The 226819-nt window shown below is 70.6% G+C and carries 211 protein-coding genes, 4 tRNA genes and 1 riboswitch (2 of these 216 running past the window's edge); of the genes, 104 read left to right on the top strand and 111 right to left on the bottom strand.

Annotated elements, in window-relative coordinates:
• On the top strand, positions 1-336 hold the 3' end of the coding sequence (locus ACY1JX_RS10735; protein ID WP_146826473.1) for a Fic family protein. It extends 972 nt beyond the left edge of the window; 336 of the gene's 1308 nt are visible here — the last part of the coding sequence; the start codon falls outside the window, past its left edge; its stop codon occupies positions 334-336.
• A gap of 18 nt (positions 337-354) precedes the next feature.
• Here the strand turns inward: ACY1JX_RS10735 and mobF are convergent, their stop codons facing one another.
• The 3 genes from mobF to ACY1JX_RS10720 all read right to left on the bottom strand — a co-directional run bounded on the left by mobF (position 355) and on the right by ACY1JX_RS10720 (position 7293).
• Entirely contained in the window at positions 355-3777 is a 3423-nt protein-coding gene (gene mobF / locus ACY1JX_RS10730; RefSeq protein ID WP_146826475.1) for a MobF family relaxase, read from the bottom strand.
• 1489 nt (positions 3778-5266) lie between these two features.
• A complete protein-coding gene (locus ACY1JX_RS10725) occupies positions 5267-6169 on the bottom strand; it encodes a chymotrypsin family serine protease (RefSeq protein WP_181753361.1) in 903 nt (300 codons plus the stop codon).
• A 779-nt stretch (positions 6170-6948) separates the two neighbouring features.
• The gene (locus ACY1JX_RS10720; RefSeq protein ID WP_146826481.1) at positions 6949-7293 is read right to left on the bottom strand and encodes a hypothetical protein; all 345 of its coding nucleotides are present in this window, start codon (positions 7291-7293) and stop codon (positions 6949-6951) included.
• A 59-nt stretch (positions 7294-7352) separates the two neighbouring features.
• Here ACY1JX_RS10720 and ACY1JX_RS10715 point away from each other — a divergent pair, with 59 nt between their 5' ends.
• A complete protein-coding gene (locus tag ACY1JX_RS10715) occupies positions 7353-7814 on the top strand; it encodes a hypothetical protein (protein ID WP_181753363.1) in 462 nt (153 codons plus the stop codon).
• Between the two features lie 26 nt (positions 7815-7840).
• Here ACY1JX_RS10715 and ACY1JX_RS10710 read toward each other — a convergent pair whose 3' ends face one another.
• Positions 7841-8293 (bottom strand): hypothetical protein, encoded by a 453-nt coding sequence (locus tag ACY1JX_RS10710; protein WP_146826485.1) that lies wholly within the window; start codon positions 8291-8293, stop codon positions 7841-7843.
• Positions 8294-8315: 22 nt separating this feature from the next.
• On the opposite strand from ACY1JX_RS10710, the gene ACY1JX_RS10705 reads away from it, so the two are divergent.
• On the top strand, positions 8316-9380 hold the full coding sequence (locus ACY1JX_RS10705; protein ID WP_181753365.1) for a serine/threonine-protein kinase: 1065 nt from the start codon (positions 8316-8318) through the stop codon (positions 9378-9380).
• A 415-nt stretch (positions 9381-9795) separates the two neighbouring features.
• On the opposite strand, the gene ACY1JX_RS10700 is transcribed toward ACY1JX_RS10705, so the two are convergent.
• Positions 9796-10422 carry a helix-turn-helix domain-containing protein gene (locus ACY1JX_RS10700; RefSeq protein WP_462563957.1) on the bottom strand — a complete coding sequence of 209 codons (627 nt, stop codon included), beginning with the start codon at positions 10420-10422 and terminating at the stop codon, positions 9796-9798.
• Positions 10419-10847 (bottom strand): VOC family protein, encoded by a 429-nt coding sequence (locus ACY1JX_RS10695; protein ID WP_181753369.1) that lies wholly within the window; start codon positions 10845-10847, stop codon positions 10419-10421. Before ACY1JX_RS10695 ends, ACY1JX_RS10700 begins: the two co-directional genes overlap by 4 nt.
• 201 nt (positions 10848-11048) lie before the next feature.
• Between ACY1JX_RS10695 and ACY1JX_RS10690 the strand changes: the two genes are divergently transcribed.
• Both ACY1JX_RS10690 and ACY1JX_RS10685 read left to right on the top strand, forming a co-directional pair.
• Complete coding sequence (locus ACY1JX_RS10690; RefSeq protein WP_078699515.1) at positions 11049-11261, top strand: DUF6458 family protein; 213 nt, start codon at positions 11049-11051, stop codon at positions 11259-11261.
• 67 nt (positions 11262-11328) lie between these two features.
• Complete coding sequence (locus tag ACY1JX_RS10685; RefSeq protein WP_286930843.1) at positions 11329-12378, top strand: lipoate--protein ligase family protein; 1050 nt, start codon at positions 11329-11331, stop codon at positions 12376-12378.
• Between the two features lie 125 nt (positions 12379-12503).
• On the opposite strand, the gene ACY1JX_RS10680 is transcribed toward ACY1JX_RS10685, so the two are convergent.
• From ACY1JX_RS10680 to ACY1JX_RS10670, 3 genes are all read right to left on the bottom strand, one after another.
• Positions 12504-13601, bottom strand: a complete 1098-nt coding sequence (locus tag ACY1JX_RS10680; protein WP_286930842.1) for an acyl-CoA dehydrogenase family protein — start codon at positions 13599-13601, stop codon at positions 12504-12506.
• Between the two features lies 1 nt (position 13602).
• Positions 13603-14718, bottom strand: a complete 1116-nt coding sequence (locus tag ACY1JX_RS10675) for an acyl-CoA dehydrogenase family protein (RefSeq protein ID WP_181753377.1) — start codon at positions 14716-14718, stop codon at positions 13603-13605.
• A 70-nt stretch (positions 14719-14788) separates the two neighbouring features.
• Positions 14789-16096: a threonine/serine exporter family protein gene (locus ACY1JX_RS10670; RefSeq protein WP_462563956.1), complete on the bottom strand. Its 1308-nt coding sequence runs from the start codon at positions 16094-16096 to the stop codon at positions 14789-14791.
• A gap of 193 nt (positions 16097-16289) precedes the next feature.
• On the opposite strand from ACY1JX_RS10670, the gene ACY1JX_RS10665 reads away from it, so the two are divergent.
• The 8 genes from ACY1JX_RS10665 to ACY1JX_RS10630 all read left to right on the top strand — a co-directional run bounded on the left by ACY1JX_RS10665 (position 16290) and on the right by ACY1JX_RS10630 (position 26015).
• Entirely contained in the window at positions 16290-17267 is a 978-nt protein-coding gene (locus tag ACY1JX_RS10665; RefSeq protein ID WP_286930841.1) for an alpha/beta hydrolase, read from the top strand.
• Positions 17264-17866, top strand: coding sequence for an HAD family hydrolase (locus ACY1JX_RS10660; protein WP_286930840.1), 603 nt, complete (start codon positions 17264-17266; stop codon positions 17864-17866). Before ACY1JX_RS10665 ends, ACY1JX_RS10660 begins: the two co-directional genes overlap by 4 nt.
• 30 nt (positions 17867-17896) lie before the next feature.
• Complete coding sequence (locus tag ACY1JX_RS10655) at positions 17897-19858, top strand: DNA polymerase III subunit gamma and tau (protein ID WP_376785981.1); 1962 nt, start codon at positions 17897-17899, stop codon at positions 19856-19858.
• Positions 19859-19913: 55 nt separating this feature from the next.
• Positions 19914-22505, top strand: coding sequence for a chorismate-binding protein (locus ACY1JX_RS10650; protein ID WP_462563955.1), 2592 nt, complete (start codon positions 19914-19916; stop codon positions 22503-22505).
• Positions 22506-22513: 8 nt separating this feature from the next.
• Positions 22514-22579, top strand: a riboswitch (guanidine-III (ykkC-III) riboswitch).
• An 8-nt stretch (positions 22580-22587) separates the two neighbouring features.
• Positions 22588-22902: a DMT family transporter gene (locus ACY1JX_RS10645; RefSeq protein ID WP_181753387.1), complete on the top strand. Its 315-nt coding sequence runs from the start codon at positions 22588-22590 to the stop codon at positions 22900-22902.
• Positions 22903-22964: 62 nt separating this feature from the next.
• The gene (gene recR, locus ACY1JX_RS10640; RefSeq protein WP_181753389.1) at positions 22965-23561 is read left to right on the top strand and encodes a recombination mediator RecR; all 597 of its coding nucleotides are present in this window, start codon (positions 22965-22967) and stop codon (positions 23559-23561) included.
• A 130-nt stretch (positions 23562-23691) separates the two neighbouring features.
• Positions 23692-24981: an aspartate kinase gene (locus tag ACY1JX_RS10635; RefSeq protein WP_286930836.1), complete on the top strand. Its 1290-nt coding sequence runs from the start codon at positions 23692-23694 to the stop codon at positions 24979-24981.
• Complete coding sequence (locus ACY1JX_RS10630; protein WP_462563954.1) at positions 24978-26015, top strand: aspartate-semialdehyde dehydrogenase; 1038 nt, start codon at positions 24978-24980, stop codon at positions 26013-26015. Before ACY1JX_RS10635 ends, ACY1JX_RS10630 begins: the two co-directional genes overlap by 4 nt.
• Positions 26016-26141: 126 nt before the next feature.
• Here ACY1JX_RS10630 and ACY1JX_RS10625 read toward each other — a convergent pair whose 3' ends face one another.
• The gene (locus ACY1JX_RS10625; protein ID WP_462563953.1) at positions 26142-28097 is read right to left on the bottom strand and encodes an acetoacetate--CoA ligase; all 1956 of its coding nucleotides are present in this window, start codon (positions 28095-28097) and stop codon (positions 26142-26144) included.
• A 170-nt stretch (positions 28098-28267) separates the two neighbouring features.
• Between ACY1JX_RS10625 and ACY1JX_RS10620 the strand changes: the two genes are divergently transcribed.
• On the top strand, positions 28268-29395 hold the full coding sequence (locus ACY1JX_RS10620; protein WP_286930833.1) for a zinc-binding dehydrogenase: 1128 nt from the start codon (positions 28268-28270) through the stop codon (positions 29393-29395).
• A gap of 45 nt (positions 29396-29440) precedes the next feature.
• On the opposite strand, the gene ACY1JX_RS10615 is transcribed toward ACY1JX_RS10620, so the two are convergent.
• From ACY1JX_RS10615 to ACY1JX_RS10595, 5 genes are all read right to left on the bottom strand, one after another.
• Positions 29441-31408 carry an acetoacetate--CoA ligase gene (locus ACY1JX_RS10615; RefSeq protein ID WP_286930832.1) on the bottom strand — a complete coding sequence of 656 codons (1968 nt, stop codon included), beginning with the start codon at positions 31406-31408 and terminating at the stop codon, positions 29441-29443.
• Positions 31409-31580: 172 nt separating this feature from the next.
• Positions 31581-31654 (bottom strand) — tRNA-Pro (locus ACY1JX_RS10610).
• Positions 31655-31672: 18 nt separating this feature from the next.
• A complete protein-coding gene (locus tag ACY1JX_RS10605; protein ID WP_286930830.1) occupies positions 31673-32575 on the bottom strand; it encodes a metallophosphoesterase in 903 nt (300 codons plus the stop codon).
• Positions 32576-32608: 33 nt separating this feature from the next.
• Positions 32609-33205 carry a response regulator transcription factor gene (locus ACY1JX_RS10600; protein WP_286930828.1) on the bottom strand — a complete coding sequence of 199 codons (597 nt, stop codon included), beginning with the start codon at positions 33203-33205 and terminating at the stop codon, positions 32609-32611.
• Positions 33202-34329: a sensor histidine kinase gene (locus ACY1JX_RS10595; RefSeq protein ID WP_286930826.1), complete on the bottom strand. Its 1128-nt coding sequence runs from the start codon at positions 34327-34329 to the stop codon at positions 33202-33204. Before ACY1JX_RS10595 ends, ACY1JX_RS10600 begins: the two co-directional genes overlap by 4 nt.
• Positions 34330-34426: 97 nt before the next feature.
• Here ACY1JX_RS10595 and ACY1JX_RS10590 point away from each other — a divergent pair, with 97 nt between their 5' ends.
• Genes ACY1JX_RS10590 through ACY1JX_RS10580 form a run of 3 tightly spaced genes read left to right on the top strand, consistent with a single transcriptional unit; the run spans position 34427 to position 36618 of the window.
• Complete coding sequence (locus ACY1JX_RS10590) at positions 34427-35365, top strand: ABC transporter ATP-binding protein (RefSeq protein ID WP_286930824.1); 939 nt, start codon at positions 34427-34429, stop codon at positions 35363-35365.
• On the top strand, positions 35362-36123 hold the full coding sequence (locus tag ACY1JX_RS10585) for an ABC transporter permease (protein WP_286930823.1): 762 nt from the start codon (positions 35362-35364) through the stop codon (positions 36121-36123). Before ACY1JX_RS10590 ends, ACY1JX_RS10585 begins: the two co-directional genes overlap by 4 nt.
• Before the next feature lie 33 nt (positions 36124-36156).
• Positions 36157-36618, top strand: a complete 462-nt coding sequence (locus ACY1JX_RS10580; protein ID WP_286930822.1) for a GatB/YqeY domain-containing protein — start codon at positions 36157-36159, stop codon at positions 36616-36618.
• A gap of 6 nt (positions 36619-36624) precedes the next feature.
• On the opposite strand, the gene ACY1JX_RS10575 is transcribed toward ACY1JX_RS10580, so the two are convergent.
• Entirely contained in the window at positions 36625-38808 is a 2184-nt protein-coding gene (locus ACY1JX_RS10575; RefSeq protein WP_286930820.1) for a transglycosylase domain-containing protein, read from the bottom strand.
• A 206-nt stretch (positions 38809-39014) separates the two neighbouring features.
• On the opposite strand from ACY1JX_RS10575, the gene ACY1JX_RS10570 reads away from it, so the two are divergent.
• Positions 39015-39272 (top strand): WhiB family transcriptional regulator, encoded by a 258-nt coding sequence (locus ACY1JX_RS10570; RefSeq protein WP_181753412.1) that lies wholly within the window; start codon positions 39015-39017, stop codon positions 39270-39272.
• A 6-nt stretch (positions 39273-39278) separates the two neighbouring features.
• On the opposite strand, the gene ACY1JX_RS10565 is transcribed toward ACY1JX_RS10570, so the two are convergent.
• Together ACY1JX_RS10565 and ACY1JX_RS10560 are read right to left on the bottom strand one after the other, a co-directional pair.
• Positions 39279-40478, bottom strand: coding sequence for an ArsA family ATPase (locus tag ACY1JX_RS10565; RefSeq protein ID WP_286930818.1), 1200 nt, complete (start codon positions 40476-40478; stop codon positions 39279-39281).
• Positions 40475-41455: an ArsA-related P-loop ATPase gene (locus ACY1JX_RS10560; RefSeq protein ID WP_286930817.1), complete on the bottom strand. Its 981-nt coding sequence runs from the start codon at positions 41453-41455 to the stop codon at positions 40475-40477. Before ACY1JX_RS10560 ends, ACY1JX_RS10565 begins: the two co-directional genes overlap by 4 nt.
• A 77-nt stretch (positions 41456-41532) precedes the next feature.
• On the opposite strand from ACY1JX_RS10560, the gene ACY1JX_RS10555 reads away from it, so the two are divergent.
• From ACY1JX_RS10555 to ACY1JX_RS10540, 4 genes are read left to right on the top strand one after another with little or no spacing between them, the layout of a single operon-like run.
• Positions 41533-41688, top strand: a complete 156-nt coding sequence (locus tag ACY1JX_RS10555; RefSeq protein WP_153302903.1) for a DUF4177 domain-containing protein — start codon at positions 41533-41535, stop codon at positions 41686-41688.
• Between the two features lies 1 nt (position 41689).
• A complete protein-coding gene (locus ACY1JX_RS10550; RefSeq protein WP_286930816.1) occupies positions 41690-42148 on the top strand; it encodes a RidA family protein in 459 nt (152 codons plus the stop codon).
• A 1-nt stretch (position 42149) separates the two neighbouring features.
• Positions 42150-42962 carry an NUDIX hydrolase gene (locus ACY1JX_RS10545; RefSeq protein WP_286930815.1) on the top strand — a complete coding sequence of 271 codons (813 nt, stop codon included), beginning with the start codon at positions 42150-42152 and terminating at the stop codon, positions 42960-42962.
• Entirely contained in the window at positions 42959-43726 is a 768-nt protein-coding gene (locus ACY1JX_RS10540) for an MBL fold metallo-hydrolase (RefSeq protein ID WP_286930814.1), read from the top strand. The genes ACY1JX_RS10545 and ACY1JX_RS10540 overlap by 4 nt, the downstream gene beginning before the upstream one ends.
• A gap of 10 nt (positions 43727-43736) precedes the next feature.
• Here ACY1JX_RS10540 and ACY1JX_RS10535 read toward each other — a convergent pair whose 3' ends face one another.
• Together ACY1JX_RS10535 and ACY1JX_RS10530 are read right to left on the bottom strand one after the other, a co-directional pair.
• Complete coding sequence (locus ACY1JX_RS10535) at positions 43737-44372, bottom strand: maleylpyruvate isomerase family mycothiol-dependent enzyme (protein WP_286930813.1); 636 nt, start codon at positions 44370-44372, stop codon at positions 43737-43739.
• Positions 44373-44376: 4 nt separating this feature from the next.
• Positions 44377-45054, bottom strand: a complete 678-nt coding sequence (locus ACY1JX_RS10530; RefSeq protein WP_286930812.1) for a Crp/Fnr family transcriptional regulator — start codon at positions 45052-45054, stop codon at positions 44377-44379.
• 81 nt (positions 45055-45135) lie between these two features.
• On the opposite strand from ACY1JX_RS10530, the gene nth reads away from it, so the two are divergent.
• Genes nth through ACY1JX_RS10510 form a run of 4 tightly spaced genes read left to right on the top strand, consistent with a single transcriptional unit; the run spans position 45136 to position 48500 of the window.
• Positions 45136-45867 carry an endonuclease III gene (nth, locus tag ACY1JX_RS10525; RefSeq protein WP_286930809.1) on the top strand — a complete coding sequence of 244 codons (732 nt, stop codon included), beginning with the start codon at positions 45136-45138 and terminating at the stop codon, positions 45865-45867.
• On the top strand, positions 45864-46526 hold the full coding sequence (locus ACY1JX_RS10520; protein WP_286930807.1) for an NUDIX hydrolase: 663 nt from the start codon (positions 45864-45866) through the stop codon (positions 46524-46526). Before nth ends, ACY1JX_RS10520 begins: the two co-directional genes overlap by 4 nt.
• A 1-nt stretch (position 46527) precedes the next feature.
• The gene (locus ACY1JX_RS10515) at positions 46528-47694 is read left to right on the top strand and encodes a MarP family serine protease (protein ID WP_286930806.1); all 1167 of its coding nucleotides are present in this window, start codon (positions 46528-46530) and stop codon (positions 47692-47694) included.
• Positions 47694-48500: a hypothetical protein gene (locus ACY1JX_RS10510; protein ID WP_462563951.1), complete on the top strand. Its 807-nt coding sequence runs from the start codon at positions 47694-47696 to the stop codon at positions 48498-48500. Before ACY1JX_RS10515 ends, ACY1JX_RS10510 begins: the two co-directional genes overlap by 1 nt.
• Here the strand turns inward: ACY1JX_RS10510 and ACY1JX_RS10505 are convergent.
• The 4 genes from ACY1JX_RS10505 to serS all read right to left on the bottom strand — a co-directional run bounded on the left by ACY1JX_RS10505 (position 48478) and on the right by serS (position 53164).
• Positions 48478-48906 carry a phage holin family protein gene (locus tag ACY1JX_RS10505; RefSeq protein ID WP_181753422.1) on the bottom strand — a complete coding sequence of 143 codons (429 nt, stop codon included), beginning with the start codon at positions 48904-48906 and terminating at the stop codon, positions 48478-48480. The two genes, ACY1JX_RS10510 and ACY1JX_RS10505, sit on opposite strands and share 23 nt — an antisense overlap.
• 64 nt (positions 48907-48970) lie before the next feature.
• Positions 48971-50947: an acetate--CoA ligase gene (gene acs, locus ACY1JX_RS10500; RefSeq protein ID WP_181753423.1), complete on the bottom strand. Its 1977-nt coding sequence runs from the start codon at positions 50945-50947 to the stop codon at positions 48971-48973.
• Positions 50948-51098: 151 nt separating this feature from the next.
• Positions 51099-51884: an HAD family hydrolase gene (locus ACY1JX_RS10495; protein ID WP_462563950.1), complete on the bottom strand. Its 786-nt coding sequence runs from the start codon at positions 51882-51884 to the stop codon at positions 51099-51101.
• On the bottom strand, positions 51881-53164 hold the full coding sequence (gene serS, locus ACY1JX_RS10490; protein ID WP_462563948.1) for a serine--tRNA ligase: 1284 nt from the start codon (positions 53162-53164) through the stop codon (positions 51881-51883). Before serS ends, ACY1JX_RS10495 begins: the two co-directional genes overlap by 4 nt.
• A gap of 85 nt (positions 53165-53249) precedes the next feature.
• On the opposite strand from serS, the gene ACY1JX_RS10485 reads away from it, so the two are divergent.
• On the top strand, positions 53250-54860 hold the full coding sequence (locus tag ACY1JX_RS10485) for a bifunctional phosphatase PAP2/diacylglycerol kinase family protein (protein ID WP_286930801.1): 1611 nt from the start codon (positions 53250-53252) through the stop codon (positions 54858-54860).
• Between the two features lie 3 nt (positions 54861-54863).
• Here the strand turns inward: ACY1JX_RS10485 and ACY1JX_RS10480 are convergent, their stop codons facing one another.
• From ACY1JX_RS10480 to ACY1JX_RS10465, 4 genes are all read right to left on the bottom strand, one after another.
• Positions 54864-57368, bottom strand: coding sequence for a glycoside hydrolase family 65 protein (locus ACY1JX_RS10480; RefSeq protein ID WP_462563947.1), 2505 nt, complete (start codon positions 57366-57368; stop codon positions 54864-54866).
• Between the two features lie 55 nt (positions 57369-57423).
• Positions 57424-58134: an HAD family hydrolase gene (locus ACY1JX_RS10475; protein ID WP_286930798.1), complete on the bottom strand. Its 711-nt coding sequence runs from the start codon at positions 58132-58134 to the stop codon at positions 57424-57426.
• A 73-nt stretch (positions 58135-58207) separates the two neighbouring features.
• Positions 58208-59047, bottom strand: coding sequence for a DUF5926 family protein (locus ACY1JX_RS10470; protein WP_462563946.1), 840 nt, complete (start codon positions 59045-59047; stop codon positions 58208-58210).
• Between the two features lie 38 nt (positions 59048-59085).
• Positions 59086-59484: an ATP-binding protein gene (locus ACY1JX_RS10465; RefSeq protein WP_286930795.1), complete on the bottom strand. Its 399-nt coding sequence runs from the start codon at positions 59482-59484 to the stop codon at positions 59086-59088.
• A gap of 142 nt (positions 59485-59626) precedes the next feature.
• Here ACY1JX_RS10465 and ACY1JX_RS10460 point away from each other — a divergent pair, with 142 nt between their 5' ends.
• Genes ACY1JX_RS10460 through ACY1JX_RS10450 form a run of 3 tightly spaced genes read left to right on the top strand, consistent with a single transcriptional unit; the run spans position 59627 to position 62942 of the window.
• Positions 59627-59944 (top strand): rhodanese-like domain-containing protein, encoded by a 318-nt coding sequence (locus ACY1JX_RS10460; protein ID WP_462563945.1) that lies wholly within the window; start codon positions 59627-59629, stop codon positions 59942-59944.
• 51 nt (positions 59945-59995) lie between these two features.
• Complete coding sequence (locus ACY1JX_RS10455; protein ID WP_462563943.1) at positions 59996-60589, top strand: TetR/AcrR family transcriptional regulator; 594 nt, start codon at positions 59996-59998, stop codon at positions 60587-60589.
• Between the two features lie 31 nt (positions 60590-60620).
• Positions 60621-62942 carry an MMPL family transporter gene (locus tag ACY1JX_RS10450; protein ID WP_462563942.1) on the top strand — a complete coding sequence of 774 codons (2322 nt, stop codon included), beginning with the start codon at positions 60621-60623 and terminating at the stop codon, positions 62940-62942.
• A 63-nt stretch (positions 62943-63005) separates the two neighbouring features.
• On the opposite strand, the gene ACY1JX_RS10445 is transcribed toward ACY1JX_RS10450, so the two are convergent.
• The 4 genes from ACY1JX_RS10445 to ACY1JX_RS10430 all read right to left on the bottom strand — a co-directional run bounded on the left by ACY1JX_RS10445 (position 63006) and on the right by ACY1JX_RS10430 (position 66179).
• Positions 63006-64088, bottom strand: coding sequence for a lysostaphin resistance A-like protein (locus ACY1JX_RS10445; RefSeq protein ID WP_462563941.1), 1083 nt, complete (start codon positions 64086-64088; stop codon positions 63006-63008).
• 95 nt (positions 64089-64183) lie between these two features.
• Positions 64184-64462: an HU family DNA-binding protein gene (locus ACY1JX_RS10440; RefSeq protein ID WP_078699556.1), complete on the bottom strand. Its 279-nt coding sequence runs from the start codon at positions 64460-64462 to the stop codon at positions 64184-64186.
• A 98-nt stretch (positions 64463-64560) separates the two neighbouring features.
• On the bottom strand, positions 64561-65217 hold the full coding sequence (gene aat, locus ACY1JX_RS10435) for a leucyl/phenylalanyl-tRNA--protein transferase (RefSeq protein ID WP_462563940.1): 657 nt from the start codon (positions 65215-65217) through the stop codon (positions 64561-64563).
• The gene (locus ACY1JX_RS10430; protein WP_462563938.1) at positions 65214-66179 is read right to left on the bottom strand and encodes a phosphotransferase; all 966 of its coding nucleotides are present in this window, start codon (positions 66177-66179) and stop codon (positions 65214-65216) included. Before ACY1JX_RS10430 ends, aat begins: the two co-directional genes overlap by 4 nt.
• 71 nt (positions 66180-66250) lie before the next feature.
• Here ACY1JX_RS10430 and ACY1JX_RS10425 point away from each other — a divergent pair, with 71 nt between their 5' ends.
• Positions 66251-66925 carry an EcsC family protein gene (locus ACY1JX_RS10425; protein ID WP_286930788.1) on the top strand — a complete coding sequence of 225 codons (675 nt, stop codon included), beginning with the start codon at positions 66251-66253 and terminating at the stop codon, positions 66923-66925.
• A gap of 159 nt (positions 66926-67084) precedes the next feature.
• On the opposite strand, the gene ACY1JX_RS10420 is transcribed toward ACY1JX_RS10425, so the two are convergent.
• The 3 genes from ACY1JX_RS10420 to ACY1JX_RS10410 are packed head-to-tail and all read right to left on the bottom strand — an operon-like array spanning position 67085 to position 71339.
• Entirely contained in the window at positions 67085-68011 is a 927-nt protein-coding gene (locus tag ACY1JX_RS10420; RefSeq protein ID WP_462563936.1) for a hydroxymethylglutaryl-CoA lyase, read from the bottom strand.
• Positions 68011-69801: an acetyl/propionyl/methylcrotonyl-CoA carboxylase subunit alpha gene (locus tag ACY1JX_RS10415; protein ID WP_462563934.1), complete on the bottom strand. Its 1791-nt coding sequence runs from the start codon at positions 69799-69801 to the stop codon at positions 68011-68013. The genes ACY1JX_RS10420 and ACY1JX_RS10415 overlap by 1 nt, the downstream gene beginning before the upstream one ends.
• Before the next feature lie 5 nt (positions 69802-69806).
• Positions 69807-71339, bottom strand: a complete 1533-nt coding sequence (locus ACY1JX_RS10410) for a carboxyl transferase domain-containing protein (protein WP_462565884.1) — start codon at positions 71337-71339, stop codon at positions 69807-69809.
• A gap of 52 nt (positions 71340-71391) precedes the next feature.
• Here ACY1JX_RS10410 and ACY1JX_RS10405 point away from each other — a divergent pair, with 52 nt between their 5' ends.
• Positions 71392-71940: a TetR/AcrR family transcriptional regulator gene (locus ACY1JX_RS10405; protein WP_462563933.1), complete on the top strand. Its 549-nt coding sequence runs from the start codon at positions 71392-71394 to the stop codon at positions 71938-71940.
• On the opposite strand, the gene ACY1JX_RS10400 is transcribed toward ACY1JX_RS10405, so the two are convergent.
• From ACY1JX_RS10400 to ACY1JX_RS10385, 4 genes are all read right to left on the bottom strand, one after another.
• Positions 71876-72787 carry an EamA family transporter gene (locus ACY1JX_RS10400; RefSeq protein ID WP_286930784.1) on the bottom strand — a complete coding sequence of 304 codons (912 nt, stop codon included), beginning with the start codon at positions 72785-72787 and terminating at the stop codon, positions 71876-71878. The two genes, ACY1JX_RS10405 and ACY1JX_RS10400, sit on opposite strands and share 65 nt — an antisense overlap.
• 81 nt (positions 72788-72868) lie before the next feature.
• The gene (locus ACY1JX_RS10395; RefSeq protein ID WP_462563932.1) at positions 72869-73354 is read right to left on the bottom strand and encodes an NUDIX hydrolase; all 486 of its coding nucleotides are present in this window, start codon (positions 73352-73354) and stop codon (positions 72869-72871) included.
• A 39-nt stretch (positions 73355-73393) separates the two neighbouring features.
• Positions 73394-74200: a hypothetical protein gene (locus tag ACY1JX_RS10390; RefSeq protein ID WP_462563930.1), complete on the bottom strand. Its 807-nt coding sequence runs from the start codon at positions 74198-74200 to the stop codon at positions 73394-73396.
• A gap of 19 nt (positions 74201-74219) precedes the next feature.
• Positions 74220-75725, bottom strand: a complete 1506-nt coding sequence (locus tag ACY1JX_RS10385; RefSeq protein ID WP_462563928.1) for an MFS transporter — start codon at positions 75723-75725, stop codon at positions 74220-74222.
• Between the two features lie 128 nt (positions 75726-75853).
• Between ACY1JX_RS10385 and ACY1JX_RS10380 the strand changes: the two genes are divergently transcribed.
• Together ACY1JX_RS10380 and ACY1JX_RS10375 are read left to right on the top strand one after the other, a co-directional pair.
• Complete coding sequence (locus ACY1JX_RS10380; RefSeq protein WP_181753464.1) at positions 75854-76375, top strand: TetR/AcrR family transcriptional regulator; 522 nt, start codon at positions 75854-75856, stop codon at positions 76373-76375.
• 96 nt (positions 76376-76471) lie between these two features.
• A complete protein-coding gene (locus ACY1JX_RS10375; protein ID WP_462563927.1) occupies positions 76472-77377 on the top strand; it encodes an endonuclease/exonuclease/phosphatase family protein in 906 nt (301 codons plus the stop codon).
• Between the two features lie 28 nt (positions 77378-77405).
• Here ACY1JX_RS10375 and ACY1JX_RS10370 read toward each other — a convergent pair whose 3' ends face one another.
• From ACY1JX_RS10370 to ACY1JX_RS10355, 4 genes are read right to left on the bottom strand one after another with little or no spacing between them, the layout of a single operon-like run.
• Positions 77406-78008, bottom strand: a complete 603-nt coding sequence (locus ACY1JX_RS10370; protein ID WP_462563926.1) for an IMPACT family protein — start codon at positions 78006-78008, stop codon at positions 77406-77408.
• Positions 78009-78010: 2 nt separating this feature from the next.
• The gene (locus ACY1JX_RS10365) at positions 78011-78775 is read right to left on the bottom strand and encodes a methyltransferase domain-containing protein (protein WP_181753467.1); all 765 of its coding nucleotides are present in this window, start codon (positions 78773-78775) and stop codon (positions 78011-78013) included.
• Between the two features lie 51 nt (positions 78776-78826).
• Entirely contained in the window at positions 78827-79633 is an 807-nt protein-coding gene (locus tag ACY1JX_RS10360) for a crotonase/enoyl-CoA hydratase family protein (protein WP_181753468.1), read from the bottom strand.
• Positions 79634-79637: 4 nt separating this feature from the next.
• Complete coding sequence (locus tag ACY1JX_RS10355) at positions 79638-80519, bottom strand: MerR family transcriptional regulator (protein WP_462563924.1); 882 nt, start codon at positions 80517-80519, stop codon at positions 79638-79640.
• A 127-nt stretch (positions 80520-80646) separates the two neighbouring features.
• Here ACY1JX_RS10355 and ACY1JX_RS10350 point away from each other — a divergent pair, with 127 nt between their 5' ends.
• A complete protein-coding gene (locus ACY1JX_RS10350) occupies positions 80647-80937 on the top strand; it encodes a WhiB family transcriptional regulator (RefSeq protein ID WP_181753472.1) in 291 nt (96 codons plus the stop codon).
• Complete coding sequence (locus ACY1JX_RS10345) at positions 80937-81239, top strand: DUF4235 domain-containing protein (protein ID WP_181753474.1); 303 nt, start codon at positions 80937-80939, stop codon at positions 81237-81239. Before ACY1JX_RS10350 ends, ACY1JX_RS10345 begins: the two co-directional genes overlap by 1 nt.
• A gap of 105 nt (positions 81240-81344) precedes the next feature.
• Here the strand turns inward: ACY1JX_RS10345 and glgX are convergent, their stop codons facing one another.
• From glgX to ACY1JX_RS10310, 7 genes are all read right to left on the bottom strand, one after another.
• Positions 81345-83405 (bottom strand): glycogen debranching protein GlgX, encoded by a 2061-nt coding sequence (gene glgX, locus ACY1JX_RS10340; RefSeq protein WP_462563923.1) that lies wholly within the window; start codon positions 83403-83405, stop codon positions 81345-81347.
• Positions 83402-84850, bottom strand: a complete 1449-nt coding sequence (glgA, locus tag ACY1JX_RS10335) for a glycogen synthase GlgA (RefSeq protein ID WP_462563922.1) — start codon at positions 84848-84850, stop codon at positions 83402-83404. The genes glgX and glgA overlap by 4 nt, the downstream gene beginning before the upstream one ends.
• Positions 84851-84853: 3 nt before the next feature.
• Positions 84854-86149: a glucose-1-phosphate adenylyltransferase gene (glgC, locus tag ACY1JX_RS10330; protein ID WP_462563921.1), complete on the bottom strand. Its 1296-nt coding sequence runs from the start codon at positions 86147-86149 to the stop codon at positions 84854-84856.
• On the bottom strand, positions 86146-88371 hold the full coding sequence (gene glgB, locus ACY1JX_RS10325; RefSeq protein WP_462563920.1) for a 1,4-alpha-glucan branching protein GlgB: 2226 nt from the start codon (positions 88369-88371) through the stop codon (positions 86146-86148). The genes glgC and glgB overlap by 4 nt, the downstream gene beginning before the upstream one ends.
• 54 nt (positions 88372-88425) lie before the next feature.
• Complete coding sequence (locus tag ACY1JX_RS10320) at positions 88426-90864, bottom strand: glycogen/starch/alpha-glucan phosphorylase (protein ID WP_462563919.1); 2439 nt, start codon at positions 90862-90864, stop codon at positions 88426-88428.
• A gap of 144 nt (positions 90865-91008) precedes the next feature.
• Positions 91009-91149 (bottom strand): hypothetical protein, encoded by a 141-nt coding sequence (locus tag ACY1JX_RS10315; RefSeq protein WP_462563917.1) that lies wholly within the window; start codon positions 91147-91149, stop codon positions 91009-91011.
• Between the two features lie 194 nt (positions 91150-91343).
• Positions 91344-91429, bottom strand: a tRNA-Leu gene (locus ACY1JX_RS10310).
• Positions 91430-91624: 195 nt separating this feature from the next.
• Between ACY1JX_RS10310 and ACY1JX_RS10305 the strand changes: the two genes are divergently transcribed.
• Genes ACY1JX_RS10305 through pknB form a run of 6 tightly spaced genes read left to right on the top strand, consistent with a single transcriptional unit; the run spans position 91625 to position 98735 of the window.
• Complete coding sequence (locus ACY1JX_RS10305; protein WP_286930759.1) at positions 91625-92335, top strand: FhaA domain-containing protein; 711 nt, start codon at positions 91625-91627, stop codon at positions 92333-92335.
• Entirely contained in the window at positions 92332-92814 is a 483-nt protein-coding gene (locus tag ACY1JX_RS10300) for an FHA domain-containing protein FhaB/FipA (protein ID WP_181753489.1), read from the top strand. The genes ACY1JX_RS10305 and ACY1JX_RS10300 overlap by 4 nt, the downstream gene beginning before the upstream one ends.
• Positions 92815-94128, top strand: a complete 1314-nt coding sequence (locus ACY1JX_RS10295; protein ID WP_462563916.1) for a PP2C family protein-serine/threonine phosphatase — start codon at positions 92815-92817, stop codon at positions 94126-94128.
• Positions 94125-95510, top strand: coding sequence for an FtsW/RodA/SpoVE family cell cycle protein (locus tag ACY1JX_RS10290; RefSeq protein ID WP_181753493.1), 1386 nt, complete (start codon positions 94125-94127; stop codon positions 95508-95510). Before ACY1JX_RS10295 ends, ACY1JX_RS10290 begins: the two co-directional genes overlap by 4 nt.
• Positions 95507-96973 carry a peptidoglycan D,D-transpeptidase FtsI family protein gene (locus ACY1JX_RS10285; RefSeq protein WP_462563915.1) on the top strand — a complete coding sequence of 489 codons (1467 nt, stop codon included), beginning with the start codon at positions 95507-95509 and terminating at the stop codon, positions 96971-96973. The genes ACY1JX_RS10290 and ACY1JX_RS10285 overlap by 4 nt, the downstream gene beginning before the upstream one ends.
• A 31-nt stretch (positions 96974-97004) precedes the next feature.
• Positions 97005-98735, top strand: coding sequence for a Stk1 family PASTA domain-containing Ser/Thr kinase (gene pknB, locus ACY1JX_RS10280; protein ID WP_462563914.1), 1731 nt, complete (start codon positions 97005-97007; stop codon positions 98733-98735).
• A 1-nt stretch (position 98736) separates the two neighbouring features.
• On the opposite strand, the gene ACY1JX_RS10275 is transcribed toward pknB, so the two are convergent.
• On the bottom strand, positions 98737-99480 hold the full coding sequence (locus ACY1JX_RS10275; RefSeq protein WP_462563913.1) for a DUF881 domain-containing protein: 744 nt from the start codon (positions 99478-99480) through the stop codon (positions 98737-98739).
• Positions 99481-99545: 65 nt separating this feature from the next.
• Here ACY1JX_RS10275 and ACY1JX_RS10270 point away from each other — a divergent pair, with 65 nt between their 5' ends.
• Entirely contained in the window at positions 99546-99794 is a 249-nt protein-coding gene (locus tag ACY1JX_RS10270; protein ID WP_206679956.1) for a cell division protein CrgA, read from the top strand.
• 60 nt (positions 99795-99854) lie between these two features.
• Here the strand turns inward: ACY1JX_RS10270 and ACY1JX_RS10265 are convergent, their stop codons facing one another.
• Both ACY1JX_RS10265 and ACY1JX_RS10260 read right to left on the bottom strand, forming a co-directional pair.
• Entirely contained in the window at positions 99855-100718 is an 864-nt protein-coding gene (locus ACY1JX_RS10265) for a rhomboid family intramembrane serine protease (protein ID WP_462563912.1), read from the bottom strand.
• Positions 100715-101245 (bottom strand): peptidylprolyl isomerase, encoded by a 531-nt coding sequence (locus ACY1JX_RS10260; protein WP_286930752.1) that lies wholly within the window; start codon positions 101243-101245, stop codon positions 100715-100717. The genes ACY1JX_RS10265 and ACY1JX_RS10260 overlap by 4 nt, the downstream gene beginning before the upstream one ends.
• Positions 101246-101418: 173 nt before the next feature.
• On the opposite strand from ACY1JX_RS10260, the gene ACY1JX_RS10255 reads away from it, so the two are divergent.
• The 3 genes from ACY1JX_RS10255 to ACY1JX_RS10245 all read left to right on the top strand — a co-directional run bounded on the left by ACY1JX_RS10255 (position 101419) and on the right by ACY1JX_RS10245 (position 102922).
• The gene (locus tag ACY1JX_RS10255) at positions 101419-102192 is read left to right on the top strand and encodes an enoyl-CoA hydratase/isomerase family protein (RefSeq protein ID WP_462563911.1); all 774 of its coding nucleotides are present in this window, start codon (positions 101419-101421) and stop codon (positions 102190-102192) included.
• 65 nt (positions 102193-102257) lie between these two features.
• Positions 102258-102719, top strand: coding sequence for a hypothetical protein (locus ACY1JX_RS10250; protein ID WP_462563910.1), 462 nt, complete (start codon positions 102258-102260; stop codon positions 102717-102719).
• On the top strand, positions 102719-102922 hold the full coding sequence (locus ACY1JX_RS10245) for a helix-turn-helix domain-containing protein (protein ID WP_181753508.1): 204 nt from the start codon (positions 102719-102721) through the stop codon (positions 102920-102922). The genes ACY1JX_RS10250 and ACY1JX_RS10245 overlap by 1 nt, the downstream gene beginning before the upstream one ends.
• 4 nt (positions 102923-102926) lie before the next feature.
• Here ACY1JX_RS10245 and ACY1JX_RS10240 read toward each other — a convergent pair whose 3' ends face one another.
• The 3 genes from ACY1JX_RS10240 to glyA are packed head-to-tail and all read right to left on the bottom strand — an operon-like array spanning position 102927 to position 105280.
• Entirely contained in the window at positions 102927-103262 is a 336-nt protein-coding gene (locus tag ACY1JX_RS10240; protein WP_181753510.1) for a DUF3817 domain-containing protein, read from the bottom strand.
• Between the two features lie 9 nt (positions 103263-103271).
• Positions 103272-104006 (bottom strand): SURF1 family protein, encoded by a 735-nt coding sequence (locus ACY1JX_RS10235; RefSeq protein ID WP_462563909.1) that lies wholly within the window; start codon positions 104004-104006, stop codon positions 103272-103274.
• The gene (gene glyA, locus ACY1JX_RS10230) at positions 104003-105280 is read right to left on the bottom strand and encodes a serine hydroxymethyltransferase (protein ID WP_462563908.1); all 1278 of its coding nucleotides are present in this window, start codon (positions 105278-105280) and stop codon (positions 104003-104005) included. The genes ACY1JX_RS10235 and glyA overlap by 4 nt, the downstream gene beginning before the upstream one ends.
• 153 nt (positions 105281-105433) lie before the next feature.
• Between glyA and ACY1JX_RS10225 the strand changes: the two genes are divergently transcribed.
• The 3 genes from ACY1JX_RS10225 (at position 105434) to ACY1JX_RS10215 (ending at position 110867) form a co-directional block, all read left to right on the top strand.
• Positions 105434-107020 (top strand): ABC transporter substrate-binding protein, encoded by a 1587-nt coding sequence (locus ACY1JX_RS10225; RefSeq protein ID WP_241732810.1) that lies wholly within the window; start codon positions 105434-105436, stop codon positions 107018-107020.
• Between the two features lie 74 nt (positions 107021-107094).
• Complete coding sequence (locus ACY1JX_RS10220; RefSeq protein ID WP_462563907.1) at positions 107095-108177, top strand: ABC transporter permease; 1083 nt, start codon at positions 107095-107097, stop codon at positions 108175-108177.
• The gene (locus ACY1JX_RS10215) at positions 108177-110867 is read left to right on the top strand and encodes a dipeptide ABC transporter ATP-binding protein (protein ID WP_462563906.1); all 2691 of its coding nucleotides are present in this window, start codon (positions 108177-108179) and stop codon (positions 110865-110867) included. Before ACY1JX_RS10220 ends, ACY1JX_RS10215 begins: the two co-directional genes overlap by 1 nt.
• Before the next feature lie 17 nt (positions 110868-110884).
• Here the strand turns inward: ACY1JX_RS10215 and ACY1JX_RS10210 are convergent, their stop codons facing one another.
• Together ACY1JX_RS10210 and ACY1JX_RS10205 are read right to left on the bottom strand one after the other, a co-directional pair.
• Positions 110885-111508 carry a response regulator gene (locus tag ACY1JX_RS10210; protein WP_462563905.1) on the bottom strand — a complete coding sequence of 208 codons (624 nt, stop codon included), beginning with the start codon at positions 111506-111508 and terminating at the stop codon, positions 110885-110887.
• A 9-nt stretch (positions 111509-111517) separates the two neighbouring features.
• Positions 111518-112666 (bottom strand): GAF domain-containing sensor histidine kinase, encoded by a 1149-nt coding sequence (locus tag ACY1JX_RS10205; protein WP_462563904.1) that lies wholly within the window; start codon positions 112664-112666, stop codon positions 111518-111520.
• Between the two features lie 112 nt (positions 112667-112778).
• Here ACY1JX_RS10205 and ACY1JX_RS10200 point away from each other — a divergent pair, with 112 nt between their 5' ends.
• From ACY1JX_RS10200 to ACY1JX_RS10185, 4 genes are all read left to right on the top strand, one after another.
• Complete coding sequence (locus tag ACY1JX_RS10200; protein WP_462563903.1) at positions 112779-113261, top strand: universal stress protein; 483 nt, start codon at positions 112779-112781, stop codon at positions 113259-113261.
• A 145-nt stretch (positions 113262-113406) separates the two neighbouring features.
• The gene (locus tag ACY1JX_RS10195) at positions 113407-114264 is read left to right on the top strand and encodes an oxygenase MpaB family protein (protein WP_181753520.1); all 858 of its coding nucleotides are present in this window, start codon (positions 113407-113409) and stop codon (positions 114262-114264) included.
• Between the two features lie 61 nt (positions 114265-114325).
• On the top strand, positions 114326-114835 hold the full coding sequence (locus ACY1JX_RS10190; RefSeq protein WP_194956555.1) for a hypothetical protein: 510 nt from the start codon (positions 114326-114328) through the stop codon (positions 114833-114835).
• Positions 114835-115755 carry an LLM class F420-dependent oxidoreductase gene (locus ACY1JX_RS10185; RefSeq protein ID WP_181753522.1) on the top strand — a complete coding sequence of 307 codons (921 nt, stop codon included), beginning with the start codon at positions 114835-114837 and terminating at the stop codon, positions 115753-115755. Before ACY1JX_RS10190 ends, ACY1JX_RS10185 begins: the two co-directional genes overlap by 1 nt.
• 130 nt (positions 115756-115885) lie before the next feature.
• Here the strand turns inward: ACY1JX_RS10185 and ACY1JX_RS10180 are convergent, their stop codons facing one another.
• Positions 115886-116410, bottom strand: a complete 525-nt coding sequence (locus ACY1JX_RS10180; protein WP_181753524.1) for a MarR family winged helix-turn-helix transcriptional regulator — start codon at positions 116408-116410, stop codon at positions 115886-115888.
• A gap of 204 nt (positions 116411-116614) precedes the next feature.
• Here ACY1JX_RS10180 and idi point away from each other — a divergent pair, with 204 nt between their 5' ends.
• Genes idi through ACY1JX_RS10145 form a run of 7 tightly spaced genes read left to right on the top strand, consistent with a single transcriptional unit; the run spans position 116615 to position 122236 of the window.
• Positions 116615-117157 (top strand): isopentenyl-diphosphate Delta-isomerase, encoded by a 543-nt coding sequence (gene idi, locus ACY1JX_RS10175; protein WP_462565883.1) that lies wholly within the window; start codon positions 116615-116617, stop codon positions 117155-117157.
• Positions 117154-118206: a polyprenyl synthetase family protein gene (locus ACY1JX_RS10170; RefSeq protein ID WP_462563902.1), complete on the top strand. Its 1053-nt coding sequence runs from the start codon at positions 117154-117156 to the stop codon at positions 118204-118206. Before idi ends, ACY1JX_RS10170 begins: the two co-directional genes overlap by 4 nt.
• Positions 118203-119105 (top strand): phytoene/squalene synthase family protein, encoded by a 903-nt coding sequence (locus ACY1JX_RS10165; RefSeq protein ID WP_181753528.1) that lies wholly within the window; start codon positions 118203-118205, stop codon positions 119103-119105. Before ACY1JX_RS10170 ends, ACY1JX_RS10165 begins: the two co-directional genes overlap by 4 nt.
• On the top strand, positions 119105-120703 hold the full coding sequence (gene crtI / locus ACY1JX_RS10160) for a phytoene desaturase family protein (protein WP_462563901.1): 1599 nt from the start codon (positions 119105-119107) through the stop codon (positions 120701-120703). The genes ACY1JX_RS10165 and crtI overlap by 1 nt, the downstream gene beginning before the upstream one ends.
• On the top strand, positions 120700-121026 hold the full coding sequence (locus tag ACY1JX_RS10155; protein ID WP_462563900.1) for a lycopene cyclase domain-containing protein: 327 nt from the start codon (positions 120700-120702) through the stop codon (positions 121024-121026). Before crtI ends, ACY1JX_RS10155 begins: the two co-directional genes overlap by 4 nt.
• On the top strand, positions 121023-121364 hold the full coding sequence (locus ACY1JX_RS10150; RefSeq protein ID WP_462563898.1) for a lycopene cyclase domain-containing protein: 342 nt from the start codon (positions 121023-121025) through the stop codon (positions 121362-121364). Before ACY1JX_RS10155 ends, ACY1JX_RS10150 begins: the two co-directional genes overlap by 4 nt.
• Positions 121361-122236, top strand: coding sequence for a prenyltransferase (locus tag ACY1JX_RS10145; RefSeq protein WP_462563897.1), 876 nt, complete (start codon positions 121361-121363; stop codon positions 122234-122236). The genes ACY1JX_RS10150 and ACY1JX_RS10145 overlap by 4 nt, the downstream gene beginning before the upstream one ends.
• Here ACY1JX_RS10145 and ACY1JX_RS10140 read toward each other — a convergent pair.
• From ACY1JX_RS10140 to ACY1JX_RS10105, 8 genes are all read right to left on the bottom strand, one after another.
• Positions 122223-122966, bottom strand: coding sequence for a glycosyltransferase family 2 protein (locus ACY1JX_RS10140; protein WP_462563896.1), 744 nt, complete (start codon positions 122964-122966; stop codon positions 122223-122225). The two genes, ACY1JX_RS10145 and ACY1JX_RS10140, sit on opposite strands and share 14 nt — an antisense overlap.
• Positions 122963-123514 carry a hypothetical protein gene (locus ACY1JX_RS10135; RefSeq protein ID WP_462563895.1) on the bottom strand — a complete coding sequence of 184 codons (552 nt, stop codon included), beginning with the start codon at positions 123512-123514 and terminating at the stop codon, positions 122963-122965. The genes ACY1JX_RS10140 and ACY1JX_RS10135 overlap by 4 nt, the downstream gene beginning before the upstream one ends.
• Before the next feature lie 89 nt (positions 123515-123603).
• Positions 123604-123756, bottom strand: a complete 153-nt coding sequence (locus tag ACY1JX_RS10130) for a hypothetical protein (RefSeq protein ID WP_462563894.1) — start codon at positions 123754-123756, stop codon at positions 123604-123606.
• A gap of 195 nt (positions 123757-123951) precedes the next feature.
• Entirely contained in the window at positions 123952-124518 is a 567-nt protein-coding gene (locus ACY1JX_RS10125) for a hypothetical protein (protein ID WP_181753544.1), read from the bottom strand.
• Between the two features lie 128 nt (positions 124519-124646).
• Positions 124647-125120 carry a hypothetical protein gene (locus ACY1JX_RS10120; protein WP_462563893.1) on the bottom strand — a complete coding sequence of 158 codons (474 nt, stop codon included), beginning with the start codon at positions 125118-125120 and terminating at the stop codon, positions 124647-124649.
• Entirely contained in the window at positions 125117-125761 is a 645-nt protein-coding gene (locus ACY1JX_RS10115; RefSeq protein ID WP_462563892.1) for a hypothetical protein, read from the bottom strand. The genes ACY1JX_RS10120 and ACY1JX_RS10115 overlap by 4 nt, the downstream gene beginning before the upstream one ends.
• Positions 125758-126552 carry a TIGR04255 family protein gene (locus tag ACY1JX_RS10110; protein WP_462563891.1) on the bottom strand — a complete coding sequence of 265 codons (795 nt, stop codon included), beginning with the start codon at positions 126550-126552 and terminating at the stop codon, positions 125758-125760. The genes ACY1JX_RS10115 and ACY1JX_RS10110 overlap by 4 nt, the downstream gene beginning before the upstream one ends.
• A gap of 188 nt (positions 126553-126740) precedes the next feature.
• Complete coding sequence (locus tag ACY1JX_RS10105) at positions 126741-127409, bottom strand: NUDIX domain-containing protein (protein WP_462563890.1); 669 nt, start codon at positions 127407-127409, stop codon at positions 126741-126743.
• A gap of 232 nt (positions 127410-127641) precedes the next feature.
• Between ACY1JX_RS10105 and ACY1JX_RS10100 the strand changes: the two genes are divergently transcribed.
• On the top strand, positions 127642-128559 hold the full coding sequence (locus ACY1JX_RS10100) for an HNH endonuclease (RefSeq protein WP_462563889.1): 918 nt from the start codon (positions 127642-127644) through the stop codon (positions 128557-128559).
• Positions 128560-128715: 156 nt separating this feature from the next.
• Here ACY1JX_RS10100 and ACY1JX_RS10095 read toward each other — a convergent pair.
• The 5 genes from ACY1JX_RS10095 to gyrB form a co-directional block, all read right to left on the bottom strand.
• Positions 128716-128791, bottom strand: a tRNA-Ala gene (locus ACY1JX_RS10095).
• A 145-nt stretch (positions 128792-128936) separates the two neighbouring features.
• A tRNA-Ile gene (locus tag ACY1JX_RS10090) sits at positions 128937-129011 on the bottom strand.
• A 161-nt stretch (positions 129012-129172) separates the two neighbouring features.
• Positions 129173-130168 (bottom strand): DUF3566 domain-containing protein, encoded by a 996-nt coding sequence (locus tag ACY1JX_RS10085; protein WP_462563888.1) that lies wholly within the window; start codon positions 130166-130168, stop codon positions 129173-129175.
• Complete coding sequence (gene gyrA, locus ACY1JX_RS10080) at positions 130161-132722, bottom strand: DNA gyrase subunit A (protein ID WP_462563887.1); 2562 nt, start codon at positions 132720-132722, stop codon at positions 130161-130163. Before gyrA ends, ACY1JX_RS10085 begins: the two co-directional genes overlap by 8 nt.
• 74 nt (positions 132723-132796) lie before the next feature.
• Entirely contained in the window at positions 132797-134785 is a 1989-nt protein-coding gene (gene gyrB / locus ACY1JX_RS10075) for a DNA topoisomerase (ATP-hydrolyzing) subunit B (RefSeq protein ID WP_462563886.1), read from the bottom strand.
• 216 nt (positions 134786-135001) lie between these two features.
• Between gyrB and ACY1JX_RS10070 the strand changes: the two genes are divergently transcribed.
• Positions 135002-135799, top strand: coding sequence for a phosphatase PAP2 family protein (locus ACY1JX_RS10070; RefSeq protein ID WP_462563885.1), 798 nt, complete (start codon positions 135002-135004; stop codon positions 135797-135799).
• Between the two features lie 7 nt (positions 135800-135806).
• Here ACY1JX_RS10070 and ACY1JX_RS10065 read toward each other — a convergent pair whose 3' ends face one another.
• The 5 genes from ACY1JX_RS10065 to dnaA form a co-directional block, all read right to left on the bottom strand.
• Positions 135807-136292, bottom strand: a complete 486-nt coding sequence (locus tag ACY1JX_RS10065) for a DciA family protein (protein WP_462563884.1) — start codon at positions 136290-136292, stop codon at positions 135807-135809.
• Positions 136285-137436 (bottom strand): DNA replication/repair protein RecF, encoded by a 1152-nt coding sequence (gene recF, locus ACY1JX_RS10060; protein ID WP_286930706.1) that lies wholly within the window; start codon positions 137434-137436, stop codon positions 136285-136287. The genes ACY1JX_RS10065 and recF overlap by 8 nt, the downstream gene beginning before the upstream one ends.
• A gap of 21 nt (positions 137437-137457) precedes the next feature.
• Entirely contained in the window at positions 137458-138363 is a 906-nt protein-coding gene (gnd, locus tag ACY1JX_RS10055; protein ID WP_286930705.1) for a phosphogluconate dehydrogenase (NAD(+)-dependent, decarboxylating), read from the bottom strand.
• A 26-nt stretch (positions 138364-138389) separates the two neighbouring features.
• Positions 138390-139535 carry a DNA polymerase III subunit beta gene (dnaN, locus tag ACY1JX_RS10050; RefSeq protein ID WP_181753559.1) on the bottom strand — a complete coding sequence of 382 codons (1146 nt, stop codon included), beginning with the start codon at positions 139533-139535 and terminating at the stop codon, positions 138390-138392.
• A gap of 330 nt (positions 139536-139865) precedes the next feature.
• A complete protein-coding gene (gene dnaA, locus ACY1JX_RS10045; RefSeq protein WP_462563883.1) occupies positions 139866-141350 on the bottom strand; it encodes a chromosomal replication initiator protein DnaA in 1485 nt (494 codons plus the stop codon).
• Between the two features lie 413 nt (positions 141351-141763).
• On the opposite strand from dnaA, the gene rpmH reads away from it, so the two are divergent.
• From rpmH to ACY1JX_RS10005, 8 genes are read left to right on the top strand one after another with little or no spacing between them, the layout of a single operon-like run.
• Positions 141764-141901, top strand: coding sequence for a 50S ribosomal protein L34 (gene rpmH / locus ACY1JX_RS10040; protein WP_078699619.1), 138 nt, complete (start codon positions 141764-141766; stop codon positions 141899-141901).
• Positions 141902-141928: 27 nt separating this feature from the next.
• Positions 141929-142258: a ribonuclease P protein component gene (gene rnpA, locus ACY1JX_RS10035; RefSeq protein ID WP_462563882.1), complete on the top strand. Its 330-nt coding sequence runs from the start codon at positions 141929-141931 to the stop codon at positions 142256-142258.
• Positions 142255-142506: a membrane protein insertion efficiency factor YidD gene (yidD, locus tag ACY1JX_RS10030; RefSeq protein ID WP_313601193.1), complete on the top strand. Its 252-nt coding sequence runs from the start codon at positions 142255-142257 to the stop codon at positions 142504-142506. Before rnpA ends, yidD begins: the two co-directional genes overlap by 4 nt.
• Complete coding sequence (gene yidC, locus ACY1JX_RS10025) at positions 142491-143486, top strand: membrane protein insertase YidC (RefSeq protein WP_286930702.1); 996 nt, start codon at positions 142491-142493, stop codon at positions 143484-143486. The genes yidD and yidC overlap by 16 nt, the downstream gene beginning before the upstream one ends.
• Positions 143479-143943, top strand: coding sequence for a Jag family protein (locus ACY1JX_RS10020; protein ID WP_286930701.1), 465 nt, complete (start codon positions 143479-143481; stop codon positions 143941-143943). Before yidC ends, ACY1JX_RS10020 begins: the two co-directional genes overlap by 8 nt.
• Positions 143940-144554 carry a 16S rRNA (guanine(527)-N(7))-methyltransferase RsmG gene (gene rsmG, locus ACY1JX_RS10015; RefSeq protein WP_286930700.1) on the top strand — a complete coding sequence of 205 codons (615 nt, stop codon included), beginning with the start codon at positions 143940-143942 and terminating at the stop codon, positions 144552-144554. The genes ACY1JX_RS10020 and rsmG overlap by 4 nt, the downstream gene beginning before the upstream one ends.
• 49 nt (positions 144555-144603) lie before the next feature.
• Entirely contained in the window at positions 144604-145548 is a 945-nt protein-coding gene (locus ACY1JX_RS10010) for a ParA family protein (protein ID WP_376785978.1), read from the top strand.
• Complete coding sequence (locus ACY1JX_RS10005) at positions 145545-146447, top strand: ParB/RepB/Spo0J family partition protein (RefSeq protein WP_286930699.1); 903 nt, start codon at positions 145545-145547, stop codon at positions 146445-146447. The genes ACY1JX_RS10010 and ACY1JX_RS10005 overlap by 4 nt, the downstream gene beginning before the upstream one ends.
• Before the next feature lie 61 nt (positions 146448-146508).
• Here ACY1JX_RS10005 and trxA read toward each other — a convergent pair whose 3' ends face one another.
• The 6 genes from trxA to ACY1JX_RS09975 form a co-directional block, all read right to left on the bottom strand.
• Entirely contained in the window at positions 146509-146835 is a 327-nt protein-coding gene (gene trxA, locus ACY1JX_RS10000; protein WP_078699626.1) for a thioredoxin, read from the bottom strand.
• Between the two features lie 24 nt (positions 146836-146859).
• Positions 146860-147834 (bottom strand): thioredoxin-disulfide reductase, encoded by a 975-nt coding sequence (trxB, locus tag ACY1JX_RS09995; protein WP_286930698.1) that lies wholly within the window; start codon positions 147832-147834, stop codon positions 146860-146862.
• A gap of 76 nt (positions 147835-147910) precedes the next feature.
• Complete coding sequence (locus tag ACY1JX_RS09990; protein ID WP_286930697.1) at positions 147911-149482, bottom strand: protein kinase family protein; 1572 nt, start codon at positions 149480-149482, stop codon at positions 147911-147913.
• A gap of 47 nt (positions 149483-149529) precedes the next feature.
• Positions 149530-151173, bottom strand: coding sequence for a murein biosynthesis integral membrane protein MurJ (gene murJ, locus ACY1JX_RS09985; RefSeq protein WP_286930696.1), 1644 nt, complete (start codon positions 151171-151173; stop codon positions 149530-149532).
• A complete protein-coding gene (locus tag ACY1JX_RS09980; protein ID WP_462563881.1) occupies positions 151166-153217 on the bottom strand; it encodes a DUF6049 family protein in 2052 nt (683 codons plus the stop codon). The genes murJ and ACY1JX_RS09980 overlap by 8 nt, the downstream gene beginning before the upstream one ends.
• Positions 153218-153261: 44 nt before the next feature.
• A complete protein-coding gene (locus tag ACY1JX_RS09975) occupies positions 153262-154737 on the bottom strand; it encodes a CCA tRNA nucleotidyltransferase (RefSeq protein WP_462563880.1) in 1476 nt (491 codons plus the stop codon).
• A gap of 46 nt (positions 154738-154783) precedes the next feature.
• Between ACY1JX_RS09975 and ACY1JX_RS09970 the strand changes: the two genes are divergently transcribed.
• The gene (locus tag ACY1JX_RS09970) at positions 154784-156367 is read left to right on the top strand and encodes an ABC-F family ATP-binding cassette domain-containing protein (protein WP_462563879.1); all 1584 of its coding nucleotides are present in this window, start codon (positions 154784-154786) and stop codon (positions 156365-156367) included.
• A gap of 75 nt (positions 156368-156442) precedes the next feature.
• Here ACY1JX_RS09970 and ACY1JX_RS09965 read toward each other — a convergent pair whose 3' ends face one another.
• The 6 genes from ACY1JX_RS09965 to ACY1JX_RS09940 all read right to left on the bottom strand — a co-directional run bounded on the left by ACY1JX_RS09965 (position 156443) and on the right by ACY1JX_RS09940 (position 163419).
• Positions 156443-157741, bottom strand: a complete 1299-nt coding sequence (locus tag ACY1JX_RS09965) for an ABC transporter substrate-binding protein (protein ID WP_286930693.1) — start codon at positions 157739-157741, stop codon at positions 156443-156445.
• 60 nt (positions 157742-157801) lie between these two features.
• Positions 157802-158941, bottom strand: coding sequence for a branched-chain amino acid ABC transporter permease (locus tag ACY1JX_RS09960; RefSeq protein WP_181753583.1), 1140 nt, complete (start codon positions 158939-158941; stop codon positions 157802-157804).
• Positions 158938-159834, bottom strand: coding sequence for a branched-chain amino acid ABC transporter permease (locus ACY1JX_RS09955; RefSeq protein ID WP_078699635.1), 897 nt, complete (start codon positions 159832-159834; stop codon positions 158938-158940). Before ACY1JX_RS09955 ends, ACY1JX_RS09960 begins: the two co-directional genes overlap by 4 nt.
• A gap of 76 nt (positions 159835-159910) precedes the next feature.
• A complete protein-coding gene (locus ACY1JX_RS09950) occupies positions 159911-161779 on the bottom strand; it encodes an AMP-dependent synthetase/ligase (protein WP_462563878.1) in 1869 nt (622 codons plus the stop codon).
• Complete coding sequence (locus tag ACY1JX_RS09945) at positions 161776-162567, bottom strand: ABC transporter ATP-binding protein (RefSeq protein WP_231949000.1); 792 nt, start codon at positions 162565-162567, stop codon at positions 161776-161778. The genes ACY1JX_RS09950 and ACY1JX_RS09945 overlap by 4 nt, the downstream gene beginning before the upstream one ends.
• Before the next feature lie 72 nt (positions 162568-162639).
• Positions 162640-163419 (bottom strand): ABC transporter ATP-binding protein, encoded by a 780-nt coding sequence (locus ACY1JX_RS09940; protein ID WP_078699638.1) that lies wholly within the window; start codon positions 163417-163419, stop codon positions 162640-162642.
• Positions 163420-163560: 141 nt separating this feature from the next.
• On the opposite strand from ACY1JX_RS09940, the gene ACY1JX_RS09935 reads away from it, so the two are divergent.
• Positions 163561-164157 (top strand): TetR/AcrR family transcriptional regulator, encoded by a 597-nt coding sequence (locus ACY1JX_RS09935; protein WP_462563877.1) that lies wholly within the window; start codon positions 163561-163563, stop codon positions 164155-164157.
• Between the two features lie 19 nt (positions 164158-164176).
• Here ACY1JX_RS09935 and ppgK read toward each other — a convergent pair whose 3' ends face one another.
• A complete protein-coding gene (gene ppgK / locus ACY1JX_RS09930; protein WP_181753589.1) occupies positions 164177-164926 on the bottom strand; it encodes a polyphosphate--glucose phosphotransferase in 750 nt (249 codons plus the stop codon).
• Between the two features lie 96 nt (positions 164927-165022).
• On the opposite strand from ppgK, the gene ACY1JX_RS09925 reads away from it, so the two are divergent.
• On the top strand, positions 165023-165970 hold the full coding sequence (locus ACY1JX_RS09925; protein ID WP_462563876.1) for a DUF808 domain-containing protein: 948 nt from the start codon (positions 165023-165025) through the stop codon (positions 165968-165970).
• 16 nt (positions 165971-165986) lie between these two features.
• Here ACY1JX_RS09925 and ACY1JX_RS09920 read toward each other — a convergent pair whose 3' ends face one another.
• From ACY1JX_RS09920 to ACY1JX_RS09910, 3 genes are all read right to left on the bottom strand, one after another.
• Complete coding sequence (locus tag ACY1JX_RS09920; protein ID WP_462563875.1) at positions 165987-166607, bottom strand: LysE family translocator; 621 nt, start codon at positions 166605-166607, stop codon at positions 165987-165989.
• An 80-nt stretch (positions 166608-166687) separates the two neighbouring features.
• Positions 166688-167788, bottom strand: coding sequence for an inositol-3-phosphate synthase (locus ACY1JX_RS09915; RefSeq protein WP_181753595.1), 1101 nt, complete (start codon positions 167786-167788; stop codon positions 166688-166690).
• Positions 167789-167795: 7 nt separating this feature from the next.
• A complete protein-coding gene (locus tag ACY1JX_RS09910; RefSeq protein WP_078699644.1) occupies positions 167796-168377 on the bottom strand; it encodes a PadR family transcriptional regulator in 582 nt (193 codons plus the stop codon).
• 166 nt (positions 168378-168543) lie between these two features.
• Here ACY1JX_RS09910 and ACY1JX_RS09905 point away from each other — a divergent pair, with 166 nt between their 5' ends.
• Positions 168544-170733: a transglycosylase domain-containing protein gene (locus ACY1JX_RS09905; protein WP_462563874.1), complete on the top strand. Its 2190-nt coding sequence runs from the start codon at positions 168544-168546 to the stop codon at positions 170731-170733.
• Between the two features lie 12 nt (positions 170734-170745).
• Here ACY1JX_RS09905 and ACY1JX_RS09900 read toward each other — a convergent pair whose 3' ends face one another.
• Positions 170746-171780: an alanine racemase gene (locus tag ACY1JX_RS09900; protein ID WP_462563873.1), complete on the bottom strand. Its 1035-nt coding sequence runs from the start codon at positions 171778-171780 to the stop codon at positions 170746-170748.
• A 56-nt stretch (positions 171781-171836) separates the two neighbouring features.
• Positions 171837-172949, bottom strand: a complete 1113-nt coding sequence (locus tag ACY1JX_RS09895; RefSeq protein ID WP_462563872.1) for a lipid II:glycine glycyltransferase FemX — start codon at positions 172947-172949, stop codon at positions 171837-171839.
• Between the two features lie 112 nt (positions 172950-173061).
• On the opposite strand from ACY1JX_RS09895, the gene ACY1JX_RS09890 reads away from it, so the two are divergent.
• On the top strand, positions 173062-173952 hold the full coding sequence (locus tag ACY1JX_RS09890) for a siderophore-interacting protein (protein ID WP_286930685.1): 891 nt from the start codon (positions 173062-173064) through the stop codon (positions 173950-173952).
• Between the two features lie 12 nt (positions 173953-173964).
• Here ACY1JX_RS09890 and ACY1JX_RS09885 read toward each other — a convergent pair whose 3' ends face one another.
• Positions 173965-174399, bottom strand: a complete 435-nt coding sequence (locus ACY1JX_RS09885; protein WP_181753607.1) for an HNH endonuclease — start codon at positions 174397-174399, stop codon at positions 173965-173967.
• Between the two features lie 104 nt (positions 174400-174503).
• On the opposite strand from ACY1JX_RS09885, the gene ACY1JX_RS09880 reads away from it, so the two are divergent.
• From ACY1JX_RS09880 to ACY1JX_RS09825, 12 genes are all read left to right on the top strand, one after another.
• Positions 174504-176033 carry a circularly permuted type 2 ATP-grasp protein gene (locus ACY1JX_RS09880; protein ID WP_286930684.1) on the top strand — a complete coding sequence of 510 codons (1530 nt, stop codon included), beginning with the start codon at positions 174504-174506 and terminating at the stop codon, positions 176031-176033.
• Positions 176033-176959, top strand: a complete 927-nt coding sequence (locus ACY1JX_RS09875; protein WP_181753608.1) for an alpha-E domain-containing protein — start codon at positions 176033-176035, stop codon at positions 176957-176959. Before ACY1JX_RS09880 ends, ACY1JX_RS09875 begins: the two co-directional genes overlap by 1 nt.
• Positions 176956-177798: a transglutaminase family protein gene (locus ACY1JX_RS09870; protein WP_462563871.1), complete on the top strand. Its 843-nt coding sequence runs from the start codon at positions 176956-176958 to the stop codon at positions 177796-177798. Before ACY1JX_RS09875 ends, ACY1JX_RS09870 begins: the two co-directional genes overlap by 4 nt.
• A gap of 40 nt (positions 177799-177838) precedes the next feature.
• The gene (gene mgrA, locus ACY1JX_RS09865) at positions 177839-178912 is read left to right on the top strand and encodes an L-glyceraldehyde 3-phosphate reductase (RefSeq protein WP_462563870.1); all 1074 of its coding nucleotides are present in this window, start codon (positions 177839-177841) and stop codon (positions 178910-178912) included.
• A 51-nt stretch (positions 178913-178963) separates the two neighbouring features.
• The gene (locus ACY1JX_RS09860) at positions 178964-179707 is read left to right on the top strand and encodes an ABC transporter ATP-binding protein (RefSeq protein ID WP_078699654.1); all 744 of its coding nucleotides are present in this window, start codon (positions 178964-178966) and stop codon (positions 179705-179707) included.
• A gap of 1 nt (position 179708) precedes the next feature.
• The gene (locus ACY1JX_RS09855; protein ID WP_286930680.1) at positions 179709-182267 is read left to right on the top strand and encodes an ABC transporter permease; all 2559 of its coding nucleotides are present in this window, start codon (positions 179709-179711) and stop codon (positions 182265-182267) included.
• Between the two features lie 127 nt (positions 182268-182394).
• Positions 182395-182688, top strand: a complete 294-nt coding sequence (gene rpsF / locus ACY1JX_RS09850) for a 30S ribosomal protein S6 (protein WP_078701340.1) — start codon at positions 182395-182397, stop codon at positions 182686-182688.
• Positions 182689-182763: 75 nt separating this feature from the next.
• A complete protein-coding gene (locus tag ACY1JX_RS09845; RefSeq protein WP_078699656.1) occupies positions 182764-183351 on the top strand; it encodes a single-stranded DNA-binding protein in 588 nt (195 codons plus the stop codon).
• A 36-nt stretch (positions 183352-183387) separates the two neighbouring features.
• A complete protein-coding gene (gene rpsR / locus ACY1JX_RS09840) occupies positions 183388-183624 on the top strand; it encodes a 30S ribosomal protein S18 (protein WP_067861076.1) in 237 nt (78 codons plus the stop codon).
• An 18-nt stretch (positions 183625-183642) separates the two neighbouring features.
• A complete protein-coding gene (gene rplI, locus ACY1JX_RS09835; protein WP_078699657.1) occupies positions 183643-184089 on the top strand; it encodes a 50S ribosomal protein L9 in 447 nt (148 codons plus the stop codon).
• Positions 184086-185777, top strand: a complete 1692-nt coding sequence (locus ACY1JX_RS09830) for an ABC transporter family substrate-binding protein (RefSeq protein WP_462563869.1) — start codon at positions 184086-184088, stop codon at positions 185775-185777. Before rplI ends, ACY1JX_RS09830 begins: the two co-directional genes overlap by 4 nt.
• Positions 185777-186556, top strand: coding sequence for a siderophore-interacting protein (locus tag ACY1JX_RS09825; RefSeq protein WP_462563868.1), 780 nt, complete (start codon positions 185777-185779; stop codon positions 186554-186556). Before ACY1JX_RS09830 ends, ACY1JX_RS09825 begins: the two co-directional genes overlap by 1 nt.
• 84 nt (positions 186557-186640) lie before the next feature.
• Here ACY1JX_RS09825 and ACY1JX_RS09820 read toward each other — a convergent pair whose 3' ends face one another.
• Together ACY1JX_RS09820 and ACY1JX_RS09815 are read right to left on the bottom strand one after the other, a co-directional pair.
• On the bottom strand, positions 186641-187039 hold the full coding sequence (locus ACY1JX_RS09820; RefSeq protein WP_181753621.1) for a hypothetical protein: 399 nt from the start codon (positions 187037-187039) through the stop codon (positions 186641-186643).
• 63 nt (positions 187040-187102) lie between these two features.
• Positions 187103-188413, bottom strand: coding sequence for an MATE family efflux transporter (locus ACY1JX_RS09815; RefSeq protein ID WP_462563866.1), 1311 nt, complete (start codon positions 188411-188413; stop codon positions 187103-187105).
• Between the two features lie 480 nt (positions 188414-188893).
• Here ACY1JX_RS09815 and dnaB point away from each other — a divergent pair, with 480 nt between their 5' ends.
• Complete coding sequence (gene dnaB / locus ACY1JX_RS09810; protein WP_181753625.1) at positions 188894-190231, top strand: replicative DNA helicase; 1338 nt, start codon at positions 188894-188896, stop codon at positions 190229-190231.
• 68 nt (positions 190232-190299) lie between these two features.
• Entirely contained in the window at positions 190300-190518 is a 219-nt protein-coding gene (locus ACY1JX_RS09805) for a hypothetical protein (protein ID WP_286930654.1), read from the top strand.
• 89 nt (positions 190519-190607) lie between these two features.
• On the opposite strand, the gene ACY1JX_RS09800 is transcribed toward ACY1JX_RS09805, so the two are convergent.
• Positions 190608-191414 (bottom strand): cutinase family protein, encoded by an 807-nt coding sequence (locus tag ACY1JX_RS09800; protein ID WP_462563865.1) that lies wholly within the window; start codon positions 191412-191414, stop codon positions 190608-190610.
• 180 nt (positions 191415-191594) lie between these two features.
• On the opposite strand from ACY1JX_RS09800, the gene chrA reads away from it, so the two are divergent.
• Positions 191595-192791, top strand: coding sequence for a chromate efflux transporter (chrA, locus tag ACY1JX_RS09795; protein ID WP_462563864.1), 1197 nt, complete (start codon positions 191595-191597; stop codon positions 192789-192791).
• Positions 192792-192796: 5 nt separating this feature from the next.
• On the opposite strand, the gene ACY1JX_RS09790 is transcribed toward chrA, so the two are convergent.
• The 3 genes from ACY1JX_RS09790 to ACY1JX_RS09780 all read right to left on the bottom strand — a co-directional run bounded on the left by ACY1JX_RS09790 (position 192797) and on the right by ACY1JX_RS09780 (position 196463).
• Positions 192797-193672: an SGNH hydrolase domain-containing protein gene (locus ACY1JX_RS09790; protein ID WP_462563863.1), complete on the bottom strand. Its 876-nt coding sequence runs from the start codon at positions 193670-193672 to the stop codon at positions 192797-192799.
• Positions 193673-193687: 15 nt separating this feature from the next.
• A complete protein-coding gene (locus ACY1JX_RS09785) occupies positions 193688-194716 on the bottom strand; it encodes an SGNH hydrolase domain-containing protein (protein WP_462563862.1) in 1029 nt (342 codons plus the stop codon).
• 70 nt (positions 194717-194786) lie between these two features.
• Positions 194787-196463 carry an FAD-binding dehydrogenase gene (locus tag ACY1JX_RS09780; protein WP_462563861.1) on the bottom strand — a complete coding sequence of 559 codons (1677 nt, stop codon included), beginning with the start codon at positions 196461-196463 and terminating at the stop codon, positions 194787-194789.
• 92 nt (positions 196464-196555) lie between these two features.
• Here ACY1JX_RS09780 and ACY1JX_RS09775 point away from each other — a divergent pair, with 92 nt between their 5' ends.
• The 4 genes from ACY1JX_RS09775 to ACY1JX_RS09760 are packed head-to-tail and all read left to right on the top strand — an operon-like array spanning position 196556 to position 199849.
• Entirely contained in the window at positions 196556-197737 is a 1182-nt protein-coding gene (locus tag ACY1JX_RS09775; RefSeq protein ID WP_181753638.1) for a helix-turn-helix domain-containing protein, read from the top strand.
• Positions 197734-198348: a GyrI-like domain-containing protein gene (locus ACY1JX_RS09770; protein ID WP_181753640.1), complete on the top strand. Its 615-nt coding sequence runs from the start codon at positions 197734-197736 to the stop codon at positions 198346-198348. The genes ACY1JX_RS09775 and ACY1JX_RS09770 overlap by 4 nt, the downstream gene beginning before the upstream one ends.
• 35 nt (positions 198349-198383) lie before the next feature.
• Positions 198384-199163, top strand: coding sequence for an inositol monophosphatase (locus ACY1JX_RS09765; RefSeq protein ID WP_181753642.1), 780 nt, complete (start codon positions 198384-198386; stop codon positions 199161-199163).
• A complete protein-coding gene (locus ACY1JX_RS09760) occupies positions 199160-199849 on the top strand; it encodes an NAD-dependent deacylase (protein ID WP_181753644.1) in 690 nt (229 codons plus the stop codon). Before ACY1JX_RS09765 ends, ACY1JX_RS09760 begins: the two co-directional genes overlap by 4 nt.
• 13 nt (positions 199850-199862) lie before the next feature.
• Here the strand turns inward: ACY1JX_RS09760 and ACY1JX_RS09755 are convergent, their stop codons facing one another.
• On the bottom strand, positions 199863-200705 hold the full coding sequence (locus ACY1JX_RS09755; protein ID WP_181753646.1) for an MOSC N-terminal beta barrel domain-containing protein: 843 nt from the start codon (positions 200703-200705) through the stop codon (positions 199863-199865).
• 67 nt (positions 200706-200772) lie between these two features.
• On the opposite strand from ACY1JX_RS09755, the gene ACY1JX_RS09750 reads away from it, so the two are divergent.
• Positions 200773-201954, top strand: a complete 1182-nt coding sequence (locus ACY1JX_RS09750; protein WP_181753648.1) for a sensor histidine kinase — start codon at positions 200773-200775, stop codon at positions 201952-201954.
• Positions 201951-202610, top strand: coding sequence for a response regulator transcription factor (locus ACY1JX_RS09745; RefSeq protein ID WP_181753650.1), 660 nt, complete (start codon positions 201951-201953; stop codon positions 202608-202610). The genes ACY1JX_RS09750 and ACY1JX_RS09745 overlap by 4 nt, the downstream gene beginning before the upstream one ends.
• A 172-nt stretch (positions 202611-202782) precedes the next feature.
• On the opposite strand, the gene ACY1JX_RS09740 is transcribed toward ACY1JX_RS09745, so the two are convergent.
• On the bottom strand, positions 202783-203256 hold the full coding sequence (locus ACY1JX_RS09740; protein WP_462563860.1) for an SRPBCC family protein: 474 nt from the start codon (positions 203254-203256) through the stop codon (positions 202783-202785).
• Positions 203257-203347: 91 nt separating this feature from the next.
• Between ACY1JX_RS09740 and ACY1JX_RS09735 the strand changes: the two genes are divergently transcribed.
• The 5 genes from ACY1JX_RS09735 (at position 203348) to ACY1JX_RS09715 (ending at position 209038) form a co-directional block, all read left to right on the top strand.
• Positions 203348-203923, top strand: coding sequence for a uridine kinase family protein (locus tag ACY1JX_RS09735; RefSeq protein WP_181753654.1), 576 nt, complete (start codon positions 203348-203350; stop codon positions 203921-203923).
• Positions 203924-203974: 51 nt separating this feature from the next.
• Entirely contained in the window at positions 203975-204727 is a 753-nt protein-coding gene (locus ACY1JX_RS09730; protein ID WP_462563859.1) for a hypothetical protein, read from the top strand.
• A gap of 172 nt (positions 204728-204899) precedes the next feature.
• Complete coding sequence (locus tag ACY1JX_RS09725) at positions 204900-206738, top strand: amidase family protein (RefSeq protein ID WP_462563858.1); 1839 nt, start codon at positions 204900-204902, stop codon at positions 206736-206738.
• 29 nt (positions 206739-206767) lie between these two features.
• Positions 206768-207808, top strand: coding sequence for a cohesin domain-containing protein (locus tag ACY1JX_RS09720; RefSeq protein ID WP_462563857.1), 1041 nt, complete (start codon positions 206768-206770; stop codon positions 207806-207808).
• A 90-nt stretch (positions 207809-207898) separates the two neighbouring features.
• Positions 207899-209038, top strand: coding sequence for a MalY/PatB family protein (locus ACY1JX_RS09715; protein ID WP_462563856.1), 1140 nt, complete (start codon positions 207899-207901; stop codon positions 209036-209038).
• Here ACY1JX_RS09715 and ACY1JX_RS09710 read toward each other — a convergent pair.
• On the bottom strand, positions 209025-210395 hold the full coding sequence (locus ACY1JX_RS09710) for a hypothetical protein (RefSeq protein WP_462563855.1): 1371 nt from the start codon (positions 210393-210395) through the stop codon (positions 209025-209027). The two genes, ACY1JX_RS09715 and ACY1JX_RS09710, sit on opposite strands and share 14 nt — an antisense overlap.
• A 68-nt stretch (positions 210396-210463) precedes the next feature.
• On the opposite strand from ACY1JX_RS09710, the gene ACY1JX_RS09705 reads away from it, so the two are divergent.
• A complete protein-coding gene (locus tag ACY1JX_RS09705) occupies positions 210464-211105 on the top strand; it encodes a DedA family protein (RefSeq protein WP_241732972.1) in 642 nt (213 codons plus the stop codon).
• A 13-nt stretch (positions 211106-211118) separates the two neighbouring features.
• Here the strand turns inward: ACY1JX_RS09705 and ACY1JX_RS09700 are convergent, their stop codons facing one another.
• Positions 211119-212795, bottom strand: a complete 1677-nt coding sequence (locus ACY1JX_RS09700) for an alpha/beta hydrolase (RefSeq protein WP_462563854.1) — start codon at positions 212793-212795, stop codon at positions 211119-211121.
• Between the two features lie 54 nt (positions 212796-212849).
• On the opposite strand from ACY1JX_RS09700, the gene ACY1JX_RS09695 reads away from it, so the two are divergent.
• Positions 212850-214247 carry an NAD-dependent succinate-semialdehyde dehydrogenase gene (locus ACY1JX_RS09695; protein WP_462563853.1) on the top strand — a complete coding sequence of 466 codons (1398 nt, stop codon included), beginning with the start codon at positions 212850-212852 and terminating at the stop codon, positions 214245-214247.
• Positions 214248-214560: 313 nt separating this feature from the next.
• Complete coding sequence (locus tag ACY1JX_RS09690) at positions 214561-220581, top strand: Ig-like domain-containing protein (protein ID WP_462563852.1); 6021 nt, start codon at positions 214561-214563, stop codon at positions 220579-220581.
• Positions 220582-220649: 68 nt separating this feature from the next.
• Here ACY1JX_RS09690 and ACY1JX_RS09685 read toward each other — a convergent pair whose 3' ends face one another.
• The 5 genes from ACY1JX_RS09685 to ACY1JX_RS09665 form a co-directional block, all read right to left on the bottom strand.
• Entirely contained in the window at positions 220650-221996 is a 1347-nt protein-coding gene (locus ACY1JX_RS09685; RefSeq protein ID WP_181753673.1) for a nitrogen regulation protein NR(II), read from the bottom strand.
• 60 nt (positions 221997-222056) lie between these two features.
• Positions 222057-224033, bottom strand: a complete 1977-nt coding sequence (locus tag ACY1JX_RS09680; protein WP_462563851.1) for an ABC transporter ATP-binding protein — start codon at positions 224031-224033, stop codon at positions 222057-222059.
• A 4-nt stretch (positions 224034-224037) separates the two neighbouring features.
• The gene (locus ACY1JX_RS09675) at positions 224038-224328 is read right to left on the bottom strand and encodes a YbaY family lipoprotein (protein WP_153302926.1); all 291 of its coding nucleotides are present in this window, start codon (positions 224326-224328) and stop codon (positions 224038-224040) included.
• Between the two features lie 100 nt (positions 224329-224428).
• On the bottom strand, positions 224429-224845 hold the full coding sequence (locus ACY1JX_RS09670; RefSeq protein ID WP_181753675.1) for a hypothetical protein: 417 nt from the start codon (positions 224843-224845) through the stop codon (positions 224429-224431).
• Between the two features lie 145 nt (positions 224846-224990).
• Positions 224991-226819 carry the 3' portion of a heavy metal translocating P-type ATPase gene (locus ACY1JX_RS09665; RefSeq protein ID WP_462563850.1) on the bottom strand. Its footprint extends 325 nt past the window's final position, so the window shows 1829 of its 2154 coding nt (coding positions 326-2154); its start codon lies beyond the right edge, outside the window — the gene reads right to left on this strand; it ends in the stop codon at positions 224991-224993.

Raw genomic sequence — 226819 nt, 5'->3', positions numbered from 1 at the left:
GTGTGGCGGATCCTGGAGTCGCTGGCCGCAGAGCCGGTGATGACGGCCGAGTCGGTCAGCACCAAGTTGAACGTGTCGCCGGCGGCGGCCCACCGAGCGCTGACCGAACTCGCCGAGGCACAGATCCTGGGCCGGACGACCGACCGAGGGCGTCTGGTGTGCTGGACAGCCGACCGGCATCTGGCCCTGGTCACCCTCACTGAACGGAGCAACCGCGTCGGCGGTGCCGACACACGCGATCGCCGGCCCCGTCGTGGCTCGGCGGCACCCCAGATCAATGCGTTCGATCGACCCCGGTCGGCCCAACGGACCGATCCCGGCATCCAAGGCCCCTGAAGCTCGGGCCAGGCGCACCTACAGCGAAGGACCTCGATCCGGCGACGGATAGCGGGAGTGGCCGCGGTCCGACTCGCGGGCACGAACGACGCGGGCACGCTCCTCGACCTCGTGCCGCGCGCCGGCCCGTTCGGCGATGTAGTCGGCCGCATCCGCCACCCTGACCGCGGCGATGGTCGCGAGGTCACGGCGCGCTGCGTCGATGTGTCGCTGCCACCACGAGATCTGCTCGGCGGGCCTGATCGGGCGACCCGCAGCGCCGAACAGGCGGAGTCGCAGCGCGGCACGTTCGTCCTCCTGCGTGGCGAGCGTCGCTCCCAGCGCTTGCCACGCCGCGGCAAACTGCTGTCGTGCGCGAACCACTCGCGGGTCGGAGTCGGCGACCCGAGCGGCTGCTTCGTGAGCCCAGCTCGGGACGGATTCGCGGTGGTCGGGCAGCCGCCCCCACCGGTGCCGTCCGTGTTCCTGGATACTGGCGCATTGAGCCGACGCGTCCTCGACGGCGCGGGCGGCCGTTCGGCGTGCCCAACCACGGGTGGCGCGTTGGGCGGCTGATGCGGTCCACAGCCGTTCTCGTGCGTCGAGGTACTCCGTGCCGTCGATGACGGCCTGCTCGATCAGCGGGGCCGACACCTCCGACTCCGTGCTCGTCACTCGCGCTTGGGCGGCGTCGACCTCGGCGTGGCGATGCTCGATCTCCGCCTGGTGCTCGCTGCCTTGCTCGGCCAGGACGATGTCGACCTGCTTCCACCACTGGACCTGGTCGGCGGCGTGGTCGACCAGCGCGGCGAGCCGGCTCCGTTCGGCGTTGACGATCGCGACCGGGCCACGGTCGACCAGACCTGCGACGGCTTCGGCCGCCAACGCGGTGGCGTGAGCCAGCCCTCGGTCGGCGCGGTCGCGCTGCGCGGCATCGATGAACTGGTCGCGGGCGTCGGTTAGGTCGGAGGCGACAAGATGCAGCAAGTTGTTCCCGCGTCCTCGGGTCATACCGACGTACACACTCGAGGCGTTGAGACCGTCGCTCACGATCGTGTGCGACCCGGTCGCGGTGATGCCTTGGACGCCATACGCGGTGCAGGCGTACGCCAGGTGTGTGTGCTCGCGCACATAGGCGGCCGGCAGCGGCACCGTGCGCTGGATTCCTCCGCCCGGTTCTGCCGGTCGCACCCAGACGGCGCCGTCGTCGTTGACGTACTGCACGCGCCACATCTGGCGGTTTGCGACAGAGATCGCTGGGTCGTTCCGGCGGGTCTGGAGCAGGTCGCCAACCCCGATCGGCAAACCGTCGTTTCCCACCGCGATGCGTGTGTCGTCGACCAGTCCCGCTGCAACGCCGCGCTCACGGATGGCCTCGTTGAGCTGCCGTGCTTCGTCGTTGGACGCCACCGTGATCGACTCACCATCTCGGGCCTGCGAGGCGACCAGATCGTGTGCCGCGTCGGCGTCGGCGTGCAGACGGATCAGCCCGAGTCGGTGGAGCTCGTCGAACACCGCGCCGGGGTCGCGACCGTCGCGCATCCGGACGGTCAGGGTGGCGTACTCGGGGTCGGTGAACCGATGGACCTGTGCCATGTCGATCGTCCGGCCGCGCAACTCGGCGGCGATGTTGAGCACGCCTCCACGTCCGACGGCGGGCAGCTGCGCGCGATCACCGACCAGCGCGATCTTCGCACCGGCCTCGTTGGCCACGGTCAGCAGCGCGATGGCGGTCCGCTGGTCCAACATCCCGGCCTCGTCGACGACGATCCTCTCCCCGGCCTGCACCGCGGCGTGAAGTGGGATGCCGGCGTACGGCACTCCCGTCTGCGGGTCGGGCTCGCCGACTGCGAGGCGGGTCCAGACGCCGTCGGCGTTCCAGCGCCAGCCGTGGGCGTGGACCAAGGCCGCGACCGACTCGGCTTCGATGCCCAGCTCACGGTGCGCGACCTCGGCGGCGACCTTGGTCGGTGCGACCACCCGCACTCGCCCGCCCTCGGCCCTGATCGCCTCGATGGCCGTCGCGAGCATGGTCGTCTTCCCGGCACCGGCAGCGCCCTCGACGATCACCAGGGGATCAGTCGAGGCGACTACTGCCGCTGCCCGCACCTGATCGGCGTCCAGTTCCTGCCGCAGCGATGCGGCATGGACGGTGGCGTCGGGGAGCTCTACCGAGTGGTCGGCGACGCGCGCTGTCAGCAGGTCCCGCAGCCGAGTCTCGTCAGCGACGACCGCGAGCGAGGTCCAGTGCGCGACGTGCTCCGGCATGGGCGCCTCGGGCGGCAGGATCGAGAAGCAGTCGCTTGCTGCCAGGGCGGTCGCGAGCTCGATGAACTCGCGCAGGTCAGCCGGGGCGGCCCGCACCCCTGACTCGTTCACGACCCGTGCCACCTGCTCGCCGATGGTGTGGGTGGTCCACGCCGATGCGGTGGCGGCGCAGCGGTTCAAGGCTCGCGAGGCGACCTGTTGCGCCGACAATTCGTCGAGCGAAGCCGCCGCCAGCCGTCGCTGCTGCACCAGGGCATCGGGGTCGCAGCCTGCCGCGCGCAGTTCGGCGACCCAGGCAGACTCCTCGCGCAGCGTCGTGGGCTTCTTCGCCGGACGATCAAGCGCCCACGCCCGGGCACGCAGGCGCACCGCCACCGCCGGGCCGATCGCTTCGCCGGGGTGGTCGTCCTGCCACCCATCCTCAAGCCGTTCCAGATTGCGGCACACCTGTTCGGCGCGCTTGCTCATGGCGCGATTGAACGGCTCCAACTCGACGACTTCACCCGAGACCGGGTCCAGGGTCAGACCCCGGCGGTCCAGCACGGCCGCGAGCTCCGGATGCGCGGCCAACACGTCCGTCCCGAGTGCCCGGATCGCTCCTTGCTGCTTGAACAACGCCGCGGTGTCCAGGCCACGCCACTGACCGGCAGCCCACACGCGAGTGCCGATCTGGAGATGGACGTGGCGGTGGGGATCACCGGCGCGTGAGGTCCGGTGCGCCACCGCGACGGTCTGCAATCGCTCGACCGGCACGACCTCCTGACGTCCCCGAGGGCCCACGCGAGTGACCGAGTGGCGGGCCAGCCAGTGCTGGATCTGCGCCACCGCGTCCTGCTGCGCGGTGCCCAGCGCTTCCGAGACGTCCGGATACAGGGCGGCTGCGATCGACAGGCTCTTCGGAGCGTTGACCACCATCTCGGCGAACCGCGGTGAGCCGCGGCGACCATCCCCGGACAGACGTGGAACACCCATCGACCGCGACGTCATCGGATTGGTCCAGTCGACCCACCCCGCGTAGGTGGCGGGATCCAGATCCCGCGAAGCAACCACCGCGCCCGCGCCGTCCAGCGTGGTGAACGAAGCCACCGAACCGTCAGCACCCAAGTAGTAGTCATCGGCCCGTGAGCGCTCAGCCTCGACATAGCGGCGCGCGTCAGCGCCGCTACCTCGAAACAAGATCACTCCGCCGTGCATGCTCCGCTGCGTTTCTAGTATCGCAAAATGTGTATCTACCACGGTAGCATACGTCCATTCGAGTCGAGAAGCGAATTTCGAGGCGGTTGACGCGATCGACGTAGTAACGGCGGTGGCGTTGGCTCCGTCCATGGCGTCGCAGCTGATAAGTCCGACCTGGAGCTCCTCATAAATTCCCAGGACGGCAAGGTGTGGCTGGTTTGACGAGCGGGCGCAAGTGATGGTCACGGACCACCGCCACCCGATATCAACGTTCTCCGCAGAACCCGCTGGTCGCCTCTTGTCGATGGCCGTCGGGGAGATGACGAACATGAAGGAGTTGCTTGCTGCCGCCGCCGGGACCTTCGTCGTCGCTGCCGGGGTGACCACTTTGGCGGGCTCCGCTTGGGGCGATGAGTAACCTCCTCCGGCCGAACCGACCGCCTACGTCGCCGCCTCTGGGGTGACCCCTGATGGTCGTACATACGGACCACTTGCCGATGATCTGAAGGCCGCGGTTCCGTATCTGGTGAGCGTGCACGGAGACCACGGAGGATTCGGTTACACGGAATCCGACTTGGTGTTTGCCGAGCCGCCCGCCGACTTGGGGCCCGACGACCCGGGACCCTCGGAGTACGTAGAGAACAGTCCCAAGACTGTTCCCCGTCTACGCCGAGGATGGCAAGACGCGGATTGACACGTTCACCTTGAGCGAGCCGGTTCACGAAGCGAGCCAGGACTAACCAATCGATCCGGATCTCACGAAACCCGCATGTTCTCTGGCGCGAGATTGCGGCTTCGTCGACCACGACCAGCAGCCTGACGCGATCACCCAGAGACGCGAGTTCTCGCATCTAAAATTCGCAATCTGGGACGAAGCAGACTCCACCAGGTCGCGGTGATCCACGAGCTCGGCCTCAACCGGTGCCGGCAGTCGAGCGAGCCTCGTCAAGTGGCGCTCGACCACACGCTGCCCGCCGGCCGACAAACGATGGAAGGCCAGGAGCGCAGCTCGAAAGGGTCGCCCGTGCCGAGCTCGTGCCGTAAACGAAGAACACTCCCGAACGCCGTGAGAGTTTGGGAGTGTTCTTCGTTCTTCGGGGCTGCCCGGCTAGTGCAGTTCGACTTCCAAGTCGGTCCAGTAGTCCGTGATATTCCGGATCGGAATGAAGAAGGTGCGTCGCCAGCAGTTCCCACCTGGGCTGAAGGCGGTCGACGGGCATGAAACCCTGTCTGCCGCAACGTCGTAGATGCCTGCCGAGATGATGCCTCGGACTCCGGCCGAGCCGTCTGCTCGGACCCTATAGACGGGTCCGCCGCTGTCTCCGTGCGTGCTGGTTGCGGAATTGTCGGAACGCTTCACGATGTGGCCGTTACAGATGCTCGACGAGTCTCCAGGGCACAGAATCTGGGCTCCCATCTCAGTCACTAGCGCGTTGCAGTGGTCCCCGGAGTTTGCGCCTCCAGTGCAGAGCGCATCCCCGGCGGCACTTCCTCCCGCGCCGGTAACTCATCGCGAACTCGAACTCCCGTAGCCGCCGGACCAGACCTTGGGGCTGGTTCCGCCCTCTGGATCGATTCGCATGGCGTCGATAGAGGGGTGACGTACCGTGACGTTGGTGCCTCCTGACGTAATCAGGGTGCCTGCCGCGGTCCGCCATGCGGCGTTGCCGCCTGGGTCACAGTGAGCAGCAGAAATCAGCCGACCGTATCCACCCGGAGTCACTGCGGCGACTCCCAGAGAGCAAGTCGAGTTCGTACTGTCTTTGCGCATAATTCCAGCTCCGAACCAAGGGGAGCTGTCGTTCTGCCGGGCGAGGCCGGTTACTGACGCTTGGCGGCTACGAATCGTGACGGGAGTCCCCGCGATCCGTTCCAAGTCAGCCTCCAGCTCGTTGGTTGACCGCGTGTCGTCGGCCTCGCCGCGAACGCTTGCCTTGAGGCCGCTGAAGTCTTCGGCGGGCGTGACGTACGCGATCAAGGGCTCACCACTCTTGGCCCGCGCGTTGAGCAGGAGGGCGGCTCCAGCCTTTCTCAGTTCATCTTCTGAGTACTTGGACTTGCGGATGATCAGTTCGGTCCCGGCGGGAGGGTTCTGCTGTAGTTCAGCGAGTTCCGCAGGAACTTCGCCCTTCCAGTTGAGGACCACGGTGGAGGGGTCGCTGCCTGCTTGCAGCGATGCTTCGTATCCGAGGATGTCGTGCAGCGCTGTGGTCAGTTTTTCTGTGTTCTCCGCGGTCCGGATGTCGTCGAGGCTGACTCCGTCTGGGATGGAGGTAACGACGGTGTCGTCCTTCGCTTCCAGCTCGGTCACCGAGTCATCTGGTGAAGGCAACCCGCTCGGCAGCGCGACAGCGCCGGCGGGGATCAGCAATAAGGGCGCAATCGACGCCAGCACTACGAATCGCTTCATGAACTTTCTCCCTTGTGGATACGCGCGTAACCATGCTCCGCCGCAAACGCCTTGTCAATCGAGGTCCTGGCGGGCACACCCCAGACACCGCGGCGTTCACGAGAATGGTGACCTCGTTGAACATCGGGAACGATGAACCCGAAACGGACCAGAAGGAGATGGCCTAGATCGCCGCGGAAGAGCGCCAAGCCCTTGGCTTCGGATTGATGGACCCTTGGACCCCTGCCTCCTCGCGGGCAAGTGGGGGCATCCCGGTGTACCCAATCACCGCCCTTGTCGAGGACGAACGGCCCCGACGCGACCATTGAGCACTTCCAGACCACAAGTCTATGCGGGGGTCCGCCGCCCTGATCCCTGTCGGTCGAAGCCGGATCATTGTCGAGAACGACAGCCACCATACCGTCCGACGACGATCGAGCGTGGCGCACGAGATGAGCCACCACTCGCTGTCTTCCCCGAGGGAGTCCTCTGCTTCAGACCACGACAGGCTGTGCAGCACGACCGTAGAGAAGCTGGCCCTCTTTATGTCCGGCCAAACTTCTAGCACCGAAGGCCGCCTGCAAGAAGCTCGCGTTCCGCCGGGCCGACAACGCCACGGTGGCCGCTACGTTCAACATCAGCACCCAGATGGCTCAGATGCAGATGAAGGGTCCACGAACATACGTCAACACGCTCTGGCGAAGCAGGCGCGCGCGCAGGCACCGTCGTAGACCGCCAGCGTGACTACTTGGCTTGTGGGTGACAGCCAGCGGATCGGGTGTGACTCTCCTCAGACGAAGTTACGGGGACGGGGCAACGTCGAGCAGGTCAACCGGTGCACCGGACACGACCGAGACCACTCTGAGAAGCTCTTTCCACAATTCTGGGCGACCCCGGGCGAAGGGGCGGGGTCCACGACCTGCTTTCGAGCCCTCATCGACGAGCAAGCCGGCCGCAACAAGACGGAGCAAAACCGGCCGCACGACGCTGTCGGAACGGCCGATCGCGGCAGCCACCTGCCTCGTCGTCACCGTTCCGTCGGGGGCTGCAAGCAAGATGTGGGCAGACGCCAGCACCTCCGAGAACGCCGCGTTGTTGAACAACGCGGCAGACACGCTCCTAGCATCAGCGAACTGCCCCTGCATCACAATAGTGTAGGTGACGCGAACTACGTCACGCGTTACACGCCACGAAAGAGGCCAAGATGACCTTGCTTCATTCTGCCGCGCGCACGATCGTGCCCCCCCGGTCCCTTGCCGGCCGGGTGCTCGAGGGGCAGGGACACCTTCGCTACCTCGCCACCCCTGACGGCCTACGCGACGCCTCTCAAAGGATCGCAGACGCCGCGATAAGCCTCGGATGCTCCAGCGTCGCGTCCGTGTCACAGCACGCTGCCGGTCCTCTCGCAGCCGCAACGCTTCTGAACCCAGACCTTCAACTTGTCTCGATGGACCATCTCTGGGCAGGAGAAGTCGACAAACTACTACTCGTCGAGACGGTTGCGGTCTCGGGACACCAGGTCCGAGCCGCTATCGAACGAGCGCTCGAAGCTGGCGCGACTTGGGTGGGTGTCGTCATTCTCTTTCCTGTCCTGGGGACAAACGAGCTCGGACTCGTTGAGGCGTTCGGGCTCGCAGCGGCAGACGCCGTGTACGTTGCGGCGTAGGGCCCGGTCTCCACGATCCGGGGAGTTCAGAGGGCACAAGCAACGAAGGCAGCCCCAGCGGCGTCCGCATCAGCCGCGCCCGCCAGTGCCTTGCCCTTCATAATCAACTCGGGGCCTCTCAGGCCAACCACATTTCCGAGCACACGCTTGTCGCCCAACGTGACGAGGTGTGTTGCCCCACGCAACACACCGACTGCTGCACCCTCACCGCGTAGCCGTAGCTTCGTTTCCTTCGTCAGACCGGCGCGTGCCGCGAACCCGGCCTCCATCAACGCGGCAGCACGGATGGGGTGTACCTGAAGTTGCGAGGACAACGCCTGCACAAGATCGAGCAACTGAACCTCGGGTTCCGTCCCGGCAGTTGTCGCGTACTCGAAGCGCCTCGAGACCGCCATCTGGTCAGCCTCGTCGATAACCACTCCGCGCAGCACGGGACAACCGTGCTTGATTCTTACGGTGACTCCGACCACAAGCGCCATTCCGGCACCGTACTCTTCCGGAGTGAACTCCGTCAGTACGGCCGTGGTGGGGGACCTGTTCGCCGGCAGGTACCTGATCGAAGCGCGTCTCGGAGACGGCGCCTACGGCGAGGTCTGGCGCGCCAAGGACCGGCACCGAGACCAAGTGGTCGCTCTGAAGATCCTCTCGAGCACCCAGCCGGACGACGCTTGGCAAGAAGCTCGACGCCTCACCGAGCTTGAGAGTCCCAACATCCTGCGGGTCAGCAACGCCGACCTCGCGATCGACGTTCCGTACATTGCATCAGCGCTAGCTACCAGAGGTACCGCTGCCGATGAGATGAAGCCGCTCGGGATGGCGCCTGCCCGGGCAGTGCACCTGATCCGAGGCACGTTGCGAGGCCTGCAACTGTGCCACGATCGGAGGATTCTTCACCGCGACGTGAAGCCGGCGAACATCTTCATCGGAGGGACAGGCGACGCCCAGCTGGGAGACTTCGGCTGTGCGGCACTAATGGCACCCGACGATACCGGCAACCCGCACGGCGACCCGGACATCAGAGCACTGGAGGTCCTGAAGGGCGGTTCGTGCACGAGAAGTTCGGACATTTACAGCGCCGGCCTCTCCCTCTACGCGATGCTGACCGGGTCGCTGCCGTTCTCGTTGGCCGCCCTGGGTGACTTCAAAGCTCTTAGGGAAGCCGTCACAGCCGGGATGCCAGATGTGCGAGACGTTGCTCCTCACGTCAGCCTCGGCCTCGCGCAGGTGGTACGGAAAGCCACTGCGCCCAAGCCAGCGGACCGGTACGGAACGGTCGCAGAATTCAGCGCTGCGCTCGCCAAGCACGCAACTGCCCACGCGGACATCTGGCGAGTTGAACCTTCGTCGGCTGCGCACTTGGACCACGTGGGGCACGACCGCTGTTGGACGGCCGTTCGTAGGCACGATGCTCAGATGATTTACGTCTGCGTCGACCCGTCTGGTCGAAAGTGGGACGTGTTGGTGCGGCGTTCGAGCGGCCGGCGCGCGAACACCCTCTGCCGCAGCGGTCTGAACTCTTCGGCTACGACTGTCCACCTCCGGAGAATCTTCGATAAGCTGCGCTGATCCGCTGGACGCATCGTGCATCGCCAAGAGTCGGGCTCCGGGCCCGCCGCATTCCCTCGCTGCGGCGCAGGCTTCCGCTTCGCTCCCATGTGCTAACTCAGGTGCTACCGACGGTGTAGATCTACGAATCCAGATGAATCTCTCCGTTGCGGCAGCGAGCTCTTTTCCCTCCGTTTCTGGGCGTTGTCGTCATGCTTCGATTCTTCGCGCAACCCCGCGATGAACAGTTCGAATCCCCTATCCTCCGCCAGCAACGTCACGAGCCAGCGGGCGGTACGCACCAGCGTGCCGCCCGCTGGTGTGTTCCCAAGGCTCCAGGGCGGAGGCTTGTCTCCGCCACGAGCGTCAAGAAGCGGTGGCCCGCACCTCACCGGTGCGGGCCGTCGTCGTTCATGGACTCCGTCGGGGTGAAGCGTCAGGCGCGGGCTGCGAGCACGACCGTCCGGATGAACCGGGTGGGCTCGCTGGAGTCGTTGGCATAGGCGTAGGGGCGGTCGCTGAGGAGCCGGCCCGATGTCCCCGCGGCGAGGGCGTGGTGGTCACCATCGACGGCGATCGTCAGCTCTCCCTCGAGCACGTGGAAGAGCTCCTGGGATCCCTCGGGATCGGCCCGGCCGATGTACGAGTCCCCCGGCTGCAGGGTCCACGACCAGAGGTCTGCCGTTCGACTGCCGCTGGACGCCACCAGGAGGTGGGCCGCGCTCCCTCCGGACGTCGACCACACCAGGACGTGGTCCGCAGCGCTGACGGACTCGAGTGCGGCGGCCGAGTCGTCGGGTGCCAGCAGCGTCGTGAAGTCCGTGCCCAGCTGGCGGGCGATCCGGGTGATGGCCACCAGGCTCGGGTTGGCTTGACCGTGCTCGATCTGGGTCAGAAGGCGGCGACTGATGCCGGACTGGTCAGCAAGCTGCTGCATCGTCAGACGGAGCTCGTTGCGAGCCTCGCGGATGCGGCGCCCGACCAGGACGAGGAACTCGTGGTTGAGCTCGCCGTCACCGTCCGCAGGTTCGGTCGGACGCGGGGAGTCCACGGCTCCGGTCACACCGCGAACAGCTGGTCGAGGTCGCGGAAGGCCTTGAACTCCAAGGCGTTTCCGGAGGGGTCGAGGAAGAACATGGTCCACTGCTCGCCCGGCTCGCCCTCGAAGCGGACGTAGGGCTCGATGACGAACTCCGTGTCCGCAGCGCGGAGACGCTCCGCCAGCTCGGTGAACCGCTCCACGTCGAGCACCAGGCCGAAGTGTGGGACCGGCACCTGGTGGCCGTCCACGGGATTCGTCCCGGCCACCGCGTTCCGATGATCGTCGACCTGATGGGTGACGACCTGATGGCCGTCGACGTTCCAGTCGGTCCACCGGTCGGCCGAGCGTCCGCGACCGAAGCCGAGGACTTCGCCGTAGAAGTGGCGCGCGGCCTCGATGTCGTGGACGGGAAGGGCGAGATGGAACGGAGGCAGGGTGGTCGTCATGTGGGCTCCTTGGTGATTCGCGTATGTGCAGAATAGTGCGCATGTGAGTGCATTCCAAGGCGGACCACAGCACCACGACCGCCTGTCCCGATGTCGTCACGGCGGCTCAGAATGCGGACAACGCGGAACCGTGGCACTGTCATTCCCGACCGAAACGGTCGTCGCATCCGCGCCGACCGTCATCGAGGGAAGGGACCTGACATGTACTTCGGTGGATCCATCGCTCTCATCGCCATCGGCGCGATCCTCGCGTTCGCGGTGACCGACGCCATCAACGGCGTCGATCTGACCATGGTCGGCTACATCTGCATGGCGGCCGGTGCCCTGGGCATCGTGCTCAGCCTGATCGTCAACAGCCGACGCGACCACGCGGTGCGCGACACGCGCCGCGACGACCTGCCGCCGGCTCGCTGAACCCCTCACCGCGCAGGTCCGGTTCGACCGGCGGAAGCATCCGCCGTCAGGGGGTGTTGAACCGGACATGCGTGGTGAATACAAGGTCCCCGGCGGCAAGCTCGTCGCGGTCGACCTCGAAGTCCAGAACGACCGGCTCGTCGACGTCAGCGTCTCGGGGGACTTCTTCCTCGAGCCCGAGGAGGCCCTCCTCGACGTCAACGCCGCCCTGACCGGTCTCTCGGTCGACGCGTCCGTCGACCAGCTCACGTCCTCCATCTCCGGGGCCGTCGGCCCCGACACGGCCTTCATCGGCTTCACGCCCGAGGCCGTCGGCATCGCCGTCCGCCGGGCGCTCGGCAAGGCCACCGGCTGGCACGACCACACCTTCGACGTCATCGGCCCGGTGACGATGGACCCGGCCATGCACGTCGCCCTCGACGAGGTGATCGGCCGCGAGGTCGCCGAGGGCACCCGGCCGCCCACGTTCCGCATCTGGGACTGGGACAGCCCGCTCGTGGTGATCGGCTCGTTCCAGAGCTACGTCAACGAGATCGACGCCGAGGGCGCCGCGAAGCACGGCATCGACGTCGTCCGCCGGGTCTCCGGCGGCGGCGCCATGTTCATGGAGCCGGGCAACTGCATCACGTACTCGCTGGTCGTCCCCGGCTCGCTCGTGGAGGGGCTGAGCTTCGAGCGCTCGTACTCGTTTCTCGACGACTGGGTGATCGAGGCGCTGGCCGAGGTCGGCGTGCGGGCCCACTTCGTGCCGCTCAACGACATCGCGAGCGACCAGGGCAAGATCGGCGGCGCCGCGCAGAAGCGGTTCGCCGGCGGCTCCGTGCTGCACCACGTCACGATGGCGTACGACATCGATGCCGACAAGATGACCGAGGTGCTGCGGATCGGCCGCGAGAAGATGAGCGACAAGGGCACCCGCTCGGCCAACAAGCGCGTCGACCCGATGCGCTCGCAGACCGGCCTGACCCGCGAGGCGATCCTCGACAGCTTCCTCGAGACGTTCCGCCGCCGCTACGCGACGAACGAGTCGGAGTACACCGAGGCCGAGCTGGCCGAGGCCCAGCGCCGCGTCGACGAGAAGTTCTCCACCAGCGAGTGGACCCACCGGGTCCCCTGACCGCCCCGTGGCCGGCTGATCTCGATACGCGAGCTCGTTCCTCGCCCTGCTACTCGATCACCGGCTCTCAGACGAAAGACCCGCCGGCCCCTGGGGGCCGGCGGGTCTTCTCGTGTGAGCGGCGATCAGCCGATCGGGTCGAAGACCGCGTGGTCGCCGACCTGGGCGGCCAGGCGCGCGCGGTGGAACTCGCCGTCGCCGATCAGGTGCTCGATCGCGATGAGGCGGCTGGCGTAGTGACCGACCGAGTACTCGGCGGTCATGCCGATGCCGCCGTGCAGCTGGATCGCGTCGAGGCCGATGTGGCGACCGGCCACGCTGACCTGCAGCGCCGAGTGCGAGGCCGCGGTGGCCAGCTGCTCGGGCGTGGTGGCCTCGTCGGCCGCGACGATCGTGGCCCACGTGATGGTGCTGCGGGCCAGCTCGAGCGCCACGTACATGTCGGCGGCACGGTGGTTGAGCGCCTGGAACGTGTTGAGCGTGACGCCGAACTGCTTGCGCGTCTTGAGGTAGCCGACCGTGGTGGTCAGCGCCGTCTCCATCGCGCCGAGTGCCTCGTGGGCGTACGCGATGCGCGCCCGGTCGAGCGCGGCCTCGATCGCGGCGGTCTGGTCGCCGCCCTCGCCCAGCTGGACGGCCGGGGTGTCGCCGAACGTGACGGTCGCGGCGCGGCCGCCGTCGTTGGTGATGGCGGTCTCCACCGCGGTGGCGCCCTCGACGAGGAACACGCCGGTGCCGCCCTCGGGCAGCGCGGCCGTGACCAGCAGGAGGTCGGCCCGCTCGGCCTGGACCACGGGCGACTTGACGCCGTTGAGCTTGCCGTCGGCGAACGTCACCGAGGCCTGGGTCGACCAGCGCTTGCCGGGCTCCATCCACGCCAGGATCGGCAGGACCTCGCCACCGGCGACGGCGTCGACGTACTGCTTCTTCTGCTCGTCGGTGCCCAGCGCGTCGATGAGGCCGCCGGCCAGGACGATCGCCTCGACGAACGGGTCGGGGGCGATGACCTTGCCCAGCTCCTCGGCGGCGAGCGAGACCTCGACGGGGCTGGCCTCGAACGGCAGGCTCAGCACGCCCATCTCGGCGAGCTTCTCCCACGCGGCGAAGCCGGGATCGGTCTTGGTGACCTCGCGACGGGCCTCGGAGGACTCGTAGACGTTGGTGATCAGACCGCGGACGGCCTTGACGAGAGCCTTCTGCTCCGAATCGATGGTGAAGTCCATGTCACAGTCCCAGGATCGTGCCGGCGATGATCTGGCGCTGGATCTCGTTGGATCCGCCGTAGATCGACACCTTGCGGTTGTTGAGGAAGACGCGGGTGTCGCGGCTGGTGAGAGCCGCGGGACCCTCGAGGTCGACGAGCAGGTCCGAGACGGCCTGCGTCAGCTGCGAGCCCTTGATCTTGAGCACGCTCGAGGCCGGGTGCGGCTTGTCGCCGGAGGAGCCGGCGGCCACGCGCAGTGCGGTGAGCTCGAGCGCCGTGAGCTGGCTCTCGATGTCGGCGATCCGCGACGCGTACTGGTCGAAGACGCCGTACTCCTTGGCCTTCGCCTTCGCCGTGGACAGGTGCAGCTGGCTGGCGCCGACCTGGGCGATGCCGACGCGCTCGTTGCCGAGCAGGAACTTGGCGTACGTCCAGCCCTTGTTCTCCTCGCCGACGAGGTTCTCCACGGGGACGCGCACGTTGTCGAAGAAGACCTCGTTGACCTCGTGGCCGCCGTCGATCAGCTCGATCGGGCGAACGGTGAGGCCCTCGGTCTTCATGTCGATCAGCAGGAAGCTGATGCCCATCTGCTTCTTGGGCGCATCGGGATCGGTGCGGACCAGGGTGAAGATCCAGTCGCCGTACTGGCCGAGCGTGGTCCACGTCTTCTGGCCGTTGACGACGTACTCGTCGCCGTCACGGACGGCCGTGGTGCGCAGGCCCGCGAGGTCGGATCCCGCGTCGGGCTCGGAGAAGCCCTGGCTCCACCAGATGTCGAGGTTGGCGGTGGCCGGCAGGAAGCGCTCCTTCAGCTCCTGCGAGCCGAAGGTGGCGATGACCGGACCGACCATGGAGGCGTTGAACGCCAGCGGCGGCATGACGCCGGCCAGCTGCATCTCCTCGTGCCAGATGTGGCGCTGGAGCTGGGTCCAGTCCTTGCCACCCCACTCGACGGGCCAGCCGGGCACCGCGAGGCCGCCGGCGTTGAGGGCCTGCTGCGAGCGCACGATCTGGTCGCGCGTGATCTCACCGCGGTTGATCACGGCGTCGCGGATGTCCTGCGGCACCTGGGTGGTGAAGAACTCACGCATCTCCTCGCGGAATGCCTGGTCCTCGGCTGACAACTGAAGTCTCATGAGTGCCCCTTCGCACTAAGCGCTTGCTTAGTCTTGAGAATACTGTGCAACTGCCGTTGACACCAGCGAGTCACTTCCGCCTCGACTTGGCACGGAAGGGCCCCACGAGGCGGGGTCCGGACAGGCGGCGTTCGAGGCGTCGGGTCTCGCGTCCCAACGGTTGCGCAGCATACTCACCGAGGATGACGCCGGCGGCGAGCGCCACCGCCACGGCCATCGCCGTGATGCCCGCGAAGATGCCCGAGAGGCTCTCCTCCGCCAGCTGGGCCAGCGAGCGGTAGATCGTCAGGCCGGGCAGCAGCGGCACGATGGCGGGCACCACGAGGACGAGGGCCGGGATCCGCAGGGCGCGCGACGCCGGGTAGCTGACGACGCCGATGAGGAACGCCGCGATCCCGGCGGACCACGGCCGGTCGATGTTGTTCTCGAACATCGCGGCCGAGAGGGCTCCTGCACCGGCGCCGATCAGGGCGATCACCGGGACGGACGTCCACGGGGCGTACGTCTGCACGGCGAAGCCGGCGGCCGCGAGGCCCGCCCCGATCGTGACGAACGGCAGGTGCGACAGGTCGGGCCAGCTCGTGCCCGAGCCCAGGTCGACGCCCAGCATCCGGCCGACCATGAGGCCGCCGGAGACGCCCGCGACGATGCCGCCCGTGGCGAGCACGACCTCGAGCAGGCGCGCCACGGCCGTCAGGTGGTAGCCGGTCAGCGCGTCCTGGATCGCGCCCATGAGACCGAGCCCGGCCAGCAGCGCGACGATGTTCGCCGCGATGACCAGCGACGGCGGGGAAGGTACGGAGGCGGCCGCTGCCGTGACGGCGATGAGGGACGCGCACAGGCCCCCGACGACCTGGATGTAGAAGTCGGGCAGGCGCCGGACCTCGAGCGGCCGGCGAACGTACTCGATCACCACAGCAGCGAGGAACGCGATCACCGTGACGATCGCCGCTCCGCCGAGCATCATCGCCACCCCGGCGCCGACGAGGCCGGCCCCGCCGATCACGACCCACCGAGGCCGCGCGTGACCGCTCGTGGAGATCGCGGCCAGCTGCGAGCGCGCCTCGTCGAGGTCGATCTCGTCGTTCAGCAGGTCGCTCACCAGCCGGTCGATCGCCGTGACGTCCTCGAAGTCCGTCTCGCGCCGCACCACGTTGCGTCGCAGGATCAGCGGCGGCTCGTCGAGCTGCTGGTCGTGCACCATCGTCAGCATGATGTGGGTGACGTCAACGTAGGTGCCGCGCAGGCCGAAGTGGCGGGCGATCGACGACATCGTCGCGGACACGTCGGCCGTGCCCGCCCCGTTGGACAGCAGCATCTCGCCCGCCCTCAGGGCGAGGTCCATGATCCGCAGGGTCTGCGGAGCCGAGGTGGTCATGCCTCCACCGTGACGGACCGGGCATGAACCGGGTCGTCGTGTGCGCGTTCCACAGCCTGCCTGCCTCCCGATGTCGCCCCACCGACGGGTCACGAGGAGTCTAGGAGAGCAGTCGGACGTCGTACGTTCGCCGGACCCGGCGGCCGCACCCCCCTATCGTGGGTCCGGCACGCCAGGATCGAGGAGGACCCCCATGACCGGTTGGACCGAGGACATCCTGGGCGACCCGTACGAGCGCCGGACGATCGACCTGGGCGAGGATCCCGACGGCGAGGGCCCGATCACCGCGACGCTGGTCCGGCGCCGGTTCGAGGGCACCCCGCGGGCCGCACTGGTCTACGTCCACGGCTTCAGCGACTACTTCTTCCAGACCGAGCTGGCCGAGTTCTACGCCGACCGCGGCTACGCCTTCTACTCCCTCGACCTGCGCAAGTGCGGGCGCTCCCTCGGCGACGGGCACACGCCGCACTTCGTCTCCGACCTCGCGCTGTACGACCAGGAGCTGAACGAGACCCTGCGCACCGTACGCAGCGAGGTGCCGGACGTCCCGGTGGTGCTGTCGGCGCACTCCACCGGCGGCCTCGTGCTGCCGCTGTGGCTCGACCGCCTCAACCTCGAGCCCGGCGGCACCCGCGGCCGCGGCATCGCCGGCCTCGTCCTGAACAGCCCGTGGTTCGACCTGCAGGGCGCGGCGTGGATGCGCTCGATCGGCACGCAGGCGATCCGCGCCTTCTCCAAGGTGCGCCCCAAGGACCGGATGAAGCTGCCGCTGGCCGAGGCCTACGGCGTGAGTCTCTACCGCGAGCACGGCGGCCTGTGGGACTACGACCTCGCGTGGAAGCCGCTGGCGGGGTTCCCCGTGACGTACGGCTGGCTGACGGCGGTGCGGCGCGGCCACGCGGCCCTGCACCGCGGTCTCGACATCGGGGTGCCGTCGCTGGTACTGCGCTCGCACCGCTCGTGGTTCAGCTTCCAGCACCACGAGAAGACCGACACGTCGGACGCGGTGCTCGACGTGCGGCAGATCGGCCGCTGGGCCGGGTGCCTGGGGGGCGACGTCACCTCGCTCGTGGTCCGCAACGCCCGCCACGACGTCTACCTCTCCAACGACGAGCCGCGCGCCGCGGCCTACCGGCTCACGGATGAGTGGCTCGAGCGCTGGATCCCGTGACCACGACCCGCACGATCGGGTTCGACCTCGACATGACGCTGATCGACTCGCGCCCGGGGATCCGCGCCGTGTACGAGGAGCTCTCGCGCCAGACCGGGGTGTTCGTCGACGCCGAGCTGGCCGTCTCGCGCCTCGGGCCACCGCTGGAGTGGGAGCTCGCGCACTGGTTCCCGGCCGAGGCCGTGCCCGAGATGTTCACCCGGTACCGCGCCATGTATCCGGAGATCGCCGTCCCGCGCGTCCTCGCGATGCCCGGCGCCGCGGAGGCGCTCGCCGCCGCCCGCGAGCTGGGTCGCGCGATCGTCATCACCGCGAAGGCGGGCCCGAACGCCGCCCTGCACCTCGACCACCTGGACCTGCCGCACGACGCCGTGATCGGCGACGCGTGGCGCGAGCAGAAGGCCGAGGCCCTGGTGCGCGAGGACGCGGACACCTACGTCGGAGATCACGTGCACGACATGGACGCCGCCCGGATCGCGGAGGTCGCGGGCATCGGCGTTCCCTCCGGACCGTGCTCGGCCGACGAGCTCCGCGAGGCCGGCGCCACGCACGTCGCCACGGACCTCCACGCGGTGGTCACGCTGCTCGCCGGATCCTGACGCCCGTGGGGCGGACCGACTCGGTCACCGCTGTCGGCACGGGCGTCTAGGGTGGTCTCCGTGGACGCACCCCTGGCTCTTTACCGGCGCTACCGGCCCGAGACGTTCGCCGAGGTCATCGGCCAGGACCACGTCACCGATCCGCTGCGTCACGCGCTGGCCAACAACCGGGTCAACCACGCCTATCTGTTCAGCGGCCCGCGCGGCTGCGGCAAGACCACGAGTGCCCGGATCCTGGCGCGCGCGCTGAACTGCGAGAAGGCGCCGATCTCGGACCCGTGCGGCGAGTGCCAGAGCTGCCGCGACCTCGCTCGTGGCGGGCCCGGCAGCATCGACGTCATCGAGATCGACGCGGCCAGCCACGGTGGCGTCGACGACGCCCGCGACCTGCGCGAGCGGGCGTTCTTCGCCCCCGTCAGCAGCCGGTACAAGGTCTACATCATCGACGAGGCCCACATGGTCTCCCCGCAGGGCTTCAACGCGCTGCTCAAGCTGGTCGAGGAGCCCCCGCCGCACCTGAAGTTCATCTTCGCCACGACCGAGCCCGACAAGGTCATCGGCACGATCCGCTCGCGCACCCACCACTACCCCTTCCGGCTCGTGCCGCCGAAGCTGCTCAGCGACTACATGCTCCAGCTGTGCCGCAGCGAGGACGTCGGCCTCGAGCCCACGGCGCTGCCCCTCGTGGTGCGTGCCGGCGGTGGCTCGGTGCGTGACTCGCTCAGCGTGCTCGACCAGCTCCTCGCCGGCTCCGGCCCCGACGGCATCACCTACGACCTCGCGGTCCAGCTGCTCGGCTACACGCCCGACTCCCTGCTCGACGAGTCCGTCGAGGCGTTCGCCGCCGACGACGCCGCCACGGTGTTCGGGGTCGTGGACAAGGTCATCGAGTCCGGCCAGGACCCCCGCCGCTTCGCCGAGGACCTGCTCCAGCGCTTCCGCGACCTGGTGATCCTCAAGGCCGTCCCCGGCGCCGCCGAGACGGGCCTGATCGACACCCCGGCCGACCGCACCGCGGTGCTGCAGCGCCAGGTCGCCGGCTTCGAGCCCACCGAGCTCACCCGGGCCGCCGACATCGTCAGCGCGGCCCTCACGGAGTTCCGCGGGGCCACCGCGCCGCGGCTCATGCTCGAGCTGATGTGCGCGCGGATCCTCGTGCCCGGTGCCGACAACTCGGTCGAGGGATTCCACGCCCGCCTCGACCGGCTCGAGCGCCGCCTCTCCGGGGCCGCCCCGGCGCCCGCGGTCGCGTCGGCACCGTCTGCTCCGGCGGCTCCCGCGCCCGCCGCCAACCCGGCCCCGGCTCGACCGGAGCCTCCCGCCGCGGAGGCGCCCACGCCGGAGCCCGCCACCCCGAAGGCTCCCGAGCCGCAGGCGGCTCCTCCGGCTGCCGCTCCCGAGCCGGTCGCCCCCGAGCCCGTCGCCGCCGCACCCGAGCCCGCCCCGGAGCCGGCCGCCGAGCCGGCGCCCGCGGCGCCCGGCCAGCTCACCACCGCCGACGTCCGGCGCATGTGGCCCCAGGTGCTCGACCGCGTGCAGCAGCTGCGCCGCTTCACGTGGGTCATGCTCAGCCAGAACGCCCAGGTCGCCTCGCTCGACGGCTCCACCCTCACACTCGCGCTGGTGAACACCGGCGCCCGCGACTCGTTCGTCAAGAGCGGCTCCGACCAGATCGTGCAGCAGGCGCTGTCCGACGTCATGGCCGTGCAGTGGCGCCTCGAGGCGATCGTCGACCCGTCGGCCTCGCCCACTGGGTCCACCCCCGGTGCGCCGGCCGCCGTGCCGCAGGCGGCCCCCGTCCCGCAGGAGTCCCGTGTGCCCGAGTCGGTGCGCGAGGCGTTGCGGCAGGGCCCGGTGCCGGTCGAGCGGCTGAACCCCGACGCCGGGGTCGATCCCGACGACCCGGTGGTCGACGACGGCTCGCAGGACGCCGAGGCGCTCCTGGCCGAGCACCTCGGAGCCGAGATCATTGACGAGACCACCCACGGCTGAGCCGCCCGCGCCGGTACGCCGGCGCCTCGACCTCGACGCGTCGCCCACGGAGGTCGTGCGACGACTGCGCGGTCGCGACCGTCTCGTCGCGCTCATCGGAGCCTGGCACCAGGGCGAGGCGCTCGTCGCCTGCGAGCCGGTGCGCCTCCTCGAGGACTGGGACGACGTCGACCTCCCCCGCCACGACTTCGACGGCTTCGGCGGCGGCTGGATCGGGGCGTGGGGCTACCGGCTGGGCCGGCACGTGGAGCACCTCTCCGAGGGACCCCCGCGCCCGATCCCCCAGCCGGATCACCGCGTCGGCTTCTACGACCTCGTCCTGCGTCGGGTGCGCGGCGTGTGGTGGCTGGAGTCGCTCGGCGAGCCCGCGCCCGCGCGGGTGGACGCCCTCCTGCGCGCGATCTCCACCCCGGGGAAGCCCGGCGCCTTCACGGCGGGCACGTTCGCCATGACTCCCAGCCCTGAGGAGCACCGAGCCGCCGTCGGTCGCGCGCTCGAGCACATCCGCGCCGGCGACATCTTCCAGGTCAACCTGTGCGCCCGGCTCGAGGCGCCGTTCGACGGTGACCCGCTCGACGCGTTCTGCGCCGGCGTCGAGACGCTCCGCCCCGCCTACGCCGCGTACGTCTCGTCCCCGGAGGGCGTGCTCGCCAGCCTCTCGCCCGAGCTGTTCCTGCGCCGCACCGGCGACGAGGTGCTCACCTCGCCCATCAAGGGCACGGCCCCCCTCAGCGCCGACCCCCGCGATCTCGAGGCCTCGGCGAAGAACCGCGCCGAGAACGTCATGATCGTCGACCTCATGCGCAACGACCTGGGCCGCGTCGCCGTGCCCGGCTCGGTCCGCGTGCCCGCGCTGAACCGGCTCGAGCGCCACGCCGTCTGGCACCTGGTCTCCGACGTCGTCGGGCACCTGCCGGCGGGGGTGGGCGACGGCGACCTGCTGCGTGCCACCTTCCCGCCCGGCTCGGTCACGGGCGCTCCCAAGGTGCGCGCGATGGAGATCGCCGCCGAGCTCGAGGCCACCGGGCGCGACGCCTACACGGGCGCGATCGGGCACGTCAGCGCCACGGCGGGAATGGAGCTCAGCGTCGTCATCCGCACGTTCGAGTTCGCCCGCGACGCGCGGGGCGAGTGGCGCGTGTGGCTGGGCGTCGGCGGCGGCATCGTGGCCGACTCCGACCCCGACGACGAGTACGCCGAGTGCCTCGTCAAGGCGCGCCCGCTCATCACGGCGATCGGTGGCCGCCTCGACCTCGTCGCCACCGACCACGACGCCACCTCGCCTCCCGAACCCGCCGTCCGCGAGCCCGCCGAGCCGGCCGACCTGAGCCGCGGCGTCTTCGAGACCTTGCTCGTCCACGACGACCGGGCCCTCGACCTCGACGCCCACCTGGCCCGGCTCGACGCCAGCGTCCGAGCCGTCTACGGCACCACGGTGCGCGCCGGGCTCGAGGACGCGGTGCGACGCCGCGTCGCGGGCCTGACCGGGCGCCACCGGCTCCGCATCGACGCCGTCCCGGCCGACGACGACGTCCGGGTCTCGATGTCCACCGCTCCCCTCGACGCGACGCCCGCGTCGTGGGACCTCGCGCCGCGCGTCGTCCCGGGCGGACTCGGCCAGCACAAGTGGGTCGACCGCAGCCTCGTGCCCGCCACCGAGCGAGGTGAGCCGCTGCTGATCGACGCCGACGGATCGGTCCTGGAGACCGGGCGCGCGAGCGTCTTCGCGGTGCTCGACGACGGGCTGCACACGCCCGCGCTCGACGGCCGCGTGCTGCCCGGCACCACGCGGGCCCGGGTGATCGAGCTGGCGCTCGGGCTGGGTGTCCCGGTCTTCCAGCACCGCCTGACCACCGCCGACCTCGCCGCGGCCACCGAGGTCTTCGCCACCAATGCCCTGCGCGGGATCGTGCCGGTCACCTCGTGCGAGGGCGTCGGCGCGTGGCCCGCCGGACCCCTCACCGCCCGTCTCGCCGAGGCGCACGCCGCCGCGCGGGACGGATCTTGGCACCCGGGTGCCGCCCCGGCGACCGGAAGGTCGACAGATCCGTCGCTTCCCGGACGCCCGCGCGTGCTGTTCGTCGACAACTACGACTCGTTCGTGTTCAACCTGGTGCAGTACGTCGGCGAGCTGGGCGCCGAGACCGAGGTGGTGCGCAACGACGCCGCCTCCGTCGACGACCTGATTACCGGCGGCTTCACGCACGTCGTCGTCTCGCCCGGGCCCGGTACGCCCGCCGACGCGGGCATCAGCGCCGAGGTGGTGCGCCGGTTCGGGACCCACGTCCCCGTCCTCGGCGTCTGCCTCGGCCACCAGGTGATCGGCGAGGTCTTCGGTGCTCGCGTCGTGCGCGCCGAGCAGGTCGTGCACGGGAAGTCCTCCCTCGTCCACCACTGCGGCGCCGGGGTCTTCGCCGGACTGCCGTCGCCGCTGGTCTGCGCTCGCTACCACTCCTTGGTCGTCGAGGACCTGCCACCGACCCTCGAGGTGACCGCGCGCACCGGCTCGGGCATCGTCATGGGGCTGCGCCACCGCACCCTGCCGATCGAGGGCGTCCAGGTGCACCCCGAGTCGATCCTCACCTCGCGCGGCCACGACCTGCTGGCCACGTTCCTGCGCCGAGGCCCGGCGTCCCCGCCGGTTTGAGAGGATGGGGTCACGGCCCCTCAGGCCGCCGGACGAGTGGAGTCGTACCCGGAGCGCGACAAGACGGCCACGAAGGAGTGTCATGTCCTGGTTCGTCTTGGTCGTCTCGGGAGTGTTCGAAGCCGTGTGGGCCACCGCCCTGGGCCGCAGCGAGGGCTTCACGAAGCTCGGCCCGTCGCTGGTCTTCCTCGGTGCCCTCGTCATCAGCATGGGTGGACTCGCGTGGGCCATGCGCGACCTGCCGGTCGGCACGTCCTACGCCGTCTGGGTGGGGATCGGCGCCGTGGGGACGGTGGGCTACGCGATGCTCACCGGCACCGAGCCGGTGTCCCTCACGAAGATCCTGCTCATCGGCGGGCTGATCGGCTGCATCATCGGCCTGAAGATGGCGCACTGACAGCGGCCGGAGTCGGCCACGTGTCGCCCGGTGCGGCTGGCCCGGGCGACTAGGCTGGCGGCGTGTACGAAAGCGTGATCCAGGACCTCATCGACGAGCTCGGACGACTGCCGGGCATCGGCCCGAAGAGCGCCCAGCGGATCGCCTTCCACCTGCTCGACGCCGACCCCGAGGACGTCAAGCGCTTCGCGCAGACTCTCGTCGACGCCAAGACCAAGGTGCTCTTCTGCTCGGTGTGCGGCAACGTCACGGTCGACACGACGTGCCGCATCTGCGCCGACCCGCGCCGCGACGACACCGTCCTGTGCGTCGTCGAGGAGAGCAAGGACGTCATCGCGATCGAGCGCACGCGCGAGTTCCGCGGCCGGTACCACGTGCTCGGCGGCGCGATCAGCCCGATCGCCGGCATCGGCCCCGACCAGCTGCGCATCAAGGAGCTGCTCGGCCGGCTCCAGGACGGCATGGTCACCGAGGTCATCATCGCGACCGACCCGAACCTCGAGGGCGAGGCCACGGCCACCTACCTCATGCGCATGCTCGTGCCGATCGGCCTGAAGGTCACCAAGCTCGCCAGCGGCCTGCCCGTCGGCGGCGACCTCGAGTACGCCGACGAGGTCACCCTCGGCCGCGCCTTCGAGGGCCGCACCGCGGTCGGCTGACGGCCGCGGTTCCCCGGTCCAGCGCCCGGACAGTGCCCCGGGCCCTCGAAGCGCAGGGGCTAGACTGGTCCAGGCGCAGCGTGGCGTCATCCCACTGCGCCTGCAGTCCCTCCAGAGCAAGGAAATGTCCATGGGCATCGTCGTGCAGAAGTACGGCGGCTCGTCGGTGGCCGACGCCACCAGCATCAAGCGAGTCGCCCAACGCATCGTGGCGACCAAGAAGGCCGGTCACGACGTGGTCGTCGTCGTGTCCGCGATGGGCGACACGACCGACGAGCTGATCGACCTGGCCAACCAGGTCTCCCCCCTCCCCCCAGGCCGCGAGCTCGACATGCTGCTGACCGCCGGCGAGCGCATCTCGATGGCGCTGCTGGCGATGGCGATCGAGACCCTCGGCCAGGAGGCCCGCAGCTTCACCGGCTCGCAGGCCGGCGTCCTCACCGACGACGTCCACGGCAAGGCCAAGATCATCGACGTCACGCCCGGTCGCCTCCAGTCGGCCATCGCCGACGGCGCGATCGTGATCGTCGCGGGCTTCCAGGGCGTCTCGCAGACCACGAAGGACATCACCACGCTCGGCCGCGGCGGCTCGGACACCACCGCCGTCGCGCTCGCCGCGGCGCTGAACGCCGACGTCTGCGAGATCTACACCGACGTCGACGGCATCTTCACCGCCGACCCGCGCATCGTCCCCACCGCCACGCGCATCCCCGCGATCTCCTACGAGGAGACGCTCGAGATGGCCGCGAACGGCGCGAAGATCCTGCACCTGCGGTGCGTCGAGTACGCCCGCCGCAACTCCATGCCCATCCACGTGCGGTCGTCCTTCAGCGACAAGACCGGCACCTGGGTCGTGGGCACCGAAGACGTCAGCACGTACACGGAAGAAGGCAAGGCGATGGAGCACGCCATCATCTCCGGGGTCGCCCACGACCGCAGCGAGGCCAAGATCACCGTCGTCGGGGTCCCCGACAAGGTCGGCTACGCCGCCGCCGTCCTGCGCGCCCTCGCCGAGGCCCGGATCAACATCGACATGATCGTCCAGAACGTGTCGGCCGCCGCCACGGCGCTCACCGACATCTCGTTCACCCTGCCGCGCGACGACGGCCAGACCGCGATGACCGCGCTGGCGCGCCTGAAGGACGAGATCGGCTTCGAGCGGCTCCAGTACGACGACAGCGTCGGCAAGGTGTCGATCGTCGGCGCGGGCATGCGCTCGCAGCCGGGCATCACGGCCACGTTCTTCGAGGCGCTCGCGTCGGCCGGCGTCAACATCGGCATGATCTCGACCTCCGAGATCCGCATCTCGGTGGTCGTTGGCGAGAACGAGGTCGACGCCGCGGTCAACGCGGCCCACGAGGCGTTCGGCCTGGGCGCCGAGGACACCGAGGCAGTCGTGTACGGAGGGACCGGACGATGAGCGTGAAGATCGGAGTGGTCGGTGCGACCGGCCAGGTCGGCACCGTCATGCGCCAGCTGCTCGAGGAGCGGAACTTCCCCTCGGACTCGGTGCGCTTCTTCGCCTCGGCCCGCTCGGCCGGCAAGACCCTGCCGTTCCGCGGCGAGGAGATCGTCGTGGAGGACACCGCCACGGCGGACGTCTCCGACCTCGACATCGCACTGTTCAGCGCCGGCGCCACGATGAGCAAGGTCCAGGCCCCGCGCTTCGCGGAGGCCGGCGTCACCGTCATCGACAACTCGTCGGCGTGGCGCAAGGACCCGGCGATCCCGCTGGTCGTCAGCGAGGTCAACCCGCACGACATCCCCGCCGGCGACTCGGCGCGCGGGCGCGGCATCATCGCCAACCCGAACTGCACCACGATGGCCGCGATGCCGGTGCTCAAGCCCCTGCACGACGCGGCGGGCCTCGTGCGCCTCACCGTCAGCAGCTACCAGGCGGTCTCCGGATCTGGCCTCGCCGGCGTCGAGGAGCTGCACTCGCAGGCCCTCGCCACGGTCGAGAAGGCCGATGCGCTGACCCACGACGGTCACGCGATCTCCTTCCCCGACCCGGTCAAGTACGTCGCGCCGATCGCGTTCAACGTCATCGCGCTGGCCGGCTCGATCGTCGACGACGGCTCGTTCGAGACGGACGAGGAGCAGAAGCTCCGCAACGAGTCGCGCAAGATCCTCGGCCTGCCCGACCTGCGGGTGGCCGGCACGTGCGTGCGCGTCCCGGTGTTCACGGGTCACTCGCTGTCGATCCACGCCGAGTTCGCCGACGACATCACCCCCGAGCGGGCCACCGAGATCCTGGCGGGCGCGCCCGGCGTGAAGCTGGCCGACGTGCCCACCCCGCTCGACGCGGCGGGCCGCGACGAGAGCCTCGTGGGCCGGATCCGCCAGGACCAGTCGCTCGACGGCGACAAGGGCCTCGTGCTGTTCGTGTCCGGCGACAACCTGCGCAAGGGTGCCGCGCTCAACACGATCCAGATTGCCGAACTGCTCGTCTGATCTCGATACGCCGCCTCGCTGCGCTCGTCGGCTACTCGATCACCGCGCCGGTGATCGAGCCCGTGTATCGAGATCGCCGGGCCGGTGATCGAGTAGCACCGCGAGGAACGAGCGGGCGTATCGAGATCAGCTCTGCTCGGCAAGCCTCGCAAAGTCGTCGAGGACCTCGGGGTTCTGCAGCGCGCCCTTGGCCGCCGCGTCGTCCACCGGGGTGCCGCGCAGGATCTTCTTCACGGGCACCTCGAGCTTCTTGCCCGAGAGGGTGCGGGGCATGCCGCGCACCTGGTGCACCTCGTCGGGCACGTGGCGCGGCGACAGCTTGGTGCGCAGCTCGACGGCGATCCGCTTCGTGAGGTCGTCGTCGAGCACGGCGCCCTCCACGAGCGCCACGAACAGCAGCAGCCGGCCGGCGCCGCCCTCGGTGTCCTCCAGGTGCACCACGATGCTGTCGGCCACCTCGGGCATCGACTCCACGACGGAGTAGAACTCCGAGGTGCCCAGCCGCACGCCGCCACGGTTGAGGGTGGCGTCGCTGCGGCCCGTGATCGTGCAGGAGCCGTAGGACGTCAGGTTGATCCAGTCGCCGTGACGCCACACGCCGGGGAAGTCCTCGAAGTAGGCCGCGCGGTAGCGCGAGCCGTCGTCGTCGCCCCAGAAGCCCACCGGCATCGAGGGCATCGGCTGCTTGATCACGAGCTCGCCGAGCTGGTCGCGCACGGGGTGGCCCGACACGTCGAAGGAGTCGACGTCGCAGCCCAGCGACCGGCACGAGATCTCGCCCGCGTAGACCGGCACGATGGGCGCGGCACCCACGAACGCCGCGCACGTGTCGGTGCCGCCCGAGACCGAGGCCAGCTGGACCTTCGGATCGAGCTCGTCGTACACCCAGCGGAACCCGGCCTCGGGCAGCGGCGCACCGGTGGACCCGAGCGCGCGAAGCGCCGAGAGGTCGGCGACCTGCGCGGGGTGCAGCTCCTCCTTGCGGCACTGCAGCAGGAAGGGGGCGCTGGTGCCGAAGTACGTGACGCCCACCTCGGCGGCCATCTGCCACAGCGCACCGAGGTCCGGGTGGGCCGGGTTGCCGTCGAACATCACCACGGTGGCGCCCGCGCCGATCCCGGACACGAGGTAGTTCCACATCATCCAGCCGGTGGTGGAGAACCAGAAGAACCGGTCGTCCGGTCCTAGGTCGCTCTGCAGGATGAGCGCCTTGAGGTGCTCGATCGTGATGCCGCCGTGGCCGTGCACGATGGGCTTCGGCAGGCCTGTGGTGCCCGAGGAGAAGAGCACGTAGAGCGGGGTGTCGAACGCCAGCCGCTCGAACTGCAGCGGGCCGGAGCGACTCGTGAACCGCTCCCACGTGATCGCCGCCTCGGACGCGGGCGCGGCCTCGTCGAGGTACGGCAGCCACACCATCGTCCGCACACTTGGCAGCGCGGCCGAGATGGTGTCCACCTGCTCGCGCCGGTCGATCCCCTTGTCGCCGTACTGGTAGCCGTCGACGGCGAGCAGCACGACGGGCTCGATCTGCTGCCACCGGTCGATGACGCTCTGCGTGCCGAACTCGGGGGCGCAGGAGGAGAACACCGCGCCGAGGCTGGCGCTGGCCAGCAGCAGGACGAGGGTCTCGGGGATGTTCGGGGCGTAGGCCGCCACGCGGTCGCCGGCCTCCACGCCGGCGTCGAGCAGGCCCTGACGTGCCCGGGCCACCTGGTCGCGCAGCTCGGCGGCTGTCAGCCGGACCTCGTCGCGGCTCTGCGACCGCGCGATCACCACGACGTCGTCGTCGGCACGGCCGGGCATCCGCAGCATCGCCTCGGCGTAGTTCAGCCGCAGCTCGGGGAACCACCGCGCGCCGGGCATCGACGCGTCCGGCAGCACCGGCTCGGGGCTGCCGTCGTGCGGTAGGTCGAGGTACTCCACCCACGCGCCCCAGAAGCCGGCCAGGTCGTCGACCGACCACTGCCACAGGGCGTCGTAGTCGGGCACGTCCACGCCACGGGTGGCGGCGATCCAGGAGGCGAAGCGCTCGATCGCGGTGTCGCCGGTGCGTGCGGGCTCCCAGAGAACGTCGGCAGGCATGTCGGCAGTGTAGGACTCACGCCGGACGGCCACCCAGGACCCTGACGACATTCGAGTTCTCGGCCCGGGTACTAGCCTCGACGGAGGACACCCCCACCGATCTCGACCGAACGAGGCGCAGTGATGACACGAGCACGGACCCCTTCCGCCCCCGCCCACGGTTCGATCTCATGACCGCGCTGACAGGCCTCGAGCTCCGCAGCACGATCACCGCGGGCGGAGAGCTGCGGCTCGAGCTCGAGGAGGTCACGGTGCCCGATCCCGGACCCGACGAGGTCGTCATCAAGGTCGAGGCGGCACCGATCAATCCCTCTGACCTCGGTCTGCTGATCGGCCCGGCCGACCTGTCGACGATGCACGGCTCGGGAACTCCCGACCGCCCCGTCATCACGGCAGAGGTCCCGGCGAAGCGCATGGCCGCCGTGGCGGCGCGGCTCGATCAGTCCCTCGCGGTCGGCAACGAGGGTGCCGGAACGGTCGTGGCGGCGGGTGTCAACGCCACCCACCTGGTCGGCAAGAGGGTCGGCGTCATGGGACTCGCGATGTACGCGGAGTACTGCGTCGTGCCGGCCTCCGGGTGCAGCGTCCTGCCGGACGGTGCCACGGCGGCCGATGGCGCGGCGATGTTCGTCAACCCGCTCACAGCCCTCAGCATGATCGAGACCATGCGGTCCGAGGGCCACACCGCCATCGTGCACACCGCGGCTGCGTCGACGCTCGGACAGATGCTGCTGCGCGTGTGCCTGGCCGACGGGATCGACCTGGTCGCCATCGTGCGAAGCCAGGAACAGGTGGCGCTCCTGCGTGAGGCGGGCGCCACGCACGTGCTCGACAGCACGGCCGACGACTTCGACGAGGCGCTGGCCGACGCGATCACCGCTACCGGCGCGACGATCGCCTTCGACGCGATCGGTGGCGGGACGCTGGCCGGCCAGATCCTGCACGCGATGGAGGTCGGGATCAACCGGCGCGGTGACGGAACGTACAGCCGCTACGGCTCGGACGCGAAGAAGCAGGTGTACATCTACGGCGGCCTGGACCTGAGCCCGACGGTCCTGACTCGCACCTTCGGCATGTCGTGGAGCTGCGGCGGCTGGCTGCTGATGCCATTCCTGGCCGCGGCGGGTCCGGAGGTCGAGCAACGGCTGCGCCAGCGGGTGGTCGACGAGCTGACGACGCTTTTCGCCAGCGACTACGCCCACCGCATCACGCTGGCCGAGGCCCTGCAGCCGGAGGTGCTGGCGAAGTACGTCCGGAAGCAGACCGGCGAGAAGTACCTGATCGTCTCGCCGGACTGACCCGGGCCCCTCCGGGATCGCTACGGTTCCTCCCGGGCCCAGCTCTCAGCCGCGCTCGGCCACCTGCTTCAGGCGACGCTCGGCACGGTCCTGGAACTCCTCCATCAGGCTGAAGTCGTCGACCGCGGTGCGCGCGACGACCTGGTCCATGGCCGTTCCCTGGATGAGCCGCTTGATGGGCACCTCCAGCTTCTTGCCGGTCTTGGTGTGGGGGATGCCGCGGACGGCGATGACCTCGTCGGGGACGTGACGCGGGGAGGCCTTCTCCCTGATCCGGGTGCGAATGGTCTCGACCAGGGCGTCGTCGAGCTCGGTGCCGTCCTGCAGCACCACGAACAACGGCATCCAGTACCCGCCGTCGGCCTCCTCCGCACCGATGACCAGAGCCTCGACGATCTCGTCCATCGACTCGACGGCCGCGTAGATGTCGGCGGAGCCCATCCGCACGCCGTTGCGGTTGAGGGTGGAGTCGGAGCGCCCGTGGACGACGACCGTGCCCCGATCCGTGACCGTGATCCAGTCACCGTGGCGCCACACGCCGGGATAGGTCTCGAAGTACGCCGCGCGGTACTTGGCGCCGTCCGGGTCGTTCCAGAAGCGCAGGGGCATGCTGGGCATCGACCGGGTGACGACGAGTTCGCCGACGTGGTCGATCACGGGTCGTCCGTCGTCGTCCCAGGCGGCGGTGGCGATGCCCAGCCCGCGCACCGAGAGCTCACCCGACCAGATCGGCACCGTGGGAGCACCCATCGCGAAGGACGCGCACACGTCGGTGCCACCGGACTGGGAGAACAGCGGGATGGGCCCGACCTCGTCACGGACGTAGGCGAAGGAACGCTGCGCCAGGGGCGAACCGGTGCTGCCCATCATCCGCAGGTGCGAGAGGTCGTGCTCGGCCGCAGGCCGGACCCCCGCGTCCTGGGACATCATCAGGAAGCCGGGGCTCGTGCCGAAGATCGTGACCTGGTGGTCCGCGACGATCTTCCACAACGACGAGTCACCGGTGGGCTTGGGAGCCCCGTCGAAGCACACCACCGTGGTGCCGGTGCCGAGCGCACCCGCGAGCGAGTTCCACATCACCCAGCTCGGCGAGGTGTACCAGAAGTAGACGTCGTCGACGCCCATGTCCCAGTGCAGGTTGCCGGACTTCGCCTGCTCGACCGCGACTCCGCCGTGGGAGTGCACGATTCCCTTGGGAAGGCCGGTCGTCCCGGACGAGAACAGGACCCAGAGCGGGTCGTTGAAGTCCGTGTCCACCGGCTCGAACGGAACGTCGGTGGCCACCGCGTCGGACCAGTCGATGACGTCGTCGAGGCCGGGTCCCAGTCGCGTCACGCCGATGACGCCCCGCAGGCTCGGAAGGCTGGACCGCAGCTCGCGAACCGCCTCACGCTGGTCGCGCTCACGTCCGTTGAAGAGGTGGCCGTCGGCCGCGATCAGCAGGACCGGCTCGAGCTGGGCGAAGCGATCGGTGGCAGCCTGCGCGGCATAGTCCTGTCCGACGCCGGCCCACAGGGCGCCGAGCGAAGCGGTGGCGAGGAAGGAGATCAGCGCCTCGGCGACGTTCGGCAGGTAGCCCACCACCACGTCGCCGCGGTTCACCCCGAGCTCGCGCATGGTCGCAGCGAGATTGGCGGTCTGACGACGCAGCTCGTCCCACGACACCGTCTCCGCCGAGCCGTCCTCGCCCACCGTGACGATGGCGGTCGACGACCCCTCGGCTCGCGGGCGCAACAGGAACTCGGCGGTGTTCACGCCCGACCCACGGAACCAGACGGGGCTCGGCATTCCCTCCTCGGGAAGCACGTCGGCGCGATCGACCGGGGGGCCCACCTCGAAGCGGTCCCAGATGGCGTGCCAGAAGCCCTCGATGTCCGTGACCGACCAGTTCCACAGGTCGTCGTAGGTCGGGACGTCCACGCCTCGCTCATCGCGCAGCCAGGCGGTGAAGCGGTGCAGCTCGGTCTCGACCGAGGGGTCCGGGTGCCAGATGATCTCGGGCGTGGTGGACATGGTCGCCTCTTCTGTCACTCGTCGAAGGTCACCGGCCCGTCGGGCGGTGAAGTTGAAATCACCTTCATTGTCGCGGTGGCGGACCTCGGCGCGCAAGGGACCCCGGGAATGACAACAGCCGAACCCGCGTATGCAGGTCCGGCTGTGCTCGATGTCCTGAGACATCGGTGGGTCGGGGTGACAGGATTTGAACCTGCGGCCTCGTCGTCCCGAACGACGCGCGCTACCAAGCTGCGCCACACCCCGTGTGCAACCTCAGGAATTCTACCCGGTCAAGGTGAGGACTGTCGCCTCGGGGCGGCAACAGAATCTGAACGGCGTGAACGGCGACGTGCCGCAGCCGGCCGACACGTGCAGCCAGGACGCGTCGTGCCCGGGCGTGCGGTGCGTGTGCAGGCCGTTCGCCCGCCCCCGGTCGATGTCGCAGTTCGTGACGAGTGCACCGAATCCCGGCACCTGCAGCTGGCCGCCGTGGGTGTGCCCGGCCAGGATGAGCTCGTTGCCCGCGGCGTTGAAGGAGTCCAGCACGCGCAGGTAGGGCGCGTGCGCGACGCCGATCCGCAGGTCGGCGGTGGCATCGGCCGGCTGGTGGTCGGGACGGTCGAACCGCAGGTGGGGGTCGTCGACGCCGGTGAAGGCGATCCGGGTGCCGTTGACGGTCAGCACGTCGCGAGCGTTGTTGAGATCGCGCCAGCCCTGGTGCGTCAGCACCGTGCGCAGCTCCTCGAACGGCAGGTCGCGCGGACGTTCCCAGTCCCCGCCGACGTCCACGCCGGTGCCGCCGCTCAGGTAGGTCGCGGGATTCTTCAGCTTCGGCGAGTAGTAGTCGTTCGAGCCGAAGACGAACACGCCCGGCACCTGCAGCAGCCCGGCCAGCGAGGTCACGAGAGGCGCGACGGCGTCGCGGTGGGCGAGGTTGTCGCCGGTGTCCACCACGAGGTCGGGCTCGAGCGCCGCGAGGGACTCCAGCCACTCCTGCTTGGCCCGCTGGCCGGGGGTGAGGTGGATGTCCGACAGGTGCAGCACCCGGATCGGGTCGTGGCCCGCGGGCAGCACCGGTGCCGTGAACTCCCGGACGACGAAGCGGCGCGAGGCCTCGACGTAGGAGTAGGCCAGGGTGCCCAGCCCGAGCGCCGTCGTCGCGGTCAGCAGCCGGCCCAGTCCCATGCGGCCAGCCTAGTGGCGGGGACCGGAGCGGCGTCAGATCCAGCCGTGCTCGTAGGCGTGCTCGGCAGCCTCGTGCCGCGACGACGTGTCCGTCTTGGCCATCGCGTTCGACAGGTAGTTGCGCACCGTGCCCTCGGCGAGGTGCAGCGTCCCGGCGATCTCGGCGACCGAGAGGTGCCGTCGGGTCAGCCGCAGAGCGTCCAGCTCGCGATCCGACAGCGGGCAGGACTCGGCCTCGAGCGCGGCGGCCGCGACCTCGGAGTCGACGTAGCGCTTCCCCGCGGCGACCTGGCGGATCACCTCGGCCAGCGCCGAGACCGGGCTGGACTTGGGCACGAAGCCCGCGACCCCCGCCGCCATGGCGCGACGCAGCACTCCCGGCCGCGCGTGGCGGGTCATCAGGACCGAGCGCGAGTGGCCGTCGATCTGGGTGGCCACCTCGATGCCGTCGGTGGGGGGCATCTCGAGGTCGAGCAGCACCACGTCGGGCTCGTGCAGCCGCACCAGGTCCAGACCGTCGGCCCCGTTGGCCGCCTCGCCCACGACGTCGAGGTCCTCCTCCAGCGCCAGCAGCGCCACGATCGCGCTGCGGATCATCTCCTCGTCGTCGACGACCACGACCCGGATCACGTGAGCACCTCGACGGTGAAGACGTCGCCTTCGCGTCGCACGGAGAGGCGACCACCGGCGGCGGCCACCCGTTCGGTGAGCGACGCGAGGCCCGAGCCGTGCGACGAGGCCGCCGGCTCGGTCGCCCCGTCGTTGACGATCGTGAGCCGGTCCGGCACCGCGGAGATCCGCACCGACGTCGCGTCGCTGTGGCGCAGGATGTTCGTGGTGGCCTCGCGCAGCGCCAGCGCGAACAGCGGCCGGTCGAGCTCCTCGGAGCACTCGACCACGACCTCGGCGCCCGTGGCCTCGAGCACGGCGGCGGCGTTCGCGATCTCCTCGCGCAGGCTCGTGCGCCGGTAGCCGCGCACGATCTCCTTCGTCTCGGTGATGGCCGCGCGGGCGATCTGCTGGACCTCGGCCATCGACGCGCGGGCGGCGTCCGGGTCGCGGTCGAGCTGCCGCTCCGCCAGCTCGGCCTTCAGCGCGATGACCTGGAGGTGGTGGCCCTGAACGTCGTGGAGGTCCGCGGCGAGCCGCAGGCGCTCGCGCACGGCGGCCAGGTCGGCCTGGGCCTCACCGCTCGAGCGGACGTGGAGCATGAGCTGCCACAGCCAGACCTGGAAGATACAGACCGCCGGCAGGAAGAGCGCGAGGTAGAACAGGACCCAGCCGCCCTCAACGTCGAGGTCGCGCAGCTGCTCCCATCCCCCGACGGCGTACACCCCGAGCAGGGCGGGCAGCGTGACGATGAGCAGCATGTTCCGGCGCCGAGCTGCGAGGTCGACCGCCAGCAGCGACACCACGAGCCACGGCACCATCACGATGCCCACGGGGAAGGCCGGCGGGATCCACGCCAGCGGCAGGACCAGGAGCGCCGGTGCGAGGTACCGTGCCCGCTGCGACCACGTGAGCTGCTCGTGCCCGAGCCCGGCGCGGGCGGAGACGACCAGCGGGCGGCACGAGAGCAGGACGACGGCCGCGATGACCACCAGGAGCAGCGCGTTGCGGAGCACCGCCGTGCCCTCGACGAGGTCCGACGTCGCGCGGACGACCGGCCCGGCCAGCCCGATCGCGACGTAGATCCACAGGCTCACAGCCGTGTAGCGCCACGTCGCGAGGAAGCCGTCGGGGTTCGAGCTCACGGCTCGACCGTAGCCGAGGAGGCGCATGACAGATGTCATCAGTCGTGGTGACGCCACGCTCTGGTGGGGGCGGCCGCGGGTCGGCGAGGGTGGAGCCATGGAGACCAACGACAGCACCGTGATCGAGGCCCGGGGACTCGTGTGCTCGTACGGCGACTTCACCGCCGTACGGGACGTCGACCTCACCGTGCACCGCGGTGAGCTCTTCGCCCTGCTCGGCACCAACGGCGCGGGCAAGACCACGACCATGGAGACCCTCGAGGGCCATCGCGCGGCCGACGGCGGGCAGGTACGCATCCTGGGGCTGGACCCCGTCGCCGATCGCGCCGCCCTGCGGCCCCGGCTCGGCATCATGCTGCAGGAGACCGGCTTCGCGGGTGACCTCACGGTGCGCGAGACGGTCGACCTGTGGGCCAGCCTGACGACCAACCCCGGCCCGACCGACGAGGCGTTGGAGCGGCTCTCCCTGGGGGACCGCGCGGGCACCCGCGTGGTCCAGCTCTCGGGTGGTCAGCGGCGACGGCTCGACCTCGTCCTGGCGACGCTGAACCGGCCCGAGGTGCTGTTCCTGGACGAGCCGACCGCGGGGCTCGACCCCGAGTCGCGCGAGTCCGCCTGGCGCTTCGTCGCCGACCTCAAGGCGAGCGGCACGACCGTCGTCCTGACCACGCACTACCTCGAGGAGGCCGAGGCCCTCGCGGATCGGGTCGCGATCATGCACGAGGGCCGCCTCGCCACCGAGGGCACGCTGACCGACGTGATCGGCACCGCCCCGGCCGCGATCGAGTTCAGCATCGCCGACCGTCCCGGCGCCGACCTGGACCGCGAGCTGCGCACCGTCGTCGACCCCGTCGGCGTGCAGATCGAGGCGGGGCGGGTCCGGCTCGACGTCGATGACCTGCAGACCTCACTCGGGCGGCTGCTGCGCTGGGCCGACCAGCACGGCCACCGCCTCGAACGACTCAACGCCTCGGAGGCCAGCCTCTCCGAGATCTTCTCCCGCGTCAGCCACAACCGACTGGAGGATGCCTCATGAGCACCACGACCCACGCGTCGCCGACGTCGATCACCCGCATCCGGGCCATCGCCGGCTCCGAGTTCCGCCTCATCGCCCGTTCCAAGGCCGTGCTGTTCAGCGCCACGCTGCTGCCGCTCATGTTCGCGGTGTTCCTGTTCGTGCAGCGCGACGCGGCCGTCGAGGCCTCCGGCGACGCGGTCGCGTCCGTCGGCATGGTCTCGATGGTCGTCATGTTCTTCGTGACGTTCACCGTCTACATCACGGCGACGACGACCCTCGTGACGCGTCGGCAGGACCTGTTCCTCAAGCGGCTGCGCTCGGGCGAGTCCCCGGACCTGGTCATCCTGACCGGACTCCTGCTCCCGCCCGTCGCGCTGTGCCTGCTCCAGACCGCGGTCGTCATGGCCGTCATGATCGCCCTCGGCAACGGTGTTCCCGGCGCGTGGTGGTGGCTCGTCCTGGCCCTCGTCGGGCTGCTCGCGGCCTGCGTCACCGCCGCCACCGCGACCGCCGCCCTGACGCCCAACCCCAGCGCCGCCCAGATCTCGAGCATGCCCTTCGTGGCGCTCGCGCTCGGCACCCTGATCGCCTCGCCCATCACCGAGAACCCCTGGCTCGACCTCACCCCGGGCGGCGCCCTCGTGACCTTGGTGCGGGCCGCCTACGAGATCGACGTGTACGGCAACGTCGGCGTCGCCGTCGCGGGACTCGCCCTGTGGACCTACGTGGGCTACGACCTGACGAAGCGGCTGTTCCGCTGGGAGCCGCGGCACTGACGGCCTGTCGCGGGGCGGTGGGAGAATGGGCGCATGTCAGCTCTCAAGGACCAGCTCCGCGACGACCTCAACACCGCCCTCAAGGCGCGTGACGCGCTGCGCACCTCCGTGATCCGCATGGTGCTCGCCGCGATCACCAACGCCGAGGTGGCCGGCAAGGAGGCACGCGAGCTGACCGACGACGACGTGCTCACCGTGCTCTCGTCGGAGGCCAAGAAGCGCCGCGAGTCGGCCACCGCGTTCGACGAGGGCAACCGCCCCGAGCTGGCCGACAAGGAGCGCGCCGAGGCGGCGATCCTGGCCGAGTACCTCCCCGAGCCGCTGAGCGACGAGGAGATCTCCGCGCTCGTCGCGGGGGTCATCGAGCAGACCGGCGCCGCCGGCGAGGGCATGAAGGCGATGGGCAAGGTCATGGGCGCCGTCACGGCGCAGACCAAGGGCCGGGCCGACGGCGGGGCCGTGGCGGCCGAGGTCAGGCGTCAGCTGGGCGCCTGAGTCCGCTCAGTCGTCGTCCCCGCCGCGACCGCGTCCGCGGCCCCGGTCGTCGTCGCCGCCACCGCCGCGCCGCGGAGCCGCCTTGGGCGCCGAGGGCAGGGAGACGGAGTCGAACTTGGCGGGGGTGAGTGACTTCTCGATCTCGCCCATCGCCGCCTTCCACTGCGGACCGGCCAGCGAGGAGCCGCCGGCCTGCGCGAACGACACCGGCGTGCCCCGCAGGGTCGTGCCGACGAGTCCGGCCGGCTGGCCCTTCTTGTTGATGCCGGCGATCATCGAGGCCGCCGCGATCTCGGGGGTGTAGCCCACGTACCAGACGGCCTTGCTGTCGTTGGTCGTACCGGTCTTGGCCGCCGACGGGATGCTCAGGCCGGTGCCGTTGCTGTGGCCGAAGCCGCCCGGCTGCTGCAGGCCGACGAGGATTGCGTTGACCGTCGCGGCGGTCTTCTTGCTCATCGCGCGCTTGCACTCGGGCTTGTACTTCTTGATCGTCTTGCCGCTGCGGTCGAGGATCTCGGCGACCGGGGCGGGCTCGCAGTACATGCCGCCGGCGGCGGGCGTGGCGTAGGCGGCCGCCATGTCGAGCGGGCTGACGTCGATCGGGCCCAGCGTGAACGACGGGATGTAGCTGCCGGGGCTGCCCTTGTCGACATCGGGCTCGGCGGTGGGGATGCCCATCTTCTTGGCCATCTTGACCGTCTCGCACAGGCCGGCATCGCGCTCGAGCTGGGCGAAGTAGGTGTTCACCGAGCGGCGCAGGCCGGTGACCATGTTGAAGCCGCCGGCACCCGTGGAGTTCTTGACCTCCCACTGGCCGGTGCCGTTGCCGTCGCAGTCGAAGTAGGTGCCCGTGGGGATCCTCATCGTCTGCGGCGAGTTGTAGGACTTGCTCGCCGGGATGCCGTCCTCGAGCGCGGCGGCCGCCGTGAACATCTTGAAGGTCGAGCCGGCCTGGAAGCCGTTCGAGTCGCCGTACCGACGCGGCACGGTGAAGTTGATGTACGTCTCGCCCTTCTTCTTGCCCATCGAGCGCGACTGGCCGATGGCGCGCACCTTGCCGGTGCCGGGCTCGACGAGGGCCAGCGAGCCGATCGCCTTGTCGTTGGCGCCGACGTACTTGGTGACGGCCTTGTTGACCGACTTCTGCATCGAGAGGTCGATGTTGGTCTTGATCGTCAGGCCGCCGCGCTCGAGCATCGCCTGGCGCTGCTTCACGGTCTCGCCGAGCGCCGGCTCCTGCAGCAGGTAGCGGCGGATGTAGTCGCACGAGAACGCGGCGTCGGAGTCGACGCAGCCGTTGGGGAACGAGGTGATCTTCAGGCCGATGGGGGTGGCGCTGAGCTTCTCGGCCTCGGCGGCGGGGACCTTGCCCAGCCGCGCCATGACGCCGAGCACCGTGTTGCGGCGCTGCAGCGCGCGCTCGGGGTAGATGCGCGGGTTGAACTGCTCGGGGTTCTGGACCAGTCCGGCCAGCGTGGCGGCCTGGGCGGTCGAGAGCTTGTCGGGGCTGACCGAGAAGTAGTGGTAGGCCGCGGCGCGGATGCCGTACGCCCCGTCGCCGAAGTAGGCGATGTTCAGGTAGTGCTCCAGGATCTCGTCCTTGGAGTACTTCTTCTCGTAGTTGATCGCCAGCTTCAGCTCGCGGATCTTGCGCGCGGTGGAGACCTCGGTGGCGGCGGCGCGCTGCTCCTTCGTGGTGGCCTGCTGCACGAGGGTCAGCTTCACCAGCTGCTGGGTGATCGACGAGCCGCCCTGGGTGTTGCCCGCGGAGGCGTTGTTCATCAGGGCGCGCAGGGTGCCCTTGAGGTCGAGGGCGCCGTGCTCGTAGAAGCGGTAGTCCTCGATCGAGATGATCGCCGTCTGCATGACGGGGGCGATCTTCGCGAGCGGCACGTCCTGGCGGTTCTCCTGGTAGAAGTACGCGACGCGCTTGCCGTTGGAGGCGATCAGGCGGGTGGTCTGGGGGTTCGGCAGGTCCTGCAGCGCGAGCGGCAGGTCGACGATGTCCTTGCTGGCCTTGTTCGAGGTGGCGGCCAGGAAGGCGGTGCCCGGCACGAAGATCGCCGCGACGATCACGCCGGCCAGCGCCGAGAGCCACGCGATCGAGCCGATCGCCCCCAGCTTGGACGTCGGCCGTGGTTCGCTCTCGGCGACCTTCTTGATCGAGTCACCCATGTCCTGCCAAGCCATGGACACGAGGATACGGGAGATCGGCAACCGGATTCGCCAGCGCGGACGCGGCGCGGACGAGGCCCGCATGACTAGTTGGAACTATGTATCAACTACCCGGACGAATCTGTCCGGTTCGCTTCCTGATCCCTACGCTGAAGTCACAGCAGAAACAAACCTCCTTCCGGTCACGGGGACCGGCGGGATCTCGGGAAAGGTCTCTGCGCATGTGGAACAACAACTGGTCTCAGGACGCAGCCTGCTTGGGAAAGTCCGACGATCTCTTCGTCAAGGGCGCTGAGCAGAACCGCGCCAAGCTCGTCTGCAACGGGTGCGACGTCCGGGCCGAGTGCCTCGCCGAAGCCCTCGACAACCGCATCGAGTGGGGCGTGTGGGGCGGCATGACCGAGCGCGAGCGCCGTGCGCTGCTGCGCCGCAAGCCCAACGTGCGCAAGTGGCGCGAGCTGCTGGTCACCGCCAGCTAACCTGTCTCAGACGCCCTGCGGGGCGCCGAGGTGGTCGCCGATCACCCTGAGTCCGGCGAGGTCGTGGACGTCCGTGTCCAGCGCGGGCACGGGCACGACCTCCACGTTCCGGTGGGCGGCACTGAACCGCTCGCGCAGCCGGTTCTCCCGCTCCGCCAGGCGCATCCGCTCGGCATGGACGTCGAGCAGCTCGGCCGTCCGCCGCTCGGCCGCCTTGCCCTGGGCCAGCCGGGGCGACGCCGACTCCGCGTCGGCCGCCGACACCCCCGCCGCCGACTCGTCGTGGACGCGGTTCACCACGAGGCCGGCCAGCGGCATGTCGTCGGCCGCCAGCCGCTCCACGAAGTAGGCCGCCTCGCGCATCGCCGCCGACTCGGGCGCCGCGATCACCAGGAACGCCGTCCCCTCGGCCTGCAGGAGCGAGAACGTCGCCTCCGCGCGCTGGCGGAAGCCGCCGAAGAGCGTGTCGAACGCCGCGATGAACGTCTGCATGTCGGTGAGCACCTGGGCGCCGAGCACCTTGTTGAGCGCGGCCGTGACGATCCCCAGTCCCGCCGACAGCAGGCGCGCCGGGCCACGCGCGGGCGCCAGCATGAGGCGGATGAACCGGCCGTCGAGCAGTGACGAGAGCCGCTCGGGCGCGTCGAGGAAGTCCAGCGCCGAGCGCGACGGAGGCGTGTCGACGACGATGAGGTCCCACCGGTCCTCCGCGTGCAGCTGGCCGAGCTTCTCCATCGCCATGTACTCCTGCGTGCCCGCGAACGAGCTCGACAGCGCGACGTAGAACGGATTGGTGAGGATCTCCGCCGCCTTCTCCGGCGAGGCGTGCGCCTCGACCACCTCGTCGAAGGTGGTCTTCATGTCGAGCATCATCGCGTCCAGCGATCCGCCGGCCGACGTGTCGATCCCCTGCACCGGGCGAGGCGTGTTGTCCAGCTCGAGCAGTCCCAGCGACTGGGCCAGGCGTCGCGCGGGGTCGATCGTGAGCACGCAGACGGTGCGGCCGCTCTCGGCGGCGCGCAGGGCGAGCGCGGCCGCCGTGGTGGTCTTGCCGACGCCGCCCGAGCCGCAGCACACGACGATGCGGGTCTTCGGGTCGGCGATCAGGGCGTCGACGTCGATGCGCGCCGGCTGCTCGGTGCTGGAGAGTCGGCGCTCGGTGCGCGGCCGGCGCTCCTTGCGCGTCGTCGTCACCCGGGTGCTCATCGGGCGTCCTCCACGAGGGGTGCGAGCTGCTCCGCGAGGTCCTGCAGCGCACCGAGGTCGATGCCGCCCGTGAGCAGCGGCAGCGACACGTGAGGCCGGCTGCACGCGTCGATGATCCGCTGCTGCTCGGTCTGGAGGTGCTGGCGCTCGACGTGGCCGAACCCGTCGGCCACGAGCGTGGCCGCGGCCTCGCGCGGCAGGCCGGCCCGCTCCAGCACGGGAGCCACCGCCTTCGCGTCGAGCCGCCCCGCCTCGAGGGCCTCGACGGTGTCGGCCGACAGCAGCGACGGACGGACGAGGTTCACCACGACATGACCGACGGGCAGGCCCTCGCGGGTCAGCTCGTCGATGCCGTCGAGCGTCTCCTGCACGGGCATCTCCTCCAGCACCGTGACGAGGTGCACGGTCGTCTGCGGGCTGCGCATCATCGTCATGATCGACTCGGACTGGGTCTTGATCGGGCCGACCTTGGCCAGGCCGGCGACGTCGTCGTTGACCCCCAGGAAGCGCGCGATGCGGCCCGTGGGCGGCGCGTCGACCACCACGGCGTCGTAGACGAAGTCGGAGGACTTGCCGCCCTTGCGGCGGCGGGCGGCCTCGTAGACCTTGCCCGTCAGCAGGACGTCGCGCACGCCCGGCGCGATCGTCGTGGCGAAGTCGATGACGCCGAACTTGTCGAGCGCCCGGCCCGCGCGGCCGAGGCGGTAGTACATCTGCAGGTACTCCAGCAGCGCCGCCTCGGGATCGATCGCCAGCGCGTGGACGTGGCCCCCGGCATCGCTCGTGGCGATGCGGCGCTCCTCGTAGGGCAGCGGCGGAACGTCGAAGAGCTGCGCGATGCCCTGGCGCCCCTCGACCTCGCACAGCAGCACCGTGAGTCCGCGCTCGGCGAGGGCGAGGGCGAGGGCGGCGGCCACCGTGGTCTTGCCGGTGCCGCCCTTGCCCGTCACCACGTGCAGGGGGGTCGAGTTCGCCACGTCGTCGAGACTACCGAGGGTGCGACGGAAGTGTCGGGCGAGAACCGCGCCCGCCCGTGCGGGATACAGTCGGCCCCATGACCAAGTGGGAATACCTGACGGCCCCGGTGCTCGTCCATGCGACCAAGCAGATCCTCGACAACTTCGGCCGTGACGGCTGGGAGCTGGTGCAGATCGTGCCCGGCATGAACCCGGAGAACCTCGTCGCCTACTTCAAGCGCCCGGTGGCCTGACATGGGTGCCGTCGTCGAACGCCTCGCCTCGATGGGCATCAGCGTGCCCGAGGTCGCTGCACCGGTGGCGTCCTACGTCCCGGCCCTGCGCAGCGGCAGCCACGTGTACACGTCGGGCCAGCTGCCGTTCGTCGACGGCGTCCTGCCGGGCACCGGCAAGGTCGGCGCAGAGGTCTCGCCCGAGGACGCCCAGGGGTACGCGCGACTGTGCGCCCTGAACGTCATCGCCGCGATCGCCTCGGTGGTCGACCTCGACTCCGTCGTGCGCGTCGTGAAGCTGAACGTCTTCGTGGCCAGCGCGCCCGACTTCACGGGTCAGCCGGCCGTGGCCAACGGCGCGAGCGACCTGATGGCCGCCGCGTTCGGCGCCGCCGGCTCGCACACGCGCAGCGCCGTGGGCGTCGCCGTCCTCCCGATGGACACGCCCGTCGAGATCGACGCGGTCGTCGAGGTGGCCTGACGTGCTGGTTCCCCTTCCGGCACCCATGCAGGAGCGTCTCCGGGACTTCGATCCCGCCACGGCCGCCGCACCCAGGGACGCCGCGACCATCGCCGTCGTGCGTGACGGCGCCGAGGGCCTCGAGGCCTTCCTCATGCGCCGCCACTCCGGCATGGCCTTCGCCGCGGGCATGTACGTCTTCCCCGGCGGCGGCGTGCAGGACGACGACGGCGAGCCGATGACGTGGGTGGGTCCGCCTCCCGAGGCGTGGGCCGAGCGGTTCACCTGCTCCCCCGAGCTGGCCGGCCGCCTCGTGGTCGCGGCCGTCCGCGAGACGTTCGAGGAGACCGGCGTGCTGCTGGCCGGCCCCGACGAGGACTCCATCGTGGGCGACACCACCGACCTGGCCTGGGCCCGCGAGGCACTCGAGGCCAAGGAGCTGTCGTTCGCGCGCTTCCTCGCCGACGAGAAGCTGGTGCTCCGCGCCGACCTCCTCGGCGCGTGGGCGCACTGGATCACCCCGGCGCTCGAGCCGCGCCGCTACGACACGCGGTTCTTCGTCGCCGCCCTGCCACGCGGCCAGCGAATCGGCACCGTCAGCACCGAGGCCGACAAGTCGCTCTGGGCGCCCCTGTCGCAGGTGCTGGCGCTCGTGGACGAGGGCCGTGCGGCGATGCTGCCGCCCACCGCGGTCACGTGCCGTGAGCTGGCACCCCTTCCCGCCGCCGAGGTGCTCGAGGCGGCCGCCACGCGCGAGATCCGTCCCATCGAGCCGCAACTCGTCCAGCAGGACGGCCAGTGGTGGCTCGAGCTCGAGCGGGAGGAGCACCTGTGAGCGAGCGTCAGCACGTCACCGAGCGCGCGTCGTTCATCCTGGCCGACAACCCCGGGATCATGACCCTCGACGGCACGAACACCTGGATCCTGCGCGAGCCCGGCGCCTCGCGCTCGGTCGTCGTCGACCCCGGCCCCGACCTCGCGGAGCACCTCGATGCCGTCGTGGCCGCTGCGGGCGAGGTGGCACTCGTCCTCTTCACGCACCACCACGGCGACCACACCGACGCCCTCGACTCCATCGTCCGGACCACGGGCGCACCCACCCGGGCGATCTCGCCGGAGTACACCCGGGACGCCGACCCGCTGACCGACGGGGCGCGGATCGAGCTCGACGGACTCCTCATCGACGTGGTGGCCGCACCGGGTCACACGAAGGACTCGGTGGCGTTCGTGCTGCCGCAGGATCGTGCCCTGCTCAGCGGTGACATGGTGCTGGGCCGCGGCACCACCGTCGTGGCCCACCCCGACGGGGCGCTCGGTCCCTACCTGGAGTCGGTGCGCCGGTTCCGCTCGCTGGTGACCGACGGACACGTGTCGACGATCCTGCCCGGCCACGGGCCGGTCGTCACGGATCCGGGCCCCGTCCTGGACTTCTACCTCACGCACCGCGAGGAGCGCCTCGACCAGGTGCGCGACGCGGTCTCGCGCGGCGCTCGCACCGCACGTGAGGTGGTGGAGACCGTCTACGCCGACGTCGATCCCGTGCTGTGGGGCGCCGCCGAGCTCTCGGTGCGCGCCCAGCTGGAGTACCTCGAGGCCTGAGCCGCGGCGGTCAGGACTGGGCGATCCGCCGGCTCAGCTCCCGGACGCCCGGGCCGCTGAGCTCGGCGCAGGCCTCCGCACGCCCCGCCATCGCCAGGGTGAGTGCCAGCAGCCCGCCCCTCACGGCCGGACCCGATCCCACGGCGAACGGCGCATCGTCCGCCTCCAGCGACAGGTCGCGGACCAGGGTGCGGCTGTTGACCGCGAAGTCCTTCGCGGCGAAGAACTCGGCAACCTCGAGGAGCGCGGCCGGGGAAGGCACGAGCTCGATCCCCAACGGCCGGACGATGTCCTGGCTGTGGACGACGACCTCACCGAGCATGGCGACGTGGGCACCGGCTGCCGCGGTGCGGCTCGGCACGAGCGCGCGGAACGTCGCGAGCGTCTCGGCCGGCGTCGCGCCTCGGTGCCGGGCGACGAGGCGGTCGTTGTGCTTGTCCTGGTCGAACCGGGCGCGCGCGATGCTGGCGATCCAGGCCAGGGTGCCCGTACTCGCGGCGGCGCTCAAGTGGGCCACGACGTCCTCCACGGACCATCGCGGGCACCGTGACGTCGTGCGCCACTGATCAGGACTCAGCGGCTCCAGTGCCTCGACCAGTCGAGCGCGCTCGTTCCGGATGAGGGCCTGGACCTCGGCTGCTGGCAACCGCTCAGCGGGAGCGGCGCTTGAGCCGCTCGAGGTCGAGGATGATGACCGAGCGGGGCTCGAGGCGCAGCCAGCCGCGCGACGCGAAGTCGGCCAGCGCCTTGTTGACCGTCTCGCGCGAGGCGCCGACGAGCTGCGCCAGCTCCTCCTGCGTGAGGTCGTGGTTGACGTGGATGCCGTCGTCGGCCTCGCGACCGAAACGCGCGGCGAGGTCGAGCAGCGCCTTCGAGACGCGACCGGGGACGTCGGAGAACACGAGGTCGCCCACGACCTCGTTGGTGCGGCGCAGGCGCCCGGCGAGCTGGTTCAGCAGGGCGTAGGCCACGTCGGGGTGCGACTGGAGCACGGGGTTGAGCGCGCTGTGGCCGAGGCTGCGCAGCTCGGTGTCGGTGACGGCCGTGGCCGTGGCCGAGCGCGGGCCCGGGTCGAAGAAGGAGAGCTCGCCGAACATCTGTCCGGGGCCCAGGATCGCGATGAGGTTCTCGCGACCGTCGACCGAGCGACGGCCGAGCTTGATCTTGCCCTCGATGACGACGTAGAGCTGATCACCCTCGTCGCCCTCGCCGAACAGGACCTCGCCGCGGCGCAGGGTCACCGGCGACATGGAGGACTCGAGCGCGCCGGAGGCGTCGTCGTCGAGGCCGTTGAACAGAGGAGCTTGGCGCAGAACTTCGTCGGTCACAGCGTTAGTTTCCCACATGCAACCCAGATCACACCCACCTTGGGCCCGCGCGCGTGTGATGTGTCCGGATACGGTGTTAGCGTGCCAGCCGAATCGACGCCCGCGACCTCGCGTCCGGCCACGTCCCTCGTACGGCGCGCACGCAAGATCAACCGGGTCCTGGCGCAGACCTACCCCGACGCCCGGTGCGAGCTCGACTTCGAGAATCCCTTCCAGCTGCTGGTGGCCACGGTGCTGTCGGCCCAGACCACCGACCGTCGCGTCAACGCGATCACACCCGCCCTCTTCGCGGCGTATCCCGACGCCGCCGCGCTCGCCGGCGCCGACCGCGCGGCGGTCGAGGAGATCGTCCGGCCCACCGGGTTCTTCCGCGCCAAGACCGAGAGCATCCTGGGCCTGTCGTCCGCGCTCGTCGAGCGCTTCGACGGCGAGGTCCCGGGGAGGCTGCCCGACCTGGTCTCCCTGCCGGGCGTCGGCCGCAAGACCGCGAACGTCGTCCTCGGCAACGCCTTCGACGTCCCCGGAATCACCGTCGACACGCACTTCGCCCGCCTCGTGCGCCGGTGGGAGTGGGTCGACGAGGCCACCGCGAAGGACCCCGTGAAGACCGAGCACGCCGTCGGCGCCCTGTTCCCGCGCAGCGACTGGACGATGCTGTGCCACCACGTGATCTGGCACGGGCGCCGTCGCTGCCACGCGAAGGTGCCCGCCTGCGGCGCCTGCCCCGTCGCGCAGTGGTGCCCCTCCTACGGCCTGGGTCCCACCGACCCCGAGGTGGCCGAGGCGCTCGTCACCACGCAGGGGCCCGCATGACCGACTCCTCCCACGCGGCCGCTCCCCTCGTCGGACTGCCGGAGTGGCTGCACCCGCTCGCCGAGATGCTCGACTCCGTGGAGGCCGAGCACCTCGCTCCCCGGTTCCCCCACCCGCCGCCGGAGGCTCGCCCCGCCGCCGTGCTGATGCTCTTCGCCGACGGCGCGCAGGGCCGCGAGCTGCTGCTCACCGAGCGCGCGGCCACGCTGCGCAGCCACGCTCGGCAGATCTCGTTCCCCGGCGGGCGGCAGGACGCCACCGACCGCGACCCCGTCCACACGGCGCTGCGCGAGGCGCAGGAGGAGGTCGGCCTCGACCCGACCGAGGTCGTCGTCTTCGGCTCCCTGCCCACGCTGTGGCTGCCGCCGAGCAACCACGCGGTGACCCCCGTGCTCGGCTACTGGACCGACCCGCGCCCCCTGCACGCGCACAGCCCCGACGAGGTCGAGAAGGTGCTGCCCACGCCGCTCGACCTGCTGCTCGACCCCGACCGGCGCTTCAGCGTCGTGCACCCCTCGGGCTGGACCGGACCCGCCTTCGACATCGGCACGGACGTCCCCCTGTGGGGATTCACCGCCGGCATCATCGCCCGCCTGTTCGAGCGCCTGGGGTGGGAGCGCCCTTGGGACGCCACCCGGACCCGACCCATCCCGGAGTGACATGAACTGGCTCGATGTCGTCCTGGTCGTGACGTTCGTGGTCTACGCCTACGCGGGGTGGGTGCACGGGTTCGTCTCGAACGTCTTCTCCGGAGGTGGCCTGCTGCTGGGCTTCCTGCTGGGCATCGCCCTGGCACCGCGGTTCTTCACGCAGGGCGAGGGCGACCCGATGCAGGCCGTCATGTCGATCGTCCTGGTGTTCGTCGTGGCCGGCATCGGCAACTTCGTCGGCACCCTCATCGGGCGGTCGCTGCGCATCCGCCGCGGGCCCGGTCGCGCCGTCGACGCCGTCTTCGGGGCCGCCTTCGGCGCCGTCGTGGTGATGGCGGCCTCGTGGGCCCTCGGCTACGCGGTGAGCGCCTCCACGCTGCCGTACGTCAGCTCGGCGGTGCGCGACTCCTCCGTGCTGGCGCGCGTCGACAACCTCATGCCCGAGCGCGCCGGCGAGGCCCTGCGCGCGTTCACCGACACCCTCACCGGCGACGTCTTCCCGCGCTACCTCGATCCGTTCGAGACCGAGATCATCCCCGACACCGAGCCGCCGGACGAGGCCACCCTGGCCCTGAAGTCGGTCCGCTCGGCCCGCCAGAGCGTCGTGCGGCTGCTCGGACAGGCCGAGTGCCGGCGCACGATCGAGGGCTCCGGGTTCGTCATCGCCCCGGAGCGCGTCATGACGAACGCGCACGTCATCGCCGGCGTCGACCGGCCCACGGTGACGCTGGGCGACCGCAGGCTCGAGGCGCGTCCGGTGTGGTTCGACACCCAGCTCGATCTCGCGGTCGTCGACGTCCCGGGCCTCGACGGCACCCCGCTGCGCTTCGACACCGGCGCGCAGCAGGGCGACCCCGCCGCCGTGCTGGGCTTCCCCGAGAACGGCCCCTTCGACGCCCGCGCCGCGCGCGTCCGCGGCCGGCTCGACCTGAGGGGCCCCGACATCTACGGCGACGGCCGCGTGTCGCGCGACGTCTTCTCGATCCGCTCGCTCGTCCGCTCGGGGAACTCCGGCGGCCCGCTGCTCTCGGCCCGGGGCGACGTCATCGGCGTCATCTTCGCCGCGTCACTGTCCGACCCCGAGACGGGCTACGCGGTGACCGCCAGGGAGAGCCTGCCCGTCGCGCAGGCGGCCACGCGGGCCACCTCGACCGTCGACACCGGGGCGTGCGCCTGATGCGCACGCTCGCCACCGCGCTGCTGTGGTGCGTCGCGACCCTGGCCACGTTCGTCGCGATCGGCGCCCAGTGGTCCGCGGCGCACCTCCAGGACGAGAGCGGCTTCGTCGAGCTCACGTCGCGCGTCGGCGACGACCGGGAGGTGCAGGAGGCCGCCGCGGCACTCGCCGGCGAGGCGTTCGCCGACCAGACCGGCCTGCCGATCGCGTGGCACGACCAGGTGGCGTCCGCCGTCAGCCGGTCGATCCTGCGCCTGACGGAATCGCCCGACTGGAGCAGCGCCTGGCGCGACACCACCCGCAGCACGCACCAGCGACTGTTCGCCGAGCCGACGCCCACCGACATCCGGGCCGACGTCGCGCCGCTGGTGAACCTGGCCATCGCCGAGGTCGACCTGCCGATCACCCTCCCTGGTCCCTCCGAGCTGCCGGTCACCGTGAGCGACGAGGACCCGGCCGACCTCGTCGCTGCCGTCTCACGTGCCCGCGACCTGACGCTCGTGGCGATCGGGGTCGCGCTGGTCGCGGCGGTGCTCGCCCTCTCAGTCTCGCGTCGCCGCTCCACCACGCTGGCCGCGCTCGGGATCGGCGTGCTGCTCGCCGTGGGTGCGTGGTGGGTCCTGGGCCGGATGGCCCTGCCGCAGTTCATCGAGGACCAGGCGGCCGCCACGGCCTACGGCCGGGAGCTGCACGAGGTGCTGACCGACCGGATCGTGGCGTCGCTCGACACGACGCTGCTGTGGGTGGCGCTGGGCGGCGCCGCGCTGACGCTGCTGGGCCTGCTCAGCCGCGCGCGGCGGTCTTGACGCGCGTCCCCGGCGAGGGGCTGCCCGGCTTCAGGGCCCCCGGCAGCTGGCGCACCGTGCCGATCGTGTTCTCGGGCGCGCGCACCTTCTTGAAGCGGGTCCAGGCCACGAGCACGAGCACCACGGCGAGCAGCAGGTAGAACGCCGTCACGATCAGGAACGCCCAGGCGGGGTGCAGCCCGGTCATCGTCAGGAAGTACGCCACGGTGATCGAGGCGAGGATCAGGACCAGCAGCAGCAGGAACGCGGCGACGGCGACGAGGGCGACGCCGATGCCTCCCGCCTTCACGCTGACACGCAGCTCCGACTTCGCCAGCGCGATCTCGTGCTGGACGATCGACGAGAGGTCGCGGGTCACGTCTGCGACGAGTCGTCCGATCGTGGGGTCGTCCGTGGTCTTCGTCATGGCCCGAGAGTACCCAAGTCCGGGCGCGACAGCCTTTCGTGACCGCCGCAGCCCGGACTCGCGGTCATTCCTGGTCGGCTGCCGGCTTCTTGAGGCCGGCGGTGATGAGGTCCATGACCGAGGAGTCGGCCAGGGTCGTCGCGTCGCCGACCTCGCGGTTCTCCGCGACGTCGCGCAGCAGGCGGCGCATGATCTTGCCGGACCGCGTCTTGGGCAGCTCGGGCACGACCATGATCTGGCGCGGCTTGGCGATCGGGCCGATCTCCTTGGCCACGTGGTTGCGCAGCGCGACGATCGCCTCCTCGGTGCCACCGGCCTCGCCCGCCGACTCGCGCAGGATCACGAACGCCACGACGGCCTGGCCGGTGGTGTCGTCCGAGGCACCCACGACGGCGGCTTCGGCCACGGTGGGGTGCGACACGAGTGCGGACTCGATCTCGGTGGTCGACAGGCGGTGCCCGGAGACGTTCATGACGTCGTCGACGCGACCGAGCAGCCAGATGGCGCCGTCGTCGTCCTTCTTGGCGCCGTCGCCGGCGAAGTACATGTTCGGGAAGCGCGCCCAGTAGGTGTCCTTGAACCGCTGGTCGTCGCCCCAGATCGTGCGGAGCATCGACGGCCACGGCTCGGTCAGGACGAGGTAGCCGCCCTCGCCGTTGCCCACCGGCTTGCCCTCGTCGTTCACGACCTCGGCGCTGATGCCCGGCAGCGGGCCCATGGCCGAGCCGGGCTTGGCGGTCGTCACGCCCGGGAGCGGGCTGAGCATGTGCGCGCCGGTCTCGGTCTGCCACCACGTGTCGACGATCGGGGTGCGGTCGCCGCCGATGTTCTTGCGGTACCAGACGTAGGCCTCGGGGTTGATGGACTCGCCCACCGAGCCCAGGATGCGCAGCGTCGACAGGTCGAACTGGGCAGGGATGTCGTCGCCCCACTTCATGAACGTGCGGATCGCGGTGGGGGCGGTGTAGAAGAGCGTCACGCCCTTCTCGGCGATGATCTCCCACCAGCGGCCCTTGTGCGGGGTGTCGGGCGTGCCCTCGTAGAGCACCTGCGTGGCGCCCTCGGCCGTGGGCCCGTAGACGATGTACGAGTGGCCGGTGACCCAGCCGACGTCGGCGGTGCACCAGAACACGTCGGTGTCGCGCTTGTGGTCGAAGACGGCGTCGAACGTGTAGGCGCACTGCGTCAGGTAGCCGCCGCTGGTGTGCAGGATGCCCTTGGGCTTGCCCGTGGTGCCCGACGTGTACATGACGTAGAGCGGGTGCTCGGCGTCGAACGCCTCGGGGGTGTGGTCGGTCGAGGACTCGTCGACCAGCTCGTCCCACCAGACGTCGATGTCCTGGTCGAACGCGACCTCCTGGCCGGTGCGGCGCACCACCAGCACGTTCTCGACCGGGCTCCTGTCGCCGAGCTTGGCGATCGCCTCGTCGACGGCGGGCTTGAGGGCCGAGGGGTTGCCGCGACGGTAGCCGCCGTCGGCGGTGATGACGAGCTTGGCCTCGCAGTCCTCCACCCGGCTGGCGAGGGCGTCGGAGCTGAAGCCGCCGAAGACCACCGTGTGCGGTGCGCCCACGCGGGCGCACGCGAGCATCGCGATGACGGCCTCGGGGATCATCGGCAGGTAGATGGCCACGCGGTCGCCGGCCTCGATGCCGAGCTCGGTGATCGCGTTGGCGGCCTTGGACACTTCGTCCTTGAGCTGGCTGTACGTGATGTCACGGGTGTCGCCGGGCTCGCCGACGAAGTGGAACGCGACCTTGTCGCCCAGGCCGTTCTCCACGTGGCGGTCGACGCAGTTGTACGCGACGTTCAGCTTGCCGCCGACGAACCACTTCGCGAACGGCGGGTTCGACCAGTCGAGGACGTCGGTGAACGGGGTGTCCCAGGTGAGCCGGTTCGCCTGCTCGCCCCAGAATCCGAGGCGGTCCTGCGCGGCGCGGTCGTAGGCCTCGGCGGTGACGTTGGCGTTGGCGGCCAGGTCGGCCGGCGGCTCGAAGATGCGGTCCTCGTGGGCGAGGTTGTCGATGCCGGTCTGAGTCACGAGTGGGCCTCCTGGCGCGGTGGGGGTTCTGGTGTCGCAGGTCACAACTGCCGACGACTTTACGGTGCCCCATGGCGGCCGGTGTGCGCCAGAGCACACCGACGAGCGGCCGCTGTCGTGCGGCGAGCGGTGCGCTCCCGGGCGGGAGACTTCACCTGAGCCAGCGCGAGAGCTCCTCGGCGAGGCCGTCGGCCTCGACCGGGCCGGTGACGTGGTCGGCGACGGCGATGAGCTCGTCGGGGGCCTGGCCCATGGCGACGCCGCGGCCGGCCCAGCGGATCATCTCGACGTCGTTGCTGCCGTCGCCGACGGCGAGGACGTCGGCGGCCGTGAGGCCCATCGAGCGGCTCACGACGTCGAGGCCCGACGCCTTCGAGACGCCCTCGGGCGCGAGGTCGAGCCACGCGGTGTAGCCGATGTAGTAGTTCGTGCCGTCGAGGCCGAGGTCCTCGACCAGCTTCGAGAACTCGTCGCGGTCGTGGTCGGGGGCTCGCACGACGACGCGGGTGACTGGCTGCGAGACCATGCGGTCGACCTCGTCGAGGATGATCTTGCCGGTGATCTCTCCCTTGGGGAACGCGCGGTTCACGCGGTAGCCGATGCCGACCTCCTCGACCGCCACGAGCGCCTCCGGCACCCGCTCGAGCACACGCTTGACGGCCTCGCGGGCGTCGAACGTGGTGGTGTGGACGACCTCGAACGGGTCGACGTCGAACACCACGGAGCCGTTGCTGGCCACGCCGAGACCCTCACGGAAGCCCAGCTTGTCGAGCACGTCGTAGACGCCCGGGACCGCGCGGCCGGTGGCGATGACCACCGGGACGCCCTGCTCGCGCAGGCCGAGGATCGCCTCCTTCACCGCGGGGCTGAGCTCGTTGCGGTGGTCGACGATCGTGCCGTCGACGTCGAGTGCGACGAGCTTCGGGCGCCAGGTCACGCCGACGCCTGACCGATCGGCCTCAGGACCTCGCCGAGGAGCGGGTGCAGCGCCGCCGGCAGCCGCACCGAGCCGTCGGCCTGCTGGCCGTTCTCCAGCAGCGCCACGATCGTGCGGGTCATCGCGCACAGCGTGCCGTTGAGCGTGGCGACGTGCGAGGTGCCCTCGTCGGCCGCGCCGCGGGTGCGCACGTCGAGCCGGCGTGCCTGGAACTCGGTGCAGTTCGACGCCGACGAGAGCTCGCGGTACTTGGCCTGCGTGGGAATCCACGCCTCGCAGTCGAACTTGCGCACGGCCGACAGGCCCAGGTCTCCCGCCGCCACGTCGACGACCCGGAACGGCAGCTCGAGCTTCGCGAGCCACGCCTTCTCCCAGCCCAGCAGCCGCTCGTGCTCGGCGGCCGCCTGGTCGAGCGTGGTGTAGACGAACATCTCGACCTTGTCGAACCAGTGCACGCGGAAGATGCCGCGGGTGTCCTTGCCGTACGACCCGGCCTCGCGCCGGAAGCACGGGCTGAAGGCGGCGTAGCGACGCGGCAGCGACTCGGTGGGGAGAATCTCGCCGCCGTGGTAGGCCGCGAGCGGCACCTCGGAGGTGCCGACGAGGTAGAGGTCGTCCTTCTCCAGGTGGTAGACGTCGTCGGCCGCCTGGCCGAGGAAGCCGGTGCCCTCCATCGCCTGCGGCTTGACCAGCGCCGGGGGGATCATCGGCGTGAAGCCCCACTCGGCGGCCGTGGACATCGCCAGCTGCACGAGCGCGAGCTCGAGCTGGGCGCCGACGCCCGTGAGGTAGTAGAACCGCGAGCCGCTGACCTTCGCGCCGCGCTCGACGTCGATGGCGCCGAGCAGCTCGCCCAGCTCGAGGTGGTCGCGCGGCTCGAAGCCCTCGGCGGCGAAGTCGCGCGGCGTGCCGATCTCCTCGAGCACGACGAAGTCGTCCTCGCCGCCCGGGGGCGCGTCGACCGTGGGGTTCGGCAGGGACTTCAGCAGGAGCTCGAACGCCTTCGCGGACTCGGCCTGGGCGGCCTCGGCGGCCTTGACCTCGGTGCTCAGCTCCTTCGTGCGCGCCAGCAGCGCCTGCTTCTCGTCGCCCTGCGCCTTCGGGATCTGCTTGCCGAGCTGCTTCTGCTCGGACCGCACGGCCTCGAACCGCACGATCGCGGCTCGGCGGGCCTCGTCGGCCGCGATGAGCTGGTCGACGACCTCGGGCGACTCGCCCCGGCGCTCCTGGGCGGCTCGCAGCAGGTCGGGTTCGTCGCGCAACAGTCGGGGATCGATCACTCCGCCAGCCTAGCGAGGCGTGAACGGCCGAGTCGTCCCGGCGCGGTTACGCTGAGCGGGCCCCATTTCTGACGAGAGGACCGCAGTGACGATCGACCTGCGCCGCGCCGACGGCGACCGGCCGCTCCTGCCGACCGCCCTCATGGTGATCGGCGGCGTCGTGTTCGTCGTCCTCACGATCCTGGTGTCGATCCGCTGGCAGCCGCTGATGGACCTCGACCAGGAGGTCGCCGAGTGGGCCTACGACGTCTCGGCGTCGCGCGCCTGGCTGGTCGACCTCCTCGACTTCGTCGCCATCGTCACCAGCAACTGGACCGTCGCCATCGTGCTGTCGGTGCTCGCCGGTCTGCTGTGGTGGCGCAACGAGCGGCTCGTGGCGATCTGGGTGGTCGTGTCCGGTGTCGTGGTCCTGGCCGGCAACGCGCTGATCAAGCTCGCCGTGAAGCGCGAGCGTCCGGTGTGGGACCTGCCCCTGCACGAGATCGGCGGCTACTCGTTCCCCAGCGGACACTCCGCCGGCGCCGGGCTGTTCTTCACCGTCCTGGCCCTGCTCACGATCGTGGTCACGGGCCGCGGGCTGCGCCGGCGCCTCTGGCTGACGCTGTGGATCGTGCTCGCCCTCCTCGTGGCCGCCGACCGCGTCTTCCTGGGCGTGCACTTCCTCAGCGACGTCACGGCGGGCCTGTGCTTCGGCGTCACGGCCACGCTCCTGCTGTGGCAGCTCCTGGTCCACGGCCGCGGCCGGATGCCGTCCGAGCTCGCGGTCGTCACGGGCTCGGGCCGCCGCCGCGCCGCGGTGGTGCTCAACCCCGTCAAGGTCGGCGACATCGAGGACTTCAAGGCGAAGGTGCGCCAGGTCGGCGCCGCGCACGGCTGGGACGAGCCGCAGTGGTTCGAGACCACCATCGAGGACCCCGGCCACGGCCAGACCCGCCTGGCCCTCGACTCCGACGTCGACCTGGTCATCGCCGCCGGTGGCGACGGCACGGTGCGCGCCGTGTGCGAGGAGGCGACCCGCTCCGGCGTCGCGATCGGCGTGCTGCCCCACGGCACCGGCAACCTGCTGGCGCGCAACCTCGACATCCCCGTGAACACGCGGGACGCCCTGGACGTCGTGTTCGGCGGCCAGGACCGCGCGATCGACCTGGCCAGCTTCAGCACGGACGGCGGCACGGAGACCTCGTTCCTCGTGATGGCCGGCCTGGGCATGGACGCCATGATCATGACGGGCGTCAACGAGGACCTGAAGAAGCGCGTCGGCTACCTCGCGTACTTCGTGTCGGGCGTCAAGGCGATCACGTTCCCGCGCACCAAGGTCGAGATCACCCTCGACGACGACGAGCCGCGCCACTTCCGGGCCCGCACCGTGGTGATCGGCAACGTGGGCTTCCTGCAGGGTGGCATCCCGCTGCTGCCCGACGCGCAGATCGACGACGGGCTGCTCGACGTCGTGATCGTGGCACCCAAGCGCTTCATCGGCTGGCTGTCGATCGTGGCCCGCGTCATCACGCGCCGCAAGACCAACGACGCGCGGCTGACCCGCCTGTGCGCCCAGCGCGTGCACGTGAAGGCCGAGAAGCCCGTTCCCATGCAGCTCGACGGCGACCCGGTGGGCGAGGGCCGCGAGATCACGGCCGAGATCCACCCGGGCGTCGTCCTGGTGCGGGTGCCGGCCACGCTGGCCCCCGCCGAGTAGGGCTCAGCCGCCGGGGACGATGGCCGTGATGATCGTGCCGTCGGCGCGACGGCGGCCCGACACCGGCGGCGGGGTGCCCTCGATGTCGGGGCCCTGACCCTCCAGCGGCACCACGACGGGCTCGCCGGGCTTCACGGTGATCGAGCGCTTGCGCACGAAGAACGTGGGGTCGACGAGCCGGCCCTGCGCGTCGGGCTGCTGGTCCTCGACGAACAGCTCGAGCTCCTCGCGACGCACGGTGACCCGGACCCGGGTGCCGTGGAGCGTCACGCGGTAGGTCAGCTCGTCCCACTCCTCGGGCAGGCGCGGGTCGATCGAGAAGTCGCCCTGGTGGTCGCGGAAGCCACCGAAGCCGCTGGCCAGCACGCCCCAGACGCCTCCGGTCGATGCCACGTGGACACCGTCGGTGGCGTTCTTGTGGCGGTCGGCCAGGTCGACGAAGAGGGCGCCGAGGAAGTAGCGGTAGGCCAGATCGCGGTACCCGACCTCCGCGGCGATGATCGACTGCACCACGGCGGACAGCGTGGAGTCGCCCGTCGTGATCGGGTCGTAGTACTCGAAGTTGGCGCGCTTCTGCTCCGACGTGAAGTGGTGGCCCTGCAGGTAGAGGGCCAGCACGACGTCGGCCTGCTTGATCACCTGGAACCGGTAGATGACCAGCGGGTGGTAGTTCAGCAGCAGCGGCCGCTTGTCCAGCGGTGTGTGGTCGAGGTCCCAGACCTCCCGCTCGAGGAAGTGCTGGTCCTGCGGGTGGACGCCGAGCGCCTCGTCGTAGGGGATCGCCATGTTGCGGGCGGCGCGCTCCCAGTCGGTGATCTCGTGGTCCTGGAGCGCGAGCCGGGTGAGCATGCGCTGGTAGGCGATCTCGTCGCGCTCCGCGAGCCGCTTCACGGCGAACGCCGCCGCGCCCAGGTTGAACCGCGCCATGACGTTCGTGAACATGTTGTCGTTCACGACGGTGGTGTACTCGTCCGGACCGGTGACGCCGTGGATGTGGAACGTGCCCACCTCCTCGTCGCGCCAGAAGCCCAGGTCGACCCACATCCGCGCGGTCTCGACGAGGATGTCGATGCCCTGGCGGATCATGAAGTCCTCGTCGCCCGTGGCGAGGTAGTACTGCGTCACGGCATACGCGATGTCGGCGTCGATGTGGTACTGCGCGGTGCCCGCGGCGAAGAAGGCCGAGGCCTCCTCGCCGTTGATCGTGCGCCAGGGGAAGAGCGCTCCGGACTGCGACATCTCACGCGCGCGGCGCCGGCCCGCCTCGAGCAGGCTGTGCCGGAAGCGCAGGGCGTTGCGGGCGTGGTCGGGATTCGTGTAGGTCAGGAACGGCAGGACGTAGACCTCGGTGTCCCAGAAGTAGTGACCGCTGTAGCCCGAGCCGGTGACGCCCTTCGCGGGGATGCCCGCGCCCTCCGCGCGGGCGCTGGCCTGCGCCACCTGGAAGAGGTTCCAGCGGATCGCCTGCTGGATGGCGGCGTGCCCCGGGACCTCGACGTCGGAGCGGGCCCAGAAGTCGGAGAGCCACCCGGCCTGCGCCTCGTGCAGCTGCGTGACGCCGTCCTGCGCGGCGCGCTCGAGCGTGCGGCGGCACCGATCGACGAGCTCGCGCACCGGAACGCCGCGGGACGTGTGGTAGGCGACGAGCTTGGTGAGCCGGATCGTCTCGCCCGGCTGGGCCGCGATCCGGTACGTCACCTTGGCCAGGTCGTCCTCGACCTGGACCCGGGTCGTGTAGTCCAGGGAGGTCTCGAGCTGGTGGTCGGCCGCGACGGCCAGGGTCATGCCACTGTCGGAGCACCGGAAGCCCAGGGACACCCGTCCCTGATCGGCGTCGCCCCAGCTGTGCCGCGGCTCGAGAACCCGCCGGTCGAAGCCCTCGGACTTGCGGGGGTCGTGTCCTTCACCCATGGACTTCGAACGGACGTGGTACTCGTCCTCGCCGTCCTGACGGTTGAGGATCTGCGACGAGATCGCAATGGGCGCGCTGTCGTCGAGCATCGTGACCTCGAACTCCAGCACCGCGAGGTGGCGCTGGGCGAACGACACCATGCGGGTCGCCACGACGCGCACGCGCTTGTTCGACGGGGTGCGCCACAGGATCTCGCGCCGCAGCACCCCCTCGCGGAAGTCGATGGAGCGCTCGTACTCGAGCAGGTCGGCCACGCTCAGCAGCAGCGGCTCGTCGTCGACGTAGAGCCGGATCACCTTGGCGTCGGGGGCGTTGACGATCGTCTGGCCGACTCGCGCGAACCCGTAGGCCTCCTCGGCGTGGTGGATCCTCCACGTCTCGTGGAAGCCGTTCACGAACGTGCCGTGGGTGTGGGAGTCGCGGCCCTCGGTGACGTTGCCGCGCATGCCGAGGTAGCCGTTGCCCACCGCGAAGAGCGTCTCGGTGACGCCGAGGTCGGTCTGGTCGGGCGCGGTCTCGACGAGTCGCCACGGATCGGCGGGCCAGCGCACCCGGTCGAGGAAGTCGTCCGCCATCGGGGCCTCGTGCGAGCTCATGCGATCACCGCCGAGTGGGAGCGACGGCACGGGGGCACCGGGATCACGCGCTCGCTCACAGGAGCTCCGCCAGGTCCGAGACGACCACGTCGGCACCGTTCTCGCGCAGCGTCTCGGCGCCGGCGCCGCGGTCGACGCCCACGACGAGGCCGAAGTCTCCGGCGGCGCCGGCCTGGACGCCGGACACGGCGTCCTCGAGGACGACCGACCGCTGCGTGGGCACGCCGAGGCGCTCGGCGGCCGCCGCGTACGTGTCGGGACGCGGCTTGCCGGCGATGTGCTCGGCGGCCGCGACCTCGCCGTCGATGATCACCTCGAAGCGCTCGGTGATGCCGGCGGCCTCGAGCACGGGCCGGGCGTTGCGCGAGCTGGACACGAGGGCGGCCTTGACGCCGCGCTCCTCGAGGGCGTCGAGCAGCCGGATCGAGCCGGGGTACGCCTCGACCCCCTCGGTGCGCAGCACCTCGCGGAAGTAGTCGTTCTTGCGGTTGCCGAGCGCGCAGACGGTCTCGGCCGCGGGATCGTCGGACGGGTCGCCGTACGGCAGCTCGATGCCGCGCGACTCGAGGAACGAGCGCACGCCCTCGTAGCGCGGCTTGCCGTCGACGTACGCGAAGTAGTCGGCGTCGGTGTAGGGCTCGGCGTCCGGGTGCCCCGCGAGGAAGTCGCTGAACATCCGGCCCCAGGCCGTCTCGTGGACCTCGGCGGTGGGCGTGATCACTCCGTCGAGGTCGAACAACGCGGCGTCGTAGTCGTTCCAGTCCACGCAATCAGCCTAGGGGCTGCTCGCCGGTCACACCGAACCCCGTGACCGACGGCACGCCGATCAGCCCGTCGATTCAGCGAATGGTGACCTGACGGCTGACCAGGTCGCGGCGGGCCGTGCGCTCGGCAGCGGACAGCTCGGCGGTCTGCGCCTTGGCCTCGTCGAGCACGGCGACGAAGTCCGGGACCGCGGCATCGAGCTCGGTGGCACCGACGCCGTCGAGCTCCCAGACGGGCACCAGCAGGCCGTGGGCGCGGAAGATGCCGATCAGCTTGGTGCCCTCGCCGAGCGAGTCGGTGCCGGCGGCGCGCAGGCGGGCGAAGGCGTCGAGCAGCGGGCCCTCCTCGTCGAGCATGATCCAGCGCAGGTACGCGTGGTCGCCCATCTCGGTGACGTAGGCGGAGTCGGTGGCGGTGAGGCGCGTGGTGGGCGCCACGGTGGCGTTGGCCTCCTCGAGCGCCGACGCGGCCGCGGACGAGCCGCGGTCCTCCTCGACGAGCCACCAGTCGAAGCCGTCGTGCAACTCGATCTCGAAGGAGCCGTCGGGGTCGATGAGGTCCTGCAGGCGGGCGCCCACGCCCGGGGGCGTCATGCGGATGGGCGTGCCCGGCTCGGTCTCGCGGGCCACCTCGATGACGTGGGCCAGGTCGCGGCTGATGTCGCCGTGGTTGTGCATGACCTGCAGGCCGACCCAGATCTCGCCGTCGGGACGCACGAGCCCGGCGCCGGCACCCGGCAGCAGGGAGCAGATCCGGACGGTCCCTCCGTCGCGCAGGCCCACGCGGGCCGTGGCCGACGGGACGAACTCGCGCATCGCGACCCAGTCACCCTCGGACGGGAGTCCCTCGAAGGTGCGTGCCACGAACGGCATGCGCTGCTTGGCCGGCTTGGTTCCTCGCGACTTCTTGCCCATGGCCGACACGGTATCCGTCGGCGGCGGGGGTCCGGTGCTCAGGCCAGCGTGAGCTCGGCGCGCACGCAGGTGCCCTCGCTCAGGTCGACCGACCAGTTGTCGGCGACCCGGCTGATGATCGACAGGCCGCGGCCACCGAGGGAGTCCTCGTCGAAGGGGCGCGGCACGAGGTCGGCGCCGGAGCCACGACCGAAGTCGCGCACGCTCAGCAGGAGGTGACCGTTCTCGATCGCCCAGGAGATCTCCATGGCCCCGTCGTCGTCGGGGGTGCCGTGGGCGACGGCGTTCGCGATCATCTCGCTCAGCACGATGAGGGCGTTGTCGATGGCGGCCAGATCAGTGCGGTTGCGGGTGAGGAACGCGGCGAGCTTCGTGCGGGCGATGCCCGGGGTGGAAGACTCGAAGGGCAGTCGTACCAGGTCGCGACTCTCCACCATGTGTCCTCCTCCCCCAGCCCGTCTCGGTCGACACGCGCCTGGTCATGTGGGCAGGGCGCACCGTGCGCCACGACCGCATGACTAGTAACAATTAACCATTCAACCGGCCGGGATTCAAGACCCGGGAAAGGTGCCACGTCCCATGAGTGACTCCCAGGTGCCCCACGTCACGGTCGCCGAGGTGCCCGATCCGCTGCCGCCGGACTGGGTCGTGCTGGACGTCCGCGAGCCCCACGAGTGGGCCGCCGGTCACGTCCGGTCCGCGCTGCACATCCCCTTGGGACAGCTGCCGCTGCACGTCGGCGAGCTCGATCCGCAGCGTCCCCTGCTGGTGGTGTGCCACCTCGGCCAGCGGTCGGCGCGAGCCACCGCCTGGCTGACGTCGATCGGCCACCACGCGGTGAACCTCGAGGGCGGGATGGACGCCTGGGAGGCGGCCGGGCGGCCCGTCGTGACGTGAGCACGATCACGAACTTTGCACTGTGGCTCTTGGAGTGCAAGAATGCACTCCATGGCAAAGAGTGCAAGTTCGACCCGGCGTGAGCGCACCCTCGCGGCGATCGTGCGCCAGGCCCGCCTGCTGACCGACGAACGCGGTCTGGACGGCTTCACGATGGAGGAGCTGGCCGAGGCCGCCGGCGTCTCGCGCCGGACCCTGTTCAACTACGTGCCGGGCAAGCTCGACGCCGTGCTCGGCCCGGACCAGGACCCCGACGAGGCGATCGTCGCCACGTTCCTGTCAGGCGGCCCGACCGGTGACCTCCTGGTCGACGTGAAGGAGCTCGTGCGCACCTCGCTCGAGGCCGAGGTGCCCGACCCGGCCGAGCTCGCAGCGGTCCGCCGCATCCTGCGCCGCGACCATCGACTGATGTCGGCGGTGCACGAGCGCTTCGTCGAACGCGCCCGGAAGCTCTCCGACGCGATCGAGCACCGCGAGGGCAAGGCCGTCGACCCGCTGGACCTGCGACTCATCGGCAATCTGATCCTCACCCTGTGCGACGCCGCGCTCGACGAGTCGCTCGCCGACCCGTCGCAGACGGTCGCCCACCACTTCGACCGCGCCTTCGCCGCGACGAGCGCCCTGTTCGGCACCCGTCGCGCCTGATCCTCCGCCCACCCACCCGAGAAAGACCTTCATGGCAACCCTGCTCTACCGACTCGGCAAGACCGCCTACCGGCGCTGGCCGATCTTCATCGCCGCCTGGCTCATCGCGCTCATCGGCCTCGGCGCCGTCGCCGGCTACCTGTCCAAGCCGATGTCGAACACCTTCTCGATTCCCGGCATCGAGTCCGTCGAGGCGGCCGAGCTGCAGCAGGAGCTCTTCCCCGACGCCGCACCGGTCGACGCGCCCAGCGCGACGATCGTGGTGGCCGCCCCCGACGGTGAGCAGCTGTCGGCCGAGCCCCACGCGGGCACCGTGGCGACGCTCGTGTCCGAGCTGAACGCACTCGAGGACGTCGAGGACGGCGTCGTCGGACCGGTGGAGGCGGCCGCCGGGCTCGGGGCCCAGGCCGTCGGCGGCGTCGACCAGGCGCAGGAGCAGGCCACAGCCGCCGGCCAGCCGTTCGACCGCGACGCGGCCCTGGCCCGGGCGACCGCGCAGATCGACGCGGCCACCCCGCTGTCGGAGGACGGCCGCGTCGGCACGATCGCGTTCACGTTCGACACCCCCACGGTGCTCGAGGTGACGCCCGAGATGCAGGACGAGGTCACCGAGGTCATGGACACGGCGCGCGACGCCGGCCTGACCGTCGAGGTCTCCGGCTCCGCCATGCAGTCCATGGAGCCCGCCGGCGCGTCGTCGGAGCTGATCGGCATCGGCCTGGCCCTGGTGATCCTCGCCCTCACGTTCGGCTCGCTCGTCGCCGCCGGCATGCCGATCGTCACCGCCGGCATCGGCGTCGGGATCGGCCTCACCGCGATCACCGCGATGACGGCGATCACCGAGGTCCCGTCGAGCACCACGGCGCTGGCCAGCATGCTCGGCCTGGCGGTCGGCATCGACTACGCCCTGTTCATCCTGGCCCGCTACCGCAGCGAGCTGGAGCACACCGACGACCGCCAGGAGGCGATGGGCATCGCCGTCGGCACCGCCGGTTCGGCCGTGGTGTTCGCCGGTCTGACGGTGATCATCGCCCTCGTCGCGCTCAGCGTCGTCGGGATCTCGTTCCTCACGGCCATGGGCCTGGGCGCGGCCGCGGCGGTCGCCGTCGCGGTGCTGGTCGCGCTGACGCTGCTGCCCGCCATCCTGGGCATGCTGAAGACGAAGGCCTTCTCGCTGCGCTTCCGCCGCTACACGCCGGCCCGCGACGCCAACGGCCACGTCCTGAACCACGGCGTCCGCTGGGCGCGGTTCGTCGGCAGGGCGCCGCTGGTGTGGGTGCTGCTGGTCGTCGTGGGCCTCGGCGCCCTGGCGATTCCGGTGAAGGACATGCACCTCGCGCTGCCGACCGACAGCACCGCCGCGGAGGACACCACCCAGCGCAAGGCGTCCGACCTCGTCACCGAGGCGTTCGGCCCCGGCCGGCTCTCGCCGATGCTCGTGGTCGTCGACGCGCGCGGCGTGGAGGACCCCCAGGAGCAGCAGGCCGCCTACCAGGCCGTCACGCAGTGGGCCGCCGACCAGGACGACGTCGCGAGCGCCATGATGGCGGCGGGCAACGAGCAGGGCGCGATGATCCTGCTCACCCCGTCGTCCGGGGCCGAGGACACCGCCACCGAGGAGCTGCTCCAGTCGCTGCGCGACGGTGAGCAGGCCATCGAGGCCGAGACGGGAACGTCCATCGGCGTGACCGGGATGACGGCCATCCAGACCGACGTCTCGGAGAAGCTCTCCGACGCGCTGCCCGTCTACCTGGCGATCGTCATCGGCCTGGCCTTCGTGCTGCTGGTCATGGTCTTCCGCTCGCTGCTGGTGCCGCTCACCGCGACGCTGGGCTTCCTGCTGTCGGTGATGGCCACGCTCGGCGCGACCGTCGCGATCTTCCAGGAGGGCCTGTTCGGGATCTTCCCGGGCCAGCCGATCGTGAGCTTCATCCCGATCTTCCTGATCGGCGTGGTCTTCGGCCTGGCGATGGACTACCAGGTGTTCCTGGTGACCCGGATCCGTGAGGCCCACGTGCACGGTGCCTCGTACCGTGAGGCGGTCGTCGACGGCTTCCGCAACAGCGCGCGCGTGGTCACGGCGGCGGCGCTCATCATGACCTCGGTCTTCGCCGGCTTCATCTTCATGGACGAGCCGATCGTGCAGTCGATGGGCTTCGCGCTGGCGGCCGCGGTGATCTTCGACGCGTTCGTGGTGCGGATGGTGCTGATCCCCGCGCTGATGTACCTCATGGGCGAGAAGGCCTGGTACCTGCCGCGCTGGCTGGACCGGATCCTGCCCAACGTGGACATCGAGGGCGAGAACCTGCACCGGCCCCACCTCGAGGACCACTACGCCAAGGTGAACGCCTGATCCTCGGCCTGCACGGGCTGTCCACGGTTCCTCCGTGGGCAGCCCGTCGTCGTCCGTGGTGGCTCAGCGACCCCACACGCCGGGATCCCCCGGGTAGGACGGTGCGTTCGGCGGCACGACAGGCTGCGCGGCGGCCGGCACGACGGGCGGTGCCGGCACTGCGGGAGCCGGGCCCTCGGCGGCGGGCACGTACGGCGGGGGCGGCACCACGACATAGGCAGGGGCCGCGGCGGGCGCCGAGGCGGGCAGCGGCGGACGGCGGCGCTGGAGGCCTCGACGCCGGGCGGACCACTCGACGAGGGCCCAGAAGACGAGGCACATCACCGTGGACGGGACGACCTCGTTCCACAGCCCCGCACCTTCACCGCTGGAGTCGATGACGCCCACGATGTCGAGCACCATGAGGACGATGTTGTTGGCCACGTGCAGGGCCACGGCGGCCTCGAGGCCGCCGGTGCGGATCGTGAGCACGGCCGCGATGACGCCGAAGGCGAAGACCGAGACGAGCCCCCAGAACGAGTAGAGGTGGCCGGCGGCGAACAGCAGGCTCGTGGCGACGACGGGGACCGCCGTCCAGCGGGTCCACGAGCCGATCAGCTGCATCAGCCCGCCGCGGAACACGTACTCCTCGGCCGCGGCCTGGAACGGCACGACCAGCAGGACGACCGCCAGGGCGGCCAGGGCGCGCCCACCGGGTGCCTCGACGCTGACGGTCTCGTCGCCGGCCACCGCGGCCACCAGGACCGAGAGGCCGAGCGCCGCCACGACGACGAGGAACGCCAGCGCGAGACAGCGGCCGAGCCACGACCAGCGCAGGTGTCCCTCGACCGAGTGCAGGTAGCCCACGTGGCGCCGCCACACGAGCGCGACCGCCAGCACGACGCACGGCAGCAGCACCGCGATCGTGGCGAGCTGGAAGAGCAGCAGGCCCGGATCGTCCAGGGCGATGTCGGTGTCGGTCCCGTCGAGCCACGTGTCGAACGACGTGCCGGACGCCGCGACGCCGACGACGGCCACGATGACCAGGACGACGACCAGGACGACGTAGAGGAAGCTCCCCACGACCGCAGCGACCGGCAGCTTCCAGTGCGCGAAGTCGGGGGACTCGCGCGCCAGTCGGGGATAGGACGTCGTCGAGGTGCTCACGGCCGCATCCTCACACAGACGAACGACGCCCCCGGCCCTGTGTCCACAGCTTCGGGAACCACAGGGGCGGGGGCGTCGCGACGCGAGGCGTCAGATCACTTCGCGGCGGCCTTGAGGCGCGAGCCGGCGCTGACCTTCACGCCGTAGCCGGCGGGGATGTCGATGGTCTCGCCCGTGGCGGGGTTGCGGCCCGTGCGAGCGGCGCGCTGCACGCGCTCGACCGAGAGGACACCCGGGATCGAGATCTTCTCGCCCTTGGCGACCGAGTCGATGACGAGCTCGGCGAAGGCGGTGACGAACTCGTCGACGTCCTTCTTGGTGCTGCCGGTCTTGGCGGCCAGCTCGGCCACGAGATCGTTGCGGGAAAGTGCCACGATTCTGCTCCTGAAATGGATGAAATGGGTACTGCGTCAGTCTAGGGATGACACGGGAGGGTCCGCCTGCCGGGGGCCCCCGGGCGTGTCGCGAGATTTCAGTCCCAATCGGGTGCGGGGAGCTCCGTGAGGGCCTCGATCGCGGCCAGGTAGTCGGCCCGCGGAACCTCGCGCACCCCCAGCGTCGCCAGGTGGTCGGTCTGCCACTGGGTGTCGATGAGCCAGTCCGGGAGCACCGACATCCGCTCGACCAGGCCGACCAGGGCCGCCTTCGAGGCGTCCGTGCGGTGGTGGAACATCGATTCGCCTGCGAACAGGGCTCCGATCCCGAGTCCGTACAGTCCTCCGACGAGCCGCCCCTGCTCGTCACGGGTCTCGACGCTGTGCGCGTGCCCCAGCTCGAACAGCCGGATGTAGGCCTTGCGTATCGCGGGGTTGATCCACGCGCCCGGACGGCGCGGGTCGGCGCAGGCCGCGATCACCGCCTCGAAGTCCTGGTCCACGGTGATCGTGAACGAGCGCATCGAGCGCCGCAGCGAGCGCGAGACGCGCAGGTCACCCGGCCCGAGGACGCCACGGTCCATCGGCGACCACCAGAGCAGGCGCCTGCGGTCGGGCATCGGGAAGGCCCCGTGCTTGTAGGCCGCGATGAGGGTGGACGGCTCGAGGTCGGCGCCGGACGCGATGCAGTCCTCCTCGGGCCACTCCGCCGGCTCGAACGCCCAGGGCGAGGGCGGCAGGGGCACCGGTCTCATGCGTCAAGCATGGAGGTCAGGTGGTGCTCGACGGCACCGCCCCATTCGGCCATTTCCTCGCGGGTGGCGGTCAGCAGCGCCCGATGCCACGTCACGGCCCGGTTCACGGCGTGGGTGAAGCCCGAGGCCCGCCACAGCAGCTCGAACTCGGGCGGCTCGACCTCCCACACCTCGCACCAGGCGGGCGCGACGTCCTCCCACGCCACCGCGTCCTGCGAGGTCACGACGCCGTAGGGCACCGAGAGCAGCTCGACGGCGTGGGCCCACATGCCGTCGCCGAGGTCGAAGAACGCGACGTCGTCGCCCGAGCCGTGCAGGTTCCACGGGTGCAGGTCACCGTGCTGCCACGTGGACGGGACGGTCGACGCGGCGAGCTCGGCGCAGGCGTCGACGAGCTCGGGTCGACGCGCGCGCAGCTCCTCGATCCGCCCCGGCGGGACGCGACCGTCGTGGTCGGCAGGGGACTGCTCATGGATCTCCAGCAGCCGGTCGAACCGCGCGACGACCGTCTCCGGGCCCGCGTCCGGCAGGCCGGTGGCGAGCAGCTCGTCGCGGTGGCCGGCCAGCGCACGCTGCACGCGGGCCGCCTGTGCCACCGCCCGGCACCAGTCCTTCGCGGTGGGCGTGCGCTGGTCGCCGACGGTGGGGCCGTGGTCGAGCGTGAGCAGCCAGCCCCGCTCGCCGTCCACGGCCAGCGGCTCCTGCACCGCGTCCGGCACGAGGCGGGCCATCGCCTGCTGCAGGGGCGCCTCGAACGCCATCGCCGGGCACGTGGCCTTGAACCAGACCCGCCCGGCGTCGGTGGGGACGGTGAGCTGGGTCGACCAGGGCCGGATCCGGGGCTGCTCGATCTCGCCGGTCACCGCGATCGCGTGCCCGGCGAGGGCCCCCGTGAGCCACTCCACCGCGAGGGCGCGCCACTGGGGCGTCGCCACGTGCGTCGAGAACGGCTCCTGCGCCATGGCGCCACCCTAGGGGCGGGGCGCGCTCCCGGCGAGTGAGCGGATTCGCCCAGGCTTCCTATGCTTGCCGCATGGGTATGAAGGACCGCATCGCCAAGGAGGCCGGCACCCGTGTCGTGCCCAACGTGGCCTCCGGGTACGTCCGCACGGTGCTCGACAGCGCCATCGACGGCGTCGGGCCGCTGCGGTCGGTCGCCGAGACGGCCGGGGCGAAGCTCGCGGCGCACGGCGGTGACGTCGAGAAGGCGGTCGCCGCGCTGGTCCGCTCCCACACGAGCCTCGCGGGGCTCCAGGGCTTCGTCACCAACCTGGGCGGCATCGCGCTCGCGCCGGTCAGCGTCCCCGCGAACGTCGTGGGCGTGACGATCGTGCAGTGCCACCTCGTGGCCAGCATCGCCCACCTCCGCGGCTACGACATCGAGGACCCTCGCGTCCGCAACGCCGTGCTCGCGGTGATGCTCGGCGAGGACACCGTCGCCGACATGATCAAGAAGCGCACCCTGCCGTCCTCGCCGATGGCGCTCGCGACCTCGCCGATGCACGACCCGGTCCTCGACGACCGGATCGCCAAGGAGGTCACGGGCGAGCTCGTCGGCCGCACCATCGGTCGCCGCGCGCTCATGCTCGCCGGCAAGAAGATCCCGCTGCTCGGTGGCGCCGTCGGCGCGACCGCCGACGGCTTCGGCACGTGGCAGGTCGGTCGCTACGCCCAGGACGAGCTCAAGGACCGCCGGCTCCGACGCTGATCCGGACGTGGTCTCGATACGCCGCTCGCTGCGCTCGCGAGCTACTCGACCACCGGTGCGAGCTACTCGACCACCGGTGCGCGCCACCCGACCACCGGTGCGCGCCGCTCGACCACCGGTGATCGAGTAGCAGGGCGAGGAACGAGCCGCGTATCGAGATCAGGCCAGGGCGCGGACGACCGCGGAGGGGCTCTCGCGGCCCAGCACCTGCGCCATCGCGACGCTCGCGCGGACGAGCGCCGGCAGGTCGACGCCGTGCTCGATCCCCAGGCCGTTCAGCATCCACACGAGGTCCTCGGTGGCGAGGTTGCCCGTGGCGCTCTCGGCGTAGGGGCAGCCGCCCAGGCCGCCGGCCGACGCGTCGAAGGTCGTGATGCCGCAGCGCAGCGCCGCGAGCGCGTTTGCCAGCGCCTGGCCGTAGGTGTCGTGGAAGTGCATCGCGAGCCGGTCGGGCGCCACGCCGGCCGCGGCGAACTCCGCCACGAGCCGCGCCACGTGCGCGGCCGTGCCCACGCCGATGGTGTCGCCGATCGACAGCTGGGTGGCCCCGAGGTCGAGCAGGCGCGAGCCGACGCGCACGACCTCGGCGGGATCGACCGGGCCCTCCCAGGGATCGCCGAAGCACATCGAGACGTAGGCCCGGACGTCCACGCCCGCGTCGAGGGCGCGGGCGACGACCGGCGCGAACATCGCGAACTGGTCCTCGACCGAGCTGTTGAGGTTCTTGCGCGCGAACGTCTCGGTGGCACTGGCGAAGATCGCGATGTGCCGCACCCCGGCCTCCAGCGCGCGATCGAGCCCTCGCTCGTTCGGCACGAGGACGGGCAGCGGGACCGCACCGTCCATCGGCAGCCGCGCCACGACCTCACCGGCGTCGGCGAGCTGCGGAACCCACTTCGGGTGGACGAAGCTCGTGGCCTCGACCACCGGCAGCCCCGCCGCCATCAGGTCGCGGATGAACGCGACCTTGGCGTCCACGGGGACGATGCCCGACTCGTTCTGCAGGCCGTCGCGCGGACCGACCTCGTAGATCGTGACGCGCTCGGGCAGGGCGGGATCGCGCTCGACCATCGGCAGTGCGTCCATCAGTCCTCCCGGGCCTCGACGTGAAACAGCAGGTCACCCATCCTCACCTGACGGCCCACCGTGGCGGCCACCTCGGTGACGACGCCGGCGTGCGCGGCGGTGAGGGCCAACTCCATCTTCATCGCCTCGACGGCACCGAGCCGCTGACCGGCCTCGACCTCCTGGCCCGGCTCGACCTCAACGGCGATGATGGTGCCGGGCATGGGCGCCGTGACCTCGGCGTCGCCGGCGTGGACGGCGCGCGGGCGACGCGTGCCATCGGGCCGCTCGAAGACGTGGGTCTCGCCGCGGACGGCCACCCACGCCCTCGCCCCGTCGGTCGTGGCGGGCAGGACGTGGTCGGACCAGGACGTGATCTCGTGCCGCTCGCCCTCCTCGTCGACCACGGGGAGCAGCAGCGGCGCCGCGGGGCCGGCCAGCCTCCAGCCGTCGGCGGGTCGCGGCCACAGGAGCCGGGCCGCGCAGGCCGCCGCGGCCTCGGGCACGACCGGCAGCGACAGCAGCTCCTCGGGCGCGGTGTCGAGCCAGCCGGTGTCCATCTCGGCCGCACGGAACCGCGCCGAGTCCACGACCCGGCGCAGGAACCCGACGTTCGAGCGGATGCCGAAGACCGCCGTCATGTCGAGCGCCTCGACCATCGCGTCGACGGCCTCGTCGCGGTCGTCGCCCGTCGTGACGATCTTCGCGATCATCGGGTCGAACGCGGCGCTGACGTCGGCCGCGTCGAAGTCCTCGATGACCGACTCCACGCGGGCGCCGGGCCACCACACCTCGCGGATACGGCCGGCCTGCGGCAGGAAGCCCGCGTAGGGGTCCTCGGCGTAGACGCGCACCTCGACGGCGTGACCGTGCTCGGTGACCTCGTCCTGGCGCAACGGCAGCGGCTCGCCGGCGGCGACGGCCAGCTGCCAGTGGACGAGGTCGGTGCCGGTGACCTCCTCGGTGACCGGGTGCTCCACCTGGAGCCGCGTGTTCATCTCGAGGAAGTAGGCCTCGTCGCCGTGGACGAGGTACTCCACCGTGCCCGCGTTGACGTAGCCCACCTCACGGCACAGGGCGACCGCGGCGGAGCGGATCCGCTCGCGCACCTCGGGGTCCAGACCCGGTGCCGGAGCCTCCTCCACGACCTTCTGGTGGCGGCGCTGCACCGAGCAGTCACGGTCGAGCAGGTGCACCACGTGGCCCTGGCGGTCGCCGAAGACCTGCACCTCCACGTGACGACCACCCTCGACGTAGCGCTCGATGAGCAGGGTGTCGTCGTCGAACGCGGCGCGGGCCTCACGCGCGGCGGTGGTCAGGGCGTGGCCGAGGTCCTTCGGGTCGCGCACGACGTGCATGCCCTTGCCGCCACCACCGGCGGCGGCCTTCACGAGCACGGGGTAGGCGTCGGTCGGCACGGCGCCGGGCTCGTAGCGCGGCATGACCGGAACTCCGGCCCGCTCGGCGACCTCGCGTGCCCGGTCCTTGCGGCCCATCAGCTCGATGACGTCGGCGTCCGGCCCCACGAAGACGAGCCCCGCCTCGGTGACCGCCCGCGCGAACGCGGCGTTCTCGGAGAGGAAGCCGTACCCGGGGTGGACGGCTGCGGCGCCGGCCTCGCGCGCGGCCTCGACGATCGCGGCGCCGTCGAGGTACGACGGCACCTCGACCGCGGCGTCGGCCCACGGGAGGTGAGCGGTGTCGCCGGCGACGTGCACGGCGATGCCGCGGATGCCGAGCTCGCGGCACGCCCGCAGCACGCGGGCGGCGATCTCGCCGCGGTTGGCGACCAGTACGGAGTCGAGGGTCATGTCACTCACATCCGGAAGATGCCGAAGCTCGGCGCGGGAACGGGGGCGTGGGCGGCCGCGGCCAGGCCGAGGGCCAGGACCCGTCGGGTGTCGACCGGGTCGATGATCCCGTCGTCCCACAGTCGCGCGGTGGAGTAGTACGGCGAGCCCTGGGTCTCGTACTGGTCGCGGATCGGCGCCTTGAACGCCTCCTCGGCGTCGGGCGAGCCGAAGTCGCCGCGCACGGTCGCCAGGACCGAAGCCGCCTGCTCGCCGCCCATCACCGAGATCCGGGCATTGGGCCACATCCACAGGAACCGCGGGTCGTAGGCGCGGCCGCACATGCCGTAGTTGCCGGCGCCGAACGAGCCGCCGATCACCACGGTGAACTTCGGGACGACGCTCGAGGCGACCGCCGTGACGAGCTTCGCGCCGTCCTTGGCGATGCCGCCGTTCTCGTACTCCCGGCCGACCATGAAGCCGGTGATGTTCTGCAGGAACACCAGCGGGATGCCGCGCTGGTTGGCCAGCTCGATGAAGTGCGCCCCCTTGAGGGCCGACTCGCTGAACAGGATGCCGTTGTTGGCCAGGATCGCCACGGGCCAGCCGTCGATGTGCGCGAACCCGCACACGAGGGTGTCGCCGTAGAGCGGCTTGAACTCGTGCAGGCGGGAGTCGTCGACGATGCGGCTGATCACCTCGCGGACGTCGTAGGGGGTGCGCGAGTCCACCGGGACGACGTCGTAGAGGCCGTCAGGATCCTCGCGCGGCGGCATCGGCTCGCGGCGCGCGATCGTGGGCTCCTGCGGACGCGCGAAGGTGTCGACGATCGAGCGCACCAGCTGCAGCGCGTGGTCGTCGTCGTCGGCCAGGTGGTCGACGACGCCGGAGACCTTGGCGTGGACCTCGCCGCCGCCGAGCTCCTCGGCCGTGACGACCTCGCCGGTCGCGGCCTTCACGAGGGGCGGACCACCGAGGAAGATCGTGCCCTGGTCGCGCACGATCACCGACTCGTCGCTCATCGCCGGGACGTAGGCGCCGCCCGCGGTGCACGAGCCCATCACCGCGGCCACCTGCGGGATGCCGCGCGACGACATCTGCGCCTGGTGGAAGAAGATCCGGCCGAAATGGTCGCGGTCGGGGAAGACCTCGTCCTGCATCGGCAGGAAGGCGCCCCCGGAGTCCACGAGGTAGAGGCACGGCAGGTGGTTGTCCGCCGCGATGGTCTGGGCCCGCAGGTGCTTCTTGACGGTGAGCGGGTAGTACGTGCCGCCCTTGACCGTCGCGTCGTTAGCCACGATCACGCACTCGCGCCCGGAGACGGTGCCGATGCCCGTGATGATGCCGGCGCTCGGGACGGCGAACGGGTCATCCCCGTAGAGCCCGTAGGCGGCGAGCGCGCCGATCTCGAGGAAGGGCGAGCCCGGGTCGAGCAGCCGGTCCACCCGCTCACGCGGCAGCAGCTTGCCGCGCGAGACGTGACGCTCGCGGGCCTTCTCCGACCCGCCCAGCCGGGCGGTGGCCGTGCGCTCCCTCAGCTCGGCGACGAGCTCTCTCATGTTCACGGCTCGAAGGTTAACACTCATTAACCTGCGCTGCTATGCTCCTGCCGTGAGCCGCCGCGAGCAGATCCTCGACACCGCCGCCGGACTGTTCGCCGAGCGCGGCTTCCACGGCGTCTCGGTCAACGACATCGGCGAGGCGTGCGGGATCTCCGGCCCGGCCCTCTACAAGCACTTCGCCGGCAAGGAGGACCTGCTGGCCCACTCGCTCACCTCCATCAGCGAGCGGCTCCTCTCCGAGGGTCGGCAGCGTCGCGCGGAGGCCGGCGATCCGGCCACGGCCCTCGACGCCCTCATCGCGTGGCACGTCGAGTTCGCGCTGACCCACCCGGCGCTCATCGTGATCCAGGACCGCGAGTGGTCGAACCTCCCGCCGGCCGCCCAGGCCGCCGTCCGCGAGCTGCAGCTGGCCTACATCGACGCGTGGGTCGAGACCCTGCGCGAGCTGCGCGCCGACCTCGACCGCGCGACGGCCCGTGCCGCCGTCCAGGCGGTGTTCGGGCTGATCAACTCCACCCCGCACTCGGCGCGGATCAGCGCGGACTCGATGGCGCGGCTGCTGGCGTCGATGGCGCGCGCCGCGCTGCTCGCGACCTGAACGAGATCGTGGCGACCGCCACGCCGACCATCATCACGATGCCGCCCACCCACTCCAGCGCGCTGGGCACCTCGTCCAGCGCGACCCACGCCGACAGGACCCCGACCGGCGGGACGAGCAGGATGAACGGCACGACGCTGGCCGCGGGGTACTTCGCCATCAGGCCGTTGAAGATCGTGTAGCCCACGAGCGAGGACAGCACCACGGTGTAGAGCGTGCTGATCCAGGCCTCGATCCCGAACCGGCCCAGGGCGGCCGAGATCTCGGCCGGCCCCTCCACCGTGAGCGAGACGGCGAGCGCGGGCAGCGGCACGACGAGCGCCGACCACACCACGAGCGACAGCCCCGACGACACCTTCGCGGCCCGCGCCACGACGTTGCCGATCGCCCACGAGAGCGCGGCGCCGATCGTGACGAGCAGCGGGACCAGCGGGGCGTCTTGGTGGAAGCCCCAGGCGACGATCGCCAAGCCGGCGGTGCCGATCGCGGCGCCGATGCCCTGACGACGGGACGCCCGCTCGCCGAGGACTCCGGCGGCGATCAGGATCGTGAAGATGACCTGCGCCTGCAGGACCAGCGCGGCCAGGCCTGCGGGCATGCCGATGGCCATCGCCAGGTACAGCAGCCCGAACTGACCGAAGCTCATGAAGAAGCCGACGGCGACGACGACCTGCCACGAGGCCTTGGGCCGCGCCACGAAGAACACGAGGGGGAACGCCACGAGGACGAACCGGATCGCCAGGAAAAGGAAGGGCGGCACGTCGGCGAGACCGACGTGGATGGCGACGAAGTTGCAGCCCCAGAGCACCGCCACGAGGACGGCGAGCAGGCTGTCGCGGCGGGTCACCGGGCCATGCTGTCAGGTGGGCGTCACCCGGCGCAGCGGCGCCCGCTGCCAGTCCTCGTCAAGATCACGCCACCGGCGGTCTCACATCGGCAGCGAGATCACCGGCGGCACGGGGGTGCCGGCGGCGAGGAGGTCGAGCACGTCGCGCTCGTGGGACACGAACGGCTCGGGCAGGGCCGACAGCGGGTACCACCCGGCCTCGGCGGCCTTGTCCGCCTCCAGGTGGGCCGCGTCGCCGCTCCACCGCGTCACCTCGAAGAAGACGTCGATCCGCTGCTCGACCTGCGGGCCGCCGCGCTCGAAGCGGTGGATCGCGGTCACGGGACGCAGATCGTCGGGCGCGATCGTCACGCCGGCCTCCTCGAGCGCCTCGCGCACCGCGGCCTCGTGCACGGACTCGCCGGGGTCGACGTGGCCGGCCACGACCGCCCAGTACCCGTCGCGGTACCCGGTCCCGGCGCGACGCTGCACGAAGACCTCGTCGCCGCGGCGCAGGATCACGTAGGCGGCGGCGACGAGCAGCGAGCGGGAGTCGGCGTGGTCGTCCAACGGGTAGTGCTCGGTCACGCCGCCAGTGTTCCAGACCGAACCGGGGACAGCCGTGGCTCAGGGCCGGCAGCGCTCGGCGTAGAACTCCTCCAGCGACTCGCGGACCGCATCGTCGAGCGGCAGCGTGAAGTACGCGTGATCGATGTCGGTGGTGCGCACGCGGACGCCGAAGCGCGACCCGACCTTGTCCTCGGCGACCACATGCGGATCGCAGCGACCCATGACGACGTCGAGTCGCACGCGCTGCGGCTGGTCGAGCGGCAGCTCCACGTCCACCGGCGTGGCCGGCCCGAACGCGAAGCGCAGCGTGGGTGCGAAGCCGAGCAGCACCACGTCGTTCGGCTCACGGGGAGCGAGGTCGAGGGTGGCCGACCACGTGTCGCCGCGGACCTCCGGCGGGCCGACCGTGACCGTGGTGGCGGCGTCGAACGCCTGCTCGCCGCAGTCCCCGTCGACCAGGTCGCGCAGCACGCCGTACGGGTCCTCGACGTCCACTCGCGAACGGCGATCGTCGTCGCCGGTGCGGTAGGTGAACTCCGCGACCGTCGCGAGGTCCTCGCCCTCGGGGCACGTGCCGGCGGGCGGGTCGACGTCGATGCCCGTGCCGAAGCCCGGACCGACCGACTCCGTGCCCGACCAGTCGACCGCCTCGGACCACCGGTTCGACTCCAGGCGCATTGCCGAGAGCGTGATCTCGCGGTCGGTGTCGTTGCGGATCGCGATCGCGATGTCACGGGTCAGCCGCTTGCCGCGGTACTGCATCACCTCGGCCGTGAACCCCTCCGGCGCGTCCTCCAGGTCGGGCGCGGCCGAGCACCCCGCCACCACCAGGAGGGCTGAGACCAGCGCGACACGACCCCGCATGGGCCGAGTGTAGGACCGCTCAGGCGTGCCGCAGGGTGCGTCGCGAGATGAGCGCAGCGGCCAGGGCGACGAAGATCGCGGCACCCGCGGTGAACTGCACACCGAGGTCGAACGCCGAGGCGGCCGAGGCGTGGATCCACCCCTGCACCGGCGCCGCGAACTGCTCGGCGAACTGCAGGGTGCTGCCGAGGGTCTCGAACGCGTTCTCCTGCTCGCCGAACTTCGCGACCGCCGGGACCGTCAGGTTCGAGCGGAACGTCGCGGTGAGCACGCTGCCGAGCACCGCGGTGCCCAGGACGGCACCGATCTCGTAGGCGGTCTCGGAGATCGCCGACGCGGCGCCCGCCTTCTGCGGCGGCACGCTCGACAGGATGAGGTCGTTGGTGATCGTCTCGGCCAGGCCGATGCCGATGCCCAGGATCAGGAACGCCACACCCACCGAGAGCACGGTCGGGTGACCCGTGAAGGCCGCCAGCGCGTAGCCGCTGGACGACAGCATGAAGCTCAGCGGCACGAGGGTGCGCGCCGGGACCCGCTCGACGAGACGTACGGCCGCGAAGCCGGCCGCCATCGTGGCGATCGAGCCCGGCACCAGGACCAGCGCCGACTCCAGCGGGGACAGCCCCAGCACGAGCTGGAGCAGCTGGGCGCCGAAGTAGAGGAAGCCCGCCAGTGCCATGAGGCTGAGGGCGTTCGCCGCCAGGGCGCCGCTGAAGACCGGGTTGCGGAACAGGCTCAGGTCGAGCATCGGCGTGGCACTGCGCTGCTGGCGGCGGATGAACCACCAGCCGGCACCGAGGCCCAGGGCCAGCGCGGCGAGCGTGGTGTCGTCGAGGCCGGCCGTGGCACCGTGCTTGATCGCGAAGACGAGCGGCACCATCGCGACCAGCGACAGCACGACCGAGGTCGGGTCGAACGGGCCGGGCTGGGGGTCGCGCGACTCGGGGATGAGCGCGAGCGCCGCGGGAACGAAGGCGATGATCAACGGGACGTTCAGCAGGAACACCGAGCCCCACCAGAAGTGCTCGAGCAGGTAGCCGCCCACCACCGGGCCGAGGACGGCACCGCCGGAGAACATGGCCGCCCACGCCGCGATCGCGGTGCGCCGGTCGCGCGCGTCCTCGAAGATGTTGCGGATCAGCGACAGCGTCGAGGGCATGAGGGTCGCGCCGAAGAAGCCGAGCAGCGCACGGCCCGCGATCAGCATCTCCGGGCTCGTGCTGAAGGCCGCGAGCACGGAGGCGGCGCCGAATCCGACGGAGCCGGCCACGAGCAGGCGGCGGCGACCGATGCGGTCGCCGAGGCTGCCCATGGCGATGAGCAGACCGGCCAGCATGAGCGCGTAGATGTCGACGATCCACATGAGCTGGTTGCCACTCGGGCGCAGCTCGCGACTGATCTCGGGCAGCGCGAAGGACAGCACCGTGTTGTCGACCGAGACGAGCAGCACGGGCAGCATCAGCACGGCCAACGCGGACCATTCGCGTCGGCCGGCACGGGCGGCATGAGGTGTGAACGTGGACATCACCCTTACTGTACCGTCCAGACGGTACAGTTCCAAAATGACTCGCGTCACAGGGCTTTCCGGTGATCAGGGTCACCCGCGTCGCAGGTTCCGGGCCGTGGACGCGGCCGGATCACTAGGCTGAGCCCATGGCCGAGGAGCGCAGTACCCGCGATCGCGTCCTCGACGCCTTCGAGCGCCTGCTGGTGGGCGCAGGCAGCCGCGCCGCCACGCTGGACGCCGTCGCCGCGGAGGCCGGCGTCTCCAAGGGCGGGCTGCTGTACCACTTCCACAGTCGTGAGGCCCTCGTCGACGGCATGGTCGAGCGGCTGCGCGAGCAGGCGGCTCGCGACGTCGAGCAGATGCGCTCGGCCGAGCAGGGCCCCGTGGCGTTCTACCTCGAGACCTCCGTGGACACCGGCAGCGACTTCGACCGCGCCCTGATCGCGGCGTCGCGCATCGCCCAGGAGCACGACCACGGCGCGCGCGCGGCGCTGGCGGACATCCGCGACGCGTGGTTCGGCGTCCTCAACGAGCACCTCGGCGACGAGGCCCTCGCCCGCACGATCCAGCTCATCGGCGACGGCCTCTACTTCGACGACACCACCGGCCTGGGCAGCCCCGACGCGCTCGGCCACGTGCGCGAGGTCCTGGGCCGCCTCGGCCAGTGAGCCGCGTGTCGGGCCGGCCGGCGCTCAGGTGGACACCGACCCGGACGTGACGCATCGTGGGGAACTCCGAGTCCTTCGACGAATGAGGCCATCCGCATGACGCAACGCACCCCACGACGCGCGCGCAGCGCCGTCACCGCACTCGCCGGCGCACTCGCCCTGACGGCGATCTCGTTCGTCTCACCGACGAGTGCGCAGGCCGCGACGAAGTTCATCGTCGTCCAGCACAACGTGGAGAAGAACGGCGCGGCGATCACCCACGCACTGGCGAAGGCTCACAGCCTCGGCGCCCAGGCGGTGACCCTGCAGGAGGTCTGTGCGAGCGACGTGCCGCTGATCCAGGGCTACGCCGCCAGCGTCGGCCAGACCTGGTCGGTGCATGCGCAGCAGAGCCGTACCGCAGGCTGTGGCGCCCGGGGCGACGTGATGACCGTCGCCGTGCGGACCGCGGCCGGCGCGGACAACGTCGTCCGGTCGCTCTCCCAGGACGAGTCCGTGAACGACGACGGCAGCCTGCACACGCGGCAGCAGGAGCTGGTGTGCGTGCGGTGGACGGACACCTCCGTGCGCACCGTGTGCTCCGTGCACGTCGCGCTGGGCAAGGCGTACGTCGTCGGCAACCCCTCCCTCAACGCGCGCAAGACCCAGATCAAGGAGATCAAGGACATCACCGCGACGTTCATCGGCAACGGCCAGCTGGTCGTCGTGGGCGGCGACTTCAACGCCGTCCCGAAGGACCCGGTGCTGAACCGCATGTACGCCCGCGGCGTCGACGAGGACGGCAACTCCCCGAACGGCAAGTTCTTCGAGGCGGCGCAGCTCGAGGGGCAGACCTCCAACCGCGGGGGCAACGCCACCGACCAGAGCGGCAAGCGCAAGATCGACCACGTGTTCTTCTCGAACAACAAGACCCCGTGGACGCAGTCGGGCGCAGCCTTCAACGCCCTCGACAGCCCGTCCGACCACCAGCTGGTCGTCGCGAAGGCCACCGTCCAGGGTTGACGCCGCGGCGCGGCGCCGGGGTCACCACTCAGGCGTCGCGCCAGACCGGCTCGAGCCGCTCGAACGGCAACCGGTCCAGGACGGCGAGGTCGGCGGCCGCGACCTCGTAGCTGACGCGGTCGGGGCCGTAGGCCACGTCGATCACGTCGGTGTCGCGGCGCAGGCGGCTCTCCATCGCGCCGACCTCGGTGACCGGGACGGTCACCCGGGCCCGCTGCCAGAGGACCCGCTCGCGGACCCCGGCCTCGTCGAGCGCTGCCCCGGTGGCTTCGGCGTAGGCGCGGGCGAGGCCTCCCGTTCCCAGCAGCGTGCCGCCGAACCACCGCGTCACGACCACGACGACGTCGCTGACCTCACGTCCCGTGAGGACCTCGAGCATGGGTCGTCCGGCGGTTCCCGAGGGCTCGCCGTCGTCGTTGCTGCGACGCACTGCGGCCTCGGGGCCGACGATGAAGGCGGTGCAGTGGTGCCGCGCGTCGTGGTGCGTCGCGCGGACGTCGGCGATGAGCGCCCGGGCGCTCGCCTCGTCCTCCACGCGCCCCACACGCGCCAGGAAGCGCGACCTCAGCACCACGATCTCGGCCTCGGCGGTGTCGCCGAGGCCGAGATCGATCGTGCGGTAGGTCGCCACCCTCAGCGCTTGCGCAGTTCCAGGAAGATCGAGGGACCGAAGTCGCTGGAGGCGAGGGGCTTCTGGAGCACGCGCTCGACCGCGACGAGCACCTTGCCCGGCACGTAGCGCTTGAGCTTCTGGCTGCGCAGGTTCGACACCGACAGCTTGCGCTGCAGCACCAGGCCGGCCGCGGCCAGCTGGCCGACGACCGTGTCGATGTTGTGGTTCACGAAGGCGATCGCGTCGGGCTCGTCCGCGGCGACGGTACGGATGCTGACGGGCTCCTTCGGCAGCGCCTTGCCGGCCTTCTTGAACGCGCGACGGTTCTTGAAGTGGCCGTAGTTCGCGACCTCGATGATCGCCGTGCCGCCGGGCGCGAGCACGCGGGCGATCTCGGCGAACTCCTCGGTGGGCTCGGGGATGTGGTGCATGACCCGGACCATCGTGATGAGGTCGAGCTCGCCGTCGCCGAACTGCAGGGCGTCGGCCTGCTGGCGCGCCTTGATGACGTCGGTGCCCTCGAGGAACTTCTCGGCGGCGTCGAGCTGGGTCTGGCTGGGCTCGGCGAGCGTGACCTGGTCGGCGTACTCGCGCAGCAGCAGCGCGAGGCGGCCGAAGCCACCGCCCACGTCGGCGGCCTTGGCGAACCGGCGGCCCTTGAGCAGCCGGCGGATCGCCACCTGCTCGGCGGCGTTCTCGTAGTCGCGGTTGTTCCAGTACTGGGTGTAGTCGTATCCCCGGTCGTACTGGTCGGCGACCTTCTTGCTGGGCTTGTCCTCGTTCACCGGGCAACCCTAACAATCAGGGGCTGAACGGCGGTCATCGCCGGACGCCGGTCAGCGGCCGAAGCGGCGCGGACCGAACTCGGGCTCGGTCTTCGCCATGCCGGCCTTGCGCGCGACGTCGGTGTTCGGCGACTTGAGCATGGCCCGCTGGTACTTGCGCTCGAGCGCGAACGCCCGGCGCGGCTTGGCGAGACGGGTCTCGTTGAGCAGGCGCTTCGACGCGGCGACGGAGTCGGGCGAGCGCGCGAGGAGCTGGTCGATCAGCTCGAGGGCGGGCTTGGTCGGGTCCTCGGCGACGCCCGAGGCGATGCCGTACTCGACGGCCTGCTCGCCGGAGAACACCTCGCCGGTCATCACGAGGCGCTTGGCCAGGTCGGCGCCGACCAGCTCGGCCAGCGCCACGGTGCCGCTCATGTCGGGGACCAGGCCCCACTTGGCCTCCATGATCGACCACTGGCAGTCGGGGGTGGTGAACCGGAAGTCCGCGCCCAGCGCCAGCTGGATGCCGCCGCCGAACACGTGGCCGCGCGTCACGGCGATGACCGGAACGGAGAGCTCGCGCCAGGCCCACAGCGGCTGCTGGAACTTGTTCGTGCCCTTGAGCGGATTCGGCATGAAGTACCGGGCGACGCGCTTCTTGTCGGTCATCACCTGGCCGAAGTCCAGGCCCGCGCAGAAGGACGGGCCGCGGCCCTCGAGCAGCACCGCGCGGACGTTCGGATCGGCCTCGATCCGGTCGGCGGCCTCCAGGAGGCCGTCGAGCACGCCGAACGTGATGCCGTTCAGCTTGTCGGGGCGGTTGAGCCAGACGTGGGCGATGGGCCCCTCGATCTCGGTGACGACATGCTGTTCGGTCATGCGCTCAGGGTAGATCGTCGCCGAGCGCCTTCCGCAACTGCCGCACGGTCTCGGTCAGGGAGTGCGACGTGACGACGTCCCGCGGCCACCCCGCACCACCGAGGAACAGTGCGGTGTGGCGCCCCAGCTCGGCCAGCCGTTCCAGGGTCTCGGGCCCCGGCTTCATCACCGAGGACCAGAGGAACACGGCGTCGGGCCGGCTGCTGCTCACGAAGGACTCGAGCGACTCCATGGGCAGCCTGGCACCGAGCTCGGTCCACCCGTGGCCGTGACGGGCCAGGGCCGCGCCGAGCGCGACGATCGGCAGCTTGTGCTGCTCGTCCTCCACGCTGGCCAGCACGACCCGCGCCGGCCCGCGCGAGGGGTAGCGGTGCGCCGCCGCGCGCAGGGCCGTCAGGACGCACGCGGTGACGAGGTGCTCGCCGGCCACGTCGATCCGCCCGTCCTCCCAGTACAGGCCGACCTGGATCATCGCCGGGGCGATGGCCGAGTCCCAGGCCTCCTCGACGCCGAAGCGCTCGATCGCGCTCTCGGCGGCCTCCTGCACCTTCGCGGCGTCGAGCTCCTTCGCGCCCTCGAGCATGTCGAAGACGGTCTGCTCGTGGGCGGAGGCCCTGAGGCCGGCGGGTCCGGCCCCCACGATCGCGGCCAGCTCGTGCGGCGAGAGCCGCTTCACCCGCTCGGCGGCGTCGTGGGCGGGGACGCCCGACTCGATGAACCGGGCCATCGTCGCGACGCGGTCGGCGTCGACGATCGTGTAGCGACGGTGGCCGCCCGCCGTACGGAAGGTCGGACCGACGCCATAGCGGCGTTCCCAGGTCCGGAGGGTGGGAGCCGCGATTCCCAGCATCTCGGAGAGGGTACCCACGGTCCAGCGGCGGTGCATGCGGTCGATCATAAAACTTATTCAGGGTGCTTGCACAATGAATAGATTAGGTAGTACCGTCGAACTACTTGCCGGGTTGCGCACACAGCTCGAGTCAGTCCTCACCCTTGGGGAAGGGGCAGGAAACATGGTCAACATCAAGCGACTTCCGTCGCCCATCATTGAGTCCTACGAATGGCAGTGGGAGGGCGCCTGCATGGGCGTCGACTCCTCCGTTTTTTTCTCGCCCGAAGCTGAACGCGGCATGAAGCGCCACCGCCGTGAAGAGTCCGCCAAGGCCGTCTGCGCCACGTGCCCGGTCATCGACCGGTGCCGGGAGCACGCCCTCGCCGTCCAGGAGCCGTACGGCGTCTGGGGTGGCCTCACCGAGTCCGAGCGCACCGAGATCCTGGCCGGCCGTCAGGCCGCTGTCGGCTGATGGCGGCGCCGAAGAAGGCGAAGGCCAGCACCTCCGCCAAGATCCTCTACCAGCCGGTCGGGCTGATCACGTCGATCCTGGCGGGTCTGATCGCCTCGGCGGTGTTCAAGCAGGTGTGGAAGCGCGCCAGCCCGAACAGCGAGGGCGATCCGCCCAACCCGACCCAGTCGGAGTTCCCGCTCAAGGAGATCCTGCTCGCTGCGGTGATCCAGGGCGCGATCTTCTCCGGCGTACGTGCGATCGTCCAGCGGCAGGGCGCCAAGGCGTTCGCCAAGGCGACGGGTGAGTGGCCCGGCGACTGATCGTCTCCTTCTCAGCTGACGTCGGTTCCCTCCTCCTGCCGACCTCAGCACTCTGGCAATGGCCGCGGGTTCTCCCCCCGCGGCCATTGCGCGTCCCGGGCACGCTCAGCGCGCTGCCAGGACGACGACCGACTGCCCGAGCGCGGGATAGGTCGAGCCGAACGACACCTCGTCGTCGGGACGGGCGGTGTCGACCTCGAGCCGCCAGGCACGGTGCTGCCCCGGGTCGGGGAGCGCCATCTCGATGTCGCCGCCCACGTTGAGGACGACGAAGACGGCGTCGTCCAGCGCCTCGCCCATCGGGTCGCCCGCAGCGCCCCGCAGGAGCAGGCCCACCGACCGCCACTCGGGGTCGTGCCAGTCCTCGGCCGTCGGGGTCGCCCCGTCGGCCCGGTGCCACGTCACGTCTCTGTGGCCGTCAGCGCGCTCGCGGCCGTGCATGAAGGTGCGCTGGCGCAGCACCGGCTGCTCGCGGCGCAACCGGACGAGCCGGCGCACCAGCGCGAGCAGCCCGGTGTCGGGCGCCGACCAGTCGATCCAGCCGAGCTCGTTGTCCTGCGCGTAGGCGTTGTTGTTGCCGCCCTGGCTGTTGCCGATCTCGTCGCCGGCCAGCAGCATCGGCACCCCCTGCGACACCAGCAGCGTCGCCAGCAGCCCGCGCACCCGGCGCGCCCGTGCGGCCAGGACGTCGGGATCGTCGGTGGGGCCTTCGACCCCGAGGTTGTCCGAGAGGTTCTCGTCGTGGCCGTCCCGGTTGTCCTCGCCGTTGGCCTCGTTGTGCTTGTGCGCGTAGGAGGCGAGGTCGGCCACGGTGAACCCGTCGTGGGCCGTGACGAAGTTGACCGAGGCGGTGGCCCCGCGTGAGCCGTGGTCGAACTGGTCGGCCGAACCCAGCAGCCGGGCGCCGACGTCGGCACTGCCGAGCGACCGGACCTGCCACGCCCGGCGGATCCCGTCGCGGAAGCGGTCGTTCCACTCCGAGAACGGGTGCGGGAACCGGCCCAGCCGATGGCCGCCGGGGCCGAGGTCCCACGGCTCGGCGATCAGCTTCACCGTCGACAGCACCGGGTCCTGGCGGATGGCGCTGAAGAACGGCCCGTGGGGGCGGAAGCCCTTCTGGGTGCGGCCGAGCGTGGTGGCGAGGTCGAACCGGAACCCGTCGACCCCGAGCACCTCGACCCAGTACCTCAGGCTGTCCATCACGAGCCGCAGCACCGGCGGCCGGTCGACGGCGAGGGTGTTGCCCGTGCCCGTGTCGTCGACGTAGTGACGTCCCGCGTCGACGAGCCGGTAGTACGCGGTGTTGTCCAGACCGCGCAACGACAGCGTGGGGCCGAGCTCGTCACCCTCGCCGGTGTGGTTGTAGACGACGTCGACGATGACCTCGATGCCCGCCTCGTGCAGGGCGTGGACGGCCTGGCGGAGCTCGGCGACCGCGTCGTCCCGGGCGTACCGGGGCTCGGGGGCGCACCACGCGATGGGCTGGTAGCCCCAGTAGTTCCGCAGGTCCTTTGCGACGAGGAAGCGGTCGTCGAGGAACGCCTGCACCGGCAACAGCTCGACGGCGTTGACCCCCAGCGAGGTCAGGTGGTCGATGACGGCAGGCGACGCGAGGCCCTCGTAGGTGCCGCGCACCTCCTCGGGGACGCCGGGGTGCGCGGCGGTGAGGCCCTTCACGTGCGCCTCGTAGATCACCAGGTCGCTGAAGGCATGGCCGGGCCGGTTGGTCGTCGGGTCGGGGCCCGCCGGGTCGCCCTGCACGATGCCGCGCGGGACCACGGGCGCACTGTCGCGGTCGTCGAGCGTGAGGTCGTCGTCACCGGCGTGCCCGGACATCGCCTCGTCCCAGCGCAGCGGCCGGTCGAGCGCGCGGGCGTACGGGTCGATGAGCAGCTTGGCGGGGTTGAACCGCAGGCCCTCCTCGGGCCGGTGGGGGCCGTGGGCGCGCAGGCCGTACCGCGTGCCGGGTCCGACTCCGGTCACGTGGGCGTGTCGGACGTCACCGTCGCGGAAGACGAGGTCGATCCGCTCCTCGGCACCCGACTCGTCGAACAGGCAGAGCTCGACCCGCTCGGCGTTCGCCGACCAGACCGCCACGTTGACGCCGTCGCCGTCGACGGTGACGCCCAGGGGGTACGGCCGGCCGGTGGTCACGGCTCGGGTCATCGCACGATCTCCGCGAACAGCGTCGCGTAGCGCTCGGCGGAAGGCCCCCAGTCCACCGGCGTGGACATCGCCCGGTGGCGCAGCCGCTGCCAGGCGGGCGGGTCGGCGTACAGCTCGCGCGCCCGGGAGAGCGCCCCGGCGAGCCCGCCCGCGTCGATGTCGGCGAAGGCGAAGCCGGTGGCCACGTCGGCGGCGAGGTTCTCCGGCGAGGCATCCACGACGGTGTCGCGCAGACCTCCGGTGGACGCGACGACCGGGATCGCGCCGTAGCGCATCCCGTAGAGCTGGGTCAGCCCGCAGGGCTCGAAGCGCGACGGCACGAGGACCAGGTCGCCCCCGCCGTACATCCGGTGGCTGAGGGGCTCGTCGTAGCCGATCCGCACGCCGATCGACTGCGAGTACCGGGCGGCGAGGTCGTTCAGGGCGTACTCGTAGCCGGGGTCGCCGGAGCCCAGGACGATCACGGCCCCGCCGGCCTCCACGAATCCCGGGAGGGCCTCGAGCAGCAGGTCGACACCCTTCTGGTGCGTGAGCCGGGTGACCACGACCGCGAGCGGGCCGGCCGGCTCCGCCAGCCCGAACTCGGCGAGCAGCTCGCGCCGGTTGCGGTCCTTCGCTGCCGGGTCGTCGACGGAGTAGTGGACGACCGCGCGATCCGACGCGGGGTCCCACACGGTCGTGTCGATCCCGTTGACGATGCCGAGCAGGTCACCGCCGTCCCGGCGCGCGGCGGCCACGCCCTCGAGCCCGAACCCGAACTCGGGCGTCGTCAGCTCCTGCGCGTACGTGGGGCTGACGCTCGTCACCTTCGTGGCGTGCACCATGCCGGCCTTCAGCGTGCTGACGAGACCGTGGTACTCCAGCGCCTCGTGGTGGAAGTCCCACGTCGGCAGGCGCAGCCGGTCCAGCTGGTCGGGCCCGAAAATGCCCTGGAAGGCGATGTTGTGGATGGTCATCACGGTCGGCACGTCAGCCTCCGCGTAGCGCAGGTACGACGGCACGAGGCCCGCCTGCCAGTCGTGGGCGTGCACCACGTCGGGGCGCCAGCGGTCGGAGGTGCCGTCGATCGCGATCCGCGCACCGACCCACGACAGCGCCGCGAACCGCACGTGGTTGTCGGGGTGGTCGTGGCCGTCGACGTTGTACGGCCCGCCGGGGCGGTCGAAGAGGTGCGGCGCGTCGAGCAGCATGAGGTCGACCCCGGCGTGGCGCCCGGCGCGCACGACCGCCGGGCCGCCGAACAGGTCGGGGTCCTCCCAGACGGTCTTCGTCGAGCCGACCCGGTCGAGGATCCCCGGGTACGCGGGCACCAGGACGCGCGACCGCCAGCCCTGCTCGGCGAGGGCGGACGGCAGGGCACCGACGACGTCGGCGAGCCCCCCGGTCTTGAGCAGCGGGGCGCACTCCGACGCCACCGAGAGCAGGCGGCGCGGGCGAGGGGGCATCGACTACTCCAGGGAGGCCGCGCGGCGGTCGAGCATCGGCTGGGTCACCAGCACGATCCCGTTCTCGGTCCGGCGGAACCAGCGGTTGTCCTCGTCGGGGTCCTCGCCGACCACGAGCCCCTCGGGGATGTGGACCCGGCTGTCGACCACGGCGTTCGTCAGCCGGGCACCGCGGCCGACGTCGACGTGCGGCAGCGCCACGACGCGGTCGAGCATCGAGTACGAGTGCGTGCGGGTGCCCGTGAACAGCAGCGAGTTGTGCACCTCTGAGCCGCTCACGATGCAGTCGCCCGCGATGAGCGACTGGATCGCCTGGCCGCGCCGTCCCTCCTCGTCGTGGGCGAACTTCGCCGGCGGCGTGAACTCCGCGTACGTCCAGATCGGCCACGAGTTGTCGTAGAGGTCGAGCGCCGGGATGAACTCGGTCAGGTCGATGTTGGCCTGCCAGAACGTGTCGATCGTGCCGACGTCGCGCCAGTAGGGCTCCGTCTCCAGACCGGTCATGACGCACGACTCGCTGAACCGGTGGGCGTAGGCACTGCCGCCGCGGACGATCGCCGGGATCAGGTCGAACCCGAAGTCGTGCCGCGAGCTGGTGTCCTCGGCGTCCTGGCGCAGCAGCTCGCGCAGGAAGTCCCAGTCGAAGACGTAGATGCCCATCGACGCGAGGGCGACGTCCGGGTCCTCCGGGGTGCCCGGCGGATCGGCCGGCTTCTCGAGGAAGTCGACGATGAGGCCGGTCGCGTCGACGTGCATGACGCCGAACGCCGTGGCCTCCTCGCGCGGCACGGTCAGGCAGCCCACGGTCACGTCGGCGCCCGTCTCGACGTGCTGGCGCAGCATGACCTCGTAGTCCATCTTGTAGACGTGGTCGCCAGCCAGGACGATCACGTACTTGACCTTGTAGTCGTCGACGATGTCGATGTTCTGCGTCACGGCGTCGGCGGTGCCGAGGTACCACTTGGTCTCCTCGACGCGCTGGCTCGCAGGGAGGATGTCCAGGTACTCGTTGCGCTCGGCCTGGAAGAAGTTCCAGCCCCGCTGCATGTGCCGGATCAGGGAGTGGGCCTTGTACTGCGTGGCGACGGCCATCTTCCGGATGCCGGAGTTGAGCGCGTTCGACAGCGGGAAGTCGATGATGCGCCACTCGCCGCCGAACTGCACGGCCGGTTTCGCCCGTCGGTCGGTGAGCTCCTCGAGGCGGCTGCCGCGTCCGCCCGCCAGCACGAACGCCATCGCTTGACTGGACAGTCGGGGCGGCGCGCCGGCGTCGCGACCCGTCAAGATCGGGATGGTCATGACCGTTCCTCCACGAAGTAGACAGCGGACAGGGGCGGCAGCGTCAGCATCGCCGACTGTGCCTCGTTCTGGGCGGGGACGGGCTCGGTCTCGATGGCGCCGCCGTTGCCACGGTCGGCACCTCCGTAGAAGCGCGAGTCGGTGTTGAGCGCCTCGGTCCAACGACCCGCGACGGGGAACCCGATGCGGAAGCCGGTGCGCTCGACGGGGGTCAGGTTGAGCACGACGACCACGTGCTGGTCGTCCTCGTCACCGCGACGGAGCCAGGCGAAGACCTGCTCATCCACGGCGTCGACGAGCAGCCACTGGAACCCGCGGCCGTGGGTGTCGTGGCGGTGCAGCGCGGGAAGCTCGCGGTACAGCCGGTTGAGGTCGCGGACGAGGCTCTGGACTCCGACGTGGCCCGGGTCGTGCAGCACGCCCCAGTCCAGCTCGCCGTCGTGGTTCCACTCGGCGGGCTGGCCGAGCTCCTGCCCCATGAACAGCAGCTTCTTGCCCGGGTAGCCCCACATGTAGCCGTAGAACGACTTGAGGTTGCCCAGCTTGTCGGCGTGGTTGCCGGGCATGCGCCCGTACATCGAGCCCTTGCCGTGGACGACCTCGTCGTGGCTGATCGGCAGGACGAAGTTCTCGGTGAAGGCGTACGTGAGGCCGAACGTGAGCTCGTCCTGGTGGTGCTTGCGGTGGACCGGGTCCTTGCCGAAGTAGGTCAGCGAGTCGTTCATCCAGCCGAGGTTCCACTTGTAGCCGAACCCCAGGCCCTGCTCGTCGACGCGGCGGGTGACGCCCGGGAAGGTGGTCGACTCCTCGGCGATCATCACCACGCCGTCGTGCTCGCCGTAGGCCGCGACGTTGGCCTCCTGGACGAACGTCACCGCCTCGTAGTTCTCGCGGCCGCCGTCCTTGTTGGGGATCCACTCACCGGGCTGGCGCGAGTAGTCGCGGTAGAGCATCGAGGCGACGGCGTCCACCCGCAGGCCGTCGAGGTGGTACTCGTCCAGCCAGTACAGCGCGTTCGAGACGAGGTAGTTCAGCACCTCCGGGCGGCCGTAGTTGAAGATCAGCGTGTTCCAGTCGGGGTGGAAGCCCTCGCGCGGGTCGGCGTGCTCGTACAGCGGCGTGCCGTCGAACCGGCCGAGTCCGTGCTGGTCGGTGGGGAAGTGCCCGGGCACCCAGTCGGCCAGCACCCCGAGGCCCTTCGCGTGGGCCGCGTCGACGAACGCGGCGAACTCCGCGGGCGTCCCGTAGCGGATCGTCGGCGCGTAGAGGCCGATCGGCTGGTAGCCCCACGACCCGTCGAAGGGATGCTCGCTGACGGGCAGCACCTCCAGGTGGGTGAAGCCGAGGTCGGCCACGTAGTCGACCAGTCGCGTGGCCGCCTCGAGGTACGACAGGGGGCGGTTCCCCTCCTCCGCGACGCGTCGCCACGAGCCGAGGTGGACCTCGTAGATGCTCATCGGCGCGTCGACCGCGTGGATGTCCGCCCGGCTCGCGAGCCAGTCGGCGTCCTGCCATGCGTGGCGGCCGAGCTCGCGAACGACCGAGCCGGTGCGCGGCGGGTGCTCACTGCCGAAGCCCACGGGGTCGGCCTTGAGCGGCAGCTGGCGGCCGCCCGGGCCGAGGATGTCGTACTTGTAGACGCACCCCTCGCCGAGGCCGGGCAGGAAGACCTCCCACACGCCGGTCGCCCCGCGCGGGCGCATCGGGTGCACCGCGCCGTTCCAGCCGTTGAAGTCACCGACGACCGAGACCCGTTCGGCGTTCGGGGCCCACACGGCGAAGTGCACGCCGGTGGTCTCCTCGTGCGTGATGACGCGGGCGCCGAGCACCTGCCACAGCCGCCGGTGGGTGCCCTCGCCGATCAGGTACTCGTCGATCTCGCCGAGAACGGGACCGAAGCGGTAGGGATCCTCGTACTCCTCGGTGCCGGCCTCGGGCCACTGGACGCGCACCCGGTAGAACGGCAGTGAGGGACCGACGAAGACGTCGCGGGCGGCAGGGTGCCGGGACAGCTCGACCTCGTCGGTGTCGTTGACGACCCAGACGCGCTCGGCACCGGGGCGGTGCACCACGACGTGGTGACCGTCGTCGGTGGGACCGAGGGCCGCGAACGGGTCGCGGTGCAGGCCCTGCGCGAGCTGCCACGCCTCGGCCGCGTCGAGCACGAGCGGGGTCGTGTCCTCACCGGCCATGCGTCCCTCCTCGGCTGCCATCTGTTTCATACAACCACCGGCGGCGCCGGTTGGCACCCTTGAGACGCGTCGGGCTCGCCGGACTCAGAGCGCCGGGGTGATGTTCCAGATGCGGCTCATGTACTCGCGCACCGAGCGGTCGGAGCTGAAATAGCCCGTCCGGGCGACGTTGAGGAGAGCCATCCGCTGCCAGCGCTCGTGGTCGAGGTACGTGCGGTCGACCGCCTGCTGGGTCTCGTCGTAGGAGTCGAAGTCCGACGCCACGAGGAACCAGTCGCTGTTCCAGATCATGTCGAGGATGGCGCCGTAGCGGTTCGGCTCGTCCGGACTGAACGTCCCCTCGGCGATGGCCTGGAGCACGTCGCGCATCGCCTGGCTCTTCTCGATCGCCGTGCGGGCGTGGTCGGGCTCGTTCCGGCGGGCCGTGACCTCGTCGGCGGTCAGGCCGAAGAGGAAGAAGTTGTCCGCACCGACGTGCTCGCGGATCTCGACGTTGGCGCCGTCGAGGGTGCCGATCGTCAGCGCGCCGTTCAGCGCGAACTTCATGTTGCCCGTGCCCGAGGCCTCCATGCCGGCGGTCGAGATCTGCTCGGAGAGGTCGGCCGCGGGGATGAGCTTCTCGGCCATCGACACGTTGTAGTTCGCCGGGTAGACGACCTGCAGCAGGTCGCGGGTCTCCGGGTCCGCGTTCACGACGGCGGCGACGTCGTTGATGAGCCGGATGATGTCCTTGGCCATGACGTAGCTGGGCGCGGCCTTGCCACCGAAGATCTTGACCCGCGGCACCCACCCGGCGCCCGGATCGCGCTTGATGCGCTGCCAGTGGGCGATGGTCCACAGGATGTTCATCAGCTGGCGCTTGTACTCGTGCAGCCGCTTGACCTGGACGTCGTACAGCGCGTCGGTCGGGACCTCGATGCCGTGGTGGTCGGCAAGCCAGCCCGCGAGCCGCTCCTTGGCCTGGCGCTTCGTGGCGCCGAACGCCTCGCGGAAGGCCGGGTCGTCGATGTGGTCCTCGAGGCCTTGGAGCCGCTCGAGGTCGGTCTCCCAGCCGGACCCGAGCGTGTCGGTGAGCAGCCGGGCCAGCGGCGGGTTCGCGAGCGCGATCCACCGGCGCGGCGTGACGCCGTTGGTCACGTTGACGATCCGGTCGGGGTGCAGGCTGTCGAGGGCCGGGAAGAGGTCGCGGCGCACGAGGTCGGTGTGCAGCGCCGAGACGCCGTTGATCTTGTGGCTCGTGACGAAGGCGAGGTCGCCCATCCTGACCTGGTCGTCGCCGATGAGGCCGACGCCCTCGGGCCGCGGCCCGTGCAGCTCGGCATCGCGCCGGTCGAGCTGCTCGATGATCTGCAGGTGGCGCGGCAGCACCTTGCGCATGAGGCCGACCGACCAGTGCTCGAGCGCCTCGGGCAGCAGGGTGTGGTTCGTGTAGCCGAGCACCTGAGTCGAGAGGTCGACCGCCGCGTCGAACCCGAAGCCGTGCTCGTCGACCAGCAGCCGAATGAGCTCAGGGCCGGCGATCGCGGGGTGGGTGTCGTTCATCTGGATCGCGACGTACTCGGGCAGCCGGCGCAGGTCGTCGTGGGTCTCGAGGTAGCGGCGCACGATGTCCTGCACCGAGGCCGAGGTCAGGAAGTACTCCTGCGAGAGCCGCAGCTCCTTGCCCCGCGAGGTCGTGTCGTTCGGGTAGAGCACGCGCGAGAGGGTGCGCGCCCACGCCTCGGGCTCGGCCGCGGCGGTGAAGTCGCCCGCGTTGAAGCGCTCGAGGTCGAACAGGTCGGCGCTGGGCTTAGCCGCCCAGAGGCGCAGCGTGTTCGCCCACTGGCGCCCGTAGCCGACCACCGGGGTGTCGTGCGCCTCGGCGAGGACCCGCAGCTGCGGCGTCCAGACCTGGCGGCCGTCCTGCTCGACGACCTCGCCGCGGAAGCCGACGGGGTAGGCCGACTCGGGGCGGGTGAAGCTCCACGGGTTGTCGGTGACGAGCCAGTCCTCGGGGGCCTCGACCTGCCGGCCGCCCTCGAACCGCTGCTTGAACAGGCCGTGCTCGTAGCGGATGCCGTAGCCGTAGGCCGGGCAGCCCAGCGTGGCCATCGACTCGAGGTAGCAGGCCGCCAGCCGGCCGAGACCGCCGTTGCCGAGCGCCGCGTCGGGCTCGTCGTCGGCGATGTCGGCGAAGTCCAGGCCCAGGCGGTCGAACACCTGGACCGCGACGTCGCGCAGCCCGAGGTTGATCGTGGCGTCCTCGAGCAGGCGCCCGATGAGGAACTCCATCGACAGGTAGTAGACGCGCTTGCGGTCCTCGTTCCACGTGCGCCGGGTGGCGTCGAACCACGGCTCGAGCGCGCGGTCGCGGATCGTGTAGGACAGCGCCATCCGCCAGTCGAACTTCGAGGCGTGCTCGGGATCCGTGCCGACCGTGTACTGCAGGTGGTGCAGGAGGGAGCGGCGGAACTGCTCGGGCGTGGGCTCGGGAAGGGTCAGGTCGTCGAGGTCGACGCCGTGGACTTCCAGGGACTCGGACATGTGACTCCCGCGGGGGTGATGGGGATTCGGCTCCAGCGCGCGCGACGTCGGGCGCGTCACGGCCATCCTAGGGTCGTCACCGCCACCTTCGCCGGGTGAGAGGTGTGGGCCCAGCCACTGCTGCGGTGCCGAAGAGCTGCCAGCTCAGGCCACGCCGCGGGCGGCCATCGTCGCGACGTCGTGAGCGCGCTGCTCCAGGTCCCGGGCGAGCCGGCTCAGCACGGCGAGGTCGACCGGACTGGCTGCCTTGAGCGCAGCCGCGCGGATGAAGGAGGTCACCTTCACGCCGGCCTGGTCCGCGAGGATCGTCCTGCAGCCGGACTGATCCCACGGCCGACTTTTGTGACAGGAGTCGGCCCCGCGGGCCTCCGTGAGCCGAAACGCGTCACAAAAGTCCGGCGGCTGACGGGCCGACGGCCCCCTGGACACGACAAAGCCCCTGCTCCGCGGGCAACCGCAGGTCAGGGGCTCTCTCGTTCTGGTGCGCGAGGGGGGATTTGAACCCCCACGCCCTTGCGGACACTGGCACCTGAAGCCAGCGCGTCTACCATTCCGCCACTCGCGCAGTGATCCGGTGAACCGGACCGACGTCAGAGTCTAACAGGACCGGCGGAGGACGCGAACTCCCCGGGTCACCCTCCTTCCAGCGTCGGGGTGTGCGGCGGGTCGCAGGCACGGACACCCCCGATCTGGTGCGGTGTCGATACGATCGACAGGACCAACCGTCGTCGACGTCGCATGCCCGAGGAGGTGAGCACCCGTGGCTGGAGTCCTGCAGCGCTTCGAGAAGCGTCTCGAGGGTGCCGTCACCGGGGCCTTCGCGCGCGCCTTCCGCAGCGCGGTCCAGCCGGTCGAGATCGCCGCCGCCCTGCAGCGCGAGGTCGACCAGAGCGCCACGATCCTCAGCCGCGAGCGCACGCTCGTGCCGAACGACTTCACGGTGGAGCTCTCGCCCGCCGACCACGAGCGCCTCTCGCCCTACGGGGCGACGCTGGCCACCGAGCTGGCCACCCTGCTCAAGGAGCACCTGGCCGAGCAGCACTACACGGCCGCCGGCCCGCTGCACATCGAGTTCGCGCTCGACGAGAACCTGCACACGGGTCGCTTCACGATCGTCAGCGCCTCGAACGCGTCGGTCACCCCCGTGCGCGGCGAGCCGATCACCGACACCGCGGTGCGCCGCGCCCGCGTCGTCCTCGACATCGGCGGCCTGCGTCACCCCGTGAACCCGCCCGGCATCACGATCGGCCGCGGCTCCTCGGTGGACCTGAAGATCGACGACCCGGGCATCAGCCGCAACCACGCCGAGATCTCGTTCCTCGGCAACGGCGTCGAGGTGCGCGACCTGGGCTCCACCAACGGCGTGATCGTCGACGGCCGCCGTGTGGACGCCGCCTTCCTGCGCAACGGCTCTACGATCCGCCTCGGCAACACGACCATCTCGGTCCAGATCAGCGAGGAGATCGCGTGAGCGAACTGACCCTCACGCTGATCAAGCTCGGCTTCCTGGCCGTGCTGTGGCTGTTCGTGCTGTCCGCGGTCTCGGTGATCCGCACCGACATCTTCGGCACGAAGGTCCAGACCCCGAAGCCCGCCAAGGGCCAGAAGCAGCCCAAGCCCCAGAAGAAGGTCCCGCGCAACAGCCGCAAGATGCGTGGCGCCCCCAACAAGCTCCAGATCGTCGACGGCCCCAACGCCGGCCAGAGCGTCCCGCTGGGCACCGAGCCGATCCTGCTCGGCCGCGGCACCGACGCCGCCATCCGCCTCGACGACGACTACGTCTCCACCCGTCACGCCCGCTTCGCCACCAACGGCGAGCAGTGGTTCGTCGAGGACCTCGGCTCCACGAACGGCACCTACATCGGCAGTCAGCGCGTCACCTCGCCGGTGCCCGTCGCGATCGGCACGTCGGTGCGGCTGGGCAAGACGATCGTGGAGTTGCGCAAGTAGATGGCGCCGCTGACCTACCGCTACGTAGCGCTGACCGACGTCGGTCTGCGCCGTTCGAACAACCAGGACTCCGGTTACGCCAGCCCCCGCCTGCTGGTCATCGCCGACGGCATGGGCGGCGCCGCGGCCGGCGACCTGGCCTCCTCGGCCGCCCTCGCGGAGATCCGCGACCTCGACCGTGAGCTGGACGACGACACCGACGGCGACGCCCTGGACGCGATGCGCACCGCCGTCGCCAACGCGAACCACCGCCTCGCCCAGCTGATCGCCGACGACCCGGCCGTGGAGGGCATGGGCACCACCCTCGAGGCGATGCTGTGGGACGGCGAGAAGCTGGCCGTCGCCCACATCGGCGACTCGCGGGCCTACCGGCTGCGGCACGGCCGTCTCAGCCAGCTCAGCATCGACCACACGTTCGTGCAGAGCCTCGTCGAGGAAGGCCGGATCACGCCCGAGGAGGCGCGGGTCCACCCCCACCGGTCGCTGCTGCTGAAGGCGATCCTGGGTCGCGACGACTTCGAGCCCGACTTCACGTGGCTGCAGCCGGCGGCGGGCGACCGCTACCTGCTGTGCAGCGACGGCCTCACGGACATGGTCGACGACGAGACGATCGAGCGGACGATGAAGCTCGAGACGATCGACGCTGCCGCGACCGAGCTGGTCCGGCTCGCCCTCGAGGCCGGTGGCTACGACAACGTCACCGTCGTGGTGGCCGAGTTCGTGCCCGGCGACGAGCCGCTCGACGAGGACCTGGTCTGCGCCGACGGCAAGCCCCAGCTCGTGGGTGCCGCCACCAGCCAGCCCCGCCGCCGCACCGGATCGGTCTCGGCGTCCTCGGCGCCCGCCGTGCACGTCGCGGGCGCACCCGGCGCGGTCGAGCCCGACCCCGAGGAGCTGCGCTACGCGCCCCTTCCGGTGCCGAGGCGCCGCTGGGTGCGGTGGCTGCTGGGGAGCCTCGTGATCCTCGGGCTGCTCGGTGGCGCGGCCGCCTACGCCTACGACTGGTCGCAGCGCCAGTACTTCGTGGCGCCCTCCGACGGCATGGTCGCGATCTACCGCGGCGTCGACGTCGACGTGCCCGGCGTGACCCTCAAGACGGTCGACGAGGTCACGCGGATCGAGATCGACACGCTGCCGCCGTACCAGCGCGACCGCGTCGCCGCCGGCATCGCCGCCGCAGACCACGACGAGGCCAAGCGCATCGTCACCAACCTCAGCATCCAGGTGACCGAGCCGACGCCCACCCCGACGCCGACGCCCACCCCCACGCCGCGCCGCACCCCCGCCACGTCCGCACCGACGGAGGCACCATGAGTGCCGGCGGCGTCACTCCCGCCTGGATCCCGCGCAAGCGCCGCACCGCCGAGCTGGGGCTGCTGCTGCTGGCGATCGCGATCGGCATCGGGTCGTACGCCGCCGTGGGACTCGGCTTCGACGGCACGGTTCCCGCGGGCATCTACACGGTCGGAGCCGTCTACGCCGTCGTGGCGCTGGGCGCGCACCTGGCCGTCCGGAGGTTCGCCGGGTACGCCGACCCCGTGCTGCTGCCGCTCGTCGTGGCCCTCAACGGCATCGGCCTGGTGATGATCTACCGGATCGACCTCGGCCTGGAGGCCAACGGCTCCGGGTTCGGCCCGTTCGCGCAGGGACAGCTGCGCTGGACGATCCTGGGCATCCTGATGTTCGTCGCCGTGCTGGTGCTGATCCGCGACCACCGCCGCCTGCAGCAGTACACCTACACGTTCGGCCTCGCGGCGATCGCGCTGCTCGTGCTCCCGATCCTGCCGATCATCGGCAACGCCAAGCGCGGCGCACAGATCTGGATCCAGCTCGGCCCCTTCAGCTTCCAGCCCGCGGAGGCCGCCAAGATCGCCCTGGCGATCTTCTTCGCCGGCTACCTCGTCGCCAAGCGCGACGCCCTGGCGCTGGCCGGCCGGCGGGTCCTCGGCATCGACCTGCCCCGGGGTCGCGACCTCGGTCCCATCCTGCTGGGCTGGCTCGTCAGCGTCGGGATCCTGGTCTTCCAGCGCGACCTGGGCTCCTCGCTGCTGTTCTTCGGCCTCTTCGTCGTCATGCTCTACGTGGCCACCGAGCGCCCGGGCTGGCTCGTCGTCGGCGGTGCGCTGTTCGCCGTGGGCGCCTGGTTCGGCTACGCCGCCTTCGGCCACGTGCGCGACCGCTTCGACGCGTGGCTCGACCCGTGGGCCGATCCGGACAAGAACTACCAGATCATCACGGCGCTCTACGGTCTCGCACACGGCGGTCTGCTCGGTCGCGGCTGGGGGCAGGGCAGCCCCGAGCTGACCCCCTTCGGCTTCTCCGACTTCATCCTGTCGTCCATCGGCGAGGAGCTCGGCCTGGCCGGGCTGATGGCCGTGATCATGGTCTACGCCCTCGTCGTCGAGCGCGGCCTGCGGATCGCGCTGACGTGCCGTGACGCCTTCGGCAAGCTGCTCGCCGTGGGCCTGTCGGTGTCCTTCGCCCTGCAGGTCTTCGTCGTCGCCGGTGGCGTCATGCGCCTCATCCCGCTGACCGGCCTGACCGCGCCGTTCCTGGCCGCGGGTGGCTCCTCGATCATCATGAACTGGATCATCGTCGCGCTGCTGCTGCGCATCAGCGACCAGACCCGGCGCCCCGCGCCGGAGGTCGCCACGATCAGCGGCGACGACGAGACACAGGTGGTGAAGCTGTCATGAACAAGCCCGTCCGTGCCATGGCCGTCGCGTGCCTGCTGATGTTCCTCGCGCTGCTGCTGAACGCCAACTACGTGCAGTTCGTCCAGGCCGACGACCTGAACGAGAAGGAGGGCAACCGCCGCGTCATCGACGAGCAGTTCAGCCGCGAGCGCGGCGCGATCATCGTCGACGGCGAGCCGATCGCCCAGTCCGTGCCCGTCAAGGACAAGTGGCAGTTCCAGCGCAAGTACACCGAGCCCGAGCTCTACGCCCCGGTGACCGGCTACTTCTCCTACATCTACGGCCGCGACGGCATCGAGCAGTCGTACAACGACATCCTCTCCGGCAGCGACGACCGGCTCTTCGTGAACCGCGTCATCGACGTCATCTCCAACGACCAGCCCCAGGGCGGCAGCGTGGAGCTCACGCTCGACCCCGCCGCGCAGAAGGCCGCGTTCGAGGGCCTGGCCGACCTCGGCGAGAAGACCCGCGGCGCCGTGGTGGCGCTGGATCCGCAGTCCGGGGACATCCTGGCCATGGTCAGCCAGCCGACCTACAACCCGAACCAGCTCGCGAGCCACGACCTCGACGCCGTCACGTCGGCCATGCGCAAGCTCGAGGGCGACGAGAACGACCCGCTGATCAACCGCGGCGCCCAGACCACGCTGCCGCCGGGATCGACGTTCAAGGCCGTCACGGCCGCCGCCGGCATCGAGGACCTCGGGCTCAAGGCCGAAGACGACGTCCGCGGCGGCGCCACGCTGAGCTTCCCCGGCATCGACTACCAGCTGACCAACCAGGGCGGCAGCAACTGCGGTGGCAACCCCATCAGCTTCGAACGTGCCCTCGAGGTGTCCTGCAACGTCTCGTTCGGCTGGATGGCCGGCAAGGTCGGGCAGGACGTCCTGTCCGAGCAGGCCACGAAGTTCGGCTTCGGCGAGCGCCCCCTCGACGACCTCGCGTCGGCGGCCAGCCGGTTCACGGCCGACCCCGATACCGAGCTCGAGCCGCCGCAGCTCGCGCAGTCGGGCATCGGCCAGTACGAGGTGGCCGCCACGCCGCTGCAGATGGCGATGGTCGCCGGGACGATCGCGAACGACGGCGTGCTGATGAAGCCGCGGGTCGTGCGCACGGTCCGCGCCCCCAACCTCTCGATCCTCGAGCAGCCCGAGCCCCAGGAGCTGGGACGCGCCATGTCGGCCGGCGACGCCCGCGAGCTCAACGACATGATGGTGGCCGTCGTCGACGAAGGCACCGGAACCCCGGCCAAGATCCCCGGCGTGGATGTCGGTGGCAAGACCGGCACGGCCGAGTCGGCGCCCGACCGCCCGCCCTACGCCTGGTTCATCAGCTACGCACCCGCCACGGACCCCCAGGTCGCGGTCGCCGTGCTGGTCGAGTCCGCACAGAACACCAACGACATCGGCGGTGGCCGCCTCGGCGGCCCCATCGCCCGCTCCGTGATGGAAGCGGTGCTCCGATGAACCTCATCCACCCTTTGGGAGACTGGACACCATGACCGAGAGTGACGCGAACATGAGCCCCCTCGGCGACCGCTACCAGGTCGGCGAGCTGGTCGGGCGCGGAGGCATGGCCGACGTCCGGGCCGGCCACGACATGCGGCTCGGTCGCCCCGTCGCCATCAAGCTGCTCCGCGCCGACCTCGCAGCCGACGAGACGTTCCAGGAGCGCTTCCGGCGCGAGGCGCAGTCGGCGGCCTCGCTGAACCACCCGTCGATCGTCGCCGTGTACGACACCGGCGAGGCCACCGATCCCACCGGCGCCACCGTGCCGTACATCGTCATGGAGCTCGTCGAGGGACGCACGCTGCGCGATGTCCTGCGCGACGGCCGCAAGATCCTGCCCGAGCGTGCCCTCTCGATCACCGCCGACATCCTCGCCGCGCTGGACTACAGCCACCGCGCCGGCATCATCCACCGCGACATCAAGCCGGCCAACGTCATGCTCACGCCCGAGGGCAAGGTCAAGGTGATGGACTTCGGCATCGCCCGGGCCATCGCCGACACCTCCAGCGCCATGACGCAGACCGCGGCCGTGATCGGCACGGCGCAGTACCTCTCGCCCGAGCAGGCGCGCGGCGAGACCGTCGACGCCCGCAGCGACATCTACTCCACCGGCTGCGTGCTCTACGAGCTGCTCACCGGCCGGCCGCCGTTCGTCGGCGACAGCCCGGTCTCGGTGGCCTACCAGCACGTGCGCGAGGAGGCCCGGCCCCCGTCGCAGCTGAACCCCGACGTCTCGGTCGAGGTCGACAACGTCGTCGCCAAGGCCCTGGCCAAGCGCGTCGACGACCGGTACTCCAGCGCGGGCGACATGCGCAAGGACATCGAGCGGGTGCTCGCCGGTGGCACCGTCGACGCGCCCACGCAGGCCGTCACGGCCGTCGGTGCGGCCACGCAGGTCACCCCCGCGGTCGCCGCGCCCCTCCTGCCGCCGCCGGACGAGGAGGAGAAGAAGGGGTCCGGGAAGTGGTGGGCCCTCGCGCTGGTGCTGCTGGCCATCGCTGCCGCAGTCGGCCTGGCCCTCATGCTCAACGACCGAGATCCCGAGGTGAACACGCCGACCACCGACGTGCCGCGGGTCGAGGGACTCGACGTCCCCACCGCAACGAACCGGCTGGAGTCGCAGAATCTCGTCGTCGGCGAGGTCACCGAGCAGACCAGCGCCGACATCCCCGAGGACCAGGTCATCGCCACCAATCCCGAGGCCGGGACCACGGTCGACGAGGGCACCGCGATCGATCTCATCGTCAGCTCGGGTCCCGAGCTGGTCGACATCCCGAACCTCACCAGCTACTCGTACGACGAGGCCAAGGACCTGCTCGAGGGCGACCGCTACGGGCTGAAGGTCAAGCGCCAGAACACCGACAGCAGCGAGCCGAAGGGTCGCGTGCTCAACAGCAACCCGCCTCCGGGCACCGAGGTGGAGCGCGGCAGCACCGTCACCCTCATCGTGTCGCGCGGCGAGGTCGACGTCCCGAACGTCGTGGGCCAGTCGGTCGAGGACGCCACGAAGACGCTCGAGGACGCCGGCCTGAAGGTCTCGGCCCAGAACGATCCCGCCGGCACCGCGCCCGACGGCACCGTCACCGAGCAGAGCCGCGAGCCCGGCTCGATGGTGGCTCCGGGCACCACGATCACTCTCACCGTGTCGCGGCCGCCGGCTCCCACCACGGAGCCCACGCCGGACCCGAACGCGCCGCCGACGGTCGTGCCGACGCCCTAGCTCACTCCACGACGGTGGCGTGGCGCATCGCCACGCTGCCGCCGTGAGCGGGAGCCTTCACCACGTCGACGTCGCGCTGCTCCAGCCCGAGCCCGTACCGGTTCGCGTACTGCGTGTACGTGGTGACCTCGGGCGAGGAGGTCATCGCCCCGCGCAACCGGCTGCGGTCGCCGATCGCCTCGATCACGTAGGGCGGCGAGTAGGGCACGCCGTCGAGCACGACCGTGTTGCCGACGCACTTGATCCCCGTCGTGGTGATCAGGCGCTGACCCTGCAGCGTGATGGCCTCGGCGCCCCCGGCCCACAGGGCGTTCACGAACGCCTGGATGTCCTGCTGGTGGACCACCAGGAGGTTGGGGTCGAGGCCCGGGATGTCCACCGAGCGGGGAGCGTCCTCGAGGGCGATCCGCACACCGGGCCCCTCGACCGGGGTCAGCCCCGCGGGATCGGAGAGGCGGGAGACCCGGCGCGCCTCGCGGCGCAGGTCGGCGTCGTCGACCCCACGCGTGAGGGCATCGACCTCGCGCTGGAGCTCGACCGCCTCGCGCCGGCGATTCTCGACCTCCTGCGCACGGTCCCGCAGCACGGAGCTGAGATCGCCTCCGGCGGGGCGCAGGTCGGACCCATTGGAGGTGACCGCGGCCGCGACGACGACCACACCGCAGGCGCACGCGACCGTCAGGGCGAGCAGGCTCCACCTGCTGACGGCCCTGATCTTCCCCTGGTCGCGTGGGGTTCCCGGCACGACGACTACGCTAGCGGAGTACGACACACCGCGGCCGTGCCAAGCCGCCAGACCGGGAGATGCTCGTGTTCAACAGGTTCAAGCGCAAGTCCGTGAACGACAACGGCCCCAAGCCCGTGCGCATCGGCAACCGGTGGGCGGCTCCGTTGATGGTCGCGTGCGCGGTCATCGGCCTGGCGTGGATCGTCGTCTTCTACACGATCAGCAACACCGACGTGACGATCCCGGTCTACAGCGACCTCGGCGGGTGGAACCTCGCCATCGGCATGGGCTTCATCCTGGCGGCCTTCGGCTTCGCCATGAAGTGGGAGTGAATCACACCCCTGTCATGCCCCACAGGTTGTGCACACCCCTGTGGACAACGTGGTTCTCGGTCAGCCGAGCCACGGCGCGATCGCGCCCATGATCTCGTCCGTCCGCCACGCGATCGCGGCCACGAACACCGCCCACAGCGCCACGAACGTGACGACCTGGATCAGGGTCCTGCGCTCGCGGGGCGCGTAGGCGAACATCAGCCCGAGCAGCACGCCGGTGATGAACCCACCGAGGTGGCCCTGCCAGCTGATGCCCTCCTGCAGGCTGATGAACCCGTTGATCGCCAGCAGGATGACCATCCCGGTGATGTTCTGGCGCGTGCGGATGAGGAAGACCAGCGCGAGCCCGAACAGGCCGAAGACGGCGCCTGACGCGCCGATCGTCGGGGTGAGCGGGTCCTCCAGCAGGTAGACCAGCACCGACGACCCGATCGCGAGGGTCAGGTAGGTGATGACGAAGCGCACCCGCCCGAGCGTCTGCTCGACGAAGGGTCCGAACAGGTACAGCGCGTACATGTTGAACGCCAGGTGCAGCCAGCCGCCGTGCAGGAACGCCGCGGTGAGCAGCCGCCAGTACTGGCCGTCAGCCACCTCGATGCCGCTGAGCCAGCCCCACCGGAAGAACTCGCTGTTGCCCGGGTTGCGCACGCCGCCGGTCGCCACGACCACCACCTGCGCCGCGACGTTGATCGCGATGATGGCCATCGTGATCGCGGCGGCGTTCGTGGAGATCGCGCCTCCGGCGAGGGTGCGCGGCTGGCGGACGGCCGCCTGGCCGCTCTTCACGCACTCGGGGCACTGGAAGCCGACGCTGGCCTCGCGCATGTCCTCAGGACAGATGTAGCGCGAGCAGCGCTGGCACTGGATGAACGCAGGCCGACCCGGGTGGCGGTAGCAGGTCTGGCCGGCGCCCTGGTCGGTCACTTCTCGATGGTCACGGATTCGATCACGACGGGCTCGGCCGGACGGTCGAACCGATCGGTCTCGACGGCGGCGATCGCGTCGATGACGGCGCGACTGTCGGCGTCCTTGACCTCACCGAAGATCGAGTGCTTGCGGTTCAGCCACTCGGTCTTGGCGACGGTGATGAAGAACTGGGAGCCGTTCGTGCCGGCGCCGTTGGCCTTGGTGCCCGCGTTGGCCATGGCCAGCAGGTAGGGGCGGTCGAACTGGAGCTCGGGGTGGAACTCGTCGTCGAACTCGTAGCCGGGGCCACCGCGTCCGTCGCCGAGCGGGTCGCCGCCCTGGAGCATGAAGTTGGGGATGATCCGGTGGAACGTGAGGCCGTCGTAGAAGGGCTTCGTCGACACCGAACCGGTGGCGGGATCGACCCATTCCTTCGTGCCCTCGGCCAAGCCGACGAAGTTCGCCACGGTCTTGGGGGCCTGGTGGTCGAACAGCTCGATCTTGATGTCTCCACGATTCGTGTGGAGCGTTGCGATGGTGGGCACTTCACGTCCTTTCAGGGGTTGCTTCCATCCTTGCACGAGCGGTCGAGCGGCGGCCGCTAGCGTGGGGGCATGTCGAGACTGGTGTTGCTCCTGATTGCTGCCGCGGCCGCCGTCGCGGTCCTCCGCAAGGCCACCGCGGACCGCGGTGGCTCCTACGATCCGAGGGACGATCGGTGACCGTCGACCTCCACACCGAGGGCGGCGTGACGACGCTCACGTTCTCCGCCGGCCCGGTCAACCTGTACTCGCTCGAGCTGCACGACGAGTTCGACGCGGCGCTCGACCGCATCGAGGCCGACCCGCCGCGCGTGCTGGTGGTGCGCGCCGAAGGGAAGATCGTCTCCGGTGGCGTCGACGTGTCGCAGTTCCACGCAAGGAAGTCCAAGGTCGAGACCCGCGAGCTCTACGACCGGATGCTCGAGCTGCCCGAGCGCTTCGCGGCCCTGGACTTCCCGACGGTCTTCGTGGCCCACGGGCTGACCCTCACGTGGGCGTTCGAGGTGGCGCTGGCGTGCGACGTGCTGCTGGCGTCGGAGCGGGCAAAGTTCGGGCTCGTGGAGCGCGTCATCGGCCTGACGCCCACGATGGGCGGCACCCAGCGCCTCGCCGGGCGCGCAGGCGTCGCGCGGGCCAAGGAGTTCGTCTTCACCGGGACGCCGTACGACGCGGCCACCCTCGAGCGGTGGAACGTCGTCAACCGCGTCCTCGCCCCTGAGGACCTCGACGCCGGCGTCGCCGCCTTCGTCGCCGACCTCGCCGCCGGCCCCACCCGCGCGTTCGGCGCCGCCAAGCAGATCCTGCGCGAGTTCGAGACCGGTGGCGTCCCGGGCTCCATCGCCCGCACCACCGAGATCGCCGCCGATCTCTTCGACACCGAGGACCTCCAGCACGGCATGGCGTCCTTCCTCGCCGACGGGCCCGGGAACGCCACGTTCGTCGGGCGCTGACCGAGCCGGCACCACAAGTCAAGGTCACTTGACTGTCAAGCGACCTTGACTCTACGTTGGTCGACATGACACTGGATGCGCAGCAGCGGAACTACTGGGGACGGGCCCGCCTGGGCGGGGGGACGGGCGTGCTTCTCGCGTCGTGCGTGGGCATTGCGCTAGCCGTGTCGGCTGCGACGGCCGCGCTGGCCATGATCGGGCTCGAGGGGTCGCGGCGGGACGTGGCGCTGGTGTTCGCGTTCCTGGCGCTGCCGTCGGTGTTCGCGCTCGCCTGGGTCGCGCTGGTCGATCCGGCGTCGTTGCGCGACGCGGTGGACCGCCCCGAGGAGACGATCGAGCTCCAGTGGGTGCGGCGGGCCCAGAGTGGGGCGTTCACGGACCTGCTGCTGCTCCTGGGCGTCGCGCTGGTCGTCGGCGTCTTCGTCGACCTCGACGTGTCGGTGCGCGGCGCGCTCACCGTCGTCCTCGCCTTCGCGATGGCCGACGCGGCGCTGCGGCTGCTGTGGCTCAAGCGCCGGGAGGGCTGATGGAGAACCACGTCGTGCGCGTGCGGGAGGAGCGCGGCTGGTCGCAGCGGCGCCTCGCCGACGAGCTCGGGGTGTCGCGCCAGACGGTCATCTCGATCGAGAAGGGGCGCTACGACCCGTCGCTGCCGCTCGCGTTCAGGCTGGCGGCGGTGTTCGGGTGCCGGATCGAGGACCTGTTCGTCCCCGACCCCGAGGAGGGCTAGCGCCTCAAACGGTGGCGGGCTGGCGGCCGGCGTGCACGCGACGGGTGGTGCGGCGCTCGGACCAGAAGGACACCAGCGGGATGCAGGCCAGCACGATGACGCTGAGCATGTAGCCCCAGGACCACTTCTCGCGCAGCGTGAGACGGGCGACGAGCACGATCAGCACCATGAACAGGAAGCCGTGCAGCTGGTCGATGACCAGGAAGGCGTCCTGGTTGCGGTTCCACCACGAGCCCGCGTCGGTGGCGTACTTGCCGATGAAGCCGGCCATCACGATCAGCAGGTTGAGGCCCACGATGGTCGCCATGACCTGGTAAGCGCGCAGGAGTCGGTCGTTCACCGCCCCAGATTACCGCTCGCGGCCAAGCACCATCTCGCGGGCCATGCGCCACCACATGAACAGCGCGAAGGCGGCGAAGACCCACCATTGCAGGCCGTATCCGAGGTTGCGACCGCCCGCGGTCCAGGAGACGTCGGACTCCGGCACGTCGGCGACCTCGAGCCCGCCGGCCACCGCCGGATCGGTGGAGATCGCGAAGCCCGACCACAGGTCGGCGTACCCGAGCTCGTTCAGCAGCGTGGGGATCCGCACCGAGCCGATCGTGCGCGCGGTCGCGTCCCAGCCGGCGGCGGACTCCTCGCCCGGCTGCAGCACGGCCTCGAAGGACACCTCGCCGGCGGGCACCTCGGGGAACGCGGCCGCGGGGCGGGGCGCCCACCCGCGCACCACCATCAGCTGCGCGTCGTCGACCGTGACCGGCGCGAGCAGCCACACGCCGTCCTGACCGTCGTGCTCACGACCCGTGACCCACAGCTGCTCCTCCGCAGGACGGAAGGTGCCGGTGACGGTGACCGGGCGCTGGTCCTGGTCGGTGGTGAAGATGTCGGTCGGGCTCCACACCGACTCGAGAGCGACCGCGCCGGTGCTGCCCTGCTCGGCCCGCTCGTCCTCCTGACGCTGGTCGTACGCGCCGAGCTGCCACGTGCCCATGAACAGGCAGAAGCCGATCGCCGCGATCGCGAACAGGTGCAGGCCGAGGACGGCCGGGCGGAACCACGCACCCACCCCCGGCCGGTCGTTCACGAGGTGAACGGCTTGATGCCGGGGTACAGCGGGAAGCGCTCGGCCAGCACGGCGGTGCGCTTGCGCAGGCCGTCGATGTCGACCTCGCCGGGCTGCAGGGCCGCGGCGATGATGTCGGCGACCTCGGTGAACTCCTCGGCGCCGAAGCCACGCGTGGCCAAGGCCGGCGTGCCGATGCGCAGACCGGAGGTGACCATCGGCGGCCGCGGGTCGTTCGGGACCGCATTGCGGTTCACCGTGATGCCGACCTCGTGGAGCCGGTCCTCTGCCTGCTGGCCGTCGAGCTCGGAGTTGCGCAGGTCGACGAGCACCAGGTGCACGTCGGTGCCGCCGCTGAGGACCTGGACGCCAGCATCCACCGCGTCGGCGGCGAGCAGGCGGTCGGCGAGGATGCGCGCACCTTCGATCGTGCGCTGCTGACGCTCGGCGAAGTCGGGCTGCAGGGCCATCTTGAAGGCCACGGCCTTCGCGGCGATGACGTGCTCGAGGGGTCCACCCTGCTGGCCCGGGAACACGGCCGAGCGCATCTTCTTGGCGATCGTCTCGTCGTTCGTGAGGATCGCGCCGCCGCGCGGGCCGCCGAGGGTCTTGTGCGTCGTGGTGGTGACGATGTGCGCGTGCGGCAGCGGGCTCGGGTGCAGACCCGCGGCCACGAGGCCGGCGAAGTGGGCCATGTCGACCCACAGGATCGCGTCGACCTCGTCGGCGATCGCGCGGAACGCGGCGAAGTCGAGCTGGCGCGGGTAGGCCGACCAGCCGGCGATGATCACGCGGGGACGGTGCTCGATCGCGAGGGCGCGCACCTCGTCCATGTCGACCAGGCCGGTCTCGGGGACGACGTGGTAGGCGATCGGGTTGTACAGACGGCCCGAGAAGTTGAGCTTCATCCCGTGCGTGAGGTGACCGCCGTTGGCCAGGTCGAGGCCCAGGATCGTGTCGCCGGCGGTGGCGATGGCGTGCAGCGCGGCCGCGTTCGCCGAGGCGCCCGAGTGGGGCTGCACGTTGGCGTACTCGGCGTCGAAGAGCTGCTTGAGCCGGTCGATGGCCAGCTGCTCGACCTGATCGACGAACTCGCAGCCGCCGTAGTAGCGCTTGCCCGGGTAGCCCTCGGCGTACTTGTTCGTGAGCACGCTGCCCTGCGCCTCGAGGGCGGCGACGGGAGCGAAGTTCTCCGAAGCGATCATCTCGAGCGTCGTCTGCTGGCGGGCCAGCTCGGCGTCGAGGAGCGCGGCGATGTCGGGATCGAAATCGGCGAGATGCTGGTCGTGGCTCATGGTCCGAGGATATCGCCCGCTCCGCACGCCCAGATCCGCGCGCCCCCTCCGGGCGTAACCAAAACGCAACCTCGTTGCGGATGGCCCCGGCCGCGCGACGGGAGTAGCGTCGCAGCGAGTGTCCGGATGGTGGACACCGAAGGGGAGGAACACATGAACTCGATGCGGCGACGCGTCACCACTCTGGCGACCGCGGCCCTGGCCGGATCCGTCCTGGCAGCGTGCGGGGCAGGTCAGAACAACGACGACGACAGCGACGCGAGCCTGATCGTGGGCACCACCGACAAGGTGGTCTCGATCGATCCGGCCGGCTCGTACGACAACGGCTCGATGGCGGTGCAGACGCAGGTCTTCCAGTACCTCCTCAACTTCCCCGCGGGCAGCACCGAGCTGACCCCGGACGCCGCCGAGAAGTGCGACTTCGAGGAGCCCACGGTCTACGTGTGCACCATGAAGTCCGGCCTCAAGTTCGGCAACGGCAACGAGCTGACCGCCTCCGACGTGGCCTTCTCGTTCCAGCGCATCGTTGACATCAACGACCCGAACGGCCCGGCCTCGCTGCTCGGCGCCATGAAGAAGGTCGAGGCCCGCGACGACGCGACGGTCGCGTTCACGCTCGCCGCGCCGAACGACCAGACCTTCGCGCAGGTCCTGGTGACCTCCGCCGGCCCGATCGTCGACGAGGAGACCTACCCCGCCGACAAGCTGCTCGACGACGACGCGGCGGTCGAGGCCAACGCCTTCTCCGGCCCGTACACGATCGGCGAGTACAAGAAGAACGAGCTGGCCGAGTTCAAGGTCAACCCCGACTACGACGGCACCTACGGTGAGCCGAAGTCGGACGTGACGATGCGCTACTACGCCGACTCGAACAACCTCAAGCTCGACGTGGAGAAGGGCGACATCGACGTCGCGTACCGCTCGCTGACCCCCACGGACATCGACAGCCTGAAGAAGTCCGACGACGTCACGGTCCACACCGGACCGGGCGGCGAGCTGCGCTACATCGTGTTCAACCTCAAGACGATGCCCGGCGACGACGACGCGCAGAAGCAGGCCGTCCGCCAGGCCACGGCCTACCTGGTGAACCGCGACGAGATCTCCTCGGAGGTCTACAAGGGCACCTACACGCCGGCCTATTCGGCCGTCCCCGAGGGCCAGGTCGGCGCGACCGAGGCGTTCAAGGACAAGTACGGCGACGCGCCCGACCCGGCCGCCGCGAAGAAGGTCCTCGACGACGCCGGCGTCTCGACGCCCGTCGAGCTGAACCTGCAGTGGAACCCCGACCACTACGGCGGCAGCTCCGACCAGGAGTACCAGGCCGTCAAGCGCCAGCTCGAGGAAGGTGGACTCTTCACCGTCAACCTGCAGTCGACGGAGTGGAACACCTACTCCGAGGAGCGCGTGAAGGACGCCTACCCGGCGTTCCAGCTGGGCTGGTTCCCGGACTTCCCGGACCCGGACAACTACCTCACGCCGTTCTTCGCGCCGAACAACTTCCTCCAGTCGCACTACGAGGACGACGCGATGACGAAGCTGCTCGACGAGCAGCGGGTCGACGCCGACGCCGCCTCGCGCGAGGCCAAGCTCGCCGAGGCGCAGGAGATGGTGGCCGACCAGGTGCCGATCCTGCCGCTGCTGACCGGCGCGCAGGTCGCGGTGGCCGGCAAGGACGTGAAGGGCGTGGGCGACACGCTGGACCCGTCGTTCAAGTTCCGGTTCGCGTCGCTGTCGAAGTAACGGACACCCGGGGCCGGGGTCCCGGCACGCACTGCGCGTGCCGGGGCCCCGCTTCCACGTAGGCAGGAGCAAGCGTGACCACTGACGTCCTCGTCGCCGCCGACGCCCCGTCGGCCGAACCACCCGGTCGCCGCGGCGGGCTGAGCCCGCTCGCGCGCTACCTGCTGATCAGGCTGGCCTTGATCATCCCGATGCTCTGGGTGCTGGTGACCCTGGTCTTCTTCCTGATGCGCGTGATCGGCGACCCGATCACCGCGGCGCAGGGTGGCCGCCTGACGCCTGAACAGATCGCCGAGCGCAAGGCCGAGGCGGGCCTCGACCGGCCGATCATCGTGCAGTACCTCGAGTACCTCGGCAACATCCTGCACGGCGACTTCGGCACGACGCTGACCGACAACCGTGAGGTCACCGACATCCTCATCGTCAACGGCGCCGCGACTCTGGAGCTGTCGGTCTGGGCGCTGATGGTCGCGTTCGCCATTGGCATCCCGCTGGGCCGGATCGCCGCCCGCCACCGCGACCGCTGGCGCGACGTGCTGCTGCGGCTGTTCGCGATCGTCGCCTACGCCGCACCCGTCTTCTTCGTCGGCCTGCTGCTGAAGCTGGCCGTCGCCCCGTTCGGCTGGCCGACCTCCGGCCGGGCCTCGACCGCCACCGAGCTGACGCTGGCCAAGGTCGAGCCCCAGACCAACATCATGATCATCGACGCCATCTTGTGGGGCGAGCCGGAGTACATCTGGGACGTCCTCCAGCACGCCGTGCTCCCGGCGCTCGCGCTGGGCATGCTGACCGGCGGCATCTTCCTGCGGCTCGTCCGCGTGAACCTGCTGCAGACGCTGCGCGCCGACTACGTCACGGCCGCCCGCGCCCGCGGCGTCTCGGAGCGACAGGTCGAGCGCAAGCACGCCTTCCGCAACGCCTTGGTCCCGGTGGTCACGGTCATGGGCATGCAGATCGCCATCCTGCTCGGCGGCGCGGTGCTGACCGAGACGACCTTCGAGTGGAACGGGCTCGGCTACCAGCTCACGGAGTACCTGGTCCGGCGCGACTTCCTCGCCGTGCAGGGCATCGTCACCGCGATCGCCTTCATCGTGTGCATCGCGAGCTTCCTCATCGACGCCATCGTGGCGCTCGTCGACCCCCGAGTGAGGTTCTGATGCGCTACCCCGGCCAGTCCGTCGTCTCACAGTCCCACGGCCTCCAGCGGTTCATGCTGCTGCTGGGCTTCGGGCTCATCGCGTTCTTCCTCGTCCTCGCCGTCTTCGCGCCGTGGATCGCCCCGTACGACTTCAACCAGGTGCGCGGCGACGACGGTGTCCTGTTCGGCACGCAGCAGCCGCCGAGCGCCGACCACTGGTTCGGCACCAACGTGGGAGGCACTGACGTGCTCTCGCGCGTCGTCTACGGGGCCCGCACCGCGGTCGAGGTCATCATCCTGGCCGTGCTCGTCTCGAGCCTGATCGGCGTGCCGCTCGGGCTGGTCTCGGGCTACCTCGGCGGCTGGCTCGACAAGACGCTCGTGCTCGTGATGGACGCGCTCTACTCGTTCCCGTCGCTGCTGCTCGCGATCGTCGTGTCGATCGTCGTCTCCGGCGGGTCGAGCGGCGCGCTCGGCGGCATCGCCTCGGCGGCGATCTCCATCACCGTCATCTTCATCCCGCAGTACTACCGCGTGATCCGCAACGCGACGGTCTCGGTCAAGACCGAGCCGTACGTCGACGCCGCCAAGGTCGTGGGCGTGCGGACCCCGCGGATCCTGTTCCGGCACATCCTGTCGAACGTCGCGCAGACCCTCCCGGTGATCGGGACCCTGAACGCCTCCGAGGCGATCCTGACCCTGGCGGCCCTGGGTTTCCTGGGCTTCGGCATCGAGCCGTCGGCCGCGGCCGAGTGGGGCTACGACCTCAACAAGGCGATGCCCGACGCCACCAACGACATCTGGTGGACCGGCCTCTACCCGGGTCTGGCGATCGTCCTGGTCGTGCTGGGCGTGACGCTGATGGGCGAGAGCCTCAACGACATCACCAACCCGCTGCTGCGCACGCGTGCTGCCGACAAGGCCGAGGGCGAGCTCGAGATCGAGCTGGCCGAGGACCTCAGCGCCGCGCCGGAGATCACGGACGCCACCGGGACGGCGCCGATCAGCGCTCCGGAATCGGTGGAGACACGGCGCACCGCGGTGCTGTCCCTGTCGGACCTCAGGGTGAGCTTCGGCACCGACGCCGGCCGCGTGGTCGCGGTGGACGGCGTGGGCTTCGACGTCGCACCCGGCGAGGTCGTCGCCGTCGTCGGCGAGTCCGGGTCGGGCAAGTCGGTCACCTCGCGTGCCGTCATGGGCCTGCTCCCGAGCACGGCGACCGTGGACGGGTCCGCGGTGCTGCACACCAGCGGGGACGCCGAGCGCGAGCTGATCGGGATGACGCCGCAGGAGCTGCGGCCGATCCGCGGCGACGAGATCTCGATGGTCTTCCAGGAGCCCGGGACCGCGCTCGACCCGGTGCGCACCGTCGGCTGGCAGGTCGTCGAGGCGATCCGCGCCCACCGCCAGACCAGCAAGGCCGACGCCCGGGCCCGGGCCATCGAGCTGCTCGATCTGGTCGGACTGCCCGATCCGGCCAAGCGGGTGGACTACTACCCGCACCAGCTCTCCGGCGGACAGAAGCAGCGCGTGGTGATCGCGATCGCCATCGCGTGCGAGCCCGACGTGATCGTGGCGGACGAGCCGACCACCGCGCTCGACGTGACGGTGCAGGCGGCGATCCTCGAGCTGCTGCTGGACCTGCGCTCGCGGCTCGGCACGGCGATCGTGCTGATCACCCACAACATGGGCGTCGTCGCCGACATCGCCGATCGCGTGGTCGTGATGTACAAGGGACGCATCGTCGAGCAGGCGCCCGTCGACCGGCTCTTCGCCGCGCCCGCGCACCCGTACACGCAGGCCCTGCTGGACTCGGTGCCCCACCTCGGTCGCACGCACGTGGGCGAGGACGGCCCGACCGGCCCCGCCCCGCTCGAGGGTGCGCCTGTCGTGCTCGACCTCGAGGACATCGTGGTGGAGTTCCCGGGTGGCTGGGGCGAGACGGCCTTCCGCGCCGTCGACCACGTCAGCCTGCAGGTGCACCGTGGCGAGGTGCTGGGGCTGGTGGGCGAGTCCGGCTCGGGCAAGTCCACGCTGGGTCGTGTCGCCGTGGGGCTGCAGCAGCCGACGTCGGGCACGGTCCGCGTGGGCGGCGAGACGATCTCCGGCCTCAGCGACAAGGAGCTGCGCCCGTACCGCAGCCGGTTCGGCTTCGTGTTCCAGGATCCGGCGGCCTCGCTCAACCCGCGGATGTCGATCCTGGACTGCATCGCGGAGCCGCTGCGGGTGCACACCGATCTCACCGACGCGCAGGTCACCGAGAAGGTGCGGAGCCTGCTCGACTCGGTGGAGCTGCCCGGCGACTTCGCCGAGCGGTTCCCCCACGAGCTCTCCGGCGGTCAGCGTCAGCGGATCAGCCTCGCGCGGGCCCTGGCACTCGACCCCGACCTGCTCATCGCGGACGAGCCCACCTCGGCGCTCGACGTGTCGGTGCAGGCGCGCGTGCTGGAGCTCTTCCTCGAGCTGCAGCAGCGCCTGCAGTTCGCGTGCCTGTTCATCACGCACGACCTCGCGGTGGTCGACACGCTGGCGAACCGGGTCGCGGTGATGCAGCGTGGGCGGCTGGTCGAGCTCGGCCCGCGCGACCAGGTGCTGCGGAGGCCCACCGAGGAGTACACGCGCAGCCTGATCGCAGCCGTGCCCGTGCCGGACCCGGCCGAGCAGCGACGCCGCCGCGTCGAGCGGGGCGACCTGCTGACGGGAGCCTAGGCGCGAGGCCTCGGGCGTCAGCGGTCCCAGGCGGCGACCTGGGCGCGGCGCTCGAGGCCGAGCTTCGCCAGGACGGTGGAGACGTAGTTCTTGACGGTCTTCTCGGACAGGAAGAGCGTGGCGGCGATCTCGCGGTTGGAGCGGCCGAGCCGCAGCTCGTCGAAGACCTTGCGCTCCTGCGCGGTGAGCTCGTCGAGCGGGTCGGGGTCGGCCTGGTGGCGCAGGCGCTCGAGCACCGAGCGGGTGACGGCGGGGTCGAGCAGCGACTGTCCCGCGGCGACCCGCTGGACGGCGTCGACGAGGTCGTTCCCGCGCACCTGCTTGAGGAGGAACCCCGAGGCTCCGGCCATGATCGCCTCGAAGAGCGCCTCGTCGTCCTCGAAGGACGTCAGGATGAGGACCGCCGTGCGCTCGGCCGAGAGCCGCACTCGTCGGCACAGCTCGATCCCCGAGCCGTCCGGCAACCGCGCGTCGAGCACCGCGACGTCGGGCTGGAGCCGCTCGATCGCGGTGGCGGCCTCGGCGACCGTTCCGGCCTCGCCCACCACGGTGATCACGCCGGAGTCCTCGAGGAGGTCACCGACGCCGCGCCGCACGACCTCGTGGTCGTCGAGCAGGAAGACGCGGATGGGTTCGCTCACGGGCTCAGCCTACGGAAGGGCGGCCGCGGCGCCGCCGGTTACGAGCGGGATGCGCCAGACCACGCGGGTCCCCGTGCCGCCCGGACCGGGACCGATCCGCAACGACCCGCCCGAGCGCTGGGCCCGCTCGCTCAGGTTCGCCAGTCCGCTGGCCGGCTCGGCGTCGCCCATGCCGGCACCGTCGTCGGTCACCGTGGCCACCACCTCGTGCTCGGCCACCTCGAGGCGCAGGGCCACCGACGTGGCCCTCGCGTGCCGGATGACGTTGGCCAGCGCCTCGTTCATCACCGCGTGCACGTCGCTGCGCAGGCCGATGTCGAGCCGGCCGAGGTCGCCCTCGATGTCGATGACGGGCGCGAAGCCCAGCGGCGCAGCCGTGGCCTTCAGGAGGCGCACGAGACGTGCCTCGTCCGTCGCGGCGTCGGAGCCCAGCGCGAAGATCGCCCCGCGCAGGTCGGCGATCGCCCGGTCGACGTCGTCCACGGCCTGCGAGGCTCGGCCGGCCCACGGCTCGTCGACGTTCCGCGAGATCCGGTCCAGGGACAGGCCCACGGCGAAGAGCCGCCCGATGACGAGGTCGTGGAGGTCGCGCGCGATGCGGTTGCGGTCCTCGACCACGGCCATCCGCGCGAGCTCGGCCCGTGTGCCGGCGAGCTCGTCGAACAGGCGCGCGTTCGCGATCGCCGTCCCGGCGACCGCGGCGAGACCGGACACGAGGCGCTCGTCGTCGTCGGTGAAGCCGCCCGGCTTCTCGGTCAGGTAGAGGTCACCGAACACCTGGCCGTTGACCCGCACGGGCACGCCGAGGAACGCACCCATCGGCGGGTGGTGCGGCGGGAAGCCGACGGAGGCCGGGTGGGAGGCGACGTCGTCCAGTCGCAGCGGCACCCCGTCGCGGAGCACGACACCGAGGACACCGGCACCTCGCGGCCGGTCGCCGATCAGGGCCGCCGTCTCGTCGTCGATGCCCTGGGTGAGGAACTCGGCCAGCTCGTCGTGGTCGTGCCCCAGGACCCCCAGCGCGCCGTAGCGGGCACCGGTCAGGTCGCGGGCCAGCTCGATGATGCGGGCCAGCAGGCTGTCCAGGTCGAGATCGGACGTCACCGCGACGGCGGCGTCGACGATGTTCTCCCAGCGCTTCCGGTCCTGTTCGTCCACGCGCTCACCGTACCGAGATCGCCGGGCCGGAGGTCCCGGCAACTCGGGACCTTCGGCCCTGCTCCGCGACGCCGGACCGGAGCACGATGGACGTGTAGAGAAAGGAACCACGATGAGCACCAACACCATCGTCGTCGGAGTGGACGAGACCCCCGCAGGAGCCGCCGCCCTCACGTGGGCCGCGAAGGAGGCCGACCTCCGTGGCGCGGACCTCAAGATCATCCACGTGTGGCAGATCGACGCGGCCGTCGCTATGGCCGGCGCCGAGGTCCCGTGGATGGCCTACGAGACCGACGCCCGGTCGAACGCCGCGCGCTGGGTGACCGAGACGATCGGGTCCGAGGACGCCGACGGCAGGCCCCGCCGCATCGAGGTCGTGCAGGGCGCGCCCGGACCGACGCTCGTCGATGCCTCGCGCGACGCGGCCATGCTGGTCGTCGGCACGCGCGTGCACACGGGCATCAGCCGCGTGCTGTTCGGGTCGGTCAGCCACTACTGCCTGACCCACGCGCAGTGCGTCGTGGTCGCGGTACCGACCACGTCCACCGCCGAGACGGTGGACGTGGCCTCGGCCGACGACCTGGTCACGCACTGAGGCGAGCCGGGCTTCCCCTCCCGGCCGCCCTTCCCGGGCCGCGCCCCTCCCCACGCGCGGTCCGCTGCCCCGCCTCGCCCCCGAAGGTCCTGGGCAGCCCGAAGTCCCGGCGGCGATCTCACGCCGCCGGGGCTACGTTGGCGCCATGATCGAACGCGTCCGTGACCAGGCCGCCTCCGCGATCTTCGCGCGCGTGGCCGGTCCCGAGGGCGAGGGTCGCCGCGAGCGCATCCACGGCACGCCGGGCGAGCGCCGGTTCACCCCCGCGGACCCCGTCTGGCGCGTCCACGGGGACGCCTCGATGTTCGTCGGCGGGATCCGTGCCCTGCTGCTTCAGTCGCTGCACCCCCTGGCGATGGCCGGCGTGGACCAGCACTCGGGGTTCCGCGGCGACCCCTGGGGACGACTGCAGCGCACCAGCGGCTTCATCGCCGAGACGACCTTCGGCACCGTCGACCACGCCGACCGGGCGATCGGGGCCGTGCGCCGGATCCACGAGCGCGTCCGGGGCACCACCGACGACGGACGCGAGTACGCGGCCTCCGACCCGCACCTGCTGCGCTGGGTGCACGTCGCGGAGATCGACTCGTTCCTGCGCGCGCACGGCCGCTACGGCGCCCGTCCCCTCGGGCCCGAGGAGCGCGACGTCTACGTCGCCCAGGCCGGAATCACCGCCCGGCTGCTCGGCGCGCGCGACGTGCCGGAGAGCACGGAGGAGCTGGCGGCTGCGCTGGCGTCCTACCGCCCTGAGCTCGAGAGCACGCCCGCCGCTCGCGAGGCCGCCCGCTTCATGCTGCTGAGCCCGCCGGTGCCGTGGACGGTGCGAGCGCCCTACGGCATGCTCGCGGCCGCGGCGGTGGGGCTGCTGCCGCGCTGGGCCCGCCGTCCGCTGCGCCTGCCCTGGCTGCCGGTCACCGAGGCGACCGCCGTCCGCGCCGGCGGCGTGGCCGTGACGCGGGCGATCGGATGGGCCATGTCGCCCGCGCCCCGCTCCACGACATGAGGATGTCGGCGAACCACGACACAATGGACGGGTCCCCACCAGAACCTAGGAGTGATCGCTCGTGAAGAAGCTCGCGCTGCTGACGGCCGCCGCCGTCGGATACGTCCTTGGAACCCGCGCCGGCCGCGGCCGCTATGAGCAGATCAAGCAGCAGGCCGAGAAGGTGTGGCACACCGATCCGGTCCAGTCCACCGCCCACAAGGCGCAGGACACCGCCAAGCAGGCCGCGTCCGACGTGGGCCACCGCGTCGCCGAGACCGCGAAGGACGTCTCCGGCGTCGTCAGCGAGAAGGCCAAGGACGTCTCGGGCACGGTCGGCGAGAAGGTGAAGACCGCCGCCGACTTCTCCAAGGACGAGGGCTCGAAGGACTCGGGCACCGGCTCCCGTACCTCCACCGCCACGGAGGCCGACGCGTCCGCCCCCGCCTACAGCACCAGCTCGGAGGGTCTGCGCGCCGACGCGGCAGCCGCCGACGCCCGGGCTCCGTTCGACATCGACGAGGCCGGCTCGGACGACCTCTCCTCCCAGCCGAACCCGCTGGGCACCGACGATCCCGACGCTCGCGCCTGATGCGACTGAGGATCTTCACCGAACCGCAGCAGGGAGCGTCGTACGACGACCTCCTCGCCGTCGCGCAGGAGTCCGAGCGGTTGGGCTTCGACGCCTTCTTCCGCTCCGACCACTACCTCGCGATGGGCGGGGAGGGCCTGCCCGGTCCAAGCGACGCCTGGATCACGCTGGCCGGCCTGGCCCGCGACACGTCCACCATCCGGCTGGGCACGCTCGTCACGAGTGCCACGTTCCGGCTGCCCGGACCGCTGGCGATCAGCGTGGCCGGGGTCGACCAGATGAGCGGTGGACGCGTGGAGTTCGGGCTCGGCGCGGGCTGGTTCGACGCCGAGCACCGGGCCTACGGGATCGGCTTCCCTGAGACGCCCGAGCGCTTCGACCGTCTCGAGGAGCAGCTGGAGATCATCACCGGCCTGTGGGCCGACACCTCCGGCGCCTACTCCTTCGAGGGCCGGCACTACACGGTCACCGACTCTCCGGCGTTGCCCAAGCCGGCGCAGGACCGGATCCCCGTGATCGTGGGCGGCAAGGGCAAGCGCCGCACCCCGGCGCTGGCGGCGCGGTTCGCCGACGAGTTCAACATCCCGTTCGAGTCGGCCGACTTCACCCGCACCCAGTTCGGGCGGGTGCGTGAGGCCTGCGAGAAGGCCGAGCGCGATCCGGCATCGCTCGCGTGGTCCAACGCGCTGGTGCTGTGCGCGGGATCGGACGAGACCGAGATCGCCCGGCGTGCCGCGGCGATCGGCCGCGAGGTCGACGAGCTGCGCGCCAACGGGCTCGCCGGCACGCCTGCCGAGATCCTCGACCGGATCGGCGAGTTCGCCGACGCCGGGTCCGAGCGCCTGTACCTGCAGGTGCTCGACCTGGCCGACCTGGACCACCTGCGGCTCGTGGCCGAGGAGATCCTTCCGCACGTCTGAGCACCGACGAACGATGAGGCATCCGACCCCGATCCGGGCTCGGATGCCTTGTCGTTTCGGCACTCGAACGCCGCGAATTACATCAGTGTGGTTTACCCACAACATTGTCCCCACCTGGGGACTACCGGGCTCAGGACGGGCCCACCTCGAGCCGGCCGCGCTCCATCTCCGACGTGAGGGACTGCAGGAAGTCGATGATCGCGGGCCTGGCTTCCACCGGCACCCTGGCCGCGATGGCCTTCATCCGCTCGTGCATGTCGGCCAGGTGCACCGACATCTCGTGGCGGGCCTGCTCGGTGGGGACCAGCACCACGGAACGACGGTCGGTGGGGTGCGGCACGCGCTCCAGGTGTCCGGAGGCGACGAGCCGGTCGACCAGGGTCGTCACGGCGGCGGTGCTGATGCCGAGGTGGTCTGCGAGCCGGCGCGGGGTCACCCCCGGGACCGCGCTGCCCTGCGGATCGGACTCCGCGATCTCCACCGCGCGAATGACGTGACGCAGCGATCGCAGGTCGGTGGGGTTGACCCGCATCGCGTCGCTGAGGCGGTTGCGCATCTCCCGATCGGCCCGGACGAGCTCGCGCACAGCCCTCAGCAGGTCGCGTTCGTCGTCGGTGTAGTCGGGTGCCACGGGCGTACGGGGAAGTGGACGCATCGGCACCCCTTCATCATAGGCACTATTTATACAAGTTGATATCTAGATTGGTTAGCAATACCGTTCGAGGTGTCACCAGGAGGAGTTGTGGAACCCGTGCTCGACCACGCCACCGGTGCAGCGGATGCCGCTGCACCCTCCAGCGGCGCGCGCTCGGGCCTTCCCGACCGACTCCCGCACGGAGATCCCGACGACCTCGTCGTCTTGCTGGACGACGAGAGGCGCCCCATCGGCACGGCTCCCCGGCACGACGTCCACGGCCAGGACACGCCCCTGCACCTGGCGTTCTCCTGCTACCTGATCGACGGTCGCGGTCGCGTGCTGCTCACCCGGCGCGCCCTGGGAAAGCGGTCGTGGCCCGGCGTGTGGACCAACTCCTTCTGCGGTCACCCGCGGCCGGGCGAGGACCTCGTCGACGCGGTCAGCCGTCACGGCCGGGGTGAGCTCGGCCTCGAGCCCGCATCCATCCGCCCGTTCCTGCCCGACTTCGCCTACCGCGCGGTCGACGCCTCCGGCGTGGTGGAGAACGAGGTGTGCCCCGTCTTCGTCGCCCGCGCGACCGACGAGGCGCAGCCCCATCCCGACGAGGTGGAGGAGCTGCGCTGGGTCGACGTGTCCGACCTGCGCGAGACGGTGCGGATCGCGCCGTGGGCGCTGAGCCCGTGGCTGGTCGAGCAGGCTGCCGCGATCGAGGAGGCGGACGCCTGGCACGTGCTGGCGCCGGACGAGACGGAGACGAGCCCATGACCCTGCAATCGGAGCTCGACTCACTCCTGCACTCGGCCCGCGTCCCCGGCCTGAGCCGCGACCACCACGCACTGCTCACCGCGCTCGACCTCGGCAGCTCCGGAGGCAAGCGCTTCCGGCCGTGGCTCGTCACGACGGTGCACACGGCCTTCGGCGGCGACCAGCCCGACGCGGTGGTCGATGCCGTCGCCGCGGCCACCGAGCTGCTGCACACCGCCTTCGTGATCCACGACGACGTGATCGACAACGACGACACCCGCCGTGGACGGCCGAGCGTGCCCGGCCTGTTCCGCTCCGACGCCACCGAGCTGGCCAGCTCGCCGGACGACCGCGACACGTACGCGCGCGCCGGTGCGATCCTCGCCGGCGACCTGGCACTTGCCGCGGCGATCCGCGCCGTGGCGACGTGCGGCGTCGACCCGGTCACCACCCACCGCCTGCTCGACCTCCTCGACGCCACGCTGCACGCCTCCGCCGCCGGCGAGCTCGCCGACGTCCGCCTGGCCCTGGGCACCGCGATGCCGAGCGCCGACGAGGCCATCGCCGTCACCGAGCACAAGACGGCCGTCTACTCATTCGTGCTGCCGCTGCAGGCCGGTGCCGTCCTCGCGGGGGCCGACGAGTCCGCCGTGCGCGTCCTCGGTGAGATCGGCCGCTGCCTGGGCGTCGCGTTCCAGCTCCACGACGACGTGATGGCGATGTTCGGCGACCCCGAGACGACGGGCAAGGACCCGCTCGGCGACCTGCGCGAGGGCAAGCGGACGCCGCTCATGGTGCACGCGTCGCAGACGGCCGAGTGGGAGCGGATCGCGCCCCACCTCGGCGACCCCGACCTCACCGAGGCGGCCGCGGCCGGCGTGCGCGAGGCACTCGCGGCCTGCGGCTCGCGGGGCTACGTGGAGGACCTCGCCGACGGCCACCTGGCGCTGGCGCGCGAGCACGCCCGCACGCTCGACCTCGAGCGGTCGCTCCTGGACCCCCTCGTGGCGCAGGCTTGGCACATGGCCGCCACGACGCACGACCCCGCCGCCCAGGTTGGTGCGGCATGAGCGCGCTCCACCACGACGAGCACGGCCGCTCGGGCTCGACCGCCGCCACCGAGGCCTACACGCTGTACGACGACGTGGCCGAGGGTGCCGCCGCGCTCGTGATCAAGCGCTACTCCACGTCGTTCTCGCTGGCGTCACGGCTGCTGAACGAGCCCGTGCGCACGCGCGTGTGCAACATCTACGCGCTTGTGCGCGTGGCGGACGAGATCGTCGACGCCCCGCGCCCGGACGGCGACCACGACCAGCAGCTGCGCGTGCTCGACTCGCTCCATGCCGAGGTCCACGAGGCCATGCGCACCGGGCACAGCGCGAACCTCGTCGTCCACGCGTTCGCGCGCACGGCGCGCGCGTGCGGGATCGGCACCGACCTCGTCGATCCGTTCTTCCAGTCGATGCGCACCGACCTCTTCCGCACCGACCACGACGAGGCCAGCTTCGCGACGTACATCTACGGCTCCGCCGAGGTCGTGGGCCTGATGTGCCTCAAGGCGTTCCTCCTCGACCAGCCCCGGCCCGAGGCGCAGTACGCCGAGCTGGCCCCCGGCGCCCAGCGTCTCGGCGCCGCCTTCCAGAAGGTGAACTTCCTGCGCGACCTCGGCGACGATCGCGACAACCTCGGCCGCAGCTACGTGCCCGGACTGGACCCGGAGCACTTCGATGTCGCGATGCGCGACCGGCTGCTCGATGACATCGACGCCGACCTCGCCGCCGCCGCGGCCGTGATCCCGCGCCTGCCCGCCGGCAGCCGCCGCGCGGTCGCCGCCGCCCACGCCCTCTTCGCGGAGCTGTCACGGCGGCTCCGCAACGCCTCGCCCGCCCGGATCCGCTCGGAGCGCATCCGCGTGCCCGGCCCGGCCAAGGCCCGGGTCGTCGCGCGCGCCGTCACGGTGGGCGTCTGATGCGCCGCGTCACGGTCATCGGCGGCGGGATCTCCGGACTCGCCACCGCGGCCCTCCTGGCCGCCGACGGCTGGTCGGTCGACCTGCTCGAGCAGCGCGACGACGTGGGCGGGCGCGCCGGCTCGTGGAGCAAGGACGGCTTCCGCTTCGACACGGGCCCGTCCTGGTACCTCATGCCCGAGGTCTTCGAGCACTTCTTCCGGCTGCTCGGGACCACTGCGGACGAGCAGCTCGACCTCGTCCGGCTCGACCCGGGCTACCGCGTGTTCTTCGAGGGCAACGAGCAGCCCGTCGACGTGCGGGCCACGCGTGCCGAGAACGTCGCGCTGTTCGACGCGATCGAGTCCGGCGCAGGCCGTCGCCTCGAGGACTACCTGGACTCGGCGGCCGACACGCATCAGATGGCGGTCGACCACTTCCTCTACACGAGCTTCGAGCGACCGGCCAACCTCGCTCACGCCGACGTGCTGCGCCGGGCGCCGCGCCTGGCCGGACTGCTCGGCCGCTCGCTGGAGTCGCACGTCGCCGCGCGCTTCGACGACAACCGACTGCGTCAGATCCTGGGGTACCCCGCCGTGTTCCTCGGCTCGTCGCCGTCGCGCGCGCCGAGCATGTACCACCTGATGAGCGGGATGGACCTCGCCGACGGCGTGCTCTACCCGCAGGGCGGGTTCTCCACGCTGATCGACGCGATCGCCGCCCTGGCGCGCGCCCGCGGCGTGCGCATCCGCACCGGCGCCACCGTCATCGGCATCGACACCAGCTCCACCGGCCGCGCCCTGCCCACGCCGGGCGCGCGGGCGCAGGTCGAGGGGGTCACGTTCCGCACCGACGACGGGATCGAGCGGATCGATGCCGACGTCGTGGTCGGCGCGATGGACCTGCACCACCTCGAGACGCGACTGCTGCCCGAGCACCTGCAGACGTATCCGGAGTCCTGGTGGAAGCGCCGCGATCCGGGCCCGGGTGCCGTGCTGGCGTACCTCGGGGTGGAGGGCGAGCTGCCCGAGCTGGCCCACCACACGATGTTCTTCACTCGGGATTGGGCCGCGAACTTCGACGACGTCCTCGGTCGGCCCGGCCGGGTGCCGGACCCTGCGTCCTCCTACGTGTGCCGTCCGTCGGCCACCGACCCGTCGGTGGCTCCCGAGGGCGACGAGAACGTGTTCATCCTCGTGCCGGTGCCGGCCGACGTGAACCTGGGGCGCGGGGGCGTCGACGGAGGAGGCGATCCCGTGGTCGAGAAGACCGCGGACGCGGCCATCGGCCAGATCGCCTCGTGGGCGGGCGTGCCCGACCTGGCCTCGCGGATCAAGGTGCGGCGCACCGTGGGACCCGGTGACTTCGCCGCAGACCTGAACGCGTGGTCGGGCGGGGCTCTCGGGCCCGCCCACACCCTGCGCCAGAGTGCCTTCCTCCGCGCGCGCAACGCCTCGCGTCGGGTGGACGGGCTGCTCTACGCCGGATCCAGCACGATCCCGGGCATCGGGCTGCCGATGTGCCTGATCAGCGCGGAGCTCGTCCTGAAACGGCTGCGCGGCGACCGGTCGGCGGGCCCGTCAGCCGAGCCCCGGGCCGGCACTACGGTGGTCGCGTGAGCTGGCTCTACCTCGCCTCGGTGATCGGGGCGGGCTTCTGCATGGGACTCGTCGACCGGCGCTGGCGACTGTTCCTGTTCCGGAAGGCCTCGAACGCGCTGGTCGTCCTGGCCGTCGGCTTCGTCTTCTTCCTGGTGTGGGACATCGTGGCGATCCGGGTCGAGGTGTACGCGCGGGGCGAGTCCCCGGCGATGACCGGGATCGAGGTGGCCCGCGAGCTGCCGCTCGAGGAGCTCTTCTTCATCGTCTTCCTCTGCTACGTCACCGGCGTCCTGCACGGGCTGTTCACGATTCTGCTCGACCGCAGGACGGTGACCCGATGACGTACCTCGGGCTCGCTGCGGTCTTCACGGCCGCCACCCTTCCCGTCCTGGCCCTCGCGGTCGTCACGCGGCGCCCCGATCGTCGCTGGTGGGCCGCCACCGGGCTCACCGCCGTGGCGCTGGCCGTCCTGACCGCGGTGTTCGACAGCGTGATGATCGCCGCCGACCTCTTCCGGTTCGACGAGTCGGCCCTGACCGGCATCCACGTGGGGCTCGCGCCGATCGAGGACTTCGCGTGGCCGCTCGCGGCCACGATCCTGGTCTCGTCGCTGTCCCTGCTGCTCTCGCGGCCGGCCCGCCACTTCGACTCCACCGTCCCGGCGCAGGACCAGGCGTGAGCCGCGCCGGCCAGGTGCTGGCGTCGTCCCGCCCGCTGTCGTGGGTCAACACGGCCTTCCCGTTCGGCGCGGCCTACCTGCTGGCCGGCGGTGGGCTCGACGTCGCGTTCTGGGTGGGCTGCGCGTACTTCCTGGTGCCCTACAACCTGCTGATGTACGGGATCAACGACGTCTTCGACTACGAGTCCGACCTGCGCAACCCGCGCAAGGGCGGGGTCGAGGGGATCGTCCTCGACCGTCGCATCCACCGGCTCACGATCTGGTCGGCGGTCCTCTCGAACGTGCCGTTCGTCGTGGTGCTCGCCGTCATGGGGTCCCCGCTGTCGAACCTCGTGCTGGCGATCAGCATCTTCGCCGTCATCGCGTACTCGGCCCCCGTGCTGCGGTTCAAGGAGCGCCCGTTCCTGGACTCGATCACCTCCAGCACGCACTTCGTCAGTCCCGCCGTGTTCGGGCTGGCCCTCGCGGCCGCCCGTGGCGGTGAGGTCGAGCTCGGGGTCACGGTCGTCGCCGCCATCGCGGGCTTCTTCGCCTGGGGTGTCGGTTCGCACGCGTTCGGTGCCGTCCAGGACGTCACCGCCGACCGCGCGGCCGGCATCGGCTCGATCGGCACGGTCCTCGGGGCCCGCAACACCACACGATTCGCCTTCGCGGCCTACCTCCTGGGCGGCCTGTGCCTGCTGGCGCTGCCGTGGCCCGGATCCCTCTCCGCCCTGCTGGTGCTGCCCTACGCCGCCAACATCGCGCCGTACCTGTCGATCACCGACGAGCGGTGCGAGGAGGCGAACGCCGGCTGGCGCCGCTTCCTGTGGCTGAACTTCGTCACCGGGTTCCTGGTGACGCAGCTGCTGATCTGGATCAGCCTCCGGTGACGTGGCGGGGCCGGAACCGGTCCTGCCAGCGCTTCCACGGCGGGCGCTCCGCCCAGTTGAGCCTCAGCGTGGTGACGGCGCGGTCCATCCGGCGCGCCAGCTGCTTCCGGCCCCGCACCGAGCGGCCCGAGACACCCAGCCGCAGGGCGCGGTCGTAGCGGATCACGGACTCCGGGCCGAGCGCGAAGGCGAGGTCCATGTCGTCGTGCACGTCGTCGAACCGGTGCACCCGGTCGCGCACGCGCTCCCAGCTGGTGCGGCGGATCGCCATGCTCGATCCCCACAGCGGATGGTGGCCGAGGGCCAGGTACGTCAGGACGTAGTAGGCGCCGAGGTAGGCCACCGTGGCGATGCGGCCCAGGACGGGCGGCAGGTCGTGGAACCAGCCGGCCCCGGTGACGGCATCGACCTCGCGGTCGGCCATCGCGCTGGCGACCCGCGCGATCCAGTCGGGGCCGGGCCGCGAGTCGGCGTCGAGCCGGGCGACCACATCGCCCGAGGCCGCGTCGTAGCCGGTGGCGGCCGCTGGGGGGATGCCCAGTCGCGGCTCCACGACGACGCGCGCGCCGGCGGCCTCGGCTACGGCGGCCGAATCGTCGGTGCAGCCGTTGTCGACCACGACCACTTCGAGCGGGGCCACGGTCTGGAGCGCGAGCAGACGCAGGCACTCGCGGAGCTCGTCCGCGTCGTCGTGCACGGGGATGACGACCGAGACCGTCGGGGTGGTCACCGGCTCGGCTCCGCGGCCGACGTGCGGCTCACCACGAGCGCGGCGATCAGCGCGCCGACCGCGCCGGCGGCGAGGTCGCCGATCGTGTCGTCGTAGCCCACCTGGATCCGGTCGTCGATCCAGGTGTGGCCCATCCACTCGAGGAACTCCCACACCACGGCAAGCGCGACGGCGGTGGTGATCGTGACGACGAAGGCGCCGAGCCGTGGGCGCGCGAGCCGGGGGTCGTCGTGGGTGGCGAGGGCGCCGACCTTCACGAGCACCTGCCACGTGAGGGCCGCGATCAGCCCGGTGGCGGTCGCGTGGACGACAAGATCCAGGCCCGGGACGGCGAGGTACCAGTCGAGCTGGGCGGCCCAACCGCCGAGCAGGAGGGCGCCGCAGAAGGTGACGTCGAGGGCCGGCCCGGTGCCGACCGCCCGAGGGATGAAGAGCGCCCCGAGCACGAGGAAGAAGAGTGCGAAGCCGATCCAGCCTGCGTGGATCGTGGCCGCCACGACGCTGACGACACCCGCGGCGCGCAGGGCGTCCGGGACGATCAACGGCATTCGGACATCCTACTGACGCCGGGGAATTCCACGAATTACACCCGTGTGGTTCACCCACATGGCTGTGCACAGCTGGGGACAACCGCACCTCAGCGCAGGTGGGCGAACTCGTCGAGGCCGGCGTCCTCCTCGGCCAGCGAGAACGAGGCCATCGCCCGACTCACCATGCCCGTCGCCAGCATCACCGCGAGGGCGACGGCGAACGCCATGCCGCACAGGAATGCGAGCGCCAGCGCGATCATCGGGTCGACCTCTCGTCCCTGGCCATGGTGCTCGCCTCCGTCGTCGTGCGTGACATTGGAGAGCGAGAAGGCCCGGGTTCCGGACGTGGAACCCGGGCCTGCCCAGGACTGCCTGCAACGGCGGGAATTACATCGCTGTCATTTCATCCACAGGTCTACCCACACCTGGGGACGAACCCGCCGTCCGCGCTGTGGTCAGACGCGACGGGTGTCGGGATCCTCGGGCGGAGCGTCCGTCAGCGCGGGGTCCCGCACGTCGGAGTCCGGGTCGCCACCGTGCTTGCCGGTGAAGACGGGCCGATCCTGCGACACCGGGTCCTGGCGGGCCGCAGCCACGTCGTCGTGGCGACCGTCGGTGAGGTCGTCACGCTGCGCGTCCGTGCGGTCGTTGCGCTGACCGTCGGTGACGTCGGGGTCGATCTCGTCGGCCTTGGCCATCCGGTGCTCGACGTGCTGCTTGGTCTCCGCGGCCTCCTGATGGAGCTCCTCGGCCTGACGCTCGAGTCGCTCGGCGTCGAGTCGCGCCTGGTCGGCGTCGGCACGTGCCGCGGCGGCACCGGCGGCGGTCTGGTTGGCAGAGACCGAGGCCTCGCGGGCCTCGTCGCGCAGGCGGGCGGCTTCGACGCGCTGCTCGCGCTCCTTCTCGAGCCGCTTCTCCTCCTTGGCCTTGTTTCCCTTCGTGAGGGCCCAGACGAGAGCGGCCACGAGCAGCAGCGCCACAACCGCGATCAGGATCCAGACCCAGGGGTCGACGTTGTCCATCAGGTTCACCTCCGCGGGTCCGGCTGCGTCGGTCGACGCTGGCGCACCGGCCCCTCCCTCCTTGGTACCGCAGTCCGGGCCCCTCCGCTCGTCGGAGATTCTTGTAAAGAGAGGGAGATGATTGCGACTTAAAGTTCGGAGACCTCTTCAACTCCCGGCTTCTGGGGGTCGTCGTCGAGCCAACGACAGGTCGCGGCGATTCTCGCCTGAATATTGCGACGGGTCTCTCTGTCCGGTCGGGGCACACGGGCGCGAACGAGGGCGTGAGCTTTACCGATTTCATCGCCGGCAGGATGGTTCTCGACTGGGTCCAGGATTACCCCAGCGTCTCCGTCGATTCGGGCGGCCCCGGCTGGGAACTCAACCACTGTGTGTGTCTCCCAGTTGCACAGCTTCTTCCGGTCGAAGCCTTCGTCCGCTAGCAATTGCGAACTGCTCACCGAGATGCCACTGTCAGGGTCAAACTTGAGCGCGCTCGGGAGAACGTTCAGTTTGCGGGTGACGAGATCTGGGACGGCAAAGTTCGGCTGTCTGGGCACGCGGCGCAGGAAGAGATCGTCATCTCCGAGACTCGGATCGTCCCAGACCCATTCGGAAGTCACCGCCGGGGGCGGGCCTGCGACTGGTGGAAGAGAGCCCGCCAGTTCGGGTTAACCTCGGCGACGATCGCAGAAAGGTCGCGGATCAGTTTGCGGAGCGGAGTGCGAGACGTGCCCCTCGCGATTCGACGCCCCTGCCTTCTCATTGAGAAACTGAAAACTCCTTCTGGCGAGATGTCGACTTCCAGAGAGTGGCCGTCCACATACCACTCCGCGATGACACCACCATCTTCGTCGACCGAGAGAGTTGGGTACACAGAGTCCTCGGACAGCACATCTCGCAACACTCGAGCCATCTCATTGACAGCTTCACCCGTCGGTTGCGAAACGCCGGTCATCGCGTGTTCGTGGACCAACCTGTTCAACTGATTGCGTGCATAGTCGAAGGCTGGCATCGGGGCCGGCCAACTGGAGTCGCGTCGATGATGGCTCCCGTTCTCGTAAGCGGGACTTGCCTTCACGCCATATGCGCCTAAATTGCCGGTTGCCAGGTAGGTAACCACTGCCGGCCCGGAAGAGAAATGTCGTGACAGAATGTTCTTGGACATCCGTCGGACCAATGTCTTATCTCGAGCGGCCTTTCGGTTGTAAACCTGAACAGACGCGGGCACTCCTGCAGGTTGATTGACCTCGAGAAGACTCATGCTTTCCGACCCCATTCTTCTTGCATCGTCCCACTGGTGTACTCGAGAAAGGCTTGGATCAGCCTGTCGTGAGCCCTGTCGAGACCTCCCAAAGGAGTTTGTTCCTCGTCGTCCTTCGGCGGCACTTGGAACGACGAAGAAATGCCTAGCATCGGCCCATCCTCATCGACATCCAAGCTGATGTTCACGGAGCATCCGTCCAGTTCAGCATCGTCGCACAAATGTAGCCTGACGCCTCCGTATGAAACGGCGGCGGAAAATGGCCCTTCGGCATGCATTCGCCACTTAGTTGCAACGCCAACCATGAGTTCCTCGGCACGCATGCTACTGAGCGCGTTCAGATAATCGCACTCACTTCCGACGATCACTAACTCCCGATCGAGCTCCTTAGAGACAGTCTGCATAAACTCACCAAAGTGGCTCTCGAGCCGCGCCCGAATGTTCTCAAATCCTGGGTATGAGGAAGGTGCATCGCTTGATGAGAAGGCCCAAGAGCATATGAAGCGATCATTCTGAATGGCGATCGAGCCCTGATCGTTTGGCGTGGTAAACATCACATACGGGCATGGCCACGACCCAAGAGGTACGAGGGATGCTTCATCGCCTCCCCGGTTCCAGGCGCGCAGCGGCGGGAGTTCGGCGACGTTAGGGAACTCAGCTCTCCACGCTTCACGAAGCGATGACAGATGACTCACCTGCAACGCCTCGATTGGTTCGAAGTAGACCGTCAGCGAAACCGAGACAACCGGCGGTTTCTCGAACGCAGCGCGAGTGACCTCCACAGTGCTCACGCTCCGTACCCTAGCCGACCCCGAGAAGGATGGACGTCGCCTAGCCGCGTCTTTATCCACTTTCGGTCAACAACTCAGACTCGTTCAGTCTGACGAGGACAACTCGTGAAACGCACGAGACGTGGGCCGCTTATCCTCTGCATACGACGCAACACGCGCTGCGAATTGCACCGATCCTGCTCGGGGAGTCAGGCGAAAGGCCCGTCCAGCAGCGCCCATTGCAGGAGCATGATCGTCTTGGCGTCCACGATCTCGGTGCCGATGGCCGCGCGGGCCCGGTCGATGTCCAGCTCCACGATCTCGATGTCCTCGCCCTCGGACGCGACGCCGTGCTGCGTGCCCTCGATGTCCTCCGAGCGATACGGGGCCGCGAAGAAGTGCAGGCGCTCGGTCACGGAACCGGGGCTCATGAACACGTCGAACACGTGCTGGACCGGGCCTATCTCGACGCCCGTCTCCTCGACGGTCTCGCGGCGGATCGCCGCGACGGGGTCGTCCTCGTCCAGCAGGCCCGCGGCCGTTTCGAGGAGCATCCCGTCGGGGTGGCCGTTGACGTAGACCGGGAAGCGGAACTGCCGCGTCAGCAGCACCGTCCTGCGGTTCGCGTCGTACAGCAGGATCGTCGCGCCGTCGCCGCGGTCGTAGGTTTCCCGGCGCTCGGTGCGCCAGACGCCGTCGGACCCGCGACGGTCGAACGTGGTCGCTCGCAGGACGTACCAGTCGTTCGACAGCACCTCCACGTCGCGCACGACGACGTCGGGGTTGCGGTCGAGGTCGCGGCCCGTCAGGTGCAGGCCCGTGCGGCCGCGATGGTCGGGGGTGTCGATGCCGGGGGTCATCGCACCAGATTCGCTCATTCGCGGAATGTACCGATCAGCGGGGCGTCCCGTTTCCGCATCGAGTCGGTCAACTGAGGGGCATGGTGCTACCGGACCAAGATCCACGAACTCCTCAGCACCTCGCGGGCGCCAACCGCTCGCCCGCACTCTTGCAGTTTGGGCGCTAACTGCCCTCAGGCCCGCGCTCAGCGAAGTCAAGATCAGCGCCAAGGGCTGGGCGCTCGATCCTTCATCCTGGGATGATCTGGGCGTGACCCCAGAGGAACGGCTCCACGAACTCGTAATTAGGCACGCCGCCTTCGAGTGGCTCGACCGCGAACGTGCCGCGGGCCGGGAGACCTTTTCGCAAGAAAGCACAAGCAATCTCACCTTGGCTGGGGAGTCCATTCGCATGATGCCTACTCAACAGGGAATCTGGAAGCCGGGTCAGCTCGCGGCTGCGCTCTCATTTCGCACGGTGTACCGACCCGAAGGGAGTCTTCGGCCTTACGACGACAATGTGGGTCTTGATGGCCTCTACCGCTACAAGATGCGCGGGGAGGACCCGGAGCACTATCAGAACCGTGCGCTGCGCGAGGCAATGCTCGCGCGCCTTCCTCTGATCTGGTGGCTGGGAGTGCAAGGCGGTGGGTACAGCGCGCTGTATCCGATCTACCTGGTTGGCGAAGAGCGCAATGATCTGCAGTTCGTCGTCGACATCGACGCGGTCCCTCAACCCGACATCATGTGGCCATCCACGGACCTTGAAATCGATCCGTCCTATCGTCAACAACTCACCAAACTCCGACTGCATCAGCGCCCGTTCCGAGCGGCTGTCCTGCGTGCCTATCGGACGTCCTGCGCCGTTTGCTCGCTCGGCCACAGCGACCTTCTGGACGCGGCGCACATTCAGGAAGACGGTGCCGGCGGGCGCCCTGTCGTTACCAACGGTCTGTCGCTCTGCAAGATGCACCACGCCGCCTACGACCGCAGGATCGTCGGCATCACGCCGTCGTACGAGGTGCGAGTTAACGCCGACGTTCTCCATGAGGTCGACGGACCCATGCTGCGGCACGGCATCCAAGAGTTCCACGGCAAGAAGTTGATGGTGCTACCGGAGCGACGGGCTCAGCACCCTGACCGGTTGCTGCTCGAGGCCCGGTACCAAGCGTTTCTTGACGCGAGTTGATTCAGACCAGGACGAGCGAGCGGACGTTTGGGCATCGGTCGCTCGACTAGGTCTTGGGGCAAAGAACCCGGTCTCTCACCGGGATGCCGACATCAGAACCAAATGAGCGGGCGTATGTCGAGTCGGCGCCACGTCCCGGCAAGGGTTGCGGTCATGTGGTGGAGCCTAGGGGACTCGAACCCCTAACCCCCTGCTTGCAAAGCAGGTGCGCTACCAATTGCGCCAAGGCCCCGTGGTGGGAGAGCGTCAGACCGGATCGCTGTGCTGAGCCCAGGCATCGGGCTGAGCTGCGGACTTGCGGCGGTTCGCGAACCAGGCGGCTCCGGCAACCGCGAGTGCCAGGGTGAGGATCTTCTTCACGTAGATTCCTCCTTCGGTGGGCCTAGATGGACTTGAACCATCGACCTCTTCCTTATCAGGGAAGCGCTCTAACCGAGCTGAGCTATAGGCCCCGGGCAGCAATAGAAGAGATTACCTCAGGGTCCCACAGGAGTTCCAATCGGGTCCGTGAGGGACGCATCACCCGCCGCGAGTGGCGCAGAAAGGCCCGCCACTCGACGAGTGGCGGGCCGATTCGCGCCACTCGCGGGGAGTGGGCACGGGGGTCTGCGGACTACTTGCGCTCGCCGAACGTCAGCTCGATGCCGCCGAGGATGCCGGCCGCCAAGTTGTAGAGGTGGGCGGCGATGGTGGCCAGGGCGGTCATGAAGATGACGTTGAGGGCCGAGACGAGCAAGGTCAGGCCCACGACGCGGCCGAAGCCCAGGTACTCGGTGATGTCGAAGCCGGAGGCGTCGTCTGCGAGCACATTGGAGACGCTGTCGTTGAGGGCGCCCCACACGCCGGTGATCTGCATGACGAGCCAGAACACGGTGACCGCGACGACGCTGACGACCATGAGCGCGACCGAGACGACGAACGACATCTTGGTGACGCTCCACGGCTCGACGTGGCTCAGCTTCAGGCGTGCCGACCGACCGGAGTCGGCGGCGGGCGCCGTGGTGGTCTGCACGGACTTCGCGGGCTTCTTCGGCTCCGGCTTCTTGGGCTCGGCCTTCTTCGACTCGGGCTTGGGCGCCGGGGCCTTCGTCGGCTCCGGCGCAGCCTTCTGCTCGGGCTTCGGGGCAGCAGGCGCGGGAGCGGACGGAGCGGCCGCCGGAGCAGCCGCGGGCGCAGCCGTCGCACCAGCCGCCGTGGCACCAGCGACACCCGCGCCGGCGACGCCGGCAGCGGCACCGGCCTGGCCCGGAGCCTTCTTCGGTGCGGCAGCCGGCGCGTCCTTCTTCGCCGGCGCCGGGCGCTCGGGCGCCTTCTGCTGCGGCTGACCAGCCGGATTCTTCGAAGGTGCGGGCGCCTCGGCCGGGACAGCCTTCAACGTCTGCGTGGGCCGGTCGTCCACGGGCGGGGCCGCGGGCTTGGGCGGAGCGGGCTGGTCGTCACGCACCGCCGGGATGACCGCGGTGGTGTCCGGGGTCGCCTTCGTGGTGCGGGCGTACTCCGCCTTCGTCAGCGGGCGGCGTGCCGTGACCGACGGGGTCGTCCCGTTGGCCTTGGCGTTCTTCGCAGGCACACCGTTCTGCTGACCGTTGTCCGGCTTCTGCTCACTCACTGTCGTCCCCGCTCGCTTCCGACTGCTCGGTTTCGTCCGTGGACTCCGGTGCCGCCACTACTGCGACCTCGGTGTTCCGGGCGATAGTGACCACGCGGTCGTTGCCCTTGAACTTCACGAAACTCACACCCATCGTGCCACGGCCCTTCACAGGAACGCCGGATACGAGGCTCCGGGTGATCTGTCCGGACTCGGTCACGCTGATGACGTCGTCGCTGTCGCGCAGCACCAGGCCGCCCACCAGTTCGCCGCGCGACTCGGTGATCTGCATGGCCTTGATGCCCAGTCCGCCACGGCCCTGGATGCGGTACTCGTCGATGCGCGTCTTCTTCGCGAAGCCGCCGTCGGTGACCGTGAAGACGTAGAGCTTCTGGCTCTCGTCGTCCTCGCCCTCCAGGTCGGCACCGGCCTTGATGACCGTCATCGACAGCAGGGAGTCCTCGCCGCGGAACTTCATGCCCGTGACACCCGAGGTGGCGCGACCCATCGGGCGCAGCTGCTCGTCGTCGGCCCGGAAGCGGATCGACTGCGCCTTGCGGCTGATCAGCAGGATGTCGTCCTCGGGCGAGACCAGCTCGGCGCCGACCAGCTCGTCGTCCTCGTCGCGGAAGTTGATCGCGATGACGCCGGCCTGGCGGGGGCTGTTGTAGTCGGTGAGGCGGGTCTTCTTGACCAGGCCGCGCTTCGTGGCGAGCACCAGGTAAGGCGCCTGCTCGTAGTCGCGGACCGCCAGCACCTGGGCGATCTCCTCGTCCGGCTGGAACGCCAGCAGTCCGGCCACGTGGCCGCCGCGCGCGTCGCGGCCGCCCTCGGGCAGGTGGTACGCCTTGGCGCGGTAGACCCGGCCCGCCGTGGTGAAGAACAGGATCCAGTGGTGCGCCGTCGTGGAGAACACGTGCTCGACGACGTCCTCGCCGCGCAGCGAGGCGCCGCGGACGCCCTTGCCGCCGCGACCCTGCACGCGGTAGAGCTCGGTCTTCGTGCGCTTGGCGTAGCCACCCTTGGTGATCGTGACGACGAGCTCCTCATCGGGGATGAGGTCCTCGTCGGACAGGTCGCCGTCGGCGGCGATGATCTTGGTGCGGCGGTCGTCGCCGTACTTCGCGACGACCTCGCCCAGCTCCTCGCCGACGATCTCGCGCTGACGCGCCTCGCTGGCCAGGATCGCCTTGAACTCGGCGATCTCGATCTCGATCTTGGCCAGGTCGTCGATGATCTTCTGGCGCTCGAGAGCGGCCAGGCGACGCAGCTGCATGTCGAGGATCGCACGCGCCTGCAGCTCATCGATCTCGAGCAGCGCCTGCAGTCCCTCGTTGGCCTCGTCGGCCGTGGGGCTGCGACGGATCAACGCGATGACGTCGTCCAGCATGTCGAGGGCCTTGACCAGGCCGCGCAGGATGTGAGCGCGCTCCTCGGCCTTGCGCAGGCGGAACTCGGTGCGGCGACGGATGACGTCGACCTGGTGGTGGATCCAGTGCGAGATGAACCCGTCGAGGGTCAGCGTGCGCGGGACCTCGTCGACGATCGCCAGCATGTTGGCGCTGAAGTTCGTCTGCAGGTCGGTGTGCTTGTAGAGGTTGTTCAGCACGACGCGGGCGACGGCGTCGCGTCGGATCTCGATGACGATGCGGCGGCCGGCGCGGTCGCTCGACTCGTCACGCAGGTCGCTGATGCCCTGGACGCGGCCGGTCTGGGCCAGGTCGGCGATCTTGCGCATCAGGCCGTCCGGGTTCACCTGGTAGGGCAGCTCGGTGACGACGAGCTGCATGCGTCCCTTGGTGTCCTCCTCGATGTTGACCACGGCGCGCATCGGGACCGAGCCGCGACCCGTGCGGTACATGTCCTCGATGCCGCTGGTGCCGACGATGAGGCCGTCGGTGGGGAAGTCGGGGCCCTTGATGCGCGCCAGCAGCGCCTCGAGCAGCTCCTCACGGGACGCGTCGGGGTGCTCGAGCGCCCACTGGACGCCCTCGGCGACCTCGCGCAGGTTGTGCGGCGGGATGTTGGTGGCCATGCCGACGGCGATGCCGGCCGAGCCGTTGACCAGCAGGTTCGGGATGCGCGCGGGCAGCACCGAGGGCTCCTGCGAGCGGCCGTCGTAGTTGGGCTTGAAGTCGACGGTCTCCTCGTCGATGTCGCGCACCATCTCCATCGCGATCGGCGCGAGCTTGCACTCGGTGTACCGCATCGCGGCCGCGGGATCGTCGCCCGGCGAGCCGAAGTTGCCCTGGCCGCTGATCATCGGCGCGCGCATCACCCACGGCTGCGCCAGGCGCACCAGGGTGTCGTAGATCGCCGAGTCGCCGTGGGGGTGGTACTGACCCATGACGTCACCGACGATGCGGCTGCACTTGTTGAAGCCGCGGTCGGGGCGGTAGCCGCCGTCGTACATGGCGTAGAGGACGCGGCGGTGCACCGGCTTGAGGCCGTCGCGCACGTCGGGCAGCGCGCGCGCCACGATGACGCTCATCGCGTAGTCGATGTACGAGCGCTGCATCTCGTCCTGCAGCTCGACCGGTTCGGTGCGGTCGCTCTCGATCGGGGTGTCGGTCACTTCTGTGTCCTTCGTTCCGTGGTCTCGTGCCGCTGGCTAGCCGGGCGCCTCGACCACCGGGTGGTTCGGTGGGGTCAGATGTCGAGGAAGCGGACGTCCTTGGCGTTCCGCTGGATGAACGAGCGTCGCTGGTCGACGTCCTCGCCCATGAGGATCGTGAAGATCTCGTCGGCGACGGCCGCGTCGGCCAGGGTGACCTGGCGCAGCAGGCGACCGTCAGGATCCATGGTGGTCTCCCACAGCTCGCTGGCGTTCATCTCGCCGAGGCCCTTGTAGCGCTGGACCGGGGCGGTGCTGGGCAGCCGGTAGCCGGCATCGAGGCCGGCGGCCATGACGGCGTCGCGCTCGGAGTCGGAGTAGGCCAGCTCGTGGTGGTGGTTGGTCCACTTGATCTTGTAGAGCGGCGGCTGCGCGAGATACACGTGGCCGGCGTCGATCAGCGGCTTCATGAAGCGGAACAGCAGCGTCAGCAGCAGCGTGGTGATGTGCTGGCCGTCGACGTCGGCATCGGCCATCAGGACGATCTTGTGATAGCGCAGCTTGGCGATGTCGAAGTCCTCGTGGACACCGGTGCCGAGCGCGCTGATGATCGCCTGGACCTCGGTGTTCTGCATGATCTTGTCGATCCGCGCCTTCTCGACGTTGAGGATCTTGCCGCGCAGCGGGAGGATCGCCTGCGTCGCGGGGTTGCGGCCGTTGCGGGCCGAGCCGCCGGCCGAGTTGCCCTCGACCACGAAGATCTCGCACTCCTCCGGGTTGCGGCTGGAGCAGTCGATGAGCTTGCCCGGCAGTCCGCCGCCGGAGCCGAAGCCCTTGCGGTTGCGCGCCAGGTCGCGTGCCTTGCGGGCCGCCACGCGAGCGGCCGCGGCGTCGATCGACTTGCGGATGATGGTCTTGCCCTCGGCGGGGTTGCGCTCGAGCCAGGCACCGAGCTCGTCGTTCAGCACCTGCTGGACGAAGCCTTTGGCCTCGGTGTTGCCCAGCTTCGTCTTGGTCTGGCCCTCGAACTGCGGCTCCTCGAGCTTGATCGAGATGATCGCGGTGAGGCCCTCGCGGATGTCGTCGCCGGTGAGGCGGTCTTCCTTCTTCTTGATGAGGTTGTTGGCCTCGGCGAAGCGGTTGACCGTGGTGGTCAGCGCCGCGCGGAAGCCCTCCTCGTGCGTACCGCCCTCGTGCGTGTTGATCGTGTTGGCGAAGGTGTGGACCGACTCGCTGAAGCTGTCGTTCCACTGCATCGCGAGCTCGAGGGACAGGCCGTTCGCCTCGTCCTCACGCTCGAGGCTGATGATCTCGCGGTGGATCGGGGCCTTGCTGCCGACGTTGATGTGGTTGACGTAGTCGACCAGGCCGTTGTCGTAGCGGAAGGTGACCTCGCGCTCGACGTCGTCGACCACGCCCTCGTTGGGATCGGTGTCGTCGGCGTGGCGCTCGTCGCGCAGGGTGAGCTGGAGGCCCTTGTTGAGGAACGCCATCTCGCGGAAGCGCGTCTTGAGCGTCTCGTACTCGTAGGTCGTGGTCTCGAAGATCGTGTCCGAGGCGTAGAACGTGGTGGTGGTGCCGGTCTCGTCGGTCTCCTCCTCGCGCACGAGCGGCCCGTCGGGCACGCCGTAGGTGAAGGACTGGGTCCAGCGGTAGCCGTCGCGCTTGACCTCGACGTAGAGCTTGGTGGACAGGGCGTTCACGACCGAGACGCCGACGCCGTGCAGACCGCCGGAGACCTTGTAGCCGCCGCCGCCGAACTTGCCGCCGGCGTGCAGCGAGGTGAGCACCAGGGTGACCGCGGGGATCTTCTCCTCGGGGTGCTCGTCGACCGGGATGCCACGGCCGTCGTCGATGACCTTGACGCCACCATCGGCCTGCAGCACCACCTGGATGCTGGTGGCATAGCCGGCGAGGGCCTCGTCGACCGAGTTGTCGACGACCTCGTAGACGAGGTGGTGCAGGCCGCGCTCGCCGGTGGAGCCGATGTACATGCCGGGCCGCTTGCGGACCGCCTCGAGTCCCTCCAGGACCTGGATGTTGCTCGCGTCGTACGTGCTGGGTGTCTCGGGCGCCTGGGTCACCCAACCAGTATACGGGCCCATTCTGTGCGTCTGACGACACGACACCTCCTGTGCGGCGTTCTTCCTTTGTCCACAGGTGCCACTGAACGGCGCTAGAAGGGCTCTGGGAGCCGCGACGAGGGGGTCGACCAAGGTGGCCATCGTCCGGCGCCGGTTTCGGTCGCTCCAGCGCCGTGTGGCGAGTTCGCGTCACCGCCGGTCTGGAAGGCTGGAGGCGTGAGCTCCACGACCCGCCTGCCCGCGCGGGTGTCGGGACCGGCGCTGGCGACCGGCGCAGCGGCCGTCACCGCGCTCGTCCTGCTCGTGCGGGTGGCGCTGTCCTCCGCGCGGGGACAGGCCGCCGACGAGCGGGCAATGCTCACCGTCGCGGCGGGCCGCGAGGCCGAGCTGACCCTGCTGTCGATCCTCGGACGCGTGCCGATCTGGTCGGCCGCGACCCTCGCCGTGGTGTGCCTCCTGTTGGCCGCGCGGCGGCACCACTGGCGCGCCGTCTTCGCCGCGGCGGTCGTCATCGTGGGGTCGAACGTCACCACCCAGGTCCTCAAGCACGGCCTGCTCGACCGCCCCGACCTCGGCCACGGCGTCCACAACTCCCTGCCCAGCGGGCACGTGACCGTGGTGGTGTCGGTGGTGGCCGCGCTGCTGATCGTCGTCCCGGCCGGGGCGCGGGCGCCCGTCGCGGGCCTGGGCACCTTCGCCTCCGGACTGACCGGCCTGTCCACGATCGTGGCCGGATGGCACCGGCCCGCCGACGTCGTGGCGGCGCTGTTGGTGGTGCTGGCGTGGTGCGCGATCGCCGTGATGATCCACGGAGGGCGGCGCGCCCGCACCCGTGCCATCCTTCCGACCGCGCTGGCCGGAGCGGCCTGCTCGCTGCTGGGCATCGTGCTGATCGGGGTGCGTCCGGTGGAGGGGATGGACGGATTCCTCGACGCGTCGCTCGTGCTCGGCGCCGTCGCGCTCGTGTCGGCGCTCGTGGTGTCGGCCATCGCGTGGATCAGCCCCGACGCCTGAGGCCGGCTCAGCCGTAGGTGTCGCGGGGCCCGCGACCCTTCACGGAGCGCCGGCCCTTCTTCCAGCTGGGCGCCTGCGGTCCGCGGACGTCGATGCGGAGCACCTGGCCGTCGCCGAGCTCCTCGTTCAGCTTCGCCACGAGGCGTGGAGCGAGCATCTTGAGCTCCTTGGCCCAGGCCGTGGAGCTGGTCCCGAGGTAGACGACCCCGTCGGTGAAGTGGTCGACCTTGCAGTGCTGCGCCACCTCGGGACCGACGATCGAGGCCCAGTCGGAGAACACGCGCGAGGCGGCGAGCCGGTCGTTCCAGCCCTGGTTCCTCACCATCTCGCCGAGCACGTCGCCGAGGGCGACCGCGTCCTCGCGGCCGGGACGCCGTGCGGGACCGTTGCGGCGGATCGGCCGCCGGGTGCGCGCGGGCGGAGCGTTGCCGTTGCGGTAGGCGTCGGCGATCTCGCGGGCGAGGCGCAGGACGTCCTCGTTGTCCTCAGCCACGCGGCGTCACCACCGCGCCGGCCACGTCGAACGACTGACCCACGAGCTCGGGAGGGACGTCGCCCTCGACCGCGGCCGTGACCAGCACCTGCTCGGCGCCGGCGACGCGGGCTGCCAACCGCGAGCGACGGTCGCTGTCGAGCTCGGCGAACACGTCGTCGAGGATCAGGATCGGGTCGTCGCCGCGGAGTCCGGAACCTGACGAAGGGTCCTCGCGCAGCAGGGAGAACGCCGCGAGGCGCAGGGCCAGCGCGAGCGACCAGGACTCACCGTGGCTGGCGTACCCCTTCGCCGGGAGGTCGCCGATCCCCAGCAGCACGTCGTCGCGGTGCGGGCCGACGAGGCTGATGCCACGCTCGAGCTCCTCGCGGCGGCGGCGGCCGATCTCGTCCAGCAGGGCCTTGGCGATGTCGTCGGGGTCGCGCAGCTCCTCGATGCCCTCGACCGAGGGCTTGTAGACGAGGGAGACCACCTGGCGCTCGGCCGCGGCTCCGGCCGCGACGTCGCGGTACGCGTCGGTGGCGTGCGGCGCGAGGGCGTCGAGCAGGGCCAGTCGCGCCGCGACCAGCTGACCGCCCGTGCGCGCGAGGTTCTCGTCCCAGATGTCCAGCGTGGAGATCTCCACGTTGCTGCGCCGTCCCGCGGTCTTGAGCAGCGTGTTGCGCTGCTTGAGCACGCGGTCGTAGTCGGCCCTGACGCCCGCGAACCGGGGCGTGCGCATCACGACGAGGTGGTCGAGGAAGCGCCGCCGGTCGGACGGATCGCCCTTCACCAGCGCCAGGTCCTCGGGCGAGAACAGCACGGTTCGTGCGATCCCGACGAGGTCGCGCACGCGGGGCAGCGGGTTGCCATTCACGCGAGCGCGGTTCGCCCGGCCCGGGGTGATCTCCAGCTCCAGCAGTGCCGAACGGTCCTCGCGCTGGAGCTGGGCCCGGACGATCGCCCGCTCCGCGCCGGCCCGCACGAGGGGAGTGTCGGACGACACCCGGTGCGAGTCCAGCGTGGCGAGGTAGTCGATCGCCTCGACCAGATTGGTCTTGCCCTGCCCGTTGGCGCCGATGAACGCCACCGGCCCCGCACCCAGCTCGATATCGACCGAGCCGTACGACCGGAAGTCGGCCAGCTCCAGTCGGGTCACGTGCATGGGCCCAGCCTACGGCCGGCGTCAGGAGGCCGGAGGGACGTCCGGGCTCTCCTCGGCCGCACGGACCGCGTGGCCGCCGAACTGCTGGCGCATCGCGGCGACGGCCTGCATCGCGGCCGACTCGTCCTGGCGCGACACGAACCGCGCGAAGAGCGAGGCGGCGATCGTGGGGGCGGGCACCGAGTTGGCGATCGCGGCCTCGACGGTCCAGCGACCCTCGCCCGAGTCCTCGGCATAGCCGCGGATCTGCGACAGGTGCGGATCGTCCTCCAGCGCCTTGACCAGCAGGTCGAGCAGCCACGAACGGACGACCGTGCCGACGCGCCACGAGTTCAGCACCTCGGTGACGTTGTCGACCATGTCGACGGCCTCGAGCAGCTCGTAGCCCTCGGCGTAGGCCTGCATCATGGCGTACTCGATGCCGTTGTGGACCATCTTGCTGAAGTGGCCGGCACCGACGCGCCCGGCGTGGACGAAGCCGTTCTCGGCGTCGGGGCGCAGGGCGTCGAACGCCGGCTGCACCTTCGCGACGTCGGCGGCGTCGCCGCCGGCCATCAGCGCGTAGCCGTTCTCCAGGCCCCACACGCCACCGCTGACACCGCAGTCGACGTAGCCGATGTTCTTCTCGGCGAGCTGGGCCGCGTGGATCTCGTCGTCGGTCCAGCGCGAGTTGCCGCCGTCGACGACCACGTCGCCCTCGGAGAGCAGCTCCTTGAGCTCGGTGATGGTGCTGTGCGTGGGGTCGCCGTGCGGGACCATCACCCACACGACCTTGGGCGACGGCAGCTGCTCGACCATCTCGGCGAGCGAGCCGACGTCACTGAGCTCGGGGTCGCGGTCGTAGCCGACCACGGTCAGGCCGGCATTGCGCATGCGCGTACGCATGTTGCCGCCCATCTTTCCCAGTCCGACGAGTCCGATGTGCATGAGCGCCTCCCGACGTCGTGGCGCGTTCAGTTCTGCAGGCGAACCGGCATGATCAGGTAGCGGAATGCGCCATCGGGATCCGCTCCCACCTCCGCGACTCCGGACATCGCGGCAGGCTTGGTGTGCTGCGTGAAGGACAGGTGCACGACCGGCTCGGTCATGACCGACAGCCCTTCCAGCATGTAGTTGGGGTTGAAACCGATCGAGATGTCGTTGCCCTCGATCGTGGCCTCGACGCTCTCGGACGCCTGCGCCTCGTCGCCGCTGCCGGCCTCGAGGAGCACCTGGCCCTCGGAGAACGACAGGCGGACGGGCGTGTTGCGCTCGGCGACCAGCGCGACGCGCTTGACCGCGTCGACGAGGGTCTGGGTGCCGACGTAGGCGACCGTCTCGGCCTGGGCCGTGAACAGCTGGCGCACGCGAGGGAAGTCACCCTCGAGCAGGCGCGTGGTGGTGCGGCGGACGCCGCCACCGACCGTGCCCTCGAAGCCGATGAGGCCGTCGCCGGTCTCGCTGGTGGAGACGGCGATCGTGATGTCGCCGCCCGCGGTGAGTGCCTTCGCGGTGTCGGACAGGACGCGCGCGGGCACGAGGGCTCGCGCCGAGATGTCGGACGCCTCGGGGTACCAGGCCAGGTCGCGCAGGCTGGCGCGGAACCGGTCGGTGGCCATGAGGGAGATCGTGGAGCCCTCGAGCTCGAGGCGGATGCCGGTCAGCAGCGGGAGCATCTCGTCGCGCGACGCGGCGGCGCTGGCCTGGCCGACGGCGGTGGCGAAGTCGTCGGCCTTGACCGTGCCCGAGGACGTGGGCATCGCCGGGAGCTGCGGGTACTCGTCGACCGGCATGGTCTGGAGGCTGAAGCGCGAGCTGCCGCACGTGACCTGCACCTTGGTGCCGTCGTGCGCGACGTCGACCGGCTTGCCGGCCGGGAGGGAGCGGACGATCTCGGCCAGGAGTCGGCCCGAGACGAGCGCCTTGCCCTCGTCGCTCACCTCGGCGGGCAGCGTGGCCCGCGTGGACGTGTCGTAGTCGAATCCCGAGAGGTGGAGCTCGTCGCCGACGGTCTCGAGCAGGAGGCCGGTGAGGACGGGGACGCTCGGACGGGTCGGCAGACTCCGGGCGGTCCAGCCGACGGCGTCGGCGAGGGTGTCGCGATCGATGCGGAACTTCACGTTCGGGGGCCTCTCATTCGTCAGTCGAATCCTGCCACGGTGAGCCTTCTTCCACACCCATGGGTGCTGGTGACTTCGACTCGGGTTTCGGTCTTAGTACTTTCCGTCGTCGTAGTAGGGCCTGTGGATTCGGTGGACAACCGTGGTTTTTGCTGCGGGGCGGCGTTTCGGCCGGTGGATGAAGTTGTGTTCGGCGCAGTGGGGGGACTCGCTCGGGCTGTGGACGATCATCGCGTGTTCACATGTCATTCACATGCAGATCGCCCGGATGCACCGATTCGGGGCCTTCATGCACAGGAGTGTCCCCAGGTGTGGGTGGGGCGCAGGTAGTCAGGACTGTCGTGCCTGCTGGCGGATCCGGGCCGTCAGCTCGGTGACCTGGTTGTACACGGCGTGCTTCTCGGCCATGAGCTTGCGGATCTTGCGCTCGGCGTGCATCACCGTGGTGTGGTCGCGGCCGCCGAACTCACCGCCGATCTGCGGCAGGGACATCTCGGTGAGCTCGCGGCACAGGTACATCGCGATCTGGCGGGCGAGCACGAGGTTGCGCGAGCGGTTGGGGCCGCACAGCTCCTCGATCGTGTACTCGGAGTAGGCCGCGGTCTGGGCCATGATCATGCCGGCGGTGATCTCGGGGTCGTCGCCCTCGGCGATCAGGTCCTTCAGCACGATCTGGGCCAGCTGGAGGTCGACCGTGGTGCCGTTGAGGTTGGCGAAGGCGGTGGCGCGGATCAGCGCGCCCTCGAGCTCACGGATGTTCGTCTGGACCTTGCTCGCGATGAATTCGAGCACGTCGGCCGGCGCCGTGAGCTTCTCGGTGGCGGCCTTCTTGCGCAGGATCGCGATGCGGGTCTCGAGGTCGGGCGGCAGCATCTCGGTCTGAAGGCCCCAGCTGAAGCGGTTGCGCAGGCGCTCCTCGAGGGTTCGCAGCTCCGACGGCGGCCGGTCGGACGTCATCACGATCTGCTTGTTCTCGTTGTGCAGCGCGTTGAAGGTGTGGAAGAACTCCTCCTGCGTCGCGTCCTTGTTCTCGATGAACTGGATGTCGTCGACCAGCAGCACGTCGATCTCGCGGTACTTGCGTCGCAGCGCGGGGGTGCGGTTCTCACCGATCGCGTTGATGACGTCGTTGACGAACTCCTCGGAGCTGACGTAGCGAACCCGGGACGACGGGTAGAGGTTGATGACGTAGTGGCCGATGGCGTGGAGCAGGTGGGTCTTGCCCAGGCCGGAGTCGCCGTGGATGACCAGCGGGTTGTAGGCCTTGCCCGGTGCCTCAGCGGCCGCGACCGCGGCGGCGTGGGCGAAGCGGTTGGACGAGCCGATGACGAAGTTCTCGAACTGGTAGCGCGAGTTGAGCCGGGCCTCGGCGATGTTCGCGCGGTGCGAGGGGCCGGGGCCGCCCTTGGAGGCGGTGGGCCGGCTCACCCAGCTGGGAGTCAGCGAATCGTCGTCGTCCTCGAAGTCATCGTCCTTGTCGACAAATCTACTTGTCGTCTTGTCGTCTCCCGGATCCTCTTCCACAGTGATGCGTGAGGAGAGCAGGTCGGGTGTCTCGTCGACGACCTCGGGATCGATCGTGACGACCAGGCGGATGTCCTCGCCGGCCTGTGTCGTCAGCGACTGCTCGAGCGCGGGGCGCACACGCGACTCGAGCTGGGCCCGGGACAGATCGTCGTGGACGGCGACGATGAGGATGCCGTTGTGGAGCGAGAGGGGCTTGGCCGCGTAGACGAAGACCTTGGCTCCTGGGGACAAGGTGGCGACGGAATCGCGCCATACGGTCTCCAGATCCAGCTCAGCCTCGTCGCGCACCGCACAGCCTTCCTTCTTGCCGTAGCAGGAAATTCCCGAGTTCGACAGCGGCACCGAATGCGGCTGCCGCCGGTTGTTCACACTGTTGTCCACACGCTGTGTACGAGTCGGATGGATGACACGACCGTGCAAGGTGGTGTCCTGTGGATATCCCGTGACGCTAGCAGCCGGTACGGACCAGTCACAAGCGGGTTGACAGATTTGTGGAGGCCCTCCGGCGTGTCGCGTGGACCCACTTGGGCGATCAGGATAAGACTGGCCGCTTTGGGTCGGTTTGACCGCGTCATGCCGCCCCCCGTACCGTGGAGGGGTCGTCTCGAACGACGTCCGCCGCGTGCCCATGAACAGTTCCAGTCGTGGGCGAGCGGTGGCCTCCTCCAACTGGGCCACGTTTTCGTACCGAAGGACCTCCTGTGAGCAAGCGCACCTACCAGCCGAACAACCGTCGCCGCGCCAAGAAGCACGGCTTCCGCCTCCGCATGCGCACGCGTGCCGGCCGCTCGATCCTGGCCGCGCGCCGCCGCAAGGGCCGCGACAAGCTGTCGGCCTGATTCCGCGTGCTGCCGCGCGTGCACCGCATGCGCGACGGTGAGGTGTTCCGCCATGCGATTCGTCGCGGTGGCAAGGGTGTGCAGCCCGACCTCGTCGTCCACGTGGGCGGACCTGTCGAACCGGCGGACGTCACGTCCGTCGGTTTCGTCGTGTCGAAGAAGGTGGGCCCGGCCCACGATCGCAACCTGGTGAAGCGCCGCCTGCGACACCTCATGCGTGAGCGCATCGACGCCGTCCCGGCCGGATCACGCGTCGTGATCCGTGCGCTTCCCGGCTCGGCCCGCCGGCCCGCGGCGCAGCTCGCTCCCCAGCTCGACCAGGCACTGCAGACCGCGTCGTCGCGAGTCCGGCGATGATGCGCTGGATCGTGGCGAGCCTGCTGCGCGCCTACCGCCTGGTCATCAGCCCGATGTACGGGCAGGTGTGCCGCTACCACCCCAGTTGTTCGGCCTACGCCCTCGAGGCGGTCGAGACGCACGGCGCCCTCAAGGGCTGCTGGCTCGCGATCCGTCGTCTGGGTCGCTGTCATCCCTGGGCGTCAGGCGGGTACGACCCCGTACCTGCCCGCGCCCATGAACGAGGAGAAGCATGTTCGACTTCCTAAGCAGCATCGGTGGCGCCATCATGACGCCGCTGTACTACTTCGTGTCGGGGATCATCCTCGGGTGGCATTGGCTGTTCGAGCAGATCGGCATGGACCCCGACGCCGGGTGGACCTGGGTGCTGTCGATCGTGGGCCTGACGATCACGATCCGTGCGATGCTGATCCCGCTGTTCGTCAAGCAGATCAACTCCAGCCGGAACATGCAGCTGATTCAGCCGCAATTGCAGGAGTTGCGCAAGAAGTACGGGCACGACCGGGAGCGCTTCGCCCAGGAGCAGATGAAGCTGTTCCAGGAGACGGGCACGAACCCGTTCTCCTCCTGCATGCCGCTGCTGCTGCAGATGCCGATCTTCTTCGCGCTGTTCCGCGTGATCGACCAGGCAGCGCGCAAGGGCGCCGAGGGTGCCAAGGGCTTCCTCTCCGGTGAGCAGGCCGAGTCGCTGGCCAACGCCCAGTGGCTCGGCGGCAAGATCGCCGACACCTTCCTCTCCAGCGAGCACATCGAGACGAAGATCATCGCCATGGTGATGGTCATCGCCATGTGCGCCACGCAGTTCTTCACCCAGAAGCAGCTGATGGCCAAGAACATGCCGCCGGAGGCGCTCAACGGCCCCTTCGCGCAGCAGCAGAAGATCCTGCTCTACGTCCTGCCGGTCGTGTTCGCCGTGTCTGGTGTCGCCTTCCCGCTCGGCGTGCTCGTCTACTGGACGACCTCCAACCTCTGGACCATGGGCCAGCAGTTCTGGGTCATCCGCAACAACCCCGCTCCCGGCACCCCCGCCTTCAAGGCGAAGCAGGACCGCGACCGGGCCAAGGGCAAGCTCGTGCAGGACGACCCGATCGCCGAGGCGAAGGCCGAGGCTGAGGAGCAGCGCATCAAGCGCCAGCAGCCGAAGAAGCAGTCACGCGACAAGCGACGCAAGTCCGGTGGTACGCCGCCGAAGCCGACCAAGCCCGCCAAGGAGGATTCCGATGAGTGACACCGATCTGGAACGCGAAGGCGACATCGCCGCCGACTTCCTCGAAGAACTGCTCGACATCGCCGACCTCGATGGTGACATCGACATCGACGTGGACGGCGACCGTGCCGCTGTGGAGATCATCGGTGGCAACCTGAGTCACCTCGTGGGACGCGACGGCGAGGTGCTCGATGCGCTGCAGGAGCTCACGCGCCTGGCGGTCTACCGCGAGACCGGCGCCCGCAGCCGGCTGATGCTCGACGTCGACGGTCACCGCGCGGCGCGCAAGGCTGAGCTCGTGGAGATTGCCGCTGAGGCCATTGAGCGCGTCAAGGCCGAAGGCGAGTCCGTTGCCCTGGCGCCCATGTCCCCCTTCGAGCGCAAGGTCATCCACGACGCCGTGGCCGACGCCGGCCTGCGGAGTGAGTCTGACGGCGCCGGCGCAGGCCGCCACGTCGTGGTACTCCCGGCCGAGTGACTGTTTCACGTGAAACGGTGTTCGGTGAGCGGCTTCCGCTCGCCGAGCGCTACGCCGAACTTCTGGCCACTTCCGGGGTCGAGCGAGGTCTGATCGGCCCTCGTGAGGTCGACCGGCTGTGGGAACGGCATCTCTTCAACTGCGCGGCGCCCGTCCCCCGGGTGCCCGAGGGCGCCGGCGTTGCGGACGTGGGCTCGGGAGCCGGACTACCCGGCCTGGTCTGGGCGATTGCCCGCCCTGACCTCCACGTCACCCTGATCGAGCCCCTCCTGCGCCGCACCACATGGCTCGAGGAGGTGGTGGCCGATCTGGGTCTCGACGATCAGGTCACTGTGCTGCGGGCACGCGCTGAGGACGTCGACCAGACCTTCGACGTCGTGACGTCGCGTGCCGTGGCCGCTTTGGACAAGCTCGCGCGCTGGTGCATGCCGCTCGTGAAGCCGGGTGGACTCATGCTGGCGCTCAAGGGCCGCAGTGCAGCCGAAGAGGTGGAGACTGCGCGCGCCACCCTCGCTCGGCTCAAGGCCGGCGATATCGTGGTGGCCACGTACGGGCACCGGTGGGATCTCGAGGTTCCCACCACGCTCGTCGAAGTCCAGCGCCGCCGATGACACACCGTGGGACCACCGATGTTCCACGTGAAACACGACAGGAGCCGTAGTGACGATCCCGACTGCCGCTGACTTCGCCGAGGAGCCGCTGAGGGCGTCAGCGTCCACTCCCCTCGCGGATCAGGCCGGATACCACGTCGAACTGATGGAACGTCTGGCCTCCACCGGCCGGTACGACCGTCCCCGGAAGACGCGTGTCTTCGTGGTCGCCAACCAGAAGGGCGGCGTGGGCAAGACGACCACGTCGGTGAACCTCGCCGCCGCGATGGCCGCGCGGGGGCTGTCGGTGCTGCTCATCGATCTCGATCCCCAGGGCAACGCGTCCACCGCGGCCGCGATCCCTCACGGGTCGGGCACCCCTGGGACGTACGAGGTCCTCCTCGACGCGCTGCCGATTCAGGACGCGATCCAGACGAGTCCCGACGTCCCGGGTCTGCGCGTGGTCCCGGCCACGATCGACCTCGCGGGCGCGGAGATCGAGCTGGTGATGCTGGAGCAGCGCGAGCGTCGGCTCCGCACGGCCATCGACGACTACCTCGCCGGCCCCGGCCGGGACATCGACTACGTCTTCATCGACTGCCCTCCCTCGCTGGGCCTGCTCACCGTCAACGCGATGGTGGCGGCGCGCGAGGTGCTGATCCCGATCCAGTGTGAGTACTACGCCTTGGAGGGACTGAGCCAGCTGCTCGGCAACATCGAGCTGGTCCAGCAGCACCTGAACTCCGACCTTGACGTCTCGACGATCTTGCTGACGATGCACGACGCCCGAACGAACCTCTCGTCGAGCGTGGCGGCTGAGGTTCGAGGCCATTTCGGCGATCGCGTGCTCTCCACGGCGATTCCGCGCTCGGTGCGCATCAGTGAGGCACCGGGCTACCAGCAGACGATCATCACGTACGATCCGAACTCGACGGGAGCGCTGTCCTACCTGGAGGCTGCTCGCGAGATCACTGAGCGCGGCGCGGCCCTCGCGCAGCAAGGAGCATCGTCATGAGCAACCCCCGACCCGGTCTCGGCCGCGGACTCTCGGCCCTGATCCCCACCTCGCCGGCCCAGGCGAAGGAGTCCGGACTCGCCGAGATCCAGGGGGCCCGACTGCGGGACATCCCCGTGGGCCAGATCTCGCCGAACCCTCGCCAGCCGCGCACGGTGTTCGACGAGGAGGCGATGGGCGAGCTCGTCCACTCCATCAAGGAGATCGGCCTGCTGCAGCCGATCGTGGTGCGCCAGACCGGCGCGGAGACCTATGAGCTGATCATGGGGGAGCGGCGTTGGCGCGCCCACCAGAAGGCCGAGCTGCCGACCATCACGGCAGTCGTGCGCGAGACCACCGACGAGGACCTGCTGCGCGACGCGTTGCTGGAGAACCTGCACCGGTCCGAGCTCAACCCGTTGGAGGAGGCGGCTGCGTACCAGCAGCTGCTCGAGGACTTCGGCTGCACGCAGGAGGAGCTCTCCGAGCGCATCGGGCGCTCCCGTCCCCAGATCACCAACACGATTCGCCTGTTGAAGTTGCCCCCGGCCGTGCAGCGCCGGGTGGCGGCCGGTGTGCTCTCGGCAGGACATGCCCGTGCCCTGTTGTCGGTGCCGAACCCCGACCTGCAGGACCGTCTGGCCTCCCGGGTCGTCGCGGAAGGGATCTCCGTGCGCCAGCTCGAGGAGATCGTCCGCTTCGGCGAGGAGGAGGCCACCCCGGCGGCGCGCAAGCTGTCGACGCGCCCCACCTCGGCGCGGGTCGGCGAGCTCGCACACCGGCTCTCCGAGCGCTTCGACACCCGGGTCAAGGTCGACTTCGGCAAGTCCAAGGGCAAGATCGTGGTCGAGTTCGCCACGATCGGGGACTTGGAGCGCATCGTCGAACTGATGGACCCGGCTCCCGCTCCTCCGCAGTAGTCGAGAAAACAATAAATCCACTTGTCGACAAATCGACAAGTGGATTTATTGATTCAGCAGGTCAGGCCACGAACTCCGAGATCTCGGTGAGGATCGCGGACTTGGGGCGGACGCCCACGATGCTCCGCACGAGCTCGCCCTGGTAATACAGGTTGATCGTGGGAAGGCCGGTCACGCGGTACTGCGCGGGGGTGACCGGGTTGGCGTCGGCGTCCATCTTGACGATGGTCAGCGCGCCCTCCTTCTCGTTCGCGATCTCCTCCAGGATGGGCGCGAGCTGGCGGCACGGGCCGCACCAGGATGCCCAGAAGTCGACGAGGACCGGGCCCTCGGCCTTCAGGACGGTGGACTCGAAGTCGGCGTCGGTGACGGCGGCGATGTCAGCCATGGATTCTCCTCTGGGTGGTGGTGGTCAGTCGGTCAGGGCGACCGCAGGCTCGGGGAAGCCGGCATGCTCGATGTCGGCGAGGAAGCGCTCGGCGTCCAGGGCGGCCTGGCAGCCGGTGCCCGCGGCCGTGATGGCCTGGCGGTAGGTGTGGTCGACGAGGTCGCCCGCGGCGAAGACGCCGCGCAGGTTGGTGGCGGTGGAGCCGGGCTGGACGAGGACGTAGCCCTCGTCGTCGAGGTCGACCTGCCCGGTGAGCAACTCGGAGCGCGGGTCGTGGCCGATCGCGATGAACAGGCCGCTGACGTCGAGCCGGCGGGTCTCCCCGGTGACGGTGTCGCGCAGCGTGACGCCCTCGAGGATGCCGTCGCCGTGGATCTGGTCGACGGCGCTGTTCCACGCGAACTCGAGCTTGTCGTTGGCGTAGGCGCGGTCGGCCATGATCTTGCTGGCGCGCAGCTCGTCGCGACGGTGGATCAGCGTGACCTTGTCGGCGAAGCGGGTGAGGAACAGCGCCTCCTCGACGGCGGAGTCGCCGCCACCGACGACGGCGATGTCCTTGCCGCGGAAGAAGAAGCCGTCGCACGTGGCGCACCAGCTGACGCCGTGCCCGGAGAGCGCGTCCTCGCCCTCGATGCCGAGCTTGCGGTAGCCCGAGCCCATCGCGAGGATCACGGCGTGGGCGCGGTAGGTGTTGCCGTTGGCCAGGGCCACGGTCTTGATGTCGCCGGTGAGGTCGACCGAGGTGACGTCGTCGGACACCAGCTCGGCGCCGAAGCGGTCGGCTTGGGCGCGCAGGTTGTCCATCAGGGCCGGGCCCATGATGCCGTCGGGGAAGCCGGGGAAGTTCTCCACGTCGGTGGTGTTCATCAGGGCGCCACCGGCGGTGACGGAGCCCTCGAACACGAGCGGCTTGAGGTTGGCACGCGCGGCGTAGATGGCGGCGGTGTACCCGGAGGGGCCGGAGCCGATGATGATGAGACTGCGGACGTCGTCGGTCATGGAGGAGCGCTTTCGATCGGGTTCACGTGCTTCAACGGATTCTAGGTGGTGAATGTTCCCTGCCATCGCCGGCGGCTCACCGGCCGCGGACGATCGCGGCGCGGATCTCCCCGCGGTACTCACCCTCGGCGATCCGGGGCAGTCCGCGCAGCCACACGACCACGTACCGCGTGCGGACGTCGCGCGGCAGGGCGACGGAGAGGTCCTCGGCGGCGCCGTTCAGCGTGGCGACCTCGCGCAGGTCGTCGAGCGAGGTCGGCAGCTCGCTGATCGACGACGGGGCGGTCAGGATCGACAGGTCGGTGGGGCTGCCCGCGAGGCGCAGCCGTACCTGCTCGACCTGCCGCACGGTGCCGAGATCGAGGATCAGTCCGACGCCGTCCTTGAGCCCGCCCAGGTCGGCGCGCCCGTAGTAGGTGCTCGTGCGCCACCCGTTGTCGGGATCCTCGTCGAGGATGGCCTCCGCCTGCTCCGGGTTCTCGCTCCCGTCCTCGCCCTGCGGGTCGAAGTCGACGACGCGCGAGACCGGAAGCACCCGCACCGGGACGTCCGGGGCGGACTGGGCGTACGGGTCGCCCTCGCGTCCGGCCTCGCGCCCCACGAGGAACGCCAGCACGCCCGAGAGGATGATCGCCGTCACCAGGCCGAGCAGCACCAGGGCCCGGTCGCCGTGCGTCATCATCTGCATGCGGGCGGCGAATCGCTCGCGGCGCGTGGGCGGCTTGGGCTCGAACGCCTTCGGGCGGCGCCGCGGGGGCTCCAGGCCGGGCGGCGGTCCCGACGGCTCGACCACCGGGTCGAGGCGCAGCAGGTCGGGCGAGGTGACGTCGTAGCCGAGCGGCTCGTCGAAGAGGTCCTCGTCGCCCTCGCGGGCCTCGTAGAGCTCACGCGCGATGTCTCCGGCGGTGGTGAGCGCGTCGTGCGGGTGCCGAGCCGGCTCCAGGATGCGGTCGCAGATGTCGTCGACGTCGCGCAGGACGCCGGCGCGCACCTTCCGCGGCCGCAGGAGGTGCCCGTGCTCGGTGGGAGCGGCCCGCAGCCCGTCGACGTGCCCGCCGGGCCAGCGGCTCACCAGGCACGCGTAGAGCAGCTTGCCGAGGGCCTGCACGTCGGCGGCGCGGTAGGCCGCGAGGTCGTCGTCGGAGTCCTGGTGGTCGGCGGGCGCTAGCGCGGTGGCCACGCCGAGCCCGACGATCCGGACCGCGCCGGACTCCTTCAGCATGATCTGGTGCGGCGTGAGCCGGCGGTGGACGAGGCCGCGGTCGTGCGCGTGGGCGAGCGACTCGGCCACCTCGGCGACGATTGCGGCGGCGCGGCGGTTCGGCAGCGGCGACTGGGCCAGCAGGCGGCTCAGCGGCGTGGCCTTGGCCCACTCGCGCACCACGACGTGGACGCCGTCCTCGTCCTGGAGCAGGTCGAGAACCCGCAGGAACCGGTGGTCGGTGACGCTGGTCGAGCGGCGGGCGGCCTCGAGGAAGTTCGGGCCCCGGGGATCGTCGGCGGGGAGCAGCTCGACCCGCACGTTGCGGTGCAGGACCCGGTCGACAGCACGCCAGTTGGAGGCGCCGAGGCTCTCACTGACCAGGTCGGCGAGCTCGTACCGCGAGGCGAGCACGTCGCCGGAGACGTGGGGTCTCCGGTCGCTCATCAGTCCTCCTCGGCCGGTGCGGGCGCACCACGTCCATCGTACGGGCGTCAGCCACGTCGCATGACGCTTGAGACCACATACCTCAGCTCCTCCACGCGCAGCAGGCGCGCGACCAGAACCGTGGTGGCGGCACCGGCCAGGCCCACCAGGACCAGCTCACCCAGCGCGGACAGCGGCGAGAGGTCGCCCTCGGCCACGAACCGGTCCCAGCCCCAGCGGCCGAGCAGCATCACCGCGGCCGCGGCGGTGCACACGAGCGCGAGCCGGACGACGAAGCGAACCGTCTCGGGGTCGGCCAGCGAGCCGATCCGCCGCGACAGCACCGTGACCGAGATGGCCAGGCCCGCCGTGTACGCCAGTCCGTAGGCCAGGGCCAGCCGCGTGGAGACCTCGATCGGGGCCGCACCGGTGGTGAGCGCGACGGCCAGGCCGATGTTCGCGGCGGCGATGGCCAGCTGGATCCAGAAGGGCGTCCGGGTGTCCTCCAGCGCGTAGAACCCGCGCAGGACGATGTAGTGCGTGCTGAACATGACCAGCGCCAGGGCGAACGCCGAGATGGTCGTCCCGATCGCGTCCGTGTTTCCCCGGGCCGCGCCGAATCCGGCCAGGACCGAGGCGATCGGCAGTCCGAGACAGGCCACCGCGACCGCGATCGGCGCGATCAGCATCAGCGCCAGGCGCAGCGTGCGGCTCAGCTCGAGCCGCATCCGGGCGTAGTCGTGCTCGGCGGCGCGAGCGGCGAGGGTGGGGATGATCGCGGTCGCCAGGGACACGGTGATGACGCCGTGCGGGACCTGGCTGATCAGGAAGCCGACGTCGTAGACGACCTGTCCGGCGCTGGAGACCTTCTGCTTCACACCCTCGATGTCGGCGCCGGACGCGAGCCGGACGATGACGAAGTACGAGATCTGGTTGACGACGATGAACGCCAGGGTCCACGCGCCGAGCCGCAGCGTGTGGCCCAGGCCGACGCCGCGGAAGTCGAAGCGGGGGCGGTAGTGGAAGCCCACCTGACGCAGGAACGGCACCAGCACGAGGGCCTGCACGGCGATGCCGAGCGTCGACCCCAGGCCCAGCAGCCAGGCCTCTCCGGTGCTGAAGCCGTCGGCCGCGCCAGGGCTGGCCACGCCGAAGATCACGGCGTACGCACCCAGCACCGTGAGGGCCACCAGGTTGTTCACGATCGGGGCCCACATCATGGGGCCGAAGCGCTGGCGCGAGTTCAGGATCTGACCGACGAGCACGAACGCGCCGTAGAAGAAGACCTGCGGCATGCACAGCAGCATCAGCAGGTAGGCCGACTCGCGCTGGCGCGTGAACTCGTCGGTGAACATGTCGGGTCCGAACAGCAGGCGCAGCAGGAGCGGTACCGCCACCATCAGCAGGATCGTGGCCACGCCCAGCACGAGCAGGCCCAGGGTGACGATGCGGTTCGCGTAGGCGTCGCCCCCGTCAGGGTCGTTCTTCATGGCGCGCACGAGCTGGGGCACCAGGACGACGTTGAAGATGCCGCCGGCGACCAGGATGTACAGCGAGTTCGGGATCGAGTTCGCGACGTTGAACAGCGAGCCGTTCAATGCGCTGCCGACCACCGCCAGCAGCACGAGCGACCGCAGCAGACCGGTGATGCGCGAGACGATCGTTCCGAGCGCCATCCACGCACTGGCGCGAGCGAGGTTCGGGTCACTCATCGGGGCCCTCGAAGCCGTCGGCCTCCGCCTCGGGCGCCGCGGCCCGGCGGCGCCGGCCCAGGAAGCGCCGGGCCCAGGTGGCGACCACGAGCAGGCCGGCCGCTGCCATCGCGGCCCACACGATGAGGCCCACGTTGCTGCTGCGGATGTTGAACACGGCCGGCTCGCCGAAGGTCACGCCGGCGTCGGTGGCCAGGCGCGCGCTGACCGTGCTCGAGGTCTGGTCTCCGAGATCGACCTGAACCGTGAAGGTGTGACGTTCGCCCGCGTCGATCTCGACGACCTCGATGTCGTCGAGCTTCAGCGAAGGGTTGTCGGCGACCAGGTCGAGCCCCACGCGCACGGTCTTGTCGGTCTCGTTCGCCAGGGTGAGCGGGAAGCCACCGCGGCTGCTCGAGAGAGTGATCGTGGACGGACTGTCGATCGAGATGCTGTCCAGGTCGGACTCGAGCGCCGCGAGCTCGCGACTCACGCGCTGGTCGAGCGCGGTGGTGTTCGGCCGCCAGCGCACCGACATCAGCGCCGCGATGTCGCGGTCGTGATCGGCACGGGTCGGGTCGACCACCACGGAGTCGTGGAGGTCGGCCACCTCCGAGAGGTTCGCGATGGAGTCGAGGGTGGCCGCGCCCAGGGAGCGCGTGTCGACCTCCTCGACCACGTCGCCGCTGTAGTTCAGGGGGGCCGAGCGGGTCAGGTCGGTGGCGGTGACCGGACGGGTGAGGCCGCCCGAGCCGCTCGTGGTCACCGCCTGCGCGATCACCGGACCGCCGGTGGTGCCGGGATCCCAGCTCGGATCGACGATCGTGAGGGCGTCGGACCGCGAGTTCCTGTCGCTCTCGCGCGAGACGGCGCCCAGCGCCGCGTCGGTGAGGATCCGCTGGCGCATCGTCACGGGCGTCTCGCTGCCGGGCACGTCGGGCAGGGCGCCGTTGACGAGCAGCGGCAGGGGCCCGTTGAGCGTCTCGAGGTTCACGACCGACCCCAGGCGGGGCTCCCAGCCGGGCAGGGTCTGGCGCGAGACGAGCGTGGGCCCGTCGCCACGGGCGCGGATGTCCTCGAGCATCGCCAGGGTGGTGCCCGCGATCGTGGGCCACGAGGCCCGCGGGCCGCTCAGGGCGTTGTCGGCCAGGCTGTCGTCGGTGGCCCGGTCCACCCGCTTCCACAGCGTCTCGGCGTTCTCGGGGTAGCGACTCAGGGCGAGCTCGTCGGGGCGGGCGTAGGACACGATCCACGTGGCCGAGTCGAGCGCGAGCCCCCGCAGGTCGGCCAGCCAGTCGGTCACCGCGGCGGTCTCGGCCGCGGTGAGGTCCACTCCCTTGGGCAGGTTCTCGGGATCGGTCAGCCGGGTGAGGTCGTCGAGGATCGAGGGATCCAGCACGATCGAGCGGCCCTCGCGAGGTGTCGCGGCGGCGGCGTCGAGGTAGTGGCGCAACTGCCCCTGCTGCACCGAGCGGGCGGCCTCCTCCAGCTCGCTGCCGTCGGGCTCCCACGTAGGGGTGAACGGCCAGACCAGACCGGCCGGGACGGGCGCGGCGGGATCGGGCACCCAGGGCAGGAAGGTGGTGGCCCGCGCCACCGCGTCGTTCGACCGCTGGCCCTCCTCGTCGGTGGCCAGCACCTGGACGCCGACCGGGTACACCCCGCCCGGGCCCGACAGCCCCAGCCGCGAGACGGGCACCGAGACCGTGAACCGGCGCACCGCTCCCGGGGCGAGGTCGCCGAGCTCGGCGAACGAGCCGGCGTCGATCACGCGCTCGCCGGTGTAGGACTGGCCGTCCTCGATGGCGGACTCGATCTGGCCGCGCGACTGGAACGGGGTGCGCGGGATGACGAGGTAGGCCTGCACCGAGGTCCAGGGCGTGGATCCGGTGTTGCGGACGATGCCGCTCATCGTGATGGTGGCGTCGGCCGACAGCCGCGAGGGCGTCAAGCCGTCGATGCGGACGCCCAGCGAGCCGTCGGACGCGGTGGCGCTCGGGCCCGGAGCACCCACGAGCAGTGACACCGCGACCACGAGGGCGGTCAGCCACGCGCGGATCGTCACCACGTCATCGTAGTGGGAGCGACGTCGGCGTCCGCGGCTGCGACTCAGCGCGCGGCCCACCACGCGCGCAACGCCTCGATCGCCTGCTCCTCGGGCAGCGGACCGCGGTCCATGCGCAGGTCCAGCAGGAACCGGTAGGCCTCGCCGACCTCGCGGCCGGGACCGATGTCCAGGACCTCCATGATGCGGTTGCCGTCGAGGTCGGGGCGGATGGACTGCAGCTCCTCCTGCGCGGCCAGCTGGCCGATGCGCTGCTCCAGCTCGTCGTAGGTGCGCTGGAGGCGCAGCGCCTTGCGCTGGTTGCGGGTGGTGCTGTCGGCGCGGGTGAGGATGTGCAGGCGCTCGAGCTGGTCGCCCGCGTCGCGGACGTAGCGCCGGACCGCGGAGTCGGTCCACTCGCCGGTGCCGTAGCCGTGGAACCGCAGGTGCAGCTCCACGAGCATGGCGACGTCGTCGGTGATCTCGTTGGGGTAGCGCAGCGCGCGCATGCGCTTGCGGGCCAGCTTCGCCCCGACGACGTCGTGGTGGTGGAACGTGACGGTCCCGTCGCCGGTGAACCGCCGGGTGCGCGGCTTGCCGATGTCGTGCAGCAGGGCGGCGAGCCGGATCGTGAGGTCGGGACGCTCCTCGAGCCGGTGCTCGAGCGCGATCGCCTGCTCCAGCACGGTCAGCGAGTGCTCGTAGACGTCCTTGTGGCGGTGGTGCTCGTCGCGCTCCAGCTGCAGCGCGGGCAGCTCGGGCAGCACCCGCTCGGCCAGGCCGGTGTCCACGAGGACGCGCAGGCCCAGGACCGGGTGGTCCGACAGCAGCAGCTTGTTCAGCTCGTCGCGGACCCGCTCGGCCGAGACGATCTGGATGCGATCGGCCATCGCGACCATCGCCTCGGTGACGTCGGGCGCGGCGATGAAGCCGAGCTGGCCGACGAAGCGGGCCGCGCGCATCATCCGCAGCGGGTCGTCGCCGAAGGAGATGTCGGGACCGATCGGCGTGCGCAGGGTGCGGTCGGCGAGGTCGTCGAGTCCGCCGTGGACGTCGACGAACTCCAGACCGGGCAGCCGGACCGCCATCGCGTTCACGGTGAAGTCGCGCCGCGCGAGGTCGTCGTTCAGGTTCGTGCCGAACGCGACGACCGGCTTGCGCGACTGGGGGTCGTACTCGTCGGAGCGGTAGGTGGTGATCTCGAGGGTCTCGGTGCCCTTGCGGACGCCGATCGTGCCGAAGGCCCGGCCGACGTCCCACGTGGTGTCGGCCCAGCCCTTGACGATCCGCTCGATCTCGTCGGGCGAGGCGGAGGTCGTGAAGTCGAGGTCCGTGACGGGCCGGCCCAGCAGTGCGTCGCGCACGGGCCCGCCCACGAGGGCGATCTCGTGGCCGGCGCCGTCGAAACGGGCGCCCAACTCGGTCAGCACAGGATGCGTCGCACCCAACTCGTCGAGGCGCGTCTTCTCGTGCGCGGTCAATTCGGCCACAAGGATCGAGTCTATCGGTCTCGGCGCTGCCTCACGTATGCTGGAGCGCATGGAGAACTGAGATCCCGCCCCGCCCACCCGCGACCCGGAGATCTCCATGTCATCCTTCCTCTCTCTTTCCCATGCCTCGTTCGTGCTGCCCGAGGGGCGCACCATCCTCGACGACCTCACCTTCGGCCTCGGCCCCGGCCGCCACGGGCTGGTCGGCGACAACGGGAGTGGCAAGTCCACGCTGCTGCGTCTGCTGGCCGGCGAGCTCGAGCCCACCTCGGGCTCGGTCGACGCGAGTGGCCGCCGTGCCTACCTCCCCCAGACCCGCGCCTCCGCCGGCGCGACGGTGGCCGATGTCCTGGGCGTCGCACCCGCGCTGGCCGCGCTCGTGCGCATCGAGGGCGGCTCGGTCGACCCCGCCGACTACGACCTCGTCGGCGACGGCTGGGACCTGCCCGATCGCATCGATCGGTGGCTCGGGCAGGTGGGTCTCGCCGGTCTCGGGCCCGAACGACCCGTCTCGGCGGTCTCGGGCGGCGAGGCGACGCTGCTGCGGCTCGCCGGCCTGATGATCGCGGACCCCGCGATCCTGCTGCTCGACGAGCCCACCAACGACCTGGACGCCGACGCCCGCGCGCGGCTCACCCGGATCGTGGACGAGTTCTCCGGTGTCCTCGTGGTCGTCAGCCACGATCGGAGCCTGCTCGAGCGCGTCGACCACATCGGCGAGGTCCGTGGCGGTGCCGTCCGGTGGTTCGGCGGGCCGTTCAGCGACTACGCGGCCGCGATCGAGGCGGAGCAGGAGGCGGCGCTGAGGTCGGTCTCCGCGGCGAAGGCCGACGTCAGGCGCCAGCACCAGGACCTGATGGACCAGCAGGTGAAGCAGGCGAGGCGCGACCGCAAGGGCCGGGCCAACGCCGACAGCCTGCCGAAGATCGTCGCGGGCGCCTACCAGCGCAAGGCGGAGGTGACGTCGGGCCGGCTGCGGGGGATGCACGAGGGCCGGCTCGACGCGTCGCGAACCGCCCTGGCGACGGCGCAGGAGCGCCTGCGTGACGACCGCCGGATCCGGGTGGACCTGCCCGACACGGAGGTCCCGGCCCGTCGGGAGGTGCTGCGATCGGAGGGCGTGGTCCCCGCGTTCGGGACGTCGCACCCCTTCGACCTCGACCTGCGGGGGCCCGAGCGGATCGCGCTCGTGGGGCGCAACGGCGCGGGAAAGTCCTCACTGCTGCGCGCGCTGCTCGGGCTGCAGGAGCCGAGGGCCGGAAAGTCGGTGGTCCACGTGCCGTGGCGGTACCTGCCGCAGGGCGTCGACCTGCTCGACCCGGAGCGGACGGTGCTAGAGAACGTGCGGGACGCGGCGCCCGAGGCCGACCCGGGCACGGTGCGGGCCCAGCTGGCGCGCTTCCTGTTCCGCGGGAACGCCGTGGACCAGGTGACGTCCACGCTGTCGGGCGGCGAGCGGTGGCGCGCCACCCTGGCCAGCCTGCTGCTGGCGACCCCGGCACCGCAGCTGCTCGTCCTCGACGAGCCCACCAACAACCTCGACCTCGCGAGCATCGCGCACCTGACCGAGGTGATCGACTCCTACCGCGGGGCCATTCTGGTGGTCAGCCACGACGCGGCGTTCCTCGCCGACCTGTCGCTGGACCGCACGATCGAGGTCACCCGCCATGTCCCCTCCTGACCGGGGAGACTTCGCACCGTCAGGGCACGAGAAAGGGGGCCGGCCCACCGGGCCGGCCCCCTCACGTGTCGTGCGTCAGCCCTGCAGGGCGAAGCAGGGCTCGGTGTACTCGTAGCCCTCGGCCGTCGGACCGGCCGACATCTCCTGGACGATCGAGACGCCGGTCGGCGCCTCCTTGTCGACCCCACCGATGACGCTCTGGCGCCAGGCCACGTCGTTCGGCTCACCGGTCTGGTTGAACGCCTCGTCGGGCAGCATGCCCTCGTAGTCGACGCTGTCCAGCTCGGTCGAGGCCTTCACCACGTTCTCGCGGGTGATGCCGCCGTCCATGTCGGCCGCGGCCTTGAGCGCGGCGAGCAGCGGGTACTCCCACACCCAACCGGAGGTGTAGCCGTCGCTCGGCGAGTCCACGTCGGCGAGCGCGTCACGCATGGCCGCGTGACCGTCCGACTCGGTGCCCCACGGGCCCCACGGAGCCGCCTGGAAGTACATCGCCTCGAGCGCCGGAGCGGCCTCGGTCTGCAGCAGGGCCGGGTTCCACGTGGGGCTGGACCCCACGACGGTGCCCTTCCACCCCTGCGCGGCCGCGCCACCGAGGATCGTGGCCATCTCGGCCGGACCGGTGGTGACGTAGATCAGGTCGGGCTTCTCCTTCAACACCGCCGCGACGGCGCCGGCCTGGTTGTCCTGGCCGGTCGCGGTCTCGATGGCCTTGAAGTCGAGGTTGTTGGCCTCGGCCGCCGCCTCGACGCCCGCCGCCGCGTCTCCGCCGTAGTCGTTCGGGTAGTGGATCGCGAGCACCTTGCCCTTGACGCCACGGTTCTTCACGGCCCAGTCGACGCCGTTCATGGCCTCGAAGCAGTAGTTCGCGCCCGACTGGAGGATCTGGTCCTCGAAGTCCCACGCGGAGTTCCACGAGGCCGGCACGCCGACGACGTTGTCGGACTTCATGTCCTCCAGGATCGCCAGGGTCTGCGAGGAGCCCAGCGTCTGACCCAGCGCCAGGATGTCGTTGCGCATCTCCTGGTACTTCTTGTTGTGGATCTCCGGGTTGTACTCGGCGTCAGCCACGTACTTGTCGATGTTGACGTCGTAGCCGCCCACGCCGCCGTCCTGGTTGACCTTGTTCCAGAAGGCCTTCTGGGCCTCGGTGATCGGAACGGCCAGCGGAGCGAACGGGCCCTTGGTGAGGTCGGAGATCGCACCCAGGTAGATGCAGCCGTTGTCCTCGTTCACGGCCTCGGGACAGGCCTCCTCGGTGATGCCAGGTCCTGAGGCACTGTCCTCGTCGCCTCCGCCACGGCAGCCTGCCAGCACGAGGGCCGCCACCGCCGCACCGGCGACCACGCGGGCCCACTGTCGGTGTTGCTTCATCTTTTTCCTCCTGGGTGGTTCGACGGTGCGGTTGCACCGCCACGGCCTCGCGGCCGGGGTCTAGTAGGAGAAGGGCCAGCCCTTCCAGTAGTTGCGGATCCGGGTCCATATCCCGAAGAGTCCGCGCGGCTCGAAGATCAGGAAGCCCATGATCAACAGGCCGTAGAGGATCGCCTCGAGCTGGAACACGGTCAGCAGCTCGCCCGGCACGTAGTGCGCGATGAACTGGCTGATCCGCGGCAGCAGGGCGATGAAGAGCGCGCCCATGATCGATCCGCTGATGGTGGCGACGCCGCCGATCAGCACCATGGCGAGGTACTGGATCGACAGCAGCAGGCTGAACGCGCCGGGCTCGAAGACGCCGATCACGGCGTAGTACAGCGCTCCGGTGACGCCGGCGAAGAACGACGACATCGCGAACGCCATCATCTTGTACTTCGTCAGGTCGACACCGATCACGGCGGCGGCCACGTCGCGGTCGCGCACGGCGCCGAACGCGCGGCCCACTCCCGAGCGGGCGATGTTGCGGCCGAGGATCGCGAAGATGATGAGGAACACCAGTGCGAGGAAGAACTGGGCCTGCCCGCGGGAGACCCCGGCGATGGGCTCCATCGCCGAGAAGTCGATGCCGAACAGCTCCAGCTCGGCACCGCGGCGGCCGACGCCGGGCCCGCCGGTGATGTTGCGCGCCTCACGGAAGATGTGGTCACCCAGGAACACCAGGCCGAGTGTGACGATCGCGAGGTAGAGACCGCGGAGCCGCACCGCGAGCGGCCCGACCAGCAGTCCGGCGAGCGCGGCGACGATGCCGCCGGCCGGCAGCCAGATCCACATCGGCAGGCCGTACCCGAGCACGGCGCTGTCGGGATCGCCGCCCAGCACCGCTCCGGTGTAGGCGCCGACGCCGATGAAGAAGGCGTGGCCCAGCGAGACCTGGCCGGCGTAGCCGGTGACCAGGTTCAGCCCGATCGCGCCGACGGCGGAGATCATGCCGAGCGTGAGCACCTGCAGCAGGTCGTCGGTGAGCAGGAAGGGCACGAGGAACGAGGCGATGACGATCCCGATGACACCGCGCCGCTTGGCGGGGGTGTTGGCCAGGGTGAGGTCCTGGTCGTAGCTCGTCCGCAGCAGCGGGCGGCCGCGCAGGCCGGTGGACTTCCGGGCCTGCTTCGAGGGCGCTGAGCGCAGCACGGTGCTCATACCCGCTCCACCTCCTTCGTGCCGAAGAGTCCATAGGGTTTGACCAGCAACACCACGAACATCAGTGCGTAGGGCGCGACGAGCGCGAAGTTGTTGCCCAGCCAGGGGGCCACGTCGGGCTGGTACACCGCGGTGAGCGACTCGACCACCCCCACGGCGAGCCCGCCGATGACGGCGCCCGGGATGCTGTCGAGGCCGCCGATGATGATGGCCGGCAGCGCCTTGAGCGCGATGATCCAGGTGTTCTGCTCGAGGCCGGCGCCCGTGGCGGCGACGAAGGTGCCGGCGATGGCCGCCAGCCCTCCGGCGATCGCCCAGGCCAGGGCGAAGATCGCGCCGACGCGGATGCCCTGCGCGAGCGCCGTCTCCTGGCTCAGGGCGGTGGCCCGCATCGCCAGGCCGGTCTTGGCGTAGCGGAAGAACAGCGCCAGGGCGATGACCGTGACCGCGGTGACCGCCATCAGGCCGACGCGCTGGTGCGAGATCGACAGGCCCCAGAACTCGTAGCGCTCACTGCCGCCGGGGTAGGGCACCGAGCGCGGGTCCGGACCCATGTACCGGTTCGCGAAGATGCGCAGCACGATGTCGACGCCGATCGTGATGATCGCGAGCGTGAACACCGGCTTGCCCACCATCGGTCGCAGCGCGAGGCGCTCGACGAGCATGCCCAGGAGGGCGCCGAGGATGATCGCGACGATCAGGGCGGGCCAGAAGCCCAGGCCCCACTCGCTGGTGGCGTGGTACGCGAAGAGTCCACCGCAGACCATCAGCGCCGGCTGGGCGAAGCTGATCACGTGCGTGGCCTTGTAGATCATCACGTAGCCCAGGGCCAGCAGGGCATAGATCGACCCCTGCGCCAGACCGCTGAGCAAGGACTGGAAGAACGTCGTCATGCCGTCACCTCCTGGGAAAGGGCACGGTAGGTAGGTGCCGGCATGACCGATTCCATGCTCACTCGCTGTCGCTCGTTCATGCCTTCACCTCGTGAGCGGCGCGGTCGGTGTCGGAGTAGAGGCCTTCGATGGCCTCGGCGAACCGCTCGTTGATGGCCGAGCGCTTGATCTTCTGGGTGGCGGTCAGCTCGCCCTCCTCGTGATCGAGCTCCTTCGGCAGCATCGCGAAGCGCTTGATCGTCTCCACGCTGGCGAACTTGCGGTTGGTCTCGTCGACGACCGACTGCACGAGCTCGATCACCTCGGGCTTCTCGGAGAGGTCGCGGTAGGTCGTGAACCCGAGCTTGCGGGCCTGGGCCCAGTTGCCCACCGTGTCGAGCTCGATGCCGATCAGCGCCGTCAGGTACTTGCGACGGTCGCCGATGACGATCGCCTCCTTGATGTACGGGGACGACTTGAGGCTGTTCTCGATCTCGCTGGGGCTGATGTTCTTGCCGCCTGCCGTGATGATGATGTCCTTGATCCGATCGGTGATCTTGATGTGCGTGCCGTCGACCCACTCGCCGACGTCTCCGGTGTGCAGCCAGCCGTCGGCGTCGACCGTCTTCGCCGTCGCCTCGGGGTTGTTCCAGTAGCCCGCGAACGTGCCGGCGTGACGGGTGAGGATCTCGCCGGTCTCGTCGTCGATCCGGATCTCGGCGCCCACCTGGGGCTCGCCGACGGTGCCGACCTTGACGCGTCCGGCCATGTTCGCCGTGGCGATCGCGGAGTTCTCGGTCATGCCGTAGACCTCGTGCATGGGGATGCCGATGCCCATGAAGAACTCCAGCACCTCCGGGGCGATCGGGGCGGCGCCCGACGCGGCGTAGCGGACCTTGGCCAGGCCGAGGCGCTCGCGCAGGGGGCGGTAGAGGCAGACCCAGCCGATCGCGTAGACCGCCTTGGTGGCCGCGGTGTGGTTGCCCTGGTTCTCCACGAGCGTGCGCCCGATCCAGGCCGCCCGCTTCATCCAGAAGTCGAAGTTCTTGCGCTTGAGCCAGGAGGCACCGCTCATCCGGATGTGCACGCCGGCGGCGATCTTCTCCCAGATGCGGGGCACGCCGAACAGCAGCGTGGGCTGCACCTCGCGCAGGGCCTGCTGGACCGTCTCGATCGACTCGGCGAAGTTCACCTGCGAGCCGACGGCGGCGTTGAACCACGTGGTGAACACGCGCTCGGCCACGTGGCACAGCGGCAGGTAGGAGACGACGAGGTCGCGGTCGCTGGCCGGCGGGTCGACGAACGCGCCGCCGCTCTGGAGCGTCTCGATGACGAACTCGATGTTCGAGATCGACAGCATCGCGCCCTTCGGCGGGCCCGTGGTGCCGGACGTGTAGACGAGCGTCGCGAGGTCGCCGGGCTCGGCAGCCTCGACTCGCTCGGTGACGGCACCGGGGTGGTCGGTGCGGTGCTGCTCACCGAGGGCGAGGAAGTTGTCCCACGACATGAGGCGCGGGTCGTCGTAGCGACCCTCGATGCCGCGCGGGTCGATGTAGACCACGGTGCGCAGGTCGGGCAGCTCGTCCGCGATCTCGAGGTACTTGTCGATCTGCTCCTGGTCCTCCGCGATGAGGACGCAGGCGCCGGAGTCGCGCAGGACGTGCAGCACCTCGGGCGCGGGGTTGGTCGGGTAGAGGCCCACCGTGCCGGCGCGGACGGCGGTGATGCCGACGTCGGACCACAGCCACTCGCACCGGTTCTCGCTGTGGACGGCGACGCGGTCGCCGATCTCGACGCCGAGCGCGAGCAGGGCGTGGCCCACGAGCTCGGAGCGGTCCCAGTAGTCGGCCCAGGTGACCTCCTCCCAGAGGCCGTAGTTCTTCTCACGCATCGCGATGCGGTCGGGCGTCTCCTCGGCGCGGGTGCGGATGCGGCGCGCCAGGGTGTTCGTTGCGGTGGTGTTCATGCGAGCTCCCCCTGCACCTCGGCCAGCGTGGCGTCGTCGACCGGGCCGAGGTAGGCGCGGATGACGTCGGGGTGCGACTGCACCTCGTGCGGCGTGCCGGTGGCCACCGGCTTGCCGAAGTCCATCGCCATGACCCGGTCGGCCAGGTCCATCACGAGTCCCATGTCGTGCTCGACGAGGATCATCGGGATGTGCAGCTCGTTGCGGATGTCGAGGATGAACCGGGCCATGTCCTCGGTCTCCTCGCCGTTCATGCCGGCGACCGGCTCGTCGAGCAGCAGCAGCTTCGGCTCCATCGCGAGGGCGCGGCCGAGCTCGATGCGCTTCTGGATGCCGTAGGGCAGCATCCCGACGGGCAGCTGGCGGTAGCCCTCGATCTCGAGGAAGTCGATGATCTCCTCGACGCGGCGCCGGTTGCGGACCTCGGCGTGCTTGGCCTTGCCGAGCCAAGCCACCGCGGAGGGCCAGCCGTAGCCGACGTGCGCGTGGCGGCCGAGCATGAGGTTGTCGACGACGTCGAGGTTCTCGAACAGCTCGATGTTCTGGAACGTGCGAGCCATGCCGAGGTTTGCGATCTTGTGCGGGCGCATGCCGCGGATGTCAGTGCCGGCGAAGTCGACCGTGCCCTGCTGCGGCCGGTAGACACCGGACAGGACGTTGAAGATCGAGGTCTTGCCGGCGCCGTTCGGGCCGATCACCGCGAAGAGCTCGTTGTCGAAGACGTCGAAGTCGACGCCCTGCAGGGCCTTGACCCCGCTGAACGACAACTCGACGCCTCGGACACTCACGACAGGTTCAGACAAGGGACCCTCCGGGACGGGACGGTGTGGAAAGAGAATGGTGGTGGGGGGACGCGGAGGTCACGAGAGCCAGCGCTTCCTGCGCTTGTAGTGCTTCACGTCGCGGTAGCTGGTGGCCATGTCGCCGCGGCCGAGGTAGAAGTCGCGGATGTCCTCGTCGTCGAGGAGCTCGGCGGCCGGCTTGTCCATCACGATCTTCCCGTGCTCCATGACGTAGCCGTGCTGTGCGATCGAGAGCGCCATCGTGGCGTTCTGCTCGACCAGCAGCACCGTGGTGCCGCGCTCGTTGATCTGGACGACGATGTCCTTGATCTGCGCGACGATGCGCGGGGCGAGGCCCAGGCTCGGCTCGTCGAGGAGCAGGATCTCGGGCTGGGCGACCAGCGCGCGGCCCATCGCGAGCATCTGCTGCTCGCCGCCTGAGAGGTAGCCCGCGGTCTTCTTGCGGCGCTCCTTCAGCACGGGGAAGAGCTCGTAGACCTCCTCGATGCCCTCCGAGAGGTTGCCGCGGCGCGTGTGGCCGCCGACGCGCAGGTTCTCCTCCACGGTGAACTCGCTGAACACGCGTCGGCCCTCGAGGACCTGACCCAGGCCTGCGGCCACGATCTTCGGCGCGTCGGCCGTGTGGATCGGGGTGTCGCGCAGCCGGACCTCGCCCTTGGTGATCTCGCCGTCGTGGATGTCGAGCAGGCCCGAGAGGGCGCGCAGCAGAGTCGTCTTGCCGGCGCCGTTGGCTCCCAGGAGGGCCACGATCTGGCCTTCCGGAACCGACAGGCTCACGCCGCGCAGGACCAGGATGACGTCGTTGTAGACGACTTCCAGGTTCTTGACCGTCAGCAAACCTTCACTCCCTCTGAATTGTTGGCAGCCCCCTCAACTGAAGGTGACGCAATCCTCACATACGTTGTGAGTCAAGTCACTATATATCTACACTCGGTGTGTCGAAAGTCTGCGGGGTACCCTCTCCGCCACGATGGAGCGGTGGGAGCAATGGAATACCGGCAGACCGACGGTCGGATGCAGCGCAGCGAGCGCACGCGGGCCCTCATCCTCCAGGCGCACGCCGACCTCCTGCGCGAGGGTGTCCTCAAGCCGACGGCAGCGCTGATCTCCGAGCGTGCGGGAGTCTCGCGCCGCACGCTGTGGTCGAACTTCCACGACATGGAGAGCCTGCTGGGCGCCACCGTGGACTACTGGTTCCGCCTCGACGACCAGCTAAGAACGGTGATCGACCCGGACACCCCGCTGGAGGATCGGATCAACCGGTTCTGCGCCGAGCGCGAGCGGCGCCTGGTGAACATCGCCCCCGCCGCCCGCGCGGCCGTGCTGGGCGAGCCGGTCTCCCCGGCCCTGCAGGCCAGTCGGCGCGGTCACATCGGGCGGGTGCGCTCCGACATCGAGAACGCGTTCGCGACCGAGCTCGCGAAGGCCGACGACCCCACGCAGCTCGTGGACGCGATCACGGTCGCCACGAGCTGGAACGCCTGGTCACTGATGTTCGACGACCACGGTTACCCCGCCCCCCACTGCCGTGAGGTGATGGAGCGCGCCGTGCGCGCCCTGCTCGCCGCGGTGTGAGACCGCTCGACCGAGCGGTTCAGCCGCGGGCGCCGAGGGCGGCCGCGCCGATGATCCCGGCGTTGTTGCGGTGCTCGGCCGGCACGATGGGCGTGCGCAGGTCCAGCAGCGGCAGGAACTTCTCGCTGTTCTTGCTCACGCCGCCGCCGACGACGAAGAGGTCGGGCGACAGGATCCGCTCGAGGTGGCTGAAGTACACCTGCAGGCGGTCGGCCCAGTCCTCCCACGTGAGGTCCTCGCGCTCGCGCGCGCTCGTGGCGCACCACTTCTCCGCGTTGGGGTGACCCGCCACCTCGAGGTGGCCGAACTCGGTGTTGGGCACCAGCGTGCCGGCGTTGATGAGGGCCGAGCCGATCCCGGTGCCCAGAGTGATGACGCAGACGAGGCCGTCCTCCTCGCGGGCGGCGCCGTGGTCGTTCTCCGCCACACCGGCGGCATCGGCGTCGTTCACCACGTGGACGCGGCGGCCGAGGACCTCGGTGAAGAGGGCGTCCACGTCGGTGTCGATCCAGGTGGGGTCGATGTTCGCCGCCGACCGGGCCACGCCGTGCTGCACGACCGCGGGGATGGCCACGCCGATCTGCGGCACGTCGGCCGCGTCGGGGAAGTTGTCGACGATCTGCTTCGCGACCTCGGCCACGGCTCGGGGAGTGGCGGGCTGGGGTGTGGGGATGCGGAACCGCTCGCCCACGAGGCTGCCCGAGTCGAGGTCGACCGGTGCCCCCTTCGTTCCCGTGCCGCCGATGTCGATGCCGAAGCCCAAAGCCATGACCAGAACCCTAGCCCTCGACGGGCCGTGCCGGCCGCGCACACCGGACACGACCGTCCGTTCGTGGCACTCGGTGATCGGCCGTACCCTGAGCGCATGGCTGGAGGACTTGTCGCCCTGCTCGACGACGTGGCAGCACTGGCCCGACTCGCGGCGGCGTCCGTCGACGACGTCGCGGCTGCGGCCGGCAAGGCGAGCGCGAAGGCGGCCGGCGTGGTCGTCGACGACGCCGCGGTCACGCCGCGCTACGTGCACGGGGTCGACCCGAAGCGCGAGCTGAGCATCATCGGGCGGATCGCCAAGGGCTCGCTGCGCAACAAGATGCTGTTCATCCTGCCCGGACTCCTGGTGCTGAGCGAGTTCCTGCCCTGGGTGCTCACCCCGCTGCTGATGCTCGGCGGCACCTACCTGTGCTTCGAGGGCGCCGAGAAGATCTGGCACGTCCTGCACCCGCACGAGGCGAAGCAGGAGGAGCCCAGCTCCGCGCAGGGGCCCGAGGCCGAGCAGCAGGTCGTCTCCGGCGCGATCCGCACGGACTTCATCCTCTCCACCGAGATCATGGTCATCTCCCTCAACGAGGTGGCCGACGAGTCACTGGTCTCGCGTGCGGTGATCCTGGCGATCGTGGCCCTGGGCATCACCGCCCTCGTCTACGGCGTGGTGGCGCTGATCGTGCGCATGGACGACGTGGGCCTGGGCCTCGCGGGCCGTCCGTCGAAGCTCGCTCAGCGGGTGGGTCGCCTGCTCGTGGTGGCGATGCCGAAGGTGCTGTCGGCGCTGGCGATCATCGGCATCGCGGCGATGCTCTGGGTCGGCGGGCACATCATCCTCGTGGGCACCGACGACCTCGGCTGGCACACGATCTACGGCTGGGTGCACGACCTCGAGCACTGGATCGCCGACATCATGCCCTTCGCCGACGGCGCCTTCGAGTGGGTGGCCAACACGGCCGCGTCCGCCCTACTGGGCCTGCTGATCGGCGCCGTCGTGGTGCTCCTGGTCAACGGGGTCAAGCGGATCGTCGGCGGCCGCGCCAAGCACTGACCTCGCGCCGGCCGGGTCAGGACTCGACGGCGAGCGCGGTGGCGAAGCCGAGCATCACGGCTCCGGTGGTGCCGTCGACCGTGCGACGGAAGGCGGGTCGCACCAGCCTCGTCGCGGCGGCGTGCGCCACCTCGATGACGACGAGCAGCACGACAGCACCCACGGCCACCAGCGTCAGCGCGTAGGCGAGGAGTGCCGGCAGGCCCTGGCCGGGCGAGACGAACTGCGGGAGCACGGCGAGGTTGAACGCCAGCACCTTCGGGTTGGTGATGTTGCAGACGAAGCCCTGGCGGAAGGCGGCACGCCGGCTGACCGTCGCCATGCCCGGGCCCACGGCCCAGGCCCCGCCGTCGCGGTGCAGCGCCGAGCGCAGCGCGGTGATGCCGAGCCAGGTCAGGTAGGCGACTCCCGCCCAGCGGATCGCCTGGAAGACGGGCTCGGCGTGGGCGATCACGGCGCCCAGGCCCGACGCGGCGAGGATGCCCTGCGCCGCGCACGCCAGCGTGATGCCGGCCGCGGTGAACAGCCCGCGCCGCCGGCCGCCGAGCACCGAGGCGCGCAGGGTCAGGAACGTGTCCGGCCCCGGTGCGACCGCCAGCAGCGTCGCGAACAGCAGGAAGGACAGGTAGGTCGTCACCCTCGGATCGTAGGGCCCCGAAACGGCGAGACGCACCGGGTCCCGAAGGATCCGGTGCGTCTCACAGGTGGTGCTGGAGCTCAGCGCTCCTCGGTGCCCGCGATGAAGGCCTCGAGGCGCTCGCGGCCCTCGTCGTCGGGACGCTGCTCCGGCGGCGACTTCATCAGGTAGGACGAAGCCGAGAGCAGGGCGCCCGAGACGCCACGGTCCTTGGCGATCTTCGCCGCGCGGATGGCATCGATGATGATGCCGGCCGAGTTCGGCGAGTCCCAGACCTCGAGCTTGTACTCCAGGTTGATGGGCGCATCGCCGAACGCGCGACCCTCGAGGCGCACGTAGGCCCACTTGCGGTCGTCGAGCCACGCCACGTAGTCCGACGGGCCGATGTGGACGTTCTTGTCGTCGACCTTGCCGGCCAGCGAGCCGTGCAGGTTCGAGGTGACGGCCTGGGTCTTGGAGACCTTCTTGGACTCCAGACGATCACGCTCGAGCATGTTCTTGAAGTCCATGTTGCCGCCGACGTTCAGCTGGTACGTGCGGTCCAGGGCGACGCCCCGGTCCTCGAACAGCTTCGCCATGACGCGGTGCGTGATCGTGGCGCCGACCTGGCTCTTGATGTCGTCGCCGATGATCGGGACGCCGGCGTCCTCGAACTTCTTGGCCCACTCGGGATCCGACGCGATGAACACGGGCAGGGCGTTGACGAACGCGACCTTCGCGTCGATGGCGCACTGCGCGTAGAACTTGTCGGCCTCCTCCGAGCCCACGGGCAGGTAGGAGACGAGCACGTCGGCCTGCGTGTCCTTGAGGACCTGCACGACGTCGACCGGCTCGGCATCGGACTGCTCGATGGTCTCGAGGTAGTACTTGCCCAGGCCGTCGAGCGTCGGACCACGCTGGACCGTCACGCCGAGCGGCGGGACGTCGGTGATCTTGATGGTGTTGTTCTCGCTGGCCTGCGTGGCCTCGGCGAGGTCGAAGCCGACCTTCTTGGCGTCCACGTCGAATGCGGCGACGAACTCCACGTCGTTGACGTGGTACGGGCCGAACTTGACGTGCATGAGCCCGGGGACGTTGCCCTCGGGGTCGGCGTCCTTGTAGTACTCGACGCCCTGGATCAGGGACGTGGCGCAGTTTCCAACGCCGACGATGGCCACGCGGACCTTGTTCTCCGAACTCATGGAGACCTCACTTTTCCTTGTCTGTCGTACTGGTTTCTTCGTGCTCCGTGAACGCGTCGGCGCGTTCACGGTCGATCAACTCGGTCAACCAGTTGATCTCGCGCTCCACTGACTCGAGGCCGTGGCGCTGGAGCTCGCGGGTGTAGGCGTCCATGCGTTCGCGGCGGTGGGCCGCAGCCGTGCGGACATTGTCGAGGCGCTCCTCGAGACGGGACCGGCGTCCCTCGAGGATGCGCACCCGGGTGGGGGAACTGGTGCGGGCGAACAGTGCGAACCGCACCCCGAAGTTCTCGTCGTCCCAGGCCGAGGGGCCACCGTCCTCGAGCAGGGAGGTGAAGTACTCCTTGCCCTCGGCGGTGAGCCGGTAGACGATGCGCGGGCGCTTGCCGCGCGGCGACGTCTCGGTGTCGGCGGCGATGAACCCGCCACGGGTCAGCTGCTTGAGGCAGGGGTAGAGGGTGCCGTAGGACAGCAGCCGCGTCCAGCCGAGCAGGCCGTTGACGTGCTTGCGCAGCTCGTACCCGTGCATCGGGGAGTCGGCGAGCAGTCCGAGTACGGCCAGCTCCAGTGCTGCTCCGCGTCGTGCCATCGTCGCCTCCCCCCACCGTGACTTCCGTTCGATGCCACGAACGGCTATATCGGTACGATACATCGAGTCAGCGGAAAATCGAGACCCCGACCCCGCCGGTCATGGGTTTCTCAGGAACTTCCGTCAGACTGTTGCGTTGGTACTCGTCGTCCGGAAGGAACGATTCGTGGCGAAAACTCGCACGAAGAACAAGCAGGGCCGCCTCTCGAGGTTCGCCCGCGGCATCGGTGGGAACGGCTCGTGGCCCGTCCGCGTGCTGCGGTGGATGCTCTTCCTCGCCGTCCTGGGCTTCATCGCCGGGGCGCTGTTGTTCGCGATCCTCTACGCGACCGTGAAGATCCCCGACCCCAACGCGGACTTCCAGACCGAGACCACGAACGTCTACTACTCCGACGGCAAGACCAAGCTCGGCAGCTTCGCCACGCAGAACCGCGAGAGCCTCGAGTACGAGGAGATCCCCGAGGTCATGCGCGACGCCGTCGTGGCCGCCGAGGACCGCACGTTCTGGGAGAACCGCGGCATCGACGTCCGCGGCATCATCCGCGCCGCCCGCAACAACGCGACGAGCGGCCAGATCACCGGCGGCGGCTCCACCATCACGCAGCAGTACGTCAAGATCCTCTACCTGAACCAGGACCGCTCCTACACGCGCAAGGCGAAGGAGGCGATCCTCTCGGTCAAGATCCACAACCAGCTGACGAAGTCCGAGATCCTCGAGGGCTACCTCAACACGATCTACTACGGCAACGGCTCCTACGGCGTCGAGGTGGCCTCGCGCACGTACTTCGGCAAGCCCGCCGCCAAGCTCAACGTCGGCCAGGCCGCCTTCCTGGCCACCGTGATCAACAACCCCTCGTACTTCGACCCCTACGCCGAGGGCGCGAAGGACCGGGTCCTGCCGCGGTACAACTACGTGCTCGACGGCATGGTCAAGCAGGGCTCCATCACGGCCGAGCAGGCCGCCGCCCACAAGGGCAAGTTCCCCAAGTTCAAGAAGCAGCGCGCCAACCAGCGCTTCGAGGGCCCGAAGGGTCACGTGCTGGACCTGGTCCGCAAGCAGATGGCGGCCGAGGGCTTCCTCGACTCCGAGATCGAGGGCGGCGGCCTGCGCGTCGTCACCACGATCGACAAGGACAAGCAGGCCGACGCGGTCGACGCCGTCAAGGAGGTGCGGCCCGAGGGCCTGGACGAGCTGAACACGGCCCTCGTCTCGGTGGAGCCCGGCACGGGCGCGGTCCGCTCGATGTACGGCGGTCCCGACTACCTCAAGAACCAGCTGAACTGGGCCACGCTCGGCACGCAGCCGGGCTCGACGTTCAAGGTGTTCGCGGTCATCGCGGCGCTGGAGAACGGCTACAGCCTCCAGACGAGCCTCAACGGCAACGCGCCCCTGAGGATTGGTGACGCCGAGATCCAGAATCAGGGCGACTCCGGAGGCCGGTCCTACGGACGGATCAACCTCGAGCGCGCGACCGAGTTCTCGGTCAACACCGCGTTCGTCGACCTCACCGACCAGATGAAGGACGGCGAGGAGAAGATCATCGAGGCGGCCGGCGAGGCCGGTCTGCCCGAGTCCACGCTCGAGCGGATCGATCCGGTCATCGGCGTCTCGCTCGGCTACGCCCCCGTGGCGCCGGTCGACATGGCCAACGCCTACGCCACGATCGCGGCCGAGGGCAAGCGCGCCGACTGGTACGTCATCGAGCGCGTGAACGACCGCAACGGTGCCCGCGTGTTCAAGCACAACGTCGCCACGACGCAGGCCATCGACGAGGACGTCGCGGCCGACACGCTGGCCGCGATGCAGACCGTCGTGCGCAGCGGATCGGGTCGCCAGGCCGCCACGTTCTGCCCCACCGCGGGCAAGACCGGCACGGCCACCGCCACCGACGGTGACGGCGACAACGAGCGCGTCTCGTCCTCCTGGTTCGTGGGCGCGACGCCGAAGCTGGCCACGGCGGTCATGTACAACCGCGGCAAGGGCAACGAGGAGCTCGAGGGCTACCTCAACCCGTTCTTCGGTGGCACCTACCCGGCGCAGACCTTCGGCGCGTTCATGAACAGTGCGCTCGAGGGTTCCGAGTGCGGCTCGTTCCCGCCGCGCGCGAACATCAAGGCCGAGAAGGGCACGGCCATCTCCAACCCGGTGCCGAAGAAGGAGCCGGAGAAGAAGAAGACCGAGCCCACGAAGCGGCCGACTCAGCCGGCTCCGAAGCCGACGACGCCCGCGCCGACCACGCCGGCTCCGACGACGCCGGCTCCGACGACCCCGCCCCCGTCGTCCGAACCGCCGCCGACCGTCCCCACGCCCGGGGGCGGCGGGGGCGCCGGCGGCGGTGGAGGCGGACGGGACTGAGTCCCGCTCGGCTCAGGCCTCGCGGATCGTGTCGAAGCTGGCGATCGTGTAGCGCACCTGCGCCGGCACGGTGTCGCCCACGGCCGGGACGGTCGCGCCCTCGGGCAGCAGCACCATGCTGGCCTGCATGTGGGGCGGCTCGACGAACCAGCGCAGCTTCCCGTCGATCGTGAACGGCGACAGGGCCAGGCCCGCGGCCGCCAGGCCGCCCTTGGCCGCGGCCTTGCCGCGACCGGCGACGCCGGTCACCGCCCGCGGAGCCTCGAGGCCGATGCCGTGGCTCGTGCCCCCGGCGATCACCAGTACGTGGCCCGCCCGGGGGACACGGCCCTGGCGGTAGCCGATCCGCTCGCCACGCTGGATGGTGTGCACGTCCATCACGGTGGCGCGGACGCTGAACGTGTCGAGCCGTCCGAGCCACAGGCTCGTGCCCACGCGCGGTCGGATGGTCAGCTGCGGTCGCTCGGTCCGCAGCTGTTCGAGCTGGGGCCCGGTCAGGTGCGAGCAGAACACCGTGGTCGTCTCCAGCGCGGAGGTCTCCAGGACCGCGCTCCACATCCGCGCCTCGTCGAGGTTCCCGCCGGTCATCGGCAGGTGCATCGCGAAGCCCTCCACGACGAGTCCCGCCTCGGCGATGGCGCGGGCGGCCTCGGTGAGGCGGTGGCGGTCGAAGCCGTGACGTGCCATGGAGGTCTCGATCTCGACCAGGACGCGGGCACCGGGCAGCTGGGCGGCGAGCGCCGGGATGTCCTCGAGGCGTCCGAGCGTGTGCACGACGCGCGCATCGGCGACGCGGCGGGAGAAGGGGCGCCACGGCGTCAGCACCTGCACGTCGCCGGTGAAGGCGCCGAGCAGCTCGTCGGCCTCCTCGTAGGTGCCGGCGGCGATGGTCTCGAGTCCCAGCGCGCCGGCCTCGCGGGCGAGCCGCTGGCGGCCGAGCCCGTAGCCGTTCCCCTTGATCACCGGGACCAGGCCCGGCAGCGCGGCGTGGGTCGTGGCCAGGTGGGCGCGCCAGTCGGCGGCACGGATCTCGAGGTCGAACGCCATGGCCCCATCATTCCCGACCTGACCCGAGCAGCCGCCCTCGGCCGCCGCTGTCCGGGTCAGCCGCGACGCTTCATGTAGGCCGTGAACGCGGCGTACAGCGGGCGGTTCAGCGGCAGGTCCCACTCGCCGAGGTACTCCACGGCTTCACCACCGGTGCCGACCTTGAACTGCAGCAGGCCCACGTGGGAGTCGTCGGTGTCGAGGGTGTCGGTGATGCCGCGCAGGTCGTAGACCTCGGCACCGCCGGCGAGCGCGTCGCGCATCATCTGCCACTGCACCGCGTTCGAGCCGCGGACCTCGCGCTTCGCGGTGGTGGAGGCGCCGTAGGAGTACCAGGCGTGGGTGCCGACCTGCACGAGCGTGGTGGCGGCGACGAGGTCGCCCTCGTGACGGGCCAGGTAGAGGCGCAGGCGCTGCGGGTCCTCGGCGGTCATCGCGTCCCACATCGTCTGGAAGTACGAGAGCGGTCGTGGCGTGAAGTGGTCGCGCTCGGCGGTCTCGACGTACACGCGGTGGAACTCGGCGAGGTCGTCGCGGGTGCCCAGGGTGACCTCGACGCCCTGCTTGGCGGCCTTGCGGATGTTGCGGCGCCACAGCTGGTTCATGCCGGCCAGGACGACATCCTCGGTGCGGCCGGCGAGCGGCACCTGGAAGTTGTACTTGGGCTGGCCGGCGGAGAAGCCGCCCTCGGCCGCCTGCTCGCGCCAGCCGAGGGAGCGGAGCTGCTGGGCCACGGCGAGCGCCGCGTCGTCGGTGTGGTCGGCCGGGACGTCGCCGAGCCGGGTCAGGACGTCGTCGGCGAGGGCAGCCTTGAGGGTGGCTGCCTCCCAGCGACGGGTCACCAGGGCCGGTCCCATGCGGATGCCGAACGCGCCGTTGGCCTTGAGGTGGGCGCTCATCGCGTCGAGCGCCTCGGGCACGTCGTGGCTCCAGTCGAGCACGGGGCCCTCGGGCAGGTAGGCCAGGTAGCGCTTCAGCTTCGGCACCTGCCGGTACAGCACGAGACCGGCGCCGACCAGCTCGTCGCCGCGGAACCAGCCGATCGACTCGCCCCGCCACTCGGACTTCACCGCCGCCCACGCGGGGGTCTGCAGGAAACTCGCCGAACCGCGCGAGGCGACGAACGCCAGGTGCTGTTCGGCTCCGATGGTCCGTACGTGCAGGGTCACGGCTCGAGGCTATCCAACGATGTTTGTTAGGCTGGCCTAACGCAGTACCCCGGACGTGCCTGGAGGCCGATCCGGGCCGGGCCGCCCGGCGGCCGAGCATCGGAGGATCCCAGTGAAGACCTTTGTCGCGACCGTCCTCGGTCGACGCGTCCTGACCCCGCACCTCGTCTCGATCACCCTCGGGGACATCGACGAGTGGCAGTCCACCGGCATCCCCGACGAGTACGTGCGCCTGCTGCTGCCGCCGCGTCCCGACGCCCCGGTCGTCCTGCCCGAGATCGGGGAGGACTGGTCGGTCACGTACCCCGAGGGCGCCGAGGAGCTGGTGCCGCGGGTCTACACGATCTCCGACCACCGCATCGTCGACGGCCGGGTCCGCGTGGACGTCGACGTCGCGCTGCACGACCACGGGGTCGGCTCCGACTGGGCGCGCACGTGCGAGCCCGGCGACCGAGTCGGCCTGCTCGAGCCGCACGGCCTCTACCGCCCGCCGGCCGACGCCACTGAGCAGGTGTTCGTGTGCGACCTGACCGGCGTCCCGGCGCTCGCGCGGATCCTGCGCGGCCTCGCGCCCGGCGTCCGGGCCGACGTGCACGTGGTGGTCAAGGACGCGTCCGACGAGGTCCCGCTGCCCTCGACCGCGGACGTGACGGTGCAGTGGCAGGTCGTCGAGAACGACCACGACATCCCCGACGCCCTCGAGGCCGCCCTCCGCGCGCGTGACCTGCCCGCCGATCCGACGGGTCGCTACGTCTGGCTCGCGGGCGAGGCTCGCGCCGGCCGTGCCGCCCGCAAGCTGTTGCGCCGCGACCTCGGCTGGCCGCAGGCCTCCTTCTACACGTGCGGCTACTGGCAGATCGACGCCGAGAAGTGGAACGCCCGCTACGAGAAGGTCGCCGAGCAGGTCCAGGCCAAGGCGATGGAGGCCTACCAGCGCGCCGGCGAGGACGAGGGCGCCTACCTCGACGAGCTCGACGACATCTACGAGTCCGTCGGCCTCTGACCGATTCCCCGGTCAGGCGACCCAGGACGTGGGCCGCGCCGGGGTGATGAGCAGTGGCATGCCGGCCTCGGCGGGGGTGCGGTTGCCCTTCTTGTGGTTGCAGCGCAGGCAGGCGGCCACGGCGTTCTCCCACGTGAGCCCGCCGCCGCGCGAGCGCGGGACGATGTGGTCGACGGTCTCGGCCGAGCCGCCGCAGTAGGCGCACCGGCGGTCGCGGGCCTTGATCGCGCTCTTGGTGCACAGGTGGCTGCGCCGGTGCATCCAGCGCGCCACGACGTAGCGCACCAGGCGCAGGACCCGGGGCCGCGGGAACGGGCCGAACGAGTCGTCGGCCGCCTCCTCGATGACCGCCACCTCGCGCACCAGCATCTTGATGGCGTGGCGCAGGGACACGCGCTGCAGTGGTTCGTAGCTCGCGTTGAGCACCAAGACGTCACCTGCGGTCATGGGCGCGCCCCTTTCCGCTACGAAGCGTAACCGCGCGAGAGGCCATTTCGGGAGCGTCGGCGGCCGAAACGTGCAAGTGACAATCCGCCCCTAAGGTGGAGTCCGTGACCCAGGCGCAACTGTTCGAGGGATACGGACCCGTCGCGGGCTTTGACGAGATGTACGGCGACGAGGGTCTGCGCGACCTCTACTCCTCCGTCCACGCGGCCTTCGGGAAGATGCCTCCCGAGGAGGTCCGCCAGCGCGCCGACGGGCTCGCGTCGTCGTACCTCGAGCAGGGCATCACCTTCGGCGTGGCCGGCGAGGAGCGTCCCTTCCCGCTCGACATCGTGCCCCGCATCATCGAGGCGGATGCGTGGGACGAGGTGGAGTCCGGCGTGAAGCAGCGCGTCAAGGCGCTCGAGGCGTTCCTGGCCGACGCGTACGGCGCGGGTGAGCTGTTCCGCGACGGCGTGGTCCCGCGCGAGACCGTCGTCACCTCCAGCCACTACCACCGCGTCGTCGCCGGGATCGACCCCGCGAACGGCGTGCGCATCCACGTCTCGGGCATCGACCTGATCCGCGACGGCGCCGGCGACTTCCGCGTCCTGGAGGACAACGCGCGCGTGCCGTCGGGCGTCTCCTACGTCATGACGAACCGCCGCGCGATGTCGAGCGGCCTGCCGGAGGTCTTCGCCGACCACCGCATCCGCCCCGTGGCGCGCTACTCGCGCCAGCTGCTGTCGGCGCTGCGCGCCGCGGCGCCCGCGGGCGTCAGCGAGCCCACCGTCGTGGTGCTGACGCCGGGCGTCTACAACTCGGCCTACTTCGAGCACACCCTCCTGGCGCGCACGATGGGCGTCGAGCTGGTGGAGGGCCGCGACCTGGTCTGCCACGGCGGCCGCGTCATGATGCGCACCACCGACGGGCTGGCCCCGGTGCACGTCATCTACCGCCGCATCGACGACGACTTCCTCGACCCGCTGGCGTTCCGCGCCGACTCCTCGCTCGGCGTCCCCGGCCTCATCAACGCCGCGCGGGCCGGCAACGTCACGATCGCGAACGCGGTCGGCAACGGCGTGGCCGACGACAAGCTGCTCTACACCTACGTGCCCGACCTGATCCGGTACTACCTCCACGAGGAGCCGATCCTGCGCAACGTCGACACGTGGCGCTGCGGCGACGACGAGCAGCGGGAGGAGGTCCTCGACCGGCTCCACGAGCTCGTGCTCAAGCCCGTCGACGGCTCTGGCGGCAAGGGCATCGTCATCGGTCCGGCGGCCACCAGCGAGGAGCTCGACGAGCTGCGCGCCAAGGTGATCGCCGCGCCCCGCGACTGGATCGCCCAGCCGGTGATCTCGCTGTCCACCGTCCCCACGCTCGTCGAGGACGGGATCCGTCCCCGCCACGTCGACCTGCGCCCGTTCGCGGTCAACGACGGCGACGACGTGTGGGTGCTGCCCGGCGGCCTCACCCGCGTCGCGCTGCCCGAGGGCGAGCTCATCGTGAACTCCAGCCGCGGTGGCGGCTCGAAGGACACGTGGGTGCTGGCCCGGCCCACCGAGCCGATCGAGGAGCCCGACGACGACCTCGACCCGGTCACCCAGACCCAGACGATGGCGCCCATCAACGCGCCGCTGAGGGGTGAGGGCTGATGCTCAGCCGGATCGGCGAGTCCCTCTTCTGGATCGGCCGCTACCTCGAGCGCGCCGACGACACGGCGCGCCTGCTCGACGTGCAGATGCAGATGCTGGTCGAGGACCCCGCCATCGACGAGGTCACCAGCTGCCAGCAGCTCTTCGCGGTGATGGGCATCGAGGGCTTCGAGGGCGTGCCGAACCGCTGGTCGATGCTCGACCTGCTCGCCTACGACCAGAAGTCATCGAGCTCGATCGCGTCGGTCATCGGGTCGATGCGTGAGGCCGCCCGCAGTGCCCGCGAGACGCTGTCCACCGACGTCTGGTCCGCGATCAACACCACCTGGCAGGGCGTCCCGGCGGCCACCTCGATGCGTCCGGCGGAGATGTTCAACTGGGTCCGCCGCCGCACCGCGATGATCGCCGGCACCGCCGACGACTCCATGCCGCGCGACCAGGGCTGGTACTTCTACGTGCTGGGCCGCAACATCGAGCGCACCGACATGACCGCGCGCCTGCTGTCCACCGCGGCCAGCGCCGGGGCGTCGGGCATCGCGTGGCAGAACACGCTGCGTGCGTGCGGCGGCTACGAGAGCTTCCTGCGGACGTACCGCGGCATCGAGCGCGACAGCGCCTCGGCCGAGTACCTGCTGCTCGACCGCTGGTTCCCGCGGTCGCTGATCTCCAGCCTGAGCGAGGCCGAGCGCGCCCTGACCCGGCTCGACGTCACCGGACGCCGCGCGGGCTTCTCCGACGAGGCCCTGCGCCTGCTCGGGCGGGCCCGCACCGAGATCGAGTACCGCCCGCTGAACGAGATCCTCGAGACCATGCCGGTCGAGATGGAGCGCCTGCAGCGCGCCTGCTCGGCTGCGAGCGACGCGATCACCGCGCGCTACTTCGCCCAGGAGGACTGGCACAGCTGGAGAGGACGGGTGTCGCTGTGAGCCTGAGGATGAGGGTCCGCCATGCGACCACGTACACGTACTCCGAGCCGACCGTGGCCTCCTACAGCGAGGCGCGGCTGACGCCGCAGACCACCGCCCACCAGTACGTGCGGCGCACGCGCCTGGAGATCGCACCCACCGCGTGGTCGCAGGAGTACCGCGACTACTGGGGCGCCACGGTGACGGCGTTCGAGGTCACCGAGCCGCACGACGAGCTCACGGTCGTGGCCACCTCGGTGGTCGACACGGCCGACCCCGCCGAGCCCGGCGAGTCGATCGGCTGGGACGCCCTCGACCCGAACACCCTCGACCGCTACTGCGAGTTCGTGCACCAGCAGGACAAGGTGCGTCCCGCGCCGTCGCTCGTGACCGAGCTCGACGCGATCCGCGCCGACGCCCCCACCCCGGGCGCCTACGTCGAGCGGGTGGTGGAGCTGCTGCGCACCCGCGTCACGCGGCTCGTCGCCGCCACCCACGTCAGCGCCACCTCCGAGGAGGCGTGGGAGACCGGCCGGGGCGTCACGCACGACATCACGCACATCGCGATCGGCGCCCTGCGCCACGTGAACATCCCGGCGCGCTTCGTGGCCGGCTACGTCCACCCCGAGGCCGACCCGCAGGTCGACGCCCCGGTCGCGGCCGAGCCGCACGCGTGGCTCGAGTGGTGGGACGGTCGCTGGGTGGGCTGGGACGTCACGAACGGCGAGGCCCCCGGCGAGCGCCACATCGTGGTCTCGCGCGGACGCGACTTCGACGACAACCCCAACCTGCGCGGCATCTACTCCACCGATGGCGAGGTCAGCACCACCGTCGAGGTCGAGATCACCCGCCTGGCCTGACCCGGTCGCCGGTGTCGTGGGTGCGCCCTACCGTGGACCCATGAGCACCGACTGGACCCGCAACCGCGTTCCCGAGACGAACCGCCCCTGGCAGGCTGACGCCGATCGTTACCAAGGGCTGGAGTACCGCCGCGTGGGCCGGTCCGGGCTGCTGCTGCCGCCGATCAGCCTCGGGCTGTGGTGGAACTTCGGTGACAACCGCACCTTCGACACGCAGCGTGAGGTGCTCCGTCACGCGTTCGACCTCGGCATCACGCACTTCGACCTGGCCAACAACTACGGCCCTCCGTACGGCTCGGCCGAGGAGAACTTCGGCCGGATGATGCGCGGCGACTTCGCCCCCTACCGCGACGAGCTGGTCATCTCGACGAAGGCCGGCTGGGACATGTGGCCCGGCCCCTACGGGTTCCTCGGCTCGCGCAAGTACCTGCTGTCCAGCCTCGACGCGTCACTCCAGCGGATGGGCCTGGACCACGTCGACATCTTCTACTCGCACCGAGCCGACCCGGACACCCCCGTGGAGGAGACGGTCGGCGCGCTCGACACAGCCGTGCGCCAGGGCAAGGCGCTCTACGTGGGCATCTCGTCCTACTCGGCCGAGCGCACCCGCCGGGCCGCGGAGGTCGCGGCCGACCTCGGCACACCGCTCGTGATTCACCAGCCCGCCTACTCGATGGTGAACCGCTGGGTCGAGGACGAGCTCCTCGACACCCTCGAGGACACCGGCATGGGATCGATCGCCTTCACGCCGCTGGCGCAGGGCCTGCTGACCGACCGCTACCTCGGCGACGAGCCGGTCGAGCGCTCCGGCGGGCGGTCGTCCTTCGACGACTCCGTGGTCGAGGCGAACCGCGACCGCCTGCGCGGGCTGGCCGACGTGGCCCGCGAGCGCGGGCAGTCCCTCGCGCAGCTCGCGATCGCGTGGGTGCTGCGCCCGGGGGCGGCCACGTCGGCCCTCATCGGCGCCTCCAGCACGAAGCAGCTCGACGAGAACGTCGCCGCCGCGGCCCACACCGACTTCACCACCGAGGAGCTCGAGCGGATCGACGAGCTGGTCGGCCACGACGCCGACGCGCGGGTCGATCTGTGGGGTGGTTCGGCTCACATCGTGTAACTCTGAGTGACCCCGTGCCGGAACTCAGGTTTTCTCGCCTAGGCTCTGCCCATGGAGAAGACCGTCGCGGCGCACGCGCACGAGCTGACGAAGACCTACGGCAAGGGCGATGCGCAGGTCCGTGCGCTCGACGGAGTCTCACTGGAGATCTACGAGGGTGAGTTCACCGCCGTCATGGGTCCGTCGGGCTCGGGCAAGTCCACGCTCATGCACTGCATGGCCGCGCTGGACACTCCCGACGGCGGCCGGGTGACGATCGGACCCACCACGCTGGCCAAGCTCGACGACAAGGCGCTCACCGTGATGCGGCGCGAGAAGATCGGCTTCGTCTTCCAGGCCTTCAACCTCGTGCCCACGCTGACGGCCGAGGAGAACATCCTGCTGCCGCTGTCGATCGCCGGTCGCAAGCCCGACGAGAAGTGGTACCGCAACGTCATCGACGCCGTCGGCCTCGCCGACCGACTCAAGCACCGCCCCAACGAGATGTCGGGCGGCCAGCAGCAGCGCGTGGCCTGCGCTCGCGCGCTCGTCAGCCGACCCTCGATCGTGTTCGCCGACGAGCCCACCGGAAACCTCGACTCCACGTCGGGCGCCGAGGTGCTCTCGTTCCTGCGTCGCAGCGTCGACGAGTTCGGCCAGACGATCGTCATGGTGACCCACGACCCCGTCGCGGCCAGCTACACCGACCGCGTGGTCTACCTCGCCGACGGCCGCGTGGTCTCCGAGCTGCGTCACCCCACGGCGGAGAAGGTGCTGGAGCGCATGAGCGTGGTGCAGCGCCGGATCGGCGCGTGACGTGCGCCGAGTCACCTGGCGCAACCTCGTAGCCCGCAAGGTCCGCCTCTTCCTGAGCGCCTTCGCGATCGTGCTGGGCATCGCGTTCCTCTCCGGATCGCTCGTGTTCACCGACACGATCGGCAAGAGCTTCGACCAGATCGCGCTGGGCACCGTCACCGACGTCGCCGTGCGCCCGCAGACCGGCGAGGGCGACGCGGTCGCGATGAGCGTCAACCGGGAGGCACGCACCATCCCGGCCTCGGTCGTCGGCCAGGTCGCGGCGCTGCCCGACGTGGCGCGCGCCGAAGGTGCCGTCAACGGCGGTGGCCTCTTCGTGGTCAAGAAGAACAACCGGCTCCTCGGCGGCACGGGCGCCCCGACCATCGCGCTCAACGCGGGCCCGGCCGACCCGATCCCCAACGCCGCGGGCGAGCAGATGCTGAGCTGGAACGGCGGCCGCCCTCCCGCGAAGGAGGGGGAGATCGCGCTCGACGCGCGCTCGGCCGAGGTCGCCGGCTACCGCATCGGCGACACCGCCAAGATCGCGCTGCCCAGCGACCCGCCGATCCTCAAGGCCGAGCTGGTCGGCATCTTCGACTTCACCTCCGGCGGCCTGGCCGGCGCGACGCTCGTGATGTTCGACGACGTGAGCGCCCAGAAGTACTTCCTCGATGGCCAGGACGCGTACAGCGTCATCCAGGTCGAGGCCAAGCCCGGAGCCACGCAGCAGCAGGTCGCCGACCAGGTCGCGGAGGTCATCCCGGAGGGGACCGAGGCGGTCACCGGCGACTTCGTCGCGCAGGAGTCCAAGGACCTCTTCGACCAGCTGCTCGGCTTCCTCAACACCTTCCTGCTCGTGTTCGCCGGCATCGCCCTCGTGGTGGGCACGTTCCTCATCGTCAACACGTTCTCGATCCTGGTCGCGCAGCGCAGCCGCGAGCTGGCCCTGCTGCGGGCCCTCGGCGCGTCCCGCCGACAGGTGAGCCGGTCGGTGCTGACCGAGGCCTTCGTCATCGGCATCATCGGCTCCACGCTGGGACTGGCGCTGGGCTTCGCCCTGGCGATGCTGCTCAAGGTGCTGTTCAGCAACTTCGGGCTCGACCTGTCGGGCACCGCCCTGGTGTTCCGGACACGCACGATCGTGCTCGCCTACGTCGTGGGCGTGCTCGTGACGATGCTCGCCGCGTGGATCCCGGCGCGCCGGGCGGCGCGGGTGCCGCCGGTGGCCGCGATGCGCGACGAGATCGCGATGCCCGAGTCGTCGCTGCGGTGGCGACTCGTGCTGGCGCTGCTCTTCGGCCTCGTCGGCGCCGGGGCGATGGCGGCCGGCTCGTGGCTCGACGTCCCCCAGCCGATCGCCTGGGTCGGTGCCGGCATCTTCTGCGTGCTCATGGCCGTGGCGCTCGGCAGCCCCATCATCGCCACCCCCGTGCTCGCGGTCTTCGGTGCGCTGTACCGGCTGCTGTACAAGTCGGTCGGCAAGCTGGCGGCGCAGAACGCCCGCCGCAACCCGCGGCGCACGGCGGCCACGGCCTCGGCGCTGATGATCGGCCTGGCGCTGGTCACCACGATGTCGATCCTGGGCGCCTCCATCAACAAGTCGATCGACGCCGGCGTCGATCGCGAGTTCTCCGCCGACTTCGTGATCCAGAACGTGAGCGGGCAGCCGTTCTCGCCGGAGATCTCCAAGAAGGTCTCCGAGGTGCCCGGTGTCGCGGGCGTCGCTCCCGTGCAGGCGATCGTGTTCCGTGCCGACGGCTCGCAGGTCTTCGCGTCGGCCACCGACCCGGTGCAGCTGGGCTCGGTCTTCGACCTCGACTACACCGCGGGAGAGGCCCCGGCGGCGGACGGCACGATCGCCCTGAGCGAGTCGCTCGCCGAGTCGCTCGGCCGCACCGTGGGCGACGTCGTCGAGCTGTCGTTCAGCACGGGCAAGGTCGAGGGCACGGTCACCGGCGTCTACTCCGACAGCAACATCGTCGGCCAGGCGGTCGTGCCGCTGTCCACCGTCACCACGGCGGGCATCAAGCGCGGCGACACGACGCTGGCGCTCAACGCCGAGCCGGGCACGGGCACGCGCACGGTGCGCGCCAACCTCGAGCGCGCGGTGGGCGAGAACCCCACGATCGTCGTCCAGGACAAGGAGAGCTACGCCGAGGCGCAGCGCTCGCAGGTCAACACCCTGCTCTACCTGATCTACGCCCTGCTCGGCCTGGCGATCGTGATCGCGGTGCTCGGCATCATCAACACGCTGGCGCTGAGCGTCATCGAGCGCACGCGCGAGATCGGCCTGCTGCGTGCCGTCGGGCTCACGCGCCCCCAGCTGCGCCGGATGGTGCGCCTGGAGTCGGTGGCGATCGCGATCCTCGGTGCCGTCCTCGGCATCGGCGCGGGCCTGCTCTTCGGCATCGCGCTGCAGCGGTCGTTCGCCGACGACGGCATCAGCGACCTGGCGATCCCGTCAGGCTCCCTGGCGGTGTTCGTCGTGGTGTCGGCGCTCGTGGGCGTCCTCGCGGCGGTGCTGCCCGCGCGGCGTGCGGCGAAGCTCGACGTCCTGCGCGCCATCACGGGCGAGTAACGGTCGACCGTCGGATTGGTCCGGAACGACGGGCCGCTGCTAGACTCGTGAGGTTGCCGTTCGAGGCAACACCCTCCTGTGACGGAAAGCCCGTCACCGCTCAGTCCAAAGGAGATCCGCAGTGTCACTGCGCAAGTACGAAGTCATGGTCATCCTCGACGCCGACATCGATGAGCGTTCCGTCGAGAAGAGCCTCTCGACCTACCTCAACAACACGGTCGTCGCCGACGGCGGCTCGGTCGATGCGATCGACGTCTGGGGCAAGCGCCGTCTCGCCTACGAGATCAACAAGAAGTCCGAGGGCATCTACGCCGTCGTCGGTCTGTCCGCCGAGCCCGCCTCGGTCAAGGAGCTGGACCGTCAGCTCTCCCTGAACGAGTCCGTCGTTCGTACGAAGGTCACGCGTCCCGACGTGAAGTGATTCTGTGGACGGAGTGATTCCGTCCCCCGAATCCGACACACTCGTCGCGAGAGCACCTCGAGAGAAGGCTGATCCATGGCAGGCGAAACCACCATCACCCTCGTCGGCAACCTGACCCGCGACCCCGAACTGCGTTTCACGCCGTCGGGCGCGGCAGTCGCCGACTTCACCGTCGCGTCCACCGCGCGCACGTTCGACCGTCAGACGAACGAGTGGAAGGACGGCGACACGCTGTTCATCCGCTGCTCGGCCTGGCGCCAGCTGGCCGAGAACGTCGCCGGCTCGCTGACCAAGGGCACCCGCGTCATCGTGACCGGTGCGCTGAAGGTCCGTGAGTACGAGCGTCAGGACGGCGGTCGTGGCACGAGCGTCGAGATGACGGTCGACGAGGTCGGTCCGTCGCTGCGCAACGCCACCGCACAGGTCACCCGCACGTCGGGTGGCGGCGGCGGCCAGGGCGGCTTCGGCGGCAACAACTCCGGAGGCTTCGGCGGCAACGCCGGCGGCAACTCCGGAGGTTTCGGTGGCGGCCAGCAGGGCGGTCAGCAGTCCGATGCCAGCGCGTGGGCCCAGCCCTCCGCGCCGCAGCAGCCTTCCGGGGGCAACGACCCCTGGGGCGGCGGCGGCAACGCCGGCGGCTCCAACGACGAGCCCCCCTTCTGATCCATCACACGTAGCAAGAACATTTCCAGGAGCATCATGGCCAAGCCCGTTGTCCGGAAGCCGAAGAAGAAGAGCAACCCGCTCGCGGCCGCCGGCGTCACCACCATCGATTACAAGGACACTGCGCTGCTGCGCAAGTTCATCTCCGACCGCGGCAAGATCCGCGCCCGTCGCGTCACCGGCGTCTCCGTCCAGGAGCAGCGCCAGATCGCCAAGGCGATCAAGAACGCGCGCGAGATGGCGCTGCTGCCCTACACGTCCAGCGGTCGCTGAGTCAGGAGCACAGAACAGATGAAGCTCATCCTCACGCACGAGGTCACGAACCTCGGCCAGCCCGGCGACATCGTCGAGGTCAAGGACGGCTACGGCCGCAACTTCCTGCTGCCGCGCAACTTCGCCATCCGTTGGACGAAGGGCGGCGCCAAGCAGGTCGAGTCGATCAAGGCTGCTCGCGACGCGCGCGCCGTGCACGACCTCGAGACCGCGCAGTCGATCAAGGGCAACCTCGAGTCGTCCGCGATCAACGTCCCCGCCCACGCCGGTGAGGGCGGTCGCCTCTTCGGCGCCGTCACCGTCACCGACATCGCCAACGCGCTGGCCGAGGCCGGCGTCAAGGTCGACAAGCGTCGGATCGAGGTCGGCAACCCGATCAAGAGCCTCGGCGCGCACACGGTCTCCGTCCGCGTGCACCCCGAGGTCGCTGCGACGGTCAAGCTGAACGTCGTCGCCTCCAAGTGATTCCCAAGACGCCGGGTCCCGCTTCACGCGGGGCCCGGCGCCTTGCTGTCGGGGCGCTGGCGGGCCTGCTGCTCGCCGGCTGTCTCGGCGGCGGTGACGACGACGCCGCGCCCGAGAAGAAGCCCGCCGAGGACACGTCGCTGCCGATGTCCGACCTGCGTCCGGCCGAGGCCGACGAGGTCCGCGACGGCGGCACCCTGCGCCTGGGCGTCTCGTCGTTCCCGGCGAACTTCAACCCCGTGCACACCGACGGCGTCGCCAGCACGGCGCCGCAGATCCTCGATCCCACCCTCGGCGGTGCCGTGCGGGTGGCCGAGGACGGCTCGTGGTCGGCCGACCCCGACTACGCCACCAGCGTGGAGGTCACCGACCGTGATCCGCTGACCGTCCGCGTCGAGCTCAACCGCAAGGCGGTCTGGCAGGGCGGCACCGCGATCACCTCGGCCGACATGGTCGCGTGGGTGGCCGCGCTGCAGGACGACGACTACGCCGCGGCGGCGCCCCCCGTCTACGACCTCGTCGAGGCCGTCGAGCCCGACGGGAAGTTCGCGTACGACGTGGTCTTCGAGGAGCCCACCGCCGACTGGCCCGCCGCCGTCTACCCCACGCTGCCGAAGGCCCACACGAAGTCGGCTGACCGGTTCAACCGCGGCATGACCGCCAAGGCGCCCTCGGCCAACGGTCCCTACCTCGTCTCGAAGATCGAGCGCCGCACCGGCACGATCACCCTCGAGCGCAACCCGCGGTGGTGGGGCCGCGCGCCGCGACTGGACTCCATTGTCTGGCGGATCGGCGAGGAGGACGTGCTCGCCCAGGCGTTCCTGGCCGGCGAGCTCGAGTCCGCCCCGGTCACGCCGGCCACCCGAGCCGACCTCGCGAAGGCCGACCTGCGCGCCTCCCGTGGCTCGGAGTGGTCGCACCTCACGATCAACGGCGGCGCCGGCCCGCTCGAGGACGCCGACGTCCGCCGCGCCGTGACACTCGCGGTCGACTCGGCCGGGATCGTCGACGACACGTCGAAGCGGTACGGCGTGCCCACCGACCCGATGACCTCGGTGGCCCTGCTGCCCGGTCAGGTCGGCTACCGGGACACCGCCCCGATCGCCCGCGACGTCGCGAAGGCCCAGAAGCTCCTCGCGAGGGCGGGCTGGCGGCGCAAGGACGGCACGGGTCCGGTGGTGCGCAAGGGCCGCCCGCTCGTCCTCACCCTGCCGGTCCCCGACACCCGCTCGGGCGCGGTCCAGCGAGCCGAGGCGATCGCCGAGGACCTGTCCGAGGTCGGCGTCCGGGTCAAGGTCACCACGGTCCCCGGTGCCACCTTCTTCGAGAAGTTCGTGATCCCGCTCAAGTTCGACCTCACCACGTTCGCGTGGCAGGTCGGGCCGTTCGACCTCGGTGACACGAAGCGGCTGTTCACCCCGATCGACAGCCCGATGAACTTCACCGGCAAGTCGTCCAAGGCCACGGGGAAGGCGTTCGACGCGGCGATCGAGGAGCTGGACGATGCCAAGCGGGCCGACGCGATCGCAAAGGTCGACAAGGTCGCGCGGGCCCAGGCGTCGATCCTGCCGCTGGCCGTGATGCCCGACGTCCAGGCCGTCGATCCCACGGTGCGCAACCTGGGCCCCTCCGCGCTGGGGCAGCTCGACTGGACCACCGTCGGATTCGCGGCGAAGAAGGGTGACTGATGGCGCGCACCCGGCGCGAGGCGGTGGCCTGGCCCACGATCCTGCGCGAGCTGCGCGTCGTGCGCGTCGCCGACGTCACGCCCACCACGCGCCGCGTGACCCTCGCGGGTGAGCAGCTCGAGGAGTTCGCCGTCGCCGGAGGCACTGCGGCGGCGTTCCGCTCTGAGGGCTTCGACGACCATGTGAAGCTGCTGGTGCCGCTCGAGGGCACCGACCGGCCTCCGCTGCCGGTGCAGGGTCCCGACCGGCTCGAGTGGGGCGGCGCGGGCGGGCGCCCGGTGGCCAAGGACTACACGCCGCGACGGTTCGCCGGCGGCGAGCTCGACCTCGACTTCGTGCTCCACGAGGGCGGGTTCGCGGCCGGCTGGGCACGGCGCGCCACCCCGGGCGACCCGGCGTGGATCGTCGGCCCCACGCGCTCGCTGCTCCTGCCCACCGGCATCGAGCGGATGGTGCTGGCCGCCGACGAGACCGCCCTCCCGGCGATCGCGCGCCTGCTCGACGCCTGGCCCGGCTCGATGGCTGCCGACGTCGTGATCGAGGTGGCGTCCCCCGAGGGGATTCAGGACCTGCCCGCGCTGCCGGGCGTCACGGTGCGCTGGGTGCACGGTGCCGAGGCCTGGATCGACGCCGTCCGCGCCCTGCCGTGGCCGGACGTCCCCACCTTCTGCTGGGTGGCCGGCGAGGCCGGCGCCGTCCGGCAGGTCCGCCGTCACCTCGCCGACGACCGCGGCGTCCCCCGCGACTGCCTCGACGCCACGGGGTACTGGCGCCGGTGACAGTTTCCCCGGTTAACCGGGGAAGCTGTCACTGAACGTGGTTCGCGAACCTCGTGAAGTGACAGGAAACCTCGTTCGGTCGGCTCAGGCGGCCTCGGGCAGCCGGGCCGCGACCGGGTGACCCTGCCACCACAGCGTCTGGTCGAGCTCGGAGCCGTCGCGAGGTGCCCACGTGCGCACCATGATCCGGTCGGTGCCCAGCTCGCGGTCGAGCCACGCGGTGCCGTTCGGGAGGTCGAGCTCGGTGCGCTCGACGTCGCCGCACGGCACCTGGCGGCGACGGCCGGGGAGCCGCCGGCCCGCGGGGCGCGTCGTGCCGCGCACGATGTGGCTGCGCAGGCCCTCGTGCGAGACGACCTCGAGGGGCCCGGTCTCACGCAGGACGCCGGCGAGCTCGTCGGTGGTGAGGACGTACACGCGCCCGACGCGGTCGGAGCCGGAACGGGCGAGTCGCGGGATGGTCCGCAGGACGGGAATGCTCATGCCTCCACGGAAGCCCCCGAACCTGTCAACCACCTGAAACGCAGGTGAACGTTCGGCGTGGGTTCAGCGGGCGGCGCCCAGGACCAGCCAGCGGTCGCCGCGCTGCCGGACCCACAGCGTCACCCACCGCGTCGCCTGGAAGAGGGCATAGGCGCCCCAGAGCCACGTGAAGCCGGCGTCGGTCTCGCGGATCCACAGTGCGACGGGTGCATAGATCAGCAGTGCGACGAGCCCGGCCCACGCCAGGTAGACCCCGTCGCCAGCGCCGATCAGCACGCCGTCGAGCACGAAGACCACGCCCGAGAGCGGTTGGATCGCCGCGACGATCAGCAGGGCCGGGACGGCGGCCGCCCGGACGTCGGCGTCGGGGCTGAAGGCGCGGGCGACCCAGGGAGCGGACACGGCGAGCAGGACGCCCGCGGCCAGGCCGAACCCGAAGCCCCACGCGATGACGCGCCGGGTGACCTCGCGGGTTTCCTCGGCGTCGCCGGCGCCGAGGGAGTGGCCGGTGAGCGTCTGGGCGGCGATCGCGAAGGCATCGAGCGCGAAGGCCAGGAGCATCACGATCGTGGTGGCGATCTGGTGGGCGGCCAGCGAGGCGTCGCCGAAGCCGGCCGCGACGAGCGTGGCCAGCAGCAGGACGGCCCGCAGGCTCAGCGTGCGCAGCAGCAGAGGGACGCCGTCGCGCCCGGCCCGCGCGACGTCAGGCCACTGCAGCCGGGCCGAGGCGTGCGTGTGCCGGCTGCGGCGGATCACCTGCCCGACGAGGGCCAGCGCGGCGGCCCACTGCGCCAGCACGAGTCCGAGCGCAGCGCCGCGCATGCCGAGGTCCGCTCCGTAGACCAGCGCGACGGTCAGCACGACGTTGAGGACGTTGGCGATGATCATGACGACGAGGGGCGTGCGCAGGTCGAGCACGCCACGCAGCGCCCCGGTGGCGGCGAGGACGAGCAGGACCGCGGGGATGCTGGCGGCCGCGACCAGCAGGTAGTCGGCGGTGAGGTCCGCGACGCGGTCGGAGCTGGCCAGGGCCGCACCCAGCGGGCGGGCCGTGAGGGCGGCCAGTGTCCCGAGCGCCATGCCGATGAGCAGGGCCAGCCAGACGCCGCCGAGGGCCGCCTCGAGGGCCCGCCGTTCGTCGCCCGCGCCCTGGTGCCGGGCGACGGTGGCGGTGCTCCCGTAGGCGAGGAAGACGCACAGGCCGACGACCGTCGACAGGATGGTGGAGGCGGCGCCGAGAGCGGCCAGCTCGGCGCGCCCGAGGTGGCCGACGATGGCCGTGTCGGCCATCAGCATGAGGGGCTCGCAGATCAGCGCGGCGAACGCCGGGACGGTGATGGCCAGGATCCGACGGTCGAGAGAGGCGTTCCGCACGGGGCGACGATACTCCTGTGACGAATGTGGTGGATTTATCGACATGTCGGCGGTCCTCGTGGTAGCCGCCGTGGAAAACTCGGACGGCGAAAATCACACCCCACCATGTTCGTTCCACACCTTGTGACTCACGTTTCCGCAGGTCAGAGGCATATGTGACCTGTGCCACACAAGGCTTTCCACAGGGTGGTCCACCGACTGTGCACACTCCCGACCGGCGTTTTCCACAGGATCGGCGGACTTGTTCACATGGCCTGTGCGCGGCTGTCTCGACCCCCGTCCCGCGGGCCCGTAAGGTCACCCGAGGTGAGGTTCTGGACCGGGGGGAGCCGGTCTTCAAGCCGGTCTTTTGTCGGACCTCGCCCGTAGGTTTTCCCCCAGCTGCCGATCACGTCGAGGAGTGCCGTGAGCGTTACCGATCTGTACGAGTCCGAACGATCTTCGGACTCCGCGGGCTCGGGCTACGTTCCGCCTCAGGACATGGCGGCCGAGCAGAGCGTCCTGGGCGCGATGCTCCTGTCGAAGAACGCGATCGACCCGGCCACCGACCTGCTCGAGAGCCGCGACTTCTACCGCCCCGCGCACGAGCTGATCTTCGACGTCATCACCGACCTGTCGGGTCGCGGCGAGCCGGCCGACGCCATCACGGTGGCCGCCGAGCTCACCCGCCGCGGCGAGATCGGCCGCATCGGCGGAGCCGCCTACCTGCACGACCTCGTCCAGGGCGTGCCGATCGCGGCCAACGTCGACTACTACGCCGAGATCGTGCACGAGAAGGCCGTGCTGCGGCGCCTCGTCGAGGTGGGCCAGCAGGTCGCCCAGCTCGGCCAGTCGGGCACGGGCGAGATCCAGGACATCGTCGACCGCGCCCAGAAGGCCGTCCTCGACGTCGACGGCACCAAGTCGGGCGAGGACTACAACGTCCTGTCCGATCTCATGTCCTCCACGATCGACGAGTTGGAGGAGCTCGAGACCCGCTCCGGCGAGGTGCACGGCGTCATGTCGGGCTTCCCCGACCTCGACCGTCTCACCACCGGCTTCAAGCCCGGCCAGATGATCGTCGTCGCCGCGCGACCGGGCGTCGGCAAGTCGACGCTCGGGCTCGACTTCGTCCGCAATGCCTCGATCCGCCAAGGTCTGACCTCGGCGATCTTCAGCCTGGAGATGACCGGCTCCGAGATCGCGATGCGTCTGCTCTCGGCCGAGGCCAAGGTGGCCATCCACCACATGCGCGCCGGCTCCATGTCGGGCCGCGACTGGGACGCGATCGGCCGCGCGATGGCCACCGTGCAGGCCGCGCCGATCATCATCGACGACAGCCCCAACATGACGATGCCCGAGATCCGCTCCAAGGCCCGCCGGATCAAGAAGCAGCACGGCCTGGACTTCGTCGTCCTCGACTACCTGCAGCTGATGACCTCGGGCAAGAAGGTCGAGAACCGCCAGGTCGAGGTCTCGGAGTTCTCTCGTCAGATCAAGCTGCTGGCGAAGGAGCTCGGCGTTCCCGTCGTCGCGATCAGCCAGCTGAACCGTGGCTCCGAGCAGCGCACCGACAAGACGCCGCAGATCTCCGACCTGCGTGAGTCCGGCTCGATCGAGCAGGACGCCGACATCGTCATGCTGCTGAACCGCCCCGACGCCCACGGCGCCGGCGAGTCCGAGCGTCCCGGCGAGGCCGACATCATCGTCGCGAAGAACCGCTCCGGCCCGGTCAACAAGGTCGCCGTGTCCTTCCAGGGCCACTACTCGCGCTTCACCCCGATGGCGCGCGAGCCCGAGAGCGCCGCAGGTGGCGCCTCGGGAGCCGACTTCGCCTGAGTGGGCCTGACAGCCGGCCGGGTGGCGTGCGGGCGCTTGCGAACGGCCTGACCGGGTACCTCCCCGACATGACTGACACGAACATCGATCTCGAAGCCGTCCAGACCGTCGTCGACCGCGTCACCTCCTGGCAGGACGGCGCCACCGAGGGCACCGTCGAGGAGGAGCTGCAGAAGGGCTTCTCCGAGGTGGGCATCGATGTGTCCGACGACCACGTGACCGCCCTCGCGGAGGCCATCCAGAGCCGGCACGGCGCTGTCGACGCCGCCGAGGTGCTCGGCCGCTAGCTCGAGCGAGAAATGATGTGCCGCTTCGGCCCATATACGGGCCGAAGCGGCACATCATTCGACCGTGACAGGCCGCCTCGCGGTGTGGGTCAGCCGGTCTTGCCGGCGATGAAGTTCACCGCTCCGACACGCGGCGTCGAGCGCGCCGTGAAGTAGGAGCGGTGGATCGCCAGGCCCGCCGCGTTGTTCAGTGCGGTGAGGTTCTGGCCCCCGCGCTTGGTCGAGCCCTGGCAGGCCGGGTCGCCCGAGAAGCAGTACGACCGCAGCCGGCCCTCGAAGGCCTTGAGGTCACCGGTGGCCCGCGTGCCGAGCATGCCGAACTTCTTGAGTCCCTTGGTCGCGACGAACGGCTCGGTGGGGTTGTACATCGGGTCGCCGTAGAACACCACGGCGGCGATCTTGCCGCGCGCGGTGGCGTTGGGCCGCACGCCGCTGCTGGCCGACAGGGCGTCGCCGATCACGTGGGCGCCCTGGGAGAACCCGATGAGCACCGTCTTCGAGTTGGGGCACTTGGTGGCGAGGTAGTTGAGCGACTTCTGCAGGTTCACCACGCCGCCGTGCCGACTGTTGTTGTAGGCCAGCCCCGCCATCCCGATGGCCGCGTTGTACTTGAGGCCCGCGATGTAGACGGTCTTCTTGCTGACGGTCTGCAGATCGCCGGCGACGGGGCCCGGGCGGCCCATGCCCGTCTTGTAGGCGTAGAGCGCGGTGCTGGTGGTTGCGGTGTTCGTCGTTCCGGCGGCCTCGTCGCTGCCGCGGACCACGACGGTGATGACGTTCGAGCACAGGCTCGAGGCGGCGGCCGCCTGGCTCGGGGGAGCCGCGAGCACCGTGACGCCGAGGATCGCCGCGGCGCCGGTGAGGGCTCCGTTGCGCAGGATCGTGAGTGGGGTCATGAAGGGTCCTTCCGCTGTGGGCCCGCTCCGTCGAGGACCCGGTGGACTCACCTTCGGGCCGGCCGGCCGCCGCCGACACCCCCGCAATCGGGGGCTGACCCGTCCGCAGCTCGGGCACGATCATCCCGCCGGGGCCACTCGAGGGGCGCGTTCGCACGGCGGCAGGTCATGATGGTCGCGATGACCGGATCGGGGACGGCGCGCGAGGGCACGGTCGCCGAGGTGTTCTGGGTGTTCCTGCGCCTGGGGCTGACCTCGTTCGGCGGACCGGTCGCGCACCTGGCGTACTTCCGCGAGGCATTCGTCGAGCGTCGCCGCTGGATGACCGACGCGGCCTACGCGGACCTCGTCGCGCTGTGCCAGTTCCTGCCGGGACCCGGATCGAGCCAGGTCGGCATGGTGATCGGCCTGCGTCGCGCCGGGGTGGGTGGGCTGCTGGCGGCGTGGTTCGCGTTCACGATGCCGTCCGCGATCCTCCTGGTGGCGTTCGCGTACGGGGTCGCCGCGTCGGGTGACGTGTCCGGGGCGGGCTGGTTGCACGGGGTGAAGGCGGCGGCGGTCGCGGTCGTCGCGCAGGCCGTGATCCAGATGGCGCGCACGCTGACGCCTGACCTCAAGCGGATCGTCATCGCCGCCCTCGGTGCGGCGGTGCTGCTCGTCGTGGCGAGCCCGGTGGCACAGGTGGGCGTCATCGTGCTGGGTGGGCTGATCGGCTGGCTCTGGCTGCGGGCGGGACGCCCCGAGGCGGTGCGCGACCTCGCCCGGGTCTCGCACCGCGGCGGGATCGCCGCGCTGACGGTGTTCACGGTGCTGCTCGTCGCACTGCCGGTCCTCGTGGCCCTCACGGACGACCCGACCCTGCGGCTGGCCGACATCTTCTACCGCACGGGCGCGCTGGTGTTCGGCGGCGGCCACGTCGTCCTGCCGCTGCTGGAGTCACAGACCGTGCAGGGCGGTCTGCTGGACGCCGACACCTTCCTCGCCGGCTACGGCGCGGCACAGGCGGTGCCCGGGCCGCTGTTCACCTTCTCGGCCTACCTCGGTGCCAGCATGGAGTCCGGTCCGAGCGGGGTGCTGGGCGCGTCGATCGCGCTGGTGGCGGTGTTCCTCCCGGCGGGCCTGCTGGTGGTGGGTGTGCTGCCGTTCTGGGACCGGCTGCGCCAGGCGCCCTCGGCTCGCCGCGTGGTGATGGGCGTCAACGCGGCCGTGGTCGGCATCCTCGCCGCGGCCCTCTACGACCCCGTGATCACGCAGGGCATCATCTCGCCCGGGACGCTGGCGATCGCCGTGGCCGTGTTCGTCTCGCAGTGGTGGAGCCGGGTCCCCGTGTGGGTGGCGGTCATCGCCGCCGCGGCCGCCGGCCAGCTCTTCCTCTGAGCGACCTACGGCAGGATCCCGATGCCCCGCAGGCGCCGCTCCATCACGGGTGCGAGCGAGCGCGTGTAGGTGGCCGTGAGGTGCTGGTGGTCACGGAACATGATCTGGCCCCGCGGCGTGACGACGCGGCACCGGCGCTTCGGGCAGTACGTCTCCTTCATCGAGATGCGGAACGCCGACCGTGATCCGTACGTCTTCCGGGCGAGCTTCACCGACGGCACGGTCCAGTCGAACCACATGACGTCGCCGACGTCGGCCGAGCACTTCCGCCAGTTCCGCGGGGCGGAGTTGCGGCGCAGACACTGCGTCGGCGAGGGGCGCGAGAGCACGAAGTTGGGAGAGTCGGAGATCGCCACCACCGGGATCCGGCGGTTGAGGGCGACCTGCCACGACCTCAGGGTGTCGGGCCCGCGCTGGGCCCGTGTGCCCGGCATCGTCGAGGCGCGGTGACTCGTCACGATCGCGCGCACGTTCTTCTGGCGGCGGATGTAGCGGGTGACGTTCGCCCGCCACGTCTGGCAGTCCTCGCGGACCCACGCCTTGAGGTTCTTGATCGGCCGCGACGACCACCCGCAGCGCGACCGGAGGATGAGGGTGACACGGATCTTCCCCGTGTCGGCCAGGCGCCGGAACGCGGGGGACAGCGCCCGCATGTGCGAGTCGCCGATCACCAGGAGGCGCGGGCCCTTGCGGCCGTAGTGGCAGGTGAGCGCCTTCGTGACGCCGGACTCCGAGCCCGAGAAGCACGCGCGGGTTCCCGGCGCGACGTCGCGCTCGGCGGCCGTGATGCTCGACAGCCGGGGGGTGTCCATAGCGGCCGCAGGGACGGCGCCCAGGACCAGCGCCGCGAGGCCGAGGACGACGACGATCCGAGCGCGCATGGCACCTCCCCGGTCTCAGGGTGCCATGCCGGGGCGCGGGCCGGGGCGCGACGTGCACACCATCGGCGCCGGCAGCGGGTGCAGTGCCGCGCACCGGGCGACAGCAGTCGCCACGCGCTTCGAGCGGGACGCCTCGGAGCTCGGGAACACGACTCCCGTCTCGCGCAGGCGCCTCTCCATCAACGGCGCGAGCGACCGGCTGTAGGTCGCCGTGAGGTGCTGGTGGTCGCGGTACATGATCTGGCCCGAGGGAGTCACGACGCGGCAGCGCCGCTTCGGGCAGTGGACGTCGCGCAGGTCGATCCGGAACGCGGCGGTCGGGCCGTACGCCCGCCGCGCCAGCACGACCGCGGGCACGGTCCAGTCGAACTTCATCACCTTGCGGACGCTCGCCGAGCAGTCGTCCCACTGCGACGGCGCCCGGTTCTCCCGCAGGCACTCGGTCGGCATCGGGCCCTTGAACGGCCAGTTGGCGGCGCCGGACAGGGCGATCACGGGGATCCGCCGCTCGAGGGCGACGCGCCACGCCTTCACCGTGTCAGGCCCGCGCTGGGAGGTTCGGCCGGCCATCGTCGAGGCGCGGTGGTGGGTGACGATGGCGCGGACGTCGTCCTGCTCGCGGATGTACCGCGCCACGTTCCTGCGCCACGTCTGGCAGTCGTCGCGGATCCACCGCGTGTCGTTCTCGACGACCCGCGACGACCACCCGCAGCGGGAGCGGATGATCAGCGTGACCCGGATCTTGCCCTCCTCGGCCAGGCGCCGCAGCGCGGGGGACACGGCGCGCAGGTGGGAGTCCCCGATGGCCAGGACGCGGGGACCCTGGTGCCCGTACTCGCACGTCAGCACCTGTGTCTCGCCGGGATGGTGGCCCGGGAAGCAGGCCTCGGTCCCGGGAGCCAGGTCGAGCTCGGCGACCGGGATGCTCGACAGCGTGGAATCGGCGGCGGCCGGCGCTGTCGCGGTCGTCAGGGCAGAGGCCACCAGGGCGAGCAGCGTCACGGTCGCCAGCGCGAGCCGGCGTGCGCGTCGTCCTCCGGGCATGGGCACCCCCCGGTACCGGTACAGCCGTGCATCCTCCTTCTCCTCAGGGTGCCACGAAGGCGCGCAGGTTTCAGGCCCGCGTCTGAGGCCCCGCGAGCGCCAGACCAGCCGCGCGGCCGGAGAAGATGCAGCCGCCGAGGAAGGTGCCCTCGAGCGCGTTGTAGCCGTGCACGCCGCCGCCGCCGAAGCCGGCCACCTCGCCCGCGGCGTACAGGCCGGGGACCGGTGCGCCGTCGGCGTCGAGCACCTGCGAGTCGAGGTTCGTCTGCAGGCCGCCGAGCGTCTTGCGTGACAGCACGTTGAGGCGCACGGCGATGAGCGGGCCGTGCGTGGGATCGAGGATCCGGTGCGGCTTGGCGACCCGCACGATCTTGTCCATCCGCGAGCGGCGCGCGTTGTGGATCGCCATCACCTGCACGTCCTTCGTGAACGCGTTGTCGAACTCGCGGTCGCGGGCGACGATCTGGCGCTCCAGGATCGTCGCGTCCAGCTGGGGCCCGCGCGCGATCTCGTTCATGCCCGTCACCAGGTCGTCGAGGGACGAGGCCACCACGAAGTCGACGCCGTGCTCCTTGAACCGCTCCACGGGCCCGGGCGCACCCTTCGCGAGCCGGGCCTTGAGCAGGACGCGGATGTCGCGGCCGGTGATGTCGGGGTTCTGCTCCGAGCCCGAGAGGGCGAACTCCTTCTCGATGATCGACTGCGTGAGCACGAACCACGAGTAGTCGTGACCGGTGGCCAGGATCTGCTTCATCGCGCCGTTGGTGTCGGCGCCCGGGACACCCGACATGCCGGTCAGCCGGCGGCCGTTCGCGTCGAACCACATCGACGACGGGCCGGGCAGGATGCGGATGCCGTGGTCGGGCCAGATCGGGTCCCAGTTGGTGATGCCCTCGGTGTAGGCCCACAGCCGGTCGCGGTTCACGATGCGGCCGCCCGCGCGCTCGGAGATCTCGAGCATGCGGCCGTCGACGTGGGCCGGGACGCCGGAGATGAGGTGCTCGGGGGCCGGACCGATCCGCTCGGTGGGCCAGTTCGCACGCATGAGTGCGTGGTTGTGGCCGATGCCGCCGGAGGTGACGACCACGGCGGCGGCGCGGTGCTCGAACTCGCCCATCACCTCGCGCGACGACTTCACGCCACGGTCGGACTCGTCGGGCTCCAGCACCGACCCGCGGACGCCGACGACCGCGCCGTCCTCGGTCAGCAGCTCGTCCACCTGGTGGCGGAACGCGAACTGCACCAGTCCTCCGGTCTCGGCCTTCAGCACCGGGTCGGCGAACGTCTCGACGAGGCGCGGCCCCGTGCCCCACGTGATGTGGAAGCGCGGCACCGAGTTGCCGTGCCCGTTGGCCGCGCCGTCGCCGCGCTCGGCCCAGCCGACCATCGGCATGACGCGGTGGCCCAGCGCCCGCAGGTAGTCGCGCTTGCCGCCGGCCGCCCACGCCACGTAGGCCTCGGCCCAGCGGCGGCCCCACACGTCCTCGTCGTCCAGGCGGTCGAACCCTGCGGAGCCGAGCCAGTCCTGCGTGGCCAGCTCGGGGGAGTCCTTGATGCCGGTGCGTCGCTGCTCGGGGCTGTCGACGAAGAAGAGGCCGCCGAGCGACCAGAACGCCTGGCCCCCGAGGTTCTTGCGGTTCTCCTGGTCGAGCACCAGCACGCGCTTGCCGGCCTGGGAGAGCTCGTGGGTGGCGACGAGGCCGGCGAGCCCGGCGCCGACGACGATGACATCGGGGGTGAAGGACATGTCGCCACGGTGACGCACGCGGGGTGCCGGCACTAGTACGTTTGTGCCGTAGTGACAAGAAGTGTTGTCAGTGAGGACGACGAGGACGAGCCGTGCCCGAGACCGTCGACCGCCGCCGCGCGATCAGCGCCCGCCTCACCGAGGGCGAGTCGGCGCTCGTCGAGACCTTCCTGACGTCGCTCGCGCGCGAGATCCCCGCCTACGCCACCTTGGACGAGCGCCAGCTCCAGGAGGTTCGCTCGATCATCGTGTGGACGCTGCACCGGGTGCTCGACCTGTGGGCGCAGGACGGAGCCCTCACCGACGAGGACATCCGGCTCTTCCGCGGCGTCGGGGCCGTCCGTGCCCGCGACGGCCGCCCGCTCTCGGCGGTGCTGCGCGCCTACCGGGTGGCGGCGACGACCTTCCTCGACGAGGTCGCCGGCCGCTTCCGCGAGGACGTCTCGGTGGACGACGTCACCTCGCTCGTGCGGGTCTGGTTCGCCGCCCTGGACGAGCTGTCCGACGCGATCTACGACGGGTACGAGTCCACGGGGCGCGTCCTCGGGTCCGACCGCGAGAGCTCGCTGCGCCAGCTGCTGACCGATCTGCTGCTCGGGCGCCAGAGCCATGCCGGAACGCTGGCGGCCCGACTGCGCGAGCTCGAGGCCGAGCTGCCCACCTCCTTCGACCTCGTCGTCATCGGCGCGTGCCCCGACCCCGTCCAGGCGGCCGCGGCCGTCGCGGGGGTCCGCGAGTCGGACGAGGGACCGCTCATCACCTCGATCCACACCGTGATGGACGGGGTCGGCGTGGTGCTGTTGGCGCACGCGGATCCCGAGGCGTTGGCCGAGCGGCTGTCGCGCCTTGGGCTCCGGGCCGCCCACCACGCCGGGGTCACGCCGCGCACCGCTCCGCGGGCCCACCGGCTGGCGCTGCACGCGGTCGGCCACGCGCCCGGCTTCGCCTGGACCGGCCCGCTGCTGGGCGCCGGCGACCTCGAGGTGGTCGCGCTGGCGTCCGGCCACCCCGACGCCGATCCCGTGCGCGCCGCCCGGGTGGTCCTGGGGCGCCTCAGCGAGGACGCCGAGGCGCTGCGCACGCTCGACACCGTGCTGCAGGCCGGTGGCGCCGCCCCCGCCGCGGCGCACCTGCACGTGCATCCGCAGACGGTCCGCTACCGGCTGGGCCGGATCGCCGCCGTGACCGGACGCGACCCCCGTGACCCCTGGAACCGCTACGTTTTCCAGACCGCGTTGATGGCATCGGGGCTCGTGTCGCAGGAGGACGGGTGAAGGTCGACCCCAAGAGGCAGATCTCCACGTACACCGCACCACGTGGTGCATTCGAGATCGTCACCGTCCCACCGATCCGCTACCTGATGATCGACGGGCACGGCGATCCGAACGAGCGCGGCCAGTACGAGGACGCCCTCACGACCCTGTATCCCGTCGCCTACAACCTGAAGTTCCTCAGCAAGCGCGAGCTCGACCGCGACTACGTCGTGCCGCCGCTCGAGGCGCTGTGGTGGGGCGACGACATGGCCGCGTTCACCACCGCGCGCGACAAGTCGCGGTGGGACTGGACGGTGCTGAGCCTCGTCCCCGACTGGATCGAGGACGCCCACGTCGACGAGGCGCGCGCCACCGTGGCCGGCAAGGGCGGCGCGCCCCGGCTGGACGTCCTGCGGGTGCAGAGGCTCGACGAGGGCCGGTGCGTCCAGACGCTGCACGTAGGTCCGTACGACGCCGAGGGCCCGGTGTTGGAGCGGATGCACGACGAGTTCATCCCCGCCCATGGCCTGCGGCTCACCGGCAGGCACCACGAGATCTACCTCAGCGACCCGCGCCGCGCCGCCCCCGAGAAGCTCCGCACGATCCTGCGCCAGCCGGTCGTCGACCTCTGAGCCGGCGGCTGCGCGGCACCTCCTACGGTGGAGGCGTGACCGTGACCCCCGCCGACGCGAACCTGGCCCGAGACCTCGTCGTGGAGGCCGCGGCGCTCGCCGCCGGCATCCGCGCCACCGGCGATCTCGGCACCCGCGCCAAGACCAACGTGTCCGACGTGGTGACCGAGGCCGATCTCGCCGCCGAGGCCCTCGTGGTGGAGCGCCTCGACCGCGAGCGCCCCGACGACGGACTGCTGGGCGAGGAGGGCACCTCGCGCGACGGCACGTCCGGCCGGCGCTGGGTGATCGACCCGGTCGACGGGACCTACAACTTCTCCACCGGGTCCGACTACTGGTGCTCGGCGATCGCGCTGGCCGAGGGGGACGAGGTCCTGCTGGGCGCAGTGGCGCACCACGCCTCGGGCACCGTGCTCGTGGGCGGTCCGGGCCTGCACACCACCCGCAACGGCGAGCCGCTGACGCCGATCGCCGACGCGCCGCTCGCCGGACTCGGCGCCGCGACCTACGCCCACCCCGGCTTCATCGGCAGCGGCGCCGGCTTCGAGGCGTGGGTGCGCGCCGCCGCGCTGCCCGCCACGATCCGGATGCTCGGCTCGGGCTCCATGGACCTCGTCGGGGTGGCCATCGGCCGGCTCGGCTGCTGGTTCCAGCACAGCACCCCCGACTGGGACTGGCTGCCCGGCACCGCGCTGGTCGCCGGCCTCGGCGGGGCCGCCGAGCGCATCGACGCCCACGGGCTGGTCTGGTCGGTCGCGGGGCCGCGCACCGCCGTGCGCGAGATCGGCGACGCCCTGCGAGGGAGCGTGGCGTGAAGGTCGTCGTCCTGACGGGCGCCGGGATCTCGGCCGAGAGCGGCCTGGCCACGTTCCGCGACGCCGACGGGCTCTGGGAGGGGCACCGGCCCGAGGACGTGGCGACGCCGCAGGCGTTCCGGCGCGATCGACGCCTGGTCCAGCGGTTCTACGACGAGCGCCGCGCGTCGCTCGGCCGCGTGCGGCCCAACGCGGCGCACGTGGCGCTCGCCCGGCTCGAGGAGGCGCTCGGCGACGACCTCCTGCTGGTGACGCAGAACGTCGACGACCTCCACGAGCGCGGCGGCTCGCGCCGCGTGCTGCACATGCACGGCGAGCTGCGCCGGGTGCGGTGCCAGCGCTGCGAGTCACGGCACGCCTGGGAGGGCACGCTGGCCGACGAGCCCCGCTGCCCGTCCTGCAACCGGCGGCGGGCGCTGCGACCCGACATCGTCTGGTTCGGCGAGTACCCCCACGGGATGGACGAGATCCACGAGGCGCTGACCGAAGTGGACGTGTTCGCCGCGATCGGCACCTCCGGCGTGGTCTACCCAGCTGCGGGGTTCGTCGACTACGCCCACGCAGCCGGCGCCACCACGGTGGAGCTCAACCTCGTCCCGACCCCGAACGGCGACTTCCACACCACCTACGAGGGCCCGGCCACCGAGGTCGTCCCGCGCTGGGTGGACCACCTGCTCGGGACCTGAGCCACTGGCGGGGTCAGGCGCCGAGCGGGCCGCCGCCGGGAGGTGCGGCCTCGAGCACCTCGACCTCGTCGCCGACGCGGACCACCGCACCGGGCGTCTCGGGGATGAGGTTCACCGCGAACCACGCCTTCTTCCCGAACCGCCGGGTGCGGGCGAGCGTGCGCAGCGGCTCCTTGCCGCCGGTCACCGCGCCCGAGCCGTGATCGGCCTCCAGCGTGGTGATGACGCAGCGCGCGCAGCCCTTCACCGCGCGGAACGTCGCATCGCCGACCCGCAGCAGGCGCCAGTCGTCCTCGGCCCACGGCAGGTCGCCGTCCACGACGAGGTTCGGTCGCATCCGCGACATCGGGACCGGCTCACCGCCGCCCTCCTCGATCGACGCGTTGAGGGCGGCCAGCGACGCCTCGGTCGCGACGAGCAGCGGGTAGCCGTCGGCGAGGCTGACGCGGTCCTCGGGGCGCGCGAAGCCGGTGATCGGCCGGCGGGTGGGGTCGTCGAGGTGGACCAGCCGGACCGCCCCGCCGAGCAGCTCGCTCAGCCAGGCCGACGCGTCGGTGGCCTCGGCGGCGGTGAACTCCGTCTTCCACAGCCTGACCGGCACCTGGCGTGCCGGATCGGGCGGTGCGACCTCGAACGGCGCGGCCCCGGGCGCGCTGAGGTGCAGGCCGCCGTCAGTGAGCCGCGGGTGCACCGTGAGCAGCCGGTGCGACTCGCGCGCGGAGATGAAGTGGCCCGCCTCGTCCACCACCATCCAGCGGCGGTCGCCGACGAGTCCCCACGGCTCGACCTCGGCCGCCGCGAGGTCCTCGACCCGGGCGGACTTCAGGGGGTAGCGGTGCAAGGAGGTGAGGCGCACCGGTTCAGGCTACGGGTGCGAGAGCGGTGCTGGGCCGGTCCCACCGAGGTCTGCGACGATGTCAGGCGTGGACAGTCGATCCGAGGCCCTCAGCCGGGCGTCCTCACGATCGTCCGCACGCCGCGCCGAGCGCGGCATCGCCCTCGTCGCCCCCACGATGCGTGCCGTGGTGCTGGTGCAGATCCTGCTCGCCGCCGCCTCCGGCGCCGGCGTCGCGGAGCACCGCGGTGCCTACTGGGCACTGACGCTCTCCGTCGTCGCGGTCTCGCTGCTGCTGATCGTGCAGTGCCTGGTCACCGGCTCGGTGCGCCGCGGCGCCTGGCACGTGCCCGACCTGCTGCTCGCGTGGCTCGCCGTTCCCGCGATGAACCTGCTGCTGCCCGACCCGTTCGTCGTGGGCACGTGGGAGGCGTGGGCCTCGGGCTTCGCCGTCAACGTCGGGGCGCTGGCGGCCGCGTGGCTGCCGCCCGGAGTGGCGATGGTCCACGGCGTGGCGCTCGGCGGCTGGTACCTCGCCTGGACCCTCACGGCGAACACCACGTCGTGGGAGACCAGCCTCAGCAATGCGCTCACGATCCCCGGCTACGCCCTCGTCGTCGCGCTGCTGACCCACTACCTGCGCGGCCTCGCGGTGGACGCCGACCAGTCCCGCGAGGACGCCGTCGCCGCCACGCGCGCCCTCGAGCTGGAGCGCTACCAGCTCACCGTCCACGACGCCTCGAGCATCCTGCGGCTGCTGTCCGACGAGGACACTCCTGCCGAGGTGCTGCCGGGGCTGCGGCTCCAGGCCGACCGTGAGGCCCAGCGACTGCGCACGTACCTCGGTGCCGAGCCGGCACGGATCGACTCCTCGGCCCGCACCGTCGGGACCATGCTCGCGCACGCGCTCGAAGGGTTCGAGGACCTGCCGGTCGAGCCGGCCGTGGCCCTCGGCGCCCACGTGGAGCTGGACGACGCGGTGTGGACGGCCGTCGGACGGGCGGTCACCACCGTCCTGCACAACGTGCGGCTGCACGCGAAGGCGGACCAGGTGGTGGTGCACGCCGACACCGACGGCTCCACGTGGGAGGTCGTGGTGTCCGACGACGGGGTGGGCTTCGACCAGGGGAACCAGCCGCTCGGCTTCGGTCTCGACACGCAGGTCGGCCAGGCGCTGCGCGACGTCGGCGTGACCGTGGACGTCAGCTCGGCGCCGGGCCGCGGAACCTCGGTGACCATCACCGGGCCGGTGGCGGAGGTGGACGCATGACCGTGCGACGCACCCGCGTGGTGGTGATCGACGACAGCACCGTGATCCGCGGCGGTTTCGCCACCGTGCACCCGGGGCTCGACGTCGTGGCGACCTACGCCAGCGTGGAGGACTTCGAGGCCGCGCCGGTGCACTGCGACGTCGTCGTCCTCGACCTGCTGCTGCGCGGCCCCCAGGGCACGTCGACCACCACCAAGCAGGGCCGCGCGGCCATCCGCGCCCTGCGCGAGCGCGGGCTGCGGGTGTGCCTCTACACCGATGAGCGCCGCCCCATCGTGCTCGCGCTGTGCCTGCGTGCCGGCGCGCTCGGCGTGGTCCACAAGGCCGACCCGCCCCACGTCACGATGCAGGCGATCGAGGACGTCCGCAGCGACCGCGTCGTGGTCACCCAGTCGCTCGTCGGGCTGACCGAGCTGCTCGACCGCCGCGGCGCCCGGCTCGACCTCAGCACCCGTCAGCGCGAGGTGATCTCGGGCCGCGCCCGCGGCCGGCACTGGGCCGACATCGCCGCCACCCTCTACATCACCGAGGACACCGCCCGGGAGCACTACCGGGTGGCCTGCCGCAAGCTGCGCGACTACCTCCAGCACACCAGCCCGGGCGACATCGAGCGCGCGGTGGGGCTCGCCCCGGGGGACGTCCTCGACGAGGAGTGACCCCCCGATTCCGGGGGTTCCGGCGCCGGGCGCGCGCCCTCAGGATGGAACAGGGACTGGGCCGGCCCGCATGGTGCCGGCCTCGTCCCATCGGGAGGGACCTACTCGGGGGGACGCATCGACCGGGACGCGCCGCGCGCGCCCCGGCCGATGCGTGTCTGAGGTCCGCCGGTCAGCGGACCAGCAGTCTCTCGATGTTGTCGAAGGCCTGCCGCGCGTTGCCGCGCCACATCCGGCCGAAGACCGGCATCGCGAGGCGGCCGAGGCGCCCTTCGGGGCGCACCGTCCACGTCCAGCCGATGCGGACGCCGGTTCCCGCCGGCTCGAACGTCCAGGCCCCGTCGAGCGACGCGATCAGGTGCTTCATCGGTCCCGTGATGCCGGAGATCCGGTAGGTGAACCGCGACGGGCTCTCGACCGCCGTCAGCTCCTCGCGCATCGTGCCGCCGTCCGCCAGGACGATGGTGCGCGTCTGCCCGGGCGTGCGCCACGGGCCCTCCTGGTCGCGGACCTGCGCGATGCGCGGGATCGCGGCGTACCGGCGGTCGAACAGCGCCGTGAGGTCGAGCTCGAGCAGCCGCTCGAACGCCTCGGCCACCTCGAGCGGGTAGGTGCGGGTGTAGCGCAGAACCACGTGGTCGGTCATGCCCCGACCGTAGGCGGCAGCACCCACGATGACCAGCGTCACGGGCCCGAGACCTTGCGGGTGTCCGCGGGCCGGGCGAGGCTGGGACGCGATGAGCAATCTCGACGAGCTGGTCCAGGTCGTCACCGCCCGCCAGCGTGAGCTCGGCCGCCCGGCGATCGTCGGCATCTCGGGGTTCGGCGGGTCGGGCAAGTCCACCCTCGCCCGTCGCCTCGTCGCCGCCCTGCCCGACGCCGTGCGGCTGCGCGGAGACGACTTCCTCGATCCGGTGCGGGTGCACCGGCGCTCGCCCGACTGGGACGGCGTCGAGCGCGACCGGCTCGTGGACGACGTGCTGCGTCCGTTCCGCGACGAGGTCCCCGGGGAGTTCCAGCGCTACGACTGGGACCGAGGCCGCCTCACCGAGCCCGAGCCGGTGCCGCGCGCCGACGTGCTCGTGATCGACCTCGTGGGCCTGTTCCACCCCACGACGCTGCCGCTGCTCGACCTGGCGGTCTGGTGCGAGATCGACCTGTGGACCGCGACCCAGCGCGGCATCGCGCGCGACCGCGACGACGGCAACGACCACGACCGCGTGTGGACCGAGGTCTGGGAGCCGAACGAGCGCGACTTCGAGCAGCGGTTCGCCCCGCGCGAGGTCGCCGACGTGCTCTTCCCGACCCGCTGAGCCCTCACGCGTCACCCTGCGAGTCCCCGGAGCCCCGCCTAGCGTGGAGGCATGACCTCCACCGACGTGCACACCGATCGTCGGCTCGGCTGGACCCTGCTCGCGGCGGCGATCGCGCAGATCGTCGCCCCGGTGGTCCAGGCCCTCGCCGACGTCGCCCGACCCGGCGACGACAGCGACTCGCTGCTCATCACCCCGGCCGGCTGGGCGTTCTCGATCTGGAGCCTCATCTACGGACTCGCCCTGGCCCACGCGATCGTCACCCTGTGGCGCGGTGACGGGGTCGGGAAGCGGCGCTTCGTGGTCGACCTGATCCTGCTCTACGTCGGTGCGACCGTCTGGATCGCGGTGTCGGCGGCCGCCATCAGCTGGGCCACGTTCCTCGTGCTGGCCTTCATGACCGCCGTGGCGATCGACGCGGCCCGCCTCGCGGCGCACACCCGCCCGGTCGAGCCCGCATGGATCACGTGGCTCGCCCGCGCGACCTCGGGCATCTACGCCGGCTGGGTCAGCGCGGCGGTCTTCCTCAACCTCGGCACGGGGGTGCTCGAGCTCGACCTCGCCGAGCCCGACGACCGCGGCTGGCAGATCGCCCTGCTCGTCGCGGCCGTCGTCTTCGCCCTCGCGGTGAACTCGCAGCTGCCGCGGAGCCCGGGCTACGCGGCCGCCGTCGTCTGGGCGCTGGTCGGGATCGCCGCCGCCGTCGCCGGCGAGTCGACGACGGCCCTCGTCATCGCGATCGCGGCCATCGTGCTGCTGGCGGCGCAGACGGCGTGGCAGTCCTCGCGGGCGCTCCCGGACTGACGCGACACCACTCGTAACCCGGGCGACCCGCAATTCTCCGCCCCAACACCCACACGAAACACCTGCGCAACATCGCGTTCCTAGCGTGACGACGTCGGGGAGATCCCACGTCGAGAGGAACATGGTGAGACGCACACCCATCCGAGCAGGGGTAGCCCTGTCACTGGCCTGCATGACCGGGGCGGTCCTGATCGCCGCCGGCACGCCGGCCACGAGCGCCGAGGGGACGACCGACGCCGGCTCGTACCTCGCACCGCAGTTCACCGCCGCCGACCTCACCGGCGACGACGCCGTCACGCAGGAGGACGTCGACCTGCTCGCCGGCCGCGTGGGCACGACGTCCGCCGACGACGGCTGGACCGCGGTGTCCGCCGCCGACCACGACGGCGACGACACCATCACGGTCACCGACGTGGCCCGCCTCGCGCAGGCGATGATCTACGACGACGGGAAGTTCGAGCTCGTCGAGGCGTCGGTCCTGGACATGCAGGCCGCGATGAACGCCGGCGTGCTGACCTCGGTGGACCTCACTCGGCAGTACCTCGACCGCATCGAGGCCTACGACAACGCGAAGGTCGACCCGGCCGCGAACGGCCGGCCGCTGAAGTCGATCATCTCGACGAACCCCGAGGCGCTCGAGCTGGCGGCCGAGGCCGACGCGGTGCGCGCTGAGGACGGCATGACGAGTGTGCTGCTCGGCATCCCCGTGGCGCTGAAGGACAACTACGACACGAAGGACATGCCCACCACGGCCGGCTGCGCGTGCTGGGAGGAGAACCAGACCGAGGACGACGCCGAGATGGTCGAGGGTCTGCGCGCCCAGGGCGCCGTCGTGCTGGCGAAGGCCAGCCTCGACGAGTTCGCCTACGGCTTCAGCTCGCAGTTCTCCGCCTTCCAGGGCGTCACCGTGAACGGCGACACCACGACGCAGCGCAGCACGCTGGTCGCGAGCCCCTACGCCACGAGCAAGACCGCGGGCGGCTCCTCCGGCGGCACCGGCGCCTCGATCTCGGCGAACCTCGCCGCGTTCGGCTTCGGCTCCGACACCGGCGGCTCGATCCGCGTCCCGTCGAGCTACAACCAGCTCGTCGGCGTTCGTCCCACGGTCGGCCTCGCCTCGCGCGACGGCATCGTGCCGCTGGCGCTCTCCCAGGACACCGGCGGCCCGATGGCGCGCTCGGTCTCCGACGCCGCGATCGCGATGGACGCCGTGGTCGGCGTCGACGAGAACGACACAGTCACGCAGCGCCAGGTCGGCAAGGTGCCGAACTCCTACACGAAGTACCTCGACCCGAAGGCCCTCGAGGGCAAGAGGATCGGCTACTTCCCGCAGATGGTGCCGTCGCTGACCGCGACGAACGCCGGACAGGCCGCCGCGGCGCGCCGCTTCGAGCAGGCCAAGACCGACCTCGAGGCCCAGGGCGCCACCGTCGTCCCGGTGCAGATGACCACCGAGGAGGGCACCGCGTTCACCCGCGTGCTCAACGAGGGCAGCGGCAGCACGAACGAGTTCAAGCACGACCTCGCGCAGTACATGGCGACGCACCTGTCGCCCGAGGTCGAGGCGAACACGCTGCAGGGCATCATCGACAGCGGCAAGTTCGCGCCCGCCTACCGCTCCACGTACGTCCAGCGGAACGGCATCACCGAGGAGACCTACCAGGCGTGGGCTGGGCCGAACGGCTCGCACACGACGCAGCTCGCACTCGGTCACACCCAGGTGACTGCACTGCTCGATGCGCAGGACATCGACGCGGTCGTCTACCCCTCCGGAACGCAGTACGGCACCTTCAGCACCAACATGCGGCTCAGCCCGAACACCGGGATGCCGGCGGTGACGGTGCCGATGGGCGCTGACGCCGCGGACCCCTCGGCAGGCATGAACCTGGAGTTCCTGGGTCGCCAGTTCGACGAGGGACCGCTGCTGGGCCTGGCCTACGCCTACGAGCAGGGCACGCGCCACCGCACCACGCCGGCGCTCTACGGCCCGCTCGCGCAGGAGGCACCGTGAACCGCGACCAGACGATCCGAGGACGACAGATGACGAAGAAGACGATGCGGCGCGGCGCGGTCGGGGCGATCTCGGTGGCCCTGCTGGGCGGTGCGCTGGCGATGACGCCCGCGCAGGCCGACGAGCCGACGTTCGCGGTGACCACCTCGGACTCCAGCGTGGCCGTCGGTGACGAGGTCACCGTCACGGTGGCGGCCGAGAACGTGCAGGACGTGTTCGCCTACGAGCTCGCCCTGGACTTCGACCCGGCCGTGCTGGCCTACGAGTCCGACAGCGCGTCGACCGACGTGACCGGCTCGACCTACGCGTCGGTGCAGGGCGACGACCTCGTCGTGCTGCACACCAAGCTGGGCACCTCGCCGCCCGCGGAGGGCGACGTGTCGCTCGTCTCGGCGACCTTCACGGCCCGCAAGGCGGGCACCGCGGCTCTCGCCGTGCCGTCGCTGAAGCTCGTCGGCACCGACGGCGAGGCTCGCACGGTCGAGGTCGAGGGCGCGTCCGTCGCCGTCGACCGGATCGCGGCACCGACCGCCGTCACCGCCCCGAAGATCTCGGGCAGTGCCCAGGTCGGCAAGGTGCTCGCGGTCTCGCCCGGCACGTGGTCGGTGAAGGGCGTCTCCACGCGGGTGCAGTGGCTGCGCAACGGCAAGGCGATCGCCGGGGCCACGCGGTCGACCTACCGCCTGACGCCGGCCGACTTCAAGGCCTCGATCTCCGCCCGCGTGACGGCCACCAAGGCCGACCACGCCGACGGCACCGCGGTCGCGAAGGCGATCAGGGTGACGAGGAAGGCCGTGAGCCGGACGGGCGTCAAGGTGCCCGGATCGGTCAAGGCGAAGGCGGCGTTCAAGGCGCGCGTCTCGGTGAAGGCCCCGGGCGTCAGCCCGAAGGGCTCGATCCGGGTCTACGCCGGCGGCCGGCTCGTCAAGAAGAACGTCAAGGTCAAGGACGGCAGCGCGACGGTCTGGCTGCGCGTGGCGAAGAAGGGCCGCTCGGCGGTGCGCTTCGTCTACGTCCCGCAGTCGGGTGTCGAGGGCAGCTCCCGTCTGGTGAAGCTGCGCGTGCGCTGACGTCGGGTCCCAGGCGGCCGCGGATCCGGGGTGACAGACCCCCGGGTCCGCGGCCTTCCCGCGTCCGGGACCGTGGGGCAGACTCGACGCGTGTTCGACCGAAGCGACGAGACCCTGCGCGACCGCGACAACCTCAAGTGGACGACGACGCCCGCCGACGTGCTGCCGGCATGGGTCGCCGACATGGACGTCGAGGTGCCCGAGGTCGTGGTCCGGGCGGTGCACGAGCGGCTCGCGCGCGGCGACGTGGGGTATCCCGACTTCGACGCCCCCGATCCCCTCGTGGCGGCGTTCGAGCGGCGCATGTCCGATCGGCACGGCTGGGACCCGGCCGGCGGGCGCGGCCGGCTGTTCACCGACGTCATCCAGGCGTTCCAGGTGCTGGTGGAGACGCTCACCGCTCCCGGTGACGGCATCGCGCTGCACGTGCCGAGCTACCCGGTCTTCCTGACCTCGATCGCCGACGCCGGCCGCACGGTCGTCCCGCTGCCCCTCGAGGCGACGGCTGACGAGCTGGTCGACCTGTGGCGGCGCGAGGGCGTGGCGCTCGTCGTGCTCGTCAACCCGCACAACCCGTCGGGCCGGATGCTGGCGACGGAGCAGCTGCGACCGATCGCCGAGGCGGCGGCAGCGCTGGACCTCGTGGTCCTCGCCGACGAGATCCACGCCGACCTCGCGTTCGACGGCCGGCGGCACGTGCCGTTCGCCTCGCTGGGCCGCGACGTCGAGGACCGCACGGTGACGGTGACCTCGGCCTCGAAGTCCTTCAACCTGGCGGGGCTGCACTGCGCCGTGGCCCACGTCGGACCCGCCCGGGTGCGCGAGGCACTGGCCGCGCTGCCGTTCGCCTACCTCGGCGGGGTCAGCACACTCTCTCGCGCCGCCGCGGTGGCCGCCTGGACCGAAGGTGACGCGTGGCTGGCCGAGCTCGTCGCCGTGCTCCAGGCCCATCGCGACACGGTCACTGCCTGGGCCCACGAGGTGGGCGTGGGGGTCCGCCCCGCCGAGGCCACCTACCTCGCGTGGCTGGACTTCGACGCCACGCCGATCGCGGACGACCCGGCCGGCCGGATCCTCGAGCGCGGCCGGGTCCGGCTCGCGCCCGGTCCCGACTTCACGGCGCACACCTCGCTGGACTCCTCGACCTACGCGCGACTCAACTTCGGCACCAGTGCCGAGCGGCTGGGCCGCCTGCTCGACCGGATCGGGGACGCGCTCACTGGTAGGTGATGAGCTCCGGGTGGGGGCGCACGCGGCGCCAGGTCTGACCCACGTCGAGCATCGGCTCGTCCTCGTCGACGAAGTTCTTCCAGCCCCAGCCGACGTTCGCGGGAGCGTCCTCGCGAATGACGCCCCACGTGCCGAACTTCGCGCCCGGGCTGCCCTGGCCGTCCACGTGGATGACCGTGGAGAGCTCCGGGTGATCGGTGCGCACCCGGTCACGGTTCCGGATCATCTGCGTCTGGAACTGGTGCAGCACGAACACCTTCTGCGGCAGCGCGTGCTTGCGCGTGAGTGCGGCCAGCCACGCCGACGTGCGGTTGACCTCGTTCGCTCCGACGTGGCCGATGCGCTGGAGCGGCTTGCCCTTCGGCCCGAGCCGCCACTCGGGGTCGAGGGCCAGGCCGACGTGGGGGCGGCGCAGCAGCGACTCGTACTCCTTGGCCTGCGTGAGGAACGACGAGCGGCCCGGCTGGAGGTCGAGGATCACGACGATGCCGGCCTTCTCGGCCGCGTCGACGAGCGGCTCGAGGTCGGACACCTCGGTGCGGGCGGAGTAGTCGCCGTGCGGTCCCTTGTCGGCGGCCGCGACGGTGGTGATGATCTCGAACGCGGGGACGAAGTGCTCGTCCGGCGCCGCCTTCCGGTACTTGCGCACGAGCTTGCGGACGCGGGCGACCGAGGCCTTCGTGCCCTGCTCCCCGAGCACGCCGAGCGCCGGGCCGGACGGGTGTCCGTACATGGCGACGAGGTGCTTGTCGCGGGTGGCGAACCAGCCACCGCCGACGGTCTGGGCGTCCGCCCGCACCACGCGCACGGCGTAGTCGTCGGCGCCGAGGGAGAGGAGGGCGCCGTCGGGGTCGCGACGCAGCAGCGTCGCCGAGGGCGCATGCCGGCGCGGGTCGGTGGCGATGCGCACGAGGTCGGCATCGCCCAGGTCGGCGATCGCGAGCAGCTCGCGGGACGGCTTCCCGGTGGCGGCGATGGTGGGGCGGACGGCGCGCTCGATCGGATCCGCCCCGGCGCCGGCCGGGTCGTCCGCGGCCAGGATGCGGGCGCCGAGCCGCTTCGCCTCGGCCCGACCCGCCTCGGTGTCCGGCAGCGCCGGCACGCCGAGGTCGAGCGCGCGGTCGAGGGCGGCCTGCGGCTCCTCGGCGGGCACGAGCACGACGGCCGAGGCGGATTCGAGCAGGAAGCGCGAGGCGGCGACGACGTCGCCGGCCGGGGCCGCGGCGAGCCCGGCCGGCTCGGCGGCCCGGACGGTCTCGGCGTCGGGCCCGGAGTCCTCGCCCTCGCACGCGGCCAGCAGCGTCGTCAGCAGGACGACGGCGCCGGTGGCGGCGAGGAGACGGCGGAACGGGTGCACCCGGCGACGGTACCCGGCTCCTCGGAACGGCGACACGCTGAGCACTGCTCGTTATGCTCTGCCGGGTGATGATTCAGGCGACCGACCAGGAGATCGACGGACTCGCGGGCTTCATGGTCGACCTGATGGACCGGATGGGCCTGTTCGGCGCCGCCCTCGCGGTGGGCCTGGACAACCTCTTTCCCCCGATCCCCAGCGAGATCGTGCTGCCGATGGCGGGCCTGGCCGCGAGCCAGGGCCGGTTCTCCCTCGCCGGCGCGCTGTTCGCCACGACCGCCGGCTCCGTGATCGGCGCCTGCATCATGTACTGGCTCGGGCGCCTCTTCGGCCGCGACCGGACCGCCTGGGTGTTCGAGCGGACCCCCTTGCTGAAGGTGCGCGATCTCGAGGTCACCGAGGCCTGGTTCGCCAAGCACGGCACGAAGGCGATCTTCTTCGGCCGGATGGTGCCGATCTTCCGCAGCCTCATCTCGATCCCGGCCGGCGTGGAGCGGATGTCCTTCGGCATCTTCCTGCTGCTGACGACGCTGGGCAGCCTGATCTGGAACTCGATCTTCGTCGGCGCCGGCTACACGCTGGGCGAGAACTGGCACGTCATCGAGCCCTGGGCCGACTGGTTCCAGCGCCTCGTGATCCTGGCCGTCCTCGTGGTCTGCGGCTGGTTCGTCATCACCCGCGTCCGCGAGCTGCGCGACCCGCGCGAGCGCTGACGGTTTCCCCGGGTCAGTCGCGCAGCGACGGGGGGACGCCGGCGTTCTCGGCGTCGGCGTCGACGATCTGCTGCTGGAGGCGGCGCAGGTCGGCGCTGGTCCAGCCCTCGGGCTGCAGCACCGAGGCCCAGGCGGCGACGTGCTCGCCGACGAAGTCGTGCCCGTGCCCCGACGGGACGGCCATCCCCACGGCCATGTCGGCCGAGGTCTGCCAGAAGGTGACGATCGGGTACCAGCGCATCGCGTTCGCGACGTCGGAGCCGCGCGGCTCGGAGAGCCAGTCGGGCTTGTCCCAGATCAGGTCGGGACTCCACCACGTGATCGGGTCCGAGGGGTGCACGAGGTAGAGCAGGCGCGGTCCGTCCCAGGGGCGGGTGAGGGGGATCGTCGGACCCCACGGGTCGTTCGTGAAGCGCACCGTGCGCCCGTCGCGGAAGATCGGCTCGATCTCGCGGCTGCCCGGGTCGCGCTGCTCGCGGAACTCGGTGAACAGCGCATTGAACCCCGGGGGCCCGACGAAGAGCCCACCGGACGTCCGGTTGCGCAGGTCGGCCTCGCCGCTGAACGCCGTCTCGAGCGCGAACGAGCCGAGGCTCTCGCCGAAGAGGTACAGCCGCGGCCGGTTGTCGGCGGGCAGGGCGCTCCACCGCTCGTAGACGGCGTCGAAGAGGGCGCGGCCGGCGTGGCGCGCGGCGCGCTGGTCGACCAGGAACGACACCCAGGACGGCAGGTGCGAGTACTGCATCGACACGATCGCCGAGTCGCCGCCGGTGAGGTACTCGAACGAGTTCGACGCGCTCGGCTCGATGAAGCCCGAGCCCGTCGTCCCGGCCACCAACAGGTTGGCGCGGTCGAAGCCGCCCGCCCGCTCCAGGTCGTCGACGGCGAGCCGCGCCCGCTCCTCCACGTCCTCGGCGTTGGCGGTGCCGGCGTAGGCGCGGATGGGGTCGAGGGCCGGCCGGCCGGTGAACTCCGCGATCTCCTCGCCGCTCGGGCCGCGTGCCACGAAGCGGCGCCCCTGCCGGCCGAGGTCCTCCCAGGCCAGCTCGGAGTCCGGGCTGCCCGACCGCAAGGTGCTGGTGGGTGCCTCGAGATTCGACGAGACCTGCTGGTCACCCAGCGCGAAGGAGGAGTCCACCGCGGCGATGGCGTTGTCGTAGACGACGCCGCTCAGCGTGAAGAACGTCAGTGCGGCCACGAGGACCACGCCGGTGGCGCGGGCGGCCTGCGCGCCGATCCGCCGGGCCAGGAGGGCCGAGACCCACCGGGTGGCGCGACGCAGTCCGCGGCCGGCCGCGACCAGCAGGGCGAACACGATCACGGCGACGACCGGCACCGTGACCAGGCGCCAGGCGCTGGCGTCGCCCATGCCCATGAGCTCGCGGACCCGGTCCTGCTGGCGCACGCTCATCACGTCGACGATCCCGAGCGCGACGAGCCCGACACCGATCGTCCAGCGCCACTGCCGCCGGCTCGGTCGCCGCGCCTCGCGGTCGGCGAAGGCGCGCCAGACCCAGGCGAGGGCGACGCCCAGGCCGTACCCGATCGCGGCCGTGACGCCCGTGACGAGTCCTTGGAACAGGGCGGGCCGGGGCAGCAGGGACGGGGTCAGGGACAGCAGGGCGAAGGCGAAGGCGCCGAGGAGTCCCGGCAGCGTGAGCCGGATCCACCCGCGCAGGCGGTCGTGCATGGCCCGAAGTCTGACAGGTCGAAGGGAGGCGCTGAGCGCGGTAGCGTCGGGAGCATGGCCCATCAGCTCTTCATCGCAGGACAGTGGCGCGACGCCGAGGGCGGCGCGACCTTCGACGTCGAGAACCCCGCGACGGGGGAGACGCTCGCGACGGTGGCCGACGCCTCCGTGGCCGACGGCAGGGCGGCGCTCGACGCCGCAGTGGCCGCGCAGGCCGACTGGGCGCGCACCGCGCCCCGCGACCGCGGCGAGATCCTGCGGCGTGCGTTCGAGATCATCACCGAGCGCGCCGACGAACTGGCCGAGCAGATGACCGCCGAGATGGGCAAGCCCGTCAGCGAGTCGAAGGCCGAGATCGCCTACGGTGCCGAGTTCTTCCGCTGGTTCGCCGAGGAGTCCGTGCGGATCGCCGGCCGCCACTCGGTCGCCCCCAACGGCGCCACCCGGCTGCTGACGCTGAAGCAGCCGGTGGGCCCGTGCCTGATGATCACGCCGTGGAACTTCCCGCTCGCGATGGGCACCCGCAAGATCGGCCCGGCGATCGCGGCCGGCTGCACGATGGTGGTCAAGCCCGCCTCCCTGACGCCGCTCACGATGCTGAGCCTGGGCGAGATCCTCACCGAGGCCGGCCTGCCCGACGGCGTCCTCAACATCGTCACGACGAAGAGCACCGGCAAGGTGATGGAGCCGATCATCCGCGACCCCCGGCTGCGCAAGCTGACGTTCACCGGCTCCACCGAGGTGGGCCGCTCCCTCATCGAGCAGGCCGCCGAGGGTGTCCTGCGCGTCTCGATGGAGCTCGGCGGCAACGCCCCGTTCCTGGTCTTCGAGGACGCCGACCTCGAGAAGGCGGTCGACGGCGCGATGCTGGCCAAGATGCGCAACATCGGCGAGGCCTGCACGGCCGCGAACCGCTTCATCGTGCACGAGTCGCTCGCGGAGGAGTTCGCCACGCGCTTCGCGAAGCGGATGGAGCAGGCCGAGGTGGGCCCGCTCGTCGAGGCCAAGCAGCGCGACAAGGTGGCCGAGCTGGTCGACGACGCGAAGCAGCACGGTGCCACGGTGCTCACCGGCGGCGAGGTGCCGGACGGCGCGGGCTACCACTACCCGCCCACCGTCCTGACCGGCGTCCCGCGCGAGGCCCGGGTCTGGCGTGAGGAGATCTTCGGGCCGGTCGCGCCGATCTTCACGTTCTCCGACGACGACGAGGCGCTGCAGATGGCCAACGACACCGAGTACGGTCTCGTCGCCTACGCGTTCACGCAGAGCTACTCGCGCGCCATCAAGGTCTACGAGGGCCTCGACACCGGCATGGTCGGCATCAACCAGGGTGTCGTCTCCAACCCGGCCGCGCCGTTCGGCGGGATGAAGGCGTCGGGCTTCGGTCGCGAGGGCGGCGACGAGGGCATCGAGGAGTACCTCGAGACGAAGTACGTGGGCCTGGCCCCCTGACCGCCGCCGTCGCCAAGCGCGGCGGGTGCTTCGGAACTCACCTCATGTGACTCATGTGGCGTGCGTCATGACACTTTGGTCACCCCTGTGTAGTTCTTTGGGACCCTTCTCGACGGCCCTGCGCCCGCGGGGCGCCGAAACGCCGACAGGCGAGGACCGCCGCAGGTAACGTCCTGCCGGAGCGGTCCGGAGGGAGCCGGGCGCGCTCCCCTCAGGACCCAGCAACGACGGGCCGGATCGCACCGATCGGGCCCGATCTCGTCCTGCCTTCGCGTGCTCTGAAGCTTCCTTTGTCGAGAGGTCTCGTATTTCCATGGCGTTCCGTCTGCACCGCCGTCTGCTCACCTGTGCCACCGCCTTCACCCTGATCGCGCTCAGCCTCGCCGGGACCATGACGGTCCTCGCGCCCGCGCCGGTCGCCCAGGCTGCCCCCGCGCCCGCGTTCGACTGCACGGTCCCGCGCTTCTTCGCCCAGGCCGAGGACCCGGTGGGCACCGTCAAGCTCAACACCGGCTCGTACACGACCTCGGGCGGTTCCCAGTGGACCCAGATCGGAACGAACTACACCGGCGCCAACGTGTTCAACGCGCTGGCGTTCAACCCGACCGACGAGTACCTCTACGGAACGTTCTACGGACAGACCTCGGGCACGAACATCCGTGGCTCGCTCGCCCGCATCAACCGCTCGGGTGCCGTGACGCCGCTGGGCGACGCGAGCACGGCGCTGGGTGCGCCCCCGAGCACCCTGTGGGACAGCGGCGAGTTCGACAGCGCCGGCAACTACTACGTGGCCTCGGGCAACGCCGGCACGACGACGATCCAGAGGATCGCCGGCCTCAAGGACGTCACGAGCGCCACGAGCACCCCGCGCCCGACGCGCACGACGATCACCCTCTCGCGGAGCATCCGCTTCGCCGACCTGACGTTCCTCAAGGGCTACCTGTGGGCCGCGAACTACGGTCAGGCGCCCGAGCTCTACCGCATCAACCCGTCCACCGGTGCCGTCACGGCCTTCACGGTGCCGACCGACATCATGCCGACCAACTCGTACGGCTCGGCGTTCACGATGACGAACGGCAACCTCGCCCTCATCGCGACCAACGGCTTCATGTACCAGATCGCGATCCGCAACGCCGACCAGGCGACGCCCACGTTCGAGCTGATCAGCCGCGTGACCGCCCCCGCCAACCAGCGCAGCGACGCGACGAACTGCGCCACCGCCCTGGAGTCCAAGCTCAGCGTGACGAAGACCGGCCCCGCCACCGTCGTCGTCGGCAAGACCATCACGTGGCGCGTCGTGGTGAAGAACGAGGGCCCGGGCAACACGTCGGGCTTCGTCCTCAACGATGTGCTCCCGAACAACCTCGGCAACGTCAGCGTGACCAGCACCGACACGTCGTGCGTCGTGACCGGCACCACGCAGAAGGTCGCCACGTGCAACGGCGGCTACCTCCCGGTCGGCGCCGAGGCGGTCGTCAACGTCAGCGCCACCGCGCCGTCCACCCCGGGCCCGCTGATCAACAAGGCCTACGCCATCGGCAACGAGGACCCGAACCCCGCCCCGCCGGCCACGGCGGAGACGCAGGTCGTCCTCGCCACCGAGGTCAACGTCCCGGCCACGGTCACGGACACCTCGAACGGCACGTACGACCGCACCTCGGTGAAGGGCGGCACGGTCGCCTACGCCGCCGGTCGCTACACCTACACGCCGCCGGCAGGCTTCTCCGGCTCGGACTCCTTCACCTACCGCACGTCCGACGGGACGCTCGTGACCGTCCTCGTCCAGGTCACGCCGCAGGCGGACCCGGGCAGCCGCACGACGCAGGCCGGCGTCCCCGTGACGATCTCGGAGGCAGCCCTCCAGGCGCTCGGTCGGGGCACGGGTCTCGAGCTCGTCGGCGTCGGCTCGGCCGAGCACGGAACCGTCGCGCTCGACCAGGGCGTGGTGACCTACACCCCGGCCGCCGGGTTCTCCGGCACCGGCCGCTTCACCTACACGCTGCGCGACGCCTCCGGCCAGGAGGTCACCCAGACGATCACCGTCACCGTGACCAACGTCTTCAGCGACGAGTCCGCCGTCGAGGACGGTGTGACGACGCCGCAGAACACCGCGAAGAAGATCCCGCTGGCCGACGTGGTGTCCCCGTCGGGCCGGCCGCTCGACCCGACCAAGGTGACGGTCCCCGGTGCTCCCGACCACGGTCGCGTGACGGTCGACCCGGTCACGGGCGAGCTGACCTACACCCCGGACGCCGGCTACGTCGGTGACGACGAGTTCGACGTCCGCGTGTGCGACACCTCGGACCCGGCCCAGTGCACGACGGTCACCATCACGGTGGCGGTCTCGCCCAACACGGTGACGGCCGACGACGACACGGCTTCGACGCCGGTGGCGACGCCTCGGACGATCGACGTCCGCGGCAACGACGACAGTGCCTCGGGCCAGCCCTTCGCGGCGCCGAGCGTCACGACGGCCCCGGCCCACGGCAGCACCGTGGTCGAGTCCGACGGCCGCATCACCTACACGCCGGCCGCCGGCTTCTCCGGCGTGGACACCTTCCAGTACCGCGTCTGCGACACCTCGACTCCCACCGCGGAGTGCGACACCGCCACGGTGACGGTCACGGTGACGAACGTCTTCGCCGAGGAGACGGCCGCCGAGGACGGCGTCACGACGCGCCAGAACACGGCGAAGGACATCCCGCTGACCGACGTGGTCTCCGCCACCGGCAAGCCGCTCGACCCGACGAAGGTCACGGTGTCCGAGGAGCCGAGCCACGGCGACGTGACGGTCGACCCCACCACGGGCGAGCTGACCTACACGCCGGACGCCGGCTACGTCGGTGACGACCAGTTCGACGTCCGCGTGTGCGACACGTCGAGCCCGGTCCAGTGCAGCACCGTCACGATCAACGTCACGGTGACCGCCAACACGGTGACGGCCACCGCCGACACGGCCACCACGCCCGTCGAGACCCCGCGGACGATCGACGTCCGCGGCAACGACGACAGCGCCTCGGGCCAGTCGCTCGCGGCGCCGACGGTGACGACGGCTCCCGCCCACGGCACCGCCGTGGTGGAGTCCGACGGCCGGATCACCTACACGCCGGAGGACGGCTTCTCGGGTGAGGACACGTTCGAGTACCGGGTCTGCGACACCTCGACGCCCACGGCGGCCTGCGACACGGCCACGGTGACCGTCACGGTGACGAACGTCTTCAGTGACGAGACTGCGGTCGAGGACGGCGTCACGACGCCGCAGAACACCCCGAAGGACATCCCGCTCGCTGACGTGGTCTCGCCCTCGGGCCAGCCGCTCGACCCCGCCGCAGTGACCATCCCCGAGGCACCCGCGCACGGCGAGGTCACGGTCGACCCGACCACGGGCGAGCTGACCTACACCCCGGACCTGGGCTACTCGGGCGACGACGAGTTCGACGTGCGCGTGTGCGACACCTCGAGCCCGGCGCAGTGCACGACGGTCACGATCGAGGTCACGGTCGGCGCGAACACCGTCGCGGCGTCCGACGACACCGCGACCACCGAGGTGGGGACGGCGACCGCGGTCCTGGTCCGCCAGAACGACACCTCGCTCTCGGGCCAGGCGCTCGCGCTGCCGTCCGTGACGACGGCTCCGGAGCACGGCACCGCCTCCGTCACGGTGGACGGCCGCATCGTCTACACCCCGGAGGACGACTTCTCGGGTGAGGACACGTTCGAGTACCGCGTGTGCGACACGTCGACGCCGACCCCCGTGTGCGACACCGCCACGGTGACGGTCACGGTCGAGAACGTCTTCAGCGACGGGACCGCGGCGCAGGACGGCGTGAAGACGCCCCAGAACACCGCCAAGGACATCCCGCTCGCCGACGTGGTCTCCGCGACCGGCAAGCCGGTCGACCCGACCAAGGTCACGGTCTCCGAGGAGCCCGGCCACGGCGAGGTCACGGTCGACCCGGCCACGGGCGAGCTGACCTACACCCCCGATGCCGGCTACACCGGTGACGACGAGTTCGAGGTGCGCGTGTGCGACACCTCGGACCCGGTCCAGTGCAGCACGGTGACGATCGGCGTCACGGTCGGCGCGAACACGGTCGAGGCAGCCGACGACTCGGCCACCACGGCGGTCGAGACGGCCCGGACGATCAACGTCCGCGGCAACGACGACAGCGCGTCGGAGCAGCCGTTCGCGGCGCCGACGGTGACGACGGCTCCCGCCCACGGCACGACGGTGGTCGAGTCCGACGGCCGGATCACCTACACGCCGGCAGCGGGCTTCTCCGGTGAGGACACCTTCGAGTACCGCGTGTGCGACACCTCGACGCCCACGCCGGTGTGCGACACGGCCACGGTGACCGTCACGGTCGAGAACGTCTTCAGCGACGAGAGCGCGGTCGAGGACGGCGTCTCGACGCCGCACAACACGGCGAAGAAGGTCGCGCTGGACGATGTGGTCTCCGCGACCGGCACGCCGCTCGACCCGACGAAGGTCACCATCCCCGTGGCTCCCGAGCACGGGACCGCCACGGTCGACCCGGTCACGGGCGAGCTGACCTACGCGCCGGTCCCCGGCTACACCGGTGACGATCAGTTCGAGGTGCGCGTGTGCGACACCTCCGCTCCAGTCCAGTGCACGCGGGTGACGATCGAGGTCACGGTCGGCGCGAACACGGTCGAGGCGGCCGACGACTCGGCCACGACGTCGGTCGAGACGCCCCGGACGATCAACGTCCGCGGCAACGACGACAGCGAGTCGGAGCAGCCGTTCGCGGCGCCGACGGTGACGACGGCTCCGGGTCACGGCACCGCCGTGGTCGAGTCCGACGGCCGGATCACGTACACCCCCGAGGACGGCTTCTCCGGTGAGGACACGTTCGAGTACCGCGTGTGCGACACCTCGACGCCCACGCCGGTGTGCGACACGGCCACGGTGACGGTCACGGTCGAGAACGTCTTCGCCGACGAGACCGCCGTCGAGGACGGCGTCGCGACGCCGCAGAACACTCCGAAGGACATCCCGCTCAGTGACGTGGTCTCGCCCTCGGGCAAGCCGCTCGACCCCACCACGGTCACCGTCCCCGACGGTCCCGACCACGGCGAGGTCACGGTCGACCCGACCACGGGCGAGCTGACCTACACCCCGGACCCGGGCTACTCCGGTGACGACGAGTTCGAGGTCCGCGTGTGCGACACCTCGGTCCCGGCCCAGTGCACCACCGTCACGATCGGCGTCGAGGTGTCCGCGAACGCGGTCGCCGCGGCCGACGACTCCGCGACGACGGCGCTCGGCACCGAGGTCGACGTCGACGTGAGGGACAACGACGGCTCGGCCTCCGGCCAGGCCCTGGGGCACCCGACGGTCACGACGGCCCCGGCCCACGGCACCGCCGTGGTGGACGCCGACGGCCTGGTCACCTACACGCCCGAGGCCGGGTTCTCCGGTGAGGACACGTTCGAGTACCGCGTGTGCGACACGTCGACGCCCACGCCGGTGTGCGACACCGCCACGGTCACGGTGACGGTCGTGAACGCGTTCACGAACACTCCGCTGGCCTCCGACGGTGTCGAGACCGACCAGGACGAGGCGCTGACGATCCCGCTCGCCGACCTGGTGAGCTCCGCGGGTGCGGCGCTGGATCCGCAGTCGGTGGTCGCCGGACGCGCGGCCCACGGTGACGTGACCGTCGACCCCCAGACCGGTGCCGTGACCTACACGCCGAACGACGGCTACTCCGGTGACGACGCGTTCGACCTGCGGGTGTGCGACACGTCGAAGCCCGTGCAGTGCCACACCGTGACGATCCCCGTGAAGGTGCGGGCCAACACGGTCGTGACCGGCGACGACAAGGCCACGACCCAGGAGGGTCGACCCGTGGTCATCGAGGTCGAGGGCAACGACACCAGCCGGACCGGTCGTCCGCTCACGGCCGCGCGGGTCACCACGCAGCCGAAGCACGGCGTCGCGGAGGTCCTGCAGGACGGCACCGTGCGCTACACGCCGAAGAAGGGCTTCGTCGGCACGGACTCCTTCGAGTACGAGCGCTGCGACGACTCCACTCCGGTGCCCGTCTGCGACACGGCGACCGTCACGGTGGACGTCACGGCGGCTCCCGACGCGCCGGCCGAGCCGGGCGACGACCCCGACGTCGCGGGTGACGACGACAGTGTCGACGGCAGCGACCGGGGCGACGAGAAGGCCGCCGACCGCGCGGCCGACCGTTCGCCGCTGGCGGACGCGGGCTCGAGCGCCACGCTCGGTGCGCTGGCCGGTGGACTGGGTGCGATCGCGCTCGGTGCTCTCGCCATCGTGATGGCACGCCGCCGCCGGGCCTGATCGCTCGATTCGCCCGGGGTCCTCAGGGGCCCCGGGCGAGTCACGTCCGGAGCCGCTCGGTCCCCGGCTCAGCTGCCGTGGGCGGTGTCGCGTCCGTAGGCGTCGTCGCTCACGCGCCGGATGAAGGCGGCGGACGACTCGCCCGGCAGGGGCGTGTGGAAGGTGACCTCCATGTCGACCCCGAGGTCGTCCAGCGGCACGTTTCCCGGGACGGCGTCGAAGTCGTGCTCCAGCAGCTCGGTGACGAACGTCCACGTGTCCAGGCGGGCCCACTCCACGTCGGGGAAGCCGGCCTCGGCCGCTCGGGCCTCCATGCGCCGCGCGATCAGGAACATCACCTCGTCGGTCCGGTGCGGGTCGCGCGGTGTGACGACGAGCCGGATGACGGTGCCGCCCTGCGCCGCCACGGTCCTCAGCACCTCGAGGGCGGCCTTGCGGCCGAGGGTCTGGGTGCCGGGGTCGTGTCCCTTGAGGGCGCCGGAGACGGTGGGAAAGGACGAGCCCTCCACCGAGGAGCGCACGGGACGGAACATCAGGACCAGGTCGCCGTCGCGGGCGAGCGGGTCGACCGAGTGCACCGACAGGGCGGTGCGCAGCTCACCGCCCTGGATGAACAGCGTGACGGTGGCCCCGTCCACGAACCGCGGAGGCATCGACAGCGCAGCGGTGAGATCCATCCCGTGCGAGGCAGTGCGACCCATCAGGCGCAGCAGGCTGGCGGCCGGGCCGTTCCAGTCCTGGAGCCGCCCGGCGCGGTCGATCACGAAGATGAAGACGCCGATCGAGTTCATCAGGCGGTCCGCCCGTGAGGCCGACCGCGACCACGACCCGACGTGGCTCGTCGTCCACACCAGGACGAGGCAGATCGCGGCGATGGCCAGCGGCGTCAGCGCGGGAACGAGCACCTGGAAGGACACGACGAACAGGCCCGCGACCTCGGCCGCGAGGACGACCCGGCGCACGTGCCTGGACGGGTCGTGCTGGCGTGTGCTCAGCGTGAGGACGCCGGCGCCGAGGAGTCCGAACGCGTAGATCAGGTGCGCCGCGTAGACCGGGCTGTCGTAGTAGCGGTCACCGTCGGTGATGCCGAGCGCCGGCACCATGCCGGCGAAGCTGAGAGCGGCGATCGCCGCCGCGGCGATCCACAGCCAGGGCGCGACCACCCAGCGCCCGTGGACGAGTCGTCGCGCGGCCACGAAGAAGCTGACGGCGCTGACCTGCACGACCACGACGTTGACCGCCACGAGGAGGCTCGGCGCGAGGTCGTCGGGTCCGCGAAGCGCCCGCAGCAGGTTCCAGGCGGCCACCGACAGCACGAGGATGACCACGGGCACCGACACGGCCGGCCGGTGGTGCCGCACCGCCAGGACCGACAGCAGCAGCACTGCCGAGGTCACCAGGTAGGCGGTGGTCATGGCGTGAATTCTGGCAGTCCTCGCGGGCGGTGACCACGCCTTTGTCGCGTCCCCCTGGAATCAGAGGCAGACATCGGCGCGCAGGAACCCCACGGCTCCCACGGGATGCGGCGCATCCTGCGCGGGACGGCGCGTGGAGAACTGCTCGCGGTACAGCCGGCCGTACAGCCCGTCGGGGTCGTCGACGAGCTCGGCGTGGGTGCCCTGCTCCACGACGCGACCGTCGACGAGACCGAAGATCACGTCGGCGTTCTGGATCGTGCTGAGCCGGTGCGCGATGGCGAGCGTGGTGCGGCCGGAGGTGGCCCGCTCGAGCGCCTCCTGCACGAGCCGCTCGGTCTCGTTGTCGAGCGCGCTGGTGGCCTCGTCGAGGATGAGGATGCGCGGGTTCTTCAGCAGGACGCGGGCGATCGCGATGCGCTGCTTCTCGCCGCCGGAGAGCCGGTAGCCGCGCTCGCCCGTGACGGTGTCGTAGCCGTCGGGGAAGCTCATGATCCGGTCGTGGATGTTGGCGTCGGTGGCGGCCGCGACGATCTCCTCAGGCGTGGCCCCCGGCTTGGCGTAGGCGATGTTCTCGCGGATCGTGCCGTGGAAGAGGTAGGGCTCCTGCGTCACCATGCCCACACAGTCGGCCAACGACGACAGGCTGATGTCGCGCACGTCGATGCCGTCGATCAGCACCTGGCCGCGATCGACGTCGTAGAAGCGCGGGACCAGGTAGGTGGCGGTGGTCTTGCCCGAGCCCGAGGGGCCCACGATCGCCGCCAGCTGGCCGCCCTCGATCGTGAACGACAGGTCGGACAGGGCCCAGGCGTCCTCCTGCGCCGTGGACTCGGCGTCGATGGCGCCGGCGGAGTCGCCGAAGCGGTCCTTGGCGGTCTCGCCGGTGAGCGTCCGCGGCTCGGGGTAGCGGAACCACACGTCGCGGAACTCGATCGTGCCCTGCAGGTCGGCCGGGCTCACGTCGCGCGCACCGGGTCGGTCCACGATCGCGGGCTCCAGGTCGAGGTACTCGAAGATGCGGCGGAACAGCGCCAGCGACGTCTGCACGTCGAGCGAGACGCGCATGAGCTGCAGCAGCGGCATCTGCAGGCGGGCCTGCACCGTGGTGAACGCCACGAGGGTGCCCGCGGTCAGCGAGGCGGGATCGCCGGGGAGTCGCCCCGCGATGATGAAGCCGGCGAACAGGTAGATGATCGCCGGGGTGATGGCGAAGAAGGTCTGCACCGTGGCGAAGAACAGCCGGCCGGTCATCGCCTGCTCGACCTGCAGGCGGGTCTGCTCGAGGTTCGCCGTCCGGTAGCGCTCGGCCTCGGACCTGCTGCGGTTGAACACCTTGGCGAGCAGGATCCCCGAGACGCTGAGCGACTCCTCGGTGATCGCGGTCATCTCCGAGAGGCTCTCCTGCGTGCGCCGGGCCAGCTGCTGGCGGCGCCGGCCGACCTTGAGCTGGAGCCACACGAACAGCGGCATGAGGATCAGCGTGAGGATCGTGAGCTCCCACGACAGGATGACCATCGAGATGAACGCCGCGGTGACCGTGACGGTGTTCTGCAGGATCGAGGTGGCGGTGTCCGTGAGAACGGTGCGGACCCCCGCCACGTCGTTGGCGAGCCTCGACTGGATCGCACCGGTCTTCGTGGTGGTGAAGAAGGCCAGCTCCATCTTCTGCAGGTGGGCGAACAGCTCGCTGCGCAGGTCGGCCATCGCCGAGTTGCCGATCGTGGACGTCAGCCAGTTCTGGGCGATGTTGAGCATCGACGCCAGGATCGGCAGCGCGCACATGCCGGCGACGAGCCAGCCCAGCAGGCCGAGGTCGGGACCTCCCTCGCCGAACAGCGCGTCGTCGAAGACCGCCTGGGTGAGGAACGGGACGATCGAGGTGAGCAGCGCCGCGAGCACGACGATGACCCCGACCGAGGCCATCTTGGCGCGGTAGGGGCGCAGCAGGGTGGCGATGCGCCGCAGCACCGGGCGGTTGTCCGCAGCGATCTCGGCATCGCTCAGGTGCGTGACGGACGGGCCCGGTCGCGGCACGGCTTCAGTCCCCGATCCGTGTCAGGTCGACCGTGCCGAGGTCGGCCGGGACGAGCTCGAGGGTGCCCCAGCCGCCGACCTCGTTGCGCAGGAACGCCCACACGAACAGCTCGCTGGTGACGAGCTGCTCGTCGATGTCGAGACTGAACTCCACGGGCACGCCGTCGGCCGGGAGGGCCGTGGCGGCGAGCACCTCGCCGTCGGCGTCGACGACCTTGACCGTGGCCACCCCGCCCGGGGGGAACGCGATCTTCTCGCGGACGGACAGGGAACCGGAGACGGTCAGCATCGACATGCGGCCAGCCTATGCCCGCGCCCCGACACCCGCCGCCGCCACCGACGACGACGCCGCGGAGCCCCCGAGGGGACTCCGCGGCGTCGGCGGGGTGGGCGGATCAGCCGCAGAGCTCGTCGAGCTTCTCGCCCTTCTTCTGGATGTCGGTGGAGAGCGTGCTCATCTCCTTGGACACCTCCTGGAGCTTCGTGGTGTCCTGGCCGGCGGCCTTGAGGTCGGCGAAGGCGCCCTCGAGCTTGTCGAACTCGGCCGAGAGCGCGGCGATGGCGTCCTTGACCTCCTGGTTGTCCAGCTTCTTCTGCGTCTTCTGCAGAGCGTCGCCCATCGAGGCGATCGTCTCGGTGGCCTTGTCGCTGTCGGTGGGGTCGATGCCGCTCAGGTCACCCATCGCGTCCTTGACCTCCTTCTCGGCCACCTTGCAGGCGTCCTCGACGGACTGGCCGCCACCGCCACAGGCGGTGAGCCCCAGGGACAGGACCACGGCGGCGAGTGCGGCGGCAGGCTTGCGAACGTTCATGTTTCCCCCTCGTCGGTGCGGCGCCGTCCCGATACGGTCGCCGCGTTTCTCCGGGAATCGTGTCATGCGGAGGCGTCATCGGTCTGCGTGGGCCGCCGAAGACGAGGTCCGGCCCCCCGGAATCGGGGGGCCGGAACGGAGGCGATCAGTGGCCGAAGCGGCGCAGTCGCAGCGAGTTGGTCACCACGAACACCGAGCTCGCGGCCATCGCGAAGCCCGCGATCATCGGGCTCAGGAAGCCCAGGGCGGCCAGCGGGATCGCGGCGACGTTGTAGGCGAAGGCCCAGAACAGGTTGCCCTTGATCGTGCGCAGCGTGGCCCGCGACAGCTCGACCGCGGTGACGGCCGTGGCCAGGTCGCCGTGCACGAGCGTGAGGTCGCTCGCGGCGATCGCCACGTCGGTGCCGGTGCCCATCGCGATCCCGAGGTCGGCCCCGGCGAGCGCCGCGGCGTCGTTGACGCCGTCGCCGACCATCGCCACCACGCGACCCTGCTCCCGCAGCTCGCGCACGACGTCGAGCTTGTCCTGCGGGGTCACCTCGGCGTGCACCCGGTCGATGCCGACCTCGGCCGCCACGGCCGTGGCCACGCGCTCGTTGTCGCCGGTCAGCAGGATCGGCTCGAGGCCCAGGCGCCGCAGGTCGGCGACGGCCTCGCGCGACGACTCCTTCACCCGGTCGGCCACGGTGATCGTGCCGAGGACCTCGCCGTCGCGGGAGACCGCGATGACGGTGCCGGTGCGGTCGGGCCGGTCGTCGGCGCCGATCCAGCCCGGGCGGCCCGCGCGGACGACGTGGCCGTCGACCGTGCCCTCGACGCCCTGTCCCGCGTGGTTGCGGAACGCCGTCACGGGGAGCGGCTCGGCGAGTGCCGCGATCGCCCGCGCCACGGGATGCTCGGACGCGGCCTCCACCGACGCGGCCAGCCGGTGCAGCTCGTCGACATCCACGCCGGGGGCGGGGTCGACGTGCGCGACCGTCATCGTGCCGGTCGTGATGGTGCCGGTCTTGTCCAGCACGATCGTGTCGATCGCGCGGGTGGACTCCAGCACCTGCGGACCCTTGATGAGGATGCCGAGCTGGGCTCCTCGGCCCGTGCCCACCATCAGCGCGGTGGGCGTGGCCAGACCGAGCGCACACGGGCAGGCGATGATCAGCACCGCCACGGCGGCCTCGAAGGCGCCGATGCCAGGCGCCACGAGCAGCCACACGAGCAGCGTGACGGCCGAGATCGCGATGACGCCGGGGACGAACCAGGCGGAGATGCGGTCGGCGAGCCGTTGCACCTCGGCCTTTCCCTCCTGGGCCTCCTCGACGAGCCGTGCCATCTGGGCCAGCTGGGTGTCCTGGCCGACCGCGGTGGCGCGCACGACGAGGCGTCCCGACTGGTTGACCGTGGCGCCCGTGACGGTGTCGCCCGTGGCGACGTCGATCGGGACGGACTCGCCGGTCAGCATCGACTCGTCCACGGCCGAGGCGCCGTCGACGACGTCACCGTCGGTGGCGATCTTCTCGCCGGGACGCACGACGAACGTGTCACCCGCGTGGAGCTGCTCGATCGGCACCTCGACCTCGCGGCCGTCGCGCAGGAGGGTGACCTGCTTGGCGCCGAGGTCCATGAGGGCGCGCAGGGCGGCGCTCGACCGGCCCTTCGCGGTGGCCTCGAGGTAGTGGCCGGCGAGGATGAACGTGGTCACCGCGGCAGCCGTCTCGAAGTAGTAGTGCCCGTGCTCCACGCCGTGGCCCGTGACGCCGATCCACAGCTGGACCAGCGACCAGGCGTACGCCGCCGTGACGCCCATGCTGATGAGCGTGTCCATCGTGGCCGCGCCGTGGCGCAGGTTGAGCACCGCCGACCAGTGGAACGGGTAGGCGCACCACAGCACGACGGGCGTCGTCAGCGCGAGCGCGACCCACGGCCACCCGGTGAACTGCAGGCCCGGGACCATCGAGATCGCCAGGACGGGCAGCGTGA

Source organism: Aeromicrobium sp. JP4 (assembly GCF_054957925.1).
The sequence above is the reverse complement of the archived record's forward strand: the minus strand, read 5'-3'. Positions and strand labels throughout refer to the sequence as shown.

Coding starts and splice junctions, on each gene's coding strand:
- ACY1JX_RS10480 (WP_462563947.1), bottom strand. CDS start 57,368: ATGAGCTCGCACGAGGCCCCGATGGCGGACGACTTCCTCGACCGGGTG.
- ACY1JX_RS09740 (WP_462563860.1), bottom strand. CDS start 203,256: ATGACCGACCACGTGGTTCTGCGCTACACCCGCACCTACCCGCTCGAG.
- ACY1JX_RS10680 (WP_286930842.1), bottom strand. CDS start 13,601: ATGGACTTCACCATCGATTCGGAGCAGAAGGCTCTCGTCAAGGCCGTC.
- ACY1JX_RS10670 (WP_462563956.1), bottom strand. CDS start 16,096: ATGACCACCTCGGCTCCGCAGACCCTGCGGATCATGGACCTCGCCCTG.
- ACY1JX_RS10585 (WP_286930823.1), top strand. CDS start 35,362: ATGAGCACCACGACCCACGCGTCGCCGACGTCGATCACCCGCATCCGG.
- ACY1JX_RS10635 (WP_286930836.1), top strand. CDS start 23,692: ATGGGCATCGTCGTGCAGAAGTACGGCGGCTCGTCGGTGGCCGACGCC.
- ACY1JX_RS10590 (WP_286930824.1), top strand. CDS start 34,427: ATGGAGACCAACGACAGCACCGTGATCGAGGCCCGGGGACTCGTGTGC.
- ACY1JX_RS10345 (WP_181753474.1), top strand. CDS start 80,937: ATGGCGGCGCCGAAGAAGGCGAAGGCCAGCACCTCCGCCAAGATCCTC.
- ACY1JX_RS10520 (WP_286930807.1), top strand. CDS start 45,864: ATGACCGACTCCTCCCACGCGGCCGCTCCCCTCGTCGGACTGCCGGAG.
- ACY1JX_RS10565 (WP_286930818.1), bottom strand. CDS start 40,478: ATGAGCACCCGGGTGACGACGACGCGCAAGGAGCGCCGGCCGCGCACC.
- ACY1JX_RS10715 (WP_181753363.1), top strand. CDS start 7,353: ATGACCTTGCTTCATTCTGCCGCGCGCACGATCGTGCCCCCCCGGTCC.
- gnd (WP_286930705.1), bottom strand. CDS start 138,363: ATGCACATCGGACTCGTCGGACTGGGAAAGATGGGCGGCAACATGCGT.
- ACY1JX_RS10150 (WP_462563898.1), top strand. CDS start 121,023: ATGACGTACCTCGGGCTCGCTGCGGTCTTCACGGCCGCCACCCTTCCC.
- ACY1JX_RS10130 (WP_462563894.1), bottom strand. CDS start 123,756: ATGATCGCGCTGGCGCTCGCATTCCTGTGCGGCATGGCGTTCGCCGTC.
- ACY1JX_RS10470 (WP_462563946.1), bottom strand. CDS start 59,047: ATGGGCAAGAAGTCGCGAGGAACCAAGCCGGCCAAGCAGCGCATGCCG.
- ACY1JX_RS09900 (WP_462563873.1), bottom strand. CDS start 171,780: ATGGCGTTCGACCTCGAGATCCGTGCCGCCGACTGGCGCGCCCACCTG.
- rnpA (WP_462563882.1), top strand. CDS start 141,929: ATGCGCGACGGTGAGGTGTTCCGCCATGCGATTCGTCGCGGTGGCAAG.
- yidC (WP_286930702.1), top strand. CDS start 142,491: ATGTTCGACTTCCTAAGCAGCATCGGTGGCGCCATCATGACGCCGCTG.
- ACY1JX_RS10195 (WP_181753520.1), top strand. CDS start 113,407: ATGATCGAACGCGTCCGTGACCAGGCCGCCTCCGCGATCTTCGCGCGC.
- ACY1JX_RS10425 (WP_286930788.1), top strand. CDS start 66,251: ATGGGTATGAAGGACCGCATCGCCAAGGAGGCCGGCACCCGTGTCGTG.
- yidD (WP_313601193.1), top strand. CDS start 142,255: ATGATGCGCTGGATCGTGGCGAGCCTGCTGCGCGCCTACCGCCTGGTC.
- ACY1JX_RS09685 (WP_181753673.1), bottom strand. CDS start 221,996: ATGACCACCGCCTACCTGGTGACCTCGGCAGTGCTGCTGCTGTCGGTC.
- aat (WP_462563940.1), bottom strand. CDS start 65,217: ATGAGACCGGTGCCCCTGCCGCCCTCGCCCTGGGCGTTCGAGCCGGCG.
- ACY1JX_RS10285 (WP_462563915.1), top strand. CDS start 95,507: ATGAACAAGCCCGTCCGTGCCATGGCCGTCGCGTGCCTGCTGATGTTC.
- ACY1JX_RS10385 (WP_462563928.1), bottom strand. CDS start 75,725: ATGTCCACGTTCACACCTCATGCCGCCCGTGCCGGCCGACGCGAATGG.
- ACY1JX_RS10725 (WP_181753361.1), bottom strand. CDS start 6,169: ATGAAGCGATTCGTAGTGCTGGCGTCGATTGCGCCCTTATTGCTGATC.
- ACY1JX_RS10555 (WP_153302903.1), top strand. CDS start 41,533: ATGACCAAGTGGGAATACCTGACGGCCCCGGTGCTCGTCCATGCGACC.
- ACY1JX_RS10350 (WP_181753472.1), top strand. CDS start 80,647: ATGGTCAACATCAAGCGACTTCCGTCGCCCATCATTGAGTCCTACGAA.
- glgC (WP_462563921.1), bottom strand. CDS start 86,149: ATGACCATCCCGATCTTGACGGGTCGCGACGCCGGCGCGCCGCCCCGA.
- ACY1JX_RS09790 (WP_462563863.1), bottom strand. CDS start 193,672: ATGCGCGCTCGGATCGTCGTCGTCCTCGGCCTCGCGGCGCTGGTCCTG.
- rpsR (WP_067861076.1), top strand. CDS start 183,388: ATGGCCAAGCCCGTTGTCCGGAAGCCGAAGAAGAAGAGCAACCCGCTC.
- ACY1JX_RS09670 (WP_181753675.1), bottom strand. CDS start 224,845: ATGAACGTTCGCAAGCCTGCCGCCGCACTCGCCGCCGTGGTCCTGTCC.
- chrA (WP_462563864.1), top strand. CDS start 191,595: ATGACCGGATCGGGGACGGCGCGCGAGGGCACGGTCGCCGAGGTGTTC.
- ACY1JX_RS09845 (WP_078699656.1), top strand. CDS start 182,764: ATGGCAGGCGAAACCACCATCACCCTCGTCGGCAACCTGACCCGCGAC.
- glgB (WP_462563920.1), bottom strand. CDS start 88,371: ATGAAACAGATGGCAGCCGAGGAGGGACGCATGGCCGGTGAGGACACG.
- ACY1JX_RS10675 (WP_181753377.1), bottom strand. CDS start 14,718: ATGAGACTTCAGTTGTCAGCCGAGGACCAGGCATTCCGCGAGGAGATG.
- ACY1JX_RS09960 (WP_181753583.1), bottom strand. CDS start 158,941: ATGAGCACCGTGCTGCGCTCAGCGCCCTCGAAGCAGGCCCGGAAGTCC.
- ACY1JX_RS10200 (WP_462563903.1), top strand. CDS start 112,779: ATGAGCACCAACACCATCGTCGTCGGAGTGGACGAGACCCCCGCAGGA.
- ACY1JX_RS09825 (WP_462563868.1), top strand. CDS start 185,777: ATGGCGCGCACCCGGCGCGAGGCGGTGGCCTGGCCCACGATCCTGCGC.
- ACY1JX_RS09925 (WP_462563876.1), top strand. CDS start 165,023: ATGGCTGGAGGACTTGTCGCCCTGCTCGACGACGTGGCAGCACTGGCC.
- dnaB (WP_181753625.1), top strand. CDS start 188,894: ATGGCGGCCGAGCAGAGCGTCCTGGGCGCGATGCTCCTGTCGAAGAAC.
- ACY1JX_RS10290 (WP_181753493.1), top strand. CDS start 94,125: ATGAGTGCCGGCGGCGTCACTCCCGCCTGGATCCCGCGCAAGCGCCGC.
- ACY1JX_RS09950 (WP_462563878.1), bottom strand. CDS start 161,779: ATGAACACCACCGCAACGAACACCCTGGCGCGCCGCATCCGCACCCGC.
- trxA (WP_078699626.1), bottom strand. CDS start 146,835: ATGGCTGACATCGCCGCCGTCACCGACGCCGACTTCGAGTCCACCGTC.
- ACY1JX_RS09725 (WP_462563858.1), top strand. CDS start 204,900: ATGACCGGGGCGGTCCTGATCGCCGCCGGCACGCCGGCCACGAGCGCC.
- ACY1JX_RS09860 (WP_078699654.1), top strand. CDS start 178,964: ATGGAGAAGACCGTCGCGGCGCACGCGCACGAGCTGACGAAGACCTAC.
- ACY1JX_RS09990 (WP_286930697.1), bottom strand. CDS start 149,482: ATGAGCGACCGGAGACCCCACGTCTCCGGCGACGTGCTCGCCTCGCGG.
- ACY1JX_RS10510 (WP_462563951.1), top strand. CDS start 47,694: ATGCGCACGCTCGCCACCGCGCTGCTGTGGTGCGTCGCGACCCTGGCC.
- ACY1JX_RS10390 (WP_462563930.1), bottom strand. CDS start 74,200: ATGCGGGGTCGTGTCGCGCTGGTCTCAGCCCTCCTGGTGGTGGCGGGG.
- ACY1JX_RS10250 (WP_462563910.1), top strand. CDS start 102,258: ATGACACTGGATGCGCAGCAGCGGAACTACTGGGGACGGGCCCGCCTG.
- ACY1JX_RS09970 (WP_462563879.1), top strand. CDS start 154,784: ATGTCATCCTTCCTCTCTCTTTCCCATGCCTCGTTCGTGCTGCCCGAG.
- ACY1JX_RS10105 (WP_462563890.1), bottom strand. CDS start 127,409: ATGAGCGAATCTGGTGCGATGACCCCCGGCATCGACACCCCCGACCAT.
- ACY1JX_RS10615 (WP_286930832.1), bottom strand. CDS start 31,408: ATGTCCACCACGCCCGAGATCATCTGGCACCCGGACCCCTCGGTCGAG.
- ACY1JX_RS10320 (WP_462563919.1), bottom strand. CDS start 90,864: ATGTCCGAGTCCCTGGAAGTCCACGGCGTCGACCTCGACGACCTGACC.
- mgrA (WP_462563870.1), top strand. CDS start 177,839: ATGAGCACCGACTGGACCCGCAACCGCGTTCCCGAGACGAACCGCCCC.
- ACY1JX_RS10380 (WP_181753464.1), top strand. CDS start 75,854: ATGGCCGAGGAGCGCAGTACCCGCGATCGCGTCCTCGACGCCTTCGAG.
- ppgK (WP_181753589.1), bottom strand. CDS start 164,926: ATGGCTTTGGGCTTCGGCATCGACATCGGCGGCACGGGAACGAAGGGG.
- glgA (WP_462563922.1), bottom strand. CDS start 84,850: ATGCCCCCTCGCCCGCGCCGCCTGCTCTCGGTGGCGTCGGAGTGCGCC.
- murJ (WP_286930696.1), bottom strand. CDS start 151,173: ATGAGTGACCCGAACCTCGCTCGCGCCAGTGCGTGGATGGCGCTCGGA.
- ACY1JX_RS10180 (WP_181753524.1), bottom strand. CDS start 116,410: ATGCGTCCACTTCCCCGTACGCCCGTGGCACCCGACTACACCGACGAC.
- ACY1JX_RS10690 (WP_078699515.1), top strand. CDS start 11,049: ATGTACTTCGGTGGATCCATCGCTCTCATCGCCATCGGCGCGATCCTC.
- ACY1JX_RS10410 (WP_462565884.1), bottom strand. CDS start 71,339: ATGAGAGAGCTCGTCGCCGAGCTGAGGGAGCGCACGGCCACCGCCCGG.
- ACY1JX_RS09785 (WP_462563862.1), bottom strand. CDS start 194,716: ATGCCCGGAGGACGACGCGCACGCCGGCTCGCGCTGGCGACCGTGACG.
- ACY1JX_RS10375 (WP_462563927.1), top strand. CDS start 76,472: ATGACGCAACGCACCCCACGACGCGCGCGCAGCGCCGTCACCGCACTC.
- ACY1JX_RS10005 (WP_286930699.1), top strand. CDS start 145,545: ATGAGCAACCCCCGACCCGGTCTCGGCCGCGGACTCTCGGCCCTGATC.
- glgX (WP_462563923.1), bottom strand. CDS start 83,405: ATGACCCGAGCCGTGACCACCGGCCGGCCGTACCCCCTGGGCGTCACC.
- ACY1JX_RS10460 (WP_462563945.1), top strand. CDS start 59,627: ATGAGTGACTCCCAGGTGCCCCACGTCACGGTCGCCGAGGTGCCCGAT.
- ACY1JX_RS10185 (WP_181753522.1), top strand. CDS start 114,835: ATGCGACTGAGGATCTTCACCGAACCGCAGCAGGGAGCGTCGTACGAC.
- ACY1JX_RS10225 (WP_241732810.1), top strand. CDS start 105,434: ATGAACTCGATGCGGCGACGCGTCACCACTCTGGCGACCGCGGCCCTG.
- ACY1JX_RS09700 (WP_462563854.1), bottom strand. CDS start 212,795: ATGCACGACCGCCTGCGCGGGTGGATCCGGCTCACGCTGCCGGGACTC.
- ACY1JX_RS10355 (WP_462563924.1), bottom strand. CDS start 80,519: ATGCACCGCCGCTGGACCGTGGGTACCCTCTCCGAGATGCTGGGAATC.
- ACY1JX_RS10620 (WP_286930833.1), top strand. CDS start 28,268: ATGACCGCGCTGACAGGCCTCGAGCTCCGCAGCACGATCACCGCGGGC.
- ACY1JX_RS10710 (WP_146826485.1), bottom strand. CDS start 8,293: ATGGCGCTTGTGGTCGGAGTCACCGTAAGAATCAAGCACGGTTGTCCC.
- ACY1JX_RS09720 (WP_462563857.1), top strand. CDS start 206,768: ATGACGAAGAAGACGATGCGGCGCGGCGCGGTCGGGGCGATCTCGGTG.
- ACY1JX_RS09800 (WP_462563865.1), bottom strand. CDS start 191,414: ATGACCCCACTCACGATCCTGCGCAACGGAGCCCTCACCGGCGCCGCG.
- ACY1JX_RS09965 (WP_286930693.1), bottom strand. CDS start 157,741: ATGAAGCAACACCGACAGTGGGCCCGCGTGGTCGCCGGTGCGGCGGTG.
- ACY1JX_RS10295 (WP_462563916.1), top strand. CDS start 92,815: ATGGCGCCGCTGACCTACCGCTACGTAGCGCTGACCGACGTCGGTCTG.
- ACY1JX_RS09975 (WP_462563880.1), bottom strand. CDS start 154,737: ATGCGCTCCAGCATACGTGAGGCAGCGCCGAGACCGATAGACTCGATC.
- ACY1JX_RS10465 (WP_286930795.1), bottom strand. CDS start 59,484: ATGGTGGAGAGTCGCGACCTGGTACGACTGCCCTTCGAGTCTTCCACC.
- ACY1JX_RS09735 (WP_181753654.1), top strand. CDS start 203,348: ATGAGCAATCTCGACGAGCTGGTCCAGGTCGTCACCGCCCGCCAGCGT.
- ACY1JX_RS10020 (WP_286930701.1), top strand. CDS start 143,479: ATGAGTGACACCGATCTGGAACGCGAAGGCGACATCGCCGCCGACTTC.
- ACY1JX_RS10575 (WP_286930820.1), bottom strand. CDS start 38,808: ATGGCTTGGCAGGACATGGGTGACTCGATCAAGAAGGTCGCCGAGAGC.
- trxB (WP_286930698.1), bottom strand. CDS start 147,834: ATGACCGACGACGTCCGCAGTCTCATCATCATCGGCTCCGGCCCCTCC.
- ACY1JX_RS10415 (WP_462563934.1), bottom strand. CDS start 69,801: ATGACCCTCGACTCCGTACTGGTCGCCAACCGCGGCGAGATCGCCGCC.
- ACY1JX_RS10515 (WP_286930806.1), top strand. CDS start 46,528: ATGAACTGGCTCGATGTCGTCCTGGTCGTGACGTTCGTGGTCTACGCC.
- ACY1JX_RS09695 (WP_462563853.1), top strand. CDS start 212,850: ATGGCCCATCAGCTCTTCATCGCAGGACAGTGGCGCGACGCCGAGGGC.
- ACY1JX_RS10695 (WP_181753369.1), bottom strand. CDS start 10,847: ATGACGACCACCCTGCCTCCGTTCCATCTCGCCCTTCCCGTCCACGAC.
- ACY1JX_RS10215 (WP_462563906.1), top strand. CDS start 108,177: ATGCGCTACCCCGGCCAGTCCGTCGTCTCACAGTCCCACGGCCTCCAG.
- crtI (WP_462563901.1), top strand. CDS start 119,105: ATGCGCCGCGTCACGGTCATCGGCGGCGGGATCTCCGGACTCGCCACC.
- ACY1JX_RS10135 (WP_462563895.1), bottom strand. CDS start 123,514: ATGCCGTTGATCGTCCCGGACGCCCTGCGCGCCGCGGGTGTCGTCAGC.
- ACY1JX_RS10570 (WP_181753412.1), top strand. CDS start 39,015: ATGTGGAACAACAACTGGTCTCAGGACGCAGCCTGCTTGGGAAAGTCC.
- pknB (WP_462563914.1), top strand. CDS start 97,005: ATGACCGAGAGTGACGCGAACATGAGCCCCCTCGGCGACCGCTACCAG.
- ACY1JX_RS09915 (WP_181753595.1), bottom strand. CDS start 167,788: ATGAGTTCGGAGAACAAGGTCCGCGTGGCCATCGTCGGCGTTGGAAAC.
- ACY1JX_RS10450 (WP_462563942.1), top strand. CDS start 60,621: ATGGCAACCCTGCTCTACCGACTCGGCAAGACCGCCTACCGGCGCTGG.
- ACY1JX_RS09820 (WP_181753621.1), bottom strand. CDS start 187,039: ATGAGCATTCCCGTCCTGCGGACCATCCCGCGACTCGCCCGTTCCGGC.
- ACY1JX_RS10505 (WP_181753422.1), bottom strand. CDS start 48,906: ATGACGAAGACCACGGACGACCCCACGATCGGACGACTCGTCGCAGAC.
- ACY1JX_RS10685 (WP_286930843.1), top strand. CDS start 11,329: ATGCGTGGTGAATACAAGGTCCCCGGCGGCAAGCTCGTCGCGGTCGAC.
- ACY1JX_RS09875 (WP_181753608.1), top strand. CDS start 176,033: ATGCTCAGCCGGATCGGCGAGTCCCTCTTCTGGATCGGCCGCTACCTC.
- ACY1JX_RS09910 (WP_078699644.1), bottom strand. CDS start 168,377: ATGGCACGACGCGGAGCAGCACTGGAGCTGGCCGTACTCGGACTGCTC.
- ACY1JX_RS10720 (WP_146826481.1), bottom strand. CDS start 7,293: ATGCAGGGGCAGTTCGCTGATGCTAGGAGCGTGTCTGCCGCGTTGTTC.
- ACY1JX_RS09955 (WP_078699635.1), bottom strand. CDS start 159,834: ATGACGACGTTCTTCCAGTCCTTGCTCAGCGGTCTGGCGCAGGGGTCG.
- rplI (WP_078699657.1), top strand. CDS start 183,643: ATGAAGCTCATCCTCACGCACGAGGTCACGAACCTCGGCCAGCCCGGC.
- ACY1JX_RS10580 (WP_286930822.1), top strand. CDS start 36,157: ATGTCAGCTCTCAAGGACCAGCTCCGCGACGACCTCAACACCGCCCTC.
- ACY1JX_RS10625 (WP_462563953.1), bottom strand. CDS start 28,097: ATGCCTGCCGACGTTCTCTGGGAGCCCGCACGCACCGGCGACACCGCG.
- recF (WP_286930706.1), bottom strand. CDS start 137,436: ATGCACGTGACCCGACTGGAGCTGGCCGACTTCCGGTCGTACGGCTCG.
- ACY1JX_RS09805 (WP_286930654.1), top strand. CDS start 190,300: ATGACTGACACGAACATCGATCTCGAAGCCGTCCAGACCGTCGTCGAC.
- ACY1JX_RS10665 (WP_286930841.1), top strand. CDS start 16,290: ATGACCGGTTGGACCGAGGACATCCTGGGCGACCCGTACGAGCGCCGG.
- ACY1JX_RS10645 (WP_181753387.1), top strand. CDS start 22,588: ATGTCCTGGTTCGTCTTGGTCGTCTCGGGAGTGTTCGAAGCCGTGTGG.
- ACY1JX_RS10165 (WP_181753528.1), top strand. CDS start 118,203: ATGAGCGCGCTCCACCACGACGAGCACGGCCGCTCGGGCTCGACCGCC.
- ACY1JX_RS09730 (WP_462563859.1), top strand. CDS start 203,975: ATGACCTCCACCGACGTGCACACCGATCGTCGGCTCGGCTGGACCCTG.
- ACY1JX_RS10115 (WP_462563892.1), bottom strand. CDS start 125,761: ATGAGTCTTCTCGAGGTCAATCAACCTGCAGGAGTGCCCGCGTCTGTT.
- ACY1JX_RS10605 (WP_286930830.1), bottom strand. CDS start 32,575: ATGGGACTGGGCCGGCTGCTGACCGCGACGACGGCGCTCGGGCTGGGC.
- ACY1JX_RS10170 (WP_462563902.1), top strand. CDS start 117,154: ATGACCCTGCAATCGGAGCTCGACTCACTCCTGCACTCGGCCCGCGTC.
- ACY1JX_RS10360 (WP_181753468.1), bottom strand. CDS start 79,633: ATGACCGAACAGCATGTCGTCACCGAGATCGAGGGGCCCATCGCCCAC.
- ACY1JX_RS10245 (WP_181753508.1), top strand. CDS start 102,719: ATGGAGAACCACGTCGTGCGCGTGCGGGAGGAGCGCGGCTGGTCGCAG.
- ACY1JX_RS10125 (WP_181753544.1), bottom strand. CDS start 124,518: ATGGACAACGTCGACCCCTGGGTCTGGATCCTGATCGCGGTTGTGGCG.
- ACY1JX_RS10630 (WP_462563954.1), top strand. CDS start 24,978: ATGAGCGTGAAGATCGGAGTGGTCGGTGCGACCGGCCAGGTCGGCACC.
- ACY1JX_RS09690 (WP_462563852.1), top strand. CDS start 214,561: ATGGCGTTCCGTCTGCACCGCCGTCTGCTCACCTGTGCCACCGCCTTC.
- ACY1JX_RS09780 (WP_462563861.1), bottom strand. CDS start 196,463: ATGTCCTTCACCCCCGATGTCATCGTCGTCGGCGCCGGGCTCGCCGGC.
- ACY1JX_RS09745 (WP_181753650.1), top strand. CDS start 201,951: ATGACCGTGCGACGCACCCGCGTGGTGGTGATCGACGACAGCACCGTG.
- ACY1JX_RS09705 (WP_241732972.1), top strand. CDS start 210,464: ATGATTCAGGCGACCGACCAGGAGATCGACGGACTCGCGGGCTTCATG.
- ACY1JX_RS10550 (WP_286930816.1), top strand. CDS start 41,690: ATGGGTGCCGTCGTCGAACGCCTCGCCTCGATGGGCATCAGCGTGCCC.
- ACY1JX_RS10420 (WP_462563936.1), bottom strand. CDS start 68,011: ATGGACGCACTGCCGATGGTCGAGCGCGATCCCGCCCTGCCCGAGCGC.
- ACY1JX_RS09885 (WP_181753607.1), bottom strand. CDS start 174,399: ATGACCGCAGGTGACGTCTTGGTGCTCAACGCGAGCTACGAACCACTG.
- ACY1JX_RS09675 (WP_153302926.1), bottom strand. CDS start 224,328: ATGTCGATGCTGACCGTCTCCGGTTCCCTGTCCGTCCGCGAGAAGATC.
- mobF (WP_146826475.1), bottom strand. CDS start 3,777: ATGCACGGCGGAGTGATCTTGTTTCGAGGTAGCGGCGCTGACGCGCGC.
- ACY1JX_RS10455 (WP_462563943.1), top strand. CDS start 59,996: ATGGCAAAGAGTGCAAGTTCGACCCGGCGTGAGCGCACCCTCGCGGCG.
- ACY1JX_RS10430 (WP_462563938.1), bottom strand. CDS start 66,179: ATGGCGCAGGAGCCGTTCTCGACGCACGTGGCGACGCCCCAGTGGCGC.
- glyA (WP_462563908.1), bottom strand. CDS start 105,280: ATGAGCCACGACCAGCATCTCGCCGATTTCGATCCCGACATCGCCGCG.